Consider the following 195691-nt stretch of genomic DNA (forward strand, 5'->3'; position numbering starts at 1 on the left):
TTCCGGCCGAAAGCAGACGAGCTGGCGCCGACGACGCGATCAGGAATGCTAGGGCCCCTATTCGACCCGAAGCGAACACTGCCATGGATGCGAGGTGGCTACAGACAGGCGATCCACCCAAAGGGTGCGGTCCGGGTTGAGCATGATTTCCACGACGTCGGGGTCTTCGAGCGCGGTGGCGATCAGCGGCCCCATTGCCGTGCGCAGCATCTGGATGCGCCGGTCGAGCGACGTGGCGCTCATGGATTGGGGAACGGCGCTCATGACGCACGCTCCCGTGCTTGAGCGGCTGCCGCTGCGTCCTCCATCCGCATCGGGTCGGGGTGCAGTTCCTCCACCACGTCACGCACCAGGCTGCGCCCGCGCATCAGGTGGCGGCCAAGCTGCTCGGTGAACTGCTCGAATCGCGCCTTGCCCTGCGCGCGGGCCGCGTCTTGGTGCGCTTCGGGAACCGGCGTGCTGACGGTGAGGTAGTAGCGGATGAACAGCGCCAGCGTTTCGATGGCGATGTTCTGATCGCGCTCCATGCGCTCGGCTTGGCGCGACAGCCGATCCAATCGCTTGGCGATGGCTGCCTCGCGCTGGTCGGCCGCGTCCGGCGACAGCCAGGACGCCAAGGCGGCGGCGACGATGCTGGATTTGGACACGCCTTATCTGCTGCGGGTGGTCGTCAAGAACATGGCTCACTACTCTCGCTTCGTGCTCGACACGCTGCTCAAGCACCCCAGCGTGCAGGACTGCAAGACAAGCTTCGTGCTGGATCGGGTAAAGAGCACCACGGCCTTGCCCCTATGAGCATTCGGCCGATTGGTGTAGCGGGGATGCAAATAGCGCTTGACCTTCCAACCTTGGCAAGGACCAGACTTCAAACACCCAAACCCGAAAGGAGTTTTCCATGCAATTCCATCTCGAAGACATGACCTGCGGCGGCTGCGCCCGCACCGTTACGAAAACGATCCAAACGATCGACCCCAACGCTAAGATCGTCACGGACCCGCCGACCCGCCGTGTCGAGGTCCAGACCTCGGCCTCGCAAGAGCAGATCGCCGCGGCCCTGAGCGAAGCTGGCTTCCCGCCGCGCGCGTAGTAACACCGCGTCGTGGCCGGCCTGCACACAGGACAACCGATGCGAGCACGTGCGCTGTGCCGTACCTGGCGCGGCGCTCAGTGCATCCCAAGGTAGGCGACCTTGGCCCACATCCACAGGGCCATCGCCACCATCATCAGGTTCTCGGTCAGGGACACAAAGCCCAGCGGCACGTTGCTGTCCCCGCCCACACAGGCGCACTTGAGTTCCCGGCGATCGACATAGACCGCCTTGAAAACCGACACGGCCCCGACGGTCCCGATGAACAGCGCCAACGGAATCGACACCCACATCCCCACGCCCGCGACCATCAGGACGCCTGCGATGGCCTCCGCGAACGGGTAGAAATAGGCATACCGAACCCAGCGCTTGGCCAGCAGGTCGTAGTTGAGGAACATCGTCGCGAAGCCGTCCACGTCCTTGAGCTTCTGCAGCGCCAGGAGACACATGGCAAAGGCCACGAACCACTCTGCCGCCTGAATGCTCCAGAGCTGGCCGAAGGCCGCCCAGCTCGCCGCCAGCGCCATCGCGGCCGCCATGGCGAACAGCGCGATCACAGGGATGTAGGTCACGGCGTTCTTGTCCTTCACGGACATGCCGAAGAATTTGCGCAGGTCGTCGTAGCCGCCCACGCGCCGCCCGTTTATGAAGACCTGGGGCGTGGTCTCGACGCCATGCTCCTTCTTGAACGCATCCGTCTGCTCGCGGCTCGCCAAGTGTTTGTCCTCGACCTCGTAGCCCTTGCGGTTGAGCAGATCGAGCGACTTCAGCCCGTAGGGGCAGGTATGGCCGGGCATGACCATCCGGTAGAGCGTGGCTTGTTTGGGCGCAGACATGCTGGACTTCTCCTGTGGGACTTTTCATGGGCCGGCCGCAGCGCCGACTATCACGGATTGAAGGACTTTGACGACATTTCCAGCCTAACCGGCGGTGGTGCAAGGGGGTGTAGACATCTGGCTCGCGGGTCGGTCGTCAGGCTGCAACGCCGTCAGTCCTCCGTCTGCCAGAGCAACCCCGCCGCAGGCCGGCGCGCCCGCGGCGGCACGCTGGGTCCTAGTGGTTCTCCTTGGCATGGTTGATCGTGTATTTCGGGATCTCGACGGTCAGGTCCTCGTTCGCCACGATGGCCTGGCAGCTCAGGCGCGATTGCGCCTCTAGCCCCCAGGCCCGGTCAAGCAGGTCGTCCTCGCACTCCTCGACCTCGTTGAGGGAATCGAACCCCTTGCGCACGATGCAGTGGCAGGTCGTGCAGGCGCAGCTCATGTCGCAGGCATGTTCGATCTCGATGCCGTTGTCTAGCAGCGCCTCGCAGATCGAGGTGCCGACCGGCACGTTCAGCTCGGCGCCCTCGGGCGCCAGTTCAGGATGGGGCAAGACGGTGATCTTGGGCATGTCTCTCCCGGCTGCTCAGTGCGCACGCGGCTTCGTTGCCGCTGCGTTGCCACTTGTACGCCGTGGCACGGCGCCGGTGCGCGCTTCGGGCTCGTCGTCGCTGGTATCGAGTTGCTCCAGCGTGTGCAGGATCGGGCAGTCGGGCCGTTCGTCGCCGGCGCAGCACCGGATCAGCGCCTTGAGCGTCTCGGCCATCTCCAACATGCTCGCGATGCGCCGGTCCAGCTCGGAGATGTGCTGCTGCGCCAGGCGCTTGACGTCGGCACTCTGGCGCGACTTGTCGTTCCACAGTCCCAGCAGGTCCGTGATCTCGGCCACCGAGAAGCCGAGGTCGCGCGCACGCCGGATGAAGTGCAGCCGGTGTACGTCGTCCTGGCTATAGGCGCGGTAGCCCGAATCGTTCCGGTCGGCCGGGGGAATCAAGCCGATCTGCTCGTAGTAGCGGATCATCTTGGCCGAGACCTTCGAGGCCTTGGATGCTTCACCGATGTTCATGGTGTTCCTCCTTTCTCAATGAGCGGTATCCGCCGCCAGCGGCGGCTGGAAGCGGCGCAGGCGCAGCGCGTTGCCGAGCACGAACACGCTGGACAGCGCCATCGCTCCGGCCGCGAAAATTGGGGACAGCAGCACACCGTATGCGGGGTATAGGACGCCAGCAGCTACCGGGATCAGGGCCGTGTTGTAGCCAAACGCCCAGAACAGGTTCTGGCGGATGTTGCCGATGGTGGCCTTGGACAGCGCGATGGCGTTGGGCACACCCTGCAGGTTGCCGGACATCAGCACCACGTCGGCCGACTCCACCGCCACGTCGGTGCCGGTGCCGATCGCCAGGCCCACGTCGGCCTCGGCCAGCGCCGGCGCATCGTTAATGCCGTCACCCACGTAGCCGATCTGGCCGTGGGTGGCCTTTAAGCGGCGCACGGCTTCGACCTTGCCCTCGGGCAGCACTTCGGCCACCACCTCGTCGATGCCCAGTTGCTTGGCGATGGCCTGCGCGGTACGCGCGTTGTCGCCGGTGATCATCGCCACCTTCAGGCCGAGCTGGTGCAGCGCAGCAATGGCCGCGGGCGTGCTGGACTTGATCGGATCGGCCACCGCGATGATGGCGGCCAGTCGGCCGTCGATCGCGGCGTACAGCGGCGACTTGCCCTCATTGCCCAGGCGCTCGGCCGTGCGAGCGAAGCCGCTCACGTCCAACCCCAGCTCACGCATGAAGCGATCGGCACCGACCTCGACACGCGCGCCGTCCACGGTGGCACGCACACCCATGCCCGTGACCGAATCGAAGTCGGTCATCGTCGGCAGCGCGATGCCACCTTCCACGGCCGACTCGACGATGGCGCGTGCGATCGGATGCTCCGAGCGCGATTCGACAGAGGCGACCTTCGCCAGCACCTGGTTGCGGTCAAAGCCGTCGGCAATCTCCAGGTCGGTCAGGACCGGGCGGCCCTCGGTCAGCGTGCCGGTCTTGTCCACGGCCACCACCTTGGCGTCCTTGAGCAGTTGCAGGGCTTCACCCTTGCGGAACAGTACGCCCATCTCGGCGCCGCGGCCCGTGCCGACCATGATGGAGGTCGGCGTCGCCAGACCCATGGCGCACGGGCAGGCAATGATCAGCACCGCCACGGCATTGACCAGCGCGAAGGACAGCGCGGGCGACGGGCCGAACACCAGCCAGACCAAGAAGGTCAGCACGGCGGCCAGCATGACGGCGGGCACGAACCACAGTGTCACCTTGTCCACCACGGCCTGGATCGGCAGCTTGGAACCTTGCGCCTGCTCGACCATGCGGATGATCTGCGCCAGCATGGTCTGACCGCCCACGGCGGTGGCACGCAGCGTCAGCGCACCCTTCTGGTTGACGGTGCCGCCGACCACGGTGCTGCCTTCCGCCTTTTCCACGGGAATCGGCTCGCCGGTGATCATCGACTCGTCCACGAAGCTGCGGCCCTCGGTCACTTCACCATCGACCGGCACGCGCTCGCCGGGGCGCACTTCCACGATGTCGCCCTGCGCCACGTCGTTGATCGGGATGTCCACGATGCGGCCGTCGCGCAGCACGTGCGCCTCCTTGGCCTGCAGGCCGACCAGGCGCTTGATGGCCTCGGAGGTGCGGCCCTTGGCCCGTGCCTCAAGAAAGCGGCCCAGCAGGATCAGCGCCACGATGACGGCGGCCGCCTCGTAGTACACGTTCACCGTGCCGGCCGGCAGCAGACTGGGCGCGAATGTGGCGACCATCGAATAGCCGAAGGCCGCGGCCGTGCCGACCGCGACCAGCGAGTTCATGTCGGGACCCAGGCGGAACAGCGCCGGGAAGCCCTTCTCGTAGAAGCGCCAGCCCGGAATGGCGAGCACCAGCAGGGTCAGCACGAACTGCAGATACCAACTCTGCTGGATGCCGATGGTGGAAGCCACCCACTCATGCATGCCGGGAATCATGTGCGAGCCCATTTCGAGCACGAACACAGGCAGCGCCAGCACGGCGGCCAGGGTCAGGTCGCGCTTGAGTTCGGCGCGCTCGGCGTCCTTCTTCTCGGCGGCTTCCTCGTCGGCCTGCGCGCCGGTATCCACCGGGTTGGCCTCGTAGCCGACCTTCTCGATGGCCGCGATCAGGTCCGCCACGGCGGCCACGCCGCGCACGGTGGCACGCTCGGTCGCGAGGTTGACCGTGGCCTCGGTGACGCCGGGCACGGCCTTGAGTGCCTTCTCGACGCGGCCCACGCAGGAGGCGCAGGTCATGCCCTCGACCGCCAGTTCGACGGTGCCAGCCGGCACGTCGTAGCCGACCTTCTCGACCGCCTGGATCAACGCGATGCGATCGACAGGACCGGCCAGGCGGATGTCCGCCCGCTCGTTGGCGAGATTGACGGAAACGCTGTCCACGCCCGGCACCTTGGCCAGGGCGGCCTCGACTCGGCCGACGCAGCTCGCGCAGGTCATGCCCTCGATGGGTAGGCTGATCGCTGCTGCGGTGGCACGAGCATCACTCGTTATTGGCATGCTCATGGTTGTTTCCCATAGTTGATATTCGACACGGGGGGAGCTTGGGGTTTACCATCGTGGGAAGGTCAAGCGCTTTTTTCGGGTACTGTCAGGTTTCAGAAATGGCCCGGCGCACGGGGGAAACGAGGGGCCTTGGTCGCCAGGCTCGCCCTGGTCCCGGGCTGTGCGCGCGCTCAAGCGGTCGCAGCCTCGTTGATCCTGAAGGGCACGAACAGCCGTTCGAGGGTAGGAATTTTTGAGAGATGACTCCACGCAAACCAGTCAGTGCCCCACCGAAGGGCCCAAGCACCGATCTGGCCTCCCTGTCACAGAATGACGTGACCATCCTGGCCGAGACTTTCCGGCTCCTGGGCGATCCGTCGCGGCTCAAGGTCATGCTGTGCTGCATGAAGGGGTCCACGTCGGTAAGCGACATCGCGGAAGCCGTCGAACTCTCGCAGTCGTTGGTCAGCCATCACCTTCGACTGTTGCGTGGAGCCCGTCTGGTCAGGGGCGTGCGCCAGTCCAAGCAGATCTTCTATGAGGTAGCGGACAAGCACGTGAGCCAGGTGCTGCTGGACATGGCCATCCACATCGTTGAGGACAACAGCGACGACTAGCCTTGGTGCGAAACAGCCCTTACCGCGTCCCGTGAGGCCTATCCTTTCGGTCAGATCCGGTGCAAGTCATCCACGACCAGCACGTGATGGTGCCCGCCTTGGTTCGCGTGCTGACGCAAGTGGGGGTGATCCGCCGACAGGTTCGGATGGTCATGGGCCAAGTCCGACGGGTCGCTGGCCGGCCACAGCCGAAGCGCCAGCGCCACGCCAGCCAGGCCGATCAAGGACATGACGACGAACGTCGATTGCAGCCCCGTGGCCGCGCCGAAGCGTCCGGCCAGCGGGTAGCAGATGAGCCAGCAGGCGTGCGACAGCGCGAAGTGGGCCGCGAAGATCGCTGGACGGTCCTCGGCGTGGGCCGAGCGGCGCAGAAGACGGCCGGATGGCGTCTGCGCCACGCTGTAGCCAAAGCCGATCACCAGCCACAGCGGCAGCAACAGCACATAGCTCGGCAGCAGTGCGCCGATCGCCGTGCCCACGACGAGGACAGCGGCGCCGGTGAGCATCGCGGGTCGGTCGGCTACTTTCTCCAGTAGGGACGGCAAGACGAAGGCGGCCACCATCGAGCCGCCTCCGAACGCCGCCAGTGCCCACGCCACCTCGACTTCGCCCAGGCCGAAACGCGCCTTCACGAGCACCACCGTGTTCACGAACACCATCGCGCCTGCCGCCGAGACGGCCAGGCTGATCGCCAGCAGGCCCCGCAGGCGTGGCGTGGCGAGGTAGATGCGCGTGCCGCGCGTCGTTCGCTCCCAGATGCCGCGGCGCCGGCCGGGGACGGACGTGGGCAACCGCACGCTGACCACGAGAGCGGCTGAAACGAGGAAACCGAGCACCGTTCCTGCGAACAGGTTGTGAAAGTTGATGACGGTCAGCAGCGCGGCGGCCAGCATCGGGGAAATCAGGCTTTCCAGGTCGTAGGCCAGCCGGGACAGCGACAGCGCCTTCGTGTAGTCCTCTTCGTCGGGAAGGATGTCCGGGATGGTGGCCTGGAAGGTCGGCGTGAAGCCGGCGGACGCCGCCTGCAGAACGAAGATCAGCAGGTAGATCTGCCAGACCTCGGTGACGAAGGGCAGGGACAGCGCGACGGCCGCTCGCACGAGGTCCAGCGCCACGAGCAGCGAGCGCCGCGGGAGCCGGTCGGCGAAGGCCTGCGCGACCGGCGCGACCCCCGCGTACGCCAGCATCTTGATGGCCAGCGCCGTCCCGAGCACCGCGCCTGCATCCGCGCCGGCCAGCTCGTAGGCCAGCAGGCCGAGCGCCACCGTCATCAGGCCGGAGCCGACGAGCGCGATCACCTGGGCGGTGAACAGGTGGCGGTAGGTGCGGTTCTTCAGCACGGAGAGCATCGGACGGCCTCAGAGCAGTTTGGTCAGCGCCTTCATTTCGGTCAGAACGGAGTCCTCGTCATGGGACAGGCAGTGGTCGATGTGGTCGTGGATCAGGACGCGCTTGGCCGCCGTCACCGCGCTTTCCACCGCCGCGAGCTGGCGGGCGATGTCGAGGCAGGTTTCTCCCCCTTCGATCATCCCGATGACGTGCCGCAGATGCCCCTCGGCGCGCTTGAGCCGCTTCACCAGGTCGGGATGGGTGGTGTGCTTATGCATGTCTTCCATGCTGAAATCATATCCCCCCAGGGGGGATATTGCCACTGGATGTTAGATCAACGGCTGCTTGCCAAGCGTGGGGAATGGTCGCCGAGCCAGGCTAAGGCAATTGCCCGGAGCGGCATCCCGGCCGTGGTGAGACGCGGACACAAATGTGCAAATCAATTCACATGAACACATATTCATGTGTTATATTTTGAGCCACAGTCAAAGACCCAGTTTCCCGAGGCCCCATGTCCCAATCCCACGCACATGACCATGACCATGACCATGACCATGACCATGGTCACGATCACGACCATGATCATGACCACACCCCGACCGTGACCAGCGCCAACGAGCGCAAGGTCCTGCTGTCCTTTTTCCTGATCTTCGGCTTCATGGTTGTGGAGGCCGTCGGAGGCGTGCTGTCGGGCTCGCTGGCCTTGCTGGCCGACGCGGGCCACATGCTGACCGACGCCGCGGCGCTCGCACTGGCCTACGCAGCATTCCGGTTCGGCCGCCGCGCGGCCGACAGCAAGCGCACCTTCGGCTACCTGCGCTTCGAGGTCATCGCCGGTTTCCTGAACGCCGTGACCCTGTTCGCGATCGTCGCCTGGATCGCCTACGAGGCGTGGGAGCGGCTGCAGGCGCCGCCCGTGATCCTGGCCGGCCCGATGATGATCGTCGCCGTGCTCGGCCTGCTGGTGAACGTGCTCGTGCTGTGGATCATGACCCGCGGAGAGACCGATCACGTCAACGTGAAGGGGGCCATCCTGCACGTGATGGGCGACCTGCTCGGCTCGGTCGGCGCCATCGTCGCTGCGATCGTCATCTACCTCACGGGCTGGACGCCGATAGATCCCATCCTGTCGGTCCTGGTGGCGGCGCTGATCCTGCGCAGCGCATGGAAGCTGCTCGCCAAGTCGATCCACATCCTGCTGGAAGGCGCGCCGGAGGATGCTTCGCCGGAAAAGGTGGAGCAAGGCCTGATGGGCGCCGTGCCGGGCCTGGCGGCCGTCAGCCACGTTCACGTGTGGCAGCTCACCTCCGGGCGCACGATGGCCACGCTGCACGTTCGCCCCAACGTGGACGAGGAAGCACGCGCCGTGGTCAAACGCGTCGAAGCGGTGCTTCGAGAGCAATTCAGCATCGAACACGCCACGGTCGGGATCGACTGGAACTCGGGCACCGACGAGAACGTCTGCAGCTTGCAGCCCACGTCGGAGCGTCAGGACCACAGCGGCCACGATCACAGCGGTCATGACCACAGCGGCCATGATCATGGCAATCACAAGCATGGCGGCGGGCACAGCCACGGCCATGACCACGACCATTCCGCTCCTGGTCACAGGCATTGAGGCCGCGCGAGCCGGCTCGCACTCCACTTGAGGATTTGCATCCATGACGTCCCGCGAAACCACCAGCGCCGACACCTCGCAATGCTCGACCACCAGCCACGACGCGGCGACCGATGCCCTCGCAATGTCGCAAAGTGACGTCGCTGTTCTGGCCGAGACCTTCCGCCTGCTGGGCGACCAATCGCGATTGAAGATCCTGCTGCAGTGCATGCATGGCTCGGTCGCCGTGGGGGACATCGCCGAAGCGCTCGACCTGTCGCAGTCTCTGGTCAGCCATCACCTGCGGCTGCTGCGCGGAGCGCGCCTCGTGCGCGGCGAACGCCAAGCCAAGCACATCTTCTACAGCATCGCGGACCAGCACGTCAGCCAGGTGCTGCAGGACATGGCGGTCCACATTTCCGAGGACAAAGCCGACGACTGACCAGGCCCAAGCACCCAGGCGAATGGCAGGTTGCGAGGCGCCGGTACCCACGCCGCCGGTTAGCCTCAAGGACGTCCTCGATGCGGCCTGGGCGCAACAGCCTAAATCGCGGGCCCTGCCTGGGCGCCGGGATGCCGCGCAGGCACAGCAATGGGCGGCGGCAGCTTGGACGCCTGAGCCTCCCGCGCTCGCAATCACCCACAAGACCGACCGGTTCAACCGCATAACGGCATTCGTGAGCTGGATGTCGGAGTGGCCACGGCGACGACGCGGGGTTCCCCACCACCTTGTCCATGCAGCCTGCCCGCTAGGGCAACCCAAAGGGCTTGACCTTGCCTTCGTTGTAACGCCCAGCCTCCACACAAATTTCTGCAGAGCGCTTCGGAAGGGCCGGAGTCCTGCATCCAAGAAAGGGGCACTTCCATGCGTAAAAAAATCAGAATCGTTGTGGTGGCAGGCCTCATCGCAGCCGTCGGGGGCATAGCGATTGCCGCCCGCGACGCCAAGGACGAGAGCAAGGCCGCGGCACCCCCGGCGGACGCGCCGATGGCGCCGCAGGTGCCCGTGGCCGAGGTCATCACCCGCACGGTCGCGCCATCGGCCGAGTACACCGGCTTCCTGGCCGCGCCCAAGACCGTCGAGCTGCGCTCGCGGGTCGGCGGCGCCGTCGATGCTGTGAGCGTCCCCGAGGGCAGACTGGTGCGCAAGGGACAACTGCTGTTCCAGATCGACCCCCGGCCGTTCCAGGTCTCGCTCGACACGGCTGCGGCGCAACTGCAACAGGCCGAGGTGCTGGCCAGTCAGGCCCAGGCCGACTTCGACCGCGCCGAGCGCCTGGTGGCGACCGGCGCTGTCGCGCGCAAGACCTACGACGATGCCGTCTCCGCGCGCAGTGCGCGCCAGGCCCAGGTGCAAGCGGCCAAGGCCGCCGTCGCTGCGGCGCGGCTGGATCTGTCCTACGCCCGCGTCACGGCGCCCATCGCCGGGCGCGTTGACCGCGTGCTCGTGACCGAGGGCAACCTGGTCAGCGGCGGTGTCGCCGGCGCGGCCACGCTGCTGACCACGGTCGTGTCCATCGACCCGCTGCACGTGTACTTCGACATCGACGAAGCCACGTACCTCAACGTCGTGAGCCGCTCGCGGCCCGCTGCGGACGCCGGCGGCAAGGCCTCGCTGCCCGTGCAGGTCGGGCTGACCACGGACAAGGGTTTCCCGCACAGGGGCGCGCTCGACTTCGTGGGCAACACCATTGACCGAAGCACCGGCACGATCCGCGTGCGCGCCGTTGTGCCCAATCCGGATGGGCGCATGGCACCCGGCATGTTCGTCCGGGCCAAGCTGTCCACCGGCGCGGCGCGCGAGGCCGTCCTGATCGACGATCAGGCCGTGGGCACCGACCAAGGGCGCAACTACGTGCTGGTTGTGGGCGAGAACAACCAGGCCCAGTACCGGCCCATCGAACTGGGGCCGGTGGTGGACGGGCTGCGCGTCATCAACGGCGGCCTGCAGGCCGGTGAGAAGATCATCATCAAGGGCCTCGTGCGCCCCGGCATGGCGGTCACGCCGCGCATGGTGCCCATGCAGGCGCCCGCGGCACCGGCCGCAGGCGCGGCCGGCGCGACCAAGGCTGCGGCAAACGCTCCGGCTCCCGCTGCGGCGCCTGCCAAGGCCGGCGGCGCGGACCCCGCCAAGGCTGACGGCGCGGCCGGCTCGGCGGAGGCCCGCAAATGAATTTCCCCCGCTTCTTCATCAACCGGCCGGTCTTCGCCATCGTCCTGTCGCTGCTGATGCTGATCGCGGGCGCGATCAGCTACTTCCAGCTGCCGCTGAGCGAATACCCGCAGGTCACGCCTCCCACGGTGCAGGTCACCGCTAGCTATCCCGGTGCCAACCCGCAAGTGATCGCCGATACCGTGGCATCACCGCTGGAGCAGGCGATCAACGGCGTAGAAGGCATGATGTACATGCAGTCTCAGATGTCCACCGACGGGAAAATGGTGCTCACCGTCTCCTTCGAGCAGCATATCAACGCCGACATTGCGCAGATCCAGGTGCAAAACCGGGTCTCGCGGGCGTTGCCGCGCCTACCGCCTGAAGTTCAGCGCATCGGTGTTGTCACCGAGAAAACGTCGCCGGACGTTCTCATGGTGGTGCATTTGCTTTCGCCTGGAGGTCGATATGATCCGCTGTACGTCTCCAACTACGCCACACTTCATGTGAAGGATGAGCTGGCTCGTACGCCAGGCGTCGGCGATGTCCTAGTCTGGGGCGCCGGGGAGTATTCGATGCGGGTCTGGCTCGAACCCGCCAAGGTCGCTGCTCGTGGGCTGATCGCGAGCGACGTGGTTGCCGCCATCCGCGAGCAGAACATACAGGTTGCCGCTGGTTCGGTTGGTCAGCAGCCGGATGCCTCGGCGGCGTTCCAGGTCACGGTCAACACTCTGGGCCGACTGTCGAGCGAGGAGCAATTCGGCGAGATCGTCGTGAAGACGGGCGCCGACGGCCAGGTAACTCGCCTGCGGGATGTCGCCCGCATCTCGATGGGGGCCGATTCCTACTCTTTGCGCAGCCTGCTCAATGGCGAGCCGGCGGTGGGGATACAGATCATCCAGAGCCCGGGCGCGAACGCGCTGGATGTGTCTAGCGCGGTGCGCGCGGCAATGGACCGACTTCAAGCCAAGTTCCCCGACGGCATTGAGTATAGCGTCGCCTACGACCCCACGGTCTTCGTGCGCGCCTCGCTCCAGTCCGTCGCCGTCACGCTGCTGGAGGCCATCTTCCTGGTGGTGATCGTGGTGGTGCTGTTCCTGCAATCCTGGCGCGCGTCGATCATCCCGCTGATCGCCGTGCCGGTCTCGCTGGTCGGCACGTTCGCGGTGATGCACATGTTCGGTTTCTCGCTGAACACACTGTCGCTGTTCGGACTGGTGCTGTCCATCGGCATCGTGGTGGATGACGCCATCGTGGTGGTGGAGAACGTGGAGCGCCACATAGCGCTGGGCGAATCACCCAAGGACGCGGCGCGCAAGGCGATGGATGAAGTGACTGGCCCGATCCTGGCCATCACCTCGGTGCTGGCAGCGGTCTTCATCCCCTCGGCGTTCCTGTCGGGGCTGCAGGGCGAGTTCTATCGCCAATTCGCGCTAACCATCGCGTTCTCGACCATCCTGTCGGCGATCAACTCGCTTACGCTGTCGCCAGCGCTGGCCGCCATCCTGCTCAAGCCGCACCACGGCGCGACCAAGCCCGATCGCGTCACGCGCATCATCGATGGCGTGTTCGGCGGCTTCTTCCGCCGCTTCAACAGCTTCTTCGACCGCGCCTCGAATTCCTACGTCGGGGGCGTGCGCCGCGCGGTGCGCGGCAGCGCCATCGTGCTGCTGCTCTACGTCGGCTTCCTGAGCCTGACCTGGCTGGGCTTCCACAAGGTGCCTGCGGGCTTCGTGCCCGCCCAGGACAAGTACTACCTCGTGGGCATCGCCCAGCTTCCGACCGGCGCCTCGCTGGATCGCACCGAGGCGGTCGTCAAGGAGATGACCAAGATCGCACTGGCTGAGCCGGGCGTCGAGAGCGTGGTGGCCTTCCCGGGCCTGTCGGTCAATGGACCGGTGAACCAGCCGAACACCGCGCTGATGTTCGCCATGCTCAAGCCCTTCGATGAGCGCAAGGACCCGTCGCTGTCGGCCTTCGCCATCCAGGGCAAGCTCATGGGCAAGTTCAGCCAGATCCCGGACGGCTTCGTCGGCATCTTCCCGCCGCCGCCGGTGCCGGGCCTGGGTTCTATGGGCGGCTTTAAGCTGCAGATCGAGGACCGGGCGGGCCTGGGTCCCGAGGCGCTTGCACAAGCACAGGGCCAGATCATGGGCAAGGCCATGCAGGCGCCCGAGCTGGCGAACATGCTCGCCAGCTTCCAGACCAATGCGCCGCAGTTGCAGGTGGACATCGACCGGGTGAAGGCCAAGTCGCAGGGCGTGTCGCTGACCGAGGTGTTCGACACCCTGCAGGTCAACCTTGGCTCGCTCTACGTCAACGACTTCAACCGCTTCGGTCGCACCTACCGGGTAATGGCCCAAGCCGATGCGCAGTTCCGCATGCAGGCTGAGGACATAGGCATGCTCAAGGTGCGCAATGCAGCGGGCGACATGATCCCGCTGAGCGCGATCGCGACCATCGAGCGCAGTTCCGGCCCCGACCGGGTGATGCATTACAACGGCTTCCCCTCGGCCGACATCAGCGGCGGGCCAGCGCCGGGCTACTCATCCGGCCAGGCCACCGCCGCGATTGAGAAGATCGTGAGCGAATCGCTGCCGGACGGTATGACCTACGAATGGACGGACCTGACTTTCCAGGAAAAGCGAGTTGGCAATACTGCTATCTATATCTTCGCGCTGGCGGTGCTGCTCGCCTTCCTGTTCCTGGCGGCCCAGTACAACAGTTGGTCGCTGCCGTTCGCTGTGCTGCTGATTGCACCCATGGCGCTGCTCTCGGCGATCGCCGGCGTCTGGCTCTCTGGGGGGGACAACAACATCTTCACGCAGATCGGTTTCGTGGTGCTGGTCGGCCTGGCCGCCAAGAACGCGATCCTGATCGTGGAGTTCGCCCGCGCGAAGGAAAGCGAAGGGGCCGATCCGCTGGCAGCCGTGCTTGAAGCCGCGCGCTTGCGGCTGCGCCCGATCCTGATGACGTCGTTCGCCTTCATCGCTGGCGTGGTGCCGCTGGTGCTGGCCAGCAGTGCGGGCGCCGAGATGCGCCACGCCATGGGCATCGCGGTGTTCGCCGGCATGCTGGGCGTGACGGTATTCGGCCTGGTGCTGACGCCGGTGTTCTACGTCGTGGTGCGCAAGCTGGCGCTGCGCCGCGAAGCGCGCCATGCCCGTGTCGGCATGACCGACCAGCACGCATGACGGCCAGGAGGACATACGACATGAAAACATCTTTCGCATTCACACGACCCGCCAGGACGCTGGCGCCGCTCGCCCTCGCGACGGCGTTGACTGGCTGCTCCATGGCACCGAAGTATGACCGGCCCGCATCGCCGATCGACACGGCTTATCCCTCGGGCGCGGCCTATGTGGAACCGGCGGCCGCGACGCCCGACGACGCGATCACGGCCGAGATCGGCTGGCGGGACTTCTTCCGCGACCCGCTGCTGCAGCAGTTGATCGGCATTTCACTGGAGAACAACCGCGACATGCGCAAGGCCGCGCTCAACGTGGAGGCGGCTCAGGCGCTGTACCGTATCCAGCGTGCCGAGATGCTGCCGAACCTGGGCGTTTCCGCCCGCGGCGCGTCAGAGCGCGCACCGGCCGACCTCAGCACCACGGGGCAAAGCGACGTGCTCCGGCGCTACGACGTGGCCGGGGTGACGGCCGCCTGGGAACTGGACCTGTGGGGCCGCGTCCGCAGCCTCAGCGACCGGGCGCTGGCGTCCTACCTGGCCCTCGACGAGACCCGCATCGCCACGCAGATGAGCCTGGTGTCCGAGGTGGCCAGCGCCTACCTCACGCTGCGTGCCGACCAGGAACTGCTGCGCCTGACGAGCGACACCCTCGCCACGCAGAAGCGCTCCTACGGGCTGACCACCCAACTGGTGGAAGTGGGCAACTCCACGCAGCTCGACCTGCGCCGCGCAGAGATCGCGCTGCGCACCGCCGAGGCCAACCATGCCGCCTACACGCGGCAGGCGGCCAAGGACCGCAACGCGCTGGTGCTGCTGTTGGGCCAGCCGCTGACGCCGGAGCTGTCCCGGCAGCTTGACGAGGCCATGGCGCTGCCGGACGACATCGTGCCGACCGGCCTGCCGAGCGGCCTGCCGTCCGAACTGCTCGCGCGCCGGCCGGACATCCGCGCCGCCGAGCAGATGCTGATCGGCGCCAACGCCAACATCGGCGCGGCGCGGGCCGCGTTCTTCCCGATGATCAGCCTCACGGGCTCGGCGGGCACGGCCAGCGCTTCGCTGGACGGCCTGTTCGATTCGGGCTCGCGGGCCTGGAGCTTCCTGCCGCAGATCACGCTGCCCATCTTCCGCGGCGGCGCGCTGCGCGCCAACCTGGACGTGGCGCACGTACAGAAGCGCATCGAGATCGCCAACTACGAGAAGTCCATCCAGGCGGCCTTCGCCGAGGTGGCCGACGGCCTGGCGGGCAAGCGCACGCTCGATGAGCAGATCCGCGCGGAGCAGCTCCTGGTGGCGGCCAGCCAGAAGGCCTACGAGCTGGCCGAGCAGCGCTTCCAGGAGGGCGTGGACAACAACCTCACTGTACTCGACGCGCAGCGCACGCATTACGGCACGCAGCAGACCCTGGTGCGCACGCGCCTGACGCGGCTGAACAACCTCATCCATCTGTACAAGGCGCTGGGCGGCGGCTGGACTGAGCACACGGTGCAATCGGGCGCCACGGCGCAGCAGCCCGCCCGGTCGCCGGGATGAGGGCCGGCGCGCAGCGGTGGCGTCCCCCATCGCTGCGCGCGGAGAGCTGGATGAGGATTGGTGAACTCGCGCGCTTGACCGGCACGCCCCTGAGAACATCAGGTTCTACGAACGGGAGGGCCTGCTGCCCGCTCCCGAGCGGTCCCGCAACAACTACCGGCGCTATGGCCCGGCCCATGTCGAGCGGCTTTACCTGATTCGCAACTACCGCGCGTCGGGCATCGGCCTGGATGACATGCGCAACTTGCTGGGCTGGACGCATCGCGAGTCCCCGGAACCCGAGCTGCTGACGCAGGCTGTCCGGGACCATCTCGCCTGTGTCGAGGAACGCATGGCGCAACTGACCCGGGTGAAAGAGCACCTGCTCGCATTGGAACGGCAGGCTGTTTCTTCTGCCGCTCGGGAGATTTGCGAGGAGCGACCAGGCTGCGGCGGTTCATGAGCATCGTATGGCCGAATCATTGTCTAATAACTGAACATATATTCATGTGTGTAATAATTCCGGCCAGACAAACGAACAAGAAGGACCGCCCATGACCGACCAGAGCATCACGCGCCGAAACATCGGCGTTCTCACCGCCGCGCAGGCGCTCGGTGGCGCCAGCGCGCCCATCGTGATGTCGCTGGGCGGGCTGGTCGGCCAGCAGCTTGCCAAGGACTCGGCCTCGATCACCTTGCCTGTGAGCCTGTTCGGCCTGGGTCTTGCCATCGGCACCTTGCCTGCGGCGTTCATCATGCGGCGCCATGGCCGCCGCAACGGATACGTGGTCGGGGTCGGCTTCGGCGTGGCCTCGGGCCTGATCGCCGCGCTGGGCATCATGCTGGCCTCGTTTTGGATCTTCTGCGCCGGCACCTTCCTGGCGGGCTTCTACGGCGCGTATGTGCAGAGCTACCGCTTCGCAGCCGCCGACACCGCCGAGGACGCGCTCAAGGCCAAGGCGATTTCCTGGGTGATGGTGGGGGCTCTCGCGGGTGCCATCATCGGGCCGCAGTTGGTGATCTTCACGCGCGACGCGGTAGCGGGCACGCCCTACGTCGGCAGCTTCCTCAGCCAGGCGCTGCTGCCGCTGATCGCCCTGCCGATCTTGCTGATGCTGCGCACGCCGCGCCAGACCCCGGCCGAAGCCGCCGCCGACAGCGGCCGCACGGTGCTGCAGCTCCTGGCGATGCCGCGCTACGCGCTGGCCGTGGCCGCAGGCGTGGTGTCCTATGGGGTGATGGCGTTCGTGATGACCGCCGCGCCGGTGGCGATGGTCAACCACGGGCATTCGGTGGACAACGCCGCCCTGGGAATCCAGTGGCACCTGCTGGCGATGTTCGGGCCGAGCTTCTTCACTGGGCGGCTGATGGTGCGCTACGGCAAGGAGCGCGTGACCGCCGTGGGCATGGTGCTGCTCGCCGCCTCCGGGGTGGTGGCCCTGGGCGGGCTCGGCCTGTCCCACTTCTGGGGCTCGCTGGCGCTGCTGGGCATCGGCTGGAACTTCAGCTTCATTGGCGCGACGGCGATGGTCACCGATTGCCACACCCCGGCCGAGCGCAGCAAGGCGCAGGGCATGAACGATTTCTTCGTCTTCGCCGCCACGGCAGCCGTGTCGTTCCTCGCGGGATCGATCCTGCACAACTCGGGCTGGCAGGCGGTCAACTGGATGATCTTCCCGGCCCTGGCGCTGATCTTGGTGCCGCTGCTGTGGCAGACCGCGCGAAAGCCGGTGCGGCTAGGTCCGGGCTGATCGGGCCGATGCGGAAGGTGTTCCATCTAGCGGTCACCTCAGGCGCTACATCACCTGCCTCCACCGCTGCAGCTTCGACAGCGCGTTGTCGTAGGCGGCGGAAGTGAAGGACTGGATCTTGCGCCGAGGGTTTTCATCGGCATCAACGGCGAAATGAGGGCCTTGACCTTCCAACAATGGGAGGCCCTACAGTGACTCCATCAACCTCATTCAAGGAGTTTTTCATGAGAGTCAACAAGTTCAGCCTGTTGTTCATTGCGGGCGCCGTCGTGGTCGCCATCGGCCTGAGGGCCGTTCAGAAGAAGGTGGTCCCGTCGGGTGAAGTGATGCAGGCCAATGCGAGCGGAGGTCACCATGGGCACGCGATGCCCTCCAGCGCCTCGGCCAATGACAGTCCTTCCACGACCGCGTATCGCGCCGTGAACGACCAGATGCACGCGGGGATGGGAGCGCAGTTCACTGGAAACGCCGACGTCGATTTCATGCGCGGCATGATCCCGCACCACCAGGGCGCGATCGACATGGCCAAGGTGGCGTTGCAGTACGGCAAGGACCCGGAGGTCCGCAAGTTGGCCGAGGAGGTTATCTCTGCGCAGGAAGGCGAGATCGCCATGATGAATAAGTGGCTTGGAGAACGCGGCCAACAGGCGGGGACCGGCAGCTCGGGCGACGCCTCGACGACCGCCTACCGTGCCGGCAATGACCGCATGCACGCCGACATGATGATTGACTTCAGCGGCGATGCCGATGTGGACTTTATGCGCGGCATGATCCCGCATCACCAGGGCGCGATCGACATGGCCAAGGTGGCGTTGCAGTACGGCAAGGACCCGGAGGTCCGCGAGTTGGCTCAGGAGGTTATCTCTGCGCAGGAAGGAGAGATCGCCATGATGAAGAGCTGGCTTGCCGCTCGGGGAAAGTGAAGGCACGACCATGAACCAAGCCAGCACCCCGCGCATCATCATCTATAGCACTCCAGCCTGCCCGGACTGCCGGGTGCTGAAGGAGTGGCTGTCCCAGCAGAGCATCGTGTTTGAAGAACGCGACCTGACCGACCCGAAGATTTCTGCGGAAGCCAAGTCACGAACCGGCGTGCGCGTGGCTCCGATCACGCTCATCGGTAATGAGGTCTTCTATGGCACCTTTGCGAGCCAGAAGCCGGGGCTGATGAAGGCGCTCGGCCGTTCGACAAGTAGATGAAGGGTCTCAAGAAATACTTGGCCCGCGCTGCCGTCCAAGCTCCCAAGATACGCCGCCACCGCGCACCACGGCGGCGATATGCTGCCCCAGCCGCTGCTCGATCATCGGCCGCCACGGCACCAACCTGAATCCCATGCCGTCGTCCAGCATCGCGTAGCGCCCGCTGGCGAGCATGACGCTGCGCCGGTAGATGCCAGCCACACGCTGCCCGTCGGCCACCGGGCGATGCTCCAGGCCGGTTTCAGCGGCAATGTCCTTCGCGGCCTGTGCCAGTTCCCGGTTGCGCAGCGTGCCCAGCAGGTTGCGCGCCAGGATCACGCGCTGCCCGCGCCGCTCGGCCAGCGCCTGTTCGGCCAGGAAGTCGGCGCGCTGTTGCATGGCCTGGCCTCGCCACCAAAGCCTAGGTCGCCCAGGCCCGAGCCGCCGCCGATCAACTGCTGGTCGAGCCACGTGGCCCCGATCACGCGGGCCTGCCGCTCGATGGGCAAGTGCGATTTCAGCTCCACGGCCACGCCGCCCAGGCGCTGCGCGTCGTACTGGCGGCCACGCTCGGCCAGGTCGTCCGGCACCTTCCATAGCCCTTCGGCAACGCGCTCCACAATGCCGGCCCGACGCAGGGCCCATTTAGTAGATGGAGTGCCGCCGGTCTTAGCCGCATGCAGCGTTAAGGCGGGCTTGATATTAAGGCCTCTGAGAAGCGTCGGAGGTAGCCTAGCGATGTCAGCTTCTGGCATGAAGCAGCCGTGAACTTCAAGAGGAGCGAGGCGCGTCAGCGTACGGCCCGTAGCGGACGAGACTCTAGCGATGTCGACCACTACTAGTCCTGAGTCGCTAAGGCCAACCGCATGCTTCGTCCGACTCCCCGCGAACCCTCGTAGGGCACCTAAAGGGGCTCCTTACTTGTTAAGGACCGACAAGGTTGGACCGATGTCACGGCGGCGCTTGCCTCCTGGGCTGTTGGCGAGGGCCAATCAGCCGCGGACGTCAGCTCTGCCCCTAAGTCACTGCAACCATAGGTTCTCAGCCCTTGCGCAACCATAGGTTCAGCCAAAACGCAAACCTATGGTTGCCCGTCTAACAGCAATGCCATGCGGAGTTCCCTGAACGCCAGCCTTATTTATACACCAGTCAGTTCAATATTCAGGGTTGATTAGACCCCCTAACGGATAATTCACACCTGTCGACCGCCTCCTCTCTCTCCCCCTTCCCGGGAGGCGGTCGACGAAACCAAAATAATTAAAGGTGTGTCCCGATGAACAAGAATTCGCTGCTTGCCCTGGGTCTTCTGGCTGCTCTGCCGTTCGCTGCATCGGCAACCGATGGCCTGTCGTACAACTACGTTGAAGGCGGCTACGTGAACACCGATGCCAAGGGCGGCGACGCCGATGGCTGGAAGGTGAAGGGTTCCGTTGCGGTGCACCCGAACTTCCACGTCTTTGGCGACTACAGCGCCCAGGAAACCGACAAGTTCAAGAATGACGTCGACCAGTGGCGCCTGGGTGTCGGCTACAACTACGGCATCGCACCGAACACCGACCTGGTGGCCCGTGTTGCGTACCAGAAGTACGACGAGAAGCGCGGCCTGGACTTCAACGGCTACTCCACCGAAGTGGGCGTGCGCACCGCGTTCAACCCGTACGTGGAAGGCTACGTGATGGCCGGCTACGAAGATTTCAGCAAGAAGCACGGCATCAACCCGGACGGCGAGTTCTATGGCCGTGTCGGCGCCACCGCCAAGTTCAACCAGAACTGGGGCCTGAGTGGCGAAGTGAAGCTGGCCAAGGCCGGCGACCGCGAGTGGTTCGTGGGCCCGCGCTTCACCTGGTAACAAACGCCTGTCGTTAGTGCGTGTTGTGCTGGCGTGTGACTCTCTCTCTCTCCCACACGCCAACCGAAGCCCGGCCTCGCGCCGGGCTTCACTTTTATGGGCCCCGTGGCGCCACAATGCGGCATGGGCGACCCTTCCTCTCTTGCAGGCACCGGCACGACCTACCAGGAGCATCTGGCGCCTGCGCCGCTGCGCGGCCACTTCGGCCAGCTGTGGCAGAGCCAGCTCCCTGCCGATGCCGATGGGCACATCACCGTATTGCCCGATGGCTGCGTGGATATCCTCTGGCGCGACGGCGGGCTGTTCGTGGTCGGCCCGGATCGGGTGGCTGCACATCCGGCACTGGCACCCGGTGCACAGGTACTGGGGGCACGCTTCCGACCTGGCCAGGCATTGGCCGCGCTTGGCCTGCCCTTGGCCGAGATCATCGGCCAGGCGGTGCCACTGGCCGATCTGAAGGGCACGTGGGCGAAGAAAGCTGCGGCTTCCATCGGTGACACCGCGCCTGCGCAGCGCCTGCAGCGGATGGCGTACTGCCTGCAGCAGCATATGGGCGCGGCCGCACTCGACACCCCGGCGCAGCGTGCACATGTCCTGTTCCAGGCGCTCGCCGGGGGTCACGCCACGCTGGATACGCTGGCGGCGCACTTGGGCCTGAGCCCGCGCAGCCTGCGGCGTTTCAGCCAGTCGCAGTTCGGCTACGGCGCCAAGACGCTGGAGCGCATCCTGCGCCTGCAACGCTTTCTTCGCCATAGCCGCGCGCTGCCACTGCATTCGTTGGCGATGCTGGCCGCTGATGCCGGCTATGCCGACCAGGCCCATCTCAGCCGCGAGGCGCGTGAACTGGCGGGCATGACCGCCAGCGAGCTGCGCCTGGAGTGGGGACAATGATGGCCGTTTTGTTCAAGACCACTGTGCTGCATTGATCGATGCTGGGCTCCCACCACGGAGCCTCGCCATGAATCCTGCCGCGCCCCACGATGCCGAACGCCGCATCGATAACATCGAATTCAACGTCGCCGACATTGACCGTAGCACGCGCTTCTACGGCGAGGTGTTCGGTTGGCGCTTCACCGACTATGGCCCGGCCTACACCGAGTTCGACGACGGCCGTCTGAAAGGTGGCTTCGTGGCCGACGCGGCGGTGCGTGCCCACGGGGGGCCGCTGGTGATCCTCTACTGCACGGACCTGGCGGATGCACAGCAGCGCGTGGTCGCCGCCGGTGGCGAGGTGGTGCAGGCGGTGTTCGCCTTCCCCGGTGGCCGTCGCTTCCACTTCCGCGATCTGGATGGCTACGAGCTGGCGGTCTGGAGTGATATGGATTGAGGTCTTCGTACCTTCGCCGGTGGACGGAACGAGAACCGCTCCGTCCCCGGTCAGGCGGTTCCGTTATGATCGCCCGCACATCGCCACGCGCGATGCGCCCGCCTCAAGCCAGCAGGAACCGCCGTGAACTCCCAGCCCGCACCGATCACCGCCCTCAACCACACGCTCGACAACGAGCCGCAGCAGATCACCGCGCCGCTCACCCATTCGGCGGCGTTCCTGGTGCTGAAAGTGAAGGATGACGAGGCGTCGATCGCCAAGGCGCGCGAGGTGCTGGCCAGCACCGACGACCTGATCAAGAACACCGCCATCCGCGAGATCGAGCGCACCTTCACCTGCAACGTGGCCATTGGCCACCGCGTGTGGCAGCCGCTGGTGGGTACCACCCCGCCGCGTGAGCTGGCGCCGTTCCGCGAGATCAAGGGCGCGACCCACACCGCGGTGTCCACGCCGGGCGACCTGCTGTACCACATCCGTGCGCGCACCATGGACCTGATCGTGGCATTCGAGCGCAACCTGCTGATGGCGTTCGGCGATGCGGTGGAAACGGTCGATGATGTGGCCGGCTTCCGTTATTTCGATGGCCGTGACCTGCTCGACTTCGTCGACGGCACCGCCAATCCGGAAGGGCTGTCGTTGCCGGAAGCCACCATCGTGGGCGATGAAGATCCGGAGCATGCCGGTGGCAGCTACGTCGTGGTGCAGAAGTACCTGCACAATCTTGATGCCTGGCGCGCGCAGAAGACCGAGGCGCAGGAAGCGATCATCGGCCGCACCAAGCACGACAACATCGAGCTGGACGATGCACCGGCCGATGCACAGAAATCGCACAAGACCCTGTGCACCATCGAAGACGCCGACGGCGAGCACGAGATCCTGCGTGACAACATGCCGTTCGCCAACCCGGGGCGTGGCGAGTACGGTACCTACTTCATCGGCTACACGCGCCGCCTGTGGGTGATCGAAAAGATGCTCGAGCGCATGTTCATCGGCAATCCCGCGCCGCTGCATGACCGCATTCTCGACTTCTCCACCGCCACCACCGGCGTGACCTTCTTCGCGCCCTCGCGCAAGGTGCTGGCCGACCTGGGCGATTGATCGCGCCGGGCAGTGCCGACCGCCATCTGCCTGTCATCTACCGCGCCGACCATCAGACGTTGGATGGAGGCGCAGGAGACGGGCGATGGCCATGGCAGGAAACAGGACCGGCGTGCGCCGCTGGTGGCGGCCGTTGGCCGCATTGTTCGGTGCGCTCGCACTTGGTAGTGCCAGCGTTTCCGCGCAGGAGGCTCCCGCACACTGGATGGCCTATGCCGCCGCCGTGGGCGGCCAGTTGCAGCAGCGCCTGCAGCAGGAGCAGAACCCGCAGGCGCAGCGCGTGCTGGAATGGCTGCAGGCACACCCTGATGCACCGACGCCGTTGCCGGTGAGCGTGTGGATCGCGGCGGATGGCCGCATTTCGAAACTCGAATTCGACAGCCTGGGCGACGCCCAGATCGACGCCGACCTGCGCGCGACATTGCAGTCCGCGCCGTTGCAGGCCGCGCCACCAGCCGACATGCGTCAGCCGCTGCGGCTGGGCCTGCTGCTTACCCAGTAGATCCACGCCATGCGTGGATGCGCCTGGTAGATGCCGACCTTGGTCGGCACGCACGCCAACCAAGGTTGGCGACTACCGGTAGGCCCCCAGCCACGCATGGCGTGGCTCTACTGATCTTGCGGGTGCAGTAGATCCACGCCCTGCGTGGATGTGTTGGGTAGATGCCGACCTTGGTCGGCAGGTGTGCGCCAACCAAGGTTGGCGACTACCGGTAGCCCCAAGCCACGCATGGCGTGGCTCTACTGATCTTGCGGATGCAGTAGATCCACGCCATGCGTGGATATGTTGGGTAGATGCCGACCTTGGTCGGCAGGTGTGCGCCAACCAAGGTTGGCGACTACCGGTAAACCCCAGCCACGCATGGCGTGGCTCTACTGATCTTGCGGGTGCAGTAGATCCACGCCCTGCGTGGATGTGTTGGGTAGATGCCGACCTTGGTCGGCAGGCGTGCGCCAACCAAGGTTGGCGACTACCGGTAGCCCCAAGCCACGCATGGCGTGGCTCTACTGATCTTGCGGGTGCAGTAGATCCACGCCCTGCGTGGATGTGTTGGGTAGATGCCGACCTTGGTCGGCAGGTGTGCGCCAACCAAGGTTGGCGACTACCGGTAGGCCCCCAGCCACGCATGGCGTGGCGCTACTGACCTTGCGGGTGCAGTAGATCCACGCCCTGCGTGGATGTGTTGGGTAGATGCCGACCTTGGTCGGCAGGTGTGCGCCAACCAAGGTTGGCGACTGCCGGTAAGCCCCGGCCACGCATGGCGTGGCGCTACTGCGTTGCTACCTGTGGTTCACGGGCTGCCGCGCTCCATGCGCGCAGCCCGAACACGGCCAGGCCGAGGAAGAACACGTACAGCGCTGCGGTCACGTGCAGCGACTTGAACAGGTAGGCACCCACGTAGACCACGTCCACCGCGATCCACACCCACCAGCAGGCCACGTGGCGGCGCGCCTGCCACCACTGGCCGACCAGGCTCAGCGCGGTCAGCATCGCGTCCAGCCACGGCAGCGCGGCATCGGTGAAGGTGTGCATGGCCGCACCCAGCGCCACGCCGCCGCACAGGCCGATGGCCAGGTCGCGCAGCAGCTTGCCGCGCGCCAGTGGCACGATGCGGACGCTGCCCTCGTCGGCGGCGTGCTGCCGCCAGTTGAGCCAGCCGTAGACCAGGAAGCCACCGAAGGCGACCTGCAGCAGGGTGTCCGAGTACAGCTTGGCCTCGGCGAAGACCAGCCCGTACAGCGTCACCGACAGCAGGCCGACCGGCCACGCCACCAGCCGGCGCTTGGCCATCAGCCAGACGCCGAGGATGCTGCACAGCGCGGCGGTCCACTCGAGCATGACGCCGCTCACAGCGCGAACGTCACCGACAGGCGGGCCTGTCGCGGTGCGCCGGGGAACAGGTAGTAGTCACCGCCGCTGCTGCCGGTATCGCGCCAGTAGAAGCGGTTGAACACGTTGTCCACCGACAGGTTCCAGGTCACCGCGCGCTCGTGCAGGCGATGCTGGAAACGCAGGCCAGCGTCGAACACCGAGTAGTCCGGTGCGCGCACGCCACCGTCGGCGCGGGCAACGTTGGCACCGGCATAGCGCCAGCCGCCGGTCACATCCAGGCCCTGCACGAACGGCAGCGCATAGGCCACGTGCACGCTGGCGCGCACCTTCGGCACGTTCACCAGCTGATTGCCTGCATAGGCCGGGGTGCCGGTGTCGCGCGCGCGCGCCTGCAGCACGCTGGCACTGGCTACGATCTGCAGTGCGTCGGTCAGCTGGCCGTTGGCGGTCAGCTCCAGGCCGGTGTGGGTCTGCGTGCCTTCCTCGACGAAGGTGTAGCCGACGTCGCTGCTGTCCGGCTTGGCGTACTGGTAGGGCTGCGAGATGCGGAACACGGCTGCGCCCAGCGTCAGCGCCTCGACCGGCACGTACTTCACGCCCACTTCCAGCTGCCGCGACTGCACCGACGGCAGGAAGGTGTCGGCGTTGCTGGTCCAGAACGGCGCTTCCTGGCCCAGTGAAATGCCGCGCACGTAGCTGGCATAGGCGTTGAGCTGGTCGGTGGCCTTCCACACCACCGCGGTCTGCGGCAGGAAGCGCGACAGGCGGCTGTGCCGCTGCGGGTTTCCACGCTTGTCGTAGGCGTGCTCGTCCAGGCGCACGAAGCGGCCACCGGCCAGCCACTGCCAGTCATCACCGAAGCTCATCCGGTCCAGCGCGAAGAACGCGGTCTGGCGGCTGTCCAGGCGTCGTGCGGACGGCCCTGGCATCTTCGGCGACGGCGCGAACACCGGCACCTGTGCGTCGTGGATGTTGCTGGTGCCGACGTACTCGTTGACGCTCGGGCGCTTGTCTACCGTGCGGCGGAAGTAGTCGGCACCGATGGTCAACTCATGGCCGACGCTGCCGGTCTCGAAGCGGCCGCGCAGCTCGGCACGGGCCTGCTGGTTGCGGCGGGTGTCGTCCGGGCTGCGGTAGTCGTAGACGTCGTAGTCGCCATTGGGCGCGAAGTAGTTGCCCGGCACGCTGCCATCGGCGCACTGCGCGGCGTAGTAGCAGCCGTAGGCGAAGGCGACGTTGTCATCGATGACCGAGCGGCTGTGGCCGACCGAGACGCGCGACTGCCAGGTATCGTTGAAGTCGTAGGTGTGCAGGGCGGTGATGTTGGTGCTGGCGATATCCACCGGGCGCTGCCAGGGCTGGTAGCCGAGCAGGAATTCGCGATCCACGCCGTGCGGCAGCTCGCGCGCGCCCAGCAGCTGGTAGCCCGACACCGAACGCTGCGAACTGGTCTGGTAGTTGGCATCCACTTCCAGCTTGCCGCGCTCGCCGATCAGCCAGTCGGCGGCCAGCGAGTAGAAGTTGCGACGGCCATCGGCGTGCTCGACGTAGGAATTGCTGGAATCCCATGCGGCATTCAGGCGCAGGCCGAAACGCGGGGTGATCCAGTGGCCGACATCGACGGCGACGTAGCGCGAGCCTTCCGAGTCGGTACCGAGCGTGGCGGTGCGCACTTCGGCCGGGCGCTTGCCGATGTAGTTGATGATCCCGCCGGGCGCCATCACACCCGCGGCCAGGCCGGCTTCACCCTTGAGGATCTCAACCGACTGCACGTTCTCCAGCGCCAGGCGCTGTTCGCCGGCGATGGACAGGCCGTTGAAGCGGTAGCCGGTGGCGGCGTCCAGCGCGAAACCGCGGATGGCGATGTTCTGGTAGTAGCCCACCGGCGCATACGCATCGCCCAGCGAGGCATCGTTGCTGGCCAGCTCGGACAGCGAACGCACCTGCCGGCGGTCGAGGTAGTTGCGCTCGAGCACGTTCACCGAGGCCGGGGTGTCCTTCCAGGACCCACCACCGAAGGCGTTCACGCGTGAGGTATCGGCCTTGGGTTTGCCGGCCTGCACGCGCACTGCCGCCAGTTCGGTGGGCGAGCGCTCGGCGCCGGTGGCAGCCGCATCGGTGGCAGCGTCGGCCTCGCTGGCATGCAGCGGCAAGGCGGCGCAGAGGGCGAGGGAGAGCAGGGTGGGGCGCAGGCAGCGGTTCATTCGGTTCGTCTTCGGACAACAAGGGAGACGAAGCGACGGCGCGCAGGTGCACCGGCCCATGACGGGGGTGTGGCTGCGGCTCAAAGCTCCCTACGCCGGTGCAAACCGGATCAGGTTCCAAGGGACTCTCTCAGCCTGGCAGATCCAGGCACCCCCGCTTCAGGTGACCATTTCACTACAAATGGTACGGATTTGCGAGCCGGTGCCCTTCAGGCTGCCGCGTGCAACGCCTGCAGCAGTGCCTGTCCCGGCGCGCTGTGGAACCACGCCGGATGCCCCAGCATGAACGGCTGCCACGCCACATCCGCGTTTGCGGTGGAGCCAGTGATGCCTTCGAAGTACTCCACTTCGGACAGTGCGAAGTCGAAATGGACCATCGGCAGCAGTTCGGCCAGCAGGTGCACGCGTGCCGCCGACAACGGCAGCACCTCGCGGTAGCCGTCGAGCAGGGCCAGTGCGATATCGATGCGCACCGCCTCCATGCCGCGCTCCAGTTCCAGCCACGCCACTGCGTTGCGCTCGATCGCGGTGGCGAGGTCAAACAGTGCGCTGGTGGGCGAAGCCAGGCCGAAATCCAGCACGGTGCTGACCTGCCCGTCGCGCCACAGCAGGTTGGAGACATGCCAGTCGTTGTGCGCCCACAGCCGTGGCTCGTCGCGCAGGCGCTCGGCCAGGCCGGCATGCCACGGCAGCACGTCGCGCTGCAGCTGCGCTTCCCACGGAATGCGCGCGAGATAGCGGGCCAGCCCCGGTCGTGTGGGCAGTTCGGCTTTGATCGCGGCGATGGGATCGTCGGCGCGGATCAGATCGTCGCGCGCGACCAGCAGATGGGTACTGCGCTGTGGCGCGTGATAGCTGGCGGCGGCACGGTGCAACCGGGCCAGCATGCGGCCGGCTTCGCGGGCCTGCGCGACATCGGTCAGCAACGACCACGACACGGCATCGCGGTACAGGTCCTCGCCCACGCCCACGGCATGCAGCTCGAAGGTCCATTCGCCGTGCTCGACTGCGGTGTGGCCATCGGCTGCCGCCAGCACCTGCACCACCGGTACGCCGGCGGCAGCGAGATGGGCGATGAAGTGGTGTTCTTCTTCCAGGCAGGCGGCGCTGCGAACGCTGTGGTGGTGGCGCTTGATGAACACCGGTGCGCGCGTGCCATTGACGATGGCGGCGGCCGACAACGGTCGAGGACTGTGCCAGTGCGGCTGGCTGCCCGCATCCAGCTGCGGAAAGCGCTGGCGCAGCCACGCGAGGTCTGCGGTGCTGATCGGCGGCCAGTCGGCAGCGACCTCGTCGTTGTTGAGGCCCTGCACCCGGTGGGAAGAAGAAGTCATGCCGCAGCCCCAATGGGGAAAGTCACATCCAAGGCTGCGCATTCAACGCCATGGCCGCCCGCAACGCAAACGGGCGGGTCATCGACCCGCCCGTCGTCACATCGTCATCGGCGGTACCGCCGCGCCGGATTACCAGCCGCGATGGCGGCCGCGGTCGTGGTAGTAGCGGTTGTCGTAGTAGCGCTCGCGCTGCCAGCGACGGTCGTCACCGCGGTCGTAGTAGCCGCTGCGGTAGTAGCCACGGTCGTAACGGCGATCGTAGCGGTTGTCGTAACGGCGATTGTCGTAGTAACGACGGTCGCGGCGGTCAGATGTGGTCAGGTTGCCGATCGCGCCGCCGGCCACGGCACCGCCGACAGTGGCAGCGGGATCACCGTTGGAGAGCAGGTTGCCGGCCACGCCACCGACCACGGCGCCGACCAGGGTGCGCTTGTCCTTCCTCGACATCGCGCTGGCATCGCTGACCACGGCGACACCGGCCACCAGTGCCAGGGCCATCGCCAGACCACGGAAGCTGAGTGCGGAAGCTGAGTGCGGAAGTACTGAGCATGTTCGTTCTCCTGTGAGGTGCATGCCACGCTGGGCAGGGAGGGCGCGGGGCGCCCCGGCTGCCGTGATGTCCACGCTGGCGTTCCAACATTGCCGGAACATTGCCTGGTCCACCGTGCGGCTTGCGCATTCATCTAGCGGCAGGCGGCATGAAGCAAGGCTGAAAGCGGCCCCGGCCGCTCAGCTGGCAGAAAGGGAAAAGGCCACGCGGACGTGGCCCTCCCTTCTCTCCCAAGGCGCCGCGGGCTTAGACGCCCATCGCCTTCTGCGCCTGCCGGGCCTGCTCCTGCTGGGCGTCCTGCTGCTGATGCAGCACGTTCGGCGCGCCCTGCACGGCACCGCTGCTGAGCGCCAGGCTCTGCTCGCTGGCGGCACGGGTCTCCACCGCCACGCGGCTGGCGGCGGGGTCGCCGATGGTGCCCTGCACGGCGAACAGGCGCTCACCGTTCGGGCTGGGCACCACCGAGTCGATGCGCTGCAGGCCGGCGGCATGCGCCTCCTTGGTCAATGCCGCAGCAGCGCTTTCCAGCGCGTGGCGGTCCTTGAAGGTCCCGGCCGGCAGCAGTTCCAGACCCTTGCTGGCCTGGATGAACAACGGATTGCGCGGGTGCCGCTCGTCGTTCAGCAACGGCCGTTCGCGTGCGTCCTTGATTGCCTCCAGGGTCTTCGCCCCGACAATGCCGTCGACCACCAGGCCGTTGTCCTTCTGCAGCTGGCGCACTGCCGTGTCGGTGTTGCGGCCGAAGCGGCCATCTTCGACCAGCGGCTTGCCGTCGGCGCCGACGTAGCCCAGGTGGCCCAGCTGCTCCTGCACCTTGCGCACGCCCTCGCTGTGCGCGCCCTGCTTGTACAGTTCGGCGTGCGGCGTGGCAGCGGCCTTGTGCTCGGGCGCAGGCTTGCCCTGGCTCTGCTCGTGCGACTGGGTGCGGTTTTCCAGCAGGTCGCGCGCCTTGGACAGCGGATCGGAGGCGTACAGCTTCCAGTTCGGGTGGTCCTTCACCTGCTTGAGGTAGTCCTCGACCGGCATGGTGTGCACGCCCTTGCTGCCGGTGGACTGGCTGATCAGCAGCTTGTCGGTGTTGGGGTCGCGCACCACCATCACGATGTGGTCGATGCCGTTCCAGTGCTCATGGCGGGTCCTGGCCGTATCCAGGCCGATGATCATGCCTTCCTTCAGCGCATCGGGCTTCAGGATCGCGTCGCGGTCCAGCAGCACGCCGGACTGGTCGAACGCCTTGCGCACGATCCCACCGGAACCGAGGTTGCCCAGGTCGATGCGATCAGCCTTGCTGAACACCGCGTGCCCGGCCTTCTGGTTGATCTCGTCCATGGTCCGGTTCTGCAGCGTGCCGACCCAGCCGGAACAGTCGATGTAACCCTGCTCCACGTTCTTGCCGGTCTTGCCCGGTACGTACAGCGCGTGGCCCGGAATGTTGATGGCGTACTTGACGTCGTCGTACTTCACGCCGGCCTCGTAGGCGGCCTGCAGTTCAATGCCTGGCTTCGGTGTGGCAGCTGCCGTTGCGGTTGCCGCCAGCGTGGCTGCACCCGCCGCCACGGCTGCGCTGGCCTGCGCAGGTGCTGCCGGGGTCTGGCCCTGGCCCTGCACTACCGCCTGCGGTTCGATGTTCTTTTCCGGAATGCTGATCGCTGCGTACTTGTGGATGTAATAGCTGGAGAACGTCCGCGCCAGGTCGCCGTCGTTCATCCCGCGCATCTCGGCCAGGGTGTGGCCGGTCAGCGCCTTCGCGTCGGAGCCGATCTGGTTCAGCACGTTGCGGCGCATGTTGATCTCGTCGCCGTGGCTGTTGCGGACCACGCCGAAGGTGCCGGTGGCAATCGCGGTCTGTACCGAGCCATAGCCGGCGCTGCCCTGCTGGTGGGCCAGGTACAGGTCCAGGCCAGTCGGGGCCTCACCGCCGGACAGGTAGGGATTACCGGTGCGCTCGTTGCGGCGTGCCATCGAGTCCAGGTTGTCCTGGTACATCTGTGCGGCCGCTTCGGTGTTGCGGGTGGGGTCGAACTCGTGGCCGGTCAGGTGGTACTGGCGCGCGGAGCCGGGCACGAACTGGAACAGGCCCTTGGCGCCGGATGAGGTGTTGTGGGCGCGCTCGTTGAAGGTGCCGCCGGTCTCGATGTGCGCGAAGCGCATGAAGTCATCCACAGGGATGCCCTTCTGCCTGGCGACCTGCTCGACGATGTCCAGGACTTCCTTTCTGCTGTAGTCATGCTGTGCCATGACGTTTTCCTCGGGGTTGATGGAGCGGCGCGTGCCGCGAATCGCCAACCGGACTCATCCGTGAGTCAAGAACATGTCGGTCAACAGGGAACCCGCGCGTGGCGGGTGCTATCAGGGCGCGACGTACTGCTGGGTCGCGCTGTCGAAGGTGTAGTGCACGGCGTCGCCGGCACCCAGTGCGCGGGTCTTGCCGGGGCCTTCGATGGTGGTGCCCTTGAAGGTCACGGTCAGTCGCGGCAGGCCGTTGCCGTCGGCAGCGAAGGCCAGTTCGCCATCGCTGTCGGTGCAGGGCATCACGTTGCCGTCGTCGCAGGCGGCACTGTTGTCCTCACCCGTGCGCACTGAACCGACATAGCGCCAGACCTTGCTGTCCACGTCGTCTTCGCTGCGCCTGGGGTTGAACAGCAGCAGCGCATAGCCGGTGCTGCTGATGCCGCGGTCGAAGCTGCTGGTCGGCACCGCCAGCAGCAGGCGACCATCGGCCGTGCGATGTTCAAGCGGCTTGCGCCGGGTATCGACATCGTCGGCCTTGTCGTACGCGCCCAGTGCGCCGATGGTCCATTCCTGGCCACGGAACTTCCATGGCTTCCTGGCGTCGGTGCCGGCCAGCACGAAGGTGGCCTCGGCAAGGTTGGCGCGGTCATCCGGACCGGCCGGCGTCTGCTCGCCCGGCTTGCCGTAGTGCTCGCGGGTATCCCAGGAGAAACCCGTGTAGTACGTGGTGCCATCGAGAGTGAAGGTGTGGCCGAACCAGAAGGTCGCCACGCTGCCGTTCTGGACCTCATAGGAGGTCGCGCCATCGCCGTCCACCTGGTAGGTGAAATACATCACGGTCGGCGCGTCGGGCGGGGTGGCGGCGGCATCGGGGGTGGGGGTCTGCATCGGGGCAACATCCTGTCGGGGCGCATTGGCAGCCTGCGCAGGGGCGCCGGGCTGGGAGGACGAGGGGGCCGGATCGGCGGCGCTGCAGGCGGCAGCGGAAAGAGAGACGAGCAGGCACGCCGCGAATGCGCGCAGAGGCCGCAACGGCAGGGTCCAACGTAGCTTGGGGGGATGATGCATGCGCCTCTCCATGGTCAGCGTTGCCGGGCCAGACGGCCGGCAGGAAACCGCGCCACGTCCACCAGGGACGGGAGCGAGGACATGAGCCGGTCGATTCCTTCGACCTCGCATTGAGAACTCATGCCGTACCATCTTGGCACAGATCGGCGGCCGGTCAAAGAGGGCGGTGGCAGCTGCCCTTCTTGTGTGATCTGGCTCTCAGATCTTGCCGTCGCGCAGGTAATCGAACAGCTCGGCGTCGCCCTTGAGGCCCAGTTTGAGCATGGCGTCACCCTTCTGCCGGCTGATGGTACTGACGCTCTTGTGCAGCTGCAGCGAGATTTCCTTCACGGTCATGCCGGTGCCCAGCAGCCGCAGCACCTCCACCTCGCGTGGCGACAGTGGCTTGCCGTCGCCCTCGCGCATGCGCCAGCTGCCAGCGGCCTCGACCCGCTCGCGCAGGCTGCGGCTGATGTAGGGCTGGCCCCGGTAGACCGCCTGGATGGCCTGTGGCAGTTCGTCCATCGACGAACTCTTGTCGACCAGGCCGAGCACGCCGCTGTCGAGCACCATGCGCAGGATCGCCAGGTTGTTGGAGACACTGAGCATCAGCACCGGCAGGTCGGGATGACGGCGGCGGATCATGCCGATCATGGCGAAGCCGTCGGCCTGGGGACTGCCCGGCATGGAGTAGTCGGTGACCAGCAGGTCACAGGGCTGGCTGCCGAGCAGGGCCATCAGCGCCTGCGCGCTGTCGGCTTCGCCGACCACGCGGCCCACCCCGCTCGATTCGATGACGGCACGGGTACCGATACGGACCACCGGGTGGTCGTCTGCGATGATGATGCGCAAGCTCATGCTCTAGTATGGCCACCGGGCACGCCGGACCGCGACCATCGCGGTTCCTGGCAGATTCTAGGAGATCAACGCCGATGCGTAGCTGGGCTGTTCGCGGGCTGGTCCTGCTGCTGGCCGTGCTGGTGCTGCCTGCGGCGCTGGCACAGGCGGTGCCTGGGCTGTTGCCGCTCAGCCCGCTGCAGCGCGAGTACCTTGCCGCGCATCCGAGCATCGTCGTGGGCCAGTATGACAGTGGCTGGCCGCCGTTCGAGTCCCTCCGTGATGGCCAGCAGGTCGGCCTGGGCCCGGATTATCTGTCGCTTCTCGCCCGTCAGCTGGGCGTGAAGGTGGAGGCACGGCGCTATCCCGACTGGACATCCGTGCTGGATGCGGCATGTCGTGGCGAGATCGATGTAGTGATGAATGTCGGTCTCAGTGCCGACCGCACCCGCTGCATGGTCTATACCGCCGCCTATGGCGAGGCAGCGCTGGCCCTGGTGGGACGCCCGGATGACCTGCGTGCCTCCGACATCCCCGACCTGGATGGACTGCGGGTGGTGATCGAGCAGGACTTCCTGACCGGCCCGCAGGTGCGGGCGCGCTTTCCCCGGGCACGACAGCTTGTCGCAAACAGCTCGTTGGCGGCGCTGGAGATGGTCAGAGACGACAAGGCAGACGTTTACATCGGCAATGCCTACGTGGCCACCGAACTGATCGCACGCGAGGACCTGCAGGGGGTCGTGCTGCTGCGTCCCAGCGATCTGCCGCCCGAACGGCTGCACTTCGGTGTTCCCAACAGCAAGCAGCCGTTGGCCGAAGCATTGGACCTGGCACTGGCTGCGACCAGCCAGGCCCAGCGCGATGCGCTGGTGCAGCGCTGGCTGCCACCTCCGCAGTGGTCGGCATCGGCACAGCTGGCGTTGAGCCAGGCCGAGAAACGGGTATTGGAGCAGCCGTTGAAGATCGGCTTCGCGCCGAACGCGGCGCCGCTGTCGTTCGCGGACCAGGATGGCAACCCCAGTGGCCTGGCCAGCGAATACCTGCGGCGCCTGCTGCAGGCTGGCGCCAACCTGCAGGTGGAAAACAGCCACGACTGGTACGAGGTACGCGAGAAGGCGCGCCGCGGCGAGCTGCAGGCAGTGATGGGCATTCCTGCCGATTCTCGCTACCTGGGCCCGGACTGGGTGTTCAGCCAGCCCTTCATCAGCGTGCCGAACGTGATCGTCAGCCGGCGTGACAGCCCGGCGTTGCTGGGCCTGTCCGACCTGCAGGGCAAGCGGGTGCTGCTGTCCGATCCGGAACGTGTGCGTGGCTATGTGCTGCAGCAGGCGCCGCAGGCGCGGATCATCGCGGCACGCAGCGCGGAACAGGCCCTGCAGCGCCTGATCAATGGCGACGCCGATGCCTACGTAGGCAACCTGGCACTGGTTGACCATCTGCTGCGCAACCGCTTCCCGGGGCGCCTGCAGGTGGCGGCACCGGCAGGTTTCAACGATCAGCTGGTGCTGGCGGTTGAGCGCCGCCATGCCGCCCTGGCCACCACCTTCGACCGCCTGCTGCTGCAGATGACGCCGCGCAAGCGCGAGGCCCTGCGCGGGGACTGGCTGGCCGTCGAGTACCGCAACGGCCTGGACTGGAACAGCGCGATGCGCTGGGGCGTGCCGCTGCTGCTGGTGCTGCTCACCGCGCTGCTGGTGCACGCCATCGGGCATTGGCGGCTGCGCCGCGAGGTGGCCGGACGGCGTCACCTGGAACAGCGCCTGGCCGAAGTCACCGACAACCTGCCCGCCGTGGTCTATCAGGCTCGCCGCGCGGCAGACGGAACCCTCAGCTTCCCGTTCATTGCCGGTGACCTGCAGGCGTTGTTCGGGATCAGCCGGCAGCAGGCCGAACAGGATGCAATGTGCCTGCTGGAGCGCATCGAGGAAGACGACCGCGAGCACATCCTGCATGCGGTCGAGCAGGCGGCGCGCCAGTTCGCACCGCTTGTTCTCGAGTTCCGGCTGCGACCTGAAGGCACCGGCGCGCGCTGGGTGCGCAGCCAGGCCCATCCCTATGCGGCGGAAGCGGGCGTGGTCACCTGGAGTGGATACTGGGTGGATGTCAGCGAGGCGCGTGCACAGGCCGAGGCCCTGACTGCGGCCAAGGCTGACGCCGAACAGGCGGCGGAGGCGAAGTCGCGTTTCCTGGCGACCATGAGCCATGAAATCCGAACGCCGATGAGTGGCGTGCTGGGCATGCTGGAAGTGCTGGCGCATTCGCCGCTGGATGCCGAGCAGCAGCGCATCCTCGGGGTGATCGAGGATTCGGCGCAGATGCTGCGGCAGATCCTCGACGATATTCTTGACTACTCGCGGCTGGAGGCCGGCGCGCTGCGCCTGGAACCGGTGCCGCAGCCGCTGCGGCCATTGCTGGAAAGCGTGTGCCGGTTGTTGTCGGCGCAGGCCAGTGCACGTGGGCTGGACCTGCACGTGCAGATCGACCCGCAGCTGGCGGCCGCGCACGAAGTGGATGGCGTGCGCCTGCGCCAGATCGTGTTCAACCTGCTCAGCAACGCCATCAAGTTCACCGTGCGCGGCGAAGTGCGGCTGCAGCTGGACGTGCTGGGGCCGACCGCCGAAGACGGCAGCCAGCCGCTGTGCCTGAGCGTCACCGACACCGGTATCGGCATCGCGCCGGAACAGCTGCAGCACCTGTTTGCGCCGTTTACCCAGGCTGGTGCCTACATCCAGCGCGACCATGGGGGTACCGGCCTGGGCCTGAGCATCTGCCAGCGCCTGGTGCAGATGATGGACGGCGAGCTGGAGCTGCACAGCACGCTGGGCGAAGGGACCCTCGCCGAGGTGCGGCTGTCGCTGGTGGAAGCCGGCAGCGGTGATGTGGAAGCGCTGGTCGCCGAGCAGGAACAGGCCTCGCTGCTGCCGCAGGCGTTGCGCCAGGCGCGGGTGCTGGTGATCGAAGACCACCCGACCAACCAGGCGATGATGGCCTGGCGACTGCAGCAGCTGGGGGTGCCGCATGTGATGGTCGGTGACGGCCAGCAGGGCTTGGATCGGCTGTCGTCGGAGAGTTTCGATCTGGTGATCACCGACTGCCGGATGCCGGTGCTCGATGGCTTCGGTTTCACCCGCCTGCTGCGCGAACGCGAGGGCCGCAACGGCCAGCCGCGGCTGACCGTGCTGGCGCTGACCGCCAGCGTGCTGGATGACGATGCACGGCGCTGCCGCGAGGCCGGCATGGACGAAGTGCTGGCCAAGCCGCTGTCACTGGCCACGCTGCGCACCGCACTGCTGCGCTGGTTGCCGCAGGCGCAGGGACAGTCGTTCGAGGAGCCGCAGGCCGGGTCCGCTGCCGACGATGGTGGGACGCTGCCCGATCTGGACAGCCTGCAGCGGCGCTTCGGCTCGCGTGCGGTGGCCGAGCAGCTGCGCGACAGCCTGTTGCAGGCCAGCGAAGGCGATCTTGCCGCCGTGAAGCACGCGCTGCAGGCTGGAGATCGCGAGGCGGCCGCACTGCACCTGCATCGCCAGGCCGGTGGGTTGGGCGCGGTGGGAGCGACAGTGCTGGCCGGGCAGGCCAATGCGCTGGTGGAGCGTCTGCAGGATGCGGCGGAAACCGATGTGGCGCCGTTGTTCGCGGCAGTGGCGGAATTTGTGGCACGGCTGCAGCGACAGCTGCAGCGCCTGGCTCACTGAGCCGACTGCTGCTGCAGGTAGGCGATCACCAGTGCGCGGCGTTCGGCGCTGGGGAAGGCGTTGTACATGCGCGTGCCGGGCACCACGTGGGTGGGCGACTGCAGGAACGCATCCAGGGTCTGCGCGGTCCAGGTGATATCGGCGCGGCGCATGCCGTCGGAATAGCCATAGTCCGGCAGGCTGCCAGCGCGGCGGCCGATCACGCCGTGCAGATTGGGTCCGAAGCGGTGGATGCCACCAGGTTGCACGGTGTGGCAGCCGGCACACAGCTCGAACGCGCGCTGCATGGCCTGCTGCTGCGCCTGTTCCGGCGTGGCCGGTGCCGCAGGCGGGCGCTGGCAGGCCGTGGCCGCCAGGGTCAAAGCAATGGTGATGAGCAGGCGGAAAGCACGCATGGGCGGGCAGGATAGCGACGCAGCGGGGCAGGTGGGCTGCGACACGCGGTCGCAGCCCGGAGCAATCACATGCCCGAATAGTTCGGGCCGCCACCGCCCTGCGGGGTCACCCAGACGATGTTCTGGGTCGGGTCCTTGATGTCGCAGGTCTTGCAGTGCACGCAGTTCTGCGCGTTGATCTGCAGGCGCGCGTTATCGGCTTCACCGACGAACTCGTACACACCCGCCGGGCAGTAGCGGGCTTCCGGGCCGGCGTACTCGGCCAGGTTCACCTTCACCGGAATGCTGGGGTCCTTCAGCGTCAGGTGGCTGGGCTGGTTCTCGTCGTGGTTGGTGCTGCTGAGGAACACCGAGCTGAGACGGTCGAAGGTCAGCACGCCATCCGGCTTCGGGTAGGCGATGCGGGTGTGCTTGGCCGCCGGCTCCAGGCAGACGTGATCCGGCTGCGTGCGGTGCAGGGTCCACGGCGGATTGCGCACGCCCAGCTTCGGCAGCAGCCACTGCTCCACGCCGGTCATCAGCGTGGCCACGGTCTGGCCCTTCTTGAACCACTGCTTGAAGTTCTTGGCCTGCTGCAGTTCGGTGAACAGCCAGCTGGCTTCGAACGCCTTCGGGTAGGCGCTCAGTTCATCGTGCTGGCGGTCGGCGGCCAGCGCGTCGAACGCGGCATCGGCGCACAGCATGCCGGTCTTGATCGCGGCATGGCTGCCCTTGATGCGGCTGGCGTTGAGGTAGCCGGCCTCGCAGCCGACCAGCGCGCCACCCGGGAACACCGTCTTCGGCAGCGACAGCAGGCCGCCGGCGGTGATCGCACGCGCGCCGTAACCGATGCGGGTGCCGCCTTCCAGGTGCTTGCGGATGGACGGGTGGGTCTTGAAGCGCTGGAACTCTTCGAACGGGCTCAGCCACGGGTTCCTGTAGTCCAGGCCAACCACATAACCGATGGCGACCTTGCCGCCGTCGGCGTGGTACAGAAACGCACCACCGTAGGTGTCGCTGTCCAGCGGCCAGCCGGCGGCGTGCACCACCAGGCCCGGCTCATGCTTGGCCGGGTCGATCTGCCACAGTTCCTTGATGCCGATGCCGTAGGCCTGCGGGTCCTTGCCTTCGTCCAGCTTGTAGCGCGCGATCAGCTGGCGGCCGAGGTGGCCGCGTGCGCCTTCGGCGAAGATCGTGTACTTGGCCTGCAGCGCCATGCCCCGTTCGAAGGCCGGGCCGATGCTGCCGTCCTTCTCGATGCCCATGTCGCCGGTGGCCACGCCGATCACTTCACCATTGTCGCCGTACAGCACCTCGGCTGCGGCGAAGCCGGGGAAGATCGCCACTTCCAGCGCTTCGGCCTGCTGCGCCAGCCAGCGGGTCACTTCACCCAGGCTGATGATGTAGTTGCCTTCGTTGTGGAAGCACTCCGGCAGCAGCGCATTGGGCGTGCTGCGTGCGCCGGTTTCGCTGAGGAACAGGAATTCGTCGCGGGTGACCTTCTGCTTCAGCGGTGCGCCGCGCTCGGCCCAGTCCGGGAACAGTTCGGTCAGTGCGCGCGGATCCATCACGGCGCCGGACAGGACGTGCGCGCCCGGTTCGGAGCCCTTCTCCAGCACGCACACCGACAGGTCGCGGCCGGCTTCGATCGCGCGCTGGCGCAGGCGGATCGCGGTGGCCAGGCCGGCGGGGCCGGCGCCGACGATCACCACGTCGAACTCCATTACTTCACGCGGGGGCAGGGCGTTGGCTTCAGCGCTCATCGATTGCATGACTCGTGGGTAGGGCCGGCATCGGGGCCACCGGCGGTGCCTGGGAATCGCGCGTGCAGCCACGAGCGAAACGGTTGTTTGAATGTGTCAGGGTACCGGGCCGCGCGTGATCGAGCTAGATCGACGATGTTCACGTCATGATTGCTGCGGTGCAGCGTAATGCACGTGGCCGGGTAGGTGCCAACCTTGGTTGGCACATTGTTTCACCGCCCGGACCCGCTTCCGTGTGGACCAAGGTCCACACCTGCCAGACGCGATGCTTGCGGATGACCGACAATGGCTGGGTCCTGACTGCGCGTGAGTGCCATGGCTTTGCATCCGTACGATCTGTTCGATGTCCGTTCCCTGCTCAACGAGGAAGAGCGCGCGGTGCAGGAGAGCGTCGCCCGCTTCACCAACGAGCGCGTGCTGCCGATCATCGGCGATGCCTTCGACCAGGCCCGCTTCCCTTCAGAGCTGGTGCCGGAGATCGCCGCGCTGGGCCTGCTCGGTGCCACCCTGCCGGCCGAATACGGCGGCGGCGACCTCGGTGCGGTCAGCTATGGCCTGATCTGCCAGGAGCTGGAGCGCGGCGATTCGGGCCTGCGCAGCTTCGTCTCGGTGCAGAGCTCGCTGTGCATGTACCCGATCTATGCCTACGGCAGCGAGGAGCAACGCCAGCAGTGGTTGCCGGCGATGGCGCGCGGTGAGCTGATCGGCTGCTTCGGCCTGACCGAGGCACACGGCGGTTCCGATCCGGCCAGCATGAAGACCCGCGCGGTGCGCGACGGCAGCGACTGGCGCATCAGCGGCAGCAAGATGTGGATCACCAGCGGCCCGGTGGCCGATCTGGCCATCGTCTGGGCGCAGACCGAAGACGGCATCCAGGGCTTCGTGCTGGAAAAGGGCATGGCCGGCTTCACCACGCAGGAGATCAAGCACAAGATGAGCCTGCGCGCATCGCTGACCGGCGCGCTGTTCTTCGACGACGTGCGCGTGCCCGACAGCCACCGCCTGCCGAACGTGAAGGGCCTCAAGGGACCGCTGGGTTGCCTGACCCAGGCCCGCTACGGCATCAGCTGGGGCCCGATCGGCGCTGCCATTGCCTGCCTGGATGAAGCGCTGGGCTATGCCAAGGAACGCGTGCTGTTCGGTCGCCCGCTGGCGGCCACGCAGAGCGCGCAGATGAAGCTGGCCGAGATGGCCCGCCGCATCACCACCGCGCAGCTGCTGGCCCTGCAGCTGGGCCGCCTGAAGGAAGCCGGGCAGCTGCAGCCGCAGCAGGTCAGCCTGGCCAAGTGGAACAACTGCCGCATGGCCATCGACATCGCCCGCGAGTGTCGCGATCTGCTGGGCGGCGCCGGTATCACCACCGAGCATGTGGCGATCCGGCATGCACTGAACCTGGAATCGGTGATCACCTATGAAGGCACCGAGACCGTGCACCAGCTGGTGATCGGCCGCGAACTGACCGGCATCAGCGCGTTCTGAGCGGTGCGGGGAACACCATCCACGCATGGCGTGGATCTACTGCACATGGCACCTGCCACTACAACCTGGGATGTGCTTTGGTAGGTGCCAACCCTGGTTGGCACATTCCTTCAGCGCGCGACCGGGCATCGGTGCGGACCAAGGTCCGCACCCACCAGAAGCGATCCACAGCCATCAGAGGTTCTCGGCGGCGGCCTGGACCTGCCTTTGGTAGGTGCCAACCTTGGTTGGCACATTCCTTCAGCGCGCGACCAGGCATCGGTGCGGACCAAGGTCCGCACCCACCAGAAGCGATCCACAGCCATCAGAGGTTCTCGGCGGCGGCCTGGACCTGCCTTTGGTAGGTGCCAACCTTGGTTGGCACATTCCTTCAGTGCGCGACCGGGCATCGGTGCGGACCAGGGTCCGCACCCTCCAGAAGCGATCCAGAGCCATCAGAGGTTCTCGGCGCCTGCCTGGACCTGCCTTTGGTAGGTGCCAACCCTGGTTGGCACATTCCTTCAGCGCACGACCGGGCATCGGTGCGGACCAAGGTCCGCACCCACCAGAAGCGATCCACAGCCATCAGAGGTTCTTGGCGGCGGCCTGGACCTGCCTTTGGTAGGTGCCAACCTTGGTTGGCACATTCCTTCAGCGCGCGACCGGGCATCAGTGCGGACCAGGGTCCGCACCCACCAGGAGCGGTCCACACCCACCTGAGGCGGTCCACACCCACCTGAGGCGGTTTACGCGCCGCCAGCAAACCCGTGCTGCCGCCATGCTTCGTACATCACCACCGCAACGGTGTTGGAAAGATTGAGGCTGCGGTTGTCCGGCCGCATCGGCAGGCGCAGGCGGCGGCCATCGGGCAAGGCATCGAGCACGTCCTGCGGCAGGCCGCGGCTTTCCGGGCCGAACAGGAAGGCATCACCATCTTCAAACGCCACGCTGTCGTAGCGCACGCTGGCCCGGGTACTCAGTGCGAACAAGCGCTTCGGTGCGATCCGCGCCAGCGCGGTGTCCAGGTCGGGGTGGACCTGCAGGCGCGAGTACTCGTGGTAGTCCAGGCCGGCGCGCTTGAGCTGCTTGTCTTCCAGTGCGAAGCCGAGCGGCTCGACCAGGTGCAGCTGCGCGCCGGTGTTGGCGCAGAGCCGGATCACATTGCCCGTGTTGGGCGGGATTTCCGGTTGGAACAGGATCACATGGAACTGGGGCGCGGCATTCATCGGCGCAGTGTACCTGCGACGACCGCCGCCTTTACGGCGCACGCCCTGCGCTGGGCAGGGCGGCACCGCTTACGGGCGCAGCAGGACCTGGGCGGTTTCGGTGGCCAGGGCCTGCAGGTCGGCGGCGCTCGGGCGCACCTGCAGGGCCGGCAGGTTGACGATGACCGAGTTGGCGACGTTGGTGGCGGCAGCAGCCAGGGTGGCGGCGTAGCGCTGGGCTTCCATTTCGGCGGCCAGGGCGACGCGCTGTTCCAGGCTCGGGCGCACTTCCACCGAGGCCAGGGTGGTGATCGGCATCGCGGCAGCAACCGGGGCGGCAACGTAGCCATTGCGCTCGGCCAGCTGGTCGGCGCTCGGGCGCACTTCCACGGTGGCCAGGGTCGGGATGCCGCTGGCCTGTTCCCAGGCCTGCTGGGCCAGCTGGTCGGCGGCCGGGCGGACCTGCACGGTGGCCAGGGTCTGGATGGATTCGGAGGCCTGCACCGACGAAACAACCGCGGTGCCGGCGATCAGTGCGATGGCGATGGCAATGGTCTTGGCGTTCATGACGGGGCCTGTTTAGTGTTGGTGATCAGTGGTGTGGTAGTAATGTAGTACACCTATTCTGGGCTTGCAAGGAAAATTTTCGGTTTCCTGCATTTGTTCAGTCTTCAGTCAGCTTTCATCTGAAGCCCTTCCTGGCGCAGGAAGTACCAAGCAATCCCCGTGCCAACTTTTAGTTGTTGATTTGCAAGAGTTTTTGTTCGGTCGAGAAGTGTCCGGTAGGCGGACACCTGTCCATTCGATGTGCTGCGGACACTGTCCGGACGGTCCTGGCGGGCGCTTGTGACCGGTCAGGCAGCGCAGATCGGCGCTGCGGATGGGGCACAGGGGCAAACACCCCCAGTGACTGCTGGCCGATTCCTGCCGCTGCGTGCGCAGGCTAGGATCGGGGTTCACCTATGTGACCAAGGATCCGGATATGTCTCTCGCCCTTCGCCCGCGCGCTGCACTGCTGGCCGTCGCCCTCAGCACCGCCCTGGGCACGCTTGTGCCTTCCCATGCGCTGGCGGCCAAGCCGACCGCACCGGCCAAGGTCGATATCCCGTATGAGCAGTTCACCCTGCCCAACGGCCTGCGCGTGATCGTGCATACCGATCGCAAGGCGCCGATCGTCGCCGTCAACGTCTGGTACCACGTGGGCAGCAAGGACGAACCGGCAGGCCGTACCGGCTTCGCGCACCTGTTCGAACACCTGATGTTCCAGGGCAGCGAAAACCACGACGGCGAATTCTTCGAACCGTTCAAGCAGGTCGGTGCCACCAACCAGAACGGCACCACCAATACCGACCGCACCAACTACTTCGAGAACGTGCCCACCACCGCGCTGGACATGGCGCTGTGGATGGAGTCGGACCGCATGGGCCATCTGGTCGGTGCGATCGACCAGGCGGCGCTGGACGAGCAGCGTGGCGTGGTGCAGAACGAGAAGCGCCAGGGCGAGAACCAGCCGTACGGTCAGGCCTGGGACCAGCTCAACAAGGCGCTGTACCCGGTAGGCCACCCGTATCACCACGGCGTGATCGGTTCGATGAACGATCTGAACGCGGCGTCGCTGGATGACGTGAAGACCTGGTTCCGCACCTGGTACGGCCCGAACAATGCGGTGCTGGTGCTGGCCGGCGACATCGACCTGGCCACTGCCAAGGAAAAGGTCGGCAAGTACTTCGGCAGCATCCCGGCCGGCCCGACCATGGCGCAGCCGGCAGTGAACGTGGCCAAGCGCAGCGCCGACACGCGCGAGACGATGACCGACAAGGTGCCGCAGGCGCGCATCTACCGCGCCTGGAACGTGCCGCAGGTCGGCACCACCGATGTCGATCAGCTGCAGCTGTTCGCGCAGGTCCTGGGCGGCGCCAAGTCCTCGCGCCTGAGCCAGCGCCTGCAGCACCAGGACAAACTGGTGGACAGCATCGCCTCGGGCCTTTCGACCTCGCAGCTGGGTTCGAACTTCGTGATCATGGCGACGGTCAAGCAGGGCCAGGACCCGGCCAAGGTCGAGAAGATCATCGACGAGGAACTGGACCGCCTGATCAAGCAGGGCCCGACCGCGGCCGAGCTGGAGCGCGCCAAGACCGGTGCCCGCGCCGGCTTCATCCGCGGCATCGAGCGCATCGGCGGCTTTGGTGGCAAGGCCGACGCACTGGCCGAGTGCGCGGTGTTCACCGGCGACCCGGGCTGCTTCCGCACCTCGCTGGCCAACATCGAGAAGGCCAGTGCCGCTGATCTGAGCCGGCTGGGTGCGCAGTGGCTGGACAAGGGCAGCCACACCCTGGTGATCGCACCGGGTGAGCGTGTGGCGCTGAAGGAAGACCCGAGCCAGGCGCCGAAGCCGTTCAACGTTCCTGCGGTGGATCCCAAGTACAGCACGCTGCCCGAGCAGGTCGACCGCAAGGCCGGCGTACCGCAGACCCGCGAGTTCCCGCAGCTGAAGTTCCCGGCGCTGCAGCGCGCCACGCTGAAGAACGGCACCCAGGTGATCCTGGCCGAGCGCCACGAGATTCCGGTGGTGCAGTTCAGCTACCAGTTCCCGGGTGGCTTCAGCGCCGACCAGGGCCGCAAGCCGGGCACCGCCAACTTCACCATGAGCCTGATGACCGAAGGCGCCGGCAAGCTCGGCTCGCTGGCCTTCGCCGATGCTGCTGACGCACTGGGCGCCAGCCTGGATGCCTCGGCCGGCCTGGACTCCATGAGCGTGGACCTGTCGGCGCTGAAGGAAAACCTGGCACCGTCGCTGGCGCTGTATCGGGACCTGCTGCGCGAACCGCGCTTCGAGCAGGGTGAGATCGACCGGGTCAAGGCGAGCTGGATTGCCGGCATCCAGCAGGAGAAGGTCAACCCGGGTGCGGTGGCGATGCGCGTGCTGCCGCCGCTGCTGTACGGCAAGGGCCACCCGTATGCCATTCCGTTCACCGGCAGCGGTGACGAAGCAGCGATCAACGGCCTGACCCGCGAAGACCTGGTCGACTTCCACCGCGACTGGCTGCGCCCGCAGAACGGAACCCTGATCGTGGTCGGTGACACCACCCTGGCCGAGATCGTGCCGCTGCTGGACAAGCAGCTGGGCGACTGGAAGGCTGCCGGCGACGCCCCGCAGGTGAAGGCCGCCACCGACGTGGCATTGCCGAAGGGCCCGCGCGTGTTCCTGATCGACCAGCCGGGTGCGGTGCAGGCCAACCTGTTCGCCGGCCAGGTGGTGGCGCCGTCCAGCGCCGCCAGTTCGACCCGCTTCGATATCGCCAACGGCGTGATCGGCGGCGACTTCACCTCGCGCCTGAACATGAACCTGCGTGAGGACAAGCACTGGTCGTACGGTGCGCGCAGCAGCGCGATCAACTCGGTGGGCCAGCGCCCGTGGATGGCCAGCGCGCCGGTGCAGATCGACAAGACCGGCCCGGCGATGGCGGAAATGCGCAAGGAAATCGCCGCGTTCGCCGATGGCAGCAAGCCGGCCACCGCCGCCGAGGTCAACCGCATCCGCAACATCCAGACCCTGAGCCTGCCCGGTGCCTACGAGACCGCCAGCGCGGTCGCCTCGACCATCGGTTCGATCGTGCAGTTCAAGCGTCCGGACGACTACGTGCTGCGCCGCAAGGCCGAGATCGAGGCGATGACCCCGGCACAGGTGCAGCAGGCCGCCGCCGAGATCAAGCCGCAGGCGCTGACCTGGGTGGTGGTGGGTGACCTCAAGCAGACCGAAGCGGCCGTGCGCGCGCTGAACCTGGGCGAGGTGACCGTGATCGATGCCGAAGGCAATCCGGTCAAGAAGTAAGGCAATACCCGGCCCGCCATGGGGCGGGCCGGCTCCTCCGGTAGTGCCGGCCGCTGGCCGGCAACCTTGCCGTGGTAGTGCCGGCCGCTGGCCGGCAACTCCGTGACCCGAAGGCGGGGTCAGGCTCCCCTGCGGGGGATCTGACCTCACCCACCGGCTACCCTCGATTCAGGCTGTTCAGGCAGAATCCCCCCATACCCTTCCAGGATCTGCCCATGCGCGTTCTGCTGCTTTCCTCCCTGCTGCTCACCGTCACCGCCTGTACCTGGGTGCCGATCGAACCGGCCGGCAAGGCGACCCGCGTGCTGCCGGCAGGCCCGGTTCCCGCTGGCTGCATCGCCAAGGGCGAGGTGGTGGTCACCGTGAAGAGCAAGGTCGGCTTCTACAACCGCAACCCGCTGCGTGTGCAGGAAGAGCTGGAAACCCTGGCCCGCAACGAGGCCCCGAGCGCAGGCGCCAATGCCGTGCAGGCCGCCGCCGCTCCGGCCGATGGCAGCCAGCGCTTCGCCGCTTTCCAATGCCCGCCGCGCTGAACGCTTCACCATACGGCCAAGCCTGAATTCGTAAAGATGCGGTGAAGGCCCCGGGGGTTATAGAATAGCGCCCCCTTTTGCCTGAGCCTTGGCGCTAACCTCGATGCTCTTCAAGAATGTCTCGATCGCCGGCCTGGCACACGTTGATGCGCCGCACACGCTGACGACCAAGGAAATCAACGAGCGGCTGCAGCCGACGTTGGATCGCCTCGGTATCCGCACCGACGTGCTCGGCGATATCGCCGGCATCCATGCCCGCCGCCTGTGGGACAACGGCGTGCTTGCGTCCGATGCCGCCACCATGGCCGGCCGCAAGGCGCTGGAAGACGCGGGCATCGATGCAACGCAGGTCGGCCTGCTGGTCAACACCTCGGTCAGCCGCGACTACCTGGAGCCGTCCACGGCCTCCATCGTGTCGGGCAACCTCGGCGTCAGCGACGAGTGCATGACCTTCGACGTCGCCAATGCCTGCCTGGCCTTCATCAACGGCATGGATATCGCGGCGCGCATGATCGAGCGCGGCGACATCGACTACGCGCTGGTGGTGGATGGCGAGACCGCCAACCTGGTGTACGAGAAGACCCTGGAGCGGATGACCGCCCCGGACGTCACCGCCGACGACTTCCGCAACGAGCTGGCCGCCCTGACCACGGGTTCGGGCGCCGCCGCGATGGTGATGGCGCGCTCGGAACTTGTGCCGGATGCGCCGCGCTACAAGGGTGGCGTGACCCGCTCGGCCACCGAGTGGAACCAGCTGTGCCTGGGCAACCTGGACCGCATGGTCACCGATACCCGACTGCTGCTGATCGAAGGCATCAAGCTGGCGCAGAAGACCTTCACCGCCGCCAAGATCGCCTTGGGCTGGGCCGTGGAAGAGCTGGACCAGTTCGTCATCCACCAGGTCAGCCAGCCGCACACCGCTGCGTTCATCAAGAACTTCGGCATCGACCCGAAGAAGGTCATGACCATCTTCGGCGAGCACGGCAACATCGGTCCGGCCTCGGTGCCGATCGTGCTGAGCAAGCTCAAGCAGCTGGGCAAGCTGAAGAAGGGCGATCGCATCGCGCTGCTCGGCATCGGCTCGGGCCTGAACTGCTCGATGGCTGAAGTGGTCTGGTAAAAAAAGTCACCGCTGACCTGCTGCACGATGGGCAGCGATGATTTTTCCAAGTGTCCAGGGGCCGGTTCTACCGGCCCTTTCTACAGGTGCGATTCGATGTCCCAGCTTCCCGGTTACCCCGCCCACCCGCAGCGCTTCGAGGTCCGCCCCGGCCTGTCGATGAACTATCTCGACGAAGGCCCGCGCGATGGCGAAGTGGTGGTGATGGTGCACGGCAACCCGTCGTGGAGCTATTACTGGCGCACGCTGGTGGACGGCCTGTCGGACACGTACCGCTGCATCGTGCCGGATCACATCGGCATGGGCCTGTCGGACAAGCCCGATGACAGCCGCTACGAGTACACGCTGCAGTCGCGCGTGGACGACCTTGATGCGCTGCTGAAGCACCTGGGCATCACCGGTCCGGTGACCCTGGCCGTGCACGACTGGGGCGGCATGATCGGCTTCGGCTGGGCGCTGTCGCACCACGACCAGGTGAAGCGCCTGGTGGTGCTCAACACCGCCGCGTTCCCGATGCCGGCAGCGAAGAAGATGCCGTGGCAGATCGCGCTGGGCCGGCACTGGAAGATCGGCGAGTGGATCATCCGCACCTTCAACGCGTTCTCGTCCGGTGCCTCGTGGCTGGGTGTGGAGCGGAAGATGCCGGCCGATGTGCGCCGCGCCTACGTGTTGCCGTACAACAACTACGCCAACCGCATCAGCACCATCCGTTTCATGCAGGACATCCCGCTGTCGCCGGCCGACAAGGCCTGGTCGCTGCTGGAGCGTGCCGGCAAAGCGCTGCCGTCGTTCGCCGACCGCCCGGCCTTCCTCGGCTGGGGCCTGCGCGACTTCGTGTTCGACCACCATTTCCTGAAGGGCTTCCAGGCCGCGCTGCCGCAGGCCCAGGTGCATGCCTTCGAGGACGCCGGCCACTACGTGCTGGAAGACAAGCACGAAGTGCTGGTGCCGGAAATCCGCGCGTTCCTGGACAAGAACCCGATCTGATCGGTTCCCGGGGCGGATCCCGGTAGTGCCGGCCGCTGGCCGGCAACCTCATGAACCCGGCGCGCATAGCGCGCTTGCCGGCCAGCGGCCGGCACTACCACTACGCCGCGATCGGCGCCTGCGGTGACGGGCTGTTGCCGTTGTCGTCCGGGTGGTCGTCGTCGTTGCCCGCTTCGTCGCGCCAGCGCCAGTCGGCCAGGGTCAACGGATCCAGGCCGTAGGCGATGCGCGCCTTGTCGCACTGCGGGCTGGCCTTGCCGTACTCCCACGATGCATCCACCTCACGGCACACGCTGGGCCGGTTGGGGTGGATCGTGCAGCGTGAATACACGCCGATCTGCGCATCCAGCGCCACGCAGCGCACCGGCTTGGAGTGGGTGCCGCGCATGCACAGGCGATGCGGGTCCAGCACCTCGGTCAGCTGGTGCGGTACGCCGCCGGGGGTGACCTCGTCTGATTCCATCCAGTGGAAGGCCACGCGGTATTGGGTGCAGCAGGCGCCGCAGGTCATGCAGGGATGTTGCATGGGCAAGCCGCCTCGGGCGGCAGTCGGAATCAGGAACGAGGGTGCGGATTTTCCACGAAGTTGGCCGCCGCGCAAGAAATTCCGTAAGCGGCGACAATGAACGGATGAACCGACCCTGCAACATTGCCGCCCGTTTGCCTGAACTGGCGCGTGAACGGCCCGACCAGATCGCCATCCGCTGCCCGGGCCGCCGTGGCGCCGGCAACGGCATGGCCGCCTACGACGTGACCCTGGATTACCGCCAGCTGGACGCCCGCAGCGACGCCATGGCGGCTGGCCTGGCAGGCTACGGGATCGGTCGCGGGGTGCGCACGGTGGTGATGGTGCGGCCGTCGCCGGAGTTCTTCCTGTTGATGTTTGCCCTGTTCAAACTGGGTGCGGTGCCGGTGCTGGTCGACCCGGGCATCGACAAACGCGCGCTGAAGCAGTGCCTGGATGAGGCGCAGCCGGAGGCTTTCATTGGCATTCCGCTGGCACACGTGGCGCGGTTGGCGCTGCGCTGGGCGCCCTCGGCGACCCGCCTGGTCACCGTCGGCCGCCGCCTCGGCTGGGGCGGGACCACGCTGGCCGCGCTGGAGCGCGCCGGTGCCAACGGGGGGGCGATGCTGGCCGCCACCGATGGCGAGGACATGGCCGCGATCCTGTTCACCAGCGGCTCCACCGGCGTGCCCAAGGGCGTGGTCTACCGCCACCGTCATTTCGTCGGCCAGATCCAGCTGCTGGGCAGTGCCTTTGGCATGGAAGCGGGCGGGGTGGACCTGCCGACCTTCCCGCCGTTTGCCTTGTTCGACCCGGCGCTGGGCCTGACCTCGGTGATCCCGGACATGGACCCGACCCGGCCGGCACAGGCCGACCCGGCACGCCTGCACGATGCCATCCAGCGTTTCGGCGTGACCCAACTGTTTGGCTCGCCTGCGCTGATGCGGGTGCTGGCCCGTCACGGCCGGCCGTTGCCGACGGTGACCCGGGTGACCTCGGCCGGTGCGCCGGTGCCGCCGGATGTGGTCGCCACCATCCGCAGCCTGTTGCCGGCCGATGCGCAGTTCTGGACCCCGTACGGCGCCACCGAGTGCCTGCCGGTGGCGGTGGTGGAAGGCCGCGAGCTGGAGCGCACCCGTGCCGCCACCGAGGCCGGTGCCGGTACCTGCGTGGGCAGCGTGGTTGAACCGAATGAGGTGCGCATCATCGCCATCGATGACGCACCGTTGGCCGACTGGTCGCAGGCGCGCGTGCTGGCCACCGGCGAGGTGGGCGAGATCACCGTGGCCGGACCGACCGCTACCGACAGTTACTTCAACCGCCCGCAGGCCACCGCGGCGGCGAAGATCCGCGAGACGCTGGCCGATGGCAGCACGCGCGTGGTGCATCGCATGGGTGACGTGGGCTACTTCGATGCGCAGGGCCGCCTGTGGTTCTGCGGCCGCAAGACCCATCGCGTGGAAACCGCACAGGGGCCGCTGTACACCGAACAGGTGGAGCCGGTGTTCAACACCGTGCCGGGTGTGGCGCGCACGGCACTGGTTGGCGTTGGCCCGGCGGGTGCGCAGGTGCCGGTGCTGTGCGTGGAACTGCAGCGTGGCCAGAGCGACAGCCCGGCGTTGCGCGAGGCGCTGCGCGCCCAGGCCACCCTGCGATTGCCCGAGGCGAACCTGCAGCACGTACTGATGCACCCCGCGTTCCCCGTCGATATCCGTCACAACGCCAAGATCGGCCGCGAGAAGCTCGCCGTCTGGGCCAGCGCCGAACTGGAGAAGCGCGCATGAAGATCCTGGTCACCGGTGGTGGTGGTTTCCTTGGCCAGGCGCTGTGCCGTGGGCTGGTCGAACGTGGCCACCAGGTGCTGGCGTTCAACCGCAGCCACTACCCGGAACTGCAGGCCATGGGCGTGGGCCAGATCCGTGGCGATCTGGCCGATGCGCAGGCCGTGCTGCATGCAGTGGCCGGCGTCGATGCGGTGTTCCATAACGGCGCCAAGGCCGGCGCCTGGGGCAGCTATGACAGCTACCACCAGGCCAACGTGGTCGGCACCGACAACGTGATCGCCGCCTGCCGCGCGCACGGCATCAGCCGGCTGGTCTACACCTCCACGCCCAGCGTGACCCACCGCGCGACCCACCCGGTGGAAGGCCTGGGGGCTGATGAGGTGCCGTACGGCGAGGATTTCCAGGCACCGTATGCGGCGACCAAGGCGATTGCCGAACAGCGCGTGCTGGCGGCCAATGACGCCTCGTTGGCGACGGTGGCGCTGCGCCCGCGCCTGATCTGGGGCCCGGGCGATCAGCAACTGGTGCCACGCCTGGCAGAACGTGCGCGGCAGGGCCGCCTGCGTCTGGTGGGCGATGGCAACAACAAGGTGGATACCACTTACATCGACAACGCCGCGCTCGCGCATTTCCTCGCCTTCGAAGCGTTGGCACCGGGTGCCGCGTGTGCGGGCAAGGCCTACTTCATTTCCAACGGCGAACCGCTGCCCATGCGCGAGCTGGTCAACAAGCTGCTGTCCGCGGTGGGGGCACCAACGGTGGACAAGGCGATCAGCTTCAAGACCGCTTATCGCATCGGTGCGGTCTGCGAGCGGCTGTGGCCGCTGCTGCGCCTGCGTGGCGAGCCGCCGCTGACCCGCTTCCTGGCCGAGCAGCTGTGCACGCCGCACTGGTACAGCATGGAGCCGGCGCGCCGTGACTTCGGCTACGTGCCGCAGGTCAGCATTGAAGAAGGGCTGCGCAGGCTGAAGGCTTCATCTGCCGCATAGGTCGCCATCACTGGTTGCACACCGCCAGATCGGGAGGATGGACCCACGCCATCCAACGGCCCGGACATCTGCGAGGAGCACCATGCTGCATTACGCCGTTATTTTCTTCGTCATCGCCATCATCGCTGCCGTGCTCGGCTTCTCCGGCATCGCCGGTGCCGCCAGCAACATCGCCTGGATCCTGTTCGTTGTGTTCCTGGTACTGGCAGTGATTTCGATGTTCCGCAAGCGCGGCTAGAAGACCGCTGGGTAGTGCCGGCCGCTGGCCGGCACTGTTCTTTCCGGTGGGTGCCGACCGTTGGTCGGCACGCATCTTTGTAGAGTCGAGCCATGCTCGACTCATGAAAAGCAGTCGAGCATGGCTCGACTCTACAGAGAGCGCTGCTACACAGCGCTGTGCAATCCGCGATCAGCTTCATGGCGCTCCAGCGCCAGTTCGATCAGGCGCGTGATCAGCGTGGTGTAGTCCACACCGCTGGCGCCCCACAGCTTCGGGTACATGCTGATGCGGGTGAAGCCCGGCAGCGTGTTGACCTCGTTGATGACGATCTCGCCGTCTGCGGTGAGGAACACATCCACGCGCGCCATGCCCGCACACTCCAGCGCCTGGTAGGCCCGCAGCGCGATCTGCTGGATACGCGCCTGGGTTGCAGCATCGATATCCGCCGGCACGACCACCTCGGCGCCATCCTCGTTGATGTACTTGGTGTCGTAGGCGTAGAACTCGTCGTGCACCACCACCTCGCCGCACAGGCTGGCCTGCGGCTGTTCGTTGCCCAGCACCGCGCACTCGATCTCACGGCCGACCACCGCCGATTCGACCAGCACCTTGTGGTCGTAGCGCAGCGCCAATGCCAGTGCCGCGGCGAAGCCCGCTGCATCCTTGACCTTGCTCACACCCACCGACGAACCCTGGTTTGCCGGCTTCACGAACAGCGGCAGGCCGAGCTGCGCGATCACCGCATCGACATCGACGTCAGCGGCCTGGTGACGTCGGATGCACAGCCACGGCGCCACCTGCAGGCCAGCGTCGCGCAACAGGCGCTTGGTCACGTCCTTGTCCATCGCCACCGCCGAGCCCAGTACCGGAGAACCGACGAAAGGCAGGTTGGCCATGCGCAGCAGCCCCTGCAGCGCACCGTCCTCGCCCAGCGGCCCGTGCACGATCGGTAGCACCACATCGATCTGGCCCAGCGCGCTGGCCGCATCGGAGGGCTGCAGCTGTGCCTGTTCCACACCCGGGCGCACCGCCAGCGACGTACCGGACCGATGCAGCGCGATGCGCGACGGATCATCGGCATTGATCAGGAAGGTATCCGGCTGGCTCAGATGCCACTGGCCCTGCTTGTCGATACCGACCAGCACCGGCTCGAAGCGCTCGCGATCAAGCGCATCGAGGATGTTCTTCGCCGACTGCAGCGAAACTTCGTGCTCGGAGGACTTGCCCCCGAAGATGATGCCGACCCGGGTCCGTGCCATGGTGTTGCGATGTCCTGTGCGTTGCGTGGCCGTACAGCATGAACCTTCCATTGCCGCACAGGTGAGGTACAGATGAACCGCCTGACGGCCGGCTCGAGTAGCGGCCAACCCTGGTTGGCACCCCCGGAAATCCAGCGCCGACCAAGGTCGGCATCCACCAACGCGAGATGCCATCAGCATTGGGTCAGAGCCCGTTGCGCAGCAACGGGATCCGACCCCAGTCGTTCCGGCAGATCGCAGGAACCTGTCGAAGGCGGGGTGGGTCCGGTTGCGGGGGCGTGAGCCGCATGGGCCCGAGGCATGCCTCGGGCGGGTTGGGCAGGACGCCCAACCCCGGTCTTGCCGTGTGCGCAGGACAGCGCACACGAGCATGCGGCGACCGAGCTTACATGGGTGAGGGCGCTTTGCTTGCGAAGCACTGCTTCGCAAGCGCCCGAACGCACAGCCGCCAGCGGCTGGGCCGGGCCCCGGAGGGGGACTTGCAGCGGCCCCCGCAACCGGCCCCATCCCGCCTACCCACGGAATGCCCGCTGTTGCTTCGGCTGTTGCCGTTGCCGTTGCTGTTGCATCTGCGGGTGCCGGGCGGCAGCCCGGCCCAAGCCCCCCACCCACGCAGGTAGAATGCGCACATGGCTCTCTCCCTGCTCAAGTCCCTCAAGCCGGTCGCTGGCCGCGCCCTGCAGATCGCCCTGAACCGCGCGCTGGCGCTGGATCCGGATACCCGCCACGCGCTGGCCAGTCTGGATGGCCGGCATATCGACCTGACCCTGGAAGCGCCGTCGCTGGCCATGCGCATCAGCGTCGACGGTGATGCACTGCGGGTCGGCCCGGTGGACGCGCAGGAAGCCGACCTGGCCGTGCGCAGCAGCCTGGCCGGCGTGCTGGCGCAGCTGCCGCTGCTGGCCAACGCACGGCGCGGCGACAACAACGGCAAGGGTCGCGTGCGCGTGGCCGGTGATGCCGAACTGGCGCGTCGCCTGCAGCAGCTGGCCAAGGGCTTCGATCCTGACTGGCAGCAGCCGTTCGTCAGCGTGTTCGGCGAAGTGCTGGGCGTGCAGGTGGCCAACACCCTGCGCAGCGCCCTGCAGCATGCGCGCCAGGGCGCGATCGACCTGGCCCACAGCGCCGCCGAGTTCATCACCGAGGAATCGCGTGACGTGGTGCCGCGCGCCGAGCTGGATGCCTTCCACGACGATGTGGACGTGCTGCGCGATGACGTCGAACGCCTCGGTGCCCGTGTGCAGCGTCTGCGGGGTGCCGCATGAAGGCCGTGCTGCGTGCCAGCCGCATCGGCCGGGTGATCCTGCGTTACCGCCTCGACGACCTGTTGCAGGGCACTCCCGCCGAGCGCTGGCTGCGCCTGGCCAAGCCGTTCGTGCCGCGCGCCTCGGCCGACATCGCTGCTCAGTCGCGCGGTGCACGCCTGCGCCTGGCACTGCAGGATCTGGGCCCGATCTTCGTCAAGTTCGGCCAGATCCTGTCCACCCGCCGCGACCTGGTGCCGCCGGATGTGGCCAATGAACTGACCCTGCTGCAGGACCGGGTCAAGCCGTTCGATGGTGAGACCGCGCGTCGCATCGTCGAGGAAGCGCTGGGCCTGCCGGTCAGCGAGGCCTTCGCCAGCTTCGATACCGAACCGCTGGCCTCGGCCTCGATCGCGCAGGTGCACGCAGCCACGCTGGCCGATGGCCGCCAGGTGGTGGTCAAGGTGCTGCGCCCGGGCATCGAGAAGCAGATCGACGCCGATATCGCGTTGCTCAATTCGCTGGCTGCCCTGGTCGAGCGCACCCACCCGCGCGCCGACAAGATCCGCCCGCGCGAAGTGGTGGCCGAAGTCGAGAACACCCTGGCTGCCGAGCTGGACCTGCAGCGCGAAGGCGCCAATGCCAGCGTGCTGCGCCGCTTCTGGGAAAACAGCGACGATCTGTACGTGCCGGAAGTGATCTGGAGCCACACCGCCGAGCGGGCACTGACCCTGGAACGCGTGTGGGGCATCCCGTCCGATGACATCGCCGCACTGGACAAGGCCGGCATCGACCGCAAGGCGCTGGCCGCCAAGGGCGTGCGGGTGTTCTACACCCAGGTGTTCCGCGACAACTTCTTCCACGCCGATGCGCACGCCGGCAACATCTGGGTCGACACCGATCCGGCGCGCCGCGCCAACCCGCGTTTCATCGCGCTGGACTTCGGCATCATGGGCCAGCTCTCGCAGGAAGATCAGTACTACCTGGCCGAGAACTTCATGGCCATCTTCAACCGCGATTACCGCCGCATCGCCGAACTGCACGTGCAGGCGCGCTGGATGCCGGACAACGTGCGCATCGATGACCTCGAGGCCGCCGTGCGTTCGGTGTGCGAGCCGTACTTCACCCGGCCGCTGTCGCAGATCTCGCTGGCCGAAGTGCTGATGAAGCTGTTCCGCGTGGCCCAGCGTTACCAGCTGACCCTGCAGCCGCAGCTGATCCTGCTGCAGAAGACCCTGCTGAACATCGAAGGCGTCGGCCGCCAGCTCGACCCGCAGATCGACATCTGGGCGGTGGCCAAGCCAGTGCTGGCAAGGATCCTGCGCGAACGTTACAGCCCGCGCCGGGTGGTACGCGAGATCGGCAAGCGCCTGCCGGAAATCATGACCCATGCGCCGGACATGCCGCGCCTGGTGCACGCCTGGCTGACCCAGCAGGTGGAAGGCCGCCACGAACTGTCGATGCGTTCGCGCGACCTGGCCGCACTGGATGCCAGCGTGCAGCGCCTGCAGAAGCATGCGGTCGGCGCGATCACCGGTGTCGGCCTGCTGGCCATCGCTGCACTGATGTATGTGCTGCAGCCGCCGGGCTGGTACTGGGGCGACGTGCCGGCGTGGAGCTGGCTGTCCGGTGCGGTCGGCGCAGTGGCGCTGCTGCGCGCGTGGTGGAAGTAGGCCCCATGCTGCAGGCACTCAAGGACGAACTGATCCGCTTCGGCGCCGACAACGACGCACGCGAAAGCGAGCGCGGCCGACGCATGCTCAACATCACGCCCGACACCGGTGAATTCCTGTCGGTGCTGGTGCGCTTCGGCAACGCTCGCCGGGTGCTGGAAATCGGTACGTCCAACGGCTATTCCACGCTGTGGCTGGCCGAGGCAGCCACAGCCATCGACGGCCACGTGACCACGCTGGAGTACGCCGACGACAAGGTGGCGATGGCGCGAGCCACGTTTGCACGGAGTGGCCTGGGTGATCGCATCAGCCTGGTCCATGGCGATGCCGGGCTCTGGCTGGCGCAGGCCGCCGATGCCTGCATCGACCTGCTGTTCCTCGATTCGGACCGCGGGCAGTACGCCGGCTGGTGGCCGCAGATGCGCCGCGTGCTGCGTCCCGGTGGCCTGCTGGTGGTGGACAACGCCACCTCGCATGCGGAAGAGATGCAACCGCTGCGCGTGCTGCTGGACGCTGATCCGGACTTCAGCACCAGCCTGGTGCCGGTGGGCAATGGCGAGCTGCTGGCCGTGCGCAGCGCCTGACCGCTCTACAGGTAGGTGCCAACCTTGGTTGGCACGCGGTTGCCGGCCGCTGGTCGGCAACCGCAGCCATCCGACTGCCCGGAGACAGCCGGCCAGCGGCCGGCTCTACCCCATTCAGTGCCCAGCCCCGATAATCCTGCCGTGAGCACCGAACCCGATACCCTCGCCGCGGTCGAGACCGACACCCCGCCCCTGCAGCTGCTGCACCTGGATGAGCGCCTGGCCGTGGTCAACAAGCCTGCCGGGCTGATGGTCCACGACAGCAAGCTGGCCCGTGGCGAAGACGACTTCCTGGCCGACCGCCTGCGCGAGCAGCTGGGCCGCCCGATCTTCCTCGTGCATCGCCTGGACCGGGCCACCAGTGGCTGCCTGCTGCTGGCCTTCGACCGCGATACCGCCAGTGCGCTGGGCAAGGCCCTGATGGGCGGCGAAGTGCTGAAGGACTACCTGACGATCTGCCGGGGCTGGCCGGCCGAGCTCACCTGGCAGGTCGATCATGATCTGGACGGCGGCCCGGGCAAGCCGGTGAAAAAGCCGGCGATCACCGACTTCCAGCGCCTGGCCACCGGCGAGCTGTCGGTGCCGGTCGGTGAATTCACCAGCTCGCGCTACGCACTGCTGCGCTGCCAGCCGCAGACCGGACGCTTCCGGCAGATCCGCCGGCACCTCAAGCACCTCTCGCATCACATGATCGGCGACACCAGCCACGGCGATGGCCGCCACAACCGCATCTTCCGCATGCAGGGCGTGCACCGCATGCTGCTGCACGCCGAGCGCCTGCGCTTCCCGCATCCGGACGGTGGCACGGTGGACGTGCGTGCGCCGTTGGACGGCGGGTTCCAGAAGGCGCTGGACCTGTTTGGTTGGCAGGTGGATACCGATTGATGGTAGTGCCGGCCGCTGGCCGGCATCTGCGCGATTCCAGATGTAATGGGGAGCCGGCCAGCGGCCGGCACTACCTCATTTCTTTTCCGGCTCGTTGACGATCGCTTCCAGATCCTTCTGCAGGTCCGCGAACAGCGGCTGCATGCGCGCCTGGATTGCCACCATCACGTTCTGCATCAGCGCCGGGGTCTTGTCCAGCAGGCTCTGGCCGGCCGCGCTCTCGTAGAACTCGGCCATCGCCAGCACGTCTTCCTTGCTGAAGGTCTTTTTGTACAGGTCCACGTACATCGGCCGCAGCTGCTGCCAGGACAGGGCCTGGCGCAGGGTCTGGCTGGTCCGCGCCTGGATCCGCTTCAGCTGTTCCTGCTGCTGGGCATTGAGCTGGCGCTGTGCGGCTACCTGCTGGAACTGCTGCTGCTGCATCGCCTCGATCTGCGGCAGCATGGTGTCGATCATGCTCTGCGCGCGTGACGCCGACAGCAGGCGGTTGATGTCGCCATCGGTCGGCGGCGCGGCCAGGGCCGGAACGCTGGCCACGGCCAGCGCCAGCAGCAGGGCGGCGCGGCGCAGCAGGGACGGCAGGGCGGGTGCGGTGCGGGTCATGCGGGGCTTCCTGCAGTACATGGGACGGCCAGCATACCCGCAGCCAAGGCGAAGGCGGCGTGTTCGGTACCTGATCGGCGGCATACGGGGCGCGATGCCGCACTCCGGCACGTGGCTGCCGCTACAATGCGCGGATGGGCAGTGGACCGGTCACCATCAGCGCGCAGCTTGAAATCCCCGACGGCGAGATCGTCGAGCGGTTCGTGCGTGCCAGTGGCGCCGGTGGCCAGAACGTCAACAAGGTCTCCACCGCGGTGGAACTACGTTTCGATGTGGCCAACTCGCCCTCGTTGCCCGAACCGTTGCGCGCGCGCCTGCTGGCGCGGCGTGACCGGCGCATGACCGGCGAAGGCGTGCTGGTCATCGACGCGCAACGTTTCCGGACCCAGGATCGCAATCGCGAGGATGCGCGCGATCGGCTGGCGGCCTTCATCCAGGCCGGGCTGAGCGTGCCCAAGCCGCGCAAGGCCACCAAGCCGACCCTCGGGTCGAAACTGCGTCGTCTGGACGCCAAACGCGGGCGCGCGCAGATCAAGCGCGGGCGCTCATCACGTGACTGGGAGTGATTGCTTGAACAACCCGACTTCGTTGCTGCCGGCCGTGCCGCCGCAGATGCCGCAGGTCAAACCCAACGCCTTCCTGCGCTGGCTGGCGCGCTGCACCCTGCGCATGGGCGGCTGGAAGGTGACCGGTACCCTGCCTGACATCCCCAGGCTGGTCTTCATCATCGCCCCGCATTCGTCCAACTGGGACGGCCTGTGGGGCATGGCCGCGAAGATCGCGCTGGGCATGAAGGTGAAGGTGCTGGGCAAGGCATCGCTGTTCTGGTGGCCGCTCGGCCCGCTGCTGCACAAGCTGGGCGTGATCCCGCTGGACCGCAGCTCGCCGCAGGGGACGGTGGGCCAGGCGGTGGACCTGCTGCGCAACAACGAGAAGATGTGGTTCGCCATCACGCCCGAGGGGACCCGCAAGGCCGTGAAGGACTGGAAGGCCGGCTTCCTGAAGATCGCGCGGATGGCCGACGTGCCGATCCTGGCCGCGTATTTCCACTACCCGGAGAAGACCATCGGCATCGGCCCGCTGTTCACGCCGACCGGCGATGACGCCGCCGACATGGCCGCCATCCGCGAGTTCTACCGGCCCTGGATCGGCAAGACCCGCGGTACGGTCTGAGCCGGCCGCAGGCCGCCGCATAGACGCCACGTCCGGCACATGCCGGGCGAGCGCGACAGGAGTAGGGTGGAGGGCTGGTATCCCGTACCGTCTGCCCAAGGAGTGTTTTACATGTCGCGTACCGTAGTCCTGGCCGCCGCCATCAGCCTGGCGCTGGCGGCCTGTTCCGGCAAGGAGTCCACCCCCGTGTCCGATGCCCAGAAAGCCCCGGCCCAGCAGCCGGCCGAAGCCTCCACCAATCCGCTGCTGAGCGCCAGCACGCTGCCGTTCCAGGCGCCGCAGTTCGACAAGATCAAGGACAGCGACTACCTGCCGGCGTTCGAAGAAGGCATGCGCCAGCACCTGGCCGACGTGCGCAAGATCGCTGACAGCAGCGAGCCGGCCACCTTCGACAACACCATCGTGGCGATGGAGCGCAGCGGCGAGACGCTGAACCGCGTGTCGCGCATCTTCTTCGGCCTGGTCCAGGCCGATACCAACGATGCGCGCCAGAAGATCCAGGAAGACGTGGCGCCGAAGCTGGCCGCGCACCAGGACGAGATCAACCTCGATCCGAAGCTGTTCGCGCGCGTGAAGTCGCTGTACGACCAGCGTGACACGCTGGAGCTGGACCCGGTGCAGAAGCGCCTGGTCGAGCACTACTACGACGGTCTGGTGCGCGCCGGTGCGCAGCTGTCCGACGCCGACAAGGCCACCCTGCGCAAGCTCAACGTGGAAGAGACCACTCTCTCCACCCAGTTCCACACCCGCCTGGTGGCCGCCACCGCCGCTGCTGCCGTCGTTGTCGATGACAAGGCCAAGCTGGCCGGCCTGGACGAAGATGCGATCAACAACGCTGCGGCTGCCGCCAAGGAACGCAAGCTGGATGGCAAGTTCCTGCTGCCGCTGCAGAACACCACCCAGCAGCCGGTGCTCGGCTCGCTGAGCGACCGCGACCAGCGTGCCGCCGTGCTGAAGGCTTCGGAAACCCGCGCCGAGCGTGGCGATGCCAACGACACCCGGCAGACCGTGCAGCGCCTGGCCCAGCTGCGTGCGCAGAAGGCCAAGCTGCTCGGCTTCGACACCTTCGCCGACTACCAGCTGGGCGACCAGATGGCCAAGACCCCGGCCGCCGCGCTCAAGCTGCTGACCGACACCGTGCCGGCCGCCACCGCCAAGGCGCGCGCCGAGGCCGGCGAGATCCAGAAGGTGATCGACGCGCAGAAGGGTGGTTTCCAGGTCGCTGCCTCGGACTGGGACTTCTACGCCGAGCAGGTGCGCAAGGCCAAGTACGATCTGGACGAGTCGCAGATCAAGCCGTACTTCGAACTGGACAACGTGCTGCAGAACGGCGTCTTCTACGCCGCCACCCAGCTGTACGGCATCACCTTCAAGCCGCGTACCGACATTCCGACCTACAACCCGGACATGAAGGTGTATGAAGTGTTCGACAAGGACGGCACCTCGCTGGCCCTGTTCTACACCGACTACTTCAAGCGTGACAGCAAGTCCGGCGGCGCCTGGATGGACGTGTTCGTCGAGCAGGACGGCCTGACCGGTGCCAAGCCGGTGGTCTACAACGTCTGCAACTTCACCAAGCCGGCCGCCGGCCAGCCTGCGCTGATCAGCTTCGACGACGTCACCACCATGTTCCATGAGTTCGGCCATGCGCTGCACGGCATGTTCTCGAACGTGAAGTACCCGTCGATTGCCGGCACCGCCACCTCGCGTGATTTCGTCGAGTTCCCGTCGCAGTTCAACGAGCACTGGGCGCTGGATCCGAAGGTGTTCGCCAACTACGCCAAGCACTACAAGACCGGCGAGGCGATGCCGCAGGAACTGGTCGACAAGATCCTCAAGGCACGCAGCTTCAACCAGGGCTACGCGACCACCGAGTACCTGTCGGCCGCGCTGCTGGACCTGGCCTGGCATACGCAGAAGGCCGATGCGCCGCTGCAGGATGTCGGCGCCTTTGAAGCCAGTGCGCTGAAGAAGTTCAAGGTCGACCTGCCGCAGGTGCCGCCGCGTTACCGCACCACCTACTTCGACCACATCTGGGGTGGTGGTTACTCGGCCGGTTACTACGCCTACTTCTGGGCCGAAGTGCTGGACCATGACGCCTACCAGTGGTTCACCGAACACGGTGGCCTGACGGCGGCCAATGGCCAGGAGTTCCGCGACAAGATCCTCTCGCGCGGCAACAGCGTGGAGCTGTCGACCCTGTACCGCGATTTCCGCGGCAAGGACCCGTCGGTGGAACCGCTGCTGAAGTTCCGCGGGCTGAAATAAGAAAGCGAAAACGGCGGGGGGAACCCCGCCGTTTTTCTTTGTGTAGCGTCGAGCTTGCTCGACGGTCTTTCCACGAAAAGCCAGTCGAGCAAGCTCGACTCTACACAAGCGGCTTACGTCCCCACGTGCACCCGGTTCGCCTGCTCGGCCAGGCCCAGGTGATCCAGCGCGATATCCAGCGCCAGCACATAACTCTGCGCGCCATACCCAGCAGCGATGCCCAGCCGCTGACCGACACCCGCCGGCAGGCACGGCTCGGCCACCGCGCCGTCGTCATGCACTTCCACGTAGGCGTTGTGCAGGTACGGCAGCAGGCGCTGCAGGCGCAGGCTGTTGGCACACGCACCCGGATCCAGCAGGGTCACCTCGCCGCGGCTGTGGTCAGCCACGCGCAGCGCGTCCAGCAGTTCCTGTTCCGAACCACAGGCACGGATCGCCACGCTGGTACCGGCGTCGATCGCGCGATGCACCAGTGACTTCAGGACCGGTGCCGGCAGCGGCATCGCGGTGCGGATCAGGGCACCGGCCGCTTCCGGGCCACGGATGATGAAGATCGACATGGCTCAGCCCTCCTGTGCCAGACGGCGGCCGACAATGGCCAGCGACAATGGATACCCGGCCTGCTGGCTGCGCTGGTCCACCACCACCGCGGCGGGGCCATGCTGCAGGCGCAGGCGCGCATCCAGGCCGGGCTCGCTGGGGGCCTGCAGCTCGATGTACTGCGCCGGCAGCCGTTCCAGCGCCGCCTGCAGCGCGCCACCTTCGGCCTGCCATTGCGCCTCGTCGGCGGCGCCGACATCCAGCAGTACCCAGTCGGCCGAGCGCGCCTGCGGCTGGCACAGGCACTGGCGCACTTCGGACAGGCTGGCGCAGTCGCTGCACAGCACGCGATGGCCGCTCAGCTGCGCCGGCAGCTGCGGGCGCGGCGCCGACGAAGACGCGTGGCGGATCACCAGGAGGGTCATACAACACCTTGCGGAATGCGCCCTGTGGCGCGGTGGGCACACGATGCGCGTGCTGCCCGTAAAGGTGCGATGCCCGCGGCCGGGCCGGCGCGTAAAACCTGCGTAACCCGTATTGTAGAGCCGAGCCCATGCTCGGCTGCCGTTACGTAGAGTCGAGCTTGCTCGACTGCTCTGCGCCTCAGTCGAGCAAGCTCGACGCTACAAGAGCAAGCCGAGCATGGGCTCGGCTCTACAGGTTCCAGGCGCGGGAACCTCCTGCGCCCGCATGTGGTCTGATACCGCTACCAACCACCCGGAGCCTGTCATGGATGCTGTTGCCCGTCCTCCCTTTTCCGAACGCGCGCTGGCCTGGCTGAAGAAGGAGGCGCTGCCGCTGCTGGTGATGCTTGGCCTGCTCGCCGCCGCCCGCGATACCCTCGCCAACCACTACGTGGTGCCCAGCGGCTCGATGCAGCCGACCCTGCAGCCCGGCGATCGGGTGGTGGTGGACATGCGCGCCTATGGCCTGCGCCTGCCGTTCACCGGCAAGGAACTGATGTCGACCGGCGTTCCGCAGCGCGGTGAAGTGGCGGTGTTCGATTCACCGGCCGACGGCACCCGCCTGATCAAGCGCGTGGCTGCAGTGGCCGGTGATCATGTGCAGCTGCGCGAAGGCCATCTGAGCATCAACGGCCAGCCGCTGCAGATTGCCGACCTGCAGGACGTGGAGGCCTTCGGCGACCGCCATGCCAGCCTCGACCTGGACATGGGCGGCGGCCCGGACATCGCTGACCTGGTGGTGCCGGACGGCAAGGTACTGGTGCTGGGTGACCACCGTGGCAACAGCTTCGACGGTCGCTTCTTCGGCTTCGTTGACGCCGACAAGCTCTACGGCCGCGCCGTGGCGGTGTACTACCGTCGTGGCGACGGTTTCGAGTGGCAGCGTCTGTAAGCTGAATTGATACTTCTTATGTATCAATCCTGACCTATCAGGTTATGGATCGACTGGATGGACGGGCCTAGTCTGAGGCCCGTTCCCTCCCACGCTTGGCCGCCCCACCGGCCCATCGATCCCATGACTGGCGAAACCGCGGCGGCAGTCGAACGCCGCCCCCCCACTGTCGATCCCATCGCCGAGACCCGCATCCAGCAGGGCACACCGGCCTTCCGCCGCACCGCGCTGGCGCTGTTCCTGGCCGGTTTCTCCACCTTCGGCCTGCTCTACACGGTGCAGCCGCTGCTGCCGGAGTTCAGCCGTCATTTCGGTGTGTCCGCCGCCGGCAGCGCGATGTCGCTGTCGTTGACCACCGGCACGCTGGCGGTGGCGATGCTGCTGGCCGGCCTGCTGTCCGATGCGGTCGGCCGCCGTCCTTTGATGATCGTCGCGCTGTTGGCCTCGGCCACGCTGTCGCTGTGCACGGCGCTGGTGGATGACTGGACCACGCTGCTGGTGCTGCGCGCGCTGCTCGGCCTGGCGTTGAGCGGCGTGCCGGCAGTGGCGATGACGTACCTGGTCGAGGAAATGGACAGCCGCGCGCTGGGCCTGGCGATGGGCCTGTACATCGGCGGCAACGCCATCGGTGGCATGAGCGGGCGCCTGCTGGCCGGCATCATCGCCGACCATTGGGGCTGGCGCTGGGGCATCGGCGTGGTTTCGATCATCGCCATCGCCAGTACCGTGCTGCTGTGGCTGCAGCTGCCACCGTCGCGGCACTTCCATGCACGTCGCGGCGGCCTGCGCCAGTTGCCGTCGCGCTGGCGCACGCTGTTCGCCGACCCGGGCCTGCCCTGGCTGTTCGCTACCTCGTTCGTGCTGATGGGCGTGTTCGTCACCCTCTACAACTACCTGGGCTACCACCTGCTGGCGCCGCCGTACCATCTAAGCCAGACCGTGGTCGGCCTGATCTTCAGCGTCTATCTGGTGGGCACCTTCAGCTCGGCGTGGATGGGACAGCAGGCGACGCGTTACGGCCGCGGCCGCATCCTGTCGATCTCGTTCGCACTGATTGGTGCCGGCATCGTGCTGTTGGCGATGCCGTGGCTGAGCACGATGGCACTCGGTATCGCGCTGGTGACGTTCGGCTTCTTCGGCGGTCACTCGGTGGCCAGCAGCTGGGTCGGCAGCCGCGCCGGTGCGATGCGCGCCGAAGCGTCGGCGCTGTACCTGTTCGCCTACTACCTGGGTTCGAGCGTGCTCGGTGGTGTGGGCGGCCTGGCCTATGCAGCGTGGGACTGGCTGGGTGTGTGCCTGTTCGCCGCCGTGCTGACCCTGATCGGCGGTGGCATCGTCTGGGCGCTGCAGCAGCGCGCCCCTCAGCCGGTGACGGCGTGAACCTGCTCTGGTAGATGCCGACCTTGGTCGGCGCCGTGGCCGTGGGCCAACCAAGGTTGGCCGCTACCGGGTGAGTTGCGCCTCACCCTTCCGCGAACGCCTCACGCAGCAGCCCAGCAAAATTGCGGATCAGCGGCGTCACACCCTCGCGGTGCCACGCCAGCTGCACTTCCGAATGCGCCCCGGCATCGGCCAGCGCCACGAAGCGCGCGCCTTCCACCCGGATGTGATCACAGGACGACGGCAGGATCGCCGCACCGAGACCGGCAGCGGCCAGACTGATCAGCGTCGATGCCTCGCCCGCCTCCTGCACGATGCGCGGGGTGAATCCCGCCGCCGCACACAGCGCGATCATGTGGTCGTGGATGCCGGCACCGGCACTGCGGCGGAACGCCACGAACGGCTCCTGCGCGAAGTCGCGCAGCGACAGCGTGCCCTGTTTCGACAGTCTGCGCAGGGCAGGGTGATCGGCATGCACGATCAACGCCAGCGGATCGACGAACAGGCTGTGCGCAACCAGTTCCGGCGGCAACGCGCGCTTGCGGATGATGCCCACGTCCAGGCTGCCATCGAGCAGTGCATCGATCTGCTGTAGGGTGTTCATCTCGCTCAGCTGCAGCCGCACCTGCGGATAGCGTTGGCGGTACTGCAGGATTGAACGCGGAATCTGCGGCGACAGCGGCGTGGCGCGGGTCAATCCGATGCGCAGCTCACCCTGCTCACCGCGCTGCGCGCGCTGCACCTCGTCCACCGCCGTTTCCACCTGCTGCACGATGGCGCGTGCACGTTCCTGCAGCAGCTCACCGGCAGGCGTCAGCTGCACACGACGATGGCTGCGCACGAACAGGCGCGCACCGATCAGGTCTTCCAGCTGGCGGATCTGCTGGCTGAGCGGCGGCTGCGACATACCCAGCCGCTCAGCCGCCTGGCCGAAGTGCAGCGTATCGGCAACGGCGAGGAAGTAACGCAGGTGGCGGAGTTCGATGGACATGGGGCCAGTCTAGCCAGACCGGCACCGGGCTTGTCGCCTTCTTCGATCGCTTTTCCGCCAGTCGAGTATGGCTCGACTCTACAAAATCCGGTTTCGATCATTTGCAGCGGGGGTCAGAGCCCATTGCGCAGCAACTGGATCCGACCCCGACAGATCGCGGGAATCTGTCAGAGGCGGGACGGCGTGGGTGGGCAGGACCGTTGGCGCCATGGATGGCGCCATCGAGCCCCCATGGACGGGTTTACGGCGTGTCCTGCCCACCCACGCCGCCCCGCCATCCCACGGATAGCCCGCTGTTGCCGTTGCTTCGGCTTCGGCAGGTGCAGGGCGCAGCCCTGCCGAACACCCCTCACCGCTCGGAATGCCCGCTCTGGTCGTAATCGCGCGGGCTGAACAACTCCGGCTGGATCAGCTCGATGAACGCCCGCGCCTGCGCCGACAACGCCTTGCCACGCCGCACGATCACCCCGTAACTGCGTTCCGGGAACCAGCGCTTCATCGACCGCGCCGCCAGCCGCTCGCGGTCAGCCTCGTTCAGGCACAGCGCCGGCACGATGGAAATGCCCATGCCCATCGCCACGTACTGCTTGATCACCTCCCAGCCACCCACTTCCAATGCCACGGTGTAGGCGATGCGGTGGCGCTGGAATACCTGGTCGACCAGGCGGTAGGTGATCTGCCGCTTCGGTGGCAGCACCAGCGGAAAACGCGCGATGTCGGCCAGTTCCAGCTCGCCACCGCTGGCCAGCGGATGGTCGTGCGGCGCGATCAGCACCTGCTCGAAACGGTAGGCCGGTGCGTAGCTGAGATCGGCCGGCACATCAGTCATCGAGCCGATCGCCAGGTCGGCGGCATCCTCGCGCAGCAGGTCGGTGCCATCGGCACTGATCGCGTTGTGCAGGGTCAGGCGCACGTCCGGATGGTGCAGGCGGAAGCGTTCGACGATCTTCGGCAGCAGGTACAGGATGGTTGAACTGTTGGCGGCGATGTTCAGCTCGCCCGCGTCCAGGCCGCGCACCTTGTCGCGGAAACGCGCCTCCAGCCCATCCAGGTTCTCCACCAGCGGCTGTGCCATCTCGTACAGCAGCTGGCCCTCGCGGCTGGGCACCAGGCGGCGCCCGCTGCGCTCGAACAACGGCACCCCCAGCTCTCGCTCCAAGGCCTGCAGCTGCAGGCTGATGGCCGGCTGGCTAACGAAAAGCGCCTCAGCCGCCCGTGAGACCGACCCCAGGCGCACGGTCTGGCAGAACGCGCGCAGCGGCTTCAACCGGTCGGATTTGTAGGAAAAACGCGGACTTGGCGGGGGGCGTGTGCTCATCGTGTCACAAGTATTAGCACAACTTATGTAGAGCATTGCAAAAACTGTTTTGCCAAATACTCGGCGCCGACGGCACCGTGGAGGCGTTCCCCCACCGCTGGAGTCGCCCCATGTCCGCCGTCGCTTCCGCTGTTCCCACCCCCGCCAGCAAGGCCACCCCCGGCATCGCCCTGGCGACCCGCGTGGCCGGCCAGGACACCCTGCTGCCGGCGCCGCTGCTGGCCCTGCTGGTGTCGCTGCACCGCGCGGTGGAACCGGGCCGGCAGGCACGGCTGCAGGCCCGTCGGGAGCGTCAGGCGTTCTTCGACCAGGGCGGCCTGCCGGACTTCCGCGAAGACACCACCGCGATCCGCAGCGGCGACTGGCGTGTTGCCCCGCTGCCGGCGGCGCTGCAGGACCGCCGCGTCGAGATCACCGGCCCGACCGACCCGAAGATGGTCATCAACGCGCTGAACTCCGGCGCCAAGGTGTTCATGGCCGACTTCGAGGATTCGACCTCGCCGACCTGGCGCAACCTGCTGGCCGGCCAGCAGTCGCTGGCTGCCGCGGTGCGTGGCGATCTCGAATACACCGCACCCAATGGAAAGCACTACGCCCTGCGCCCATACGACGAACAGGCGGTGCTGATCGTACGCCCGCGCGGCTGGCACCTGGACGAGAAGCACGTGCGCATCGATGGCCAGTTCATCGCTGGTGGCCTGTTCGACGCGGCGGTGTTCGCCTTCCACAACGCCCGCACCCTGCAGGCCAAGGATCGCGGCCCGTACTTCTACCTGCCCAAGCTGCAGAGCATGGAAGAGGCGGCGCTGTGGGAGACCGCGCTGTCGCACATCGAAGGCATGCTCGGCCTGCCGCACGGCCAGATCAAGGTGACCGTGCTGATCGAAACGCTGCCGGCGGTGTTTGAGATGGATGAGATCCTGTACGCGCTGCGTGACCGCATCGTCGGCCTGAACTGTGGGCGCTGGGACTACATCTTCTCGTACCTGAAGACCTTCCGCCGCCACGGCGACCGCGTGCTGCCCGAGCGCGGCCAGGTGACCATGACCCAGCCGTTCCTGAAGGCGTATTCGGAGCTGCTGATCCAGACCTGCCATCGCCGTGGTGCGCATGCGATGGGCGGCATGGCCGCGCAGATTCCCATCAACAACGATGCCGCCGCCAACGAACAGGCGATGGCCCGCGTGCGCGCCGACAAGCTGCGCGAAGTGACCGCCGGCCACGACGGCACCTGGGTCGCGCATCCGGCATTGATTCCGGTGGCGATGGCGATCTTCGACGAACACATGCCCGGTGCGAACCAGCACAGCGTGCTGCGCCAGGATGTGCGCGTCGGCCGCGACGAACTGATCGCACGGCCGCCCGGCACCATCACCCGCGCCGGCTTCGAAGGCAATGTGGAAGTCTGCGTGCGCTACCTGGCGGCATGGCTGGATGGCAACGGCTGCGTGCCGATCCACCACCTGATGGAGGACGCGGCCACCGCCGAGATCAGCCGCAGCCAGCTGTGGCAGTGGCTGCATACGCCGGGCCAGCAGCTGGACGACGGCACCGCCATCGACCTGGCACTGCTGGATGCCACGCTGGCGCAGCTGCCGGCACGGCTGGGTGACACCACCGCGCTGCCCGGTGGCGCACGCATCGGCGAGGCCATCGCCCTGCTCGGCGAACTGAGCCGCAGCGACGAACTGACCGATTTCCTGACCCTGCCGGCCTACGCGCGCATCGACTGACCGCCGCCCGCGTTTCCCGCCGTTTCCCTCCCCGCTGCACGCACGAACCGAACTGGAGAAAGACATGAGCAAGCTGCCCACTGCCGAACAGATCCAGCACGACTGGGATACCAACCCGCGTTGGGAAGGCATCCAGCGCAACTACAGTGCCGCCGACGTGGTGCGCCTGCGTGGCACCGTCCACATCGAGCATTCGCTGGCCCGCCTGGGTGCAGAGAAGCTATGGGCATCGCTGCATGAGCGCGAGTTCGTCAACGCGCTGGGTGCGCTGACCGGCAACCAGGCCATGCAGCAGGTCAAGGCCGGCCTGAAGGCGATCTACCTGTCCGGCTGGCAGGTGGCGGCCGACGCCAACCTGGCCGGGCAGATGTACCCGGACCAGTCGCTGTACCCGGCCGATTCGGTGCCGGCGGTGGTCAAGCGCATCAACAACACGCTGCTGCGCGCCGACCAGCTGCACCACGCCGAAGGCAAGGACGACATCGACTTCCTGCAGCCGATCGTGGCCGATGCGGAAGCCGGTTTCGGCGGCGTGCTCAATGCGTTCGAACTGATGAAGGCGATGATCGAGGCCGGTGCCGCTGGCGTGCATTTCGAAGACCAGCTGGCCTCGGTGAAGAAATGTGGCCACATGGGCGGCAAGGTGCTGGTGCCGACCCGCGAGGCGATCGAGAAGCTCAACGCTGCGCGCCTGGCCGCCGACGTGCTGGGCGTGCCGACCCTGCTGGTGGCACGTACCGATGCCGAAGCCGCGGATCTGCTGACCAGCGACATCGATGGCAACGACAAGCCGTTCGCCACCGGCGAGCGCACCGTGGAAGGCTTCTACAAGACCCGCAACGGCCTGGACCAGGCGATCAGCCGTGGCCTGGCCTATGCGCCCTACGCCGACCTGGTGTGGTGCGAGACCGGCAAGCCGGACCTGGAGTTTGCACGCAAGTTCGCCGAGGCGATCCATGCCAAGTTCCCCGGCAAGCTGCTGGCCTACAACTGCTCGCCCAGCTTCAACTGGAAGAAGAACCTGGACGACGCCACCATTGCCAAGTTCCAGCGCGAGCTGGGCAGCTACGGCTACAAGTTCCAGTTCATCACCCTGGCCGGCTTCCATGCATTGAACTACGGCATGTTCAATCTGGCCCACGGCTATGCACGTCGACAGATGAGCGCGTTCGTGGAACTGCAGGAAGCCGAGTTTGAAGCGGCCGAGCGCGGCTTCACTGCGGTCAAGCATCAGCGTGAGGTTGGCACCGGCTACTTCGATGCGGTGACCCAGGCGATCCAGCAGGGCCAGTCGTCGACCACCGCATTGACCGGTTCGACCGAGGAAGAGCAGTTCCACGGCGGGCGCAGCGAACGCGCGGCGTGATGCGGAAGTGCCGGCCGCTGGCCGGCAACCACGTGATCCTTCGGGCACCACAGGGAAGCCGGCCAGCGGCCGGCGCTACCGAAGCCTCGAAATCCGATCAGGGTGGCCAGGGAAGGGCCAGACAACGCCGGCCGGTCGGGGGACCTGCCGGCGTTGTTGTATCGATGCAAGGGAGCAGCGCGCAGCCAGCGTCAATCAGGCGCACCCCCGCGTGCCGGCAACTTGGCCGAAAGCCTGTGAAACCCAGCATCGGATTGATCCAGCAGGGGTTTTGCCCGGACACCCGTGACCAGAACGGGCCACCACCGATCTTCACATCAATCAAGATCGGCAGACGGGTCAAAATGAGATAGGGCGCACACTTTAAAGCGGTGCTATGCTCCGCGGCTCACCAGGGGACGCTGGCGGCGGGTGCAGGGAATGACCGGCAGGGGTGCGGCCGAGAACAGTGATGTGACGTCAGGTATCGCCCGGGTGGCGATGGCCGAGATCGTGCACGCGCTGCTGTCCGCTGCCGAGGTTGCATTGTTCGCCAGATTTGCCCGTCCATGCAAGCTTCATGCCGGACAGTGGTTGTTCCAGCGTGGCCATCGCGGCGAACGGATGTATGTGATCCTCCAAGGCCAGATAGAACTGGACTTCGGCGAGGACCTGGTGATCAAGACGCTCGGCCAGCATGAGTTCTTCGGTGAGCTTGGCCTGCTGGTCGGCGATCACCTGCGCAGCGCCAGTGCACGCGCGCTGGCCGACTGTGAAGTACTGGAGCTGGGCCCGGCCGACTTCCATCGCCTGGTGGAATCCGATCCCGGCCTGGTCGCCTACTTCCTGCGCCGTACGATCATGCGCGTGCTTACCAACGAGCAGGCGCTGATCAGCCAGCTGCGCCGGCGCAACCACGATCTGGAAACCGCGCTGGACAACCTGTACATCACCACCCACCAGTTGACCCACACCCGTGAACTGGTACGTACCGATGAACTGACCGGGCTGCACAACCGCCGTGGCCTCACCCTGTACCTGCAGGAGTGCCGCGAGCATGCCGAGGGGCCGCCGCAGGCGCTGCTGCTGATCGACTGCGACCGCTTCAAGCAGATCAACGACCGCCACGGCCACCAGGCCGGCGACCGTGTGCTGCAGAGCATGGGCAACATCCTGCGCTCGATGGCCGGCGAACAGGACCTGGCCTGCCGGCTCGGCGGCGATGAGTTCTGCCTGATCCTGCGCCGTGGCAACCATGAGATCGTGCAGCACGCGGCCGAGTTCATCCTCAGCGCGGTGCATGGCCTGCTCGAACGCAGTCATGGCACGCCGCATGTAAGCCTGGTCAGCATCGGAGCCAGCCTGCTGGCGCCGGAGGCGGGCTGGAGCGAGTGGTACGCCAACGCGGACCGCGCGCTGTACCAGGCCAAGCGCGATGGTGGCAACTGCCTGCGCTGGGGCGGCGACTCCGAAAGCGGACAATGAGCAGCAGAGGTGGCAATGGACGGCATTCCGGATTTTCTCCCGATGCAGAGTTCGCAGGTGCGGACTCTGCTGTTCACCGATCTGTGCGATTCGCTGCAGCTGGTCGAGCGGATCGGTGACATTGCCGCCGCTGAGCTGTTCCAGCAGCATGACCGCCTGGTGCTTGGCCTGCAGCAGCGCTGGAACGGCCAGCTGATCGATCGGTCTGACGGATTGTTCATCCTGTTCGAACGTCCCATCGATGGCATCGGCTTTGCTCTTTCCTACCAGAACGCCGTTGATGCACTGGGGCGCGAACGTGGCGTTGTTCTGCGTGCACGCGCCGGCCTGCACGTGGGTGACGTGCTGCTGTGGAACAACAGTGCCGAGGCCGTTGCCCACGGCGCAAAACCGGTGGAGGTGGAAGGCCTGGCCAAGCCCATGGCTGCGCGCCTGATGCAGCTGGCGTGGCCTGGACAGGTCCTGCTGTCCGCGGCCGCCGAACAGATGGCACGTCGGGCAGCCAGCGAACTGCCCTGGGCGGCTGACGAGCTGCGCTGGAAGGATCACGGCTGCTGGCGCTTCAAGGGCATCGGCGAACGCCAGGAAGTATTCGAAGTGGGATTGCGTGGCAGCGCCCCGCTACGTCGCCCGCGCTCGGGTGAAAAAGCGTGGCGGGATCTGCCGCTGTGGCGTCGCCCAGCGGCGCTGGTGACCGAGGCGGCACTCATGCTGGCGCTATGCGGAGTGCTGTGGACGCTGTTTCGGCCGGCACCGGCCATCGCCTTCGCCGAACGCGACTGGGTGATCGTGGCGGCGGTGCACAACGCCACGGCTTATCCCCAGTTGGACAGCAGCCTGGAGCAGGCGCTGTACATCAGCCTGGGGCAGTCGCGTTTCGTCAACATCCTCAGCGAGCTGAAGGTGCGTGACACCCTGCAGCTGATGCAGCGGCCGCCGCAGGCGCGGCTGGACCGCAGGCTGGCCATCGAGGTCGCGCTGCGTGACGGAGTTCGTGCGGTACTGATCCCCAGTGTGCTGGAGCTCAATGGCAAAGTACGGGTCAGTGTCGAAGTCGTGGATCCGCGTAGCGGACAGACCGTTTACACGCGCTTTGCCGACGGTCGCGGGCTGGATTCGATCCTCGCCTCGACCGATCAAGTGGTTGCGGCGCTGCGTACCGACCTTGGCGAAGCGCTTCGTGACGTCGGCGCAGACCAGCGGCCGCTGCCAACCGTGGCTACCGCCAATCTGGACGCACTGCATGCCTATGCCAAGGGCGTCGATGCAACGGCTGCCGCGCGCTATGACGATGCGTTGATGTTCTTCGAGCAGGCGACCCGACTGGATCCTGCCTTTGCCTTCGCCTACGTCGGGCAGATGAACATCCAGCACGCAAAGGGCAATCTGGAGCAGGCCGCGGCGCTGTACCGCAAGGCGGTCAGCCAACGTACGCACCTGACCGCGCGCGACCAGCTCTATCTCGATGCCTGGGCGGCCGATTTCGAAGGGGCACCGCCTGCACGCATCGCTGACAAATGGCGCATGCTGACCGAGTTGTACCCGGACGACCCGGCCGGCTGGATGAACTACTCGATGGTGCAGTTCGCGCAGGGTGACTACGATGGCGCACTGGCCGCGACGCAGCCGCTGCTGGGACGCCAGCATTCGCGCCGTGCATTGGTGCTGGCGTTTGTTGCACGCATCCAATTGGCCCGTGGCGAAGCCTCCGCAGCGGAAGCAGCCCTGCGCGGTGCGCGGCTGCACCCGGGTTGGAACGGCGATGGCATGGAGCCGGTGATTGCCGCATTGGCTGGCGACTTCGAAGCGGCCAACGCCGGGTTCACCGCGATGGGGCCACTGGGCCCCGGGACACGCATGGAGCGGGCTGCCGTGCTGACCATGCAGGGTCGCAGCGCTGAAGCTGCGGGCGACATGCAGCAGGCTGCGTCGCAGTGCCCCAGCGCAGGTGGGATGTGTGACATCCTCGCTTTGCAGGCGCTGGCCTGGCGTGCACGGCAAGGCGTTTCCGTGCCGGGGCAGGAGTACCAGCAGGTGCTCGATCGCGCGCTCGCGGCGATCGATCGTGGCCAGCCTGCATCGGCACGGCGCAACGCATTCATCGCTCTTGCCGCTGCCTACCATGCGCTGCGCGCCGGCCAGGCAACGGTGGTCATGCAGCGAAGGGACGCGCTGCAGGCGCTGCCCGAACGCGACGACGATCCCCGCCTGCGCGAACTGTGGAACCTGCTGCAGGCACGCATGGCCCTGGACGCTGGAGAAACGCTGCGTGCACAGCAGTTGTTGGCGCAGCAGCGCCAGGCAAGTTTGTTCCAGTGGCGCGTGCTGCAGTTGGATCTGCTGCGATCCCAGGGTCAGCACGATGCAGCGCAGCGTCAGCTGCGCTGGCTTCAACACCATGCCGGCCTGGCCTTTGCAGAGAACATCGGCGACTACGCACTGCTGCCGTTGAACGTGAACGACGTGCAGCGGCTGGCATTAATGGAGAGTCCCGTGGCCTCTCACAGCAGCCCGGACGCAGCGGCACCCTGATCGTTACTCCTGCTGGAGACCAGGCAAGCCATCCTCGAACAGGAACGGCACATTGAAGGCGGCGCGTGTCCCAAGCAGGGTCCGCATGCGTGATGCGGCCTGGGCGAACTCCATCTTGCTGCCCAGGGACGCCAGTGATGCACGGCAGGCACGCACGGTGTCTTCGTCCGCACCCAGTGCGAGCAGGGCCAGGCCGGGATCCTTGGCAAACTCGGACCGGAAGGCATCATCGCTGGCCAGGCGCTCCAGCAGCTGCTGGACAACGTCGGCGGAAAGGGGGGAAGCAGACATGGGATCAGCACCGGCAGAATGGGAAAATGGAATTATCGGCGGTGGCGCCGCGAAGTTGATGGGTACGTGCACCCGCCACGCTATGATCGGCGCCCCGAACAGCCCTCGGATGCCATTGCGATGAGATTCCGTCGTTGCCGGACCTTGTTCGTCGAGCCGGTCGAACGCCCGTCCTTCAACCTGGAGGAACTACTGGCTGGTGGTACCGGCGTGCAGCTGCAGCCGGTCCTGCAGGTGCGTGCGGCGCACCTGCCGTCGGTGCAGGTGATCGACGCGGAAAGCTGTGCCTGGTTGCTGGCCTGCAGTGCCGAACAGTGGCAGCCGTTGCCGGAAGCAGCGGACGCGCGCGGTCGGGTGCTGTCATTGCTGCAGCAGGGCCTGCTGGTCAGCGATGATCCGGCCCACGCCAAGGCCTGCGCTGCCGAGCAGCGCCTGCGCGATAGTCACTGGTGGCCGCTGTCGGCGGTGCACTACCAGCAGTCGTGCTGGGACGAGGTGGACAGCGTGCAGGACATGGAGCAGCACCAGCTGGTGACCGCACGCGATCTGGTGCGCAGCTACGGCAGTCCGCCACCCGAGGCACCTCCGCGTATACATGGCGCGCAGGCACTGCCGTGCTACGAGGATGATCCGATGCAGTCGCAGCTGCAGGCACGGGCTACCTGCCGCAACTTCGATAGCGCGCGTGCGCTGCCGTTGCCACTGCTGGCGCGCGTGCTGCAGCAGGTGCTGATGGCACAGGCCGAGGTGGAAACCGATCCAGGTGTGCGGTTCCTGAAGAAGAACGTGCCTTCAGCCGGCAGCCTGCATCCGCTGGAGGCCTACTTGCTGGTACGCAACGTGGAGGGAATGGCCCCGGGGCTGTATCACTACCATGCGGTGGCGCACGAGCTGGGCCGGCTGCCGGCACAGCCACAGGACCTGGAGTCGCTGTGCCAGCGCTTGCTGGCCGGGCAGCATTGGTTCGCCGATGCACACGTGCTGCTGGTGCTGGTGTGCCGCTTCGAGCGCAACTTCTGGAAGTATCGGAACCATGCCAAGGCCTACCGCGCTGTCACGCTGGATGCAGGCCATGTTTCACAGGCACTGTATGCGTCGGCCACCGCACTGGGCCTGGGCGCTTTTGTTACAGCGGCCATCAATGAATCCGAGGCCGGGCGTGCGCTTGGCCTGCAGCCGATGGCCGAAGGTGCGTTGGCGATCTGCGGGCTGGGCTGGCGCAGTGGCACAAAGATCACCGCGGAGCTGGACCCGGATGGCCACGTGTGGCCGCGGGCGGACCCACGCGCAGGGAATGCCGATGCAGCCGGGCCCTAGGGCCCGGCGCGTCATCGTTCACGCCGCTTCGAAGTCCACCAGCACCGCACCGTCACCCACCTGGTCGCCGGCCTTGGCGCGGTAGCCCTTCACCGTGCCGTCTGCCGGTGCCTGCAGGGTGTGCTCCATCTTCATCGCTTCCAGCACCACCAGCGGCGTGCCGCGCTTGACCTCGGTGCCGGCCGCGACCAGTGTCGCGACGATCTTGCCCGGCATCGGCGCCAGCAGGCTGCCGGCATCGGCCACGGCGTGGTCCGATTCGCCCACCGGATCGTGCAGGGTGAAGCGGTGCTGGCCATCGGCGCCGAACAGATACAGCTGGTCGCCTTCGCGCAGTAGCTGCAACGACCAGCGGCGCTCGCCCAGCAGCACGGTCAGATGCTGCGCATCGGCCGTGCCAAGCACCTGCACCGGCGCGGCGTCATCGCACTGCACGCGCCAGCCATCGGTCTGCGTCCACACCTTCAGCGTGTGCTTGCGTTCGCCCTGCTGCAGCGGCAGCACGCGCGGTGCCGATGCGCCAAGGCGCCAGCCGTCCTGGGCCTGCCACGGCGAATGCGGATCGCGCGCGTCGGTGCTGGCGCCGCCCGTGCTTGCAACCGCAGCCACCGCAGCCAGCTGCCACAGGGCATCATCCGTGTCGCCCACTGCACTCAATGCCGCCTGTTCGCGTTCGATCAGCGCGGTGTCCAGCTTGGCGTGCGCGAACGAATCGGTGTTGACCAGGCGACGCAGGAAACCGGCATTGGTGGTCACGCCCACCACCTGGCAGTCGGCCAGCGCCTGGCTCATGCGGCGCAGTGCGGCCTCGCGGTCCAGGTCCCAGACGATCAGCTTGGCAATCATCGGATCGTAGTACGGGGTGATGCTGTCGCCTTCCTCCACGCCGGTATCCACGCGCACATGGGCCGACGGGGTCGGAAGGCGCAGGCGGCGCAGGGTGCCGGTGGAGGGCAGGAAGCCCCGGTCGGCATCTTCGGCATACAGGCGCGCTTCGATGGCGTGGCCGTGGATCGCCAGCTGTTCCTGGCGCAGCGGCAGCGGCTGGCCCGAGGCCACGCGCAGCTGCCACTCCACCAGGTCGGTGCCGGTGATGTACTCGGTCACCGGGTGCTCGACCTGCAGGCGGGTGTTCATTTCCATGAAGTAGAAATCGCCGTCCGGGCCGGCGATGAACTCCACCGTGCCGGCACCGACGTAGCCCACCGCGCGCGCGGCATCGACTGCCGCCTTGCCCATCGCAGCACGACGTTCGGGACTCATGCCCGGCGCGGGTGCTTCTTCCAGTACCTTCTGGTGGCGGCGCTGCACCGAGCAGTCGCGCTCGAACAGGTAGACCGCCTCACCGTGGCTGTCGCCGAACACCTGGATCTCGATATGGCGTGGGCGCTCGACGTACTTCTCGACCAGCACATGGTCGTTGCCGAACGCCGAGGCCGCCTCGCGCTGGCAGCTGGCCAGTGCATCGACGAAGTCCTCGCTGCGCTCGACCTTGCGCATGCCCTTGCCACCGCCGCCGGCGCTGGCCTTGATCAGCACCGGGTAGCCGATGCCGTCGGCCTGTGCGCGCAGGAAGTCCGGCGCCTGCTGGTCGCCGTGATAGCCGGGGGTCAGCGGCACACCGGCCTCGGCCATCAGCGCCTTGGCCGCGCTCTTGTCGCCCATCGCGCGGATGGCGCTGGCCGGCGGGCCGATGAAGGTGATGCCGGCCGCCGCGCAGGCATCGGCGAAGTCGGCGTTCTCGGACAGGAAGCCGTAGCCGGGGTGGATCGCCTGCGCGCCGGTCAGGCGTGCGGCGTCGAGCAGGGCATCGCTGCGCAGGTAGCTCTCACGTGCGGCGGCCGGACCAATGTGGATGGCTTCGTCGGCCAGGCGCACATGGCGTGCGTTGCGGTCCGCATCGGAATACACCGCCACGGTGGCGATGCCGAGGCGGCGGCAGGTGGCGATGACGCGACAGGCGATTTCGCCACGGTTGGCGATCAGGACTTTGGTGAACATGGCAACAGACTCGGTCATGGCACGGGTTACATGCGGAACACGCCGAAGCGCGTCTGCTGCGGGGCGGCGTTGAGGCTGGCCGACAGCGCCAGGGCCAGCACCCGGCGGGTGTCGGCCGGATCGATCACGCCGTCATCCCACAGGCGCGCGCTGGCGTAGTACGGATGGCCCTGCTGCTCGAACTGGTCGCGGATAGGTGCCTTGAATGCATCTTCCTCCACTGCCGGCCACTGGCCGCCCTTGGCTTCGATGCCATCGCGCTTGACCGTGGCCAGCACGCTGGCGGCCTGTTCGCCGCCCATCACGCCGATGCGCGCGTTCGGCCACATCCACAGGAAGTTCGGCGAGTATGCGCGGCCGCACATGCCGTAGTTGCCGGCACCGAACGAACCACCGATGACCACGGTGAACTTGGGCACCTTGGCGCAGGCCACGGCCATCACCAGCTTGGCGCCGTCCTTGGCGATGCCGCCCTGTTCGTACTTGCGGCCGACCATGAAGCCGGTAATGTTCTGCAGGAACACCAGCGGGATGTTGCGCTGGGTGCACAGCTCGATGAAGTGTGCGCCCTTCAGTGCCGACTCGGAGAACAGGATGCCGTTGTTGGCGATGATGCCGATCGGGTAGCCGTTCAGATGCGCAAAGCCGGTCACCAGCGTTGCGCCGTAGCGCGGCTTGAACTCATCGAAGCGCGAGCCATCGACCAGGCGCGCGATGACCTCGCGCACGTCGTAGGGCTTGCGCGTGTCGGCCGGGATCACGCCATACAGCTCGTGCGCCGGCAACAGTGGTTCCTCGTTGGCCTGCACCGCCATCGCCGGCTCCGGCTTGCGCCAGTTGAGCTGGGCGATGATCGCGCGCACCCGTGCCAGCGCCTGCAGATCGTTGTCGGCCATGTGGTCAGCCACGCCGGAGATGCGCGTGTGCACATCGGCACCGCCGAGTTCCTCGGCCGTCACCACTTCGCCGGTGGCCGCCTTCACCAGCGGCGGGCCGCCGAGGAAGATCGTGCCCTGCTCGCGCACGATCACCGTCTCGTCGCTCATCGCTGGCACATAGGCACCACCAGCGGTGCAGCTGCCCATCACGCAGGCGATCTGCGGAATGCCCTGCGCCGACAGGTTGGCCTGGTTGTAGAAGATGCGGCCGAAATGGTCACGGTCGGGAAAGACTTCGTCCTGCAGTGGCAGGAACGCACCACCGGAATCGACCAGGTAGATGCACGGCAGGTGGTTCTGCTCGGCGATCTCCTGCGCGCGCAGGTGCTTCTTCACCGTCATCGGGTAGTAGGTGCCGCCCTTGACCGTGGCATCGTTGGCCACGATCACGCATTCCACGCCACTGACGCGGCCGATGCCGGCCACTACGCCAGCGGCCGGCACGGCGTCTTCGTACATGCCGTGCGCAGCCAGCGGCGCGATTTCCAGGAAGGCGCTGCCGGGGTCGAGCAGGGCGTCGATGCGGTCACGCACCAGCAGCTTGCCGCGCGCGGTGTGCTTGGCGCGTGCGGCTTCGCTGCCACCCAGCGCGGTGCGGGCGAGGGTGGCATGCAGGTCGTCGACCACGGCCTGCATGGCCGCGCGGTTGCTTTCAAACGTTTCGCTGCCCGGTTGCAGCTGGGTGCTTAGTACGGTCATCGCAGTGGCCTTACAGGGTGCGCTGGAACAGTTCGCGGCCGATCAGCATGCGGCGGATCTCCGACGTGCCGGCGCCGATTTCATACAGCTTGGCGTCGCGCCACAAGCGGCCGGTCGGATATTCGTTGATGTAGCCGTTGCCGCCCAGGATCTGGATCGCCTGGCCGGTCAGCCAGGTGGCCTTCTCGGCGGCGTACAGAATGGCACCGGCGGCATCCTGGCGGGTGGTGCGGCCCTGGTCGCAGGCGCGCGCGACGGCATAGACGTAGGCGCGGCACGCGCCCAGCCCCACGTACATGTCGGCAATCTTGGCCTGGATCAGCTGGAAGCTGCCGATCGGTTCGCCGAACTGGTGGCGCTCGTGCACATAGGGCATGACCACGTCCATGGCCGCGGCCATCAGGCCCAGCGGGCCACCAGAAAGGACCACGCGCTCGTAATCCAGGCCGGACATCAACACGCGCACGCCACCACCGACCTGGCCCAACACGTTTTCTTCGGGAATCTCGCATTCCTGGAACACCAGCTCGCAGGTGGGCGAGGAGCGCATGCCCAGCTTGTCCAGCTTCTGCGCGGTGGAGAAGCCCTTCATGCCCTTCTCGACCAGGAACGCGGTGATGCCCTTGGCGCCAGCCTCCATGTCGGTCTTGGCATAGACCACCAGCACGTCGGCGTCAGGGCCGTTGGTGATCCACATCTTGTTGCCGTTGAGCACGTAGCGATCACTGCGCTTGTCGGCGCGCAGCTTCATCGACACCACGTCCGAACCGGCACCCGGCTCGCTCATCGCCAGCGCGCCGACCAGGCTGCCGTTGCACAGGCCGGGCAGGAAGCGCTGCTTCTGTTCTTCGTTGCCGTTCTTGCGCAGCTGGTTCACGCACAGGTTGGAGTGCGCGCCATAGGACAGGCCGATGCCGCCGGAGGCACGCGAGATTTCTTCCATCGCCACCACATGGGCCAGGTAACCCATGCCGGTGCCGCCGTATTCTTCTTCCACGGTGAGGCCGAGCAGGCCCTGTTCGCCCAGCTTCGGCCACAGGGCCAGCGGGAACTGGTTGCTGGCATCGGCCTCGGCGGCCAGCGGTGCGACCTCGGCGGCGGCAAAATGGGCCACGCTCTGGCGCAGCAGGTCGATGTCTTCGCCAAGGTCGAAGTTCAGGGATGGCACGTGCATTGTGGTGGCTCCACGGCGGGATGGCAGGAAATGGACGCACCCGGCGGGGGAGCGGGCGGCGGTCTGCAGGACCGCTGCCCGCACGGGCGATTGGACCCCAGCGTAGCGGGGTTCGGGTAAGAAGTGAATACAAATTCAAAAATTGAAACTAGAATCAAAACATGGCCTACAAACGCTCTGCACTGATGGAAGAACGCCTGGCCGGGGCCCGTGAACGGATCCTGCTGGCCACCCGTGAGCTGGTCGCCACCGGGGGCTGGCGCAATGCCCCGGTGACCGCCGTGGCGACCCAGGCGGGGGTGTCCACCGGCCTGATCTACCGGCACTTCCCGTCCAAGGCCGAGCTGTTCGTGGAGGTGCTCAACGCCGCGGTGGCCCACGAGGTCGCGATCATGGAGCGCATCGCCAGCGGCCCGGAGGTGGCCAGCGAGCGCCTGCGGTTGGCGATCACCGCCTTCGTCCGCCGCGCCCTGGCCGGGCCGGGGCTGGCGCATGCCTTCATCGTCGAACCGGTCGACCCGGACGTGGAAGCCGAGCGCATGCGTGGTCGTCGTGCCTTCGGCGACGTGTTCCTGCGGCTGGTGGAGGAGGGCGTGGCCGCCGGTGAGCTGCCGGCGCAGGACGCGCATGTGGCCGCCGCCTGCCTGGTCGGCGCCTTCACCGAGGCGATGGTCGGCCCGACCGCGCCCAGCCGCGAAGCACACCGCGACGAAGACGCACTGGTGGATGCGATCTGCAGCTTCTGCCTGCGCGCGATCGGCGCCCGGTAATCCGGTAGAGCCGGTCGCTGGCCGGCTTCTGCACGATCCATCCGGCGGGCTGGCGATGCCGGGCAGCGGCCGGCACTACCGGGTCCGAATGCTGCGCCGCACCAGCAGTGACGCCTGTTGTCGCACGCACAGCGCGTTCTATACTCGGTCCATCACGCAGTCGCTCAGCCGTGGTCCAACGACTATCAGCCAGGGGTAACGAAGAGTGCGGAATTACGATCTGGAGTTCCTGAAACGCTTCTCCATGGTGATCGCGCTGCTGGCGACCATCACCCTCGGCCTCATCCTCCTTGCCGCTTACATCCACACCCGGATTCCGCCCGAGGTGTCGCCGACCGCGGCCAAGCGCACCGAGCAGCGCATCTCGCCCACCGGCGCGGTCTATGCCGGCAGCACCGGCGCCGCCGCGCAGGCTGCGGCCAAGGCCGCCGCGCTGGCCAAGGCCGCCTCGCAGGTGGCCTACGGCGGCACCAAGGACGGCAAGGTCATCTTCGACAACCTGTGCACCGCCTGCCACACCACCGGCGTGGGCATGGCGCCGACGCTGGACCATTCGCACTGGGACAAGCGCATCGCACAGGGCAAGGACACTCTCTACAAGCACGCCATCGAGGGCTATACCGGTCCGGATGGCGGCATCATGCCGCCCAAGGGCGGCAACCCGGCGCTGACCGAGGAACAGATCCACGCCACCGTGGACTGGATGCTGGGCAACCTGAAGTAACCGGTAGTGCCGGCCGCTGGCCGGCAACCACGCATGGCATGAAGGTCATGAGGTTGCCGGCCAGCGGCCGGCACGACCCAGGCTTTGCCCACCAAGGTCAAAACCCTGCCCGCAGGCGGGGTTTCGTATTTCAGGGTTAGTCTGTGCGCCTCTTCCATGGAGTCGCCCGTCGATGCGCCGCCGTTCCCTCGCCCTTGCCCTGTCCCTGCTGCTGCCGGCCGGCGCCTTTGCCCAGGCCCAGCCGCAGGCCGCACCGGTCGCGTCGCCGTCCGCCGCGCGCAGCAGCGCCACCGTGGTGCTGACCACCGCGCCGGCCGACTGGCGTGCGCTGGATGGCCAGCGCGTGCGCATCGCCGCACCGCTCACCCTGGCCGGCACCGATGGCCTGGAGCGCTTTGGGCAGCTCACCGTGGCCTTCGATGGCCGCCTCTGGCAGCCGACCGAAGTGGCCGCGCCGGGTACTGCCGGCTATGAGCAGGTGATGGCCGACAACCAGCGCCGCCGCCTGCTGCTGGACGACGGCAGCGAAGCCCGCGACCCGGCCAGCGTGGCCTACCTGCCAGCCAACCCGGTGCTGCGCACCGGCATGCAGCTGCGCAATGTGGAAGGTGTCGTGCACGTGGACGCACAGGGCCGTCCGCGCCTGCAGGTCGAGGGTGCACTCACGTTGCCCGAGCTGAAGCGTCCGGCGGTGCCGACGGTGCCGGGCAGCCTGCATATCGCTGCATTCAACCTGGAGAACTTCTTCAATGGCGATGGCCAGGGCGGTGGCTTCCCGACCCTGCGCGGCGCGCGCACGCTGGAAGAGCACAAGGCGCAGGTCGGCAAGCTGGTGGCCACGGTCAACGCGCTCGGTGCCGACATCGCCGCGTTGATGGAACTGGAAAACGATGGCTATGGCCCGCAGTCGGCCATCGCCGAACTGGTCAGCGCCCTCAACGCCGGTCTTGCCGCCGACAAGCAGTGGGCCTTCGTCGATGCCGGCGAGGGGCCGGGCAGCAACCCGATCCGGGTTGGCATCATCTATCGCAGGAGTGCGTTCAAGCCGCTGGGCAAGCCGTTGACCAGAACCGACGGTCCGTTCGCCGAACACAGCCGCGCACCGCTGGCGCAGGCTTTCCAGGGCAAGGGCGCACCGTTCATGGTGGTCGCCAACCATTTCAAGTCCAAGGGCTGCCGTGATGCCAGCGGCGGCGATGCCGACCGCAACGATGGCCAGGGTTGCTGGAATGCCACCCGGGTGGAATCGGCAAAGCAGTTGAACCAGTGGGTGCAGGCCGAAGCTGGCCGCCTGAAGGTGAAGGACGTGGTGCTGCTGGGCGATTTCAACGCCTACGCGATGGAAGACCCGATCCGCACCCTGCATGACCTGGGCTGGCAGGACGCATTCAAGGTCGCCCAGGTCGAGCATCCTTACAGCTACGTCTACAACGGCTATACCGGCCGCCTCGACCACGCGCTGCTGAGCCCGGGCATGGCCCAGCGCCTGCGCGGTGCCGCCGAGTGGCACAGCAATGCCGACGAACAGGACGCCAGCGGCTACCAGGGCCGCAACGTGCAGGGCCCGTGGCGCAGCTCCGACCACGACCCGCTGTTGCTGGGTTTCGATAAATAACCCAGCGGTTGGGCATCCGCTTGGGTGTAGGCGCGTACATGGGGCGGCACTGATCCTGCTGTTGCTTTTGACCTTTCAGTCCGCCTTCAAGCGAGCCGAGCATCGCAGGTGAATCAGGGGCGAAGAGGCGCCGATGTCTGAGCGTAGCGAGTTCGGCGCCGTCCCCTGGTTCACCGAGAAGCGCAGGGTACCGGTGCACAGCACCGGCTCGCGGCTGGCGGAGCGTTTCTTTGGTTACTTTCTTTGCGCGCAAAGAAAGTGACACCTCTCCGGAGTTGCGGAAACGATTTGCCGGAAATGGTCCGTCGCAATCAAATGCTCAGCCCCAGGCGATCAATCCAATCGCCAGCACCGCCAGCGCCAGCCCGGCGCGGTTCCACTTCGTGGTGGCCTCGCCGAAGGCGAACACGCCCACCAGCGCGCCCAGCACCACCACGCCGATGTTCATGCCGGCGAACACGGTGGCCGGGCTCTCCGGCATGGACTGATGCGCGTGCACATAGAAAAGAATGTTGCCGCCGTTGAGCAGCCCCAGCAGCGCGCCCGCACCGAGGTTGCGCCAGGCCAATCGGCTGCGGCCACTGGCGTGCCGCCACAGCTGAAGTGCCAGCATCAGCACGAAGGCCACGCTGAAGCTGGCCAGCACCGCCGCCATCGACGGCGTGCCGGACAGCGCCACCTGCTTGAGCAGCACGTCGACCACCGCGAACCCGGCCCATACGCCCAGCAGCCAGCCCCAGCCACCCGGTGAGGACGCCACCGCCGGGCCGCGCGGGCGCAGGCTGATCGCCACCATCGCCAGCAGGCCCAGGCCGAGACCGGCCAGCTTCCACGGCGTCGCAGTCTGGCCGAAGAACAGGAAGGCGGCGGCCAAAGACAGCAGCAACGACAAGCGCTGCGCCACGTCGCTGCGGACGATGCCGGCCACCGCCACCGCGCGGCCCAGCACCAGGAAGATCGATGGCAGCACCACCGCCAGTGCCAGCAAAGACAGCCACGGCGCGTGCGGCGCGCGCAGCGCATCCAGCGGCGGCTGCAGCACCACGGCGGTGAGCGTTGCCGCCACCAGATAGTTCCAGGTGACCATCTGCGCAACATCCAGCTGGCGGCGTCCGGCCACCTTCAACAACACCGAAACCAGCACGCTGCAGATCACGGCCAAGGACAGGTAGAGCATGGGGCGGGCACAGGGCAGGGGCAGGGGACGGTATCATGGTGCCATGCACAAGCCTTCGTTCCCCGTCGCCCCCGGCGAAACCGCCTGCCTCGAACTGGCCGGCCCGGCCGGCCCGCTGGAAGTGGTCGTCGACCTGCCCAAGGCCGATGTGCCGGCGCAGCCGATCGTGGCCATCATCTGCCATCCGCTGTCTACCGAAGGCGGCACCCTGCACAACAAGGTGGTCACCATGACCGCCACCACCCTGCGCGAGCTGGGCATCACCACGGTGCGCTTCAACTTCCGCAGCGTCGGCGCGTCGGCCGGTGAGTTCGACCACGGCGTGGGCGAGCAGGATGACCTGAAGACCGTCGCCGCCTGGGTGCAGAGCCAGCGCCCGGACGACCGCCTGTGGCTGGCCGGTTTCAGCTTCGGCTCGTTCGTTTCTTTGAAGGCCGCTGCCGCGCTGCAGCCGGAAGCGCTGATCTCGATCGCGCCGCCGGCCGGTCGCTGGGACTTCGATGGCATCGCGCCGCCGGCGCGCTGGCTGGTGATCCAGGGCGAGCAGGATGAGATCGTCGACCCGCAGGCCGTCTACCAGTGGCTGGACACGCTGGACGTCCCGCATGAGCTGGTGCGCATGCCCGAGACCAGCCACTTCTTCCACCGCAAGCTGATCGATCTGCGTGGCGCGCTGACCCACGGCGTGAAGCACTGGCTGGGCGCGGCGGCATGAGTGCAACCGAGCTGACCCCGTCGCAGCGGTACGCGGAAGGGGTTGCCCGTGGCGACTGGCAGAACGACCCGGCCCAGCACGCAGCGCTGGCCGAACTGGACCGCATCCACCTGGGCCTGGTCGACAGCGCCGAAGACGGCTGGCTGGACCGCCTGTCCTCGTTCTGGAAGAAGCCCGAGCCGGTGAAGGGTCTGTACTTCTGGGGCGGCGTCGGCCGTGGCAAGACCTTCCTGGTCGACCTGTTCTACGACGGCCTGCCGATCAAACAGAAGTACCGCACGCATTTCCACCGCTTCATGCGCAGCGTCCACGAGCGCCTGCGCGAGCACCAGGGGCAGAGCGACCCGCTGGCGAAGATCGCCCAGGAATGGCGCAGCAACCTGCGCGTGCTGGTGCTGGACGAATTCTTCGTCACCGACATCGGCGACGCGATGCTGCTGGCACGGCTGCTGGAGCGCCTGTTCGCCGAGGGCGTGACCCTGGTGACCACCTCCAACACCGCGGTGGAGAACCTGTACCTCAACGGCCTGCAGCGTGAGAGCTTCCTGCCGGCCATCGGCCTGCTGCAGCGCTTCTGCGTGGAGCTGTACGCCGAGGGCACCGAGGACTACCGCATGCGCGCGCTGACCCGTTCGCCGGTGTACCGCGCACCGTTGGCCGCCGACAGTGATGAGTGGCTGGCCACGCGCTGGAACGAACTGAGCGGCGGCCAGCCGGCCAAGCCCGGCAACATCGAGATCGAAGGCCGCAAGATCCCGGTGCGCGGCCGTGGCAAGAGCATTGCCTGGTTCGATTTCGCCGCGTTGTGCGAAGGCCCGCGTGGCCCGTCGGATTACATCGAGATCGCGCACGAGTTCAACACCGTGCTGCTGGGCGGCATCCCCGCCTTCGACCGTTTGAACGAAGATGCCGCGCGCCGCTTCGTCAACCTGATCGACGAACTGTACGACCGCCACGTCAACCTGGTCTGCACCGCCAGTACCTCGCCGATCGAGCTGTACACCGGCCAGCGCCTGCAGGGCGCGTTCGAGCGCACCGCCTCGCGCCTGATCGAAATGCAGAGCGCCGAGTACCTGGGTACCCCGCACCGGGCGTGAGGGCGCCACCCAGGTAAATGCGTTGCCGGCCAGGGTTCCGGTAGTGCTGGCCGCTGGCCGGCATCCGCCGCGCGGTTACCGGGTCGGCGCCACGGCGTTCCCACGCGGCCGCTCATCCGGCCCGGCCGACACATGCAGGCCCGAGCCATCGCCGTGCTCTACCCGTACGCTCTCGCCGCGCTCCAGCAGCCGCAGTGGCTGGCCCTGGTAGCGCACCTCCAGCGCGTCGTGGGCCGCTGCCAGCGACTGCACCAGCGGGCACAGCGCCATGGCCTTGGCCTCCAGCTGCTGGCTGCGTGCTTCCATGCGGCGGTCGACTTCGGCATCGAGGCGGTCGGCGCGGCGCTCCATGGCGCCGGCGCGGCCGGTGAACACCTGCCACAGCACGCTGCGGGTCATCGACCCGGCCATCGTCTCGGCCATCTGCTCGATGTGCGCGTCGAAGCCATCGCCGAAGCTCTCCTGTTCCCAGTAGCCGCGGCCCAGGCTGGCGTCGATCCAGTCCTGCATCTCGCCGCGCATTGCACGCATCTGGCGGTTGCGGGACTTGCCGGTGATGGCTTCGAAGGCGGCGTCCAGCGCATCGAAGGTGACCCCGGAGACTTCATGGGCCAGTGCGGTGACCGCTGGCATCAGCTGCCGCGCCCCGGCCTCCATCTGCCGCAGGCGGGCGGCGTCGGCCTCGCTGACCGGCACGATCGTGTCGTCCAGGCTCAGCACGCCATCGTGGAACACCACCTCGTGCGGTGCCTGCGGGCCATGCCGCAGCCAGATGCCACCGCTGTCCACCAGCACGTCATAGTCGGTGTGGATACCGCACTGGTCCGCGCGCAGCTTCGGGGTGTCAGCGGCAATTGCAGGTACGGTGACCACAGCAGCCAGCAGGGCCAAGGCGGGTGCTGACAGGCGCATGGTGGAATCCTTTCCGGTCATTGCAGGACCCCAGCATCCCGCGTTCGGCAGGCGCCGTCACCCGCCGAAAGTCACTGCGCGATGGCGATTCGTCCGGCCATACCGGCTTTCCCACCGACTGCCCACCACCTATCCACAGGGTTGTCCCTAGCCAGTTTCATCACTGTCATGTGAAGCTGTCATTGTTCCGTTTTCGCGGTGCGTTGTACCACCGTGATGACGCCTTTCGGGCTTGACTGCGCAGCCCGTTCCGGCAGGTCTGAAGCGTCTGATCCGGGCGCCGATGGCACGATCCTTGCGGCGCAAGGGATTGCCGAATTTCACTACATTTGGCGTTGACGGACCCCATTACCCCCACTATCTTGTGGCCGTCGGTCGCAGCAACCCCAATTCCAGGGGGTGCCCGGGGTATCCATCCGCGATCGTCAACGGCAGTGGCAGGCGCAGGGTCTCATCCCCTGCGACGCCGTCCTGCCATCCTGGGCTGTCATGTCCCGGGCTGCGTCACCCGATGCATCGAGCACCCACCAATCACGCCAAGAGGACACACGCCGTGACCACCGAATCCAGCGCCACCATCGAGAAGGAAAGCGAATTCCTGTTGACGTCGCCGCCGACGGCCAACGCGATGAGTGTGACCAAGCGCAATGGCACGACCGAACTGGTGGACCTGAACAAGATCGTGCGCGCGGTGCAGCGTTCCTCCGAAGGCCTGCACGCCGTCGATCCGATGCGCGTGGCCACCCGCACCATTTCCGGCCTGTACAACGGCGCCACCACCCGCGAGCTGGACGAACTGTCCATCCGCACCGCCGCCCTGCTGATCGGTGAAGAGCCCGAGTACGGCCGCCTGGCTGCGCGCCTGCTGGCCAACTACATCGCCAAGGAAGTCTCGGGCCAGGAAATCTATGCCTTCTCGCAGTCGGTCAGCCGTGGCCATGAAGTCGGCCTGATCAACGATCGCCTGCTGAACTTCGTGCAGACCAACGCGCGCAAGCTCAACGATGCCATCGACATCTCGCTGGACCTGAACTTCGATTACTTCGGCCTGCGTACCCTGTACGACCGTTACCTGCTGCGCCATCCGCACACCCGCAAGGTGATCGAGACCCCGCAGCAGTTCTTCCTGCGCATTGCCAGCGCGCTGAGCGAGGATGTGTCCGAGACCCTGGCGCTGTACAAGCGCATGGGCAACCTGGACTACCTGCCGTCCAGCCCGACCCTGTTCAATTCCGGCACCACCCACGAGCAGCTGTCCTCGTGCTTCCTGCTGGATTCGCCGCAGGACTCGCTGGAGTCGATCTATTCCAAGTACGGCGACATCGCCCAGCTGTCGAAGTTCTCCGGCGGCATCGGCGTCAGCTACACCCGCGTGCGTTCGCGTGGTTCGCTGATCAAGTCGACCAACGGCCACTCCAACGGCATCGTGCCGTGGCTGAAGACCATGGATTCGTCCGTGGCCGCGGTGAACCAGGGCGGCAAGCGCAAGGGCGCAGCCTGCGTCTACCTGGAAACCTGGCACGCCGACGTCGAGGACTTCCTCGAGCTGCGTGACAACACCGGTGACGAAGCCCGCCGTGCGCACAACCTGAACCTGGCCAACTGGGTGCCGGACCTGTTCATGAAGCGCGTCGAGGCCGACCAGGAATGGTCGCTGTTCGATCCGCGCGTCGTGCCGGAGTTCACCGACCTGTTCGGCGAAGCCTTCGAGCAGGCCTACCTGCAGGCCGAAGCCCAGGGCAAGGCCAACCGCACCATCTCCGCGCGCAAGCTGTACGCCCGCATGATGCGTACGCTGGCCGAGACCGGCAACGGCTGGATGACCTTCAAGGACAAGTGCAACCGCGCCAGTAACCAGACCCTGCGCGCCGGCAACGTGATCCACCTGTCCAACCTGTGCACGGAAATCCTGGAAGTCACCTCCAACGATGAAACTGCGGTGTGCAACCTGGGTTCGATCAACCTGGGCAACCACTTCGACGAGCACAACGAGTTCGACTTCGAGAAGCTGGCCGAGACCGTGCGCCTGGCCGTGCGCCAGCTCGACCGCGTCATCGACCTGAACTTCTACCCGATCGAAACCGCCCGCCGCGCCAACCTGCGCTGGCGTCCGGTCGGCCTGGGCTGCATGGGCCTGCAGGACGTGTTCTTCCGCAAGCGCCTGCCGTTCGACAGCGCCGAAGCCCGCGCCCTGTCGAAGAAGATTGCCGAAGCGATCTACTTCCACGCGCTGGAAACCTCCTGCGAGCTGGCCCAGGAGCGCGGCAAGCACCCGTCGTTCAACGACACCCGTGCCGCCGGTGGCGAACTGCAGTTCGACGCCTGGAACGTGGTGCCGGAAGACACCGCGCGCTGGGATGCCCTGCGTGCCCGCATCAAGGAGCATGGCCTGCGCAACTCGCTGATGATCGCGATTGCACCGACCGCCACCATCGCCTCGATCGCCGGCTGCTACGAGTGCGTCGAGCCGCAGGTGTCCAACCTGTTCAAGCGCGAGACCCTGTCCGGTGACTTCCTGCAGGTCAACCGCTACCTGGTGAACGAGCTGAAGAAGCTGGGCCTGTGGACCGCCGACATGCGCGATGCCATCAAGCTGGCCGAAGGCTCCATCGCCGGCGTGGCACAGATTCCGGAAACGCTGCGCGAGGTCTACCGCACCGCGTGGGAACTGCCGATGCGTTCGCTGATCGACATGGCCGCCGAGCGTGGTGCCTTCATCGACCAGTCGGCCTCGCTCAACCTGTTCATGGAAAGCCCGAACATCGGCGCGATGTCCTCCATGTACATGTACGCCTGGAAGCAGGGCATCAAGACCACCTACTACCTGCGTTCGCGCCCGGCCACCAAGATCGCCAAGACCACGGTGAGCAGCGCAGCCCCGGCCAAGGTGTTCAGCCCGGACGAAGCCATCGCCTGCTCGCTGGAAAACCCGGAAGCCTGCGAGGCCTGCCAATAAAAGCGGCCGTGCCGGCCTTTGGCCGGCACACCCCTTTGTAGAGTCGAGCCATGCTCGACTGCAGAAAACACCAAGGTAGCGCCGGGCCATGCCCGGCGTTTTGACCCGAGAAGACAAGGAAACACCCATGGCCGACAAGCCCAAGCAGATGCTGCTCGATCCCGGTTTTGAACTGACCCTGCGCCCGATGCGCTACCCGCAGTTCTATGACATGTACCGGAACGCGATCAAGAACACCTGGACGGTGGAAGAGATCAACTTCCAGATCGACATCACCGACCTGCATAGCAAGATGTCGCCGGGTGAGCGTCACCTGATCCACCGCCTGGTCGCGTTCTTCGCCACCGGCGACTCGATCGTGTCCAACAACCTGGTGCTGAACCTGTACCAGCACTTGAATGCGCCGGAAGCGCGCATGTACCTGTCGCGCCAGCTGTATGAAGAAGCGCTGCACGTGCAGTTCTACCTGACCCTGCTCGACAACTACCTGCCGGATCCGGAAGAGCGCGTCAAAGCCTTCGCCGCGGTGGAGAACATCGACTCGATCAAGAAGAAGGCCGATTTCTGCTTCAAGTGGATCGACTCGATCCAGGACCTGAAGCGCATCGAGACCCGCGCCGAGCGTCGCCAGTTCCTGCTCAACCAGATCTGCTTCGCCGCCTGCATCGAAGGCCTGTTCTTCTTCGCCGCCTTCGCCTACGTGTACTACTTCCGTTCGCGCGGCCTGCTGCCGGGCCTGGCCTCGGGCACCAACTGGGTGTTCCGCGACGAGAGCGCGCACATGGAGTTCGCGTTCGAGTCGGTGCGCGTGGTGCGTGAGGAAGAGCCGGACCTGTTCGACGACGAGATGAAGCAGCAGGTCTACGACATGCTGGCCGAAGCCATCGAATGCGAAGTGCAGTTCGCCGAGGACGTGCTGTCCGGCGGCGTGGCCGGCATCTCCACCCGCGACATGCGCCAGTACCTGCAGCACTGCGCCGACCAGCATTTCGCCAAGCTGGGCATGGAAAAGAAGTACAACGTGCGCAACCCGCTGCCGTTCATGGAACTGCAGGACGTGCAGGAGCTGACCAACTTCTTCGAACGCCGCGTCTCGGCCTACCAGGTCGGCGTGCAGGGCGAAGTCGCCTTCGACATGAACTTCTGATCGAACCGGTCAGATCTGTCGCAACGAAAAACCCCGGCCAACGCCGGGGTTTTTTGTTGGTAGCGCCGGGCCATGCCCGGCGGAGCCTGCCTGGTGCTACCGGCCGTCATGCTGCACGCGGGCCTTTGTAGAGTCGAGCTTGCTCGACTGCCGTTCGCGCAAAGCGGTCGAGCAAGCTCGACTCTACAATCAGCGTCGCCCTTCCACCGCCATGCGTACCGCCAGCCCGGCCAGCACCGTGCCCATCAGCCAGCGCTGCACCACCTGCCAGGTCGGGCGCGCGGCCAGGAAACCGGCGATGCTGCCAGCGGTCAGCGCAATCATGCCGTTCACGGTCACACTCACCGCGATCTGGGTGGAGCCCAGCACGATCGACTGCATCAGCACACTGCCCTCGCCGTCCGGATGCAGGAACTGCGGCAGCAGCGACAGGTACATCACCGCCACTTTCGGGTTCAGCAGGTTGGTCAGGAAGCCCATCGTGAACAGTTTGCGCGGGCTGTCCTGCGGCAGTTCGCGCACCGCGAACGGCGAACGGCCACCGGGCTTGAGCGCCTGCCAGGCCAGGTACAGCAGGTACAGCGCGCCGCCGATGCGCAGCGCGTCGTAGGCGAACGGCACGGTCATCAGCAGGGCGGTGATGCCCAGTGCCGCACACAGCATGTAGAACACGAAGCCCAGCGCCACCCCGCCCAGCGAGATCAGGCCTGCCATCGGCCCCTGGCAGATCGAGCGTGAGATCAGGTAGATCATGTTCGGCCCGGGCGTGAGCACCATGGCCAGTGAAACCAGCGCGAAGGCCAGCAGGTCAGAAGTGGCGGGCATGGGCGGTCCTGGCAGTGGGCGTGGCGCAGTGTAACGCCTGCCGCAGGCGCGGCCTGCGCAGGCACCGCTGCCGGGTGACCGTTGCACGTGCATTCCGATGGCCATCACGCCGGTCGCTTAGAATCCGCAGCACCCCACACCGAAGCCCCCCCATGACCCCCATCCCCGAGACCGTGCCGCCCACCGAAGTGCGCATGGCCGAAATCGTCTTTCCCAACCACACCAACCACCTTGGCACCCTGTTCGGTGGCCAGGCATTGGCGTGGATGGACAAGGCCGCCTTCCTGGCCGCCGCCCGCTACTCACGCCGCACCGTGGTGACCGCGCGCAGCGACCAGGTCGACTTCAAGCTGCCGATCCGCATCGGCCAGATGGTCGAGACCATTGGCCGCATCGTCGAAGTCGGCCGCAGCTCGATGAAGGTGGAGGTGGAACTGGTCGCCGAGGACCTGCACAGCGGCGAGCGCAAGCTGTGTACCCGCGGCCACTTCGTGATGATCGCGCTGGACGAGGAAGGCCACCCGATTGCGGTGCCGCCGCTGCCGGCGGCCTGATCGGCCGGCTGAACCTGCGCTTGCGGGGGCGCCACCGCGCCCCCATCTGGCAGCCATGACCCTGCCACTGACCGACTTCATCGACCGTGCCCAGCGCCTGTTCGTGCTGACCGGCGCCGGCTGCAGCACCGCCTCCGGCATTCCCGATTACCGGGATGCCGACGGCCAGTGGAAACGCACGCCGCCGGTGACCTACCAGGCCTTCATGGGCGAGGCGGCCACCCGCCAGCGCTACTGGGCGCGCAGCCTGCTGGGCTGGCCGCGCTTCGGCCTGGCCCGGCCCAACGGCACCCACCAGGCCCTGGCCGCGCTGGAAAGCCGAGGCAAGCTGCAGGTGCTGCTGACCCAGAACGTGGACGGCCTGCACCAGCGTGCCGGCAGCCACAACGTGATCGACCTGCATGGCCGCTTGGATCTGGTGCGCTGCATGGGTTGCGAGCGTCGCAGCGGCCGCGAGGATTTCCAGCAGCGCCTGCTGGACGCCAATCCCGGCTGGGACGCGCTGGAGGCAGGCATCGCGCCCGATGGTGATGCCGATCTGGAGACCGATTTCTCCGCGTTCGTGGTGCCCGAGTGCCCGCATTGCGGCAGCGTGTTGAAGCCGGATGTGGTGTTCTTCGGCGAAAACGTGCCGCGGGAGCGCGTGCAGGCGGTGCAGGAGCACCTGCAGCAGGCCGACGCCGTGCTGGTGGTGGGTTCATCGCTGATGGTCTATTCCGGCTTCCGCTTCGTGCAGGCGGCGGCCAGGGCAGGGCTGCCGGTGGCGGCGTTGAACCGTGGCCGCACCCGCGCCGACGACCTGCTGCAGTTCAAGGATGAACGGGACTGCGCCGAGGCGCTGGCCGCGTGGGCCTCACCCTGAGCCGAGCACACGCTCGGCTGCACGCCCACCGCGAAACAGCGATCCATCCAGACGGTTGATTCGCAGGCCGTGCGGCGGTGCAATACGCACCCCCTACGTCGTTCATCACCGTCTTGAGCCAGCTGTTTTCGCCGATCTCGTTCGGCCCCCTGACCCTGTCCAACCGCATCGTCATCGCGCCGATGTGCCAGTACTCCGCCGAAGACGGTCGCGCCAGCGATTGGCACGCCATGCATCTGGGCAACCTGGCGCAGTCCGGCGCCGGCCTGCTGATCCTGGAAGCCACCGCGGTCGAACCGCGCGGCCGCATCAGCTGGGCCGACCTGGGCCTGTGGGATGACGGCACCGAGGCCGCGCTGGCACAGGTGCTGACCAGCGTGCGCCGCTGGTCGCCGATGCCGCTGGGCGTCCAGCTGGGCCATGCCGGCCGCAAGGCCTCGGTGAGGCGTCCGTGGGACGGTGATGGCCAGTTGCCGGCTGATGACGCGCGTGGCTGGGCCACCGTGGCGCCGTCGCCGCTGCCGTTCCATGCCGCCGATCCGGCACCGCAGGAACTGGACGAGGCCGGCATCGCCGAGGTCATCGCCGCCTTCGCCGCCAGTGCGGTACGCGCCGAGCGCCTGGGCTTCGAGCTGATCGAATTGCATGCCGCGCACGGTTATCTGCTGCACCAGTTCCTGTCGCCGCTGAGCAACCGCCGCACCGATGGCTACGGTGGCTCGCTGCCGAACCGCCTGCGCCTGCTGGTGGAGGTGTTCGATGCGGTGCGTGCGGCAGTGTCCGACAAGGTCGCGGTGGGCGTGCGCATCTCCGCCAGCGACTGGGTCGATGGCGGCTGGGATCTGGTGCAGAGCGAAGCGCTGGCGCAGGTGATGGACGCGCGCGGCTGCAACTTCCTGCATGTCTCCAGCGGTGGCCTGGACGAGCGCCAGAAGATCACCGTCGGCCCGGGCTATCAGGTGCCGTTCGCGGCGGCGATCAAGGCCAAGGTGCGCATGCCGGTCATCGCCGTGGGCATGATCACCGAGCCGGAGCAGGCCGAATCGATCCTGCGCCATCGCCACGCCGATGCGGTAGCCCTGGCGCGCGGCATCCTCTACGACCCGCGCTGGCCGTGGCATGCTGCCGCCGCATTGCGCGACAGCGTGGAACCGGCGCCGCAGTACCTGCGCTGCGAGCCGCGCGATGCGCGCGGCGTGTTCAAGGCGCGCTGAGGCTCACACCCGCCAGGCCGGCGCCATGCCGGCCTGCAGGTGCTCGAACAGCGCGCGGATCTTGGCAGTGAAATCGCGGCGGTCGCTGACGCAGAAATAGACCTCCATCGGCTCCGGGCGCCATGCAGTGTCGGCGCCGAACACCGCCTGCAGGCGGCCATCGCGCAGGTACGGCTCTGCCACGAATGCGGCCAGCCGGGTGATGCCGGCACCGGCTGCGGCCAGCGTCGCCAGCGCATCGATGTCATCGCAGACCATGCTCGGCGGCAGTGCGGCGTCCACGCGCTGGCCATCCTTCAGCAGTCCCCAGCGCAGCGGCCGGCCATCGGTGGGGAAGCGGTGCAGCAGCCCGCGATGGCCGCTCAGCTCGGAGGGTTGCTGCGGGGTGCCGTGTGCCTTCAGGTAGGCCGGCGAGGCGCAGAACACGAACGGCACGCGCGCCAGCTGCCGTGCGACGACACCGTCCTCCAGCTGTGCACCGATGCGGATGCTGGCATCCACCGCTTCCGGGCCGTGTTGCACGGCGCGATCGGTCAGGCGCAGCTCCAGCTGCAGTTGCGGGTAGCGCTGCTGCAGCGACGGCAGCAAGGGGGCAAGCACGTGGCGACCAAAGGCGCTGCTGCTGGCGATGCGCAGTGGCCCGGCCGGTTCGATGTCACCAGAGGTGACCATCGCCTGTGCACGCGCCAGGTCGGCTTCGATGTGGCGCACCTGCGCCAGGTACAGCGCGCCGGCCTCGCTGAGGGCCAGCTGGCGCGTACTTCGGTTCAGCAACCGTACGCCCAGATGCGCCTCCAGCCGGTTGATGTTCTGGCCGACTGCGGTGGCGCTGATGCCAAGGATGCGGGCCGCTGCGGCAATGCTGCCGGTCTCTGCGGTGCGGGTGAAGCTGCGGATCAGTTGCAACAGGTTCATGACCGACCAGCTTGCCATGGAGAAACCCAAGTATCGCTTGGGACTGAACCAAGCAGGTCGGTTGCATCGGTGACCATCGATCCCGAGGACAGGCTGCTGCCCTACACTCGGGCGATGCGCCCCGATTCCATCCTCACCCTGTCCTGTCCCGACCGTACCGGCATCGTCTACCGCGTATCCGGCCTGCTGTTCGACCACGGCTGCAACATTCTCGACGCCCAGCAGTTCGGCGATGAGGAGAGCGGCCGCTTCTTCCTGCGCGTGCATTTCGATCGCGATGCCGGCCTGCCGCTGGAGACCGTGCACGCCGCCATGGCCACGCTCGCCGCCGGCTTCGGCATGGACTGGCAGCTGCATGATGGTCGCCGCCGCGCACGCCTGCTGGTGCTGGTCAGCAAGCAAGGGCACTGCCTCAACGACCTGCTGTTCCGTGCCCACAGCGGCCAGCTGAAGGTGGACATTGCCGCAGTAGCGTCCAACCACGCCGACTTCGCGCCATTGGCCGCGTCCTACCAGGTTCCGTTCCACCACCTGCCGGTGACCGCCGATACGCGTGCGGTGCAGGAGCAGCAGATCATCGACCTGGTCGAGCGCGAGCGCATCGACCTGGTGGTGCTGGCGCGCTACATGCAGATCCTGTCACCCACGCTGTGCCGCGCGCTGGCCGGCCGTGCGATCAACATCCACCACAGCTTCCTGCCCAGCTTCAAGGGCGCGCAGCCGTACCACCAGGCACACGCGCGCGGGGTCAAGATCATCGGCGCCACCGCGCACTACGTCACCGAGGATCTGGACGAAGGCCCGATCATCGAACAGGACGTGGCCCGCGTGGACCACGCGATGGCGCCGCGCGAGCTGGTGCGGCTGGGCAGCGATACCGAATCGCTGGTGCTGGCCCGCGCCGTTCGGCGCCATGTGGAGCACCGCATCCTGCTCAACGGGCACCGAACGGTGGTGTTCCGGTAATCGCCCATCCCGCGTCCGCCGGGCATGGCCCGGCGCTACCACGGGTGCTATCCGGTAGTGCCGGCCGCTGGCCGGCAACTGCAGAGATCCCGAGGTTGCCGGCCAGCGGCCGGCACTACCGAATCCTGATTTCATCCAATGAAAAGCCCCCGGTTCGGCCGTCCCGCGATCTGTAGGGGGGCGTAGTTAGGGGGCTGGATGAATCGATTGTGTTGTCGTGGGCAGGAGCGCGCAAGCGGCATAAGCGACGTGCGCGGTAGCGCCGGGCCATGCCCGGCGGTCACGCCTCAGGCGATCGAAATCCCCGCCTTGCCCAGCGCTTCACGCACCATCGCGTCGTTGGCGTCGGTCACCGGCTTGGTCAGCTCCCACAGGAATTTCACCCGGAAGCCGGACTTCACCGCGTCCTGCGCGCTCCACAGCACGCAGTAGTCGCGGGCCAGGCCGCACACGTGCACTTCGCGGATGCGGCGTTCGTGCAGCCAGCCGGCCAGGCCGGTGGCCGGGCGCTCGCCATCGGGGCCATGGTTCTCGCGGAAGGCGCTGTATGAATCCACCTGTTGGCGCGTGCCCTTGCGCAGAATCAGGTCGGCCACGGTCCAGTCCACGCCCGGATGCAGCGCGGCACCGGCGCTGCCCTGCACGCAGTGGTCCGGCCACAGGGTCTGCGGCTGCGCGTGCAGCAGGATGGTCTCGAAGGGGCGTTGGCCGGGGTGCTGGCTGGCGAACGAGGCATGGTCGGCCGGGTGCCAGTCCTGTGTTGCCACCACGGTGCGGTAGCGGCGTTGTGCCAGCAGATCGGCGATCGGTGCCACCAGCGCATCGCCTTGGTCGCAGGCCAGCGCGCCACCGGGCATGAAGTCCGGCTGCAGGTCGATCACCAGCAGGGCGACATCGGCGGGCAGGGCGGTCATGGCAGTTCCGGCACAGCAGAAGGGGCGACCAGCGTGGCCGCCCCATGCCTGCACGTCAATCGCCCTGCGGCGCCTCAGCGTCCTGCCCGTAGTACAGCAGGCCGATCTTGATCCGCTCGCGGCCATTCTCGCGGCGGTGGCGGTTGGCATCGCGCAGCGAATACACGCAGCCGCAGTATTCCTGCTGGTAGAACTGCTCGCGCTTGCTGATCTCGATCATGCGGCTGGCACCGCCGCCCTTGCGCCAGTTGTAGTCCCAGTACTGCAGGCCTTCATAGCGCGAGGCGGCGCGGATGCCGCAGTCGTTGATCTGCGCCATGTTCTTCCAGCGCGAGATGCCCAGCGACGAACTGATGGTGTCGTAGCCATGCTCGTGCGCGTACAGCGCGGTGCGCTCGAAACGCATGTCGAAGCACATCGTGCAGCGGATGCCGCGCTCGGGCTCGTTTTCCATGCCGCGTGCACGGCTGAACCAGTTGTCGGTGTCGTAGTCGCAGTCGATGAACGGGATGTCGTGCTGTTCGGCGAAGCGGATGTTCTCCTGCTTGCGCAGCTCGTATTCCTTCACCGGGTGGATGTTGGGGTTGTAGAAGAAGATCGCGTAGTCGATCCCGGAGGCGGTGATCGCCTCCATCACTTCGCCGGAGCAGGGTGCGCAGCACGAGTGCAGCAGCAGGCGCTGGCCGTTTTCGGGCAGGGACAGGGTGGGGCGTTGGAGCTCGGTCATCGTCAGGTACCGCATGGACCGCCGGCAACGGCGGTGGCCCATGCATCAGCGCGTGGGTGAACAGGTCTGGCCGGAAACCGTGAACAGGACGCACGCGGCCGCACCGCCTGCACGCGCAGGACGACGACGGCCCCGGCAACCTCCCCGCGGAGATTCCAGGTCGAGTCAGGGGACGGTCGTGTCCCCCGGCCGGGGCCGGTATTCGGGCTGATGGACACGGGCCGCAGCCCACCTACTACCTGCCGCTTCCCAGGCGTGAGCCCAGTGCTGTTGGCAGGATTCGTTTCCATTCACCGCTGCGGGGCAGCTCCGGAATGGGCGCGCAAGGCGCCTTCACCGGATTCCCGTTTAAATCCCTGCCGCCATCAATGCCACGGCAGGGATACCTTCGGCGTGCCCACGGTGGACGCGTCGAGGCCAATGGTCAAGGGCCAATGAAAGCGCAGGGCTGTGGCTCGCTTCTCAGGCTGTGAGAGCGCCTCTTGCCATACTGGGCACCGACAGACGGGAGGTGGCTCGTGGCGGCGAAGTACTGCGATCTGGTCATGAAAGGCGGCATCACCAGCGGCATCGTGTACCCCAATGCGGTACTGGCGCTGGCGCGTGAGTATCGCTTCAAGAGCATCGGCGGCACCTCGGCCGGCGCCATCGCTGCGGCGGTGGCGGCTGCGGCGGCGTGCGGTGATCGTCGCCAGCAGGCGGGTGAACACCTGCCCGGCGATGCAGGCTACAGCGGGCTGTCGGCGGTGTCGGCGCAGCTGTCGCGGCGTGGCTTCATCTACAGCCTGTTCCAGCCGGCGCGAGGCGCTCGTGCAGCGTATCGGCTGCTGGTGGTGCTGACCGGCAATGCCCGCCTGCCGCACAAACTGCTGTGCCTGGCCATCGCGGTATTCGAGATCGCGCCGCTGGAAGTGCTGGTGTCGCTGTCGCTGCTGCTCGGCCTGGGCTGGTGGGGCGGTGGCTGGAGCGGCGTGGCCGCCACGCTGCTGCCATCACTGCTGTGCGCGTACGGTGCCGGCGTGGCCGGTGCCGCGCTGCGGGTAGCGCGGGTGGCGCGCCGTAACCTGCTGGGCCTGTGCAGCGGCCTCGGCCGCGATGCACGCACGCCGGCGTTGACCGAGTGGCTGCATGAATGCCTGCAGCAGCTGTCCGGCAAGCCGCTGGATGCACCGCTCACGTTCGCCGATCTGCACGATGCGCCGCGCTATGCCGGCGAGCCGGACAGCCCGCATGCGATCAGCCTGCAGATGATCACCACCTGTGTGTCGCACAACGAGCCGCGCACGTTGCCGCTGGGCGGCGCGCAGTTCTGGTTCCTGCGCGAGGAGTTCGAGCAGCTGTTTCCGGCCAGCGTGGTGCAGTGGCTGGTGACGCAGGCCGGCCCGCCACTGGAGGTGGAAGGGCGCCGGTACTACCACCTGCCGCAGGGCCCGAAGCTGCCGGTGCTGGTGGCCACGCGCATGAGCCTGAGCTTCCCGCTGCTGATCAGCGCGGTGCCGCTGCATGAACCCTCACGCCGCGAACGACGCTGCGAGCCGACCGCGCCGGCGGCCGACCCCGAGCACAACGTGGCCGACAGCATGGAAGGGCTGACCAGCGCTGGGCAGGCTTGCGGCCCGGTGATCACCGCCTTCCGCATCTGCTGGTTCTCCGATGGTGGCATCAGCAGCAATTTCCCGATCCATCTGTTCGATGCCGCGTTGCCGCGCTGGCCGACCTTCGCCATCAATCTGGTCTACCCGCAGCACGCCGAAGAGGTGAACCACGGCAGCAGTGGCCGCCAGTCGCTGGAGCACGCGGTGTTCCTGCCCACCGAGAACCGACACGGCTGGCAGCGTACCTACCAGTCGATCGCTACGCCGCTGGCGGCAGCAGAACTGGGCCGTTTCCTGTTCGCGGTGGTGGCGACCATGCAGAACTGGCGCGACCTGCTGCAGGCGCGCGCACCGGGCTACCGCGATCGCATCGTGCACGTCAGCCTGCAGGGCGACGAAGGCGGCATGAACCTGGACATGCCACAGGAGGTGCTGACCCGCATTGCCGACAAGGGCAGCCTGGCCGGTGCGCGCTTCTGTTCGTTCTCGTTCGAGAACCACTATTGGATCCGCTGGCGCAACCTGGCCTCGGCCTACCAGCGCTACACGCTGGAAGTGGCGCGCACCGACGACCCGGCGCAGCAGGTACTGGCCTACCGCGCGGCGTACGCGATGGTTGCCAGTGGCCAGCCGGCGCCACCGTCGTACAAGCTGGGCTCGGAGGACAAGCGGCTGGCATCGCAGCAGTTGTGGGGGCTGATGGTCGAGCAGGGACGTACCTGGGAGGACCTCGGCCCGGACCTTACGGACGGCGCACCGCGTCCGCTGCCGCAGATGAAGGTGACGCCGATCTACTGACCCGGTAGTAGATCCACGCCATGCGTGGATGGAACCCCATCGAAATCGAATATTTCGAACATTCATCGAAGAGCATCCACGCACGACGTGGATCCACCGTGTCGACCAAGGTCGACACCTACCCACAGCAGCAAAGGATGCCGTTTCGACAGCTCGCGGAGATCTGTCGAAGGCGGGGTGGGTCCGGTTGCGGGGGCGTGAGCCGCATGGGCCCGAGGCATGCCTCGGGCGGGTTGGGCAGGACGCCCAACCCCGGTCTTGCCGTGTGCGCAGGACTGCGCACACGAGCAAGCGGCGACCGAGCTTACATGGGTGAGGGCGCTTTGCTTGCGAAGCATTGCTTCGCAAGCGCCCGAACGCACAGCCGCCAGCGGCTGGGCCGGGCCCCGGAGGGGGACTTGCAGCGTCCCCCGCAACCGGACCCACCCCGCCATCCCACGGAAAGCCCGCTGTTGCTTTTGCTGTTGCCTTGGATTGAAGCAGGTGCAGGGCGCAGCCCTGCCGAACCAACCCTACCTCCCCGGCAACTGCGCGAACGCGCGCTGCATGCAGTCCTCGCGCGGGCACACCCGGCAGCCCGGCCCGATCGACACCGAGTTCCCCGGGCTCTGCACATCCAGCCCCAGCGAATACACCAGGCGTTCGGCATGCTGCAGGTCGCAGCCCAACGCCACCGCGAACGTCTTGCGTGGCTGGCCATGGCCCACCGGCCCGCTGCTGACCTGCCGCGCCAGCCAGAAATGACGGCGGCCATCGGGCATGCGCGCGGTCTGGGTGAGGATGCGGCCGGGCTGGTTGAACGCCTCGTAGACGATCCACAGCGGGCACGACCCTCCCACCTGCGAGAAATGAAAATCGGTGGCCGAATGGCGCTTGGAGACGTTGCCGGCGCGATCCACGCGGATGAAAAAGAACGGCAGGCCGGGCGCGCTGCGCCGTGCCAACGTGCTCAGCCGATGGCAGACCGCTTCGAAGCCCACGCCGAACTGGTGCGCCAGCAGCTCGATGTCGTAACTGCTGGCCTCGGCCGCACGCAGGAAACGCATGTACGGCATCACCAACGCACCGGCGAAGTAATTCGACAAGCCAATCCGCGCCTGCGCGATGCGTGCCTCATCGGTAAAGCCAGCGCGCGCCACCACCGCATCGATCTGCGGCAGGTAGCCGTGAAGGGCCAGCTCGGCCGCCATCTGGAACGCCTGCTGGCCGGGCTCCAGGTAATCGGGCAGCCACAGCCGCCGCGCACCGGCATCGTATTGCCGTTTCTCGCGCCCGGCCTGCAGTGCGGCCACTTCCACCAGCACGCCATGGCGGTCGGCCAGCAGCTGGCGCAGGCGTGGCGCCACATGCCCGGGTGACAGCCCCCATTCGGCGAACAGCTGCTCGGCCAGCTCGTCCAGTTCGGGGATGTGGTTGTGCATGCGATTGAAGAACTCGCGCACCTGGTCACCGGCGGGCAGGGTGCTGCCGGCGCCGGGCTCGCCCAGCTGGAACTCCAGCGCCGCGGCATGCTCGCGCAGCGCCAGGTGGCGGCGGTGCAGTTCCAGCAGCGCGCGGCTGACCTGCGGCAGGTTGCCGGCCAGGGCGCGCAGTTCGGTGGCGCTGACTTCGGCCAGGCCCAGATCGCGCAGGGTCTCGCCCAGCGCTTCCTGCAGGGCAGCGGGCTCATCTTCGTCGAACAACGAAGAAACGTCGCCCAACACCTCGCCCAGCTTCTTCTGCACGGCCGGGGTGAGTGGGCGCTTGTTGCGCTCGATCTGGTTCAGGTAACTGGCCGACAGGCCCAAGGCGCGGGCCAGGTCCACCTGGCTGTAGCCGCGCTGCTCGCGCAGCCGCAGCAGGCGCAGGCCAAGTTGTCGCTGGGGGGCTGAATAATTCACAGAATTAACATGAATCGTCTGGCGTGTTGGCCAGATTAAGCGGATTCAGCCCGGAAATCGAGGTGGGTGCTGTGAATAATGCCAAGCATCTTTCGCACCCTGTGGGATTGTCGTCATGACTGTTGCAGCGCCCCGTATCCGCATGCTGATCGATGGCCAGTTCGTTGAATCGGCCACCTCCCACTGGCAGGACGTGATCAATCCGGCCACCCAGGACGTGCTGGCCAAGGTGCCGTTCGCCACCACCGGCGAAGTGGACGCCGCCGTCGCCGCCGCCAAGGAAGCCTTCAAGACCTGGCGCAAGACCCCGATCGGCACCCGCGCGCGCATCTTCCTGAAGTACCAGCAGCTGATCCGCGAGAACATGAGCGAGCTGGCCCACATCCTCACCGCCGAACAGGGCAAGACCCTGCCGGACGCCGAAGGCGATGTGTTCCGTGGCCTGGAAGTGGTCGAGCACGCCGCCGCCATCGGCAACCTGCAGCTGGGCGAACTGGCCAACAACGTGGCCAATGGCGTGGACACCTACACGATCATGCAGCCGCTGGGCGTGTGCGCCGGCATCACCCCGTTCAACTTCCCGGCGATGATCCCGCTGTGGATGTTCCCGATGGCGATTGCAACGGGCAACACCTTCATCCTCAAGCCGTCCGAGCAGGACCCGATGGTCACCATGCGCCTGGTCGAGCTTGCCCTGGAAGCCGGCATTCCGAAGGGCGTGCTGAACGTCGTCCACGGCGGCGAAGAAGTGGTCAACGCGATCTGCGACCACCCGGACATCAAGGCCGTGTCGTTCGTCGGTTCCACCCGCGTCGGCACCCACGTCTACAACCGTGCCTCGCTGGCCGGCAAGCGCGTGCAGTGCATGATGGGCGCCAAGAATCACGCCGTGGTGCTGCCGGACGCCAACAAGGAACAGACCCTCAACGCGATGGTCGGCGCCGCCTTCGGTGCCGCGGGCCAGCGCTGCATGGCCGCCTCCACCCTGGTGCTGGTCGGTGAAGCACGCAACTGGGTGCAGGACCTGGTCACCAAGGCCAAGACCCTGAAGGTCAGCGGCGGCACCGTCGCCGGCACCGACGTCGGTCCGGTCATTTCCTGCAGCGCCCGCGAGCGCGTGGAAGGCCTGATCGCGTCGGGTGTGGAGCAGGGCGCCAAGCTGGTGCTCGATGGCCGCAAGCCGCAGGTCGATGGTTTCGAAAAGGGCAACTTTGTCGGCCCGACCATCTTTGCCGGTGTCACCACCGACATGCGCATCTACCAGGAAGAAATCTTCGGGCCGGTGCTGGTCATCCTCGAAGCAGAGACGCTGGAAGAGGCCATCGCGATGGTCAACAGCAACCCGAACGGCAACGGCACCGCACTGTTCACTCAGTCCGGCGCCGCCGCGCGCAGGTTCCAGGAAGACATCGACGTCGGCCAGGTCGGCATCAACGTGCCGATCCCGGTGCCGGTGCCGCTGTTCTCGTTCACCGGTTCGCGCGCGTCCAAGCTGGGCGACCTGGGTCCGTATGGCAAGCAGGTGGTGCTGTTCTACACCCAGACCAAGACGGTCACCGCGCGCTGGTTCGATGACGAGACGCTCAGCCATGGCGTCAACACCACGATCAGCCTGAAGTAACGGCAGGAGCAGCCATGAGCCACTCGATGACGACGGAACTGGAAGAAGCGCAGCAGGCGTACCGCGAGGCGGCGCGCGACTTCGCACAGGCCGAACTGGCGCCGCACGCCGCGCGATGGGATGCGGAGGGCATCTTTCCGCGCGAGGCGATCGCCAAGGCCGGTGAACTGGGCTTCTGCGGTCTGTACATGGACCCGGAAGTGGGCGGCAGCGGCCTGAGCCGACTGGACGCCGCCGTCGTCATCGAGGAGCTCGCCAGCGTCGATCCGTCGACCGCGGCGTACATCAGCATCCACAACATGGCCTCGTGGATGGTGTCCAAGTGGGGCCAGCCGGCGCTGCGCGATGAGTGGGGCACCGATCTGTCTTCGGGCAACAAGCTGGCCTCGTACTGCCTGACCGAACCGGGTGCCGGTTCCGATGCGGCGTCGTTGAAGACCACCGCCGTGCGCGATGGTGACTTCTATGTGCTGAACGGCTCGAAGGCCTTCATTTCCGGCGCCGGTGCCACCGAGCTGCTGGTGGTGATGGCGCGTACCGGTGGTGCCGGTGCCGGCGGTGTCAGCGCCATTGCGGTGCCGGCCGACCTGCCGGGCATCAGCTTCGGCCGCAAGGAAGAGAAGATGGGCTGGAACAGCCAGCCCACCCGTGGCATCACCTTCGAAAACGTCCGCGTACCGGTCAGCCACCTTCTGGGAGAGGAAGGCGGCGGCTTCAAGCTGGCGATGAAGGGACTCGATGGCGGCCGCATCAACATCGCCGCCTGCTCGCTGGGTGCGGCGCAGGGTGCGCTGGACGCTGCACGCCGCTACATGGGCGAGCGCCGCCAGTTCGGCAAGGCACTGGCCGAGTTCCAGGCACTGCAGTTCAAGCTGGCCGACATGGTCACCCAGCTGGTGGCCGCCCGGCAGATGGTGCACACCGCTGCGCGCAAGCTCGATGCCGGTGCCAGCGACGCCAACGTGTGGTGCGCGATGGCCAAGCGCTTCGCCACCGATGCCGGTTTCAACGTCTGCAACGAAGCACTGCAGATCCACGGCGGCTACGGCTACATCCGCGAATATCCGATCGAGCGCCTGCTGCGTGACTGCCGCGTGCACCAGATCCTGGAAGGCACCAACGAGATCATGCGGGTGATCGTTGCCCGTCACCTGCTCAACACCGAAGAGGAACTGCGATGAAGGATTGGCGTACCCAGGAGCACGTGGGCTTGAAGGTGGAGGTGGATGGCCACACCGCCGTGGTCACCCTGAACAACCCGCCGGCGCATACCTGGACTGTGCACAGCCTGTCGGCGCTGCGTGATCTGGTCGGCGCGCTCAACGCAGACCGCGAGATCTACGCGCTGGTGATCACCGGTGACGGCGAGAAGTTCTTCTCCGCCGGTGCCGATCTCAACCAGTTCGCCTCCGGCGACAAGGCCGCTGCGCGTGAAGCCGCGCGCCGCTTCGGTGAAGCCTTCGAAGCGCTGTCCGGTTTCCGTGGCGTGTCGATTGCCGCGATCAACGGCTACGCCATGGGCGGTGGCCTGGAATGCGCGCTGGCCTGCGACCTGCGCATCATTGAAGACCATGCCCAGGTTGCGCTGCCGGAGGCCACCGTCGGCCTGCTGCCGTGCGCCGGTGGCACCCAGAACCTGCCGCGCCTGGTCGGCGAGGGCTGGGCCAAGCGCATGATCCTGCTGGGCGAGCGCATCAACGCCGACACCGCACTGCGCATTGGCTTGGCCGAAGAAAAGGTCGGCAAGCGCGAAGCCAAGGCGCTGGCGCTGGAATGGGCGAAGAAGGCCGGCAAGCAGAGCCCGACCAGCATCGCCGCCTGCAAGACTCTGGTGCAGGCCACCCGCACCGGTACCCACGCTTCGGCGCTGGTGGCCGAACGCGAAGCCTTCGTCGACCTGTTCGACACCGCCGACCAGGTCGAGGGCGTGACCGCCTTCCTGGAAAAGCGCGCTGCGCAGTGGAAGAACGCATGAGCACCGACACCGCTGCCGACGACGCACCGGTGCTGTTCGAAGAGCGCGTGGCTGGCAATGGCACGCGCATCGGCATCGCCACGCTCAATGCGCCGCGTACGCTCAACGGTTTCTCGCTGCCGATGGCACACCTGCTGCTGAAGCAGTTGAATGCCTGGGCCGACGACGATGGCATCGCCATGGTGGTGCTGCAGGGTGCCGGCGAAAAGGCGTTCTGCGCCGGCGGTGACCTGCACAGCCTGTACAAGAGCATGGTCGACTTCCGCGAGGCCGGCCGCAGCGACATCCGCGAGAACGACTACGCCGCTGAGTTCTTCGACGTTGAATACCGCGTCGATTACCTCATCCACACCTACGCCAAGCCGATCCTGTGCTGGGGCCACGGCATCGTGATGGGCGGCGGCATCGGCCTGATGTCCGGCGCCAGCCACCGCGTGGTCAGCGAGCGCTCCAAGCTGGCCTTCCCGGAAATCACCGTCGGCCTTTTCCCCGATGTGGGTGGCAGCTGGCTGCTGCCGCGCGTGCCGGGCAAGGGCGGCCTGTTCCTGGCCCTGACCGGCGCGCTGCTGAACCCGGGCGACGCCATCTACGCCGGCCTGGCCGACGTGCATGTTGCCGAAGAACGCCGCAGCGCGGTGTTCGATGCGCTGCTGCAGGTCGCGTGGTCCAGCAACGCCGCACACAACCACGAACGCCTCAGCCATCTGCTGCAGTCGCATGCCAGTGACGCCGCGACCGGTCCGCTGCTGGCCAATGCGGCGCAGGTCGATGCGCTGTGCGAAGGCGATGACCTCTCCGCGATCATCGGCCGCATCTCCACTCTGCAGACCGACGATGCCTGGCTGCAGGCGGCACAGAAGACCCTCGCCGCCGGTGCACCGGGTTCGGCACGGTTGTCGTACGAACTGCAGCGCCGCAGTGCCGGCCAGGACCTTGCCGCGATCTATCGCCTGGAGTACATCGTCGCCCTGCATTGCGCCGCCCACGGTGATTTCGCCGAAGGCATCCGCGCGCTGCTGATCGACAAGGACCGCAATCCGCAGTGGAACCCGGCCACCCTGGCCGAGGCCACCGGCGCGTGGGCCGACACCTTCTTCGCTTCCCCCTGGGCCGATGCCGCGCATCCGCTGGCCGACCTGGGCACTCCCCTTGTTGAAAGGAGCCTTGCATGAGCCGCATTGCATTCATCGGGTTGGGCAACATGGGTGGCCCGATGGCCGCCAATCTGGTCAAGAACGGCCACACCGTGCGCGTGTTCGATCTGGTCCCGGCCGCGGTGCAGGCCGCCGTCGATGCTGGCGCCAGCGCGGCCGCATCGGCGCGCGAAACCCTGGCCGATGCCGAGGTGGTGATCTCGATGCTGCCGGCCAGCCGCCACGTCGAAGGCGTGTACCTGGGCGATGACGGCATTCTTGCCGCGATTCCGGCCGGCGCACTGGTCATCGACTGCAGCACGATCGCCCCGGCCAGCGCCCGCAAGGTTTCCGAAGCCGCTGCCGCACGTGGCCTGCAGATGATCGACGCACCGGTGTCCGGCGGTACCGCCGGTGCCCAGGCCGGCACCCTGACCTTCATCGTCGGTGGTGAGGAGGACGCGCTGGAACGTGCGCGCCCGGTGCTGCAGGCGATGGGCAAGAACATCTTCCATGTCGGCGCCAGTGGTGCCGGCCAGGTGGCCAAGCTGTGCAACAACATGGCGCTGGGCGTGATCATGGCCGTCACCGGTGAAGCCATCGCCCTCGGCGTGGCGCACGGGCTGGACCCGAAGGTGCTGTCGCAGATGATGGCGGTCAGCACCGGCCGCAGCTGGGCCACCGAAGTGTGCAACCCGTGGCCGGGCGTGCTGGAAAACGCCCCGGCCTCGCGCGGCTACAGCGGCGGCTTCGGCAGTGATCTGATGCTGAAGGACATGGGCCTGGCGGTGGAAGCGGCGATGAGTGTCGGCGCCTCGATCCCGCTGGGCGAAGTGGCCCGCAACCTGTACTCGATGAATCACCAGGCTGGCCGCGGCAAGCTGGATTTCTCCAGCGTCGTGCAGCTCATTACGAGCGAGAAGTGACCTGGTAGTGCCGGCCGCTGGCCGGCAACCTCATGCCCCCGTGCGGGACAACGAAGGTGGGATGGGCGGATGTTCGGTTTCGACCGGTATCCGCCCATTTTTACGTCTTCTGGATGGGGAATGGGTTGGCAATAGGCAGGATGAGGCAGGATTCCCAATAGGCGACAATCGCCTGCAGATTCGTCCACGCGGTGTTGAAGTCGATGTCCTTGGGTAAGGTCGGGTCAGATTCGTAAGTGGCCTTGGTTACGGCGAGAGCTTCCGAGAACGTCGCCATGTTGCTGCAGTCGATGAAGCGGGACGCGCAGGCAAGTTTGAATTCGGCGCCCGCGGCATTCCAGAACGCAGTGTCTTCGAGCGGATGCGCTGCCAGTATCTTTGAAACATCATAGATATCCTTGACGCGGACGACTTCACCTGGCTTCTGGACTTTGGTCCGATAGGCGGGAAGCGAGCTGAGAAATGCCCTGAGCTTTTCGCCAGCGATGCGCTCAAGCGTGTAGGCGAATACGGTGTGCCCATCGACCTCCAATGGGGCAACGGCAATGTCACCCAGGGCCTCTGGCGCAGCAACGTCAAATGAAACGAACGGAAGCCCACGAACGCCTTCGTTGTTGAAGTCTTTCAATCTCACCTTCACATCAAAGGCATTCCAGCCCATGGGATGGTTGGGTGGGTTGTGCGTGATGTCCAATCTGTCCAGTTCGAAACGTACAGGATCCTGTGCCGAAGCGAAGTTGGAAATCGCAGTGCTGAACAAGTCGTGCAGGATTGCTGACTGCTCGTTTCTATCTGGCGTTCTGACCGCGAACGATAGAAGGATGTTGGCATCCAGGTCATAAGACGCTCTTTGTTGCCCTCCAAGCCGCAGGGCAAGGATGCGGGCACCTTTGTAGACGATTTTTCGGGACAGTTCGTTGCAGCTGGCCAGTGCCTGGAAACACATATCGAGGGCTTCGCGCTTCCATGCATCCTGTTGACTCCGATTCATGCACTTTCCTCAAGGTGTTCGCAGGTGCCAGTCGTTCGCGGTATTGCTGTATGGAATGCCTGGAAGCAGTGATTCGGGAGGTTGGTCGGTGGGAAAACCCCTCAGTGCGCTGCGGATCTGATCCAGCAAGGCAGAAGTGGTTTGGTGGTACTCCAGCATGTAACCGGCGCGCCGCATCAGGTTGGGGTTTTGGATCGAGTCGAGCAGCGCCCAAAGCTTTGCGGCATTTGATCGGGGCAAGCCGGATGCCCAGGCCTCGAAAACAACGGCCGGCCCGCCGGCGCTTCGGGGGCGATGCAGGCAATCGAGCAATGTCTGCTCAAGTGTGGTGACCCGCACCGTGCACTGCGAGTGGAGCTGGCGGCGTTGTATGCCCTGGAGATTGTTCGGGTCGCGGCTGGTCAGGAAGCACTTCACATCCTCAAGCGTGAACACTTCAACGCCGAGAGATTGCGGTTTGTCACTGCTTTCTGCCGGCGGCTCGACGGCAGAAGACGCTATGCCTGGCCTGAATTCCGCCAGGTGATAGTGAGGTGTCGGTTGGGTCGTCAACCCGTGCAGTTCCAGGGCCGAAAAATAGCAAAGCGTCCCGGCGGGACGGTAAGCCTGCATGACCTCCAGAGCGGAGGGCTGCGAGGTTTCATTGAAGCCCAGGACGTAGATTTTCACGGGCCTGCCCCGTGGTGACGTCAGTGGCAACCGGCGCAGCAGTTCAGCGCTCTCCAACACCGCGATGATCCTGACCGCAGAGTAGGTGCGGAACGTACCTGAGGTGAGCGCCTTCTGCGTCCGCTGGATGATCGGTACGAGCGAAGCGTGGCTGATGCAGCGCGTAGACGGCAGTTCCTGGGAGGCCGTCAGCAGGGTGAGCTGAAATACGTCAATCAGCTCCGCCGTTGCGTCTATTACTGCTCGATCTCGCAGGTCATTTTTCATTGGTCACTGCGGCCTCAGGCTTCGCAGGCGAAGCCTGAGGCCGCAGTGACCCATTGTCAAACTGAGCGCTTGAATTGGTTCAGGAGTGCAGGACTGAGGCCAATGCGGGCCACAGGGTCCTTCAGTCGGATCTGATCCACCAGTGGCGACTAAGCTTCGCAGGCGAAGCTTAGTCGCCACTGGTGGATATGTCAAACAAATCGCCATCATATTTCGTCAGATTACCTGAATCGGGGTCGGATCCCGTTCACAAGGCGAAATGAACCCGACCCCGGTTCCATCAGGCAACGACCAGCGTCACGTCGATGTTGCCGCGCGTGGCATTCGAGTACGGGCACACGATGTGTGCCTTCTGCACCAGTTCTTCCAGCTGCTCGCGCGGCACGCCAGGAGCGCTGATGGTCAGCTCGGCTTCGATGCCGAAACCGGTCGGGATCTGGCCGATACCGACCTTGCCGGTCACCGTGGTGTCGGCCGGCAGCGCGACCTTGGCCTGGCCGGCCACGAACTTCAGCGCGCCCAGGAAGCAAGCCGAGTAGCCGGCCGCGAACAGCTGTTCCGGGTTGGTGCCCGGGCCGCCGGCGCCGCCCAGCTCGCGCGGGGTCGACAGCTGGATATCCAGCACGTTGTCGGAGGAGACGGAACGGCCTTCACGGCCGCCGGTGGAGGTGGCCTGGGCGGTGTACAGAACCTTTTCGATGGACATCGGGATGCTCCTGGTCGGTGGGTGGGTGTTGCGATGGAGCCTACTTTGCCCGGTTTCCGCGTACGTTGGGTTGCAATGCGTACGAAAAATTTGATTGATCGTCCTGCCAGCCTAGATCGTCCATTCGCGGTCGGTGGTGAACATGATGGTCAGCCAGCGGTCCGGCGAGGCCTCGCCCAGTGCATCGCCGATCTCGTCGCGCAGCTGGTCCCATTCCACCAGGGGCCGCGGCGGGTCGTTTTCCGGTACCACGAAGAACAGCTCGATCTGCTCGCCACGCCCCACCTGGGCCACGTAGCTGCGGTGCTCGACGAAGCCGTGCTTGGCCACGATCCCGCGTGCCACTGCATCCACATGGGCCTGCAGTTCCGGCGGGGTGACCAGCAGGATGCCGGCCAGCGCCCGCCTCACTGTGCCGAGCGGGGCGATCATCACCAGCACGCAGACGAAGGCGAGGATGGCCGGGTCGATGTACGGCCCGACCCACGCCAGCGACGTGCCCTGCACCAGTACGCCGCCGAGGAAAGCCAGCAGGTAGCAGGCCGACATGCTGGCCGCGATCACCCAGTTCTTCGCGTCCAATGCGATGAACTCCGAGCCGATGCGGCGGTTGGCGCGCAGGATGAACCAGGCCAGTGCGCCTTCGCCCACGATCGACAGCCCGGCGAAGGCAATGGCCGGGCCGAGGGCGATGTGGCGGCCCCCGGACATCAACGCGTCCACCGCATTGACCAGCGCATACAGCGCCGCACCGATCATCAGTGTGCCGCTCACCCCCAGCACGATCGGCTCCAGGTGCCAGAAGCCCATGGTGAAGCGCTGGTTGAGCCGCGATTGCAGCGCATCGGTCTGCGTGGACAGCGCGATCAGGCGCGCCACCAGCAGTGACAGCCAGGTCATCACCACGTCGATCAGGCCGTAGATGCCGTCGAAGATGATCAGCGAAGAACTGGCCAGTAGGCCGAACACCACCGCCGCCGCGGCCAGCAGCAGAGAGGCGGCGATCGACAGGCGCAGCACGCCCTGTTCGGTGGCGGGGTCGAAGAACTGCGGGCGGTTGGCGGCCATGGTTCAATTGTAGAGCGGAGCCAGGCTCCGCTGCCTTTCGCTGCCTTTCGCTGCCTTTCGCTGCCTTCGCCGGCCAACCGCGCTACCCCCGTAGGGCCGCTTCCCGTAGACTGCGCGCCTCCCACGTACCGACGCCCGCCTGCAGTGATCACGCCACCCTGACCCTTGCCGCACATCGGCAGCCGGCCTGCCCGGCTCAGGAACCCGTGTCTTTCCACTGCAGCGCCATGCGGCCACGCCCGCCTGTGCGCGGAGCTTTCCCATGCAAACGTCCTACCCCCTGCGCCAGCAATGGCTCGGCAACATCCGTGGCGACCTGCTGTCCGGCATCGTCGTCGCCCTGGCCCTGATTCCCGAGGCCATCGCGTTCTCGCTCATTGCCGGCGTCGACCCCAAGGTTGGCCTGTACGCCGCGTTCTCGATTGCCGTCATCACCGCTATTGCTGGCGGCCGCCCTGGCATGATCTCCGCCGCCACCGGTGCAATGGCGCTGGTGATGGTCGACCTGGTCAAGGACCACGGCCTGCAGTACCTGTTCGCCGCCAGCATCCTGGCCGGCCTGCTGCAGGTGCTGGCCGGCGTGTTCAAGCTGGGCTCGTTGATGCGCTTCGTCTCGCGCTCGGTCATCACCGGCTTCGTCAACGCGCTGGCGATCCTGATCTTCCTGGCACAGATGCCCGAGCTGATCGGTCGCGGGCCTACGGTCTATGTGCTGTGCGCCGCCGCGCTGGCGATCATCTACCTGCTGCCACGCATTACCCGCGCGGTGCCGTCGCCTCTGGTGGCCATTGTGGTGCTGACCGCCGTGGTGATCGGCTTCGGCGTGGACGTACGCAGCGTCGGTGACATGGGCCAGCTGCCCGACAGCCTGCCGCATTTCCTGCTGCCCGATGTGCCGCTCACCTGGGAGACGCTGCGCATTCTGCTGCCGGTGTCGGCCACGCTGGCCGTGGTCGGCCTGCTCGAATCGATGATGACCCTGCAGATCGTTGAGGACATCACCGAAACGCCGAGCGAGCGCAACCGCGAATGTGTTGGCCAGGGCGTGGCGAATACGGTCACCGGCTTCCTCGGCGGCATGGCCGGCTGCGCGATGATCGGCCAGTCGGTGATCAACGTGACCTCCGGTGGGCGCGGCCGCCTGTCCTGCCTGGTGGCCGGCGTGTTCCTGCTGATACTGGTGGTGTACGGCAGCGATCTGGTACGGCAGATCCCGATGGCGGCGCTGGTGGCGGTGATGATCATGGTCAGCATCGGCACCTTCAGCTGGCGCTCGCTGCGCGACCTGCGCACGCATCCGCGCAGTTCCTCTGCGGTGATGCTGCTGACCGTGGTGGTCACCGTGGCCACCCATGATCTGGCCAAGGGCGTGCTCAGCGGTGTGCTGCTGTCGGCCCTGTTCTTCGCGCGCAAGGTTGGCCGCATGCTGGACGTGCAGCGCGACGATGCCGATGACACGCAGGTCTATCGCGTGCGCGGGCAGGTGTTCTTCGCCTCGGCAGGGCAGCTGGGTGCAGCGTTCGATTACCAGCACGTGGCGCCGAAGGTGCAGATTGATCTGCGCGATGCGCACCTGTGGGACCTGACTGCCGTGGCCGCGCTGGAGCGGGCGCAGGAAAAGTTGGCCACGCATGGTGCGGAGGTGACGGTGGTGGGGCTCAATGCGGCCAGCCAGACCCTCATTGAGCAGGTGGGTGGCAAAGGCGCTGCTGGCAGCGCGCATTGACGCTATCGGCTCTCGTGGAGCAACTGCAACGCCATGGCCGCTGTTGCGGTTGCTGCATCTTCAGCCTGTGAACCCCACCCAAGGTGGAAGAATCGCTGTGATCGTGCTCCGTTGTGATCCTCACGACGGAGTACTTCTGCCGGAATGGATTCGCTCTTCAACAACGCCACCACGCTGCTGACCTTTCTGCTGCCGGGTTTCCTGTCTGCATGGGTGTTCTATGGGCTGACATCCCATCCCAAGCCGCCGCAGTTCGAACGGACCGTGGAAGCGTTGGTGTTCACCTTCGCGGTCCAGGTGCTGGTCAAGTTCACCGAACTGATGCTCCTGCTGGCGGGTCGCTGCTTTGTGCTGGGGACCTGGACCGAGACCAGCAGCCTGCTATGGGGTTTTGTCCTCGCCGCACTGCTGGGGGCAGGATTGGCCCTCGCTGCGAACAAGGATTCCCTCCACAGGGTTCTCCGCCGCGCAGGCTTCACCACGAGGACATCCCACCCGAGCGAGTGGTACTGCGTGCTGGGTACGCGTCCTGCCTTCGTGGTGCTGCAATTGAAGGATGGCCGTCGATTGACCGGCTACCCCAAGGAGTGGCCGATCAGCCCCGCTGCGGGACAGTTCTACATGCAGATGCCGGCCTGGCTGGTGGATGCGGATCCACCCGATGAAGGTGCCGATCCAGCAGCGGATCCCGTGGCCAGCCCCGCCGTGGTCGAGCTTCCGCAGCTCGATGGCATACTGATTCACGCAGTGGATGTGCAGTGGGTCGAGATTCTCCAGGAGACAGACAATGGCTAAGTTGAGGAAGGGTTCCAACCCACCACTGGACCAGTTGGTCGTATCCATGGAGAACGCGAACCCCAAGCTCCCCGAGGGCAGGAAGCGTCCGCCGCCACCGCCCAGCCCGCCCCGGCCGCCAGCCGGAGCCGGGCCCAACCGGCGCTCGCCGCGCGGCTGACCGGGCGCATTCAGCCGCCCGGTGTAAACTATTGATCTCACTGGCAATGCCAGTCTCCACGATCAATGCCCCGATGACGTCCGCCACCGCCCGTTACGCCGATTCCCTGCGCCTGTCCGTCGCCCCGATGATGGACTGGACCGATCGCCATTGCCGCGTTTTCCACCGCGTGCTGGCACCGGGCGTACGCCTGTACACGGAGATGGTGCACGCCAACGCGGTCATCCACGGCGACCGCGAGCGCCTGCTCGGCTTCGACCGCAGCGAACAGCCGCTGGCGCTACAGCTGGGCGGCAGTGATCCGGCGCTGCTGGCGCAGGCCGCGCGTATTGCCGCCGAGTGGGGCTATGACGAGGTCAACCTCAACTGCGGCTGCCCGTCTGATCGCGTGCAGGCCGGCCGCTTCGGCGCGTGCCTGATGCGCGAGCCGGCGCTGGTGGCCGAGTGCGTTGCGGCCATGGTCGATGCGGTTGATATCCCGGTGACGGTGAAGTGCCGCTTGGGCGTGGACGAGGACAACGACTACGACGTGTTCGCCGCCTTCGTCGACCGTCAGGTCGCCGCCGGTGCGGCGATGGTGGTGGTGCACGCGCGCAACGCGTGGCTGAAGGGCCTGTCGCCGAAGGAGAACCGCGAGGTTCCCCCGCTCAAATACGACTGGGCCTACCGCCTGAAGCGGGAGCGCTCGGCACTGCCGGTGGTGATCAACGGCGGCCTGGCCAGCATCGAGGCGGTGCAGGCGCAGGCCGCGCACGTCGATGGCGTGATGCTGGGCCGCGCGGCCTACCACGACCCCTACCTGCTGCATCAGCTGGAGGCGCTGCACACCGGCGCCCCGCTGCAGTCCCGTGGCGACCTGCTGCGCGCGATGCGCCCCTACATCGAGGCGCGGCTGGGCGAAGGCCTGGCGCTGAAGCACATCACCCGCCACCTGCTCGGCCTGTTCCACGGCCAACCCGGTGGGCGCGCATTCCGCCAGGTGCTGAGCGAGGGCGCACACCGCCCCGGCGCCGGCTGGAGCCTGATCGAACAGGCCTTGGCGGTCACCGACCGCGAAGCTGATCGCGCCGCAGCGTGACCGCAGTCACATTCCTGACTTGACAAGGGACGGCGATTCGTCCCGAATGTTCACTTAGCTGAACGACTCGGGCACAGGGCCGGAAAAGTTCAGACCGGATTCACCGCTGTAAACCAAGAATTTGCAAAAGATTTGTAAAACGCTGGGTTTCGAACCCGGCGCCGGATTTACGACTTTTGAACGAATCGCCGTGCTCGGCTAGGATCGCATCGATGTCTTCCGCTCCCTTCCACCGCCGCATTGCCCTGGCCACCTGCGTGGTCCTGTCGGCTGTGCCGCTGTCTTCGGCGCTGGCGCAACAGCCGCCGCGCGGCGACCAGGGGCGGGCGGAGATGATGGAGCGGGGCGAGCGCGGCAACCGTGGCGACGAGCGTTCGCTGTCCGATGCCGTGCGCCGCGTGCAGCGCACCACCGGCGGCCACATCCTCGGCGCCGAGCGCGTGCCGTTCGATGGTCGTGATATCAACCGGGTGAAGTACATGGACGATCGGGGCCGGGTCCGCTACATGGACGACCCCGCGCCGTCGCGTTCACAGCCGCGCACGCCGCGGTCGGATATGTCATCACTACGCGGCGATAACCCCTGAACAGGGATAGTTGTCGCTATCAACCCGTACCCCACAGGCCTCCGGGCCACACCCAGGACACTAGGGAGAGTTCATGCGTATCCTTCTGGTCGAAGACGAAGCCCCGCTGCGTGAGACCCTGGCAGCCCGGCTCAAGCGCGAAGGCTTTGCCGTCGATGCTGCGCAGGACGGCGAGGAAGGCCTCTACATGGGGCGCGAAGTTCCGTTCGATGTCGGCATCATCGACCTCGGCCTGCCCAAGATGTCGGGCATGGAGCTGATCAAGGCCCTGCGTGACGAAGGCAAGAAGTTCCCGGTCCTGATCCTGACCGCGCGTTCGAGCTGGCAGGACAAGGTCGAGGGCCTGAAGCAGGGCGCCGACGATTACCTGGTCAAGCCGTTCCACGTCGAAGAACTGCTGGCCCGCGTCAACGCGCTGCTGCGCCGCGCCGCTGGCTGGAGCAAGCCGACCCTGGAATGCGGCCCGGTTGCCCTGGACCTGGCTGCCCAGACCGTCAGCGTGGCCGGCAGCAATGTCGACCTCACCAGCTACGAGTACAAGGTGCTGGAGTACCTGATGATGCATGCCGGTGAACTGGTCTCGAAGGCCGATCTCACCGAGCACATCTACCAGCAGGACTTCGACCGCGACTCGAACGTGCTGGAGGTCTTCATCGGACGCCTGCGCAAGAAGCTGGACCCGGATGGCGAGCTGAAGCCGATCGAGACCGTGCGCGGTCGCGGCTACCGTTTCGCGATTCCGCGCAACGAGGGCTGAGCCGGCTCACCCTGGCGATACCATGATGTCCGGCCGTCTGTGGTTCTTCCGACGCTGGCGGCCGCGCTCACTGCAGGCGCGCCAGATGCTCGCCGCGTCCGTGGGCCTGGTCGCGTTCCTGGCGCTGGCCGGTTACGCGCTCGACGCCGCCTTCGCCGATACGGCGAAGGCGAACCTGCGTGAGCGCCTGAAGAACTACGCCACCGCCTATGCGGCCGGCATCGACTTCACCCGCGACCGCTCGCTGTACATCCGCGAGCAGCCACCGGATTCGCGCTTCGATGTGCCGGGCAGCGGCCTGTACCTGCAGGTGGTGATGCCGCACGGCAAGGGCAATTCGATGTCCGCCGAAGGCCCGATGCTGCCCACCGTCGGCGGTGGCCTGCTGGCGCCGCGCCAGGAAGTGTTCGAAGGCCCGCTGCCGATGATCCAGATCGACGGCAGCCAAGGCTCGGTGTACCGCTATGGCCTGGGCCTGGTGTGGGACGCCGACGCCGATCCCGCCACCGAATTCCCGTACACCATCTACGTGATGGAAGACTCGCGCGCGCTGGGTGCGCAGCTGCGGGTGTTCCGTGGCCGGGTGTGGTTCTACCTGGGTGGCATCGGCTTGATCCTGCTGCTGCTGCAGACCGTCATCCTGCAGTGGAGCCTGCGCCCGCTGCGCCGCGTGATCACCGAGCTGACCAAAGTGCAGCGTGGCGAGACCGCGCGCATGAGCGAGCGCCACCCGCGCGAGCTGGAACCGCTGACCGACAGCATCAACGCCTTCATTGAAAGCGAGCGCGAGAACCTCGAGCGTCAGCGCAATACCCTGGCCGACCTGGCGCACAGCCTGAAGACGCCCATTGCGGTGCTGCGCACGCAGATGGACAGCGGCGCGGGCGATGGTGCGCTGCGCGAGGAGCTGGACGTGCAGCTGCAGCGCATGAACAACCTGGTCTCCTACCAGCTGGCACGTGCTGCGTCGTCGGGCCACAAGCTGTTCTCCGCGCCGCTGCCGATCGAATCCAACGCCGAGGAAATCGTGCGTGGCCTGGAGAAGGTCTACGCCTCCAAGGGCGTGCTGTGCGAATTCGATATTGACCCGGCCGCGCGCTTCCACGGCGAACCGGGTGACCTGCAGGAACTGCTGGGCAACCTGCTGGAGAATGCCTTCAAGTGGGCCAACCGCCGCGTGCTGCTGACCGCGCAGCCGCTGCCGGCACCGAACGCGCGCCGCGCCGGCCTGCTGCTGGCGGTGGACGACGATGGCCCCGGCATCGCCCCGGACGACATCGGCAAGGTGCTGCAGCGTGGCGTGCGTGGCGACGAGCGCGTGCAGGGCCACGGTATCGGCCTGTCGATCGTGCAGGACCTGATCAAGGATTATCGCGGTGAACTGGCTGTAGGCCGCTCCGAGGAACTGGGCGGCGCCCGTTTCGAAGTGCGCCTGCCGCCGGGGCCGTAATCCGCGCGTTCCCGCCCGCCGGGCATCGCCTGGCGCAACAGCGCGGGTGTTCCGGCAGTGCCGGCCGCTGGCCGGCAACCCCATGATCTTCGGTGGCATTGCCAAGGTGCCGGTCAGCGGCCGGCACTACCGTGTTTCGATCGTCGGCGGCTCGCCATAGAACCGCCGCAGCTGCGCGTTCCCGTCCGCGGGGCATCGCCTGGCGCAACAGCGCGGGTGTTCCGGTAGTGCCGGCCGCTGGCCGGCAACCTCATGATCTTCGGTGGCATTGCCAAGGTGCCGGCCAGCGGCCGGCACTACCGTGTTTCGATCGTCGGCGGCTCGCCATAGAACCGCCGCAGTTGCGCGTTCCCGTCCGCGGGGCATCGCCTGGCGCAACAGCGCGGGTGTTCCGGTAGTGCCGGCCGCTGGCCGGCAACCTCATGATCTTCGGTGGCATTGCCAAGGTGCCGGCCAGCGGCCGGCACTACCGTGTTTCGATCGCCGGCGGCTCGCCATAGAACCGCCGCAGCTGCGCGGCCACCTCCGGCAACGCCTGCTGCAGCAGATCCGGCGCGGAGAAGTGGTACTCGCTGGTCACCGCGAAGAACTCTTCCGGCGCTTCGGCCGCATACGGGTCGATCAACGTCTCCTCGCCGGCATCCACCTGCGCGCAGAAGGCATCGTAAGCCTGCTGGAACGTGGCCGCCCACTCGCGCTGCCATGCGCGCGGCAGCGGCGGCGTGCCGTCCATCGCACCATCCAGTGCATCCAGCTTGTGCACCATCTCGTGCACCGCCACGCAGTAGCCCTCGTGCGGCGCCGCCAGGTCGGCCTGCACATCGGCCCAGGACAGGATCAACGGACCGCTGTCCCACGATTCGCCAATCAGTTCGTCATCCCACTCGTGCAGCACGCCGGCCGCATCCATGTGGCTACGGTGCACGCGGAACGCATCCGGGTAGACGATCAGCTGCGACCAGCCCTCCAGTCCTACCTCGCCGAACTCCAGCAGCGGCAGGCAGCACAGCGCGGCCAGCAGCACACCATCGCCGGCCTGCAATTGCAGGTCACCAATCGGGGTAATGGTCTTCTCATGCAGGAAGCGCGTGGTCAGCACACGCAGGCGTGCGCGGCGTTCGTCGTCCAGTCCGTGCAGCCAGGCCGCGCGGCGGCAGGCGTCATCCCAAAGTGCATCGTCGATCGGCCGCGGCGCAGGCCGCAGCCACTGCAGCAACGACTTGATCAGCGGAACATTCCCGGCAGGTAGCTGTGCCACTTCGGCGCGCGGATGCGCGGCAGCATGTCGTCGTCGCTGCCACCGCCACCGGTGGTGGTGCTGGCCGCCGGGCGTACCGGTGCCGCCTTGGTGCTGGCGGCCGATGCGCTGGCGGTGGGCGCGCGCTGTGAGGCGGCATCGCCATTGGAGGACACGCACGCCCCACGGCTGTCGTCCAGCGCTGCCGTCGCAGACGCCGCGAAGGGCATCGTCAGCAGGATCAGGCAATGGGCGTAACGGCGCATTGACGACATCCACGTTAAGGGAGGGTGAGTTCCCGATTCTAGCCCGAACCCGGCGCCCCGTTGGAAGCCCCCGCGAAACCCAGCGTGGCGGGCGTCGCTGGCGGCTTTCCCGCATAATTCCTTCCTGACTTCGTGGAAGCTGCCGTGGACGATCGCCAATTGCTGGCCAAACTCGCTGCCGGTCGCCTGTCCGGCGACGCCCTGGCCCGTGAGCTGGGCCAGACCCGGGCGGCCATTTGGAAGCGTATTCAAGGACTTAGGGCCGCCGGTGTGGACGTCGAGGGCCGCGCTGGCGAAGGCTATGGCCTGACCCGCCCGGTCGACCTGCTGGACCCGGATGCGATCCGCGCAGGCCTGCCTGCAGAGGTTATGCCGCTGCTGCACGACCTGCAGGTGGCCTGGACGGTGGACTCGACCAACGCCGAATTGCTGCGTTGCAGCGCGCCCCAGCGCGGGGTCAGCGTCCTGCTGGCCGAACGCCAGACCGGTGGCCGTGGCCGTCGTGGGCGTGCCTGGGCCTCGCCGCTGGCCGCGCACATCTACCTGTCGGTGCTGCGCCTGTATTCCGGTGGCCTTGGCCGCCTGGCCGGACTGAGCCTGGTGGCGGGCATCGCCGTGGCCGAAGCGCTGCACGACCTGGGCTACACCCAGGCGCAGCTGAAGTGGCCGAACGACCTGATCGTCGATGGCAAGCGCAAGCTGGTCGGCCTGCTCGCAGAAGGCGGTGGCGAGTACGCCGGCCCGGCGCGCGCGGTGATCGGCATCGGCATCAACACGCACATGCCGCCGTCGTTCGCCGAGCAGATCACCCAGCCGTGGGTAGACCTGGATACGCTGGCTGGCAAGCCGGTGGACCGCAACGTGGTTGTCGCCGCGGTGCTGGCACGCCTGCTGCCGGCGCTGGAAGAATTCGATCGCGAAGGACTGGCCCCGTTCCTGCCGCGCTACGCCGCGTTCGACATGCTGGCCGGCCGCGAAGTGCGCGTGGAACTGGACGGGCAGTGGCAGCACGGCACCGCACTTGGCCTGGCTGACGACGGCGCGCTGCGCGTGCGCATCGATGGCCAGGAACGCCTGCTGCACGCCGGCGAAGTCAGCGTGAGGGCGGCATGAGCGATTGGTTGTTCGACCTGGGCAACTCGCGCTTCAAGTTCGCGCCTTTGCAGGGTGACCGAGCCGGTGATGTGCAGGCCTGGGCGCATGGCGCCGAAGGCATGGCCGGGCAGCCGCCGCACAGCCTGCCCAGCGGCACCACCGCGTTCGTGGCCAGCGTGGCCGCACCGTCGCTGACCAGCGCCATGCTGGACCAGCTGCAGCGCCGCTTCGAACACGTGCACGTGGTGCGCACCAGCGCCGAATGCGCGGGCGTGCGCATTGCCTATGCCAAGCCGGAAAAGTTCGGCGTCGACCGCTTCCTGGCCCTGCTGGCTGCGGCCAAGGCGCAGCGCCCGGTGCTGGTGGTCGGCGTGGGCACCGCACTGACCATTGACCTGCTCGACGCCGATGGCCAGCACCACGGTGGCCGCATTTCCGCATCGCCCACCACCATGCGCGAAGCACTGCACGCGCGTGCCGTGCAGCTGCCGGCGACCGGCGGCGACTACAGCGAGTTCGCCAACGACACCGCCGACGCGCTGGCCTCTGGCTGCGACGGCGCGGCCGTGGCGCTGATCGAACGCAGCGCACAGCAGGCGCACACGCTGCTGGGCGTGGCACCGTCGCTGCTGGTGCATGGTGGCGGCGCACCGGCGCTGATGCCGCTGCTGCCCGGCGCCGACTACCACCCATCGCTGGTGCTGGATGGCCTCGCCCGCTGGGCGGTGCACCAGCCCGCAGGCTAGTATCCGCGCATGCTGACCCGTGCCCTGATCGTCGTACTGGCCATCCTCAATCTTGGCGTCGCCTGCTGGTGGCTGCTGCGCGATGCACCGCAACCGCCCGCGCCGCCGCCGCAACCGGCCGGTGTGGCCGAGCTGCGCTGGGTGCCCGGTGGTGTGGATGCCAATGCCGCAGCCGAAGCGACTGCCGCTGCCCCGACCGCACCGCTGGTGGAGCGCGAACCGGCGGCGAAGACGGCTGTGGCTGTGGCGCCCGCGCCGGCCTTGCCGGCCAAGCCGGACATTCCCAAGCCGCCGACGGCTGACGCTGCGGCGGTTGCTGCTGCCGCCAAGCCGGTAGCGCCGCCTGCACCCGTACCGTCACCGGAAAAACCCGCAACCCCGCCCGCGGCCGCTGAGCCGCCGCGCTGCGTCGCACTGGGCCCGTTCGCCGACCGCGCCGCTGCGAGCAGCGCGCAGGGCAAGGCCGGCACGCTGATCAGCCAGGTGCGCCTGCGCGAACAGCCCGCTGCCAGTGGCAGTGCCCGTTACCGGGTGATGCTGCCGGCCGCCGCCAACCGCGACGAAGCGCAGGCCACCGTGAAGCGCATCGTCGCCGCCGGCCTGAGCGACTACTACATCATCAGCCAGGGCGAGGACATCAATGCCGTGGCGCTGGGCCAGTACCGCAACCGCGAAGGCGCCGAGCGGCGCATGGCGGCGGTGCAGGCCGCAGGCTTCCAGCCGCGCCTGGTCGCCAGCGGTGACGCCGGCCAGTGGTGGCTGGAAGGGCAGCTGGCGGCGGGCACGCAGCCGGCCCAGGCCCAGCAGCGCAGCGGGGCGGCACAGAGCCGGTCGCTGGAATGCACGCGGTTGCGCTAGAATCCCCGGACCGCGGCGCTGCCGCCGGTGCACCACCCATGCCGCTTTAGCTCAGTTGGTAGAGCAACTGTCTTGTAAACAGTAGGTCATCCGTTCGATTCGGATAAGCGGCACCATCTTCGATCCCTTGGCATCCGCACATGTCTACGGGGAACAATCAACCCGCTGAAATAGCGGGTTTTTTTGTGCGTTGCCGTTCCGGAAAGAATGCGGGTCTGCAGGCGTGTTCAACGCGACCTCGTAAGACCCCTTCTGAGTTGGTTGCAACGCTGGAGCATACGTTCGCCAGACTGTTCATTCATTCGAATGCGGCCATCGACGAGAAGGGGATAGGTCTCGAGACGGACACGATAGGCTGCTTGCGAAGACAGCTGCACTGCAGCGTCGTCCGTGCCGATGGCGGCTCCAGGCAGCGAATCCTCTCGAACAACGCCATTTACCTGAAGCTGTGCGCAGAGCCCGGCGTAGTAGGCGACGCGTTCATCAAGCGCCTGAGGGTGCCTTGTGGCATGACCCAGCGCATGGAATGTCTCGTGTGCGACCAGATCGACAAGGTTTGCAACTGTCCGTCCGCGGTCGTCATGTATCGAAGCCGCAAGTGCCAATGTCTTCCCACCCGAGAACGATCCCAAAGCACGCGACTGTATCGTCGCGGCGGTATCCGTTGGCACGAGAAGAATCCGGTATCTGTTCGCCTTTGCTTCTATCCATGATTCGGAGAATTTCGCTGCTGCATCAATGCGCGTACAGGTATCGGCAACGTCAATCTGTGATCCTGCAGCCATCAAGAGCAGGATTCCGTGCTGGGTGTTGGTGCAGTGAAACGATTCCAGAGCGGGCAGGTCCTTGTGCCCTGGAACAATGGAGAGAGACCGGAAGTAGCGGAATGGCCCGAGAGGCGTGGACACCAGCTCGGTATAGCCATCCGGAGGGATGCCTTGTGGAAATCCAATCGTTGTGGCGCAGCCTGCCAGGATGGAGGCGGCGAATGCGGCGAGTACGACTCCTTTCATCGCTTCTCCCAAAGGTGCGGGTGCTCAAGGTGCACCCGCACCTCCTGTTGTTTACTACATCTCCATGCACAAGTGCGGCGACGGGTGGTTGACGCAATCCCGTCCTTCGAACTCCAGGTAGTAGCTCGCCTTGGTAATGCCTTCCTGTTTGGCTTGCCCAGCGATAACCTGCGGGCCATTTCCGTATGCCGAATGGAAGGGGAGCAGGTCGTAGCTCAAGGCATCGCCATTACCCACATTTGCGTATATCCAGGCATTCACCGCGTTAGGATCCGCAACTCGGATCACGGTGCCTGTCCTGACCCATGAAAACGTTTGGGACGCGCTGATTGCGCCGGTAGCGACGTTCTTTACCCGGAGTATCGCATTGCCCGTGGCAGGATACGGTATGGTTGATCCGGATGTATCCAGCTCAAACGTCGCGGCATCTGGGAGTACGCTGAGAGACGAGAGCAGGGAGTTGTAGATGCTCCTCTTCCCACCACCGTCCCCTTCCCAGATAACTTCCATACCCGCCTTGCACTCTCCGCCACCTGCTTGTTTTCCACTGCACTCGCCATAAGCTCGAACACTCTTCAGGGTGCAACCTGTGAACAGAAGTGCGCTTCCCAATGCGATAGTGGAGGCGGCCAGTATGCTCTTGGAATTCATTCTCATGCTAGATCTCTCCTTGGTCTAGAAGGATGCGTGGTCCACCGTGGTTTCGAAACCACGCGGAGCAGTTGAAATGAGATCGACAGAGGTAGATGTGACTTCGGTCTTGGAATTGAGTATCCGTCGGTGTCGTCGAGTATCACTCTCGGAAATGAGGCGCGTGTGCGAGTGCAAGGAAGCATTCCACAGCGAAGTAGAATCCGGGCGTTTGTGCAGAAGCTCTCGCCAGCTACCTCCCACCCACCTGCAACGCCACATACTCCGCCAAACCACGGCAGGCCAATATCAGCCCCTCGCGCGCACCATCGCCGATATCGTCTTTCTCTTCCCCATCCACGCGCACGCGCTCAGCGGCGTGATACAGCTCCAGCAGCGACACCAGGCCAACCGCAGCGCGGTCCCGGCGTGCGGCGGCCACGGCCTGGCCGGGTGTGCTGGCGGGCCCCGTCCACGGCTGTCCGTCGGCGGCATCACCGGCGCGGATGCGTTGCAGGCAGCTGGGCAGGTTGATTGGCGCGGGTGCCTCGTTCGCAGCGGCGAAGGCCGCTTCCAACGGCTGCGCCAGTTCCGGCGGCAGGCGCAGGGCGGCCTCGCCCAGGGTTGCGGTCAGGTACGGGTGATGGGCGTTGGACATGCGGGCATCCTCGTCAGGAACAGAGGTGCCGCCACGATAGGGTGGCGGGCGATGCGTGGCTTCCAAGACCGGGAATCGATGAGCCGGCGGGCACGGGGCCCCCACGCACCGCCCGCCGTCGATCGGCGAACGGATTGCCAGCCGGCGCCGCTCTTGGGAAGACGGCGCCGGCTGGCAAGCGTATACAGCATCGATTACGCGGGCTTGGAAGACCCGACCACCTTTGCAGGTGGCGATTCATCATGCGCACGTGAAATCACCGCCTGCCAGTCGTTTGTTTCGATGGCATCGGGTGATCTGAAAGGAAAAATGAATTATCGCGTTTGGCCCGTTTCTGGCATTGCAATGCCAGAAGCGACATATCGCGCCGAGCTGCAGCCAACGACGAATCCTGGTGCGTCTTGCTGTCGCACAACCCTTCATGGCCCAGGAAGTAAAGCTGGCTTAACCGTCCCGGCAAAGCTCCAAGAACACCCTATCAGACATGAATCCCCGCGCGCGCCACGCGGATCTTGATAATCCTCACGGACAGCCCGCAGCGCTGCACCGCATACTGCCGCCACACGCCCATCCTGGGCCCCTTCGGGATCCGCACATGCGTCGCCATGCCCTGCCGCTTACCGTCGCACTGTTGTCCACCGCTTTCGTTACCCCGGCCATGGCCGCCGTGCCGTTCTTCAACGCCAGCTGCCCGGGCGGCATCGATGTGCACGCCGACGATGGCGGGCCGGTCTACGTGCAGGGCCGCGAGGCCACGCTGAAGCGCTTCAACGACCGCTACTTCGAAGCACGCGATGCCAACAGTGGCATCACGCTGTCGATCAGCAGCAACGAGGACGGCACGCCGCAGATCAGCTACACCGGCCGAGGCGGCGCCAATGGCATCTGCCAGGTCATTGTCAGCGGAACGCCCGCATCGTCTGAACATCGCGACCACCGTCGCCACGATGACGACAACGACACGGCACTACCGCGCGAAGTCACCTGCGAGTCCACCGACCAGCGCCAGGTGTCGTGCGACATGGATACCCGTGGCAACGTGGAAATCGTGCGCCAGCTCAGCCACACCCGTTGCGAACAAGGCCAGAACTGGGGCCTGTCGCGGCATTCGGTGTGGGTCAATGGCGGGTGCCGCGCGGTGTTCCGCAATGTGTCCAAGGCGGCCAACAGCGCGCCGGCGGGCGATACCGGGCTGGGTTCCTGCAACATGCGCAAGGGTGCGCAGGGCACGCTGGTGACCCAGCTACCGGTGGGCAGCGATTACCAGGAACTGATCATCGATTATCCCGATGGCCGCTTCCTGTGCATGATGCGCAACAACGGCCAGGTGCAGAGCTTGACGCCGGTTCGCCGCCGCGGCGGTTGAGTTCGTCGCGCCTGCGGCCGTATGGTGGCCCCCCATACACCCGTCTGGTGGCACCTCCATGTCCCATCTTCTGGCCAAAGCAGCTGAGAAGCAGGATCTCGACCGCATCGACGCACTGCTGGATGCCGGCGCGGACATCGAGTGGCAGCACAAGGGCACCGGTCGCACGCCGTTGTTGTCGGCGGTGATCGCCGGAAAGGCTGACGCGGTGGCGCGGCTGCTGGACCGCGGTGCCAACATCCAGCATGCCTGCACGGCGGTGGGCTTTACCGCACTGGGATGGGCGGCCGAGCGCAACGACGCAGACATCGGACGCCTGCTGATCGCACGCGGCGCCTCGCTGGACGTGGCCTCGCCGGAACTGCATCGCACACCGCTGATGGTGGCGGCGCAGGGCGGTCATCTGCCGATGGTCGAGCTGCTGCTGGCTGGCGGTGCTGATGTCGCACGCGTGGATTTCGAAGGACGCAATGCGCTGTCGCTGGCCGAAGCGCGCGGGCATGCGGCTGTGGTGCAGTGCCTGCAGGCAGCGGGCGCACAGATGCCACCGGTGTTGGAGGAGGCGTCGCCGCTTGCGTGGCCTGAACCGGCCGCAGAAGGGGAACCGGCAGCCGTGGTGCGTGGCTATATGCTGGCCTGCCATGCGTGGGAAACGCGTGGTTACCGTGATGCCAAGGCCGGTGGAGACCTGCTCGGTAGTCCATCATTCCAACAGGAGCGCGCGAACATCCTTGCGGCCTGGTGTACCGACCGGAAGCGGGTGTATTCCACGGGCATGTCGGTGGGCAATCCGCCGGTGCACGTGCCGGAGGATCTGCTGGCCGCCGTCGGTCAGCCGACGGCCTCCAAGGCCGAAGTGCTGGTACGTGACCATGCACAGAAATCCCGCGCTCTACGTTACGAACGCCTGTTCGTGCTCAAGCGCGTGGCAGGGCAATGGCGGATCGACGTGCTGAAGAAGCGCCTGTTCCGCACCGAAGCGTGGTCGTCGGCGATTCTCTGAGCGCGACCCGCCGCGCGTCAGCCACACGTCTTCCGCAGCAATACCCACGTCAGCATCAGGGCGAACGTTCCGACCAAGGTCAGGCCAAACCACAGCGCCGCCACCTTCACGTTGCCGATCAACGCTGCCAGCATCCGCTGCGGCTCGCTTTTCAGGATCGGATATTCGGCGTGTGCCTTGCGCAGACGCTGCCAGCCAAGCCCAAGGAACACCAGGATGGAGAACGGCACCACCAGCAGCGTCGCCTGCATCAGCCAGCCATTCGGCGACGCATCGATCGAGTTGCTCAAAAAAACTGCGAAAACGGCGATGGGCAGCGCCACGGTGAAAAAGCGTGGCCACGCGGTATTGATGAAGGGCGACATCGCAATCTTCCATGAGGGGCGGCTGGGTCCGCGCGGCATCATGCCATGCCAATGTCCTGCTGCACCGCCGCGAGTGGTGTCACACAGCTCTGGCTAGACTGTGCTTCTTTTTCCCCACCGCAGGAGGCACCCATGGCCCATCCCATCTCCGTATCCCTGATTGGCGTTCCCACCGACGTGGGTGCGGGCCATCGTGGTGCCCGGCTTGGCCCGGAAGCGCTGCGCGTGGCGGGCCTGCCGGAGGCGCTGGAGGCGCGCGGCGTGGACGTGCGCGACCTGGGCAACCTGGATGGCCCGCGCAACCCGTGGACCGCGCCGGTGGAAGGCTACCGCCACCTGGATGAAGTGGTGGCGTGGAACCATGCGCTGATGGAAGCCAGCTACGCCGAACTGCAGGCCGGCCGCATGCCGATCATGCTCGGCGGCGACCACTGCCTGGGCATTGGTTCGATCACTGCGGTGGCGCGCTGGTGCCGCGAACAGGGCAAGACCCTGCGCGTGCTGTGGCTGGATGCCCATTCGGATTTCAACACCAGCGACGTGACCCCGTCGGGCAACATCCATGGCATGCCGGTGGCCTGCCTGTGCGGCCTCGGCCCGGACGCGCTGACCCGCCTCGGTGGCACCGTGCCGGCGATCACCCCGGCGCAGATGCACCAGATCGGCATCCGTTCGGTGGACCCGGACGAGAAGCGCCTGATCAAGACCCACAAGGTGGATGTCTATGACATGCGCTACATCGACGAGAACGGCATGAAGCGCGCGGTGGAAGCCGCACTGGCCGGCATCGACGAGAACACCCACCTGCATGTCAGCTTCGATGTGGACTTCCTGGACCCGAGCATCGCGCCGGGCGTGGGCACCACTGTGCCGGGCGGGGTGAACTACCGCGAGGCGCAGCTGGTGATGGAGATGATCGCCGACACCGGGCGCATGGGGTCGTTGGACATCGTCGAGCTCAACCCCTTGCTGGACAAGCAGAATGCCACCGCCGAACTGGCCGTGGACCTGGTCGAAAGCCTGTTCGGCAAGTCCACCCTGATGCGCGACTGAGCACCCGGCCTGAACGGATCGTCGATCCGTTCACGCCCGCTCCACGCCCCTGCCGCCAGATTGCACTTCACGCGGCGGCAGTGGGCATTGGTGCCCTCCCGCCGAGCGAAAGAATCCCATCCGCGAATGAAGCGGTGTGGCGGCAAACCCAAGGAGAAGCCCATGAAGCGCGTAGTTGCCCTGATGCTGTTGTCGATGTTCTCGGTGGCCCTGCTGGCCGGCTGCAACACCATTGCCGGTGCCGGCAAGGACGTGCAGAAGGCGGGCGAGAAGGTCGAGGACACCGCGAAGGGCCGTTGAGCCCTGCACGGAACGGAAAGAGAAAAGGCCGGGGATTTCCCCGGCCTTTTTTTGCGCGTGCTTTTCGCTGCGTGCTGTCGAAGCGGAGTGAACCATTCAAGCAGGTGAGCATCTATTTCATTGCTGGTTGACCGGCACTCAACAGCCGCTGCGCGAAGCTTGAGCCACGGTAAGAACGCCGTTGCAGCCAAGGATTTCCAGCAATGAACAAAGACATCATTTCCGGCAAGTGGTCGCAGCTGAAGGGCAAGGCCCAGGCCAAGTGGGGCGATCTGACCAACGACGACTTCGATGTGGCCGAAGGCAATGCCGAGTATCTGGCCGGTCGCCTGCAGGAACGTTATGGCTGGGCCAAGGACCGCGCGGAGAAGGAAGTGCGTGAGTTCCAGGACGCCGTGAGCAAGGACTACCCGGACTACAAGTAAGCACTTCGGTTTCCCCCACGGCACAACGCCCGCACCGAGAGGTTGCGGGCGTTGTGTTGTCTGGGCGGGACGATCAGCGCGCCGGCGGGTCCGGCACGTAGCGGTTCGGGAACGCCTGCGGCTCGCGCGGCAGTCGCGACGGCGAATCCACCAGGATGCCGCGTGCGCGCAGGTTGCGGGCGCTGTCGTAACGCAGCTGCAGTACCTGTGCGGGGCTGCGGCTGGCGCGTTCGAAATCGGTATCGCGCACCGAAGACTGCTCGCGTGCACCGTGGCCGGTGCCCAGCGCTGGCGCCTGCGACTTGTTGGCGTAGCCCTCGATGCGGCTGGTACTGGCGCTGGCATCGGACGACGCTTCCGCCGCCGGGGCTGGCAGCGGCAGGCCCCGGCGCAGAATCGGCTCCGGACGCCAGCGGCGCGCTTCCTCGAACACGGCCACGCCCACCACGCCGATGTTGTCCGGGCGGCCGGTGCGGCTGGCATAGCTGCCGCTGGGGCTGCTGAACACGAACTGCGCCACTTCGTCCTGGCTCTTGCGCCAGCCGGTGATGTCGGCGCGCTGGCCGGGGTTGAGCACGTAGCCGGTCTGCGAAGGATCGGCATCTTCGCCGGAGATGGCGTTGATGCCGTCTACCGACAGCACCACCAGCACCCGGCGCGGGCTGTCGTTGTACAGGCGCACGGCGTAGCGGTGGCCGCGCTCGCCGGCCACCCAGCGCTGGCCCTCGGCGGGGTAGCTGCGCAGTTCGGTGCCGCGGTCGCGGTCGACCAGGGCCATGCGCACGGGGCCGCCGTCGTACACCGGCGGCGGCATCGGGGCCGGGCGGAAGCCGGCCAGGGGCAGGATCAGCAGCAGGGGCAGCAGGCGTTTCATCGGGCGTCTCCAGCGGGGTTGCGTGAATGAACGCGCCGCAGGCCCTGACGGGGTTGGTGGCGTGCAAGGTAAACTGGCCCCGTTCATCGAAGGTTACCCCACGCAGTCATGACGACCCGAGTCCTTACCGGCATCACCCCCTCCGGCACGCCCCACCTGGGCAACTACGTTGGCGCCATCCGTCCGGCCATCGCGGCCAGCCGCGCGCCGGGGATCGAGAGCTTCTTCTTCCTGGCCGACCTGCACAGCCTGATCAAGTCCCAGGACCCGCAGCGCACCCAGCGCGCGACCCTGGAGATCGCGGCCAGCTGGCTGGCCTGCGGGCTGGACCCGGAACACGTGTGGTTCTACCGCCAGAGCGACATCCGCGAGACCACCGAGCTGATGTGGTTCCTGACCGCCATCGCCAGCAAGGGCATCCTCAACCGCGCGCATGCCTACAAGGCGGCCGTGGACAAGAACCGCGAGGAAGGCGTGGACGAGGATGCAGGCGTCAGCGCCGGCCTGTTCATGTACCCGGTGCTGATGGCCGCCGACATCCTGATCTTCAAGGCCAACCAGGTACCGGTGGGCCGTGACCAGATCCAGCACATCGAGATGGCGCGTGATTTCGCCCAGCGCTTCAACCACGTGTACGGCAAGGAGTACTTCCCGCTGCCGGACGTGGTGATCGACGAGCAGGTGGCGACGCTGGCGGGCCTGGATGGCCGCAAGATGAGCAAGAGCTACCACAACACCATTCCGCTGTTCGTGCCGCGCGAGGAGCTGAAGAAGCTGGTGTTCTCGATCCTGACCGACTCGCGCGCACCCGGCGAGCCGAAGGACACCGAGGGCTCGGCGCTGTTCCAGATGTACCAGGCGTTCGCCACCCCGGAACAGACCGCGGAATTCGCCAAGGCGTTCGCTGCCGGTATCAGCTGGAGAGATGCCAAGCAGCAGCTGTTCGAGCGCATCGACTGCGAGCTGTCGCCGCTGCGCGAGCGCTACAACGCGCTGATGGCCGAGCCGGAGAAGATCGAAGCGCTGCTCAAGCGCCGTGGCCAGCAGCTGCGAGAGCAGCTGGCGGCACCGCTGCTGGACGAGCTGCGCCATGCCGTGGGCCTGCGTGATCTGTCCAGCGCGGGTGATATCGCCAGCGAGGATGCCGGCGTGGCCCGCGTGGCACCGCCGCTGTTCAAGCAGTACCGCGAAAAGGATGGCCGCTTCTACTTCAAGCTGACCGCTGGTGACGGCACGCTGCTGATCCAGAGCGAAGGCTTCGATTCGCCGCGCGATGCGGGCCAGCTGATCGCGGTGATCAAGCAGGCCGAGCAGGGCGACCAGCTGCAGAGCGAGCTGTTCAAGCTGGAAGCCGAGGTGGATGCGGTGCTGTCTGCCCTGGCCGTGCTGCGAGCCGACTGATCGGTAGATGCCGACCTTGGTCGGCGCCGTTGAAGGGCGGATGCCGGCCAGCGGCCGGCACTACCCGCGAACGAAGGTCATGGCATGATGTCTGCGCGCCTCCGGCGCGATGACATGGAGTCTGAAATGGCCTGGTTGTCGCTGCTGCTGTTCCTGCCCTGGTTCCTGCTGCTGGGGAGCCTGTACTGGCTGTTCCCGCGCCAGCCGCGTACCGCGCGGCGGCGCCTGTTCGACAGCACCACCCTGGTGCTCGCATTCGCGCTGAGCATCGTGTCGATGCTGCGGGGCTACCGCATCGGCGTGGTGCAGCCGGGCGCCGGCCCGATCTGGCCGCAGGTGCTGGCGGTGCTGTACGCCTACGGCGCGTTCCTGGCGGTGCTGGTGTTGGCCCTGTTGCTGCGGCCGCGGTTCGCATTGCGCTCCGGCTGATCGGTAGTGCCGGCCGCTGGCCGGCACATGCATTCTCCTGGCTATCCCGAGGTTGCCGGCCAGCGGCCGGCACTACCCGACCAAAGCCGCATCGAACCCGGGCCGCCTGCGCGCCTACCATGGGGGTCTGTTCCCGATCCTGCCAGGTGCGTGCCGATGACCGCCGACCCCAGCATCCACACCATCGATACCGGTTTCCAGCGCCCGGATTTCGACGCGGCGTACCTGATCGTTGAAAACGGCCGTGCTGCGTTCGTCGACTGCGGCACCGGCCTGTCGGTGCCGGCGATGCTGCAGGCGCTGGCAGAGGCCGGCCTGGGCGTGGAGGCGGTGGACTGGCTGCTGCTCACCCACGTGCATCTGGATCATGCAGGCGGTGCAGGCCTGCTGATGCAGCAGTTGCCGAATGCGAAGGCGGTGCTGCACCCGCGCGGTGCGCCGCACATGATCGATCCGACGCGCCTGATTGCGGGTGCCACGGCGGTATATGGCGCCGAAGAGATCGCGCGCAGCTATGGCCGCATCGAGGCGATTCCGGAGCACCGTGTGGTGGTGGCCGAAGACGGCCACCGCATCGATCTGGCCGGCCGCGAGCTGGTGCTGCTGCATACCCCGGGCCACGCGCTGCACCACTACTGCGTGTGGGATGCGCGCAGCCGCAGCTGGTTCACCGGCGATACGTTCGGTATCTCCTACCGCGAGCTGGATAGTGCGCAGGGTGCTTTCATCTTCCCCACTTCATCGCCGGTGCAGTTCGATCCGGAGGCGATGAAGGCCTCGATCCGGCGCATGCTCGATTACGCGCCGCAGGCGATGTACCTGACCCACTACGGTCGTGTGGAACAGGTGGAGAAACTGGCCGACGACCTGTTCGAGCAGATCGATGCGATGGCCGCCATCGGCCGCCAGTGCGATGGCCGACCGGACCGCCACCGCTGCCTGCTGGCCGCACTGCAGGCGCTGTACCTGGAACGTGCACAGCTGCATGGCTGTGCGCTGGACGATGCGGCGGTGACTGCGGTGCTGGCGATGGACATCGAACTCAACGCGCAGGGCCTGGCCTGCTGGCTGGACCGCATCAGCAAGTAGATCCACGCCACGCGTGGATGACGTGGACCCAGGCTGCGCCGTGATGTCACGACCACGTTACACTCTGGTGACTTCCAAGCTAGCCGTGGTACTGCCGTGAATCCGATGCGCGTGTTGCTGCTTTCGTCCTGCCTGTTTGTCGGTGGCCTGGCCCATGCGGCCAACGACCTGCCCGGCGGCGGCATCGATCCGCAGGCACTGTCGCGCCATGTGCGCGTGCTGGCGTCGGATGAATTCGAGGGCCGCGCGCCGGCCACCGAGGGCGAAGAGCGCACGGTGCAGTACCTGATCGAGCAGTTCCGCAGCTACGGCCTGCAGCCGGGCGGCGTGGACGGCAGCTGGGTGCAGCCGGTGCCGCTGGTGCGCGCGCAGCTGGACGGCGCGGCCAAGGCCAGCCTGTCGCTGAAGCAGGGCAAGCGCGCGCTGGCCAACGGCATGGACGTGACCCTGCAGAGCCTGCAGCCGCGCAAGCGCGTGCAGATCAAGGATGCGCCGCTGGTGTTCGTCGGTTACGGCATCGACGCGCCGGAACGCCAGTGGAACGACTACAAGGATGTGGACCTGCACGGCAAGATCGCCGTGGTACTGATCAACGATGCCGATTTCGAAGCCGATGCGCCGGGCGCGTTCGACGGCAAGGCGGTGACCTACTACGGCCGCTGGACCTACAAGTTCGAGGAAGCCGCGCGCCGTGGCGCCGAGGGCGTGCTGATCGTGCACGAGACCGCACCGGCCGCCTATGGCTGGGCCACGGTGAAGAGCTCGGGTACCTCGCCGCTGTTCGACATCGAGCGTGGCCAGGCCGAGGCGATGGCCCAGCACACCCCGCTGCGTGGCTGGATGCAGCGTGAGCTGGCCGAGGCGATCTTCGCCGACGCCGGCCTCGACTTCGATGCCGAAAAGCGCAAGGCGATGCGTGCCGACTTCCGCCCGGTGGCGCTGGACAACGCGAAGCTGAGCGTGGATTTCGCGCTGAAGCGCGAGCAGGTGGTGACCCGCAACGTGGTGGCCAAGCTGCCCGGTGGCGAGCATGGCGACGAGGCGGTGATCTTCTCCGCGCATTGGGATGCGTTCGGTATCGGCCAGGCCGATGCCAAGGGCGACCGCATCCGCCGCGGCGCGATCGACAACGCCACCGGTGTGGCCACGGTGCTGGAACTGGGCCGGGTGTTCGCCGCCGGCCCGCAGCCGCAGCGCACGCTGTACTTCGTGGCTCTCACCGCCGAAGAGAAGGGCCTGCTGGGTGCCAGCTACTACGCCGCGCACCCGCTGGCGCCGCTGGACAAGACCGCTGCAGTGCTGAACATCGAAATGTTCAGCCCGGATGGCGCGACCCGTGACATCGCGTCGTGGGGCAAGGGCCGGGTCTCGCTGGAGGGTGACCTGGAGCGCGTGGCCAAGGCCCGCGGCCGCAGCTACAGCCCGGACCCGAACCTGGAAGCCGGCTTCTTCTACCGTGCCGACCATTTCGCCTTCGCCCGCCTGGGCGTGCCGGCGATCACCATCGGCCCGGGCCTGGACAAGCTGGACGGCGGCGTTGAAGCCGGCCGCGCGCTGCGCGAGAAGTACTTCGCCGACTGCTATCACCAGGCGTGCGATGCCTGGACCCCGAGCTGGGACCCGAGTGGCCACGCCGCCGACACCCTGCTGGTCTACGACCTGGGCGCCGAGCTGGCCAACAGCCGCCGCTGGCCGACGTGGGAAAAGGAATCGGAGTTCCGCGGCGCGCGCGACAAGAGCGAAGCGGCCCGCCGTTGAGGTAGTGCCGGCCGCTGGCCGGCAACTCCCTGCTCTTTCCGGAGGTTCATGAGGTTGCCGGCCAGCGGCCGGCACTACCGAAAGAATGTGGCGTTGCCGGCCAGCGGCCGGCACGCCCGGGTATTCGTCAGCGCCGGCGCAGCAGCTTCCACGCGCCCCAGCCACTGGCGGCGAGCGCTGCCAGATAGCACGCCACCATCGTGCGCAGTCCAACCGGCGACCCTGCATTGATGCCGCGATGCAGGCGCAGCTGCAGCGAGCTGTGGCCGCTGCCCAGGTCCACCGCCAGCTGCAGCGCCAGCGCGGCGCAGAACACCAGCAGGGCAATCCCGAATCCGATGCGCGGCCACGCGGCCTGTGCGCTGGGGCGGCGCAGCAGCCAGGCCAATGCCGTGGCTGCGGCCAGCGTCGCCGCGATCCACATCAATGGCGTGGCGGGAGACGCAGCGGCCACCGGCATTGCACCGGTGGCCGCGATCAGGGCAACGCGCTTACTTGCGGGTGCCGTCGAGCCAGTTCGGGCCCTTGTTGGTGAGGAAGAACACATAGACCACCAACGATACCGCGATCGTCGCGGTCACGTAGATGGCGAACCAGTCGACGTGGCCGGTCTTCAGCGCGCCCTGGTACAGCAGCGGGGCGGTGCCGCCGAACAGCGAGTTGGCCAGCGCGTAGCCCAGGCCCACGCCCAGTGCACGCACGTGGGTCGGGAACAGCTCGGCCTTCACGACGGCGTTGATGGAGGTGTAGCCGGTGAGGATGACGAACGCCAGCGCCAGGGTCAGGAACGCCAGGGTGGCGTCATGCTGGTGCGGCAGCTGGGTGATCAGGTACCAGCTGTACAGCACGCCACCGACGCCGAAGAACACCAGCAGGGTCTTGCGGCCGATGATGTCCGACAGCCAGCCACCGACCGGCTGCAGCACCATCAGGAACGCCAGCACGCCCAGGTTGATCAGGGTGCCGGTCATCGGATCGTTGCCGGCGAAGGCGCTCTGGATCATCTTCGGGCCGTTCACCGAGTAGGTGTAGAAGGCCACGGTGCCGCCGGCGGTGATCAGGAAGCACAGCAGCAGCGGCCGCCACTGGTGCACGAACAGTTCGTACATCGAGCCGGACTTCTGCGCCTTGCCCTCGCGCGCGGCCTCGATGGACGACTCCGACAGCGACTCGTCCATGCCCCGGCGCAGCCAGAACACCACCACTGCTGCGATGCCACCGATGCCGAAGGCGATGCGCCAGCCCCACTCGGAGATCTCCGGCTTGCCCCAGAAGGTCAGCATCAGCAGCAGGGTCAGCTGGGCCAGCACATGACCACCGACCAGGGTGACGTAGTGGAAGGAGGACAGGAAGCCGCGGCGGCCGGGAATGGCGGCCTCGGACATGTAGGTCGCGCTGGCACCATATTCGCCACCGGTGGCGAAGCCCTGCAGCAGGCGCGCAAACAGCAGGATCACCGCGGCCCAGATGCCGATGCTGGCGGCGGTGGGGGTGATGGCGATCAGGAACGAACACAGCGCCATCAGCGTGACCGAGACGGTCAGCGCAAGGCGGCGGCCATGGCGGTCGGCGAAGCGGCCGAAGAACCAGGCACCGATCGGGCGCATCAGGAAGGTCGCCGCGAAGATCGCCCACACGTACATCGTGGAGTTCTTGTCGTCGGGCGAGAAGAACTGCGATTCGAAGTACACGGCGAACACCGAGTACACGTAGACGTCGTACCACTCCACCAGGTTGCCGGCGGAGCCTTTGAGGGTGTTGGAGATCGACCGCCGCAGGGCGGCGCGGTCGTTCGCGGGGACAGCAGGTTGGGACGTGGTGCTCATCTGGGTGGGAATCCTCGATGCGGCGCGTCCGTGCGCAGGGAAAACGGCGCCCGGCCTTGGGGCGGCGCGGCCGGGCAGCCCTCTTGGTACTGCATCGACCGTCAACACGGGGTAGCAGACCAGAGCAGGGTGCATGGATGGATGACAGCGTGCCACCGTATGGGGTCCCGGACCATACTCAAAACGTCCTAGAATCCGCCTTCCCCCGGCTCCCTGGTGTGTCATGTCGGCTCCCCCCTCTTCGTCTGCGGCTGCCCCCCGGGGTGGCCTTGTCGCGCTGGCACTGCTGCTGGTCTACGTGGTCTGGGGCTCGACCTACCTGGGCATCGCCAAGGCCCTGCACGGCGGCGCACTGCCGCTGACGATGGTCTCCGGCAGCCGGTTCATCATTGCCGGCGGCCTGATGTTCCTTGCGCTGCGCCTGTTCTGGAAGCTGCCGAACCCGACCCTGCGGCAGTGGCGCAACCTTGTCATCATGGGCGTGACCATGCTGGTGCTGGGCAACGGCATGGTGGTGCTGGCCGAGCGTGAGGTGTCCTCGGGCCTGGCCGCCACGGCGGTGGCCTCGGTGCCGCTGTGGATGGCGCTGTTCTCGGCGCTGCGCGGCCAGCACGCCAGCCGTGGCGAGTGGCTGGGCATCGCCATCGGTTTCCTGGGCGTGGTCTGGCTCAACGCCGGCAGCAGCCTGACCGCCTCGCCGACCGGGCTGGTGCTGCTGCTGATCGCGCCGATCGGCTGGGCCTTCGGTTCGGTGTGGGCACGCGGGCTGGATCTGCCGGGCCCGTTCATGACCGCTGCCGGGCAGATGCTCTGCGGCGGCGTGCTGCTGGTGCTGATCGGCCTGGCGGTGGGCGAGCGCCCGACCACGCTGCCCGATACCGGTGGCCTGCTGGCGATGGCCTACCTGTGCGTGTTCGGCTCCATCGTCGCGTTCACCGCCTACGTGTGGCTGCTGCAGAACGTGCGCCCCGCGCTGGCGGGCAGCTACGCGTACGTCAATCCGGTGATCGCGGTGCTGCTGGGCGCACTGCTCAACGGTGAACGGTTCGGCTGGCGCGACCTGTTGGCGATGGTGGTGATTCTTCTGGGTGTGGTGGTGCTGACGATGGCAAGGACGAGAAAGAAATGAGCATGGATGAGAAAGAACAACGCCGGGGCCTGCTGGTCACTGCGTCCACCTTCGTGATCTGGGGCCTGGTGCCGGTGTACTGGCACCTGCTCAACGAGGTGCCCTCGTTCCAGATCATCGCCCACCGCATCATCTGGAGCACCGTGCTGGTGCTGGGCTGGCTGCTGATCAGCTCGCGCCTGGGTTGGTGGCAGAAGATCGCCGCGCAGCCGCGCGCGCTGCCGATCCTGCTGGTGTCGAGCCTGACCATCGCCTTCAACTGGGGCCTGTACATCTGGGCGGTCAACGCCGGCCATGTCATCGAGACCAGCCTGGGCTACTTCATCAACCCGCTGGTGAACGTGCTGCTGGGCGTGCTGGTGCTGAAGGAACGCCTGCGCCGCCTGCAGTGGGTTGCGGTGGCAATGGCGGCGGTGGGCGTGGCCTGGCTGACCATCGACGCCGGCACACCGCCGTGGATCGCGCTGGGCCTGGCCTGTTCGTTCGGCCTGTATGGCCTGTTGCGCAAGCTGGTTTCGGTCGACCCGGTGGCCGGCCTGGGCGTGGAAAGCATGTACCTGTTCCTGCCGGCGCTGGCCTTCGCGATCTGGGCCGAGAACGGCCATGGCGGCGCGTTCTTCCATGGCTGGGGCTGGCGCAACGACCTGCTGCTGATCTTCGGCGGCGCAGTCACTGCCGTGCCGCTGATCGGCTTCGCCTACGGCGTGAAGCGCATTCCGCTGTCGCTGGTCGGCATCCTGCAGTACATCGCGCCGAGCCTGCAGCTGCTGCTGGGTGTGTTCTTCTTCCACGAAGCGTTCGACACCGCAAAGGCGATCGGCTTTGCCGCGATCTGGGCCGGCCTGGTGCTGTTCGTCGGCGACAACATCCGCACGATGCGCGCCAAGCGCTAGCGCCGCGTCCGCTCGGCTGACACGTGTGCACAAAAAAGAGCGGCGCCCCGAGGGGCGCCGCTCTGCTTCCATCCACAGCCAGGAGAGAGTTGGCTGTGACGGGAACGCGGTTGCAGGCTTAGAAGCGCTGCTGGTACTTCATGTACATGAAGCGGCCGATGTCGAAGCCACCGTAGTAGGTGAAGCTGCTGTTCGGCTGGCTGTACATGATCGGACCCTGGTGGTCGAACACGTTGTTCACGCCCAGCGACACGGTGCCATCCCACGGCAGGCTGTAGCGCACCTGCAGGTCGTGGAAGGTGTTGGAGCCCACCTTGTTGGTCGGCGATGCACTGGTGTACGACGAACTGAAGCCCGGCAGGTTGCACTCGTCCATGTACGAGCACTTCTCCTTCATGCTGGAGTAGTAGCGCGCGGTCCAGCCGATGCCGAGGTCGCCGTACTGCCAATCCAGGTTGAAGGTCGAGCGGACGCGGAAGTCGCCGCCCCAGCTGGTGCGCTGCTCCACCGGCGTGGTCGCGGCGTTGTCGTTGCGCTGCTTCAGGTAGTCGGTGTAGGTGGTGTTCCAGTTGACGGCGAACTGGCCGAACGTGGTTTCCGGCAGGCGGTAACGCACGTTGATGTCATAGCCGGCGGTTTCGCGGAAACCGGCATTGACCAGCGAGCGGTCCAGGCTGTTGACCTGGCCGTTGCTGCCACGGGTGAAGCGGCCACAGGCGGCGTCCGAACCCTGCACATAGCACTGCTCGAGAATGCTGTTGGTGGTCTCGGAGACGATGGCGTTGTTGATGCGGATCTTCCACCAGTCGAGGCTGACATCCAGGCCGGCCACGAAGTCCGGGCTGTACACCAGGCCCACGGTCCAGGTCTTGGCGGTTTCCGGCTTCAGCGCCGCGTTGGAACCCGAGTTGAAGTCGACGGTCGACTGCTGGCCCGGCTTGGTGGCAACGGTGCCATCGCTGTTGAGCTGGCGGAAGTTGGCCGGCACCTTCAGCGCCTGGCAACGGGCAGCAACGGTCGGGCTGGTGGCCGCGGTACCGAACGAGGTATCGCACGGATCGGTGAACGAATCGCGGGTGCTGACGGTACCGCCGTACAGGTCATCCACGGTCGGCGCACGGAAGCCGGTGCCATAGGTTGCGCGGACCAGCAGGCTGTCGATCGGCTTCCACTTCAGGCCGAACTTGCTGTTGGTGGTCGAGCCGAAGTTGTTGTAATCCGAGTAGCGACCGGCCACGTCCAGCGACAGTTCGCGCGCGAACGGCAGATCGGCCAGCAGTGGCACCTGCAGCTCCAGGTAGACCTCGTTGAGCGAGTAGTCGCCACGGGTCGGCTGGCCGGTGGTGCCGGTAATCTCACCCTTCTGCACCCGCATGTCCGGGGTGTAGCTGGCTTCTTCGCTGCGGTGCTCGAAGCCCATCGCGCCCATGATGTCGCCGGCCGGCAGGGTGAACAGCGAACCGGAGATGTTGGCGCTGGCCACCTTGGTGGTGCTCTTCATCTTGTCGACGAAGCGGGCGAACAGGTAGTCCTGTACGTCCTGGTTGCTCAGCGAGCCAGGGCCGGTATAACCCATCGGCGCAGCCGGGTTCCACGGCACGCAGCCGGCGATCACCGCACCCGGTGAGCCGCAGCGGGCCACGTTGCCATCCATGAAGGACGGGCCGACGGCCTGGTTGACGTGCGGCTGGTACATGCTGCCGGTACCGATGCGCTCGCCTTCATTGCGGTTGTACATGTAGCTGACGTTCCAGTCCCAGTACCGCGAACCGGTTTCGAAGCTGCCTTCCAGGCCGATGCTGGCGCGCTTGGTCTCCAGATTGTTCTCGGTGCCGCGCGGCAGCTCCTCGGAGCGGTGCGCGAACAGCACATCCTGGCCCCACAGGTTGAACGTGCTGTCCTTGGACAGGGCGGCACGGCTGCCGTTGCGCGCCTGGGCGGCGCTGACCGAGTACGGGTAGCCGGCCAGCTGCTTGGTCGATTCGCGCTTGCTGTACAGCGCGTCGGCGACGATGCGCAGGTCGTCGGTGATCGAGAAGCCGCCGTTGGCGAACACCGAGGTGCGCTCCAGGCCGGTCAGCAGGCTCATGTTGGTCTTGCTGTTGGCACCATCGGCCGGATCCGGCGCGTGGAAGTTGCCCTTCTGGCTCGGATCGCCGCCCGGGCCCACGGTCAGGTTCTTGCCACCGACGGTGACGTAGCCCCACGGGGTGTTGCCGTTCAGGTTGTCGGTCGGGTGGCGCGGGCCGTTGGGATAGCGGCTGAACTCGCGATCCTTGCCCAGCACTTCGTCTTCCTTGGTGCGCTCAGCACCCACGGTGAACCAGCCGCGGTCGAAGGTCTTGCCGAAGGTTGCGCTGTAGGAGCGCTTCTGGCCGTCACCCTGGCCGTACTGGCCGACATAGACGCTGGCTTCGCCACCGTCGAAGTTCTTGCGGGTGATGATGTTGACCACGCCGGCGATGGCGTCCGAGCCGTACAGCGCGGACGCGCCATCGGTCAGCACTTCCACGCGCTCGACGATGGCCGACGGAATCGAGGCCAGGTCGGAGTAGCCGCCGGCGCTGACGCCCATGCGGCGGCCGTCGATCAGCACCAGGCTGCGTTCCGGGCCGAGGTTGCGCAGGCTGACGTACATGCCGCCGAAGTCGCGCGAGGAGGTCAGCGAAGACGCGCGGCTCATGCTCGGCGAACCAGCAGCGGGAATGTCCTGCAGGATGTCGGCGACGTTGACGTAGCCCTTCTTCTCGATCTCGGCGCGGTTGAGCGCGATCACCGGCTGTGCGGTCTCGACACTGGCCTGGCGGATGCGCGAGCCGGTGATTTCGATGCGGTCGAGAGTGGTGGTGGCGTCGCCGGTGCTCTGTGCGAAGGCGGGGGTGGTGCAGCTGGCGGCCAGCGCAATGACGATCGCGTTGCGCAGCGGATTGGTTTTCAGGGACATCCGTGAAATCTCGTGCTTCAGAAAAAACATGCGCCCGTTCTGTGGGCGCGTGGGGTGCTGCAAACCAACGTGGGGGCGCGATTCTAGAATGTTTCCATTCGTAACTGTTTATCGCTGTGCCGCGGATGTGCGCGAAAATGAATCGCAACCAACAATCCACAGATGTGATGTGCGCAACGTCACGTGCGTTGCGTTGGCGATGGGCAGAGGCATCGATAGCGGCGGATTTCCCGCAATCTGTAGCAGTGCGTGTGTGCAGGCATCCATCCACGCATGGCGTGGATCTACTGGACGTACTGGTTCATCACCAGGCCCGGCTGCATCGCCCTGAGTAGATCCACGCCATTCGCGGATGACGCGCAAGAAAAAGGGACGGAGCGTTCGCTCCGTCCCCTGCGTGATGCGCAGTCTGTCGCTGCGTGATGCTCAGGTTTCGCGCAGCGCCGTGGTGATGGGTAAACGTGCCGCGCGCAGCGCCGGGAACAGGCCGCCGACCAGGCCGATGCCCAGCGCCCATTTCAGGCCGGTCCACAGCAGTTCCGGCGACACATGGAACTTGAACACCACTGCGCTGAAGTTGCTGCCGATGGTGGACACGCTGTAGCCATTGAACAGCAGCCATGCCACTGCACACCCCAGCAGGCCGCCGAGCAGGGCCAGCAGCATCGTCTCCAGCATCACCGCCGTCACCACCGGCAGGCCGCGGAAGCCGATCGCGCGCATGGTGGCGATCTCGCGCGCGCGCGTGGCCACTGCTGCATACATGGTGTTGAGCGCACCGAACACCGCACCCACCGCCATGATGGTGCCGATCACCTTGCCGAGGATGTCGATCAGCTTGGTCAGGCCACCGCCCTGCTTGCTGTAGTACACGCGGGTGGTTTCCACGTCCAGTTTCAGGCGCGGGTCGGCAGCGACGGCGGCCTTGAACTGCTCGAAGCCGGGCTTGCCATCGGTGCGCACGCTGATCGACTGCCACGCACTGCGCTGGTAGGTGGTGGCCAGCGTATCGGCGTCGGTCCACAGTTCCGAATCGTGTGCATCGCCGGTGGCGAACACACCGACCACGGTCCAGGTCTGGTTGCCCAGCGTCAGCGTCTTGCCAACGTCCAGATCGCGGAACTGGCCCTTGGCGCCCTGGCCGACCACGATCTCGCGCAGGCCGGTGGCGAACGTGCGGCCTTCGACGATCTTGACCTTGTCATGCACCGCCCACGCCTGCGGGCCGACGCCGCGGAATTGCGCATTGACGTCGGTACCGTCGGACTTTGACACCAGGTTGACCACCTGCGACAGCTCCGGTGACAGCAACGGCCGGCCTTCGGCATCGCGGCTGATGCCGGGCAGGGTGGACAGCGTGGGTACCTGCTCGCGGGTGATGACCGAGTTGGTTTCGGCCTGCGAGCCGCCACGCAGCACGATGGCAGTGGTGTCATCGCCGGTGTTGTTGAGCGTGGCCTGGAAGCCTTCGCCCATCGCCAGCATCGCCACCAGCACGCCGACCACGCCAGCGATGCCGACCACGATCACCGAGGACGCACCCCAGCGCTGCGGCAGGCTGGCCACGCCGATGCGGGTGGCGGCCAGTGCCAGTCGCCCACCGCGGGTCAGCAGCAGCCACAGGGCCACCAGCACGGCCACGGCCAGCACGCCGATCCACGGCAGGCTGATCCACAGCACCAGGCCGATCACCAGCAGCAGCACCGTCACGCCGTTGCCCAGCCACTTCTTGAGTTTGCTCTTGAACATGTCTGCGTTCTCCTCAGCGGCCGGCCAGTGCGTCGACGATCTTCAGGCGCTTGGCACGCAGCGCCGGCAACAGGCCGACGATGATGCCGATCACCACGATCAGGCCCAGCCCCATCAGCCAGGTCGGCGTCGGCACGTGCGGCGGCAGCATGCCCATGCTCTTCGGCCCGATCGCCGGCAGGATCAGGGCGGCCAGGCCCATGCCGATCAGGCCGCCCAGGCCGATCAGCAGCACCGACTCCACCATCACCAGGGTCAGCACGGTGCTGTCCTTGAAGCCGAGCGTCTTCAGCGTGGCCAGCTCCGGCACGCGTTCGCGCACCGCCTGCGCCATGGTGTTGCCGGTCAACAGCAGCAGGGTGAAGAACACCGCACCCATGATCGACGTAACGATCATGCCGATGTCCGCGAACTGCTTGACGAAGGCCTGCTGGAACGCCGATTCGGTCTGGGTCTTGGTCTCGTGGTCGGAGTTGGCCGAGATCGCATCGATGGCCTGCGCCACCCGCGAGGACTGGTCCGGGTTGTCCAGCGTCACCGTGTACCAGCTCACCTGGTTCTTGATGTAGTCGTTGGATTCATCGAAGTACTTCCAGTTCATCATCAGCTGGCGTTCTTCGTTGGCGGCCAGCGCACGGTCCTTGGAGCGGTAGATGCCCTTCAGCTCCAGCGGCCAGTCGTTGCTGCCGCCACGCGGGAAGATGGTTGCCTGCAGCGGGATGGTGTCGCCGATCTTCCAGCCGAACTGCTTGGCCAGGGTCTCGCCGACGATGGCACCGGTGCGGGTCTGTTTCCAGTCCTCCAGCTGTGCCGGATCGATCTGCAGCTCGCGGTAGACATCGAAGTAGTTGGGTGACACCGAGAAGTTCGGGAAGAAGTTCTTCGGGTCCTGGTAGATGCCGCCGAACCACATGCCGTAGGCCACGTCACGCACGCCGGCCACCTGCCGCACCTGGGCTTCCAGACGGATCGGCAGCGACTGGGTGATCGACAGCCGCGAGGCGACCACCAGCCGGTTGGCGCCTTCCACGCTGCCGCCGGAGGTGAATGCCACGCGTACCGAATCGAGCATGCCGAACAGCAGGAACGCGGCCACCACCGAAAGCAGGGTCAGCAATGTACGGGTGCGGCTGCGGAACAGCTGCGCCCACACCAACGAGAAATATTTCATCGCCGTGGCCTCCGTCAGTGGGCCAGCGGCGCGTCGGCCAGCTCGCCCTTGTCCAGGTGTACCGTGTGCGTGGCGTACTCGGCGGCCTTCGGGTCATGGGTGACCATGATGATGGTCTTGCCGTGCTCGCGGTTGAGCTGCTGCAGCAGGCCGAGGATCTCCTCGGCGGACTGGCGGTCGAGGTCGCCGGTCGGTTCGTCGCAGATCAGGAAAGTCGGGTCGGAGACGATCGCGCGGGCGATCGCCACGCGCTGCTGCTGGCCGCCGGACAGTTCATTCGGGCGGTGGCTGCGGCGGTCGGCCAGGCCGACCAGGGTCAGCGCGATCTCGGCGTTGCGCTTGCGCTGCGCCGCATTGAGATGGGTCAGCAGCAGTGGCAGTTCCACGTTCTTCTGCGCGGTCAGCATCGGCATCAGGTTGTAGAACTGGAACACGAAGCCGACGTGGTGGCTGCGCCAGGTCGACAGCTGGCCGCCACTCATCTGGTCGATGCGCTCGCCTTCGATGCTGATCTCGCCGCCGCTGGGGTTGTCCAGGCCGCCGATCAGGTTGAGCAGGGTGGTCTTGCCTGAGCCGGACGGACCCATCAGCGCAACGAAGTCGCCGCTGGCGATGTCCAGGTCGATGCCGTGCAGCACCTGCACTTTCTCGGGGCCACGCTGGTAGGTCTTGGTGATGTTGCGCAGTGAAACCAGGGTCGACATGGGTGGTTCTCCACGGAAGGCGGGAAACGGGGAAGCGCCACGGCGGGGGCCGCAGGCGTGCGTCGAGCGGTGCTGCCGGCGGCGCCCGTGGGCGCCAGGCCGTTACTGCGCTTGTTTCTGTTGCACCTTGGCGCCATCGCGCAGGGTGTCGGGCGGGTTCACCACCACCGACTCACCCGCGCTGACGCCCTTGAGGATCTGGCGGTCCTTGCCCATCGCCTGGCCGGCCTCGACCGTGCGCTGCTGCACGCGGTTCTGGTCGCCCAGCACGAAGGCCACCGAGGCGCCCTCGCGCTGGACCACGGCGCCCGCCGGCACGCGCACGCCCTGCGGTTTGACCGCCGCCTGCGGCTGCGCCTGCTCCAGGAAGCTGACCCGCACGCCCATCTCCGGCACGATGCGCGGGTCCTTCACCTTCAGTGCCACGCGCACCTTCACCGTGGCCTTGCCGCGGTCGGCGGTGGGGATGATGGCGATCACCTCGCCGGGAATCTTCCACTCCGGATAGGCGTTGAGCGTGGCTTCCACCGGCATCTTCGGCTGCACGCGGCCGATGAAGGCTTCGCCGACCTCGACTTCGATCTCCAGCGAGTCCATGTCGACGATGGTGCCGATGCCGGTGCGGGTGAAGCCGCCGCCGGCCGACAGCGGCGAGACGATTTCGCCGGGCTGCGCGGCCTTGGCGGTGACCACGCCGGAGAACGGCGCGCGCACGATGTTGTTGTCCACGCCCAGGTCGGCGATGGCCAGCTGGTCGTTGGCCACCTTGACGTTGCGCTGTGCGGTGTCCAGCTGTGCACGCAGGCTGTCGCGCTGGGCCACCGCCTGGTCGTACTGCGAGCGCGACACCAGCTGCTGGCCGACCAGTGCCTGCAGGCGGCTGGCCTCGGCGGCCGCCTGCTTCTGCTGTGCTTCCAGCCCGGCCACCTGGCTGCGTGCGGCCTGCAGCTGCGAGGCATACAGGCTGCGCTGCGCGTCGGCATCGATCGGGTCCAGCGTGGCCATGATCTGGCCCTGCTCCACGCGCATGCCTTCCTCGATCATCACCTCGCGAACCTTGCCGGTGATCTTGGCCGAGACCGTGGCCATGCGCCGGGCGACCACGTAGCCACTGGCATCGAGCACCGAACTGCTGGCGCTGCCCTGCTGGATGGCCACCGCCGGCGCGGTTTCCACCTCCACGGCAGGCGCGCGGCCGAGCAGGAAGGCCACGGCAGCGGCGATCAGCAGCACGACCACGATGATCGCGATCCACAGCCAACGACGGCCACCGCCATTGCTGCCACCACCGGAGGCGGGCGGCGGGGATTTGCGGTCGATACGGAGTTCCTTCAACAGCTCGGCAGAAGCGTTCATTCGTTCCATCACAGGCGTTCGGGCGGGTGTGACCGGAAGGGCGGACGGCGGCGGTTCCGGCGGTGGAGCGTGCGGCACAGCATGAAGGCAGGCACAGCGATGACGGCAGTGACAGCTGTCACCCGATGACACTGACGGCGGCAACTGCGAAATGTGACCACGGCGGCACAGGATGGCAACGTCCCCGCTACCGGTACCGCCCATGGATCCGATCGCCCCGTCGCTGGCCCGCCTGCAGCAGGTGCAGGTGCGCTATAGCGACCATACCGCCCTGCATGGCATCGACCTGCAGGTACGCGCTGGCCAGGTGCTGGCGCTGTTGGGCCGCAACGGTGCCGGCAAGAGTACCGCGATCAGCGTGCTGTTGGGCCTGCGCCGCGCCGACGCCGGACAGGTCGAGCTGCTTGGCGGTGACCCGCAGCAGCGCGCCAGCCGTATCGGCCTGGGCGTGATGCTGCAGAGCACCAGCCTGCCGCCGATGCTTCAGGTGGACGAACTGGTGGCGCAGGCCAGCGCCTGCTATCCCGACCCGATGCCGTTGCAGGAGGTGCTGCAGCGTGCTGGCCTGCAGGCGCTCGCGCGCCGCCGCTACGGCCAGCTGTCCGGTGGCCAGCAGCGCGCCGTGCAGTTCGCCATCGCGCTGTGTGGCCGCCCGCGCGTGCTGTTCCTGGACGAGCCCACCACCGGCCTGGACATCCAGGCGCGGCAGGCGATGTGGCAGGCGATCCGGCAGCTGGTGGCCGAAGGCTGCGGCGTGCTGCTGACCACCCATTACCTGGAGGAAGCCGAAGCGCTGGCGCAGCAGGTGGTGGTGCTGGAGCAGGGCCGGGTGCTGGCCGATGCACCCTTGAGCGAGCTGCGCCTGGCCGACCGGCCACGCCGCATCCGCTGCCGCAGCGTGCTGACTGCTGAAGACGTACAGCAGTGGCCGGGCGTGCAGGACGTGCAGCGCGACGGCGAGCACCTGCAGCTGCTGGCGAGCCCGGCCGAGCCTGTGGTGGCGCGCCTGCTGGCCGCCGATGCGCAGCTGCGCGAACTGGAAGTACAGGGCGCGGCGCTGGCCGACGCTTTCCTCGATCTGACCCGGGAGGCCGCATGAACACCCTGATCCGTACAGCCAGCGCGCCAGCAGCCTCATGGCGCCGCGTACTGCGCCCCTACCGCGCCGAACTGCTGGCCGAACTGCGCCGCGCCTGGCGCACGCCGGCGTTCGCGGTGCCCTCGCTGCTGTTCCCGGTGCTGTTCTACCTGCTGTTCGGCGTGCTGCTGGGGCGCGGTCATGCGCCGTTGTACCTGTTGGCCACCTACTGCGTGTTCGGCGCGATGGCCCCGGCCCTGTTCGGCTTCGGCGTGCAGTTGGCGCTGGATCGTGAAGGCGGCCTGCTGACTCTCAAGCGCGCGCTGCCGATGCCGGCGGCGGCACCGCTGCTGGCACGGCTGGCGATGGCGGTGATGTTCGCGCTGCTGGTGGCGTTGCTGCTGATCGGCGTCGCGCGCGTGCTCGGTGGCGTGCAGCTGCAGGCGTTGCAGATGGTGCAGCTGCTGGCGGTGGCGGGCCTGGCGGCGCTGCCGCTGGGGGCGATTGGCCTGCTGATCGGCAGCCATGTCAGTGCCAGCGCGGCACCGGCGATGGTCAATCTGGTCTACCTGCCGCTGGCCCTGTTGTCGGGCCTGTGGCTGCCGCTGTCTGTGCTGCCCACGCTGTTCTCGACGATGGCCCCACTGTGGCCGACCTGGCATCTGGCGCAGCTGGCGCTGCCGGTGGTCGGGCTGCCGTCGGTGGGCAGCGTGGCCGGCCACCTGCTGGTGCTGCTGGCGGTCACCGTGGTCGCGCTGCTGCTGGCGCGCCGTCGCCTGCGCCGGATCGGCTGAACTGGCATGATCGGCAGCGATCGTCCCCGCCTGGATTCTCCCGTGTCGTCGAGCTGGCTTGCGTCCCTGCTGCGCCCCGCACCGGATTCGGCGGTGGCCGAGCTGCTGCGACGTGGCAAGTCGCCCTGGAGCGGAGCGATCCACCTGCTGTGGTCGGTATGGATCTTCCTCACCCCGGTGCTGGGCAATGGCTTCACGCTGCGCTGGCTGCTGCTGACCCTGCTCAGCTATCCGTTGTTCCTGCTGCTCTATGCCAGGGTGATGCTGTCGCCACGGCACCATGGGTGGCGCTATGCGCTGGGCATGATCGTGCTGGCGCTGGTACTGCTGCCCTGGTACCCCTCGGGACTGAGCTACTTCGTGTTCGGCTGCGTGATGATCCGCATGAGCGGGCGCAGCAGCTGGTGGGCGTACCTGCTGCAGCTGACCGCGCTGAACCTGCTGTTCTGCGGCACCGCGCTGTACTTCGGCTATCCGTGGCAGGCCATGGTGTGGATGCCGGCGGTGTCGTTCATCGTCGGGCTGGTGGTGAACGTGGAGGCCCTGAGCCAGCAGCGCGACGTTGCCCTGCAGCTGTCGCAGGACGAGGTGCGGCGACTGGCCACCACCGCCGAGCGCGAGCGTATCGGCCGCGACCTGCACGACCTGCTGGGGCACACGCTGTCGCTGATCACGCTGAAGCTGGAGCTGGCACGCAAGCTCTACGATCGCGATGACGCGCGTGCACGGCAGGAGATCGGCGAGGCCGAGGACATTGCACGCGAAGCGCTGGCACAGGTGCGCAGTGCAGTGACCGGCATCCGCGCCAGCGACCTTGCTGGCGAGCTGGCATCGGTGCGCCTGCTGCTGGAATGCCAGCAGGTACATCTGCAGTACACGGCGCCACCTGCGATGCCGGTGGAGGTGGAGCGCGGGCTGGCGTTGGTGCTGCGCGAGGCGGCGACCAACATCGTGCGCCATGCGCAGGCGACCCGGGTGCAGGTGGATTTCATGCTTGAGGAACGACAGTTGGCGATGCAGATACGCGATGACGGCCGTGGCGGCGTGCAGGCCGAGGGCAATGGGTTGAGTGGCATGCGTGAGCGGGCCGCAGCACTGGGTGGCCAGTTGACGCTGCAGTCGCCGCGCGGGGCGGGCACCGTGCTGACGGTACGCGTGCCGTTGATGGCCGCGACCACGCCGCTGTCGCCCACGTCGTTGGCGCAGGACGGTGTCGCATGATCCGCATCCTGCTGGCCGAAGACCAGGCCATGGTGCGCGGCGCACTGTCGGCGCTGCTGGGCCTGGAGCCGGACATCGAAGTGCTGGGCAGTGCTGCCGATGGCGAGGCCGCCTGGCGGATGTTGCAGCAGCTGCAGCCGGACATCCTCGTGACCGACATCGAGATGCCGGGCCTGAGCGGGCTGGAGCTGGCGCAACGCATCGCCCGCCACGAACTGCCGATCAAGGTGGTGATCGTGACCACCTTCGCCCGCGCCGGTTTCCTGCGCCGCGCGCTGGAAGCTGGCGTGCTGGGCTACCTGCTGAAGGACGCACCGGCCGAGAACCTGGCCGATGCCCTGCGCAAGGTGAAGCAGGGCATCCGCGCGATCGACCCGCAGCTGGCACTGGATGCGTGGTCGCAGGCCGACCCGCTGACCGACCGCGAACGCCGCGTGCTGCGGCTTGCGGGCGAGGGCCGCACCGCCAGTGAGATCGCCGAGCAGCTGGGGTTGTCGCACGGTACGGTGCGCAACTACCTGTCCGAGTGCATCGGCAAGCTGGGTGTGGCCAATCGCATCGAGGCGTACCGGCTGGCGCGGCAGAAGGGGTGGTTGTAGCGGATCATTTCCGCGACCGCGGAGGGGTGTCACTTTCTTTGCTCGTGCACCACGCTGCAGGAGCAGCGTGGAACGGCGTAGCCGGCCCGCAGGGTGGCGCACATGGATGTGCGCCATCAAGAAAGTAACCAAAGAAACGCTCCGCCGGCCGCGAGCCGGCGCGCTTCGCACGCCGGTGCCCTGCGCTCCTCGGTCCGTCGAGGGACGGTGCGGGAACTCGCTGCGCTCAGACACCCGCACCTCTTCGCCCTCGCCGGACCTGCGGTGCTCGGCTCGCTTGAAGGCGGACTGGAAGGTCAAGGTCAAGGTCAACGGCAACGGCAACGGCATCCACGCATGGCGTGGATCTACTGGGTGCAGCTGTGGCATTTGACCTTGGGTCCGCCTTGAGCGAGCCGAGCATCGCAGGGGAATCAGGGGCGAAGAGGCGCCGGTGTTTGAGCGCAGCGAGTTCGGCGCCGTCCCCTGATTCACCGAGAAGCACAGGGCACCGGTGCGCAGCACCGGCTCGCGCTCTGGCGGCGCGTTTCTTTTGGTTACTTTTCTTTTCGCGCGAAAAGAAAAGTGACACCCCCCGCGGTCGCGGAAACGATCCGCCGGGAACACCCGGCGAACCCTTTCAATCCTTCCCGCGCGCCATCGCCTGGAACACGCCATCCCGCCGCACCCACAGGTGGAACAGCGCTGCACCCACATGCATCAGCACCGTGGCGAACAACACATACGCCAGCAGGCTATGCGCGTTACGCAACGCGGCATACAGCGCCGGGGTGTGCGGCACGATCGGCGGCAGGTGCAGGCCGCCCCACAGCACGATCGGGTAACCGCCGGCCGACAGCATCGCCCAGCCGATCAGTGGCATCGCCAGCATCAGTGCATACAGCATCCAGTGCGAGGCCTTGGCCGCCATCACCTGCCACACCGGAAGATCCGCCGGCAGTGGCGGCGGGCGATGGCGCAGCCGGTTGTACAGGCGCAACAGCACCAGTACGCCGATGGCGATGCCCAATGGGCGGTGCAGGTCGATCAGCATCGGCCGCAGGTGCAGCGAGGCGACCATGGTCACGCCGATGAACAGCATGGCGATGATCATCAGCGCCATGGACCAGTGCAGCACGCGCGCGAGCAGGTTGAAGTGGCCGTTGCCGGTGCTCATCGTGCGGCCTCCTTCGGTTGCTCGACGTTGCCGGTGGCGCGCTCGCGTTCGCGGCGGTTGAAGGACTGCGAGTACACGGCGGAGCGGGCCGCCAGGATCGGATCGTCACTGCCACGCACGCCACTGGGCAGGATCAGCGGATCGAAGTTGATCTGGCCGCACGCGCCCTGTTCCTGCGACTGCGTGCGGTCCAGGCTGAGTACGCCGGCCACCACCTGATCACGCGACTCAGGCCACGGCACCGACGGATCATCGATGGCATCGCCGGGCTCGGCGGTGGTCACGACCAGGTTCCAGCGCACCGGGCCGCTGGCCAGGCGCTGCTGCAGTTCCTGGCTGAGGAAATCGACGCTGGCGTTCTTGCGCGTTTCCGCATCCATCTCCACCACCGGCGCCTGCGGCTGCCAGCGCCAGCGCACCGCGCGTTTCTGGCCCTGCGCGTTGGTGAACCAGAAGCTGTTGACGCTGTTGAAGGTGGTGTCAGCCCAGCTGCTGGTCCACGGCGCGGTCTTGGCCCACTGCTGGAACGCTTGTGCACTGGGGTATTTCGCCAGCACCGCGGCCATTTTCTGCGGGTCGGGCTTGCCGGTGGCCGGGTCCGGGATGGAGGCGCGCGTCTGCTCGTAGAACGCCTCGGCGTTGGGCACGGCGAAGAACGGGAAGCTGTTCATCGCCATGCGCCATTCCTGGCCATCATCGCTGACCATCTGCACCGCGAGGCTGCGTACGCGCGCGGTGTTGTCGGCGCCGTACGGGTCGCCGCCGCCGATCGACAGGCGGCCCATCACCGGCACGCGGCGCTGCGAGAATACCCGTGCGCTGGACAGGGTGGGGGCCTGCGCACTGGGTTCGAACCAACCGCTTACACACACGCCCTTGCTGTGCGCACGGCGGAAGCCCGGATGGGCCGGGCCGGTGGCCTCGATGGTGTCGGTGAAGCGCTGCGCGGTCAGGCGGCCGCCAATCCAGCCGGCCAACCAGGCGAAGGCCAGCGCCACCGCACCCAGAATGAGTGCGATCAGTGCGATCCAGAGCAGGGGGGAATGCTTGCGCGGCGCGCCCGGTGTCTGGCCGGCGCGGGTGTAGCGGAAGAGCGACATGGTCGGAGTCCTGCCTTCACGGAGCGTGTGGGTGGTCGACCCACACATCCTCGCAGAACCCTTCCAGGCCCGGTATTCAATTTTTCGTCAAGTTTGCCGGGGACGGCGTGCCGACCAAGGTCGGCACCCACCCGATCAGCTGTAGCGCTGCTTCAGCATCGCCCACGCCGAACGCAGCGCCAGTGCTTCACCGCCAGCCGGCCGGCCCGGGCGTTCGCCGTCGTTCCAGGCATACACGTCCAGATGCGCCCAGCGCTGGCCGTCTTCCAGGAAGCGTTCCAGGTACAGCGCGGCGGTCACCGAGCCGGCCATGCGCGAACCGGCGTTGGCCAGGTCGGCGATGCCGCTGCTCAGGTAACGCAGGTAGGGGCGCCACAGCGGCATGCGCCAGACCGGGTCGCGGGTCGCGTCGCCGGCCTGCAGCCACTGCTGCGCCACGCTGTCGTCGTTGCTGAAGAGCGCCGGCAGGTCCGGGCCCAGCGCGATGCGCGCAGCGCCGGTAAGGGTGGCGAAGTCCAGTACCAGGTCCGGCTTCTGTTCGCTGGCGAAGGTCAGCGCATCGCACAGGATCACGCGGCCTTCGGCGTCGGTGTTGTCGATCTCCACGCTCAGGCCCTTGCGGGTGGCGATCACTTCGCCCGGGCGGAAGGCATCGGGGCCGATCGCGTTTTCCACCGCCGGCACCAGCAGGGTCAGGCGCACCGGCAGGCCGCGCGCCATCACCAGGCCGGCCAGGGCCAGTGCATGCGCGGCACCGCCCATGTCCTTCTTCATGTTGCGCATGCCGTCGGCCGGTTTGATGTCCAGGCCGCCGGTATCGAAGCACACGCCCTTGCCGACCAGCACCAGTGCCGGATCGGTGTCCTTGCCCCAGCGCAGCACGACCAGGCGCGGTGCGCGGTGCGAGGCGCGGCCGACGGCATGGATGGCCGGGAAGTTCTGCTTCAGCAGTTCATCGCCGGTGATCGCCTCGACCTGCGCACCGTGCGCATCGGCCAGCGCGCGCGCGGCGTCTTCCAGCTGCTGCGGACCCATGTCTTCGGTCGGGGTGTTGACCCAGTCGCGCACGCGCAGGCTGGCGGCGATCAGGTCGGCCACTTCGCCGGTCGGCTCAGCTACCAGGCGTGCCGGTGCACGGTGGCGCTTGCGGTAGCGATCGAAGCGGTAGCTGCCCAGGCCCCAGCCCAGCTGCAGCAGCGCCTGTTCGGCGGCCGGCAGTTCGCTGGCCAGCTGCCACACGCTGCCTTCCGGCAGGGCATGCGGGGCATGCGAGTAGCTGTAGGCATCGCCACGATCACCCACGCCGATCACCGCACCGGCCAGGCCATCGGCGCCGGGCAGCAACGCCGTGGTGAAGGCACCGGCGGTGAAGCCCTGCGACGCCAGCCATGCCTGGGTGGCGGCCGGCTGGCCGTCCTTCCAGGACGCGAACTGCTCGCGGTCCAGCACGTACAGCGGCAGTGCTGCGGCGGTGTCGGCAGTGAAACCAGTGATCTCGCTCATGCGTCAGGTACTCCGGGGTGCGGCAGCGTCGAGGTTGGCATCCAACCAGTCGGCCAGGCCGGTGAGGGTGTCGAACTGCAGGTCCGGCTGCAGCTGCGGATGGGTCCAGGTGGCTGCTTCGCGGTTGATCCAGCAGCCGCGCAGGCCGGCGGCGATCGCCCCGGCCACGTCCATTTCGGCGTGGTCGCCGACGTGCAGTACCTGTGCCGGCGCAACACCCAGGCGGGTGCAGGCGGCGTGGAAGATGCTCGCCTCCGGCTTGGCCGCGCCGTGTTCGCGCGCGCCCAGCTGGAAGGCGAAATGATGGGCCAGGCCGATCCGCTCCAGATCGGCATTGCCGTTGCTCAGCGCCGCCACCGGCACCCGCGCGGCAATCCGTGCCAGTGCGTCGATCGCATCGGGGTAGCACTCGACCTGGTTGCGCGCGGCGAAGAACACGTCATACGCCGGCTCCAGCAGATCCAGGCTGGCACCACTGGTGTGCAGCGCTTCGTGCAGGGTCAGCCGGCGCAGTGCGCTCAGGTCGTGATGGAGGTGCGGATGGGCGTGGTACAGGCGCTCGCGCAGTTCGCGCATCGCCGCCACCGGATACATCTCGGCCGTGGCGGGGCTGTGTTCACGCATCCACTCGTGCAGGACCAGGTCGATGCGGGCGCCGATCGGAGCGAACGGCCACAGCGTGTCGTCAAGGTCGAGGGTGATGGCTTGGACGGGGAAATTCACCCCGCCATTCTACCCCTGCCCGCGCGGGCTTTCATTCCAGCAGACGCGCCCAGCCCTGCATGCCGTCCAGCCGTGCCAGCACCAGCTTGATGCAGACCAGCAGCGGCACCGCCAGCAGCAGGCCGATCATGCCCCAGGCCCAGCCGAACACCATCAGCGCCAGGATCAGCACCAGTGGCGACAGTTTCATGCGACGGCCCAGCACGATCGGGGTCACCATCTGCCCTTCCAGGGTGTGCAGGCCCAGGTAGGCGGCGGCTGGCAGCAGGGCCTGCAGCGGGTCGCGGAATTCCACGAAGCCCATCAGCAGCATCAATGCCACGCCGATCAGCGGGCCCACGTAGGGGGCGAAATTCAGCAGTGCAGCCACCGTGCCCCACAGCAACGCTTCCTGCAGGCCGATGCCGAGCAGCATCAGTACGCCGGCGAACACCAGCCCGACCAGGGTGTTGATCACGCTGATGGTCAGCACATAGCGCGACACCTCGCGCTCGATCGAACGCAGGATGTCACTGGTGAAGCGCTGCTGCTGACGGTTCGGGAACAGGGCGATCGCCGCGCGTTGCAGGCTCTGCCCGTAGATCATGAAGAACAGGGTCAGCAGCACCACCGCCAGCACCGAGGCGGCCAGCCGCGGCGCACGGGTCAACATGCGGTACGGGTCATCGAGCTGGGCGCGGATCACCTGCACCTTGCGGTTGCTGTCGCCACCGGCAACACGGGCGAAGTTCTCCGCAGCCTGGTTGGCCTGCTGCACCGGCTTGGTCAGGTCCTGCACCTGGCGGGCGATCTTGCGCAGCTGCTGCGGTGCTTCCTGTGCCCATTCCATTGCCGGGCCGATCAACTGCACCGCCAGCGAACCGGTCACGCCGAGGCCCGCGCCGAGGATCAGCAGAGCGCCCAGCGCACGCGGAATCCACAGCTTCTGCAGCAGGCGCAGGATCGGATTGCCGACCAGTGCGAAGAACATCGCCAGCAGCACCGGCAGGATGATGTCCTGTGCCGCCCACAGTGTGTAGCCCACCGCCAGGGTCGCCAGCACCACCAGCGACATCGGTCCGCGCGGACGCGACGGTGGCGGCAGCGGGGCGTCGGGCTGTTCGGGGCCGGCCGGTGACGGGGACAGGAGGGACTCGCTCATCGACGCACCAACCGGGAAGGGGAGCGCATTATCCGCCGGCCGCGATCGGCGCGGCGGATTCCATGGATCAACGTTCGGACAGCTCGGTAGCCGCTTCGGCCGGACGCGGTCCGCGCGGGTCTGGTTCCGGTTCTGGCTCCGGAACGGAACGTGGAGCCGGTGCCGGCCGTGGCTCGGCAGCGGAGGCCGCCGCCTGTGCCTGTTCGCTGGCTTCGTCGGCTTCCTCAGCCGCGTCGTCGGCAGTGGCTGCGGCCTGTGCCGCCATCGCCGTGGCGAACGCCGCCTGTGCACTGGCGAACAGGTTCGAGACCGAACCCACCATCTGCAGCCAGCGGGCACCGTTGACCTTGCCCGGCACTTCCAGCTTGCCGGCGATGAAGCCACCGGCCAGGCCGACCACCACGATGCGCAGCGGCGACCAGCCCTTTCGCCAGACGTCGCTGAGCGTGGACCAGTGGTCCTGGGTTTCGCCCAGGCGCACGGTCACCACCTGTTCGCAGCGTTTCACCCGCCGTTGCAGCGCGCCGAACTTCATGGCTTGCCCTCGGGCAGCTGCACTTCGGCATCGGGATCGTCTTCGCTGGGTTCGTCGAACAGGCCCAGGCGTGACAGCTGGCGCCGGGTAGCGTGCATGCCGGTGTGGTGGAAGAAGTAGGACACCCGCCAGATCGCATAACCGGTGACGGCCAGGCTCAGCAGCGAGGTGATCAGCAGCGCCTGCAGCCAGCTCAGGCCCCAGCTCTGCAGCAGGGCGATGAGGGTGGCGGCCATCAGCAGCCAGGCCGAGGCACCGAACACGATCGCCACGCCGGCCCAGGCCAGCGCGCGACCGAATGCACTGCGCGCCAGCGCGAAGTCGGCCGAGGCCAACCGGCGCAGCGAGCGCAGCGTGTGCTTGGCAGAATCGGCAGCGGCACGACCGGCCGCGCCGACCTGGCGGATGCTCTCATCCAGCGGCGGGGTAGCCGCCGGATCAGGCGCTTGCGCGTTGTCTTCGCTCACGCCGCGGCTTACTTGTCGCTGCTGCCGCGGGCCAGCTTGGCGATGATCCAGCCGGCAGCGAAGGCGACACCGAACGAGGCCAGCGGACGTTCACGGATCAGCTCAGCGGCGCTGTCGATCAGGTCCTTGCCCTTGTCCATCAGCGCGTCGACCTGTTCCTTGGCGGCTGCACCACCAAACTCGGCGGCGGCCAGGCCGGACAGCGCGCTGTCGGACAGTTCAGCCTTGACGTTGGCCTTGCCGATGCGCAGTTCGTCGCCGGCTGCGCCGGTTGCACCCTTGATCGCACCGCCGGCGGCCGACGCGGCCTGCTTCAGGTGGGAACCGGCTTCACCCAGGTGTTCCTTCAGGTTCTCGGTATTGGTGGGGCTCATCGAATCACTCCTGTTGCGATGGGGGAACGGGAGTCGGCGGTGCCGACCTGGACTGACAGCAATAGCATTGCCGGGGTATAGGGGGTGTTACGGCAGGGCGATCAGCGCATCACGAGCTGGCCCTGCTGCTGGCCATTGTTGCGCAGCACGCGTATCACCAGGGTCGGCGGGCGCTGCTGGAAGTTGGCGCGCCAGCTGGCCAGGTCGGCGAATTCGCCCACGGTGGCATCGGTGATGATGTCGCCCTGCTGCAGGCCGTTGGTGGCCGCGCGGCTGCCGCGCTTGACCTCGCTGACCAGCACGCCACCGACACCGGACTGGCGCAGCGACTCGGGCAGGTCGACGAAGGTGGCCCCGGTCAGGCGCGGGTCCAGGCTCTCACCGCTGACCGCGCGCGCCTGTTCCTTCAAGGTTGCCTTGATCTGCAGCGGCTTGCCCTCGCGGCGCACGTCCAGCGTCAGCGCGCTGCCGACCGCCGCCAGGCCTTCCACGTTGTGCAGGGCTTCGGCGCTGTCCACGCGCTGGCCGTTGGCCGAGACCACCACGTCGCCCGGCTTCAGGCCGGCGGTCGCAGCGGCCGAACCGGCCAGCACGCGGGTGATCAGCGCACCCCGCGTTTCGCCCAGGCCCAGCCCCTGCGCGATCTGCGCGGTCAGGTTCTGGCTCTCCACGCCCAGCGTGCCGCGCACCACTACGCCGTGCTTGACCAGCTGGTCGACCACGCTGCGCGCCAGGTTGGAGGGGATCGCCAGGCCCAGGCCGATGTTGCCGGCCATGCTGCCCTGCGGGTTGAAGCTGGCGGTATTGATGCCGACCAGCTGGCCCTGCAGGTCGACCAGTGCGCCACCGGAGTTGCCCGGGTTGATCGACGCATCGGTCTGGATGAAGTTCTGGTAGCCCAGCCCGCGGATGCCGCTGCGGCCCACCGCCGAGACGATGCCGGAGGTGACCGTCTGGCTGAAGCCGAACGGGTTGCCGATGGCCACCACGAAGTCACCGACCCGAAGCTGGTCGCTGTTGCCGAGCTTGATGTCGGTCAGGTTCTGCGCCGGGATGCGGATCAGCGCGATGTCGGTATCGCGGTCCGAACCGAGGAACTCGGCCTTCACCGTGCGCCCGTCGGCCAGTGTCACCTGCACGTCATCGGCGTTGTCGATGACGTGGTGGTTGGTCAGCACCAGGCCCTCCTTGGCGTCGATGATCACGCCCGAGCCCAGCGATTCGTTGATGCGTTCCTGCGGGATGTCCGGGAACAGGCGGCGGAAGAACGGGTCGTTGAAGAAGGGGTTGCGCACGCGCACCACCTGCTTGGTGTTGACGCTGACCACGGCCGGCATCGCCTTCTCCAGCATCGGTGCCAGCGACGGCACCGCCTGTCCGGCCACCGAGGCCGGCAATGCCGCCGTGGTCGGGAGTACCGCAGGCAGCGGCGCGGCGTCGGCACGGTTGTCCAGGTGGGCATTGATGCCGGTGGCAACGAAGCCACCGAAGGCGGCGGCGATTGCGAGCGTGAGCAGGGTGGGAAGCGGTCGCATGGGAGTCGGTTCGCTGGCGTGGGTGGGGGCCGTTCGGCTCTACGGTAAAACAAGCTGAATGAGTGTGTCGCGATCTGGATAAATGCGCCATGAAAACCGGGCGCCCGGAACGCGGGTCGGCGTCGCCATCTGTGGGGCGGTGGCGACAACGTCGGGCGTGCTTCGCAATGTGCCGACGTCTGCCGAAGCGCGTGTGGATACAGGCTGATACTTGCGCAGTTCTGCGCATCCTGGTGCCGCGATGCGCCATATCGCATGCCTTTCGCAGCACTCTGGCAGGTGCGCGCAGGCAGCACCTGCCGCTACCCGCACCGTGCGGCGCAGCACTGAAAAAAAGGGGTTTCCTGTCAACCCACTGTGCTCGAGAGGGTGCTGGGCTACACCATTACCGTCGCAGCAGATGCGATTGCGGGCGCATGCCCCGTTCCACGATCGTCAATGTCGGTATAGCATCGCCCCGTTTTGATACTTAAGGCCCGCAGGAGGGCAACATGAGCAACGGTAATGGTGTGTCGGTCGTGACCGACGCCGTCGAGAACGTCAAAGAAACCGCCACCAACGTTGGCGAGACCATCGCCCACGCTGCCGAAGACGCAGTGAAGTCGGTCAAGAAGACCGTCAAGCGCGCCACCAAGGCTGCCGGCACCCGCGTTGCCAAGGCCAAGAAGGCCGTGGCGAAGGTCGAGAAGACCGTTGCCAAGAAGGCCGAGAAGGCTGCCAAGTCGGTCGGCAAGACTGTTGCCAACGCCAAGAAGAAGCTGGAAGCCGCCAAGAAGAACGCCAAGGCCGAAGCCGCTGCCCTGAAGAAGGAAGTGGCCAAGAAGAAGGCGGCTGCAGGCAAGGCCGTGACCAAGAAGGCCGCCGCTGCCAAGAAGACCACCAAGGCTGCCACCAAGGCTGCTGGCAAGAAGGTCGCTACCGTGAAGAAGGCTGCCACCAAGAAGGCCGCCGTCGCGAAGAAGACCGTTGCCAAGAAGACCGCGGCCGCCAAGAAGGTTGTCGGCAAGAAGGTCGCCACCGCCAAGAAGGCCGTGGCCAAGAAGACCGTCGCCGCCAAGAAGGTCGCTGGCAAGAAGGCCGTGGCTGCGAAGAAGGTTGTCGGCAAGAAGGTTGCCGCTACCAAGAAGGTCGCCACCAGGAAGACCGCGGTCGCCAAGAAGGTTGTCGGCAAGAAGGCTGCTGTCGCCAAGAAGGCCGTCGGCAAGAAGACCGCTGCTGCCAAGAAGGTTGTCGGCAAGAAGACCGCCGTTGCCAAGAAGGCGGTGGGCAAGAAGGTTGCCGCCACCCGCAAGACGGTCGCCAAGAAGGCTGCGCCGCTGAAGAAGGTCGCCGCCAAGAAGGCTCCGGCCAAGAAGGCCGTGCGCAAGGTCGCCAAGCGCAAGTAATCGCGCCGTGACCGAAGGCCCTGCCACCCAACGGGTGGTGGGGCCTTTCGCGTTTCTGGGGCACGGTCTGGGGCAAGATGCAGGTTCTTCCTGCAGGAGCCCCGGGCATGCGTGGTATCGACTTCAGTTCCTGGCAGGGCGTGCTGTCCACGTTGGCCGGCCTGGTCCTGATCACCCTGCTGGGCGTGGGCATCCGCCTGCTGGTGATGCAGACCCTGCAGCAGCGCCGCGAACGCGAGAACCGGCAGATCAACGAACGGCTGCGCACGCTGATGGCGGCCTACAAGACCCTGGGCGGGTCGTTCACTGGCGAACTGGGCGTGGATCCCAGCCATCGCCGTGACCTGCGCCAGCGCGAAGATGCCGAAGGCATCGCCGAACCCCGCTCGGATCGCGCGCGCCGCATCCGCGATGCGGTTGAAGCGGCACTGTCGGACATCCTGTTGCTGGGCACCGACGAGCAGGTGCGGCTGGCCGCGCGTGCGGCCAACGAACTGGCACAGGGGCGGCCGGTGCACCTCCACGAACTGGTGGTCTCGCTGCGCGACTTCGTGCGCGAAGCGCTGGATCTGGCCCCCATCCCGACCGACCTGCAGATTCCACCGCAGGGCCCGACCCGGCCCGCTGCCAGTGGCGGTGGCAAGGGCCGCAACGATGGCGATGCCAAGGGCGGTCGTGCGGGTGGTGGTGGTGGCGGAATGGGGGCCGGCATGGGCGGTGTGGGCCTCGGCGCCGGCGCCGCACTGGGCGCCGGCCATGCGTCTGCCAGCGATGACACGGACGCGCGCTGAGCACGTCCGCCCGGTTCAGCGCGTCAGCTCGTAGAGCGGCACGAACCCACCGTAGATCATCCGCGCGCCGTCGAACGGCATCGGATTCGTCGCCGGATCAAACCGCGGGTCTTCCATCATCTTCTTCATGCCGGCGTCGCGGGTCGGCTTGTCTGGCCATTCGATCCAGGAAAACACGACCGTCTCATCCGGCGTGGCTTTCACCGCGCCGAAGAAGTCGGTGGTTTTGCCGTGCGGTACGTCGTCACCCCAGCACTCGACCACGCGCAGCGCGCCGTACTCGATGAAAACGGGATCCCCTGTGCGTGCATGGGCGAGGAACTTCTCTTTGTTGGCGGTGGGCACCGCCAGGACGAAACCATCGATGTAGCTCATTGCCTGCCTCCGGATGGACCGTGCCGCATGCACGGCCTTCAAGTACCCGACGAACCAGGGCGCCGTGGATCGACATCCTGTGTGCGCCTGTTCAGCCCGGCCCACCGGGCAGCGGCGCCAGCACCGTCTCCGGTGGCTGCTGGCCGGCCAGGTGGCGCACGAAGTAGTCCCACATGCGGTGCGTGTAGGTGGCGTCGTTGCGGAACAGTTCGTGGTCCTGCCGGGCCAGGTACAGCAGGTCGTAGCTGCGCTGGGCCTTGTTCAGGGCGGCGGCCAGTTGCAGGGTCAGCGCCGGCGGCGCGTTCTCGTCCAGTTCGCCATAGACCAGCATCAGATGCCCACGCAGGTTGCCGGCCAACGCTGCATTGTCGAGTCCGGCAAAGGGCGCCGGCACGCCATCGGCCAGGGGTGTTGGCGGCAGCACGCCACCGAACAGCCGGTCCATGCCGTGCAATGCACCGCCGTACATGCCCTGGAAATTGTGGCTGCCGGCCGAGGCCACGCCCACCTTGTAGAACGCCGGATAGCGCAGCAGGGCGCGCGCTGCACTGTAACCACCGAACGAATGCCCGTAGATGCCGACCCGCTGCAGGTCGATGCCCCGGTAGCGTTCGCCCAGCTGGCGCAGCGCAGCCACATGGTCATCCAGCTGCACATCTGCCCCGTGCAGGAAGCTGCTGTCATGGAACGCCTTGTCGCGGCCACCGGTGCCGCGCGCGTCGATGCTGACCACCACGAAGCCCAGTTCGGTCAGGCTGGCGCGTGACACCGGATTCAAGGCGGACACCGCCTCGGCGTAGGTCACCGGCGCATTGCTGACGAAGGAGCCACCGTACATCGCGTCGATCACCGGAAAGCGGCCGTCGTCGCGATAGTCGCGGGGCAGGTAGACGGTGGCGAAGATCGGCGTTCGCCCATCGGCGGCCAGCAGCCGCTCGCGCCGTGGGGGGCGCCAGCCGGCAGCAACGATCGCGCTGTTATCGGCTGTTTCCAGCACCATCACTTCACGGCCGTCATCGCTGGCCCGCAGCACGGTGCGTGGTGGCTGGTCGAGACGGGAAACGGTATCCACCAGATAGCCACCGCCAGGCGACAGCGCCTGGGGGGCGCGCCCGCCGAACAACGCGCCGGTGCCGGCATCGGCCAGATGGTCGTTGCCATCGGCGGCCAGGCGCTGGACCGGTCCCCCCTGCAGCGATACACGGTACAGGCCGCGTACGTAGGGGTCGCCACCGTGGACGCCGCCGGCGCTGAAGTACGCCCAGCCACCTGCCGCATCTACGCCCAGCAGGTCGCGCACCGCCCATTGGCCGCGGGTGAGCTGGCGCAGCACCTTGCCGTCGGACAGGCGGACCCGGTACAGATGGCCCCAGCCATCGCGCTGCGAGAACCACACCGCCGCGTCCTGGCCGGGCAGGATGGCCACCGCTGGCCGGTTGTAGGAATACACGTTGAGCTGCAGGCGGGTGTCGCTGGCCTCTTCCAGAACCGTGCGCAACGCGCCGCTGTTGGCATCGATCTCCAGCAGGCGCAGCCTGCGCGGTGCGCCGAAGTGCGCGATCACGGCATACAACCGGTCGCCGTCCCAGCCGAGTACGCCGGCTTCGCTGAGGGTGTTCCAGCCTTCCGGCAAGGCGATGTCATGCTGCTGGCCATTGCGGGTGTCGACCACATACACGCTGTCGCGCACCTGCCGGGTGTCACCCAGCACCCCCAGCTTCACCGTATGCACGCGCGGCCGCGCGCTGTTGGCCGGGCTGCTTTCCAGATAGGGGTAGTCCTGCAGCGCGCGTTCGTCGTAGCGGATGCCGGCCACGTAGCGACCGTCCGGTGACCAGCCGACCGCGAACGGCCGCGTCGGCATCCGGCCCTGACGGCGGGGAATGCCGCGCAGGGTGAAGTCCGGCAGCACGCCATAGCCATGATTGGATTCACCGCCGCTGGTCAGCGCTCGTGCTGCCGTTCCGGGCGAGTGCAGCCACAGGTTGTGATCGCGTACCTGCAGCCAGGCATCACCGCCGGGCGATGGCAGTGCATCGGCCGCTGGCGCTGCATCCTGCGAAGGCACGCACTGCAGGCGTGGCCATTGACAGCTGATCGCCGCCTCGCCGTTGAACTGCAGGCGCAGGCCTCCATCCAGTACCTGCACGTTGTTCAAGCGCAGGCGTGGTCCGCTGGCGCCGAGAGGTGCAACCGCAGCGTCCAGCGCATCGGGTTCGAACAGGATCTGGCGTGTGGCCTGGACTGGATCGACCAGTACCGCCTGGCGCCGGCCCTGCGTGGTTTCGCGTTCGTACCAGAAGCGCCCATCGGCCAGCCAGTGGGGCAGCACCGAAGCATTGCGCAGCGCACCGCGAAGGTGACTGTCATGCACGCGTTCGGCGCGCTGGTAGTCAGCGGCCTGCAGTGCGTGCGCAGCGTGGATCGGAAACAGGGCAGCGCATGCCAGGAGCGCGGCGCGAACAGGCACCAGCGGCGGATCGGAAACGTACAAGGCAACCTCCTGTTGCAATCGACGACGAATCACAAATGCACGCGCGCCGCGCGCGTATGCCAGAGACAGCCTGAATCAAGGCAAAAAATTCAGCAATGCGAAGACCGCTGTTTTCAGGGAGCGTTGTGGCGAATAACGGAGAATTTACATTCCCGATGCGATGGCGCCCTGGCGCTGCTGCACACCATAAGAAAGTAAAGGTGTACCCCCATGAAGAATTCGCTGATTGCTCTGGCCCTGGCCGCTGCCCTGCCGTTCACCGCCTCGGCTGCTGAGAACCTGTCGTACAACTACGCCGAAGCCGACTACGCCAAGACCGACATCGACGCGTTCAAGGCCGACGGCTGGGGCGTGAAGGGTTCGTACGGCTTCCTGCCGAACTTCCACGCTTTCGGTGAGTACAGCCGCCAGGAAATCGACCACACCAACATCAAGCTGGACCAGTGGAAGATCGGCGCCGGCTACAACGTTGAAATCGCTCCGACCACCGACTTCGTTGCCCGCGTTGCCTACCAGAAGCGCGACCAGAAGCACGGCCTGGACTTCAACGGTTACAGCGCTGAAGCCGGTATCCGTACCGCCTTCGGTGCCCACGCCGAAGTCTACGGCATGGTCGGCTACGAAGATTTCTCGAAGAAGCACGGCATCAATCCGGAAGGCCAGTGGTACGGCCGCCTGGGTGGTCAGGTCAAGCTGAACCAGAACTGGGGCCTGAACGGCGAGCTGAAGATGAACCGCGACGGCGACAAGGAATACACCGTCGGCCCGCGCTTCAGCTGGTAATTGCTTCCTCGGCGCGCCTGCGCGCCGAAGATGCCTCGACAGGCCCGGCCCATGCCGGGCCTGTTGCGTTTCCGGCTGGGCAAACGCTACCTGACCGTGGCGCGGCGGAAGGGCGGCATTGCAACGAATTGGATTCCGCAGGCGTCGGCTGCGCCCTAGGGTGAGTGGCCTGTTCTGCAGGAATGCAACCATGCCCACGTTTCCGTCGCCCCGAGATTCTCCCTGCCGCCTGTTGCTGCTGGATCCGCACCCGCTGTTGCGGCATGGCGTGCAGGAAGTCCTGGCCCGGCAGGCGGACCTGCAGGTCGATGGAAGCTACGGTCGCAGCGGTGATCTGCTGCAGCGCCTGCAGCAGCAGGCGGCCGCGATCGATCTGCTGCTGGTCGACGCCTTGCCGATCGGTGACAGCGGGGAAGGTCTGGAACTGCTGCGGCACCTATCACGCCATTGGCCGGCAGTGCCGATCCTGGTGTTGTCCGCGCACTGCAACGCGGGTGTCGTGTCCTTGGCCCTGCAGGCCGGTGCGCGCGGATTCCTGTCCAAGGCCTGCGCGCCGCAGACGCTGCTGCGGGCAGTGAGCGTGGTCGCCCGTGGCGGACGCTTCGTGCCGCCGGAACTGCGTGCACAGTTGAACCAGTCCCGCCGGCAACGCCAGCAGCCCGTGCGTCCACCACGGTTGAGTACGCGCGAGCGCACCGTCCTGCAGTGGGTGCTGCGCGGCTGCAGCACCGGCGAGATGGCACGCCGCAGTGGGCGTACAGCCAGCACCATCAGCACGCAGAAGCGAGCGGCTTACCGCAAGCTGGGCATCCGCAACGATGGCGAGCTGTTCCGTTTCCGCCATCTGATCGACGCTGATCGAGGCGGCGTTACTCGCCCTGGTACTGCTTTTCTTCCACCAGCGCCGAACCGGCCACGCGGTTGATCTCGTTCTTCACCTGCACGCGCTCGCCATTGGTGCCATAGACACCACGCGCCAGCTGGATGAACGCATCGTCGAACACCTGGGCTGCTTCCTTGTCGCGCAGCTGGTCCTGGATATCCCACATGCGCTCGTTGATCGTCTTCAGCTGCTGCTTCAGCACGGCCAGTGCCGGCTGTGCCTGCAGCTGCTGCTGCAGCAAGGGCAGCAGGCCGTCCAGCTCGGTGCGGACGTTGGCCAGCTTGGCCACATCGTCGATGCGCTCGGCCTTGATCTCGAGAATGGTGATCTTGTCGATCAGCTCGCCGATCGATACCGGGGTCAGGATGGCGTCCACGCGGTTGGTTCCTGGAAACAAGGCGCCATGATACCGCGCCGCTGGCACGCGGCCCCCGGTCCACGGGATTTACGCCGAATTTGCGCCACGGGCCCGGCAGCACCCTCGATCCGTTACGGCCACCACCTCGACACTGCGTTCCCGGCGGCGCAACCGCCTTCAACGAGGAACACAGTGCAGTGAACAGCAAGGGGATGATGGCGGCAGTGGTGGCCGCCCTGGCAGGGCTGCTCGGCATCGGCAGCGCCCAGGCACAGGTGCAGGTCAGCGGCAGTGCCGCACTGACCAGCGACTACGTGTGGCGTGGCAGCTCGCAGAGCGATGGCGACCCGGCGGTGCAGGCGGGCGCGAAGATCTCGGTCGCATCGGGTTGGTATGCCAGCGTGTGGGGCTCCAACGTTTCGTTCAAACCGGACAATGGCGCGCGCAGCGAGTTCGACCTGGTGGCAGGCTGGTCCGGCGCGCTGGCACCGGACTGGACACTGGATGCCAACCTGACCCGCTATGTGTATCCAGGTACCGGCCGCGCGCTGGACTGGACCGAACTCAATACCACCCTGAACTGGAAGCAGCGCGCCTGGTTGCAGATCGCGCATTCCAACGACGCGTTGGCCGGTGGCCATCGCGGCACCTATGCCCAGCTGGGTGTGCGGGTGCCGCTGCACGAGCGGTTCCGCCTCGAAGCGGCGGTAGGCCAGTACTGGCTGGCCACCGCACAGGGGCCTGATTACCTGCATGGCCAGCTCAGTGCCATCGCCTCGCTGACCCCGGCATGGGAACTGCGCGCCACCGTGCATGACACCGACAACGCAGCGAAGCGGCTGTTTCCGGACAATGCCGGCGGACGCTGGGAGCTGGTGCTGCAGGGCAGCTTCTAGTCAGTCACCGAAGCCTGGCGCGCGCGCAGCGCGCCGGGCAGCCACAGCAGCAGGGCCAGCATGGCCACCGCAGCACCGGCCACGCAGACGCCGGTCCAGCCGAAGCGCTGGTAGACCTGCGCCGACAGCAGCGAACCCAGCGAACCGCCGATGAAGTAGCCGGTCATGTAGCCGGCATTGAGGCGGTTGCGCGCTGCCGGTTGCAGTGCGTAGATCAGGCTCTGGTTACTCACGTGCAGCAGCTGCGCGGCCAGGTCCAGCACCACCACGCCGACCAGCAGCGCCAGCAGCGAGTGTGCCGACAGCCCCAACGGCAGCCATGACAGCAGCAACAGCACCAGCGCGATGGCGGTGGCGCGTCCGGTCTGGCCGCGGTCGGACATGCGCCCGGCCAGGCCCGCAGCCAGCGTGCCGGCGGCACCGACCAGCCCGAACAGGCCGATGGTAGCGTCGCTGTAGGCGTAAGGTGGCTGCGCCAGCAGGAACGCGAGCGGGGTCCAGAAGATCGCGAACATGGCGAAGCTGCAGGCGCCCAGCAGGGTGCGCTGGCGCAGCACCGGCTCCTGCACGAACAGCACGCCGATCGAGCGCAGCAATGCGAAATAACCGAGGCCGGCGCTGTGGTGGAATCGCGGCAGGCCGCGCTGCAGCGCCAGCGCGGCCAGCACCAGGGTGCCGGCGGCGATGGCATACACCAGGCGCCAGTCGCCCAGGCTGGAAAGCAGTCCGGCCACGGTGCGCGCCAGCAGGATGCCCAGCAGCAAGCCACTCATCAATGTGCCGACCACGCGGCCACGATGTTCCGGTGCGGCCAGCGTGGCCGCGAACGGCACCAGTACCTGTGCCACCACCGAGAACAGGCCGGTGATCGCGGTACCCACCAGCAGCCAGGCCAGCGACGGCGCACAGGCACTGATCACCAGCCCGCCGGCGGACAGCAGGCTCATCACCACGATCAGGCGGCGGCGTTCGAACAGGTCACCCAGCGGCACCAGCAGGATCAGTCCGGCGGCATAGCTCAGCTGTGCGGCGGTGACCACCATGCCGACCTGGCCGAACGGCACACCGAAGGCATCGGCGATGGTGTGCAGCAGCGGCTGCGCATAGTAGTTGCTGGCCACGGCCACGCCGGTAGCCACCGACATCAGCAGCACCTGCCAGCGGTGCAGAGGGGGAAGGGACGGACTCACGCGGTGTTCGAGGAAGCGGGGGAGCACAGTGTCCGCCTGCTGCAGTCATGATGGAAATGAATCATCATCATCTCTGTCATCTGAAAATGAGATGGTTGCGTGAATCTCAAGCAGCTCGAGTTCGCCGTCGCCCTGGCCGAGGAGGGCAACTTCACCCGCGCCGCCGAGCGCTGCCACGTGGTGCAGTCCGCGCTCAGTCACCAGATCGCCCATCTTGAGCAGGAACTGGGCACAACGCTGTTCGAGCGCCTGCCGCGCCAGGTGCGGGCCACCGCCGCCGGCGAGGCGCTGCTGGTGCATGCACGCCAGGTGCTGGCCAGCCTGCGCCACCTGCGCGCCGACGTGGCCGCCGTCACTGGCGAGGTGCGTGGCCTGCTGGCGATCGGGCAGATCTCCTCGCTGACCGACATCGATGTGGTGGCGATGCTGGCGGCCTTCCAGCAGGCGCACCCGCAGGTGGAGTTCCAGCTGCGGGTCGACAAGAGCGAGGACCTGATCGCGCAGGTGCAGTCGCGAGAGCTGGACGTGGCGCTGGTCGGATTGGCGCCGTCGGCAGGGCTGGACGGGGTCTGCCACCAGATGCTGCAGGAAGAAGACCTGGTGGCGGTGCTGGCGCCGTCGCACCGCTTGGCCCGCCGCAAGCGGCTGCCATTGACCGAACTGCAGGACGAGGCGCTGGTCGACTTTCCGCGCGGCACCGGTGCGCGGCGGCAGACCGACGATGCCTTCGCTGCCGCTGGCCTGCCGCACACGGTGCGCTTCGAGGTCAATCTGATGGAACTGATCGAGCGCTTCGTCCGCCATGGGCTGGCGGTTGGCATCGTGCCAGCGTTGATCGCCGACGGGTTCCAGGGGGTGGTACAGATTCCGCTGCAGCCGACCCCGACCCGCCGCGTGCACCTGGTCTGGCAGCGACTGCCGACACCGGCGGCGCGGGCGTTCGTCGAGGCCGTGCTCAGCCGCGCAGGCGCAGGCTCAGGCCCTTGAGGAAATTGCGCAGCATCTGGTCCAGGCAGCGCCGGTAGTTAGTGTGCCCGGGCTGGCGGAACAAGGCGCCCACTTCCGACTTGGAGACGTTGAAGCCGGCGCTGGCGAAGATCTCCATCAGATCGACGTCGCGCAGCTGGAAGGCGACGCGCAGCTTCTTCAGCACCAGGTTGTTGTCGATGCGGGTTTCCACCGCACGCTGAGGCTGGCTCTCATCGCGACCGCGCAGGTGCACGATCAGGCCGTCGAGGAAGTGCGCCAGCGCGCTGTCGCTCATCGCTTCGAAACCGGCTTCGTCCTCGCGGCGCAGCCAGGCTTTCACCTGTTCCGGATCCACGGCGAAGGCCGGGTCGGCCATCTGGCACAGGGTCACCACGTGGTGGTCGCCCAGGTCCAGGGAGTAGCGCACGCTGCGCAGGACATCGTTGTTGATCATGGGCCCAATTGTACCGGTCACCCCGACAGGTGGGGCCGGATCTGGCCGATCAGGCAACGCAACCCCCGGCCGACGGTGCCAGAATGGGGGTCTGGTTTTTCCCCCTGGAGTTGCCTGATGACCCGCACTGTCCTGATTACCGGCGCCACGTCCGGCTTCGGCGCCGCCGCCGTCCACCGCTTCGCCCAGGCGGGCTGGAAGGTGATCGCCACCGGCCGCCGCGGCGAACGCCTGCAGCCGCTGGTCGAGCGCTACGGCAAGGACGTGGTGCATGCCGCCGCCTTCGACATCCGCGATCCGGTGGCGATGGAAGCGGCGCTGCTGGCACTGCCGCCGGCCTTCGGCGAGATCGATCTGCTGGTCAACAACGCCGGCCTGGCGCAGGGCACTGCGCCGGCACAGAGCGCCAAGTTGTCGGACTGGACCACGATGATCGACACCAACATCACCGCGCTGGTGACCCTGACCCACCGCCTGCTGCCGCAGCTGGTGGAGCGCAAGGGCGCAATCATCAACATTTCGTCGGTGGCCGGCGTCTACCCGTACCCGGGCGGCAATGCCTACGGTGGCACCAAGGCCTTCGTCAGCCAGTTCTCGCTCGGCCTGCGTTCGGACCTGCACGGCACCGGCGTGCGCGTGACCACGATCGAGCCGGGCATGGCCGAAACCGAGTTCACCGTGGTGCGTACCCATGGCGACCAGGCGGCGTCGGACAAGCTCTATACCGGCGCCAACCCGATGACCGCCGAAGACATCGCCGAACAGATCTTCTGGGTGGCCAGCCTGCCGCCGCACCTGAACATCAATCGCCTGGAACTGATGCCGGTCAGCCAGTCCTTCGCCGGTTTCCAGGTCGCCCGCGAAGGCTGACGGTCATTTGTAGAGTCGAGCCATGCTCGACTGCTCTTCGCCCTTTGTAGAGTCGAGCTTGCTCGACTGCTTTGAACGGCAGTCGAGCAAGCTTGTATGTTCCTCCCGGCTCCTACGCGGTATGTAGGAGCCAGGGTGGAGGGACCGTCAAGCATGCATCTGCGGATACTAGCCGACAGACGAGTCGAGCGATCCCCATCCCGCACACGAACGTCGATAAAGGATCGTACGGCCCCCAAAGGGGATCGTCGATGTAGGCAAGCTAACGTCGGTGCGGTACCACCCCAGCCCCTTAAAGATAGCTGGGAGCCGTACAAATGTCTGATTCTCTCGATATTGGCGTGGACGTGGACTCCAAGGAGTTCGTACCGGCAGTGGCCGACCGCAAGGCCGGCGACAGGATCGCCAACACCCGGGCCGGCATAGCCCAGTGGCTCAACACCTTGCCCCAGCGATGCCGGATTGGCATGGAGGCGACGGGGCGGTACTACGAGTTGTTGGCTCGGATGGCTGGCCAGGCAGGCCACGTTGTCTATGTGATCAATCCACGTCTGATCAAGCACTACGGCCGGGCGACGGGCTCGCGTGGCAAGACGGACGCCATGGACGCCGAAGCGATCGCCCGGTACGTGAAGAAGGAGAACGATCGCCTGCGTGAATACGTACCGCGTACCGATGAGCAGCAGCAGATGCACGATTTGCTGCGCAAGCGGCAGACGCTGGTAAAGACACGCGCGCGCCTGGAGCAATCCTTCGGGGTAAGCAAAAGTGCCCCCGGGGAGCTGTCAGATCTGTTCTGCGCTCTGGCTGGGACGCTGTCCGAGCTGGAAAGCGAACTGCAGCGCTTGGGTCGCGATGGAGAGCATGGCACGCTCTACAAGCGCCTGTTGACCATCCCTGGTATCGGCCCCGCCGTCGCCGCTCACCTGATTTACTACATGACGCGCTGGCCGTTGGCCAACGCCAACGCGTGGATCGCCTGCACCGGCCTGGATCCCCGGCCTAACGAGTCTGGCGGCAGAACGGGACGGCGTCGGCTGTCCAAACAGGGCGCGCCAGTGCTGCGCCAGATGCTCTACATGGCCGCCATGGGGCTCAAGCGGTGTCGTCGGGGGCAACCGCTCTACGACGAGCTGTCAAAACGCGGTCACCCCAGCACCGCCGTCTTCAACATCCTGGCCAGAAAGCTGGCCAGGATCGCCTGGGGTGTCTTCAAAAGCGGCCGGGACTTCGATCCGGCCATGCTGAAGGTGGGTCAAGCCTGCTTCCAGCAGGCTTGACCACGAACATAGGATCTCGACTCTACACAGACAAAAAAAAGCCGGGCTGTGCCCGGCTTTTCATTCACTTCGGCAGACTCACTGTGCCTTGATCGCCATCGCCTGCAGGCCGGTGCCATCCAGCTTCTGCTTGGCTTCAGACAGTTCACCTGCACTGCCATACGGCCCCATGCGCACGCGGTACACGGTCTTGCCGTTGATCTGCGCCGATTCCACGCGTGCCGCCAGGCCCATCATCGCCAGCTTGGCCTTGGTCGCTTCGGCATCGCCGGAGGCACCGAACGCACCCGCCTGCAGGATGTAGCGGGCATTGTCAGCGGCAGCCGGTGCCGCAGCGCCTGCGGTAGTGGCCGCGGTCGGCGCGGTTTCCGCACGCGCTGCCGGAGTGGCGGCGGCGGTGCTGGTCGACGCCGTCGGCGTGCTGGCCGGAGGCGTTGCCGCAGCCGGTCGTTCGCTCAGCGGTGCCGGCAGCGGACGGCTGGTGGCGGTCACCGGTGCGGTGCTGGCCACGCTGGCGGTTGCCGTCGGTGCGGGCGCGGTAGCCGCTGGCGGCGGAACCGGCTTGCCTTCCAGTGCCGCCTGCGCGCGCTGCGCTTCGGCCTTGGCCCGGCGCTGGTCCTCGGCACGCGCGCTGGCGGCCAGTTCGGCGTCGGACATTTCAACTTCCTTGCCCGGCAGCAGGGTGTAGAAGTCGTACTGGGTGGCGGCCGGCTTTTCCGGTTCGGCCGGCTTCGGCGTGGCCGGCTGCGCGGCCGGCTGGGTGCCGACATCGCTGTCGGCATCAGCGACCGGGGCAGGCTGCGCGTTCGGGTTCGGCTGCGGACCGGCGCGAAGGAAGCCATCGCCTTCGCCCTTGAACAGGTTCGGCGCCGCCAGGAACACCACGGCCGCAATCGCCACGCCAGCGACCAGCCACACCCATCCGGGTGTGCCCTGGCTGCTGCTGTTGCGTCGTGCCTGGTTTTTGCCGCGTCGTGCTGCCATGTGTACTGCGTCTCCTGATGCTTACATTTTTTCCGGGGCGCTGACGCCCAGGAGTTCGAGGCCGTTGGCCAGCACCTGGCGCGCGGCGCAGGCCAGGGTCAGCTTGGCGTTGCGATCCGCAGCGTCTTCCACCAGTACCGGCGTCCCGTGATACCACGTGTGGAACGCGTGCGCCAATTCACGCAGGTACTGCGCCACCAGATGCGGTTCCAGCGCCACGCCGGCCGCCTCCACCACTTCCGGGTACCGCGAGATCTCGTTCATCAGCAGCAGCGAGGCGTCGTCGGCCAGGCGGCCGAGGTTGGCCAGGCCATTGCCCTGTTCGTACACCAGGCCCTTCTCCTGTGCCTGGCGCAGCAGGCTGCAGACGCGGGCGTGCGCGTACTGCACGTAGAAGACCGGGTTGTCGTTGCTCTGCTGGCGGGCCAGGTCGATGTCGAAGGTCAGCTGCGAATCGGGCTTGCGCGCGATCAGGAACCAACGGGTGGCATCGCGGCCGGCCTCCTCGATCAGGTCGCGCAGGGTGAAGTAGCTGCCGGCACGCTTGGACAGCTTCACTTCCTCGCCGCCACGCATGACGGTGACCATCTGGTGCAGCACGTACTCCGGCCAGCCCTGCGGGATGCCCACTTCCATCGCCTGCAGGCCGGCGCGCACGCGTGCCAGCGAACCATGGTGATCGGCGCCGAGCTCGGTGATCGCGCGCTCGTAGCCGCGCTGCCACTTGGACAGGTGGTAGGCCACGTCCGGCACGAAGTAGGTGAAGGTGCCGTCGGACTTGCGCATCACGCGGTCCTTGTCGTCACCGAAGTCGGTGCTGCGCAGCCACAGCGCGCCACCTTCTTCATAGGTATGACCCGAGGCCTGCAGCTTGGCGACCGCTTCGGCGACTTTGCCGTCGGCGTACAGCGAGCTTTCCAGGAAATAGATGTCGAAGTCGACGCCGAACGCGGCCAGGTCCAGATTCTGCTCGTTGCGCAGGTAGGCCACGGCGAAGCGACGGATCGCCTGCATGTCGTCCGGGTCCTTGGCGCCGACCACGGTGCTGCCTTCCAGATCGACGCTGGCGCCGGCCATGTAGGCGCGGGCGACGTCGGCGATGTATTCACCGCGGTAGCCGCCTTCCGGCCAGCCGTCCTGGTCCGGCGCGATGCCCTTGATCCGCGCCTGGGTGGACAGCGCCAGGTTCTCGATCTGCACGCCGGCGTCGTTGTAGTAGAACTCACGCTTGGCGTTCCAGCCGTTGGCGTCGAGCACACGCGCCACGCAGTCGCCGATCGCCGCCGCGCGGCCATGGCCGACATGCAGCGGGCCGGTCGGGTTGGCCGACACGTACTCCACGCCCACCGTGCGGCCATTGCCGGACAGGTTGCGGCCGTAGTCGTGGGCTTCCTTGATGACCGACGCGGCTTCACGCTGGTACGCGGCCGGCGCCAGGTGGAAATTGATGAAGCCGGGGCCGGCGATCTCGACCTTGCTGACGTCCTCGCTGCGCGGCAGTGCCTCGACCAGCGCCTGTGCCAGTGCGCGCGGATTGCTGCGCGCGGCCTTGGCCAGCAGCATCGCGGCATTGGTGGCGAAGTCGCCGTGGTCACGGGTCTTCGGGCGCTCGACCACGAAGTCCGGCGGCAGGGAGTCGGCGGGCAGGGTGCCATTGGCGCGCAAGGCTTCGATGCCTTGGCTGATCAGGGCGCGGAGGAGATTTTTCACGAGGCCTGCTGTGAGAATGAGCGGCGGAATCGCCCATTTTAGCGCAGATACCAGCGGCCACGCTGACCGAAACCTGCCTGTGGGGGCGACCGATGGCGCCCGGAGGGCGGGCGCTCAGCCGAACAGGCGGGGCTGGGGCGGCGACAGCAGGCCTCGTTCAGCAAACGAAACGGGGCGGCCCTCACCGACCACGAAGTGGTCCAGCAGGCGCACGTCCACCATCGCCAGTGCCTGCTGCAGTTCGTCGGTGATGCGGGTATCGGCGCTGGAGGGTTCCGGGTCGCCGGAAGGGTGGTTGTGGCTGAGGATCACCGCCGCCGCGTTGTGCAGCAGGGCGCGCCGCACCACTTCGCGGGGGTAGACCGGTGCGGCGTTGATGGTGCCGTGGAACAGCTCCTCGCAGGCGATCAGGCGGTGCCGGTTGTCCAGGAACAGGGCCATGAAGATCTCCCGGGCCTGCCCGCGCAGGCGGTGCTGCAGATAGCGGCCGACCGCGGCCGGGTTGTTGCCGACCGCTTCGCCGTGTTCCAGCTCGGCAGCCAGGTAGCGGTGGGCCAGTTCCAGCCCGGCAGCCAGCGTACAGCTGCGCGCCGGGCCGAGCCCGGGCAGGCGGGCCAGGTCACGCGCGGGGCGGTCCAGCAGCACCCGCAACGGGCCGTGCGCCTGCAGCAGGTCGCGCGCGGTCTGCACGGCATCGCGGCCACCGAACCCGGAGCCGAGAAACAGGGCCAGCAGTTCGGCGTCGGAAAGTGCCGTGGGCCCGCGCGCGATCAGCTTCTCGCGGGGGCGTTCCTGTTCGGGCCAGTCATGGATGGGCATGCCTGCATCATCGCCAGCCTGCGTGACGGCTCCCATCGGTGCATACCGCAGCACCGGGTCGGACGATGCCTCACCCGCGTCGGGTCTGCAGATAGTCGAACAGTTCCTGGTTGTTCTGCAGGCCCAGCTTGCGCTTGGCTTCGGCCTTCTGCCGGCTGATGGTCTTCGGGCTGCGCCCGCAGCGTTCGGCGACGGCATTCACGCTGAGCCCGGTCGCCAGCAGATCCAGCACTTCCTGTTCCCGCGCCGACAGCGGCGACGGTTCGCGTGGAAACAGCAGGTCGCGCGCCTGCAGGTGGTGGCGCAGCTGCTGGGAGACGAAGACCTGCCCGGCCAGTGCGGCGTTCAGTGCCTGCGGCAGTTCGGCGAAATCGGCGCATTTGTCGACCAGCCCACTGATGCCCTCGCGCAGCAGTCCGTCCAGCAGCCCGGGATGGCGGGCGCCGGTCAGCACCACCACCGGCAGCCTGGGGTGACGCACGCGCAGCGCGTCGATCAGCTCTGGACCGTCCGGGCCGTCACCCGGCATCGACAGGTCGGTCAGCACCGCATCGCAGTCGTGGTGGTCCACCAGCTCCAGCAGCTGGGCGCCGTCACGTGCACTGCCGACGATGTCCATCAGGTGGGTCTGCAGCACGATACGGATGCCATGCAGGACCACGGGATGGTCGTCGGCAATGATGATGCGTGGATGCACGAGGCTCCTCGAAGGTCGAACAGGCCACGGCAGACGGCAGCCAATGCCTGATTCTGCAAAAGCGCAGACCCGCAGAGGTATAGGAAAGGTCCGAAACCGATGCCCGGCTAACCCAGGGTCAGGCGCAGCGCGCTCCATCTACTGATAGCTGTCCGCTATGTGCACCCTGCACCGGGACATTACCGACCATCGGGTAAGCTAGCGCCCTCGTTTGCACAGGAATTCCAGGTGGCTGACTCCCCCAACGCTTCCCCCGCGCAGGCCCGCGCGCTGGAAGGTCAGAAACTGCTGTTGTGCGTCGGAGGCGGGATCGCGGCCTACAAGGCCCTGGAACTGGTGCGTCGCCTGCGCGACGCCGGTGCCCAGGTGCAGGTGGCGATGACCGCCGGTGCCCAGCAGTTCGTCACTCCGCTCAGTTTCCAGGCCCTGTCCGGGCAGCCCACCCGCACCACGCTGTGGGACAGCGCCGCCGAACAGGCCATGGGCCACATCGAGCTGGCGCGCTGGGCCGACCGCATCGTGGTTGCCCCGGGAACCGCCGATCTGCTGGCCCGGCTGGCCCAGGGCCACGCCGATGATCTGGTCAGCACCCTGTGCCTGGCCAGTACCGCGCCGCTGACGATCTGCCCGGCGATGAACCACCGCATGTGGCTGCATCCGGCCACCCAGGCCAACATCGCCCTGCTGCGCCAGCGCGGCGCGCAGGTGATCGGCCCGGTCGACGGTCCGCTGGCCGAAGGCGAATCCGGTCCCGGCCGTCTGGCCGAACCGGGCGACATCGTTGCCGCGCTGGCTGCCAATGGCGGTGCTGCAGCGGCGGTTGTCGCACCGGAAACCCGCGCGCTGCAGGGCCTTCGCCTGCTGATCAGCGCTGGCCCGACCTATGAAGACATCGATCCGGTGCGCTACGTCGGCAACCGCAGCAGCGGCAAGATGGGCTTTGCCCTGGCCGCGGCCGCCGCGACGATGGGCGCCCAGGTGGTGCTGGTCAGCGGCCCGGTACAGCTGCCGACGCCGCCCGGCGTGCAGCGCGTCGACGTGCGCTCGGCTGCGCAGATGCGCGATGCCGTGCTGAAGTCGCTGCCGGCCGACATCTATATTGGTGCCGCAGCGGTGTCCGACTACACACCGCGCCAGGTGGCCCAGCAGAAGCTGAAGAAGACCGCCGACAGCCAGTCGCTGGTGATCGAGCTGGTGCGCACGCCGGACATCCTTGCCGAAGTCGCCGCGCAGACCCAGTCGCTGAAGCTGGTGGTCGGCTTCGCCGCCGAGACCCACGACGTGGAGAAATACGCGCGTGGCAAGCTGGTCGACAAGCGCCTCGACCTGGTGATCGCCAACCAGGTCGGCATCAGCGGTGGCGGTTTCGAGAGCGACAACAATGCCGCCACGGCCTTCTGGCAGGACGGTGAACAGGTATTCCCGGCCACCTCCAAGCGTGAGCTGGCCGAACAACTGCTGGCGCTGATCGCGCGGAGACTCCAGGCATGACCCAGGCTTTCACTTCCCTACCGCTGCAGGTCAAGCTGCTCGACCCGCGTTTCGGCGACAGCTGGCCACTGCCGGCCTACGCAACCGAGGCCAGCGCCGGCATGGACCTGCGCGCGGCGCTGGATACCGCGCTGACCCTGCAGCCGGGCGACACCGCGCTGGTGCCCAGCGGCCTGGCCATCCACATCGCCGATCCGCACCTGTGCGCGGTGATCCTGCCGCGCTCGGGGCTGGGCCATCGCCACGGCATCGTGCTCGGCAACGGCACCGGCCTGATCGATGCCGATTACCAGGGCCCGCTGCTGATCAGCGTCTGGAACCGTGGCCGCGAGGCCTTCACCATCGAGCCGGGCGATCGCATCGCGCAGCTGGTGATCGTGCCGATTGCCCGCGTCAGCCTGCAGGTGGTGGATACTTTCACCGACAGCGTGCGGGGAACGGGTGGATTCGGCCATACCGGGGTGCGTTGACAGGGGACATCGATGAGCGGCATCGGGGAAGGACAGCGGGGACGGTCGTTGGGACGCAGTGCGCCACTACTGGGGGTGCTGCTGATCCTGCTGGCCGGCTGGTTCGGATGGAGCGCAGTGCAGCAATGGCGCCAGGAGGCCAACGGCCAGGCGCTGGAAGCTGCACGTGACCAGGCCGTGCAGGGCCTGCAGGAGGCCGCTGCCGGCCAGCTGAAGCAGCTGCAGCAGCAGCTGAAGAACGAGCGCGTGCAGCAGGCGCTGCAGGCCGGTGATGCCGCTGCGGCGGCACTCGCGGTCCGCGAGAGCTGGACCGGCGTCGAGCACGCCGAGGTACTGACGGCCGATCTGGCCAACGCCTACGCCGACCCGGCCGCCTTTGGCTATGCCCGATTGGCGCTGCTGGAAGCGGCATTGGCCGAAGGCAAGCCCAGCCTGCGCGTGGTCCGCGATGGCGGTGGCAATCGCCTGGGCCTGGCAGCGCCGGTTCAACTGGGCAGTCTCGGCCCGGCGGTGCTCTACGTGCGCCAGCCATTGCTGCGGCTGACCTCACCGCTGGACCAGGTGAGTGCGCCATCGGCCGGTTTCCTTGGCCTGCGCCAGGGCGCGCATGACCTCGTCGCCCAGGGCGATGCCGGCCTGGCCGAAAGCGCCGAGGCATTGGCGCGGCCGATTCCGGGGACGCCGTTGCGGCTGGTGGCCGCGGTACCCAATGTCGAACCTGGTCCGCTGGGCCTGGGTTCGCTGGCCAGCGCCATCGTTGCGCTGCTGCTGGCGTTCATCGCCGTGCTGCTGGTGGTGGGGCGCGGCCGCCTGCCGAAGTCGCTGCCGCTGCCGCGCCGGGCGACCGTGGCGGAAGCCGATCATGGCCCGACCCTGAGCGAGAGCCTGCAGATGGCGCCGCCGCCGGTGGCCGAGGCCAGCACAACTGAAAGTGCACCGCCGCCCCCGCCACCGGTTCCGGCCGAGGAACTGGCGGCCGGTATCTTCCGCGCCTACGACATCCGCGGCGTGGTTGGCAGTGAACTGACGCCGAAAACGGCGGCGCTGATCGGCCAGGCCATCGGCACCGTGGCCCTGGAGCAGGGCCTGCGTGAGGTGGTGATCGGCCGCGACGGCCGCCTGTCCGGCCCGGAACTGGCCGCAGGGTTGGCCGAGGGCCTGAGGCGCGCCGGTTGCGCGGTGATCGACATCGGCCTGGCACCGACCCCGGTCGTGTACTACGCCGCCTTCCATCTGCGTACCGGCACCTGCGTGGCGGTCACCGGCAGCCACAACCCGCCCGAGTACAACGGTTTCAAGGTGGTCATCGGCGGCGAGACGCTGTCCGGCGATGCCATCACCGATCTCTACCAGCGCATCATTGAAGGCCGGTTGGTACAGGCCGCCGAGCCGGGCGATTACCAGCAGCGCGATGTCAGCGCCGACTACATCCAGCGCATTGCCGACGACGTGCAGCTGGACCGCCCATTGAAGGTCGTGGCCGATGCCGGCAACGGCGTGGCCGGCGCGCTCGCGCCGCAGCTGCTGGAAGCGATCGGTGCGGAAGTCATCCCGCTGTACTGCGATGTCGACGGTACCTTCCCCAACCATCATCCCGACCCCAGCGAGCCGGCCAACCTGGAAGACCTGGTGCAGACGGTGAAGCGCTTCGGTGCCGATCTCGGCGTCGCCTTCGATGGCGACGGTGACCGCCTGGGCGTGGTCACCGGCGAAGGAAAGATCATCTATGCCGACCGCCTGCTGATGCTGTTCGCCGCCGACGTGCTGATGCGCAATCCGGGCGCGATGGTGATCTACGACGTGAAGTGCACCGGCAAGCTGTCCGACCACGTGCTGCGCAATGGTGGCAGCCCGCTGATGTGGAAGACCGGGCATTCGCTGATGAAGTCGAAGATGCGCGAGACCGATGCCGAGCTGGCTGGCGAGATGAGCGGCCACTTCTTCTTCAAGGAGCGCTGGTTCGGTTTCGACGATGGCCTGTATGCGACTGCGCGCCTGCTGGAGATCCTGGCCCAGCGCGAGGAGACTCCGGACGAGGTACTGGCAGAGCTGCCGGAGATGGTGGCCACGCCGGAGCTGAAGGTGCCGGTGGCCGAAGGCACGCCGCATGCGCTGGTGGCGATGCTGGTGGCGGCGGCGCAGTCGCCGGACAACCCGTATGTGGGCGGTCGGTTGTCGACCATCGACGGCCTGCGCGTGGACTTCCCCGATGGCTGGGGCCTGGTGCGCGCCTCCAACACCACGCCGGTGCTGGTGCTGCGTTTCGAAGGCAATGACGAGGCGGCACTGGAACGCATCCAGGCGCTGTTCCGCAGCCAGTTGCAACCGGTGCTGGGCGACACCCCGCTGGGGTTCTGATTGATCGGGATTGGATCGATCGGGTAGTGCCGGCCGCTGGCCGGCAACCACAGGATGGTTCTGGGGTTCAGGAGGTTGCCGGCCAGCGGCCGGCACTACCCCTTGAACCGCAAGCCCACGCCCGGTTCGGTGAACAGGTAGCGCGAATCCAGCGCTGAATCACCCAGCTTGTGCCGCAGCTTGCCGACCAGGATGCGCAGGTAATGGGTGTCGTGCTGGTGGGTCGGGCCCCAGATCTCCTGCAGGATCTGGGGCTGGGTCACCACCCGCCCGGCGTTGCGTAGCAGCAGCGACAGCAGCGCGTACTCCTTGCGGGTCAACGCTACCGGCTCGCCATCCAGCGCCACTTCACGGCGGACCAGGTCCACATGCAGGTGGCCGTCGTCGAATACCGGCGGCGTGCCATCACTGGGCACGCTGCGCGTGCGCAGCAGCGCCCGCACCCGCGCCATCAGCTCCTGCGTGCCGAACGGCTTGGTCACGTAGTCATTCGCGCCGGTATCCAGCGCACGCACCTTCTCCGCCTCGCCGGCACGCACGGTCAGCATGATCACCGGCACCTGGCTCCACTGCCGCAGTTGTTCCAGCACCTCGTGGCCTTCCATGTCCGGCAGGCCGATATCCAGGATCACCAGATCCATGTCCTCGCTGGCGGCCAGCTGCAGGCCTTCCTGGCCGGTGGCGGCCTGCCGCACCTGGTAGCCCTGCGCGCGCAGGCTGATGTCCAGGAACCGGCGGATCTGGGTTTCATCATCGATCACCAGCACGCGCGCGGCCGGCACGCTGGCATCAATCGGGGTCGGGCTCATCGTGGGAGGCTGGCTTGAGCAGGGGCAGGGTGATGCGGATCAGGGTACCGCGACCGTCGCGTCCGGGCAGCGCCTGCACGCTGCCGCCATGTGCGCCGATCATGCCCTGGCAGATGGTCAGGCCCAGGCCGGTGCCATGGCGGCCACGGTCACCGCGCTCCACGCTGTAGAACATGTCGAAGATGCGCGCACGCTCGTCGTCGGGAATGCCGGGGCCGGCATCGATCACGTCGATGCGCAGCTGGCCGTCCAGTTCGCGCGCCTGCACCTGCACGGCCGCATCCGGCGGTGAGAACTTGGCCGCGTTTTCCATCACGTTGAACACCGCCTGTTCGACCAGCGCCGGGTGTACCCAGATCGGCGCCAGCGTGGCCGGAATGTCCAGCTCCAGCCGCACCTTCGGCTGGTAGCGCTGCAGGCGCCGTGCGGCCGAGCCGATCAGTTCGTCCACGCCGATCCAGTCGCGGTTGATCTTCAATCCCTCGTGGCCGAGGCGGGTCATGTCCAGCAGGTTCTGGATGTAGCGGTCCAGCCGTTCGCCCTCGACCAGGATGGTGTCGAGCAGGGCACGGCGATCGGCCGTATCCATTGCCGCACCATAGCTGGCCAGGCTGTCGGCCGAGCCGATCATCGCCGCCAGTGGCGAGCGCAGGTCGTGCGACACCGAAGAGAGCAGCGCCGAGCGCAGTCGCTCGGTCTCGTTGCTGACGTGCGCCTGCTCCAGTTCGGCCACCAGCCGCGTGCGCAGCGCGGCCTGCGCGATGTCATCGACCATTGCTTCGGCCAGCTGCCGTTGTTCGGGCAGCAGGCGCGCCTGTGCGCCGGGCAGGTACAGGCCGGCCACGCCGATCGCGCGGTCCTCGCCATCCAGCAACGGCAGGAACCACCACTGCGCGCCGGCCAGGGTGTCGGTGAAGCGGCCACTGGGCTGGCCATGGCGCAGCGCCCAGTCGGCGGCGGCCAGGTCGGTGTCGCCGGGCTGGCTGCGGCCACCGGTTGCGGTATCGGCGCCGATCCGCAGCCACGCCGGCACGTCCATGGCCTGTTCCAGTGCATGCCGACCCGCCTGCGCCACCTCGCCGTTGCCGGCGGCACTGGCCAGTTGGCGGCCCAGCTGCTGGCGCGCACGCGCATGGCGATTGGCCGCGCGCAGCGCGATCACCTGCATGCGCAGGCGCGAGGCCAGGCGCCCGGCCACCAGTGCCGCGGCCAGGAACAGGAACACGGTGATCACGCCCTGGCGTGCACCGATGGCGAAGGTGAAGCGCGGCGCGATGAACAGGAAGTTGTAGGCGAGGAAGCACAGGATCGCCGCCATCACCGCCACGCTGGCGCGCGTGCGCGCAGCGACCAGCACCACCGCCACGATGAACACCATCGACAGATCGGCCATGCCCACCCAGCGTTCGGCCAGCCATGCCACCGCACAGGCCAACGCGGTGGCGATCAGTGCCTGCGCCGGTTCGTAGCTGATGCCGCGCACCGGCGGCAGCAGGCCCTCGCGGCGCGAGCGCGCACGTGCCTGCGGCGTGCTGATGATGGTGATCTCGTAATGCGCGCCGCGCTGGATCAGCTGCTGGGTCAACGTTCGGTTGAACATCCGCGCCAGCGGGCGCTCGCGGGTCCGCCCCAGCACCAGGGTGGACACGCCGTTGTGCGCGGCGTGGTCGAGCAGGGCGTCGGCGATGCTCGATCCGTGCAACAGCTCGGCGTCGCCGCCCAGCCGCCGTGCCAGGGCGAAGGCCGCATCGATCTCGCGCTGGGTCGCCTCGTCCTGGCGTCGTCCCTGCACGGTCACCACGGTCCATGGTGCGTCGCGGCGTTCGGCGATGCGTCGCGCCACGCGCACCAGGTATTCACTCTGGCCGCCGCCGTCGATCGCCACCAGCACGCCGCGGCGCAGCGGCAGGTTGCTCTCGCCACGGGCAGCGCGTGCCTCACGCAGGCTGCTGTCGACGCGATCGGCGGCCTCCTGCATTGCAAGTTCGCGCAGTGCGGTCAGGTTGGCCGGCGAGAAGAACGCCTGCAGCGCCTGCGCGGCCTGTTCGGGCACATAGACCTTGCCCTGCTGCAGGCGCGCGATCAGTTCGCGTGGCGGCAGGTCGACCAGCACGATGTCATGCAGGCGGTCGAGCACGCCGTCCGGCACGGTCTCGCTCACGCGTACGCCGGTGATCCGCATCACCACGTCGTTGAGGCTTTCCAGGTGCTGGATGTTGACCGTGGTCCAGACGTCGATGCCGGCGTCCAGCAGCTCCATCACATCCTGCCAGCGCCGCTCATGGCGGCTGCCCGGCGCATTGCGGTGGGCCAGTTCGTCCACCAGTACCAGCGCCGGATGCCGTGCGAGCACGGCATCCAGATCCATCTCCTGCAGGATGTGGCCGTGATAGGCCACTGCCTTCAGCGGCAGCTGTGGCAGGCCCTCCAGCAGCGCCTGGGTATCGGCGCGGCCGTGGGTTTCCACCAGGCCCACCACCAGGTCGACACCGCGGCGCAGCTGTTCCTGTGCGCGGGTCAGCATGGTGTAGGTCTTGCCCACGCCCGGCGCCGCACCGAGGAACACAGTCAGCTTGCCGCCGGCTTCGCGTTGCAGGCCTTCGACCAGGGCATCGGCCTGGCGGGTACGCGCATCAGTCATGGGTGCCGCTGTCATGGCCGCCATTGTGCGCGCAGCCGGTGCAGGTCGGTATCACGGTGCCTTGGCCGCGTGGTCCAGCGCGAAGTTCAGCGTCACCACGTTCACCCGCGGCTGGCCGAACAGGCCCCACTGGCGACCTTCGGTATGCGCCTGCACCAGCGCCTGCACGCGTTCCACCGGCAGGCCACGGGCACGTGCCACGCGTGCCACCTGCAGGCGCGCCGCCGCCGGCGACAGCTGCGGATCCAGGCCGCCGGCGGACTGGGTGACCAGGTCCGCTGGCACCTGCGCCGGGGCGACACCTTCGCGCGCGGCCACTGTAGCCGTGCTGGCGGCAACACGCTCGGCCAGGGCCGGGTTGCTGCGCGCCATGTTGGAACCGGCCGCGGCCATGGGGTCGTAGTTGGCTGCCGACGGACGTGCCTGGAAGTAGCCGTCACCGGTGAACGGCTGCGACAACCATGCCGAGCCGCGTACCTGGCCGTTGCCATCGCGCAGCAGGCTGCCCTCGGCCTGGGTCGGGTAGGCCAGGCCGGCAAAACCGGTGGCGATACCGGCGTAGACCGCACCGGCCAGCAGCAGGGTGGCCAGGCCCAGGCCGATCGCCGGGCGCCAGCTGGCGCCGTCCTGCAGGCTGGCCACGCGGGCCTCGGCCTTTTGTTCGCGCGGAAGGGAAGATGAAGTGGAAGCAGTACGGTTCATGCGCCGAATACCAGGACAAGAAGAAGGTCGATCGCCTTGATCGCTGCGAACGGCAGCAGCACGCCGCCGAGGCCGTACACCAGCATGTTCCGGCGCAGCAGTGCGGTTGCAGTGGCCGGGCGGAAGCGCACGCCACGCAGGGCGAGCGGGATCAGGGCGGGAATCACCAGAGCGTTGAAGATCAGCGCTGCCAGCACCGCGTTGCGCGGGCTCGACAGCTGCATCACGTTCAAGGCGGCCATGGTCGGAACGGCCGCGGCGAACAGCGCCGGCAGGATCGCGAAGTACTTGGAGACGTCGTTGGCCAGCGAGAAGGTGGTCAGCGCGCCGCGGGTGATCAGCTGCTGCTTGCCCACTTCCACCACCGCCAGCAGCTTGGCCGGGTCCGAATCGAGGTCGACCATGTTGCCGGCCTCCTTCGCCGCCTGCGTACCGGAGTTCATCGCCAGACCGATGTCGGCCTGCGCCAGCGCTGGCGCGTCATTGGTGCCATCGCCGACCATCGCCACCAGGCGGCCACCGGCCTGCTCCTGGCGGATGCGTGCCAGCTTGTCTTCCGGGCGCGCCTCGGCGATGTAGTCATCGACGCCGGCCTCGGCAGCGATCGCGGCGGCGGTCAGCGGGTTGTCGCCGGTGATCATCACCGTGCGGATGCCCATCGCCCGCAGCTGCGCGAACTTCTCGCGCATGCCGTGCTTGACCACGTCCGACAGCTCGATCACGCCCAGCACGTGGCGGCCCTCGGCCACCACCAGCGGGGTGGCACCGTTGCGTGCGACCTGTTCGACGCGACCGGCCAGTTCCGCCGGCACGTTGCCGCCCAGCGCCTGCACGTGGGTGCGGATCGCATCGGCGGCGCCCTTGCGGATCTGCCGCCCATGTTCCAGATCCACGCCGGACATGCGGGTCTGCGCACTGAACGCCAGGTACTCGGCGTGGTCCGGTTCGGCGGTGGCACAGCCCTGTTCGCGCGCCAGGCGCACGATCGATTTGCCTTCCGGGGTCGGGTCGGCCAGCGAGGACAGCAGTGCCGCCTCGCGCAGCTGGCTGGCGTCGATGCCGGCCAACGGATGGAAGTGGCTGGCCTGGCGGTCGCCGTAGGTGATGGTGCCGGTCTTGTCCAGCAGCAGCACGTCGACGTCGCCGGCCACTTCCACCGCCTTGCCCGACTTGGCCAGCACGTTGGCGGCCAGCGCACGGTTCATGCCGGCGATGCCGATGGCCGGCAGCAGGCCGCCGATGGTGGTCGGGATCAGGCACACCAGCAGCGCGATCAGCAGCAGCGGATCGACCTTGACGCCGACGGCGGCACCAATGGCCGGCAACGTGGCCACCACCACCAGGAAGGTCAGCGTCATCGCCGCCAGCAGCAGGGTCAGCGCGATCTCGTTCGGGGTCTTCTGGCGGTTGGCGCCTTCCACCAGCGCGATCATCCGGTCCAGGAAGCTGTGGCCCGGCTCGGCGGTCACCCGCACGATGATCTGGTCGGACAGCACCTTGGTGCCACCGATCACACCGGAACGGTCGGTACCGGCCTCGCGCAGCACCGGTGCCGATTCGCCGGTCACCGCCGCTTCGTTGATGGTGGCCAGGCCCTGCACGATCTCGCCATCGGCCGGCACCAGTTCACCGGCGCTGACGATCACATGGTCGCCCGGGCGCAGTTCGGCGGCCGGCACCTGGGTTTCGGCGGCGCCCGGCTGCGGCGCCGCCAGCCGGCGTGCCACCAGGTCCTGGCGGGCACGCCGCAGCGAGGCGGCCTGGCCACGGCCACGCGCTTCGGCCACCGCTTCGGCGAAGTTGCCGAACAGCACGGTCACCAGCAGGATCACGGTCACTGCCAGGCCGAAGCCCAGCGGCGCATTGCCGGTCAGAGTGACGATCGCGGCGACGATTGTGCCGGCCATCACCACCGCCATCACCGGGCTGCGCACCAGATGCATCGGCGACAGCTTGCGCACCGCTTCGACCAGCGCACGGCGCAGGCCGGCGCCATCCAGCAGGGCAGGGCGCGCTGCATGGGTATTACGGGTTGAGCTTGCTTGGGTACTCATCAGGGTGTCCTTAGTGCAGTCCCAGGCTCAGGTGGTCGGCGATCGGGCCGAGTACCAGCGCCGGCATGAACTGCAGCACGGTCAGGATGACGATCACCGAGACCAGGGTCAGGGCGAAGGTCGGGGTTTCGATCTGCAGGCTGCCGGCAGACTCCGGGGCCTGGCGCTTGGCAGCCAGCTGTGCGGCCACCACCAGCGGAATGATCAGCAGCGGGAAGCGGCCCAGCAGCAGTACCAGCGAGCAGCTCAGGTTCCACCACAGCGTGGCGTCACCCAGCCCTTCGAAGCCCGAGCCGTTGTTGGCGTAGGCCGAGACGTACTCGTAGAAGACCTGGCTGATGCCATGGAAGCCGGGGTTGGAGGTGCCCGCCAGGCCGGGTACGGCCAGGGTGATCGCAGTGAACACCAGCAGGGTGATCGGCTGCAGCAGCACCAGCAGGGCCAGCAGGCGCACCTGTGGCGTCTCCAGCTTGCGGCCGAACAGTTCCGGCGTGCGCCCGGTCATCAACCCGGCCAGGAACACACCCAGCAGCAGGTACACGATGAACTGCTGCAGGCCACAGCCGATGCCGCCCCAGATCGCGCTGACCAGCATGTTGACCATCGCGATGCCGCCACTCAGCGGTGCCAGCGAATCGTGCATGCCGTTCACCGAGCCGTTGGAGACCTGGGTGGTCACCGCCGCCCACAGCGCGGTGCCATCGGCGCCGAAGCGCACTTCCTTGCCTTCCATCAGCAGCGGCGTGGCGGCGCTGGCGCTATGTCCTTCGCTCCACATCATCGCGCCGGTGGAAAGCAGCGACATGCCCAGCATGCAGCTGAACACCAGGGCGCCGAAGCGACGTCGGCCGGTGAACGCACCGATCATGAAGATCACCGCCATCGGCACCAGCAGGATGCCGACGATTTCCAGCGCATTCGACAGCGGGGTCGGGTTCTCCAGCGGGAAGCTGCTGTTCGGCCCGTACCAGCCGCCACCGTTGGCGCCCAGCTGCTTGGCTGCGACCATCGCCGCGACCGGGCCCAGCGGCAGCTTCTGTTCGGCCATGCCGGCGCTGGCGTCGATCGGCGTGGCCTGCGGCCCACCGGTCATCGTCGACGGCACGCCCTGGCTGGTCAGCACCAGCGTCCACACCAGGCACAGCGGCAGCAGGAAGCGCACGCACAGGCGCACCACGTCCACGTAGTAGTTGCCCACCGCCACCTGGCGGTCATCGCCGGTACCCGTCGCCACCGCAGCCTGCGGCGCACGCGAGAACAACGCCCGCAGCGTCGCCACTGCCAGCGCCAGGCCCATCATCGGCGTCACCACCTGCAGGCCGGTGATGCCGGTCATCTGCGAGAGATAGGACAGCTGCGCCTGGCCAGAATAGTGCTGCTGGTTGGTGTTGGTCAGGAACGAGATCATCGTGTGCAGCGCGGTGTCCCAGCGCATGTTCGGGATCTGGTCCGGATTCAGCGGCAGCCAGGCCTGGGTCATGAACACCGCCTGGGTCAGTACCGCGACCACCACGTTGCTCAGCACGAAGGCCAGCACGTAGCCGCGCCAGGACATCGAGCGCGACGGATCGACCCCGAACACCCTGTACAGCGGCTTCTCGATCCAGTGGAACAGCACGTCGACCTTCATCGGAGTGCCACGCATCACGCGGGCCAGGTACAGGCCCAGCGGCCACGCCAGCAGCAGGCTGGCGGCAATAATCACAAGCATCTCAGTCATGGCCGGCTCCGCTCAGAACGACTCGGGCCGCAGCACGACATAAAGGAGATAGGCGGCGGCGACCAGCACCAGCACGCCACACAACAACGACAGCCAGGGGGACATTGCAATAGCGTCCTGGTGGAACCCCTCCACCTCAGGCCGTCATCGTCGTCCTGCCGCCCATAAACGCACTACGCGCCGGACCGGGCCGACGCGTAAAGAGTGCATAAATTCCGTGGTCCAATCCGTAACCAGGCCCTGGGTAGCGCCGGGCCATGCCCGGCGGCGGGAGCGTGGTCAGCCCGCCGGAGCCTGGCTCGCCGACACCAGCCCCTTCAGCTCGCGATAGCGCTGCAGGGTGCTGTCGATCTCGGCCTTCAACGCCTGCTGCTGCTGCAGGAACCCGGCTTGCAGCCGTTGCTGCGACTGCAGTTGCACGTGCCGCTGGCGGATCGCCTCGGCCTGCTTGTCGGCCACCTTGCCACCGACCAGTTCGCGGTCACCTGCGGCCGCCAGCAGCGCCACCAGCGACTCACGCAGGCTGGTGACGTTGTACTCGGCGGTCTTCAGGTTGTTGTCCAGCACTTCCTGGCGCTCGGCGAACACCCGGCGCAGGTCGTCCTCGCTGCCATAGGTGGTCAGCATCGCCTGCTCGGTGCGCTGGCGGGTCTGCGCGGCCATCAGGTCCAGCTGCTGCTGCGCCGCCTCCGTGCTGGCGGCGGCGCGCTCTTCGTCGGTCAACGCGCGCTGGACCTGCGCATTGCGCAGGCCGCTCCTCGCGTTGAACTCCTCGCGGGCATGGTTGACCGCGTCGGCCGGCAGCGAATCACTGCAGATCCGCTCCTTGCCCTCGTTCCAGCAGTACAGCTTCTTTTCCGTCTTGCCGCTGTCGCGCGACTGCGCCGGTACGGTGAACGGCACGGCCAGCAGCAGGCCGGCAAAGAGCACAGCAGGAACTCGGGACATGACCTTTCCCCTGGGTCGGTCAGCGGATCGAACGGACGCCGTACTGGGCCCGGTAGGCTTCCAGCGGCTGCCGGTAACCCACAAGTTCCGGGTTGCCGGAGGCGAAATCAAGCAGGTCGGCCAGCGACGCCACGGCGATCACCGGAATGCCGGCCTCTTCGGCCACCGACTGTGCCGCCGAACGGCGATCGGTTTCCGAAGCGATCTCCTGGCGGTCCAGTGCCACCACGATGCCGGCCGGGGTGCCACCGGCGGCGCGGATGATGCCCAGCGCTTCGCGGATCGCGGTACCCGCAGTGATCACGTCGTCGACGATCAGCACGCGCTTGCCGTTCATGTCGGCGCCGATCAGCTGGCCGCCTTCACCGTGGTCCTTGGCTTCCTTGCGGTTGAACGACAGCGGCAGGTCACGGCCACGCTGGGCCAGCTCGCAGGCCATCGCGGTGGCCAGCGGAATGCCCTTGTAGGCGGGGCCGAACACCACGTCGTACTTGATCCCGGTGGCATCGATGGCATCGGCGTAGCAGGCGCCGAGCTGCGACAGCAGCGAACCGGAGTCGAAACGACCGGCGTTGAAGAAATAGGGGCTCAGCCGGCCGGACTTGAGGGTGAACTGGCCGAAGCGCAGGGCGTCGGCGGTCAGGGCCAGCTGCAGGAAACGGTGGCGGTGGTCGCTCATCAAAACTCGATTCATCTTCATTTGGAGCACAAATCCTAATCCAGCTGGGCGTTTCGCGCTCGTCCGGGGCCCTGTGAAGGGTGTCGCGGCCCGGCCTGGCGGACTGCGCAGCCCCGCAGGCAACCGGTATGCTTGCCCGGTTTCCCGCCGCAGGTCCCCCGCATGCGCATCATCAGTTTCAACGCCAATGGCATCCGCTCCGCCGCAACCAAGGGCTTCCTCGACTGGTTCCGGTCCCAGGACGCCGACGTCCTGTGCATCCAGGAGACCAAGGCCCAGGAAGACCAGCTGACCGACCCGATGTTCCGCCCGGACGGCCACCACTGCTTCTACCGCGACGCCATCACCAAGAAGGGCTACAGCGGCGTGGCGATCTACAGCAAGCGCGAGCCGGACCAGGTGATCACCTCGCTCGGCTGGGCCCCGTTCGACGACGAAGGCCGCTACATCGAGGCGCGCTACGGCAACCTCAGCGTGGTCTCCTTCTATATCCCGTCGGGCAGCTCGGGCGACCTGCGCCAGGGCTTCAAGTTCGAAGTGATGGAATGGCTGCGGCCGATCCTCGAGGAATGGGCGCGCAGCGGCCGCGACTACGTGCTGTGCGGCGACTGGAACATCGTGCGTTCGGCGCTGGACATCAAGAACTGGAAGTCCAACCAGAAGAACTCCGGCTGCCTGCCGGAAGAGCGCGACTGGCTCAATGCCCTGTGCGCCGACCATGGCCAGGCCACCGATGTCGCCGCCGGCCGTGGCTGGGCTGACGCCTACCGCCTGCTCAACCCCACCGGCGAGGACTACACCTGGTGGAGCAACCGCGGCGCTGCCCGCGCCAACAACGTCGGTTGGCGCATCGACTACCAGTTCATCACCCCGGGCCTGCGTGACCGCCTGCGCAGCTGCTCGATCTACCGCGACGAGCGCTTCTCCGACCACGCGCCGTTCATCGTGGACTACGACCTGTGACCGAGGCTGCCAAGCCGCGTCGGCCGTGGCAGCAGGTGGTGTCCAACCTGAGCCAGCGCAAGGTGCTGGCGATGCTGCTGCTCGGCTTCAGTTCCGGCCTGCCGATCTATCTGGTGGGCAACACGCTCGGCTTCTGGATGCGCAAGGAAGGCATCGAGCTGAGCACGATCGGTTTCCTGTCATGGGTCGGGCTGGCCTACACCATGAAGTTCCTGTGGGCGCCGATCGTCGATAAGACCGACGTGCCTCTGTTCGGTCGCTTTGGCCGCCGCCGTGGCTGGATGCTGCTGTCGCAGCTGGTCGTGGTGGTGGGCCTGGTCGGCATGGCGCTGGTCCAGCCCAAGGGGGGCCAGATCCAGTTCCTGGGTATCGCCTGGCAGCACATCGTCGTGTTCGGCGTGATGGCCGTGATCGTGGCGTTTGCTTCGGCCACCCAGGACATCGTCATCGATGCCTGGCGCATTGAAAGTGCTGACAACAGCGAGCAGCTGGGCCTGCTGACCTCATCCTCGGCGCTGGGCTATCGCACCGCATTGCTGGTCACCGATGCGCTGATCCTGATCATCGCGGCCCGTGTCGGCTGGCAGGTCTCGTACGAGATCATGGCCGTCCTCATGGCGCTTGGCGTGGTGGCCGTGATCATGGCCCGTGAGCCCGCGCGGGAAGTGGCTGCCGTGCAGGCTCAGGCGACCTCGCTGTGGACGCCGCGGGGCCTGTTCGACGCCGTGGCGGGGCCGTTCATCGCCTTCGTCCGCGAGCATCGTAGTGGTGCGATCCTGATCCTGGTGGCCATCAGCGTCTATCGCATGGCCGACTTCGTCATGGGGCCGATGGCCAACCCGTTCTACGTCGATCTCGGCCTGGACGAGGACACCGTTGGCGCTGTACGTGGCTCGGTGGGCCTGGTCGCGACCTTCGTCGGCATTGCTGCGGCGGGCCTGGTCTCGGTTCGCTGGGGAGTGCTGGCGGCGCTGATGGTGGGCGCCGTGCTGGGTCCGGCCTCCAACCTGGCGTTTGCCTGGCTGGCCTATTCGGGCCCGGACACCACCCATTTCGCGGTGGCCATGGCAATCGACAACTTCGCCAGCGGTTTCGCCGGTACGGCGCTGATCGCCTATATGTCGAGCCTGACCAGCATCGGATACACCGCAACCCAGTACGCGCTGCTGAGTTCGTTCTACGCGATGCCCGGCAAGGCGCTCAAGGGGCTCTCGGGGTGGTCGGTACAGACGCTCGCGCAGGGCCGGACGCTGCTGGAAGGCTACGCGCTGTTCTTCGTCGGTACCGCGCTGGTGGCGATCCCGGTGGTGATCCTCTGCGCTCTGTTGATCGTGCAGCAGCGCCGTCGCCAGGCCGCAAGCGCCGCCTGATTGCCTGCCCGCCCGGTCTGCGGGATCATCGCCCCCGACGCGCCGAGGGGGCGGTGCCTTGCGAACGGGGAAGTGAGCATGGCCGACGTTGTGCTGCGGGACCTGGACCCGCTGCTGCTGGAACGTATCCGACGTGTCGCGGTTGCCCGCGGCTGGACCCACGAACAGACCTGCGCCGCTTTGCTGGAGCAGGGCCTGTTCAGCAGTGAACTGGAGGTCCGCTCCGGCTTCGGCGATCCCGAAGTGGACGCGCTCTCCGACGCCATCGCCGCCCTGCAGGCCCTGCCCGCAGGGCAGGGCTTCGATTAGTGCCCATGTAGCGTCGAGCCACGCTCGACCGCCGTTCCCGGTAGATCCACGCCATGCGTGGATGATCACCTCACGCCAGGTGGATCGCCCCCAGGATCCGCGGCCCCGTCGCCCCGGTCACGCTCGGCAGGTTGCCGGCCAGCCCGTCCATCGTCCGCTGCGCCAGCCAGGCGAAGCCCATCGCTTCCACGTACTCCGGGTCCAGCCCATGCACCGCGCTGCACTCCACCTGCACCCCCGGCAGCCGTGCAGCCAGCCGCTTCATCAGGTGCCGGTTGCGCACCCCGCCGCCGCAGACCAGCAGGCGCCGGGTCTGCGGCTGCTGCGCCAGCAGCGCATCGGCCACCGTTGCCACGGTCAGCTCCAGCAGGGTGGCCTGCACATCGGCGGCAGCGTACTGGCCTTCGCCCATGTGGGCCTCGGCCCAAGCCAGGTGGAACTGTTCGCGGCCGGTGCTCTTCGGCGGCGGCAGCGCGAACCACGGCTCCGAACGCCAACCCGCCAGCAGGCTCTCGTCCACCGCGCCACTGGCGGCATACGCGCCGTCGGCATCAAAGGTGCGGCCGGTGTGGCGCTGGCACCAGGCATCCATCAGCGCGTTGGCCGGGCCGGTATCGAAGCCACGCACCGCGCCTTCGCGTGGGATCAGGGTCAGGTTGGCGATCCCGCCCAGGTTGAGCACGGCACGGTCTTCATCAGCCGTGCCCAGCATGCCGAGGTGGAAGGCCGGCATCAGCGGCGCACCATGGCCTCCGGCTGCCACGTCGCGGCGGCGGAAATCACACACCGTGGTGATCCCGGTCAGCTCGGCGATGCGGTTGCCGTCGCCCAGCTGTACGGTGAAGGCCGGATTGGCCAGCGGACGATGGCGCACGGTCTGGCCGTGCGAGCCGATCGCGCGGACCTGGCTGCGGTCCACACCGGCCTCGGCCAGCAGTTGATTGGCGGCTTCAGCGAAGCTGATCGCGATCCGCGCGTCCAGTTCGCCCAGCTCCTCCAGCGAGTCCAGCGGGCCCCCTTCGCCCAGTGCCACCAGCCGCGCCCGCAGCACCGGCTCCCAGCGGGCGGTCAGCCCATGCACGAAGCGGCAGCCACCAATGGCGGGGAACTGCACCAGCGCGGCATCGATGCCATCGGCGCTGGTGCCCGACATCAGGCCAAGGTACAGGGGGGCGTCAGCGTCGGCAGTCGTGTTCATGGCAGGCATAAAAAAAGGACGCGGCAAGCTTGGGCTGCCGCGTCCTTCTTCGTCAACGCAGGGGCTCAGCCGCGCTTGCGGCCGGTTGCCTGCTTGTCCTTGGCGCTGGCCACCTCGGGGGCGGCCTCGTCGCGGCTGGTCGGTGCCGGGCTGGCGTCGGCGTAGATCAGCTTCTCCATGCCCTGGATGCGCGCCATCGCCGGTGCGGTCTGCGCGCGGAAGGCGACCAGCTCGGCGCCCTTCAGCGGCTCCGGCGGCGGCATGGTCACGGTCAGCGGGTTGCGGTGCTCGCCGTTGACGCGGAATTCGTAGTGCAGGTGCGGGCCGGTCGCCAGGCCGGTCGAGCCGACATAGCCGATCACCGTGCCCTGGGCCACGCGCTGGCCGGTCTTGATGTTCGCAAAGCGCGACATGTGGCCGTACAGGGTGGTGTGGCCGCGGCCGTGGTCGAGGATCACCACGTTGCCGTAGCCGCGCTGCACCCCGGCGAACTGCACGCGGGCGTCGCCGGCGGCCATGATCGGGGTACCGGTGCGCGCGGCGTAGTCCACGCCCTTGTGCATGCGCATCTTGCCCAGCACCGGGTGCTTGCGCGCGCCAAAGGTCGAGCTCAGCCGCGCGAACGGGATCGGCATGCGGATGAAGCTCTTCTTCAGCGAACGGCCGTTGATGTCGTAGTACTCGGACTTGCCGTTGCGGTCGAAGCGGAAGCCGGAATAGGTCTTGCCACCGGTGGTGAAGGTCGCCGCCAGGATCTTGCTGGTGTCCACCTTCTCGCCTTCGCGCCAGGTTTCATCCATCACCACGCTGAAGCGGTCGCCCGGCTGCAGGTCCTTCGAGAAGTCGATGTCATACTTGAAGATGTCGTCGGTCATCGTCGCGATCGCCGACGGCGACAGCCCGGCGCGCCGGGCCGCGGCATACAGCGAGCTGGTGATCTCGCCGCTGGTGACCACCGTGCGCGTGGAGGTCTCGCGTTTGGTCACCTTCTCCTTGATGTCATCGCCGGCCAGGCTCAGTTCCACCCGGTTGTCGGCATCGCGATCGAAGCGGATGCTGCGCAGGTCACCGGACAGCGGCATGTCGAAGGCGATCTCGGCACCCGGGCGCAGCTTGGTCAGCGCCTCACGCGCACCTGGGTGGTCCAGTACCCGGTGCAGGGTGGTGGCCGGAATGCCGGCCTTGTCGAACAGGTCGCTCAGGGTCTGGCCGCGCTGCACCCGCAGCACCTGCCAGCTGTCTCCGGGCACCTGCTGCTGGCGGGCCATGGTCAGCGGCGGCAACGGCAGCGCCAGGCTGGTGTGGCTGTCGGCGAAGGGCGCGTCGATGGTGTGCGAGAAGCCGGGGACGATGGTCGCCACCAGGGCGCCGATGGTCGCGAACAGGCTGGCATGCATCCAATGACGGCGGGTCCAGCGCTCATTGAAGGCGGCGGGAAGATGTTGCCTGAGCTTCCGATGCAGGGCGTTGTCGTGCAGGACGTGGAGGCGTTCCTGGAAGCGCTGCTTGCGTGCGCGCCCTTGTTCGGAATTGTGCATCGGCGGTTTTTTCCTGGCAGCCCGGGAGCGCGGGCCTGATCGCCGGTTACCATAGACACCTGAGAAAACCGCGTCAAACCCTTGTGCCCATTGGCTTTTGTGAAGCCAATCGGGTTAACTTTGCTTTAACACCCCACACAAGAATCGGCGTTGCCGGGAGTAGTCACGTGTCCTCGATTGAAGAAGCCCTTGCCCTGATCGGCCGTGGTGCCGACGAGATCCTCAAGCTCGAGGATCTGCGTGCGCGCCTGCAGGAAGGCCGTCCGCTGCGGATCAAGGCCGGCTTCGACCCCACCGCACCGGACCTGCACCT

At 66.9% G+C, this 195691-nt stretch carries 177 protein-coding genes, 1 tRNA gene, 4 pseudogenes and 2 riboswitches (1 of these 184 only partly in view); of the genes and pseudogenes, 98 read left to right on the forward strand and 84 right to left on the reverse strand.

Annotated elements, in window-relative coordinates:
- Window positions 1-102: 102 nt before the first annotated feature.
- Both ACSYAO_RS00735 and ACSYAO_RS00740 read right to left on the reverse strand, forming a co-directional pair.
- A pseudogene (locus tag ACSYAO_RS00735) lies at window positions 103-210 on the reverse strand (P-type conjugative transfer ATPase TrbB); the annotation flags it as partial.
- A gap of 50 nt (window positions 211-260) precedes the next feature.
- Window positions 261-650 (reverse strand): annotated as a pseudogene (locus ACSYAO_RS00740) (CopG family transcriptional regulator); the annotation flags it as partial.
- Window positions 651-678: 28 nt separating this feature from the next.
- On the opposite strand from ACSYAO_RS00740, the gene ACSYAO_RS00745 reads away from it, so the two are divergent.
- Complete coding sequence (locus tag ACSYAO_RS00745) at window positions 679-795, forward strand: Lrp/AsnC ligand binding domain-containing protein (RefSeq protein WP_239684509.1); 117 nt, start codon at window positions 679-681, stop codon at window positions 793-795.
- 100 nt (window positions 796-895) lie between these two features.
- Window positions 896-1087, forward strand: a complete 192-nt coding sequence (locus ACSYAO_RS00750) for a heavy-metal-associated domain-containing protein (protein ID WP_049462211.1) — start codon at window positions 896-898, stop codon at window positions 1085-1087.
- A 77-nt stretch (window positions 1088-1164) separates the two neighbouring features.
- On the opposite strand, the gene ACSYAO_RS00755 is transcribed toward ACSYAO_RS00750, so the two are convergent.
- From ACSYAO_RS00755 to ACSYAO_RS00770, 4 genes are all read right to left on the reverse strand, one after another.
- Entirely contained in the window at window positions 1165-1923 is a 759-nt protein-coding gene (locus ACSYAO_RS00755) for a MauE/DoxX family redox-associated membrane protein (RefSeq protein ID WP_049462210.1), read from the reverse strand.
- A gap of 217 nt (window positions 1924-2140) precedes the next feature.
- The gene (gene fdx / locus ACSYAO_RS00760; protein WP_008786744.1) at window positions 2141-2479 is read right to left on the reverse strand and encodes an ISC system 2Fe-2S type ferredoxin; all 339 of its coding nucleotides are present in this window, start codon (window positions 2477-2479) and stop codon (window positions 2141-2143) included.
- Between the two features lie 15 nt (window positions 2480-2494).
- Window positions 2495-2974 (reverse strand): Cu(I)-responsive transcriptional regulator, encoded by a 480-nt coding sequence (gene cueR / locus ACSYAO_RS00765; RefSeq protein ID WP_049462209.1) that lies wholly within the window; start codon window positions 2972-2974, stop codon window positions 2495-2497.
- A 15-nt stretch (window positions 2975-2989) separates the two neighbouring features.
- Window positions 2990-5485: a heavy metal translocating P-type ATPase gene (locus ACSYAO_RS00770; protein ID WP_049462208.1), complete on the reverse strand. Its 2496-nt coding sequence runs from the start codon at window positions 5483-5485 to the stop codon at window positions 2990-2992.
- A 314-nt stretch (window positions 5486-5799) separates the two neighbouring features.
- Here ACSYAO_RS00770 and ACSYAO_RS00775 point away from each other — a divergent pair, with 314 nt between their 5' ends.
- Window positions 5800-6081, forward strand: coding sequence for an ArsR/SmtB family transcription factor (locus ACSYAO_RS00775; RefSeq protein ID WP_425523792.1), 282 nt, complete (start codon window positions 5800-5802; stop codon window positions 6079-6081).
- A 50-nt stretch (window positions 6082-6131) separates the two neighbouring features.
- Here ACSYAO_RS00775 and ACSYAO_RS00780 read toward each other — a convergent pair whose 3' ends face one another.
- Window positions 6132-7430, reverse strand: coding sequence for an MFS transporter (locus tag ACSYAO_RS00780; protein WP_049462206.1), 1299 nt, complete (start codon window positions 7428-7430; stop codon window positions 6132-6134).
- A 9-nt stretch (window positions 7431-7439) separates the two neighbouring features.
- Window positions 7440-7688, reverse strand: coding sequence for a metal-sensing transcriptional repressor (locus tag ACSYAO_RS00785; protein ID WP_169708473.1), 249 nt, complete (start codon window positions 7686-7688; stop codon window positions 7440-7442).
- Window positions 7689-7921: 233 nt separating this feature from the next.
- Here ACSYAO_RS00785 and ACSYAO_RS00790 point away from each other — a divergent pair, with 233 nt between their 5' ends.
- From ACSYAO_RS00790 to ACSYAO_RS00835, 10 genes and pseudogenes are all read left to right on the forward strand, one after another.
- Entirely contained in the window at window positions 7922-9028 is a 1107-nt protein-coding gene (locus tag ACSYAO_RS00790; protein WP_279947639.1) for a cation diffusion facilitator family transporter, read from the forward strand.
- A gap of 43 nt (window positions 9029-9071) precedes the next feature.
- Window positions 9072-9449, forward strand: coding sequence for an ArsR/SmtB family transcription factor (locus ACSYAO_RS00795; RefSeq protein ID WP_049462204.1), 378 nt, complete (start codon window positions 9072-9074; stop codon window positions 9447-9449).
- Window positions 9450-9872: 423 nt separating this feature from the next.
- Window positions 9873-11180 carry an efflux RND transporter periplasmic adaptor subunit gene (locus ACSYAO_RS00800; RefSeq protein ID WP_049462203.1) on the forward strand — a complete coding sequence of 436 codons (1308 nt, stop codon included), beginning with the start codon at window positions 9873-9875 and terminating at the stop codon, window positions 11178-11180.
- Window positions 11177-14353, forward strand: coding sequence for an efflux RND transporter permease subunit (locus tag ACSYAO_RS00805; protein ID WP_049462202.1), 3177 nt, complete (start codon window positions 11177-11179; stop codon window positions 14351-14353). The genes ACSYAO_RS00800 and ACSYAO_RS00805 overlap by 4 nt, the downstream gene beginning before the upstream one ends.
- 20 nt (window positions 14354-14373) lie before the next feature.
- On the forward strand, window positions 14374-15879 hold the full coding sequence (locus ACSYAO_RS00810) for an efflux transporter outer membrane subunit (RefSeq protein WP_049462201.1): 1506 nt from the start codon (window positions 14374-14376) through the stop codon (window positions 15877-15879).
- Window positions 15880-16003: 124 nt separating this feature from the next.
- Window positions 16004-16069, forward strand: a pseudogene (locus ACSYAO_RS00815) (hypothetical protein); the annotation flags it as partial.
- A 45-nt stretch (window positions 16070-16114) separates the two neighbouring features.
- A complete protein-coding gene (locus ACSYAO_RS00820; protein ID WP_239684303.1) occupies window positions 16115-16321 on the forward strand; it encodes a hypothetical protein in 207 nt (68 codons plus the stop codon).
- 91 nt (window positions 16322-16412) lie between these two features.
- Window positions 16413-17609: an MFS transporter gene (locus tag ACSYAO_RS00825; RefSeq protein ID WP_049462200.1), complete on the forward strand. Its 1197-nt coding sequence runs from the start codon at window positions 16413-16415 to the stop codon at window positions 17607-17609.
- 224 nt (window positions 17610-17833) lie between these two features.
- A complete protein-coding gene (gene copM, locus ACSYAO_RS00830; protein ID WP_071228802.1) occupies window positions 17834-18532 on the forward strand; it encodes a CopM family metallochaperone in 699 nt (232 codons plus the stop codon).
- Window positions 18533-18542: 10 nt separating this feature from the next.
- Window positions 18543-18809 (forward strand): glutaredoxin family protein, encoded by a 267-nt coding sequence (locus tag ACSYAO_RS00835; RefSeq protein ID WP_008786730.1) that lies wholly within the window; start codon window positions 18543-18545, stop codon window positions 18807-18809.
- Window positions 18810-18815: 6 nt separating this feature from the next.
- Here ACSYAO_RS00835 and ACSYAO_RS00840 read toward each other — a convergent pair.
- Window positions 18816-19543 (reverse strand): annotated as a pseudogene (locus tag ACSYAO_RS00840) (DUF3363 domain-containing protein).
- A gap of 518 nt (window positions 19544-20061) precedes the next feature.
- On the opposite strand from ACSYAO_RS00840, the gene ACSYAO_RS00845 reads away from it, so the two are divergent.
- From ACSYAO_RS00845 to ACSYAO_RS00865, 5 genes are all read left to right on the forward strand, one after another.
- Window positions 20062-20637, forward strand: coding sequence for an OmpO family porin (locus tag ACSYAO_RS00845; protein WP_043034956.1), 576 nt, complete (start codon window positions 20062-20064; stop codon window positions 20635-20637).
- A 123-nt stretch (window positions 20638-20760) separates the two neighbouring features.
- A complete protein-coding gene (locus ACSYAO_RS00850) occupies window positions 20761-21528 on the forward strand; it encodes a helix-turn-helix transcriptional regulator (RefSeq protein WP_049460942.1) in 768 nt (255 codons plus the stop codon).
- Between the two features lie 67 nt (window positions 21529-21595).
- Window positions 21596-21964: a VOC family protein gene (locus ACSYAO_RS00855; RefSeq protein ID WP_049460944.1), complete on the forward strand. Its 369-nt coding sequence runs from the start codon at window positions 21596-21598 to the stop codon at window positions 21962-21964.
- A 123-nt stretch (window positions 21965-22087) separates the two neighbouring features.
- A complete protein-coding gene (locus tag ACSYAO_RS00860) occupies window positions 22088-23062 on the forward strand; it encodes a Dyp-type peroxidase (RefSeq protein ID WP_049460946.1) in 975 nt (324 codons plus the stop codon).
- An 85-nt stretch (window positions 23063-23147) separates the two neighbouring features.
- On the forward strand, window positions 23148-23564 hold the full coding sequence (locus tag ACSYAO_RS00865; RefSeq protein ID WP_049460947.1) for a hypothetical protein: 417 nt from the start codon (window positions 23148-23150) through the stop codon (window positions 23562-23564).
- A gap of 768 nt (window positions 23565-24332) precedes the next feature.
- Here the strand turns inward: ACSYAO_RS00865 and pnuC are convergent.
- The 7 genes from pnuC to ACSYAO_RS00900 form a co-directional block, all read right to left on the reverse strand.
- On the reverse strand, window positions 24333-24902 hold the full coding sequence (gene pnuC / locus ACSYAO_RS00870; RefSeq protein ID WP_012509709.1) for a nicotinamide riboside transporter PnuC: 570 nt from the start codon (window positions 24900-24902) through the stop codon (window positions 24333-24335).
- Window positions 24903-24910: 8 nt separating this feature from the next.
- Window positions 24911-27100, reverse strand: coding sequence for a TonB-dependent receptor (locus tag ACSYAO_RS00875; RefSeq protein WP_049461853.1), 2190 nt, complete (start codon window positions 27098-27100; stop codon window positions 24911-24913).
- A gap of 70 nt (window positions 27101-27170) precedes the next feature.
- A riboswitch (TPP riboswitch) is annotated at window positions 27171-27266 on the reverse strand.
- Window positions 27267-27309: 43 nt separating this feature from the next.
- On the reverse strand, window positions 27310-28434 hold the full coding sequence (locus ACSYAO_RS00880; protein WP_049461852.1) for a phosphotransferase enzyme family protein: 1125 nt from the start codon (window positions 28432-28434) through the stop codon (window positions 27310-27312).
- A gap of 129 nt (window positions 28435-28563) precedes the next feature.
- The gene (locus ACSYAO_RS00885; RefSeq protein WP_049461851.1) at window positions 28564-29007 is read right to left on the reverse strand and encodes a glycine zipper 2TM domain-containing protein; all 444 of its coding nucleotides are present in this window, start codon (window positions 29005-29007) and stop codon (window positions 28564-28566) included.
- 223 nt (window positions 29008-29230) lie between these two features.
- Window positions 29231-31222: a peptidoglycan-binding protein gene (locus ACSYAO_RS00890; RefSeq protein WP_049461854.1), complete on the reverse strand. Its 1992-nt coding sequence runs from the start codon at window positions 31220-31222 to the stop codon at window positions 29231-29233.
- 111 nt (window positions 31223-31333) lie between these two features.
- Entirely contained in the window at window positions 31334-32104 is a 771-nt protein-coding gene (locus ACSYAO_RS00895) for a hypothetical protein (protein ID WP_049398613.1), read from the reverse strand.
- Window positions 32105-32482: 378 nt separating this feature from the next.
- Entirely contained in the window at window positions 32483-33121 is a 639-nt protein-coding gene (locus ACSYAO_RS00900) for a response regulator transcription factor (RefSeq protein WP_032130138.1), read from the reverse strand.
- Between the two features lie 74 nt (window positions 33122-33195).
- On the opposite strand from ACSYAO_RS00900, the gene ACSYAO_RS00905 reads away from it, so the two are divergent.
- A complete protein-coding gene (locus ACSYAO_RS00905) occupies window positions 33196-36795 on the forward strand; it encodes an ATP-binding protein (protein ID WP_049461850.1) in 3600 nt (1199 codons plus the stop codon).
- Here ACSYAO_RS00905 and ACSYAO_RS00910 read toward each other — a convergent pair.
- Both ACSYAO_RS00910 and ACSYAO_RS00915 read right to left on the reverse strand, forming a co-directional pair.
- Complete coding sequence (locus ACSYAO_RS00910) at window positions 36789-37190, reverse strand: c-type cytochrome (RefSeq protein ID WP_032130140.1); 402 nt, start codon at window positions 37188-37190, stop codon at window positions 36789-36791. The genes ACSYAO_RS00905 and ACSYAO_RS00910 overlap by 7 nt on opposite strands.
- Window positions 37191-37255: 65 nt before the next feature.
- Window positions 37256-38932 (reverse strand): electron transfer flavoprotein-ubiquinone oxidoreductase, encoded by a 1677-nt coding sequence (locus tag ACSYAO_RS00915; protein ID WP_049461849.1) that lies wholly within the window; start codon window positions 38930-38932, stop codon window positions 37256-37258.
- A gap of 315 nt (window positions 38933-39247) precedes the next feature.
- Here ACSYAO_RS00915 and ACSYAO_RS00920 point away from each other — a divergent pair, with 315 nt between their 5' ends.
- A complete protein-coding gene (locus ACSYAO_RS00920; RefSeq protein WP_049461848.1) occupies window positions 39248-40411 on the forward strand; it encodes an acyl-CoA dehydrogenase family protein in 1164 nt (387 codons plus the stop codon).
- A 725-nt stretch (window positions 40412-41136) separates the two neighbouring features.
- Here ACSYAO_RS00920 and ACSYAO_RS00925 read toward each other — a convergent pair.
- Both ACSYAO_RS00925 and ACSYAO_RS00930 read right to left on the reverse strand, forming a co-directional pair.
- Window positions 41137-41616: a tRNA (cytidine(34)-2'-O)-methyltransferase gene (locus ACSYAO_RS00925; RefSeq protein ID WP_005407625.1), complete on the reverse strand. Its 480-nt coding sequence runs from the start codon at window positions 41614-41616 to the stop codon at window positions 41137-41139.
- Between the two features lie 69 nt (window positions 41617-41685).
- A complete protein-coding gene (locus tag ACSYAO_RS00930) occupies window positions 41686-42162 on the reverse strand; it encodes a hypothetical protein (protein ID WP_032130143.1) in 477 nt (158 codons plus the stop codon).
- A gap of 415 nt (window positions 42163-42577) precedes the next feature.
- Between ACSYAO_RS00930 and ACSYAO_RS00935 the strand changes: the two genes are divergently transcribed.
- The 4 genes from ACSYAO_RS00935 (at window position 42578) to ACSYAO_RS00950 (ending at window position 48067) form a co-directional block, all read left to right on the forward strand.
- Window positions 42578-45427 carry a M16 family metallopeptidase gene (locus ACSYAO_RS00935; RefSeq protein ID WP_049462579.1) on the forward strand — a complete coding sequence of 950 codons (2850 nt, stop codon included), beginning with the start codon at window positions 42578-42580 and terminating at the stop codon, window positions 45425-45427.
- 215 nt (window positions 45428-45642) lie between these two features.
- Entirely contained in the window at window positions 45643-45960 is a 318-nt protein-coding gene (locus ACSYAO_RS00940) for a DUF4156 domain-containing protein (protein WP_005407628.1), read from the forward strand.
- A gap of 103 nt (window positions 45961-46063) precedes the next feature.
- Entirely contained in the window at window positions 46064-47080 is a 1017-nt protein-coding gene (locus ACSYAO_RS00945) for a 3-oxoacyl-ACP synthase III (protein WP_014035559.1), read from the forward strand.
- A gap of 96 nt (window positions 47081-47176) precedes the next feature.
- Complete coding sequence (locus ACSYAO_RS00950; protein ID WP_049462578.1) at window positions 47177-48067, forward strand: alpha/beta fold hydrolase; 891 nt, start codon at window positions 47177-47179, stop codon at window positions 48065-48067.
- Between the two features lie 100 nt (window positions 48068-48167).
- Here the strand turns inward: ACSYAO_RS00950 and ACSYAO_RS00955 are convergent, their stop codons facing one another.
- Window positions 48168-48593, reverse strand: coding sequence for a YkgJ family cysteine cluster protein (locus ACSYAO_RS00955; RefSeq protein WP_004135417.1), 426 nt, complete (start codon window positions 48591-48593; stop codon window positions 48168-48170).
- Window positions 48594-48697: 104 nt separating this feature from the next.
- Here ACSYAO_RS00955 and oleC point away from each other — a divergent pair, with 104 nt between their 5' ends.
- From oleC to ACSYAO_RS00970, 3 genes are all read left to right on the forward strand, one after another.
- Complete coding sequence (gene oleC, locus ACSYAO_RS00960) at window positions 48698-50356, forward strand: olefin beta-lactone synthetase (RefSeq protein ID WP_049421105.1); 1659 nt, start codon at window positions 48698-48700, stop codon at window positions 50354-50356.
- Window positions 50353-51345 (forward strand): 2-alkyl-3-oxoalkanoate reductase, encoded by a 993-nt coding sequence (oleD, locus tag ACSYAO_RS00965; protein WP_032130147.1) that lies wholly within the window; start codon window positions 50353-50355, stop codon window positions 51343-51345. The genes oleC and oleD overlap by 4 nt, the downstream gene beginning before the upstream one ends.
- 82 nt (window positions 51346-51427) lie before the next feature.
- Window positions 51428-51583 (forward strand): DUF1328 domain-containing protein, encoded by a 156-nt coding sequence (locus tag ACSYAO_RS00970; RefSeq protein ID WP_004153593.1) that lies wholly within the window; start codon window positions 51428-51430, stop codon window positions 51581-51583.
- Window positions 51584-51729: 146 nt separating this feature from the next.
- On the opposite strand, the gene ddlA is transcribed toward ACSYAO_RS00970, so the two are convergent.
- Complete coding sequence (gene ddlA / locus ACSYAO_RS00975; RefSeq protein ID WP_049462577.1) at window positions 51730-52824, reverse strand: D-alanine--D-alanine ligase; 1095 nt, start codon at window positions 52822-52824, stop codon at window positions 51730-51732.
- 629 nt (window positions 52825-53453) lie between these two features.
- Here ddlA and ACSYAO_RS00980 point away from each other — a divergent pair.
- The 4 genes from ACSYAO_RS00980 to ACSYAO_RS00995 all read left to right on the forward strand — a co-directional run bounded on the left by ACSYAO_RS00980 (window position 53454) and on the right by ACSYAO_RS00995 (window position 57210).
- Window positions 53454-54089 carry a ubiquinone biosynthesis accessory factor UbiJ gene (locus tag ACSYAO_RS00980; RefSeq protein ID WP_049420999.1) on the forward strand — a complete coding sequence of 212 codons (636 nt, stop codon included), beginning with the start codon at window positions 53454-53456 and terminating at the stop codon, window positions 54087-54089.
- Window positions 54086-55741 carry a ubiquinone biosynthesis regulatory protein kinase UbiB gene (gene ubiB, locus ACSYAO_RS00985; RefSeq protein ID WP_049461676.1) on the forward strand — a complete coding sequence of 552 codons (1656 nt, stop codon included), beginning with the start codon at window positions 54086-54088 and terminating at the stop codon, window positions 55739-55741. Before ACSYAO_RS00980 ends, ubiB begins: the two co-directional genes overlap by 4 nt.
- A 5-nt stretch (window positions 55742-55746) precedes the next feature.
- On the forward strand, window positions 55747-56325 hold the full coding sequence (locus ACSYAO_RS00990) for an O-methyltransferase (RefSeq protein ID WP_049461675.1): 579 nt from the start codon (window positions 55747-55749) through the stop codon (window positions 56323-56325).
- 117 nt (window positions 56326-56442) lie between these two features.
- Window positions 56443-57210, forward strand: coding sequence for a pseudouridine synthase (locus ACSYAO_RS00995; protein WP_414574500.1), 768 nt, complete (start codon window positions 56443-56445; stop codon window positions 57208-57210).
- Window positions 57211-57285: 75 nt separating this feature from the next.
- Here ACSYAO_RS00995 and ACSYAO_RS01000 read toward each other — a convergent pair whose 3' ends face one another.
- The gene (locus ACSYAO_RS01000; protein ID WP_010487093.1) at window positions 57286-57813 is read right to left on the reverse strand and encodes a DUF2059 domain-containing protein; all 528 of its coding nucleotides are present in this window, start codon (window positions 57811-57813) and stop codon (window positions 57286-57288) included.
- Between the two features lie 134 nt (window positions 57814-57947).
- Here ACSYAO_RS01000 and arfB point away from each other — a divergent pair, with 134 nt between their 5' ends.
- The 3 genes from arfB to dcp all read left to right on the forward strand — a co-directional run bounded on the left by arfB (window position 57948) and on the right by dcp (window position 61254).
- Window positions 57948-58379 (forward strand): alternative ribosome rescue aminoacyl-tRNA hydrolase ArfB, encoded by a 432-nt coding sequence (gene arfB / locus ACSYAO_RS01005; protein WP_032130467.1) that lies wholly within the window; start codon window positions 57948-57950, stop codon window positions 58377-58379.
- A 46-nt stretch (window positions 58380-58425) separates the two neighbouring features.
- Window positions 58426-58986: a lysophospholipid acyltransferase family protein gene (locus tag ACSYAO_RS01010; protein ID WP_223276957.1), complete on the forward strand. Its 561-nt coding sequence runs from the start codon at window positions 58426-58428 to the stop codon at window positions 58984-58986.
- 111 nt (window positions 58987-59097) lie between these two features.
- Complete coding sequence (gene dcp, locus ACSYAO_RS01015) at window positions 59098-61254, forward strand: peptidyl-dipeptidase Dcp (protein ID WP_049461673.1); 2157 nt, start codon at window positions 59098-59100, stop codon at window positions 61252-61254.
- Window positions 61255-61367: 113 nt separating this feature from the next.
- Here the strand turns inward: dcp and ACSYAO_RS01020 are convergent, their stop codons facing one another.
- Both ACSYAO_RS01020 and ACSYAO_RS01025 read right to left on the reverse strand, forming a co-directional pair.
- Window positions 61368-61814: a 3-dehydroquinate dehydratase gene (locus ACSYAO_RS01020; protein ID WP_004153636.1), complete on the reverse strand. Its 447-nt coding sequence runs from the start codon at window positions 61812-61814 to the stop codon at window positions 61368-61370.
- A 3-nt stretch (window positions 61815-61817) separates the two neighbouring features.
- Window positions 61818-62219, reverse strand: a complete 402-nt coding sequence (locus ACSYAO_RS01025) for a hypothetical protein (RefSeq protein WP_049461672.1) — start codon at window positions 62217-62219, stop codon at window positions 61818-61820.
- A gap of 304 nt (window positions 62220-62523) precedes the next feature.
- On the opposite strand from ACSYAO_RS01025, the gene lepB reads away from it, so the two are divergent.
- Both lepB and ACSYAO_RS01035 read left to right on the forward strand, forming a co-directional pair.
- Entirely contained in the window at window positions 62524-63150 is a 627-nt protein-coding gene (gene lepB, locus ACSYAO_RS01030) for a signal peptidase I (protein ID WP_049461671.1), read from the forward strand.
- A 123-nt stretch (window positions 63151-63273) separates the two neighbouring features.
- Entirely contained in the window at window positions 63274-64530 is a 1257-nt protein-coding gene (locus ACSYAO_RS01035) for an MFS transporter (RefSeq protein WP_049461670.1), read from the forward strand.
- A gap of 82 nt (window positions 64531-64612) precedes the next feature.
- On the opposite strand, the gene ACSYAO_RS01040 is transcribed toward ACSYAO_RS01035, so the two are convergent.
- Together ACSYAO_RS01040 and ACSYAO_RS01045 are read right to left on the reverse strand one after the other, a co-directional pair.
- The gene (locus ACSYAO_RS01040) at window positions 64613-65521 is read right to left on the reverse strand and encodes a LysR family transcriptional regulator (protein ID WP_049461669.1); all 909 of its coding nucleotides are present in this window, start codon (window positions 65519-65521) and stop codon (window positions 64613-64615) included.
- Window positions 65522-65870: 349 nt separating this feature from the next.
- Window positions 65871-66839, reverse strand: a complete 969-nt coding sequence (locus tag ACSYAO_RS01045) for a LysR family transcriptional regulator (protein ID WP_049421009.1) — start codon at window positions 66837-66839, stop codon at window positions 65871-65873.
- A 110-nt stretch (window positions 66840-66949) separates the two neighbouring features.
- On the opposite strand from ACSYAO_RS01045, the gene aceB reads away from it, so the two are divergent.
- From aceB to ACSYAO_RS01065, 4 genes are all read left to right on the forward strand, one after another.
- Complete coding sequence (gene aceB, locus ACSYAO_RS01050) at window positions 66950-68572, forward strand: malate synthase A (RefSeq protein WP_049462808.1); 1623 nt, start codon at window positions 66950-66952, stop codon at window positions 68570-68572.
- A 64-nt stretch (window positions 68573-68636) separates the two neighbouring features.
- A complete protein-coding gene (gene aceA / locus ACSYAO_RS01055; RefSeq protein ID WP_004153647.1) occupies window positions 68637-69938 on the forward strand; it encodes an isocitrate lyase in 1302 nt (433 codons plus the stop codon).
- Window positions 69939-70358: 420 nt separating this feature from the next.
- Window positions 70359-71402 carry a GGDEF domain-containing protein gene (locus ACSYAO_RS01060; RefSeq protein WP_049462809.1) on the forward strand — a complete coding sequence of 348 codons (1044 nt, stop codon included), beginning with the start codon at window positions 70359-70361 and terminating at the stop codon, window positions 71400-71402.
- A gap of 42 nt (window positions 71403-71444) precedes the next feature.
- Window positions 71445-73934, forward strand: coding sequence for a putative peptide modification system cyclase (locus tag ACSYAO_RS01065; protein WP_157805917.1), 2490 nt, complete (start codon window positions 71445-71447; stop codon window positions 73932-73934).
- Between the two features lie 3 nt (window positions 73935-73937).
- Here the strand turns inward: ACSYAO_RS01065 and ACSYAO_RS01070 are convergent, their stop codons facing one another.
- Entirely contained in the window at window positions 73938-74225 is a 288-nt protein-coding gene (locus ACSYAO_RS01070) for an NHLP-related RiPP peptide (RefSeq protein ID WP_049462810.1), read from the reverse strand.
- A 120-nt stretch (window positions 74226-74345) separates the two neighbouring features.
- On the opposite strand from ACSYAO_RS01070, the gene ACSYAO_RS01075 reads away from it, so the two are divergent.
- The gene (locus tag ACSYAO_RS01075; RefSeq protein ID WP_049462820.1) at window positions 74346-75542 is read left to right on the forward strand and encodes a putative peptide maturation dehydrogenase; all 1197 of its coding nucleotides are present in this window, start codon (window positions 74346-74348) and stop codon (window positions 75540-75542) included.
- A gap of 18 nt (window positions 75543-75560) precedes the next feature.
- On the opposite strand, the gene ACSYAO_RS01080 is transcribed toward ACSYAO_RS01075, so the two are convergent.
- From ACSYAO_RS01080 to ACSYAO_RS01090, 3 genes are read right to left on the reverse strand one after another with little or no spacing between them, the layout of a single operon-like run.
- Entirely contained in the window at window positions 75561-77561 is a 2001-nt protein-coding gene (locus ACSYAO_RS01080) for an acetyl/propionyl/methylcrotonyl-CoA carboxylase subunit alpha (protein ID WP_414574478.1), read from the reverse strand.
- Between the two features lie 8 nt (window positions 77562-77569).
- Entirely contained in the window at window positions 77570-79180 is a 1611-nt protein-coding gene (locus tag ACSYAO_RS01085) for a carboxyl transferase domain-containing protein (RefSeq protein WP_049462812.1), read from the reverse strand.
- A 10-nt stretch (window positions 79181-79190) separates the two neighbouring features.
- A complete protein-coding gene (locus ACSYAO_RS01090) occupies window positions 79191-80354 on the reverse strand; it encodes an isovaleryl-CoA dehydrogenase (protein ID WP_049462813.1) in 1164 nt (387 codons plus the stop codon).
- 161 nt (window positions 80355-80515) lie between these two features.
- Between ACSYAO_RS01090 and ACSYAO_RS01095 the strand changes: the two genes are divergently transcribed.
- The 3 genes from ACSYAO_RS01095 to ACSYAO_RS01105 all read left to right on the forward strand — a co-directional run bounded on the left by ACSYAO_RS01095 (window position 80516) and on the right by ACSYAO_RS01105 (window position 83463).
- Window positions 80516-81124 (forward strand): TetR/AcrR family transcriptional regulator, encoded by a 609-nt coding sequence (locus ACSYAO_RS01095; RefSeq protein WP_005407661.1) that lies wholly within the window; start codon window positions 80516-80518, stop codon window positions 81122-81124.
- Between the two features lie 205 nt (window positions 81125-81329).
- Window positions 81330-81848: a c-type cytochrome gene (locus ACSYAO_RS01100; RefSeq protein ID WP_005407662.1), complete on the forward strand. Its 519-nt coding sequence runs from the start codon at window positions 81330-81332 to the stop codon at window positions 81846-81848.
- Between the two features lie 172 nt (window positions 81849-82020).
- Window positions 82021-83463 carry an ExeM/NucH family extracellular endonuclease gene (locus ACSYAO_RS01105; protein ID WP_049400583.1) on the forward strand — a complete coding sequence of 481 codons (1443 nt, stop codon included), beginning with the start codon at window positions 82021-82023 and terminating at the stop codon, window positions 83461-83463.
- A 319-nt stretch (window positions 83464-83782) separates the two neighbouring features.
- Here ACSYAO_RS01105 and ACSYAO_RS01110 read toward each other — a convergent pair whose 3' ends face one another.
- The gene (locus ACSYAO_RS01110) at window positions 83783-84640 is read right to left on the reverse strand and encodes an EamA family transporter (RefSeq protein WP_049462814.1); all 858 of its coding nucleotides are present in this window, start codon (window positions 84638-84640) and stop codon (window positions 83783-83785) included.
- A gap of 43 nt (window positions 84641-84683) precedes the next feature.
- On the opposite strand from ACSYAO_RS01110, the gene ACSYAO_RS01115 reads away from it, so the two are divergent.
- Both ACSYAO_RS01115 and zapE read left to right on the forward strand, forming a co-directional pair.
- Window positions 84684-85355, forward strand: coding sequence for an alpha/beta hydrolase (locus tag ACSYAO_RS01115; RefSeq protein WP_049462815.1), 672 nt, complete (start codon window positions 84684-84686; stop codon window positions 85353-85355).
- Window positions 85352-86452, forward strand: coding sequence for a cell division protein ZapE (gene zapE / locus ACSYAO_RS01120; protein ID WP_032128212.1), 1101 nt, complete (start codon window positions 85352-85354; stop codon window positions 86450-86452). Before ACSYAO_RS01115 ends, zapE begins: the two co-directional genes overlap by 4 nt.
- A gap of 75 nt (window positions 86453-86527) precedes the next feature.
- Here zapE and ACSYAO_RS01125 read toward each other — a convergent pair whose 3' ends face one another.
- Window positions 86528-87364, reverse strand: a complete 837-nt coding sequence (locus ACSYAO_RS01125; protein ID WP_049462816.1) for a DUF2884 family protein — start codon at window positions 87362-87364, stop codon at window positions 86528-86530.
- A gap of 553 nt (window positions 87365-87917) precedes the next feature.
- On the opposite strand from ACSYAO_RS01125, the gene ACSYAO_RS01130 reads away from it, so the two are divergent.
- Window positions 87918-90320 (forward strand): ribonucleoside-diphosphate reductase subunit alpha, encoded by a 2403-nt coding sequence (locus ACSYAO_RS01130; protein WP_049462817.1) that lies wholly within the window; start codon window positions 87918-87920, stop codon window positions 90318-90320.
- Window positions 90321-90447: 127 nt separating this feature from the next.
- Window positions 90448-91467, forward strand: coding sequence for a ribonucleotide-diphosphate reductase subunit beta (locus ACSYAO_RS01135; RefSeq protein WP_008264781.1), 1020 nt, complete (start codon window positions 90448-90450; stop codon window positions 91465-91467).
- Between the two features lie 189 nt (window positions 91468-91656).
- Here ACSYAO_RS01135 and ACSYAO_RS01140 read toward each other — a convergent pair whose 3' ends face one another.
- Entirely contained in the window at window positions 91657-92292 is a 636-nt protein-coding gene (locus ACSYAO_RS01140; protein WP_032128209.1) for a LysE family translocator, read from the reverse strand.
- A 152-nt stretch (window positions 92293-92444) separates the two neighbouring features.
- Here ACSYAO_RS01140 and ACSYAO_RS01145 point away from each other — a divergent pair, with 152 nt between their 5' ends.
- The 3 genes from ACSYAO_RS01145 (at window position 92445) to ACSYAO_RS01155 (ending at window position 94922) form a co-directional block, all read left to right on the forward strand.
- Complete coding sequence (locus ACSYAO_RS01145; RefSeq protein WP_004153688.1) at window positions 92445-92846, forward strand: acyl-CoA thioesterase; 402 nt, start codon at window positions 92445-92447, stop codon at window positions 92844-92846.
- 55 nt (window positions 92847-92901) lie between these two features.
- Complete coding sequence (locus tag ACSYAO_RS01150; protein WP_049462818.1) at window positions 92902-93708, forward strand: NAD-dependent protein deacetylase; 807 nt, start codon at window positions 92902-92904, stop codon at window positions 93706-93708.
- A 113-nt stretch (window positions 93709-93821) separates the two neighbouring features.
- Window positions 93822-94922 (forward strand): NADH:flavin oxidoreductase/NADH oxidase, encoded by a 1101-nt coding sequence (locus tag ACSYAO_RS01155; RefSeq protein WP_080356563.1) that lies wholly within the window; start codon window positions 93822-93824, stop codon window positions 94920-94922.
- Between the two features lie 3 nt (window positions 94923-94925).
- Here ACSYAO_RS01155 and ACSYAO_RS01160 read toward each other — a convergent pair whose 3' ends face one another.
- The gene (locus ACSYAO_RS01160) at window positions 94926-95837 is read right to left on the reverse strand and encodes a LysR family transcriptional regulator (RefSeq protein ID WP_049399772.1); all 912 of its coding nucleotides are present in this window, start codon (window positions 95835-95837) and stop codon (window positions 94926-94928) included.
- A 114-nt stretch (window positions 95838-95951) separates the two neighbouring features.
- Between ACSYAO_RS01160 and purU the strand changes: the two genes are divergently transcribed.
- The gene (purU, locus tag ACSYAO_RS01165; RefSeq protein ID WP_032128205.1) at window positions 95952-96803 is read left to right on the forward strand and encodes a formyltetrahydrofolate deformylase; all 852 of its coding nucleotides are present in this window, start codon (window positions 95952-95954) and stop codon (window positions 96801-96803) included.
- Window positions 96804-97090: 287 nt separating this feature from the next.
- Here the strand turns inward: purU and pncA are convergent, their stop codons facing one another.
- Together pncA and ACSYAO_RS01175 are read right to left on the reverse strand one after the other, a co-directional pair.
- Window positions 97091-97717 carry a bifunctional nicotinamidase/pyrazinamidase gene (pncA, locus tag ACSYAO_RS01170; protein ID WP_032128204.1) on the reverse strand — a complete coding sequence of 209 codons (627 nt, stop codon included), beginning with the start codon at window positions 97715-97717 and terminating at the stop codon, window positions 97091-97093.
- A gap of 55 nt (window positions 97718-97772) precedes the next feature.
- Window positions 97773-98459: an epoxyqueuosine reductase QueH gene (locus ACSYAO_RS01175; RefSeq protein ID WP_080356564.1), complete on the reverse strand. Its 687-nt coding sequence runs from the start codon at window positions 98457-98459 to the stop codon at window positions 97773-97775.
- Between the two features lie 161 nt (window positions 98460-98620).
- Window positions 98621-98835: riboswitch (cobalamin riboswitch) on the reverse strand.
- Window positions 98836-98989: 154 nt separating this feature from the next.
- Between ACSYAO_RS01175 and ACSYAO_RS01180 the strand changes: the two genes are divergently transcribed.
- Complete coding sequence (locus ACSYAO_RS01180; protein ID WP_049462823.1) at window positions 98990-100837, forward strand: patatin-like phospholipase family protein; 1848 nt, start codon at window positions 98990-98992, stop codon at window positions 100835-100837.
- Between the two features lie 512 nt (window positions 100838-101349).
- On the opposite strand, the gene ACSYAO_RS01185 is transcribed toward ACSYAO_RS01180, so the two are convergent.
- Complete coding sequence (locus ACSYAO_RS01185; protein WP_049463059.1) at window positions 101350-102717, reverse strand: helix-turn-helix domain-containing protein; 1368 nt, start codon at window positions 102715-102717, stop codon at window positions 101350-101352.
- Between the two features lie 115 nt (window positions 102718-102832).
- Here ACSYAO_RS01185 and ACSYAO_RS01190 point away from each other — a divergent pair, with 115 nt between their 5' ends.
- Genes ACSYAO_RS01190 through mmsB form a run of 5 tightly spaced genes read left to right on the forward strand, consistent with a single transcriptional unit; the run spans window position 102833 to window position 108372 of the window.
- Window positions 102833-104338, forward strand: a complete 1506-nt coding sequence (locus ACSYAO_RS01190) for a CoA-acylating methylmalonate-semialdehyde dehydrogenase (protein ID WP_049463058.1) — start codon at window positions 102833-102835, stop codon at window positions 104336-104338.
- Window positions 104339-104352: 14 nt separating this feature from the next.
- Entirely contained in the window at window positions 104353-105519 is a 1167-nt protein-coding gene (locus ACSYAO_RS01195; RefSeq protein WP_049463057.1) for an acyl-CoA dehydrogenase family protein, read from the forward strand.
- Entirely contained in the window at window positions 105516-106313 is a 798-nt protein-coding gene (locus ACSYAO_RS01200; protein ID WP_049463056.1) for an enoyl-CoA hydratase, read from the forward strand. The genes ACSYAO_RS01195 and ACSYAO_RS01200 overlap by 4 nt, the downstream gene beginning before the upstream one ends.
- Window positions 106310-107485 carry an enoyl-CoA hydratase/isomerase family protein gene (locus tag ACSYAO_RS01205; RefSeq protein ID WP_049463055.1) on the forward strand — a complete coding sequence of 392 codons (1176 nt, stop codon included), beginning with the start codon at window positions 106310-106312 and terminating at the stop codon, window positions 107483-107485. Before ACSYAO_RS01200 ends, ACSYAO_RS01205 begins: the two co-directional genes overlap by 4 nt.
- A complete protein-coding gene (gene mmsB / locus ACSYAO_RS01210) occupies window positions 107482-108372 on the forward strand; it encodes a 3-hydroxyisobutyrate dehydrogenase (protein ID WP_004136647.1) in 891 nt (296 codons plus the stop codon). Before ACSYAO_RS01205 ends, mmsB begins: the two co-directional genes overlap by 4 nt.
- Before the next feature lie 100 nt (window positions 108373-108472).
- On the opposite strand, the gene ACSYAO_RS01215 is transcribed toward mmsB, so the two are convergent.
- The 4 genes from ACSYAO_RS01215 to ACSYAO_RS01230 all read right to left on the reverse strand — a co-directional run bounded on the left by ACSYAO_RS01215 (window position 108473) and on the right by ACSYAO_RS01230 (window position 112073).
- Window positions 108473-109363: a nucleotidyl transferase AbiEii/AbiGii toxin family protein gene (locus ACSYAO_RS01215; RefSeq protein ID WP_049399844.1), complete on the reverse strand. Its 891-nt coding sequence runs from the start codon at window positions 109361-109363 to the stop codon at window positions 108473-108475.
- Between the two features lie 9 nt (window positions 109364-109372).
- Window positions 109373-110299: a type IV toxin-antitoxin system AbiEi family antitoxin domain-containing protein gene (locus tag ACSYAO_RS01220; protein ID WP_049463053.1), complete on the reverse strand. Its 927-nt coding sequence runs from the start codon at window positions 110297-110299 to the stop codon at window positions 109373-109375.
- A 280-nt stretch (window positions 110300-110579) separates the two neighbouring features.
- Complete coding sequence (locus ACSYAO_RS01225) at window positions 110580-111005, reverse strand: organic hydroperoxide resistance protein (protein WP_049399846.1); 426 nt, start codon at window positions 111003-111005, stop codon at window positions 110580-110582.
- A 111-nt stretch (window positions 111006-111116) separates the two neighbouring features.
- Complete coding sequence (locus tag ACSYAO_RS01230) at window positions 111117-112073, reverse strand: cation diffusion facilitator family transporter (RefSeq protein WP_049463052.1); 957 nt, start codon at window positions 112071-112073, stop codon at window positions 111117-111119.
- Window positions 112074-112335: 262 nt separating this feature from the next.
- On the opposite strand from ACSYAO_RS01230, the gene ACSYAO_RS01235 reads away from it, so the two are divergent.
- From ACSYAO_RS01235 to ACSYAO_RS01260, 6 genes are all read left to right on the forward strand, one after another.
- Window positions 112336-113799, forward strand: a complete 1464-nt coding sequence (locus ACSYAO_RS01235) for a SulP family inorganic anion transporter (RefSeq protein ID WP_049463051.1) — start codon at window positions 112336-112338, stop codon at window positions 113797-113799.
- A gap of 144 nt (window positions 113800-113943) precedes the next feature.
- Complete coding sequence (locus tag ACSYAO_RS01240; RefSeq protein WP_049463050.1) at window positions 113944-114594, forward strand: DUF6338 family protein; 651 nt, start codon at window positions 113944-113946, stop codon at window positions 114592-114594.
- 206 nt (window positions 114595-114800) lie between these two features.
- Window positions 114801-115832 (forward strand): tRNA dihydrouridine(20/20a) synthase DusA, encoded by a 1032-nt coding sequence (gene dusA / locus ACSYAO_RS01245; RefSeq protein ID WP_049463049.1) that lies wholly within the window; start codon window positions 114801-114803, stop codon window positions 115830-115832.
- A gap of 212 nt (window positions 115833-116044) precedes the next feature.
- The gene (locus ACSYAO_RS01250) at window positions 116045-116419 is read left to right on the forward strand and encodes a hypothetical protein (protein ID WP_049399851.1); all 375 of its coding nucleotides are present in this window, start codon (window positions 116045-116047) and stop codon (window positions 116417-116419) included.
- Between the two features lie 73 nt (window positions 116420-116492).
- Complete coding sequence (locus ACSYAO_RS01255; protein ID WP_004136763.1) at window positions 116493-117176, forward strand: response regulator transcription factor; 684 nt, start codon at window positions 116493-116495, stop codon at window positions 117174-117176.
- Between the two features lie 25 nt (window positions 117177-117201).
- Window positions 117202-118626, forward strand: a complete 1425-nt coding sequence (locus ACSYAO_RS01260; RefSeq protein ID WP_032128221.1) for an ATP-binding protein — start codon at window positions 117202-117204, stop codon at window positions 118624-118626.
- A 466-nt stretch (window positions 118627-119092) separates the two neighbouring features.
- On the opposite strand, the gene ACSYAO_RS01265 is transcribed toward ACSYAO_RS01260, so the two are convergent.
- On the reverse strand, window positions 119093-119884 hold the full coding sequence (locus tag ACSYAO_RS01265) for a zinc-dependent peptidase (protein ID WP_180862756.1): 792 nt from the start codon (window positions 119882-119884) through the stop codon (window positions 119093-119095).
- Entirely contained in the window at window positions 119851-120129 is a 279-nt protein-coding gene (locus ACSYAO_RS01270) for a hypothetical protein (RefSeq protein WP_010486993.1), read from the reverse strand. The genes ACSYAO_RS01265 and ACSYAO_RS01270 overlap by 34 nt, the downstream gene beginning before the upstream one ends.
- A 144-nt stretch (window positions 120130-120273) precedes the next feature.
- On the opposite strand from ACSYAO_RS01270, the gene birA reads away from it, so the two are divergent.
- The 4 genes from birA to ACSYAO_RS01290 all read left to right on the forward strand — a co-directional run bounded on the left by birA (window position 120274) and on the right by ACSYAO_RS01290 (window position 122944).
- Window positions 120274-121242, forward strand: coding sequence for a bifunctional biotin--[acetyl-CoA-carboxylase] ligase/biotin operon repressor BirA (gene birA, locus ACSYAO_RS01275; protein ID WP_049462325.1), 969 nt, complete (start codon window positions 120274-120276; stop codon window positions 121240-121242).
- Entirely contained in the window at window positions 121239-121970 is a 732-nt protein-coding gene (locus ACSYAO_RS01280) for a type III pantothenate kinase (RefSeq protein ID WP_005407698.1), read from the forward strand. The genes birA and ACSYAO_RS01280 overlap by 4 nt, the downstream gene beginning before the upstream one ends.
- A 9-nt stretch (window positions 121971-121979) precedes the next feature.
- Window positions 121980-122828 carry an SPOR domain-containing protein gene (locus ACSYAO_RS01285; RefSeq protein ID WP_049462324.1) on the forward strand — a complete coding sequence of 283 codons (849 nt, stop codon included), beginning with the start codon at window positions 121980-121982 and terminating at the stop codon, window positions 122826-122828.
- Window positions 122829-122868: 40 nt separating this feature from the next.
- Window positions 122869-122944, forward strand: a tRNA-Thr gene (locus ACSYAO_RS01290).
- A 111-nt stretch (window positions 122945-123055) separates the two neighbouring features.
- Here the strand turns inward: ACSYAO_RS01290 and ACSYAO_RS01295 are convergent.
- From ACSYAO_RS01295 to ACSYAO_RS01305, 3 genes are all read right to left on the reverse strand, one after another.
- Window positions 123056-123841, reverse strand: a complete 786-nt coding sequence (locus ACSYAO_RS01295; protein ID WP_152911149.1) for a hypothetical protein — start codon at window positions 123839-123841, stop codon at window positions 123056-123058.
- 54 nt (window positions 123842-123895) lie between these two features.
- Window positions 123896-124498, reverse strand: coding sequence for a hypothetical protein (locus ACSYAO_RS01300; RefSeq protein WP_152911148.1), 603 nt, complete (start codon window positions 124496-124498; stop codon window positions 123896-123898).
- 226 nt (window positions 124499-124724) lie between these two features.
- On the reverse strand, window positions 124725-125129 hold the full coding sequence (locus ACSYAO_RS01305; RefSeq protein ID WP_049462322.1) for a hypothetical protein: 405 nt from the start codon (window positions 125127-125129) through the stop codon (window positions 124725-124727).
- A 595-nt stretch (window positions 125130-125724) separates the two neighbouring features.
- Between ACSYAO_RS01305 and ACSYAO_RS01310 the strand changes: the two genes are divergently transcribed.
- Both ACSYAO_RS01310 and ACSYAO_RS01315 read left to right on the forward strand, forming a co-directional pair.
- On the forward strand, window positions 125725-126495 hold the full coding sequence (locus ACSYAO_RS01310; RefSeq protein WP_032128184.1) for a DUF3011 domain-containing protein: 771 nt from the start codon (window positions 125725-125727) through the stop codon (window positions 126493-126495).
- Between the two features lie 58 nt (window positions 126496-126553).
- The gene (locus ACSYAO_RS01315; RefSeq protein ID WP_049462321.1) at window positions 126554-127498 is read left to right on the forward strand and encodes an ankyrin repeat domain-containing protein; all 945 of its coding nucleotides are present in this window, start codon (window positions 126554-126556) and stop codon (window positions 127496-127498) included.
- 17 nt (window positions 127499-127515) lie between these two features.
- Here ACSYAO_RS01315 and ACSYAO_RS01320 read toward each other — a convergent pair whose 3' ends face one another.
- The gene (locus tag ACSYAO_RS01320) at window positions 127516-127863 is read right to left on the reverse strand and encodes a hypothetical protein (protein ID WP_049462320.1); all 348 of its coding nucleotides are present in this window, start codon (window positions 127861-127863) and stop codon (window positions 127516-127518) included.
- 132 nt (window positions 127864-127995) lie between these two features.
- On the opposite strand from ACSYAO_RS01320, the gene rocF reads away from it, so the two are divergent.
- The 3 genes from rocF to ACSYAO_RS01335 all read left to right on the forward strand — a co-directional run bounded on the left by rocF (window position 127996) and on the right by ACSYAO_RS01335 (window position 129641).
- On the forward strand, window positions 127996-128916 hold the full coding sequence (gene rocF, locus ACSYAO_RS01325; protein WP_049462319.1) for an arginase: 921 nt from the start codon (window positions 127996-127998) through the stop codon (window positions 128914-128916).
- 162 nt (window positions 128917-129078) lie between these two features.
- Window positions 129079-129216: an entericidin A/B family lipoprotein gene (locus tag ACSYAO_RS01330; RefSeq protein ID WP_008266021.1), complete on the forward strand. Its 138-nt coding sequence runs from the start codon at window positions 129079-129081 to the stop codon at window positions 129214-129216.
- Window positions 129217-129419: 203 nt separating this feature from the next.
- Window positions 129420-129641, forward strand: coding sequence for a CsbD family protein (locus ACSYAO_RS01335; protein WP_004153772.1), 222 nt, complete (start codon window positions 129420-129422; stop codon window positions 129639-129641).
- A 73-nt stretch (window positions 129642-129714) separates the two neighbouring features.
- On the opposite strand, the gene ACSYAO_RS01340 is transcribed toward ACSYAO_RS01335, so the two are convergent.
- Window positions 129715-130515 (reverse strand): hypothetical protein, encoded by an 801-nt coding sequence (locus ACSYAO_RS01340; protein WP_049462318.1) that lies wholly within the window; start codon window positions 130513-130515, stop codon window positions 129715-129717.
- Between the two features lie 108 nt (window positions 130516-130623).
- On the opposite strand from ACSYAO_RS01340, the gene ACSYAO_RS01345 reads away from it, so the two are divergent.
- The 4 genes from ACSYAO_RS01345 (at window position 130624) to ACSYAO_RS01360 (ending at window position 135192) form a co-directional block, all read left to right on the forward strand.
- On the forward strand, window positions 130624-131916 hold the full coding sequence (locus ACSYAO_RS01345) for a tryptophan--tRNA ligase (RefSeq protein WP_049462317.1): 1293 nt from the start codon (window positions 130624-130626) through the stop codon (window positions 131914-131916).
- A 126-nt stretch (window positions 131917-132042) separates the two neighbouring features.
- Window positions 132043-132345, forward strand: coding sequence for a hypothetical protein (locus ACSYAO_RS01350; RefSeq protein ID WP_049462316.1), 303 nt, complete (start codon window positions 132043-132045; stop codon window positions 132343-132345).
- A 156-nt stretch (window positions 132346-132501) separates the two neighbouring features.
- Window positions 132502-133434: an MBL fold metallo-hydrolase gene (locus ACSYAO_RS01355; RefSeq protein ID WP_049462315.1), complete on the forward strand. Its 933-nt coding sequence runs from the start codon at window positions 132502-132504 to the stop codon at window positions 133432-133434.
- A 105-nt stretch (window positions 133435-133539) separates the two neighbouring features.
- On the forward strand, window positions 133540-135192 hold the full coding sequence (locus tag ACSYAO_RS01360) for a M28 family metallopeptidase (protein ID WP_049462314.1): 1653 nt from the start codon (window positions 133540-133542) through the stop codon (window positions 135190-135192).
- Between the two features lie 127 nt (window positions 135193-135319).
- Here ACSYAO_RS01360 and ACSYAO_RS01365 read toward each other — a convergent pair whose 3' ends face one another.
- Together ACSYAO_RS01365 and ACSYAO_RS01370 are read right to left on the reverse strand one after the other, a co-directional pair.
- Window positions 135320-135616, reverse strand: a complete 297-nt coding sequence (locus ACSYAO_RS01365; RefSeq protein WP_049462313.1) for a hypothetical protein — start codon at window positions 135614-135616, stop codon at window positions 135320-135322.
- Window positions 135617-135683: 67 nt separating this feature from the next.
- On the reverse strand, window positions 135684-137018 hold the full coding sequence (locus tag ACSYAO_RS01370; RefSeq protein WP_043035190.1) for an MFS transporter: 1335 nt from the start codon (window positions 137016-137018) through the stop codon (window positions 135684-135686).
- Window positions 137019-137241: 223 nt separating this feature from the next.
- Here ACSYAO_RS01370 and yedA point away from each other — a divergent pair, with 223 nt between their 5' ends.
- Both yedA and rarD read left to right on the forward strand, forming a co-directional pair.
- Window positions 137242-138147: a drug/metabolite exporter YedA gene (yedA, locus tag ACSYAO_RS01375; protein ID WP_049462312.1), complete on the forward strand. Its 906-nt coding sequence runs from the start codon at window positions 137242-137244 to the stop codon at window positions 138145-138147.
- Complete coding sequence (gene rarD / locus ACSYAO_RS01380) at window positions 138144-139040, forward strand: EamA family transporter RarD (RefSeq protein WP_032128173.1); 897 nt, start codon at window positions 138144-138146, stop codon at window positions 139038-139040. Before yedA ends, rarD begins: the two co-directional genes overlap by 4 nt.
- Window positions 139041-139158: 118 nt before the next feature.
- Here the strand turns inward: rarD and ACSYAO_RS01385 are convergent, their stop codons facing one another.
- The 5 genes from ACSYAO_RS01385 to ACSYAO_RS01405 form a co-directional block, all read right to left on the reverse strand.
- Complete coding sequence (locus ACSYAO_RS01385) at window positions 139159-141984, reverse strand: TonB-dependent receptor (protein ID WP_049462311.1); 2826 nt, start codon at window positions 141982-141984, stop codon at window positions 139159-139161.
- A gap of 426 nt (window positions 141985-142410) precedes the next feature.
- On the reverse strand, window positions 142411-143733 hold the full coding sequence (locus ACSYAO_RS01390) for an ABC transporter permease (RefSeq protein WP_049462310.1): 1323 nt from the start codon (window positions 143731-143733) through the stop codon (window positions 142411-142413).
- 13 nt (window positions 143734-143746) lie between these two features.
- Window positions 143747-144904 carry an ABC transporter permease gene (locus ACSYAO_RS01395; protein WP_032128170.1) on the reverse strand — a complete coding sequence of 386 codons (1158 nt, stop codon included), beginning with the start codon at window positions 144902-144904 and terminating at the stop codon, window positions 143747-143749.
- A 14-nt stretch (window positions 144905-144918) separates the two neighbouring features.
- Window positions 144919-145608: an ABC transporter ATP-binding protein gene (locus ACSYAO_RS01400; RefSeq protein ID WP_049399872.1), complete on the reverse strand. Its 690-nt coding sequence runs from the start codon at window positions 145606-145608 to the stop codon at window positions 144919-144921.
- Between the two features lie 102 nt (window positions 145609-145710).
- Window positions 145711-146964, reverse strand: a complete 1254-nt coding sequence (locus tag ACSYAO_RS01405) for an efflux RND transporter periplasmic adaptor subunit (protein WP_049462309.1) — start codon at window positions 146962-146964, stop codon at window positions 145711-145713.
- A 202-nt stretch (window positions 146965-147166) separates the two neighbouring features.
- Here ACSYAO_RS01405 and ACSYAO_RS01410 point away from each other — a divergent pair, with 202 nt between their 5' ends.
- Genes ACSYAO_RS01410 through ACSYAO_RS01425 form a run of 4 tightly spaced genes read left to right on the forward strand, consistent with a single transcriptional unit; the run spans window position 147167 to window position 150656 of the window.
- On the forward strand, window positions 147167-148063 hold the full coding sequence (locus tag ACSYAO_RS01410) for an ABC transporter ATP-binding protein (protein WP_049462308.1): 897 nt from the start codon (window positions 147167-147169) through the stop codon (window positions 148061-148063).
- Complete coding sequence (locus ACSYAO_RS01415; protein ID WP_049462307.1) at window positions 148060-148836, forward strand: ABC transporter permease; 777 nt, start codon at window positions 148060-148062, stop codon at window positions 148834-148836. Before ACSYAO_RS01410 ends, ACSYAO_RS01415 begins: the two co-directional genes overlap by 4 nt.
- Before the next feature lie 6 nt (window positions 148837-148842).
- On the forward strand, window positions 148843-150057 hold the full coding sequence (locus ACSYAO_RS01420; RefSeq protein WP_049462306.1) for a sensor histidine kinase: 1215 nt from the start codon (window positions 148843-148845) through the stop codon (window positions 150055-150057).
- Window positions 150054-150656 carry a response regulator transcription factor gene (locus ACSYAO_RS01425; protein WP_005407733.1) on the forward strand — a complete coding sequence of 201 codons (603 nt, stop codon included), beginning with the start codon at window positions 150054-150056 and terminating at the stop codon, window positions 150654-150656. The genes ACSYAO_RS01420 and ACSYAO_RS01425 overlap by 4 nt, the downstream gene beginning before the upstream one ends.
- Window positions 150657-151275: 619 nt before the next feature.
- Here the strand turns inward: ACSYAO_RS01425 and ACSYAO_RS01430 are convergent.
- The 9 genes from ACSYAO_RS01430 to ACSYAO_RS01470 form a co-directional block, all read right to left on the reverse strand.
- The gene (locus ACSYAO_RS01430) at window positions 151276-151812 is read right to left on the reverse strand and encodes a cytochrome b (RefSeq protein ID WP_012509795.1); all 537 of its coding nucleotides are present in this window, start codon (window positions 151810-151812) and stop codon (window positions 151276-151278) included.
- Entirely contained in the window at window positions 151809-152912 is a 1104-nt protein-coding gene (locus tag ACSYAO_RS01435) for a catalase family peroxidase (protein WP_049462589.1), read from the reverse strand. Before ACSYAO_RS01435 ends, ACSYAO_RS01430 begins: the two co-directional genes overlap by 4 nt.
- Before the next feature lie 135 nt (window positions 152913-153047).
- Window positions 153048-154415, reverse strand: coding sequence for a leucyl aminopeptidase family protein (locus ACSYAO_RS01440; RefSeq protein ID WP_049462588.1), 1368 nt, complete (start codon window positions 154413-154415; stop codon window positions 153048-153050).
- A 3-nt stretch (window positions 154416-154418) separates the two neighbouring features.
- On the reverse strand, window positions 154419-155138 hold the full coding sequence (locus tag ACSYAO_RS01445; protein ID WP_049398104.1) for an HAD family hydrolase: 720 nt from the start codon (window positions 155136-155138) through the stop codon (window positions 154419-154421).
- A 31-nt stretch (window positions 155139-155169) separates the two neighbouring features.
- On the reverse strand, window positions 155170-156279 hold the full coding sequence (locus ACSYAO_RS01450) for an AI-2E family transporter (protein ID WP_032128161.1): 1110 nt from the start codon (window positions 156277-156279) through the stop codon (window positions 155170-155172).
- A gap of 67 nt (window positions 156280-156346) precedes the next feature.
- Window positions 156347-156814, reverse strand: a complete 468-nt coding sequence (locus ACSYAO_RS01455) for a hypothetical protein (protein ID WP_032128160.1) — start codon at window positions 156812-156814, stop codon at window positions 156347-156349.
- The gene (locus ACSYAO_RS01460; RefSeq protein WP_049398102.1) at window positions 156811-157281 is read right to left on the reverse strand and encodes a phage holin family protein; all 471 of its coding nucleotides are present in this window, start codon (window positions 157279-157281) and stop codon (window positions 156811-156813) included. Before ACSYAO_RS01460 ends, ACSYAO_RS01455 begins: the two co-directional genes overlap by 4 nt.
- A gap of 8 nt (window positions 157282-157289) precedes the next feature.
- On the reverse strand, window positions 157290-157655 hold the full coding sequence (locus ACSYAO_RS01465; protein ID WP_032128158.1) for a hypothetical protein: 366 nt from the start codon (window positions 157653-157655) through the stop codon (window positions 157290-157292).
- Between the two features lie 101 nt (window positions 157656-157756).
- A complete protein-coding gene (locus tag ACSYAO_RS01470; protein WP_049462587.1) occupies window positions 157757-159190 on the reverse strand; it encodes a Do family serine endopeptidase in 1434 nt (477 codons plus the stop codon).
- Between the two features lie 491 nt (window positions 159191-159681).
- Between ACSYAO_RS01470 and ACSYAO_RS01475 the strand changes: the two genes are divergently transcribed.
- Both ACSYAO_RS01475 and ACSYAO_RS01480 read left to right on the forward strand, forming a co-directional pair.
- The gene (locus ACSYAO_RS01475) at window positions 159682-160575 is read left to right on the forward strand and encodes a hypothetical protein (RefSeq protein WP_049462586.1); all 894 of its coding nucleotides are present in this window, start codon (window positions 159682-159684) and stop codon (window positions 160573-160575) included.
- Between the two features lie 107 nt (window positions 160576-160682).
- Window positions 160683-161366, forward strand: a complete 684-nt coding sequence (locus ACSYAO_RS01480; protein WP_049462585.1) for a hypothetical protein — start codon at window positions 160683-160685, stop codon at window positions 161364-161366.
- Between the two features lie 15 nt (window positions 161367-161381).
- On the opposite strand, the gene ACSYAO_RS01485 is transcribed toward ACSYAO_RS01480, so the two are convergent.
- Window positions 161382-161741 carry a DUF1428 domain-containing protein gene (locus ACSYAO_RS01485; RefSeq protein WP_032130337.1) on the reverse strand — a complete coding sequence of 120 codons (360 nt, stop codon included), beginning with the start codon at window positions 161739-161741 and terminating at the stop codon, window positions 161382-161384.
- A 91-nt stretch (window positions 161742-161832) separates the two neighbouring features.
- Window positions 161833-164235 carry a S9 family peptidase gene (locus ACSYAO_RS01490; RefSeq protein ID WP_049462584.1) on the reverse strand — a complete coding sequence of 801 codons (2403 nt, stop codon included), beginning with the start codon at window positions 164233-164235 and terminating at the stop codon, window positions 161833-161835.
- Between the two features lie 210 nt (window positions 164236-164445).
- Between ACSYAO_RS01490 and ACSYAO_RS01495 the strand changes: the two genes are divergently transcribed.
- Together ACSYAO_RS01495 and ACSYAO_RS01500 are read left to right on the forward strand one after the other, a co-directional pair.
- Window positions 164446-165018, forward strand: coding sequence for an OmpO family porin (locus ACSYAO_RS01495; RefSeq protein ID WP_032130335.1), 573 nt, complete (start codon window positions 164446-164448; stop codon window positions 165016-165018).
- 190 nt (window positions 165019-165208) lie between these two features.
- Complete coding sequence (locus ACSYAO_RS01500; RefSeq protein ID WP_049462583.1) at window positions 165209-165943, forward strand: response regulator transcription factor; 735 nt, start codon at window positions 165209-165211, stop codon at window positions 165941-165943.
- On the opposite strand, the gene ACSYAO_RS01505 is transcribed toward ACSYAO_RS01500, so the two are convergent.
- Window positions 165888-166277, reverse strand: coding sequence for a DUF6165 family protein (locus ACSYAO_RS01505; protein ID WP_049462582.1), 390 nt, complete (start codon window positions 166275-166277; stop codon window positions 165888-165890). The two genes, ACSYAO_RS01500 and ACSYAO_RS01505, sit on opposite strands and share 56 nt — an antisense overlap.
- A gap of 179 nt (window positions 166278-166456) precedes the next feature.
- Here ACSYAO_RS01505 and ACSYAO_RS01510 point away from each other — a divergent pair, with 179 nt between their 5' ends.
- Complete coding sequence (locus ACSYAO_RS01510; protein WP_049462581.1) at window positions 166457-167155, forward strand: TorF family putative porin; 699 nt, start codon at window positions 166457-166459, stop codon at window positions 167153-167155.
- Here the strand turns inward: ACSYAO_RS01510 and ACSYAO_RS01515 are convergent.
- Window positions 167152-168300, reverse strand: coding sequence for an MFS transporter (locus ACSYAO_RS01515; protein ID WP_219631205.1), 1149 nt, complete (start codon window positions 168298-168300; stop codon window positions 167152-167154). The two genes, ACSYAO_RS01510 and ACSYAO_RS01515, sit on opposite strands and share 4 nt — an antisense overlap.
- Before the next feature lie 144 nt (window positions 168301-168444).
- On the opposite strand from ACSYAO_RS01515, the gene ACSYAO_RS01520 reads away from it, so the two are divergent.
- Window positions 168445-169332 carry a LysR family transcriptional regulator gene (locus tag ACSYAO_RS01520; RefSeq protein WP_049398095.1) on the forward strand — a complete coding sequence of 296 codons (888 nt, stop codon included), beginning with the start codon at window positions 168445-168447 and terminating at the stop codon, window positions 169330-169332.
- On the opposite strand, the gene ACSYAO_RS01525 is transcribed toward ACSYAO_RS01520, so the two are convergent.
- A complete protein-coding gene (locus ACSYAO_RS01525) occupies window positions 169301-169768 on the reverse strand; it encodes a DUF1456 family protein (protein ID WP_005411992.1) in 468 nt (155 codons plus the stop codon). The genes ACSYAO_RS01520 and ACSYAO_RS01525 overlap by 32 nt on opposite strands.
- Window positions 169769-169885: 117 nt before the next feature.
- Between ACSYAO_RS01525 and ACSYAO_RS01530 the strand changes: the two genes are divergently transcribed.
- Window positions 169886-170638 (forward strand): SDR family NAD(P)-dependent oxidoreductase, encoded by a 753-nt coding sequence (locus ACSYAO_RS01530; protein WP_019337645.1) that lies wholly within the window; start codon window positions 169886-169888, stop codon window positions 170636-170638.
- Between the two features lie 317 nt (window positions 170639-170955).
- A complete protein-coding gene (locus tag ACSYAO_RS01535; protein WP_132808894.1) occupies window positions 170956-171918 on the forward strand; it encodes an IS110 family transposase in 963 nt (320 codons plus the stop codon).
- A gap of 78 nt (window positions 171919-171996) precedes the next feature.
- On the opposite strand, the gene ACSYAO_RS01540 is transcribed toward ACSYAO_RS01535, so the two are convergent.
- The 4 genes from ACSYAO_RS01540 to ACSYAO_RS01555 all read right to left on the reverse strand — a co-directional run bounded on the left by ACSYAO_RS01540 (window position 171997) and on the right by ACSYAO_RS01555 (window position 176128).
- Window positions 171997-172902 (reverse strand): SPOR domain-containing protein, encoded by a 906-nt coding sequence (locus ACSYAO_RS01540; protein ID WP_032130329.1) that lies wholly within the window; start codon window positions 172900-172902, stop codon window positions 171997-171999.
- A 21-nt stretch (window positions 172903-172923) separates the two neighbouring features.
- Window positions 172924-174612: an arginine--tRNA ligase gene (gene argS, locus ACSYAO_RS01545; protein WP_012478915.1), complete on the reverse strand. Its 1689-nt coding sequence runs from the start codon at window positions 174610-174612 to the stop codon at window positions 172924-172926.
- A 114-nt stretch (window positions 174613-174726) separates the two neighbouring features.
- The gene (radC, locus tag ACSYAO_RS01550; protein WP_032130338.1) at window positions 174727-175431 is read right to left on the reverse strand and encodes a RadC family protein; all 705 of its coding nucleotides are present in this window, start codon (window positions 175429-175431) and stop codon (window positions 174727-174729) included.
- A gap of 70 nt (window positions 175432-175501) precedes the next feature.
- Window positions 175502-176128 carry a response regulator transcription factor gene (locus ACSYAO_RS01555; protein ID WP_049399051.1) on the reverse strand — a complete coding sequence of 209 codons (627 nt, stop codon included), beginning with the start codon at window positions 176126-176128 and terminating at the stop codon, window positions 175502-175504.
- 228 nt (window positions 176129-176356) lie between these two features.
- Here ACSYAO_RS01555 and coaBC point away from each other — a divergent pair, with 228 nt between their 5' ends.
- From coaBC to ACSYAO_RS01570, 3 genes are read left to right on the forward strand one after another with little or no spacing between them, the layout of a single operon-like run.
- A complete protein-coding gene (coaBC, locus tag ACSYAO_RS01560; protein WP_049462167.1) occupies window positions 176357-177619 on the forward strand; it encodes a bifunctional phosphopantothenoylcysteine decarboxylase/phosphopantothenate--cysteine ligase CoaBC in 1263 nt (420 codons plus the stop codon).
- Window positions 177616-178089 carry a dUTP diphosphatase gene (dut, locus tag ACSYAO_RS01565; protein WP_049462166.1) on the forward strand — a complete coding sequence of 158 codons (474 nt, stop codon included), beginning with the start codon at window positions 177616-177618 and terminating at the stop codon, window positions 178087-178089. Before coaBC ends, dut begins: the two co-directional genes overlap by 4 nt.
- Before the next feature lie 12 nt (window positions 178090-178101).
- Entirely contained in the window at window positions 178102-180447 is a 2346-nt protein-coding gene (locus ACSYAO_RS01570; protein WP_049462165.1) for a phosphomannomutase/phosphoglucomutase, read from the forward strand.
- A 95-nt stretch (window positions 180448-180542) separates the two neighbouring features.
- On the opposite strand, the gene ACSYAO_RS01575 is transcribed toward ACSYAO_RS01570, so the two are convergent.
- The 8 genes from ACSYAO_RS01575 to pyrE form a co-directional block, all read right to left on the reverse strand.
- Window positions 180543-181256: a response regulator transcription factor gene (locus ACSYAO_RS01575; RefSeq protein WP_004153862.1), complete on the reverse strand. Its 714-nt coding sequence runs from the start codon at window positions 181254-181256 to the stop codon at window positions 180543-180545.
- On the reverse strand, window positions 181237-183897 hold the full coding sequence (locus tag ACSYAO_RS01580) for a sensor histidine kinase (protein WP_049462164.1): 2661 nt from the start codon (window positions 183895-183897) through the stop codon (window positions 181237-181239). Before ACSYAO_RS01580 ends, ACSYAO_RS01575 begins: the two co-directional genes overlap by 20 nt.
- A 51-nt stretch (window positions 183898-183948) precedes the next feature.
- Window positions 183949-184599, reverse strand: coding sequence for a potassium-transporting ATPase subunit KdpC (gene kdpC / locus ACSYAO_RS01585; RefSeq protein ID WP_049462163.1), 651 nt, complete (start codon window positions 184597-184599; stop codon window positions 183949-183951).
- Complete coding sequence (gene kdpB, locus ACSYAO_RS01590; RefSeq protein WP_049462162.1) at window positions 184596-186653, reverse strand: potassium-transporting ATPase subunit KdpB; 2058 nt, start codon at window positions 186651-186653, stop codon at window positions 184596-184598. The genes kdpC and kdpB overlap by 4 nt, the downstream gene beginning before the upstream one ends.
- Before the next feature lie 10 nt (window positions 186654-186663).
- Entirely contained in the window at window positions 186664-188373 is a 1710-nt protein-coding gene (kdpA, locus tag ACSYAO_RS01595) for a potassium-transporting ATPase subunit KdpA (RefSeq protein WP_049462161.1), read from the reverse strand.
- A gap of 12 nt (window positions 188374-188385) precedes the next feature.
- Complete coding sequence (locus ACSYAO_RS01600) at window positions 188386-188478, reverse strand: potassium-transporting ATPase subunit F (RefSeq protein WP_005407770.1); 93 nt, start codon at window positions 188476-188478, stop codon at window positions 188386-188388.
- 174 nt (window positions 188479-188652) lie between these two features.
- The gene (locus tag ACSYAO_RS01605; protein WP_049462160.1) at window positions 188653-189321 is read right to left on the reverse strand and encodes a hypothetical protein; all 669 of its coding nucleotides are present in this window, start codon (window positions 189319-189321) and stop codon (window positions 188653-188655) included.
- A 19-nt stretch (window positions 189322-189340) separates the two neighbouring features.
- Complete coding sequence (gene pyrE / locus ACSYAO_RS01610) at window positions 189341-190000, reverse strand: orotate phosphoribosyltransferase (RefSeq protein WP_010486876.1); 660 nt, start codon at window positions 189998-190000, stop codon at window positions 189341-189343.
- 162 nt (window positions 190001-190162) lie between these two features.
- Here pyrE and ACSYAO_RS01615 point away from each other — a divergent pair, with 162 nt between their 5' ends.
- The 3 genes from ACSYAO_RS01615 (at window position 190163) to ACSYAO_RS01625 (ending at window position 192642) form a co-directional block, all read left to right on the forward strand.
- Complete coding sequence (locus ACSYAO_RS01615) at window positions 190163-190963, forward strand: exodeoxyribonuclease III (protein WP_032128444.1); 801 nt, start codon at window positions 190163-190165, stop codon at window positions 190961-190963.
- On the forward strand, window positions 190960-192333 hold the full coding sequence (locus ACSYAO_RS01620; RefSeq protein ID WP_049462159.1) for a muropeptide MFS transporter: 1374 nt from the start codon (window positions 190960-190962) through the stop codon (window positions 192331-192333). Before ACSYAO_RS01615 ends, ACSYAO_RS01620 begins: the two co-directional genes overlap by 4 nt.
- A gap of 78 nt (window positions 192334-192411) precedes the next feature.
- A complete protein-coding gene (locus ACSYAO_RS01625; RefSeq protein WP_005420465.1) occupies window positions 192412-192642 on the forward strand; it encodes a hypothetical protein in 231 nt (76 codons plus the stop codon).
- 70 nt (window positions 192643-192712) lie between these two features.
- On the opposite strand, the gene ACSYAO_RS01630 is transcribed toward ACSYAO_RS01625, so the two are convergent.
- Together ACSYAO_RS01630 and ACSYAO_RS01635 are read right to left on the reverse strand one after the other, a co-directional pair.
- Window positions 192713-193840 carry an anhydro-N-acetylmuramic acid kinase gene (locus tag ACSYAO_RS01630; RefSeq protein WP_080356531.1) on the reverse strand — a complete coding sequence of 376 codons (1128 nt, stop codon included), beginning with the start codon at window positions 193838-193840 and terminating at the stop codon, window positions 192713-192715.
- Between the two features lie 65 nt (window positions 193841-193905).
- The gene (locus ACSYAO_RS01635; protein WP_032128447.1) at window positions 193906-195378 is read right to left on the reverse strand and encodes a M23 family metallopeptidase; all 1473 of its coding nucleotides are present in this window, start codon (window positions 195376-195378) and stop codon (window positions 193906-193908) included.
- 167 nt (window positions 195379-195545) lie between these two features.
- On the opposite strand from ACSYAO_RS01635, the gene tyrS reads away from it, so the two are divergent.
- Window positions 195546-195691 carry the start of a tyrosine--tRNA ligase gene (gene tyrS / locus ACSYAO_RS01640; protein ID WP_049462156.1) on the forward strand. It continues 1066 nt past the right edge of the window, so 146 of the gene's 1212 nt are visible here — the first part of the coding sequence; the start codon lies at window positions 195546-195548; the stop codon falls past the right edge of the window.

Origin of the sequence: Stenotrophomonas sp. STK16_22 (assembly GCF_051984505.1) — a bacterium.
GTDB classification, from domain to species: Bacteria; Pseudomonadota; Gammaproteobacteria; order Xanthomonadales; family Xanthomonadaceae; genus Stenotrophomonas; species Stenotrophomonas maltophilia_A.

Excerpts from the sequence above, each read along its gene's own strand:
- ACSYAO_RS00745 (WP_239684509.1), top strand. The coding sequence starts at position 679 with ATGGCTCACTACTCTCGCTTCGTGCTCGACACGCTGCTCAAGCACCCC.
- ACSYAO_RS00750 (WP_049462211.1), top strand. The coding sequence starts at position 896 with ATGCAATTCCATCTCGAAGACATGACCTGCGGCGGCTGCGCCCGCACC.
- ACSYAO_RS00755 (WP_049462210.1), bottom strand. The coding sequence starts at position 1,923 with ATGTCTGCGCCCAAACAAGCCACGCTCTACCGGATGGTCATGCCCGGC.
- fdx (WP_008786744.1), bottom strand. The coding sequence starts at position 2,479 with ATGCCCAAGATCACCGTCTTGCCCCATCCTGAACTGGCGCCCGAGGGC.
- cueR (WP_049462209.1), bottom strand. The coding sequence starts at position 2,974 with ATGAACATCGGTGAAGCATCCAAGGCCTCGAAGGTCTCGGCCAAGATG.
- ACSYAO_RS00770 (WP_049462208.1), bottom strand. The coding sequence starts at position 5,485 with ATGAGCATGCCAATAACGAGTGATGCTCGTGCCACCGCAGCAGCGATC.
- ACSYAO_RS00780 (WP_049462206.1), bottom strand. The coding sequence starts at position 7,430 with ATGCTCTCCGTGCTGAAGAACCGCACCTACCGCCACCTGTTCACCGCC.
- ACSYAO_RS00785 (WP_169708473.1), bottom strand. The coding sequence starts at position 7,688 with ATGCATAAGCACACCACCCATCCCGACCTGGTGAAGCGGCTCAAGCGC.
- ACSYAO_RS00790 (WP_279947639.1), top strand. The coding sequence starts at position 7,922 with ATGTCCCAATCCCACGCACATGACCATGACCATGACCATGACCATGAC.
- ACSYAO_RS00795 (WP_049462204.1), top strand. The coding sequence starts at position 9,072 with ATGACGTCCCGCGAAACCACCAGCGCCGACACCTCGCAATGCTCGACC.
- ACSYAO_RS00800 (WP_049462203.1), top strand. The coding sequence starts at position 9,873 with ATGCGTAAAAAAATCAGAATCGTTGTGGTGGCAGGCCTCATCGCAGCC.
- ACSYAO_RS00805 (WP_049462202.1), top strand. The coding sequence starts at position 11,177 with ATGAATTTCCCCCGCTTCTTCATCAACCGGCCGGTCTTCGCCATCGTC.
- ACSYAO_RS00810 (WP_049462201.1), top strand. The coding sequence starts at position 14,374 with ATGAAAACATCTTTCGCATTCACACGACCCGCCAGGACGCTGGCGCCG.
- ACSYAO_RS00820 (WP_239684303.1), top strand. The coding sequence starts at position 16,115 with ATGCGCAACTTGCTGGGCTGGACGCATCGCGAGTCCCCGGAACCCGAG.
- ACSYAO_RS00825 (WP_049462200.1), top strand. The coding sequence starts at position 16,413 with ATGACCGACCAGAGCATCACGCGCCGAAACATCGGCGTTCTCACCGCC.
- copM (WP_071228802.1), top strand. The coding sequence starts at position 17,834 with ATGAGAGTCAACAAGTTCAGCCTGTTGTTCATTGCGGGCGCCGTCGTG.
- ACSYAO_RS00835 (WP_008786730.1), top strand. The coding sequence starts at position 18,543 with ATGAACCAAGCCAGCACCCCGCGCATCATCATCTATAGCACTCCAGCC.
- ACSYAO_RS00845 (WP_043034956.1), top strand. The coding sequence starts at position 20,062 with ATGAACAAGAATTCGCTGCTTGCCCTGGGTCTTCTGGCTGCTCTGCCG.
- ACSYAO_RS00850 (WP_049460942.1), top strand. The coding sequence starts at position 20,761 with ATGGGCGACCCTTCCTCTCTTGCAGGCACCGGCACGACCTACCAGGAG.
- ACSYAO_RS00855 (WP_049460944.1), top strand. The coding sequence starts at position 21,596 with ATGAATCCTGCCGCGCCCCACGATGCCGAACGCCGCATCGATAACATC.
- ACSYAO_RS00865 (WP_049460947.1), top strand. The coding sequence starts at position 23,148 with ATGGCCATGGCAGGAAACAGGACCGGCGTGCGCCGCTGGTGGCGGCCG.
- pnuC (WP_012509709.1), bottom strand. The coding sequence starts at position 24,902 with ATGCTCGAGTGGACCGCCGCGCTGTGCAGCATCCTCGGCGTCTGGCTG.
- ACSYAO_RS00875 (WP_049461853.1), bottom strand. The coding sequence starts at position 27,100 with ATGAACCGCTGCCTGCGCCCCACCCTGCTCTCCCTCGCCCTCTGCGCC.
- ACSYAO_RS00880 (WP_049461852.1), bottom strand. The coding sequence starts at position 28,434 with ATGACTTCTTCTTCCCACCGGGTGCAGGGCCTCAACAACGACGAGGTC.
- ACSYAO_RS00885 (WP_049461851.1), bottom strand. The coding sequence starts at position 29,007 with ATGCACCTCACAGGAGAACGAACATGCTCAGTACTTCCGCACTCAGCT.
- ACSYAO_RS00890 (WP_049461854.1), bottom strand. The coding sequence starts at position 31,222 with ATGGCACAGCATGACTACAGCAGAAAGGAAGTCCTGGACATCGTCGAG.
- ACSYAO_RS00895 (WP_049398613.1), bottom strand. The coding sequence starts at position 32,104 with ATGCAGACCCCCACCCCCGATGCCGCCGCCACCCCGCCCGACGCGCCG.
- ACSYAO_RS00900 (WP_032130138.1), bottom strand. The coding sequence starts at position 33,121 with ATGAGCTTGCGCATCATCATCGCAGACGACCACCCGGTGGTCCGTATC.
- ACSYAO_RS00905 (WP_049461850.1), top strand. The coding sequence starts at position 33,196 with ATGCGTAGCTGGGCTGTTCGCGGGCTGGTCCTGCTGCTGGCCGTGCTG.
- ACSYAO_RS00910 (WP_032130140.1), bottom strand. The coding sequence starts at position 37,190 with ATGCGTGCTTTCCGCCTGCTCATCACCATTGCTTTGACCCTGGCGGCC.
- ACSYAO_RS00915 (WP_049461849.1), bottom strand. The coding sequence starts at position 38,932 with ATGAGCGCTGAAGCCAACGCCCTGCCCCCGCGTGAAGTAATGGAGTTC.
- ACSYAO_RS00920 (WP_049461848.1), top strand. The coding sequence starts at position 39,248 with ATGGCTTTGCATCCGTACGATCTGTTCGATGTCCGTTCCCTGCTCAAC.
- ACSYAO_RS00925 (WP_005407625.1), bottom strand. The coding sequence starts at position 41,616 with ATGAATGCCGCGCCCCAGTTCCATGTGATCCTGTTCCAACCGGAAATC.
- ACSYAO_RS00930 (WP_032130143.1), bottom strand. The coding sequence starts at position 42,162 with ATGAACGCCAAGACCATTGCCATCGCCATCGCACTGATCGCCGGCACC.
- ACSYAO_RS00935 (WP_049462579.1), top strand. The coding sequence starts at position 42,578 with ATGTCTCTCGCCCTTCGCCCGCGCGCTGCACTGCTGGCCGTCGCCCTC.
- ACSYAO_RS00940 (WP_005407628.1), top strand. The coding sequence starts at position 45,643 with ATGCGCGTTCTGCTGCTTTCCTCCCTGCTGCTCACCGTCACCGCCTGT.
- ACSYAO_RS00945 (WP_014035559.1), top strand. The coding sequence starts at position 46,064 with ATGCTCTTCAAGAATGTCTCGATCGCCGGCCTGGCACACGTTGATGCG.
- ACSYAO_RS00950 (WP_049462578.1), top strand. The coding sequence starts at position 47,177 with ATGTCCCAGCTTCCCGGTTACCCCGCCCACCCGCAGCGCTTCGAGGTC.
- ACSYAO_RS00955 (WP_004135417.1), bottom strand. The coding sequence starts at position 48,593 with ATGCAACATCCCTGCATGACCTGCGGCGCCTGCTGCACCCAATACCGC.
- oleC (WP_049421105.1), top strand. The coding sequence starts at position 48,698 with ATGAACCGACCCTGCAACATTGCCGCCCGTTTGCCTGAACTGGCGCGT.
- oleD (WP_032130147.1), top strand. The coding sequence starts at position 50,353 with ATGAAGATCCTGGTCACCGGTGGTGGTGGTTTCCTTGGCCAGGCGCTG.
- ACSYAO_RS00970 (WP_004153593.1), top strand. The coding sequence starts at position 51,428 with ATGCTGCATTACGCCGTTATTTTCTTCGTCATCGCCATCATCGCTGCC.
- ddlA (WP_049462577.1), bottom strand. The coding sequence starts at position 52,824 with ATGGCACGGACCCGGGTCGGCATCATCTTCGGGGGCAAGTCCTCCGAG.
- ACSYAO_RS00980 (WP_049420999.1), top strand. The coding sequence starts at position 53,454 with ATGGCTCTCTCCCTGCTCAAGTCCCTCAAGCCGGTCGCTGGCCGCGCC.
- ubiB (WP_049461676.1), top strand. The coding sequence starts at position 54,086 with ATGAAGGCCGTGCTGCGTGCCAGCCGCATCGGCCGGGTGATCCTGCGT.
- ACSYAO_RS00990 (WP_049461675.1), top strand. The coding sequence starts at position 55,747 with ATGCTGCAGGCACTCAAGGACGAACTGATCCGCTTCGGCGCCGACAAC.
- ACSYAO_RS01000 (WP_010487093.1), bottom strand. The coding sequence starts at position 57,813 with ATGACCCGCACCGCACCCGCCCTGCCGTCCCTGCTGCGCCGCGCCGCC.
- arfB (WP_032130467.1), top strand. The coding sequence starts at position 57,948 with ATGGGCAGTGGACCGGTCACCATCAGCGCGCAGCTTGAAATCCCCGAC.
- ACSYAO_RS01010 (WP_223276957.1), top strand. The coding sequence starts at position 58,426 with ATGCCGCAGGTCAAACCCAACGCCTTCCTGCGCTGGCTGGCGCGCTGC.
- dcp (WP_049461673.1), top strand. The coding sequence starts at position 59,098 with ATGTCGCGTACCGTAGTCCTGGCCGCCGCCATCAGCCTGGCGCTGGCG.
- ACSYAO_RS01020 (WP_004153636.1), bottom strand. The coding sequence starts at position 61,814 with ATGTCGATCTTCATCATCCGTGGCCCGGAAGCGGCCGGTGCCCTGATC.
- ACSYAO_RS01025 (WP_049461672.1), bottom strand. The coding sequence starts at position 62,219 with ATGACCCTCCTGGTGATCCGCCACGCGTCTTCGTCGGCGCCGCGCCCG.
- lepB (WP_049461671.1), top strand. The coding sequence starts at position 62,524 with ATGGATGCTGTTGCCCGTCCTCCCTTTTCCGAACGCGCGCTGGCCTGG.
- ACSYAO_RS01035 (WP_049461670.1), top strand. The coding sequence starts at position 63,274 with ATGACTGGCGAAACCGCGGCGGCAGTCGAACGCCGCCCCCCCACTGTC.
- ACSYAO_RS01040 (WP_049461669.1), bottom strand. The coding sequence starts at position 65,521 with ATGTCCATCGAACTCCGCCACCTGCGTTACTTCCTCGCCGTTGCCGAT.
- ACSYAO_RS01045 (WP_049421009.1), bottom strand. The coding sequence starts at position 66,839 with ATGAGCACACGCCCCCCGCCAAGTCCGCGTTTTTCCTACAAATCCGAC.
- aceB (WP_049462808.1), top strand. The coding sequence starts at position 66,950 with ATGTCCGCCGTCGCTTCCGCTGTTCCCACCCCCGCCAGCAAGGCCACC.
- aceA (WP_004153647.1), top strand. The coding sequence starts at position 68,637 with ATGAGCAAGCTGCCCACTGCCGAACAGATCCAGCACGACTGGGATACC.
- ACSYAO_RS01060 (WP_049462809.1), top strand. The coding sequence starts at position 70,359 with ATGACCGGCAGGGGTGCGGCCGAGAACAGTGATGTGACGTCAGGTATC.
- ACSYAO_RS01065 (WP_157805917.1), top strand. The coding sequence starts at position 71,445 with ATGCAGAGTTCGCAGGTGCGGACTCTGCTGTTCACCGATCTGTGCGAT.
- ACSYAO_RS01070 (WP_049462810.1), bottom strand. The coding sequence starts at position 74,225 with ATGTCTGCTTCCCCCCTTTCCGCCGACGTTGTCCAGCAGCTGCTGGAG.
- ACSYAO_RS01075 (WP_049462820.1), top strand. The coding sequence starts at position 74,346 with ATGAGATTCCGTCGTTGCCGGACCTTGTTCGTCGAGCCGGTCGAACGC.
- ACSYAO_RS01080 (WP_414574478.1), bottom strand. The coding sequence starts at position 77,561 with ATGACCGAGTCTGTTGCCATGTTCACCAAAGTCCTGATCGCCAACCGT.
- ACSYAO_RS01085 (WP_049462812.1), bottom strand. The coding sequence starts at position 79,180 with ATGACCGTACTAAGCACCCAGCTGCAACCGGGCAGCGAAACGTTTGAA.
- ACSYAO_RS01090 (WP_049462813.1), bottom strand. The coding sequence starts at position 80,354 with ATGCACGTGCCATCCCTGAACTTCGACCTTGGCGAAGACATCGACCTG.
- ACSYAO_RS01095 (WP_005407661.1), top strand. The coding sequence starts at position 80,516 with ATGGCCTACAAACGCTCTGCACTGATGGAAGAACGCCTGGCCGGGGCC.
- ACSYAO_RS01105 (WP_049400583.1), top strand. The coding sequence starts at position 82,021 with ATGCGCCGCCGTTCCCTCGCCCTTGCCCTGTCCCTGCTGCTGCCGGCC.
- ACSYAO_RS01110 (WP_049462814.1), bottom strand. The coding sequence starts at position 84,640 with ATGCTCTACCTGTCCTTGGCCGTGATCTGCAGCGTGCTGGTTTCGGTG.
- ACSYAO_RS01115 (WP_049462815.1), top strand. The coding sequence starts at position 84,684 with ATGCACAAGCCTTCGTTCCCCGTCGCCCCCGGCGAAACCGCCTGCCTC.
- zapE (WP_032128212.1), top strand. The coding sequence starts at position 85,352 with ATGAGTGCAACCGAGCTGACCCCGTCGCAGCGGTACGCGGAAGGGGTT.
- ACSYAO_RS01125 (WP_049462816.1), bottom strand. The coding sequence starts at position 87,364 with ATGCGCCTGTCAGCACCCGCCTTGGCCCTGCTGGCTGCTGTGGTCACC.
- ACSYAO_RS01135 (WP_008264781.1), top strand. The coding sequence starts at position 90,448 with ATGGCCGACAAGCCCAAGCAGATGCTGCTCGATCCCGGTTTTGAACTG.
- ACSYAO_RS01140 (WP_032128209.1), bottom strand. The coding sequence starts at position 92,292 with ATGCCCGCCACTTCTGACCTGCTGGCCTTCGCGCTGGTTTCACTGGCC.
- ACSYAO_RS01145 (WP_004153688.1), top strand. The coding sequence starts at position 92,445 with ATGACCCCCATCCCCGAGACCGTGCCGCCCACCGAAGTGCGCATGGCC.
- ACSYAO_RS01150 (WP_049462818.1), top strand. The coding sequence starts at position 92,902 with ATGACCCTGCCACTGACCGACTTCATCGACCGTGCCCAGCGCCTGTTC.
- ACSYAO_RS01160 (WP_049399772.1), bottom strand. The coding sequence starts at position 95,837 with ATGAACCTGTTGCAACTGATCCGCAGCTTCACCCGCACCGCAGAGACC.
- purU (WP_032128205.1), top strand. The coding sequence starts at position 95,952 with ATGCGCCCCGATTCCATCCTCACCCTGTCCTGTCCCGACCGTACCGGC.
- pncA (WP_032128204.1), bottom strand. The coding sequence starts at position 97,717 with ATGACCGCCCTGCCCGCCGATGTCGCCCTGCTGGTGATCGACCTGCAG.
- ACSYAO_RS01175 (WP_080356564.1), bottom strand. The coding sequence starts at position 98,459 with ATGCGGTACCTGACGATGACCGAGCTCCAACGCCCCACCCTGTCCCTG.
- ACSYAO_RS01180 (WP_049462823.1), top strand. The coding sequence starts at position 98,990 with ATGAAAGGCGGCATCACCAGCGGCATCGTGTACCCCAATGCGGTACTG.
- ACSYAO_RS01190 (WP_049463058.1), top strand. The coding sequence starts at position 102,833 with ATGACTGTTGCAGCGCCCCGTATCCGCATGCTGATCGATGGCCAGTTC.
- ACSYAO_RS01195 (WP_049463057.1), top strand. The coding sequence starts at position 104,353 with ATGAGCCACTCGATGACGACGGAACTGGAAGAAGCGCAGCAGGCGTAC.
- ACSYAO_RS01200 (WP_049463056.1), top strand. The coding sequence starts at position 105,516 with ATGAAGGATTGGCGTACCCAGGAGCACGTGGGCTTGAAGGTGGAGGTG.
- ACSYAO_RS01205 (WP_049463055.1), top strand. The coding sequence starts at position 106,310 with ATGAGCACCGACACCGCTGCCGACGACGCACCGGTGCTGTTCGAAGAG.
- mmsB (WP_004136647.1), top strand. The coding sequence starts at position 107,482 with ATGAGCCGCATTGCATTCATCGGGTTGGGCAACATGGGTGGCCCGATG.
- ACSYAO_RS01215 (WP_049399844.1), bottom strand. The coding sequence starts at position 109,363 with ATGAATCGGAGTCAACAGGATGCATGGAAGCGCGAAGCCCTCGATATG.
- ACSYAO_RS01220 (WP_049463053.1), bottom strand. The coding sequence starts at position 110,299 with ATGAAAAATGACCTGCGAGATCGAGCAGTAATAGACGCAACGGCGGAG.
- ACSYAO_RS01225 (WP_049399846.1), bottom strand. The coding sequence starts at position 111,005 with ATGTCCATCGAAAAGGTTCTGTACACCGCCCAGGCCACCTCCACCGGC.
- ACSYAO_RS01230 (WP_049463052.1), bottom strand. The coding sequence starts at position 112,073 with ATGGCCGCCAACCGCCCGCAGTTCTTCGACCCCGCCACCGAACAGGGC.
- ACSYAO_RS01235 (WP_049463051.1), top strand. The coding sequence starts at position 112,336 with ATGCAAACGTCCTACCCCCTGCGCCAGCAATGGCTCGGCAACATCCGT.
- ACSYAO_RS01240 (WP_049463050.1), top strand. The coding sequence starts at position 113,944 with ATGGATTCGCTCTTCAACAACGCCACCACGCTGCTGACCTTTCTGCTG.
- dusA (WP_049463049.1), top strand. The coding sequence starts at position 114,801 with ATGCCAGTCTCCACGATCAATGCCCCGATGACGTCCGCCACCGCCCGT.
- ACSYAO_RS01250 (WP_049399851.1), top strand. The coding sequence starts at position 116,045 with ATGTCTTCCGCTCCCTTCCACCGCCGCATTGCCCTGGCCACCTGCGTG.
- ACSYAO_RS01255 (WP_004136763.1), top strand. The coding sequence starts at position 116,493 with ATGCGTATCCTTCTGGTCGAAGACGAAGCCCCGCTGCGTGAGACCCTG.
- ACSYAO_RS01260 (WP_032128221.1), top strand. The coding sequence starts at position 117,202 with ATGTCCGGCCGTCTGTGGTTCTTCCGACGCTGGCGGCCGCGCTCACTG.
- ACSYAO_RS01270 (WP_010486993.1), bottom strand. The coding sequence starts at position 120,129 with ATGCGCCGTTACGCCCATTGCCTGATCCTGCTGACGATGCCCTTCGCG.
- ACSYAO_RS01280 (WP_005407698.1), top strand. The coding sequence starts at position 121,239 with ATGAGCGATTGGTTGTTCGACCTGGGCAACTCGCGCTTCAAGTTCGCG.
- ACSYAO_RS01285 (WP_049462324.1), top strand. The coding sequence starts at position 121,980 with ATGCTGACCCGTGCCCTGATCGTCGTACTGGCCATCCTCAATCTTGGC.
- ACSYAO_RS01295 (WP_152911149.1), bottom strand. The coding sequence starts at position 123,841 with ATGAAAGGAGTCGTACTCGCCGCATTCGCCGCCTCCATCCTGGCAGGC.
- ACSYAO_RS01300 (WP_152911148.1), bottom strand. The coding sequence starts at position 124,498 with ATGAGAATGAATTCCAAGAGCATACTGGCCGCCTCCACTATCGCATTG.
- ACSYAO_RS01305 (WP_049462322.1), bottom strand. The coding sequence starts at position 125,129 with ATGTCCAACGCCCATCACCCGTACCTGACCGCAACCCTGGGCGAGGCC.
- ACSYAO_RS01310 (WP_032128184.1), top strand. The coding sequence starts at position 125,725 with ATGCGTCGCCATGCCCTGCCGCTTACCGTCGCACTGTTGTCCACCGCT.
- ACSYAO_RS01315 (WP_049462321.1), top strand. The coding sequence starts at position 126,554 with ATGTCCCATCTTCTGGCCAAAGCAGCTGAGAAGCAGGATCTCGACCGC.
- ACSYAO_RS01320 (WP_049462320.1), bottom strand. The coding sequence starts at position 127,863 with ATGTCGCCCTTCATCAATACCGCGTGGCCACGCTTTTTCACCGTGGCG.
- rocF (WP_049462319.1), top strand. The coding sequence starts at position 127,996 with ATGGCCCATCCCATCTCCGTATCCCTGATTGGCGTTCCCACCGACGTG.
- ACSYAO_RS01330 (WP_008266021.1), top strand. The coding sequence starts at position 129,079 with ATGAAGCGCGTAGTTGCCCTGATGCTGTTGTCGATGTTCTCGGTGGCC.
- ACSYAO_RS01335 (WP_004153772.1), top strand. The coding sequence starts at position 129,420 with ATGAACAAAGACATCATTTCCGGCAAGTGGTCGCAGCTGAAGGGCAAG.
- ACSYAO_RS01340 (WP_049462318.1), bottom strand. The coding sequence starts at position 130,515 with ATGAAACGCCTGCTGCCCCTGCTGCTGATCCTGCCCCTGGCCGGCTTC.
- ACSYAO_RS01345 (WP_049462317.1), top strand. The coding sequence starts at position 130,624 with ATGACGACCCGAGTCCTTACCGGCATCACCCCCTCCGGCACGCCCCAC.
- ACSYAO_RS01350 (WP_049462316.1), top strand. The coding sequence starts at position 132,043 with ATGGCCTGGTTGTCGCTGCTGCTGTTCCTGCCCTGGTTCCTGCTGCTG.
- ACSYAO_RS01355 (WP_049462315.1), top strand. The coding sequence starts at position 132,502 with ATGACCGCCGACCCCAGCATCCACACCATCGATACCGGTTTCCAGCGC.
- ACSYAO_RS01360 (WP_049462314.1), top strand. The coding sequence starts at position 133,540 with ATGCGCGTGTTGCTGCTTTCGTCCTGCCTGTTTGTCGGTGGCCTGGCC.
- ACSYAO_RS01365 (WP_049462313.1), bottom strand. The coding sequence starts at position 135,616 with ATGTGGATCGCGGCGACGCTGGCCGCAGCCACGGCATTGGCCTGGCTG.
- ACSYAO_RS01370 (WP_043035190.1), bottom strand. The coding sequence starts at position 137,018 with ATGAGCACCACGTCCCAACCTGCTGTCCCCGCGAACGACCGCGCCGCC.
- yedA (WP_049462312.1), top strand. The coding sequence starts at position 137,242 with ATGTCGGCTCCCCCCTCTTCGTCTGCGGCTGCCCCCCGGGGTGGCCTT.
- rarD (WP_032128173.1), top strand. The coding sequence starts at position 138,144 with ATGAGCATGGATGAGAAAGAACAACGCCGGGGCCTGCTGGTCACTGCG.
- ACSYAO_RS01385 (WP_049462311.1), bottom strand. The coding sequence starts at position 141,984 with ATGTCCCTGAAAACCAATCCGCTGCGCAACGCGATCGTCATTGCGCTG.
- ACSYAO_RS01390 (WP_049462310.1), bottom strand. The coding sequence starts at position 143,733 with ATGTTCAAGAGCAAACTCAAGAAGTGGCTGGGCAACGGCGTGACGGTG.
- ACSYAO_RS01395 (WP_032128170.1), bottom strand. The coding sequence starts at position 144,904 with ATGAAATATTTCTCGTTGGTGTGGGCGCAGCTGTTCCGCAGCCGCACC.
- ACSYAO_RS01400 (WP_049399872.1), bottom strand. The coding sequence starts at position 145,608 with ATGTCGACCCTGGTTTCACTGCGCAACATCACCAAGACCTACCAGCGT.
- ACSYAO_RS01405 (WP_049462309.1), bottom strand. The coding sequence starts at position 146,964 with ATGAACGCTTCTGCCGAGCTGTTGAAGGAACTCCGTATCGACCGCAAA.
- ACSYAO_RS01410 (WP_049462308.1), top strand. The coding sequence starts at position 147,167 with ATGGATCCGATCGCCCCGTCGCTGGCCCGCCTGCAGCAGGTGCAGGTG.
- ACSYAO_RS01415 (WP_049462307.1), top strand. The coding sequence starts at position 148,060 with ATGAACACCCTGATCCGTACAGCCAGCGCGCCAGCAGCCTCATGGCGC.
- ACSYAO_RS01420 (WP_049462306.1), top strand. The coding sequence starts at position 148,843 with ATGATCGGCAGCGATCGTCCCCGCCTGGATTCTCCCGTGTCGTCGAGC.
- ACSYAO_RS01425 (WP_005407733.1), top strand. The coding sequence starts at position 150,054 with ATGATCCGCATCCTGCTGGCCGAAGACCAGGCCATGGTGCGCGGCGCA.
- ACSYAO_RS01430 (WP_012509795.1), bottom strand. The coding sequence starts at position 151,812 with ATGAGCACCGGCAACGGCCACTTCAACCTGCTCGCGCGCGTGCTGCAC.
- ACSYAO_RS01435 (WP_049462589.1), bottom strand. The coding sequence starts at position 152,912 with ATGTCGCTCTTCCGCTACACCCGCGCCGGCCAGACACCGGGCGCGCCG.
- ACSYAO_RS01440 (WP_049462588.1), bottom strand. The coding sequence starts at position 154,415 with ATGAGCGAGATCACTGGTTTCACTGCCGACACCGCCGCAGCACTGCCG.
- ACSYAO_RS01450 (WP_032128161.1), bottom strand. The coding sequence starts at position 156,279 with ATGAGCGAGTCCCTCCTGTCCCCGTCACCGGCCGGCCCCGAACAGCCC.
- ACSYAO_RS01455 (WP_032128160.1), bottom strand. The coding sequence starts at position 156,814 with ATGAAGTTCGGCGCGCTGCAACGGCGGGTGAAACGCTGCGAACAGGTG.
- ACSYAO_RS01465 (WP_032128158.1), bottom strand. The coding sequence starts at position 157,655 with ATGAGCCCCACCAATACCGAGAACCTGAAGGAACACCTGGGTGAAGCC.
- ACSYAO_RS01470 (WP_049462587.1), bottom strand. The coding sequence starts at position 159,190 with ATGCGACCGCTTCCCACCCTGCTCACGCTCGCAATCGCCGCCGCCTTC.
- ACSYAO_RS01475 (WP_049462586.1), top strand. The coding sequence starts at position 159,682 with ATGAGCAACGGTAATGGTGTGTCGGTCGTGACCGACGCCGTCGAGAAC.
- ACSYAO_RS01480 (WP_049462585.1), top strand. The coding sequence starts at position 160,683 with ATGCGTGGTATCGACTTCAGTTCCTGGCAGGGCGTGCTGTCCACGTTG.
- ACSYAO_RS01485 (WP_032130337.1), bottom strand. The coding sequence starts at position 161,741 with ATGAGCTACATCGATGGTTTCGTCCTGGCGGTGCCCACCGCCAACAAA.
- ACSYAO_RS01495 (WP_032130335.1), top strand. The coding sequence starts at position 164,446 with ATGAAGAATTCGCTGATTGCTCTGGCCCTGGCCGCTGCCCTGCCGTTC.
- ACSYAO_RS01500 (WP_049462583.1), top strand. The coding sequence starts at position 165,209 with ATGCCCACGTTTCCGTCGCCCCGAGATTCTCCCTGCCGCCTGTTGCTG.
- ACSYAO_RS01515 (WP_219631205.1), bottom strand. The coding sequence starts at position 168,300 with ATGTCGGTGGCTACCGGCGTGGCCGTGGCCAGCAACTACTATGCGCAG.
- ACSYAO_RS01525 (WP_005411992.1), bottom strand. The coding sequence starts at position 169,768 with ATGATCAACAACGATGTCCTGCGCAGCGTGCGCTACTCCCTGGACCTG.
- ACSYAO_RS01530 (WP_019337645.1), top strand. The coding sequence starts at position 169,886 with ATGACCCGCACTGTCCTGATTACCGGCGCCACGTCCGGCTTCGGCGCC.
- ACSYAO_RS01535 (WP_132808894.1), top strand. The coding sequence starts at position 170,956 with ATGTCTGATTCTCTCGATATTGGCGTGGACGTGGACTCCAAGGAGTTC.
- ACSYAO_RS01540 (WP_032130329.1), bottom strand. The coding sequence starts at position 172,902 with ATGGCAGCACGACGCGGCAAAAACCAGGCACGACGCAACAGCAGCAGC.
- radC (WP_032130338.1), bottom strand. The coding sequence starts at position 175,431 with ATGCCCATCCATGACTGGCCCGAACAGGAACGCCCCCGCGAGAAGCTG.
- dut (WP_049462166.1), top strand. The coding sequence starts at position 177,616 with ATGACCCAGGCTTTCACTTCCCTACCGCTGCAGGTCAAGCTGCTCGAC.
- ACSYAO_RS01570 (WP_049462165.1), top strand. The coding sequence starts at position 178,102 with ATGAGCGGCATCGGGGAAGGACAGCGGGGACGGTCGTTGGGACGCAGT.
- ACSYAO_RS01575 (WP_004153862.1), bottom strand. The coding sequence starts at position 181,256 with ATGAGCCCGACCCCGATTGATGCCAGCGTGCCGGCCGCGCGCGTGCTG.
- ACSYAO_RS01580 (WP_049462164.1), bottom strand. The coding sequence starts at position 183,897 with ATGACTGATGCGCGTACCCGCCAGGCCGATGCCCTGGTCGAAGGCCTG.
- kdpC (WP_049462163.1), bottom strand. The coding sequence starts at position 184,599 with ATGAACCGTACTGCTTCCACTTCATCTTCCCTTCCGCGCGAACAAAAG.
- kdpB (WP_049462162.1), bottom strand. The coding sequence starts at position 186,653 with ATGAGTACCCAAGCAAGCTCAACCCGTAATACCCATGCAGCGCGCCCT.
- kdpA (WP_049462161.1), bottom strand. The coding sequence starts at position 188,373 with ATGACTGAGATGCTTGTGATTATTGCCGCCAGCCTGCTGCTGGCGTGG.
- ACSYAO_RS01600 (WP_005407770.1), bottom strand. The coding sequence starts at position 188,478 with ATGTCCCCCTGGCTGTCGTTGTTGTGTGGCGTGCTGGTGCTGGTCGCC.
- ACSYAO_RS01605 (WP_049462160.1), bottom strand. The coding sequence starts at position 189,321 with ATGTCCCGAGTTCCTGCTGTGCTCTTTGCCGGCCTGCTGCTGGCCGTG.
- pyrE (WP_010486876.1), bottom strand. The coding sequence starts at position 190,000 with ATGAGCGACCACCGCCACCGTTTCCTGCAGCTGGCCCTGACCGCCGAC.
- ACSYAO_RS01615 (WP_032128444.1), top strand. The coding sequence starts at position 190,163 with ATGCGCATCATCAGTTTCAACGCCAATGGCATCCGCTCCGCCGCAACC.
- ACSYAO_RS01625 (WP_005420465.1), top strand. The coding sequence starts at position 192,412 with ATGGCCGACGTTGTGCTGCGGGACCTGGACCCGCTGCTGCTGGAACGT.
- ACSYAO_RS01630 (WP_080356531.1), bottom strand. The coding sequence starts at position 193,840 with ATGAACACGACTGCCGACGCTGACGCCCCCCTGTACCTTGGCCTGATG.
- ACSYAO_RS01635 (WP_032128447.1), bottom strand. The coding sequence starts at position 195,378 with ATGCACAATTCCGAACAAGGGCGCGCACGCAAGCAGCGCTTCCAGGAA.